This is a genomic window from Streptomyces sp. CA-278952 (genome assembly GCF_028747205.1).
Classification (GTDB): domain Bacteria; phylum Actinomycetota; class Actinomycetes; order Streptomycetales; family Streptomycetaceae; genus Streptomyces.
This window is the reverse complement of record NZ_CP112880.1, coordinates 288,358-512,858: the sequence shown is the minus strand read 5'-3', so window position 1 is coordinate 512,858 and position 224,501 is coordinate 288,358. Positions and strand designations below refer to the sequence as shown.

The window sequence follows — 224,501 nt, the reverse complement described above, 5'->3', positions numbered from 1 at the left end:
ACGACACCCTCACCAAGATGTTCGGCGGCCTGGAGAACCACGTCCGCAGCCACAAGGTGAACGAGTGGGTCCACCCCGAGGACTCGCCGCAGGTGTGGAAGTACTACGACGAGCTGGTACGCGGCGAACGCGACCACTACCGGGTCGAGAAGGCGTACTACCGCAACGACGGCACCGTGCTGTGGACCAACCTCACCGTCTCGCTGCTACGGGATTCCGAAGGCCGTCCCGAGTACCAGCTCGCACTGATGGAGGACACCACCGAGCGGCGGCTGCTCAATCTGCGCCTGCGCTACGAGGCCACCCACGACGCGCTCACCGGGCTGCCCAACCGGACCCTGTTCTTCGAGCGCCTGGAGAAGGCCCTCGCCGCCCAGGAGGGAATCCGCTTCGGCCTCTGCTATCTGGATCTCGACGGCTTCAAGGCCATCAACGACAGCCTCGGCCACGCAGCCGGCGACCGTCTCCTCGTCGAGGTCGCCGACCGGCTCCAGAGCTGCGCCACCGCGCGCGGCGAGATGGTCGCCCGGCTCGGCGGTGACGAGTTCGTCGCGCTGACCACCGGCCCGGACACCGCCGAGGAGGTGGACGAGCTGGCCGGCCGCATCCTGGGCGCGCTCGCCTCCCCCATCCGCCTCGACGGCCGCGAGCTGACCGTCCGCGGCTCCATCGGCGTCGTCGAGGGGCCCTCCGGGGAGCGCAGCGCCGCCGAGGTGCTGCGCAGCGCCGACATCACGATGTACCGGGCCAAGGCGGCGGGCGGCAACCGCTACCAGCTCGCCGACGCCGAGGCCGACGCGCGCGCCATCACCCGGCACGGGCTGACGACCGCGCTCCCGGCCGCCCTGGACCGGGGCGAGTTCTTCATCGAGTACCAGCCGCTCGTGCACCTGGGCGACGGCACGGTGCACGGCGCCGAAGCGCTCGTACGGTGGTGCCATCCGCAGCACGGGGTGCTCGGCCCCGACCGGTTCATCCCGCTCGCCGAGCACACCGGGCTCATCGTGCCGCTCGGGCGCTGGGTGCTGGAGGAGTCCGTACGGCAGGCGAACTTCTGGCAGGAGCGGCACAGCGACGGAGGGCCGCTGCGGATCAACGTGAACCTCTCGCCGACCCAGCTGCACCACCCCCACCTCGTCGCCGAGACGGTCGACGTGCTGGAGCGTTCAGGTCTCGAACCGGGAGCGCTCTGCCTGGAGGTGACCGAGTCCGCCCTGATCGGCGCCGACGACGATCTCCTCAAGCCGCTGCGGCAGCTCGCGGAGATGGGCGTCGACATCGCGCTCGACGACTTCGGCACGGGCTACTCGAACCTGGCGAACCTGCGCAGGCTGCCGGTGAGCGTGCTCAAGCTGGACCGTTCCTTCACCCGGGGCATGCAGCAGCACCCGGCGGACCCGGTCGATCTGAAGATCGTCGAGGGCATCGTGTCGCTGGCCCACAGCCTGGAGCTGGCCGTCACGGTGGAGGGCGTGGAGACGGGCGCCCAGGCCGAGCAGCTGCGGCTGCTGGGCTGCGACACCGCACAGGGCTGGTACTACGCCCGCCCCGGGGCTCCGGACCGCATCCACTCCCTGCTGCTGGCGGACGCGGTCTGAGCCCGGCCGGGGCGCGGAGGGACCTTCGCGCCCCGGCCGGTCAGCCGGAGGAGGGCCGGTGCTCCAGCAGCATCCGCTGGAGCTCGCGCGCGGCCCGGGGCGGAGCCACGTCGCTGCGGTGCGCCAGCGCGATCGTGCGCCGCAGCCCGGCGCCGGCCAGCGGAGTCCTCCGCAGGTCACTGCCCGCCCGGGCGGCGGCCATGCTCGGCACCACGGCGATGCCGAGCCCCGCCCGTACGAAACCGAGCACCGCGTCCATCTCGCCGCCCTCGACGGTGAACGTGGGCTCGAAGCCCTCCGCGCGGCACGCGGCCACGGTCAGCTCCCGCAGGTTGTACCCGTGCCGGAACATCACCAGCGGCGCCCCCTCCAGATCCGCGATCCGGATCCGGCCGCCCCGCCCCGGGGGCGGCTCCGCCGCCGAGGACACCACCACCAGGTCCTCGTGCAGCAGTTCCACCGTGGTCAGCGCGGGGGAGGCGGCCGGCATGGGCAGCACCACCAGCGCCAGGTCGAGCGCTCCCCGCGCCAGCTGACGCACCAGGTCGTGCGAGCCACCCTCCTCCAGCAGCAGCCGTACCCCCGGATGCCGGTCGTGGAAGGCGCGCAGCATGTCCGGGAGCAGCCCGGTGCACAGGCTCGGCGTCGCCCCCAGCCGCACCCGGCCGCTGCGCAGCGAGACCAGCTCCTGGACCTCCTGCCGGGCCGTCTCCGCGTCGGCGAGGATCCGCCGGGCGAGCGGCAACAGTGCCTCGCCCGCGTCGGTGAGAGCGATATTGCCCCGGGCCCGGCTGAACAGGTCAGCGCCCAACTCCGTCTCCAGCGCCCGGATCTGCTGGGAGAGCGAGGGCTGCGACACATGCACCGCCTCGGCGGCCCGGGTGAAGTGCCGGGCCTCGGCGACGGCCACGAAGTAGGTGAGCTGTTGGAAGTGCACCCCTCGACCCTAACGGCTATCGATAGTGAATGCCTATGGAGATGAGCCAGGCCATGTCTTGGACTGATCGGGTCGTCCGCCCCTAACGTCGTGTCCATGGCATTGGCAACGCGGACGGACCGACGGCCGTCGATGACGCGTACGCTCTGGGACTCGACCGTCGGCAAGAAGACGATCATGGCCGTGACCGGTCTGGTCATGCTCGGATACCTCGTCGCCCACATGGCGGGCAACCTGAAGATCTTCTTCGGACCCGGCGAGTTCGACGGGTACGCCCACTGGCTGCGCACCATGGGCGAACCGGTACTGCACTACGAGTGGGCGCTGTGGCTCGTCCGGGTGGGGCTGGTCGCGGCCGTCGTGCTGCACGGCGTCTCCGCGTACCAGCTGAGCCGGCGCGACATCAGGGCGCGCCCGGCCAAGTACGTCCACAAGAGGCCCCGGGCGAGCTACGCCACCCGGACCATGCGCTGGGGCGGGATCATCCTGGCGCTCTTCATCGTCTGGCACATCCTCGACCTGACGACCGGCACCGTGCACACCAGTTTCGAGGCCGGGCACCCCTACCAGAACGTCATCGACACCTTCTCGACCTGGTACGGCAACGTCATCTACATCGTCGCCGTGCTCGCCATGGGCCTGCACGTCCAGCACGGCTTCTGGAGCGCCGCGCAGACCCTGGGCGTCGGCAACGCGACCCGCGACCGCATCCTGAAGACCCTCGCCAACCTCCTCGCAGCGGTGCTGACGGTGGGCTTCATCTCCGTACCCGTCGCCGTCATGACCGGAGTGGTGAGCTGATATGCCCGACTACACGCAGTACGCCACGGGCGAGCCCGTGGTCGACACGAAGGCCCCCGAGGGGCCCGTCGCCGAACGCTGGGACACCCGCCGCTTCCAAGCGAAACTTGTGAACCCCGCCAACCGGCGCAAACACACCGTCATCGTCGTCGGCACCGGTCTCGCCGGCGGAGCGGCCGGCGCCACACTCGCCGAACAGGGCTACCACGTCGTCCAGTTCTGCTTCCAGGACTCACCCCGGCGCGCCCACTCGGTGGCCGCCCAGGGCGGCATCAACGCCGCGAAGAACTACCGCAACGACGGCGACTCCATCCACCGGCTGTTCTACGACACCGTCAAGGGCGGCGACTTCCGCGCCCGGGAGTCCAACGTCCACCGGCTGGCGCAGATCTCGGTGGAGATCATCGACCAGTGCGTCGCCCAGGGCGTCCCCTTCGCCCGGGAGTACGGCGGCCTCCTCGACAACCGCTCCTTCGGCGGCGTCCAGGTCTCCCGTACGTTCTACGCCCGCGGCCAGACCGGACAGCAGCTCCTCCTCGGCGCGTACCAGGCGCTGTCCCGGCAGATCGCGGCGGGCGGCGTCGAACTCCACGCCCGCACCGAGATGCTGGACCTGATCGTGGTCGACGGAAAGGCGCGCGGCATCGTCGCCCGCGACCTGGTCACCGGGGAGATCGAGAGCTACTTCGCCGACGCGGTCGTCCTGGCCACCGGCGGCTACGGCAACGTCTTCTACCTGTCGACCAACGCCATGAACTCCAACGCCACCGCCGTCTGGCGGGCCCACCGGCGCGGTGCGTACTTCGCCAACCCCTGCTTCACCCAGATCCACCCCACCTGCATCCCGCGCACCGGCGACCACCAGTCCAAGCTCACGCTGATGAGCGAGTCGCTGCGCAACGACGGCCGCATCTGGGTCCCCAAGGCCAAGGGCGACGACCGCCCGGCCAACCAGATCCCCGAGGACGAGCGCGACTACTACCTGGAGCGGATCTACCCCGCCTTCGGGAACCTGGTGCCCCGCGACATCGCCTCCCGCGCCGCCAAGAACGTCTGCGACGAGGGGCGCGGCGTCGGCCCCGGCGGACAAGGGGTCTACCTGGACTTCGCCGAGGCCATCGGCCGGATGGGCCGCAAGGCCGTCGAGGCCAAGTACGGCAACCTCTTCGACATGTACCAGCGGATCACCGACGAGGACCCCTACACGGTCCCCATGCGGATCTACCCCGCCGTGCACTACACGATGGGCGGCCTCTGGGTCGACTACGACCTCCAGACCACCATCCCCGGCCTCTTCGCCATCGGCGAGGCGAACTTCTCCGACCACGGGGCCAACCGCCTCGGCGCCTCCGCCCTGATGCAGGGCCTCGCCGACGGCTACTTCGTCCTGCCCTCCACGATCAACGACTACCTCGCCCGCAATCCGCACACCGACACCGTGGACGGGGCGCACCCCGCCGTGGCGGAGGCCGTGGCGGAGACCGAGGACCGGATCAACCTGCTGCTCTCCGTCGACGGCGACCGCACCCCCGACTCCTTCCACCGCGAGATCGGTGAACTCATGTGGGAGTACTGCGGGATGGCCCGCACCGAGGACGGTCTGTGCAAGGCGCTCGCGAGGATCCCGGAAATCCGCGAGGAGTTCTGGCGCCGCATCAAGGTCCCCGGCACCGGCGAACAGTTCAACCAGTCGCTGGAGAAGGCGAACCGCATCGTCGACTACCTGGAGCTCGCCGAGCTCATGTGCCTCGACGCCCTGCACCGCGCCGAGTCCTGCGGCGGCCACTTCCGCGCGGAGTCCCAGACCCCGGACGGCGAGGCCGAGCGGCGCGACGAGGAGTTCTCCTACGCCGCCGCCTGGGAGTTCACCGCCACCGGCGGTGCCCCTGTCCTGCACAAGGAAGACCTCGTCTTCGAGTACGTCCACCCCACCCAGCGGAGCTACGCATGAAGCTCACCCTGCGCGTCTGGCGTCAGCGGAACGCCGAAGAGCCCGGCGCCATGGCCACCTACGAAGTCGACGGCATCTCCGCCGACATGTCGTTCCTGGAGATGCTCGACACCCTCAACGAGGAACTCACCCTCGCCGGGGACGAGCCCGTCGCCTTTGACCACGACTGCCGTGAGGGCATCTGCGGCGCGTGCAGCCTCGTCATCAACGGCGACGCCCACGGCCCGGAGCGCACCACCACCTGCCAGCTCCACATGCGGTCCTTCGCCGACGGCGACACGATCGACATCGAGCCCTGGCGGGCCTCCGCCTTCCCGGTCATCAAGGACCTGGTCGTGGACCGCTCCTCGTTCGACCGGATCATCCAGTCCGGCGGCTACATCTCCGCCCCCACCGGCACCGCCCCGGACGCCCACGCGACCCCGGTGCCCAAGCCGGACGCCGAGCTGGCCTTCGAGAACGCCGAGTGCATCGGCTGCGGCGCCTGCGTCGCGGCCTGCCCCAACGGCTCGGCCATGCTCTTCACGGCCGCCAAGGTCAATCATCTCAACGTCCTGCCGCAGGGCGCACCCGAGCGCGAGACCCGCGTCCTGGACATGGTGGCCCAGATGGACGACGAGGGCTTCGGCGGCTGCACCCTGACCGGCGAATGCGCCACGGCCTGCCCCAAGGGCATCCCGCTGCCCTCGATCGCCGCGATGAACAAGGAGTGGCTGCGGGCGACCCGCAAGGTCCGCCGCTGAACCGGGCGTTGACCCCGGGGGTCGATCCCGTACGGTTCCACAACCGTACGGGATCGACGCGCTGCCCCCGTCGGCTCAGCGCCGCAGCGCCTTCGCCAGATACGGCGCCGTACGGCTCCCCGCGACGCCCGCCACCTCCGCCGGGGTGCCGGACGCGACGATCCGGCCGCCCCGGTCACCCCCCTCGGGGCCCAGGTCGATGACATGGTCCGCGCCCGCCACCACGGCCATGTCGTGCTCCACGACCACCACCGTGCTCCCGGCGTCGACCAGGGAGTGCAACTGCCGCATCAGCACCTCCACATCGGCCGGATGCAGCCCCGTCGTCGGCTCGTCCAGCAGATACAGCGTGTGCCCGCGCCGGGCGCGCTGGAGCTCCGCCGCCAGCTTGATGCGCTGCGCCTCGCCGCCGGACAGCTCCGTGGCGGGCTGCCCGAGCCGCAGATAGCCGAGGCCCACGTCCAGCAGGGTGGTCAGCGCGCGCTCGGCGGCCGGCGTCCCGGCGAAGAAGGACGCAGCCGACTCCACGGTCAGCTCCAGGACCTGAGCGATCGTCAGGCCGTTCAGGGTGACGTTCAGGGTCTCCGGGTTGTACCGCGCGCCGTGGCAGTCCGGACAGGGCGCGTAGGTGCTCGGCAGGAACAGCAGCTCCACCGAGACGAACCCCTCGCCCTGGCAGGTCTCGCACCGCCCGCCGCTCACGTTGAACGAGAACCGCCCCGCCGTGTACCCCCGCTCCCGCGCCGCGTCCGTCCCCGCGAAGAGCTTCCGCACGGCGTCGAACAGGCCGGTGTACGTGGCCAGATTGGACCGGGGCGTACGGCCGATGGGCTTCTGGTCGACCTGGACGAGCCGGTCCACCGCCTCCAGGCCGGTGGCCGCCGCGCAGTACCGCGCACCCGGCCCGGGCTCCTCACCCGCCTGCCGGTCCGCCAGCACCCCGGCGAGCACCTGGCCGACCAGGGTCGACTTGCCCGAGCCGGACACCCCGGTCACCGCCGTGAACACCCCGAGCGGGAACGCCGCGTCGATGCCCCGCACATTGTGCCGCTCCACGCCGGTGAGCCGGATCCACCCGGCCGGCGCCCGCGGCTTCCGTACCGGCGCGGGCCCCTCCTCGAACAGGAACCGCCGCGTCGCCGACTCCGGCACCCGGGCCAGCCCCTCGGGCGGCCCGCTGTGCAGCACCCGCCCGCCGTGCTCGCCGGCCAGCGGACCCACGTCCACCAGCCAGTCCGCCCGCCGCACCACGTCCATCTGGTGCTCCACCACGAAGACCGAGTTCCCGGCCTCCTTCAGCCGGCCCAGCACCCCGAGCAGCGCCTCGGTGTCCGCCGGGTGCAGCCCGGCCGACGGCTCGTCCAGGACGTAGACGACGCCGAAGAGCCCCGACCGCAACTGCGTGGCCAGCCGCAGCCGTTGCAGCTCCCCCGAGGACAGCGTCGGGGCCGTCCGGTCCAGGCTCAGATAACCGAGCCCCAGCTCCGTCACCGTCCCGATCCGCGCCAGCAGATCACCGGTCAGCACCCGGGCCGTCTCCTCGCCGCCCGCCCCCGCACCGGACAGCACCTCGGCCAGTGCGGACAGCGGCAGCCCGGCCAGCTCAGCGACGGTCCGCCCCGCGAAGGTCACCGCCATCGCCTCCGGCCGCAGCCGGCTACCGCCGCACACCGGGCACGGGGAGCTCGTCAGAAAGCGCTCCGCCTTCGCCCGCAGGGCCCGGCTCTTGGTATCGGCGAAGGTGTGCAGCACATAGCGCCGCGCACTCATGTACGTGCCCTGGTACGGGCGTTGGATCCGGCCCGCGTCCCGTACCGGATGCACCGTCACCACCGGCTGCTCGTCGGTGAACAGGATCCACTCCCGGTCCTTCTCGGGCAGCTCGCGCCACGGCCGGTCGACGTCGTGGCCCAGCGCGTCCAGCACATCGCGGAGGTTCTTGCCCTGCCACGCCCCGGGCCACGCGGCGATCGCCCCCTCCCGGATCGACAGCGAGGGATCCGGGACGAGCAGCTCCTCGTCCGTCCGGTGGACGCGCCCCAGCCCGTGGCACTCCGGGCACGCCCCGACGGCGGTGTTGGGGGAGAAGGAGTCGGAGTCCAGCCGCTCGGCCCCCGGCGGATAGTCGCCCGCACGGGAGAAGAGCATGCGCAGCGAGTTGGAGAGCGTCGTCACCGTCCCGACGGAGGACCGGGCCCCCGGGGCGGAGCGCCGCTGCTCCAGCGAGACCGCGGGCGGCAGACCGGTGATCTCCCCGACGGCGGGCGCGCCCACCTGATGGATCAGCCGCCGGGCGTAGGGGGCCACGGACTCGAAGTAGCGGCGCTGGGCCTCCGCGTAGATGGTCCCGAAGGCGAGCGAGGACTTCCCGGACCCCGACACGCCCGTGAACACGGTCAGGGTGTCGCGTGGGATGTCGACCTCGACGTTCTTGAGGTTGTGCTCGCGGGCGCCGCGCACCCGGACGTACGGATCGTGGGGGGAGTGCATGGGGCTCGGCTCCGTACGGGTGGGTTCTGACGCCTGGCGGGACAAACAGTTCGATTCTAGGCGTCGGCGCCGACGGCGGCCCCTGGGATCCGGCCGCGCGCCTCACGGTGTGCAGGCGCGGGTGACGGCCTCGGTGTCCCAGTAGAACGGCCGCACCTCGGTGATCCGGCCGTCCCGGACGGTGAGGGTCTGCAGGATGGGGAACGTCAGCTCCCGCGCGGTCGCCCGGGACACGGCGCGGACGATCGTGCGCACCACCGAGGTCTCCCCGGTGGCCAGAAAGACCTGTTCCACCAGCTCGAACTCGGACCAGGTGTCGCTCATCGCCCGGAAGAACCGCTCCATGCCGAGATGCCCGCGCCAGACTCCGCCGTACGGGAGCCCCGCCGCCTGATGCAGGACCACATCGGGTGCGAAGCAGGGCGCCAGGAGGTCGAAGGAGGCCGTGCCCGGTCCGCCGGCCGCCAGATAGCGTGCTTCGGCCGTGTACATGGCGGTGAGGACCGCCCGGGAGTCCGTCGTCGGAGAGTGCGTCATGCCTCCCAGCGTTCCCGATCCTCGCGGGCGGGTCCGGCGGCTATCGGACGTCGAGGCTCCGCAGCGGAGCACGCCCGTCGGCCCGGTCCCGGGGCCGGACGATCCGGGAGAGCCGCCGCAGCGAGTCCACCAAACCCTCCCGGTCGTACGTACTGGTCGTGACGAGCACCTCGTCCGCCCCGGTTTCCTCGATCGCCCGCTCCAGCTGACCTGCCACCTGGTCCTCGGTGCCGTGGACATGGCCGTCCAGCCCCCGCTCGTACAGCCTCCGTTCCTTGGCCGTCATGGCGAGGGCCTCGACGCGCTCGGCCGGGGCCAGCGGCGGAAAGTCTCCACGCGTACGGGAGTACGCCATGGCCCACGCCTCCGGTACGAGCAGTCGGCGGGCCGCCTCCTCGGTGCCGGCGACGGCCACCGTGCCCGCGACGATCACCTCGGGCCGCTCGGCGCGGGCGGAGGGGCGGAAGTCGCGGCGGTAGACCTCGATGGCGCGCAGCACCTTCTCCCGGCCGCGCAGATCGCCGATGACGAGGGGGAGCCCGGCGGCCGCGGCGACCGACGCGCCCTCCCCGATCGCCAGGACGTAAGCGGGGATGCGCAGGCCCTCCGCCGGACGGGCGTGTACCCCGGGGTGCACCTGCTGGGTGCCGTCGATCCAGCCGAGCAGTTCGGTGAGCCGCCCGGGGAAGTCCTCGGCGTCCTCCTTGCCGTGGCCGAGCGCCCGGCGGACGCCGTCGGTGAACCCCACGGAGCGGCCGAGCCCCATGTCGATCCGACCGGGAAAGAGGGAGGCGAGCACCCCGAACTGCTCGGCGACGACCAGCGGCCGGTGGTTGGGCAGCATCACCCCGCCGGTGCCGACCCGGATGGTGGAGGTCGCGGCGGCGACAGCGGCGGCCAGCACCGTCGGCGCGGACCCCGCGACCCCGGGCACGCCGTGGTGCTCGGAGACCCAGAAACGGTGGAAGCCGAGCGCCTCCGCCTCCCGGGCCAGGTCGACGGTGTCGCGCAGCGCCCGTGAGGCGTCGTGCCCCTCACGGGTGCGGGAACGGTCCAGGACGGAGAAGCGGGTCGAGGCGATCACAGAGCTCACGCTCCCTTCAACACCGCCGCTCTCCCAGGATTCCCGCGAACGCCGCGGCTCTCCCAGGATCTCCGCGCGACGGCGGCCGACGCCGGGGGCCGACGGGCTTCCTAAGCTGGGGGCGTGGACAACGACGCACGGCCGCTGGCCGTATTCGACCTGGACGGCACGCTCGCGGACACCGCCCACCGGCAGCACTTCCTGGAAGGCCCGCAGCGCGACTGGGCCGGCTTCTTCGCCGCGGCCGTGGACGACCCGCCGCTCGCGGAGGGCGTGCGGATGGTGCTCGCGAGCGCCGAGGAGTGCGCCATCGTCTATCTGACCGGACGGCCCGAGCGGTGCCGTCGTGACACCGTGCGCTGGCTGAGCCGTCAGGGGCTGCCCGAGGGCACGCTGTTCATGCGGCGCAACGACGACCGGCGCCCCGCACGCCGGACGAAGCTGGACGTCCTCCGGCGGCTGGGGCGGAAGGGGCAGGTGCGCATGCTCGTGGACGACGACGAGCTGGTCTGCGACGCGGCCCAGGTGGCCGGATTTACTGTGGTGCGGGCCCGCTGGGCAGACCCGTCGGCGGTGCTGAAGGATGCCCAGGAACGCGAGGGGCGTACCTGATCAGGCACTTTCGTCGAGCCGGAAGCCCACCTTCAGGCCTACCTGGTAGTGCGCGATTCGGCCATCTTCGATATGGCCCCGCACTTGATTAATCTCGAACCAATCGAGATTGTGCAACGTTTCCGCCGCTCTTGCGACGCCGTTCCGGATCGCCTCGTCGATGCCCTCCTCGGAGGTTCCTACGATCTCGGTGACCCGATAGGTGTGATTCGCCATTGTTTGTCTCCTCTCCTGGGACCACGTTGCCCCAATCCGAGCTCTCCCGCGAGGGGGAGGATGGGGCGAATCGGGACGGGTGTCCGCCTTGACCTACTGAATGGTCCATACCAAAATTCAGCCAACCACCCGTGCGAGCACCGCCCGCAATCCCCCCACACCGGGTCCCGATTTCGTTGTGCCGTTTCGCAGAAGGTGACCACGTGAAAAACCGCATACTGGCCGGAGCCATCGCGCTTGTCTCGTCCGTCGCACTCGGTGGATGCGGCTTCATACCGGGTTCGGGCAGCGGTGACCGCACGGTGACGGTCTGGCTGATGAAGGACAGCGTCTCGCCCGGCTTCCTGGACAAGTTCACCCGCTCGTACGAGGAGGAGAACCCCTCGATCGAGCTGGACTTCAAGATCCAGGAGTGGAGCGGCATCGGACCCAAGGTTCTCTCCGCGCTGGAGGGCGACGCCCCGGACGTGATCGAGGTCGGCAACACGCAGGTCGCGCAGTACGCGGAGAGCGGCGGCCTGCGCGATCTGACCCTCGAGTCGATGCGCGATCTGGGCAGCGAGGACTGGCTGCCCGGCCTGGCCCAGCCCGGCAGCATCAACGGCGTGCAGTACGGCATCCCCTGGTACGCGGCCAACCGGGTGGTGATCTACAACAAGGAGATCTTCGAGGAGGCGGGCATCGACTCCGTCCCGAAGACGCGCGACGAGTGGATCGCCGCCACCGAGAAGCTCAACGGGGCGGGCAACCAGGGCATCTACCTGGCCGGTCAGAACTGGTACGTGCTCGCCGGCTTCATCTGGGACGAGGGCGGGGAACTCGCCGACGAGAACGGCGGCGACTGGCAGGGCGCCCTGGACACTCCGGAGGCCCTGGCGGGCATGGAGTTCTACCAGGAACTGCAGGCGCTCGGCGACGGACCCACGGACGCCGACGAGGAGAAGCCCCCGCAGACCGACGTCTTCGCCAAGGGTGACGTCGCGCAGATCATCTCGACTCCGGGCAGTGCCGCGCTCATCGAGCAGAAGAATCCCGAACTCAAGGGAAAGCTCGGCTACTTCCCCATTCCCGGCAAGTCCTCGAAAGCCCCCGGCTCGGTCTTCACCGGCGGCTCCGACCTCATCGTCCCGAAGAAGGCCGACGAACGCACCGCCGGCATCGCCGTCGTCAAGGCGCTGGCGAGCGAGAAGTGGCAGACGGAGCTCGCCCGGGGCATGAGCTACGTCCCCAACAAGCCGAGCCTCGCCCATGTCATCGAGGGCGACGAGGGCACCGCGGCGATGGCCGAAGGCGCCACCCGCGGCCGCGCCACCCCCAACTCGCCCCAGTGGGCCAGGGTCGAGGCGGAGAACCCGATCAAGCCCTACATGACGGCCGTACTCGAGGGCGGCGACCCGGCCCGCGAGGCCAAGGCCGCATCCGAGCGCATCACCGCCATGCTCGCCGGCAGCGGCTGATCCCACCCGGAGGGAGTCCACGGAAGACGGACTCCACGGAAGACGGACTCCACGGAAGACGAAGACAGACTCCACGCGGCACGGAGCCCACGCGGCACGGAGCCCACGCGGCACGGAGCCCACGCGACAGGAGTCCCCGGGGCATCGTGTCCCTGGGGATTCAGCCGTCGCACATCCCCGCTCCCCACAGCGGTCACGTCGAATCCAGCCGGTGACGGAAGAAGTAAGGGGCCGGGCCGTCGCACCCCGCGACAGCCCGGCAGCGCCCCTCACTCTTCCGTCCCCGGAGACCGCCATGACCGTGCTGCCCGTCGCCCCGCTCCCCGCCTCCGCCCCGCTCCCCGCCTCCGCCGGCGCCCCGGAACCGGCCTACCGGGTCTCCCTCGCCACCTGCCGGGAAGACGTACGAGCCGCCCAGCGCCTGCGCCACCTCGTGTTCGCCGGGGAACTCGGAGCCCGGCTGGAAGGGCCCGAACCCGGCCTGGACAGCGACGCCTTCGACGCGTACTGCGACCACCTGCTGGTCCGCGAGACCGGCACCGGGGACGTCGTCGCCACCTACCGGCTGCTGCCGCCGGACCGGGCCCGGATCGCCGGACGCCTCTACGCGGAGAGCGAGTTCGACCTCACCCGGCTCGCTCCGATCCGCGACGACCTCGTCGAGGTCGGCCGTTCCTGCGTCCACCCCGCACACCGCGACGGCGCGGTCATCGCCCTCGTCTGGGCCGGACTCGCCCGGTACATGGAGCGCACCGGCCACACCTGGATCGCGGGCTGCTGCTCCCTCCCGCTTGCCGACGGGGGCGCGAGCGCCGCCCGGAGCTGGAACACCGTTCGCGCGAGCCACCTCGCGCCGGAGAAGTACTGGGTCACCCCGCACCGGCTCTGGGACTCCGCCGCGCACGGCACGGAAGCCGGCTCCCGGGCTGAACTCCCGCCCCTGCTGCGCGGCTACCTCCGGCTCGGCGCCCAGATCTGCGGAGCCCCGGCGTACGACCCCGACTTCAACGTCGCCGACCTGTACGTCCTGCTCTCGCTGCGCCGCACCGACCCGCGCTACCTGCGCCACTTCCTCTCCCTGGCCCCGTTGCGATGAGCCTCTGGCTGCCCGTCGCCCCGTGTACCCCGGCCGGCTGCGCCCGGCACAGCGGGGCCGTACGCGCTTCCCTGCCCGCCGCCCTCATGCTGCTGGCCGGCTGCGGACTGGTCATGCTGGGGGTGGCCTGTGTCCCGCTGGTACGGCTGCTCGGGCCCGCCCCGCGGCGTCGCCTGACGCGGCGCTGGGCGCGCGCCGTCCCCCGGGCCTTCGGCGTACGCGTCACCGTGCGGCGGCATGCTCCGGAGACCGCCACGGGCGGCGAACTCGTCGTCGCCAACCACATCTCCTGGCTCGACATCCCGCTGATCGCCTCCGTACTGCCCGGCCGGATGGTCGCCAAGAGCGAGATCCGGCGCTGGCCCCTGCTCGGCCCCGTCGCCGCGCTCGGCGGCACCCTGTTCATCGAGCGCGACCGGCTGCGCGCCCTGCCCGCCGCCGTACGGGCCGTCGCCGCGGCCCTGCGTTCCGGCTCCCGGGTCGTGGTCTTCCCCGAGGGCAGCACCTGGTGCGGACGGGACGGTGGCGCTTTCCGGCCCGCCGTCTTCCAGGCGGCGATCGACGCCGGCGCGACGGTGAGGCCGGTCCGCATCGCCTACGGCACCGTGGAGCACCACACCGCGGAGCACCGCTCCCCACCGGCCGCGGGAGCCGTCGCGTTCGTCGGGACCGACCCGCTCGCCGTCTCCCTGTGGCGGGTGGTGCGGGCGGCCGGGCTCACCGCCCGGATCGACGTCCTCGCGCCGATCCCCGTGGACGGCGAGGACGGCCGCCGCGCTCTGGCCCGCAGAGCACGAGCGGCCGTCCTCGAACCCGGAGGCGTGCTCCGGTCCCGTCAGACCGCCGTGGCCAGCGACAGGGCGAACCGCCCCGCCGAGTCCGTCCACCACTGAGTCAGCCGCATGCCGGCAACGGCCAGCTCCGCACGGACGTCCTCCTGCCGGAACTTCGCCGACACCTCCGTACGCAGCTCCTCGCCGGCCTCGAACGGCACCACGAGGTCCAGCTCCCGGATCTTGACGCTCAGCGCCCGACGGGCCCGCAGCCGCATCTCGATCCAGCGTTCCCGCGGATTCCACACCGCGAGGTGATCGAACTCGTCGAGCGGGAAATCGGCCCCCAGCTCACGGTTGACGACATTCAGGACGTTCTTGTTGAAGGCCGCCGTCACCCCGGCCGCGTCGTCGTACGCGGCCACCAGCGTCTCCTCGTCCTTCACCAGGTCCGTGCCGAGGAGCAGCGCGTCACCGGGCGAGAGCAGCAAGCGCACCGACCGGAGGAACGCCGCCCGCTCCTCCGGCAGCAGATTGCCGATCGTGCCCCCCAGGAACACCACCAGCCGGGGCCCCGGTGTCCCCGGCAGGGCCAGGCCCCCGGTGAAGTCCGCGATCAGCGCGTGGACGGACAGCCCCGGGTGCTCGGCGAGCAGCGACTCGGCCGCCCCCGTCAGCGCGCTCTCGCTCACGTCCACGGGGACGTAACTGTGCAACCCGGGGAGCACGTCCAGCAGATGACGGGTCTTCTCGGACGACCCCGAGCCCAGCTCGATCACCGTCCGGGCGCCCGACGACGCGGCGATCTCCTCGGCACGCGCCTGAAGAATCTCCCGCTCCGCGCGGGTCGGGTAGTACTCCGGCAGCCGGGTGATCTCCTCGAACAGCTCGCTGCCGCGGGCGTCGTAGAACCACTTCGGCGGCAGGGTCTTGGGATGCCGGGTCAGGCCGCTGAGGACGTCGGCGCGCAGCGCCGCGTCCGTCGCGTCCACCGGCAGGGTGCGGGTCAGCAGGAAGGGACTCACGCGGTGGGCTCCTTGAGCGGGGTGAGCAGGACGTCTGTGGAGCTCGCGACCAGCAGCGTGCGGTCGGGGACCTCGCGCCAGAGCGGGTCGTCGTCGTACGGCTCCGAGGCGACCGCGGTGCGGTGGCCCGGTGTCGTGAGGTACCAGAGGGTGTCGCCCCAGGCGGTCGCCGTGATCGTCTCCCCGTCGGTGAGGAGCAGATTCAGCCGGGAGCCGGGCGCGGCGGCCGCGACCTCCCGCACGGTCTCCGCGACGGCGCGCGGCACATCGTCCCCCGCGTCGGTCCGGTGGCGGATCAGCGCCCAGATCAGCGCCGAGTCGTTACGGGCGGCCAGCGACAGGAGTCTCTCGGCGGGCAGGGCCGCGGCCGCGTCGGCGAGTGAGCCGGGCCAGCCCCGCACCATCCCGTTGTGGCTGAACAACTGCCGCCCGGCGGTGTACGGCGCGGCCGCGGCCTCCCCGTCCGCACCCGCCTCGGTGGCATCCCGTACGGCGGCCAGCAGCGCGGTGCTGCGTACCACCCGGGCCAGATCGGTGAAGGTCTCGTCGCCCCATATCGGTCCCTGGCGGCGGTAGCGTCCGGGCAGCGGGTCCCCCTCCGCGTACCAACCGACCCCGAAACCATCCGCGTTCACCGTGCCGAAGCGCTGGCGGCGCGGCGCCCAGGACTGCCGCACCAAGGCGTGCGGAGGCCGCAGCAGAATCTCTCCGAGCGCCACCGGCTCGCCCACATAGGCGATGTGACGGCACATCAGGCATCCCTCGCGGTGCGGAATCCGGAGAAGATCTGCCGCCGCACCGGAAGGTCCCAGTTGCGGAAGGTGCCCCGGCAGGCGACCTCGCCCACGGCGAACGAGCCGCCGCGCAGCACCTTGTGCCCCGGCCCGAAGAACACTTCCGAGTACTCGCGGTAGGGAAACGCCACGAACCCCGGATAGGGCTGGAAGTCGCTGGAGGTCCACTCCCACACGTCACCGATCAACTGCCCGGCCCCGGCGGGCGAACGGCCCGCCGGATACGCGCCGGACCGTGCCGGACGCAGGTGGCGCTGGCCCAGGTTGGCCCGCTCGGGCGTCGGGTCCTCGTCGCCCCACGGGTAGCGCCGGGAGCGGCCGGAGGCCGGATCGTGACGGGCGGCCTTCTCCCACTCGCTCTCCGTGGGCAGCCGCCGCCCCGCCCAGCGGGCGTACGCGTCCGCCTCGTACCAGCTGACGTGCAGCACCGGCTCGTCCTCCGGCACCAGCTCGGTCACCCCGAACCGGCGGCGCAGCCACGCTCCCGCCTCCCGCCGCCAGAACAGCGGTGCGGCCAGGTCGTGTTCACGGACCATGGCCCAGCCCTCGGGCGCCCACCAGCGCCTCTGCCGGTACCCGCCGTCCTCGATGAAGCGGAGGTAGGCACCACAGGTGACCGGCGAGGTGTCCAGACGGAACGCCGGCACGTCGCACCGGTGCGCGGGCCGTTCGTTGTCCAGGGCCCACGGCTCGGCGGAGGTCCCCATCGTGAACGGGCCACCGGGAATCAGGACGTCGTCCGGCAGCGCCTCGGCACCGACGGGCGGGGGCGGCGCGGGCGCGGTCAGCGCCGCGGGCCCCGCGCGCAGCTGATGGGTGATCAACATCGTCTCGTCGTGCTGCTGTTCATGCTGGGCGATCATGCCGAAGGCGAACCCGGCCCGCTCCAGCGGGCGCCCGCCCTCGTGCAGCGGTGCGCCCTCCAGCAGGTCCAGCGCCCGCCCCCGTACGTCGGAGGCGTACGTCCTGGCCTCGGCGGGGGCCAGCAGCGGCAGCGAGGGGCGCGAGGCGCGCGTGTGCTCGAAGGCGTTGTACAGCCCGTCGATCTCCGGGCGCAGCGCCTCCCGGCCGCCGACCGCGCGCAGCAGCCACTGCTCTTCCTGGTTGCCGATGTGCGCCAGGTCCCAGACCAGCGGTGACATCAACGGGGAGTGCTGAGCGGTCAGTTCGCCGTCGTCCACACTGTCGGTGAGCAGCGCGGTCCGCTCGCGCGCGGACAGTAGCGCGTCGAGGGCACGCCGCCGCAGCACCTCCGGATCGATGCCGGGCACGACAGGGAAGCCGGTCGACGCGGTGGAGCCGGCCGGATCGAAGGCGTCGGAGTGCTCGCGGTGCCGGGTGTCTTCACGGTGCTCGGTCATGCGGAGGCCGCCTTTCCGGGACGCGGCGGGGTGCGATCGTTGAGCGGGCTCGGGCCGGTCAGCGGGCTCGGACCGTTCAGCGGGCTCCGACCGGTCGACAGGCTCCGACCGGTCAGGTCGCCGGGCTCGGACAGGTCGTCGGCCGGGCATCGGCCCCGGGCGACATAGCGGTCGGTGAAGGCGGCCACGGTGTCGAGCACCGCCCCGCTCGCTCCCATCCGCTCCAGTGCCGGGAGCGCCGCCCCGAAACAGGCGGAGGCCGCGGCCCGCAGCTCCGGGTCGGCTAGCCCCTCACGGGCCGCCGCCGTCCAGAGCGGATTGCGGGGTGCGGCCTGTGCGCCCGCCGTCTCGGCCAGCGGCTTCACGGTGCGGTACACGGTCTCGGCGGCCTCCGGGTCGTCGAACAGGGCCGTGGCGACGGCGAGCGGCACCAGCCACCCGTCGGGCCCGCTCTGCGCGTCGATCATGCGCAGTTCGAGATGGCCGCGCGGCCGGACCGGAGGGAACAGCGTGGTGAGGTGGTAGTCGAGATCGGCCCGCACCGGCGGCCGGGGCGACCCGGTACGGATCCACTCACGGAAGGTCAGCCCTTCCGGCACGTCCCAGGGGCCCTCCTCGCACCGGATGCACAGCACGGTCGTGTCCAGCACGTGCGCGGCCCAGGCCTCGCGCGGGGCGCGCCCGGAACCGGGCGCCAGGGTCCTGCCCGGGTCCAGATCGGCCCACAGCGACTGCCGGGTGGAGCGCCAGCCGGTCCGGCGGCCCTGCTGGAACGGCGAATTGGCGAACGCGGCCACCAGCACCGCGCCCAGCAGGTGCGCGAGCTGCCAGCGCCGCCCGTAACCGAGCGGCCCCGGCTCCTCCTCGCCCGCGTCCAGGCAGACCTGGACCGACGCCGAGGTGCACATCATCGCCCGCCCCGCCGGCCCCGTACGGTCCAGCGCGGCCTCCATCGCCTCGTAGCGAGGCTCCCGCAGCCTGCGGCGCGGAGCCTGCCACGGGTCGACGCCGAGCCCGACCGGGGCGAGCCCCGCCGCGCCGAGCGTGGCGCGGACCGCCGCCAGATCGGCCGCGGTGGCGTCGACGCACTCCATGAGGGAGCCGGCGGGCTGCGAGCTGAGCTCCAGCTGCCCACCCGGCTCGAACGTCAGCGCCGCGCTCAGCGGCAGTGCGCGGACCGCCGCGACGGCGCTGTCCAGCCGTTCCTGGCCGACCGGAAGGTCAGGTCGTTCCCGGTCGTGGATGAGCCATTCGAGTTCCACTCCGACGGTTCGAGGCGGACCCGTCTTGAAACAGATGCCGCGCAGTAAATCCTCTGCCCCGCTCTCGTCGAGGGGGACGGCGTCCGGGCGCGAGCCGGTTGCGCCGGGAATGTCCAAGCCCATGGGGCCTCCTTCTCAGCCGTGTACCTACCAGCCAAACCCGTACCCGGAGATCGCACAAGGGTGCCCTCGAGACAGAAGAATCCGGTTGCGCCCAGGCCGGGTTCCCCGTCAGTATGCCCCGTATGCACCACACGGGGGAGCGCCGGTGAGCGCGCGGCTGCGCGGTATCGCGCGCGGGACACAAGCGGTCGTCGAGGCCGGGACATATCGCAACGCTGCAGGTCAGGACGTGTCCATTGCACGGGCCGTGGCCGCCGCGCTGTCCGGTACCAGGCTCTACGGGCCGGACCCGGTGCCCGTCGCGGCCCTGGACACCGACCGCACCCCGCACTTCGAGGTCACCGGCGAGAGCAGCCTCGCCGCGGCCCGCAGGATGACCGGCGAGGCACCCGGCCGCGTCGCCGTCCTCAGCTACGCCTCGGCCCGCAACCCAGGCGGCGGCTACCTCAACGGCGCGCAGGCCCAGGAGGAGGCCCTGTGCCGCGGCTCGGCCCTCCACGCGACCCTCCTGCGCGCCCCCGAGTACTACGCGCACCACCGCGCCGAACGCAGCGCCTTCTACACCGACCGGGTGATCCACTCGCCCGGGGTGCCGGTCTTCCGCGACGACCGCGGCGCCTTCCTGGACGCCCCGTACACCGTCGGCTTCCTCACCTCGCCCGCGCCCAACGCCGGGGTGATCCGGCGGCAGACCCCCGAGGAGGCCCACCGCGTCCCGGCGGCCCTGGCCTCCCGCGCCGAACGGGTGCTGGAGGTCGCGGCCGTACGGGGCTACCGCAGACTGGTCCTGGGGGCCTGGGGCTGCGGGGTCTTCCAGAACGATCCGGCACAGGTGGCGGAGGCGTTCCGGGCGCTGCTCGGCGAGCGCGGCCGGTTCGGCGGCCACTTCGAGCAGATCGTCTTCGGGATCCTGGACCGGGACCCCGAATCAGCCGTCCGGGCCGCCTTCGCCCGGACGTTCACCTGACCCGGGGACCGGCGTGTCCGGACCGAGCCCGGCGAGGCCTTACCGCCGCCCACTGCCCACTGCCCACCGCACCGCCGCCCACCGCGTCGCCCCCTCCCGCCGAGTCCACACCCCTCGCCACCGCGTCGCCGCTCAGCTCCAGCCGTACCGCTCGCGCAGCCGCCCGGCGACCCGGTCGAACCGCTCCCGGTCCAGAGCGCACGCCTCCCGGCGCATCCCGTCCTCGTGGACCCGCAGTACCCGCTCAAGGCCCGCCCAGGACGGCCGCCCCGAGCTGTCCCAGGGGCCCGCGCCCAGCGCCACCCACTCGTGCTCCCGGTCGTGCTGCTTGCTGGAGAGCTGGACGGCGAGCAGCGTGCCCGCCTCCTCGCGGGCCACGACGAGCACCGGTCGGTCCTTCCCCCGCCCGTCGTTCTCCTCGAAGGGCACCCAGGTCCAGACGATCTCACCTGGGTCGGGATCGCCGTCGCGATCGGGGGCGTAGGACGTACGCACGGAGCCCACGTCATCGGCGTCGGCCTGTGTCGTGGCGGTCGGCCCGCTGCTGCCGGGCACGTCAAAGGGGTTGTCGGATCGGTACGCGCTGTCGGGGAACGTCATCGCAACACCGTAGAACCTCCCCCGCCCGATCCCGGGAGCGGGGCGTCGGGCCGGGGCCGCGGGGCGGCGTTCCGGCCACCGTGACCGGAGCTGCGGGCCCCGGGCCGAAACCCACTCCCACGGGTCTGGAAGACTGCCCGACGCCATGAGCCAGTTACCCAAGCAGCCCGCCGAAACCTCCGTTCCGACCAGCGCCGATGTCGCGCGCCTCGCCGGAGTGTCCCGGGCCACCGTGTCATACGTACTGAACAACAACGCCACCGTCCGGATCAGCGAACCCACCCGACGCCGGGTCAGGGAGGCAGCCCTCCAGCTCGGTTACGTCCCGCACGCGGCTGCCCGCAGTCTGCGCGCCGGACACAGCCGCATGGTCCTGCTGCCCTCCGGTCACATACCGGCGGGACCACTGCACCAGTACTTCTTCGAGGAACTCCAGTCCGGGCTGCGCCGCCTGGACTACACCGTCGTCCAGTACGGCAGCGTCGGTCTCACCGCCGACGAGGCGGCCACGGCCTGGGCCGAACTGCGGCCCGTCGCCGTCGTCGTACCGCCGGGCATCGCCCTCACCCCCCACGGCACGGGCATACTGACCCGCTCCGGAGCCAAGGCGGTGATCACCCTGGGCCCCGGCCCGGTGGCCGGAGCGCACGGCCTGGTCATGGACCAACGCCAGGTCGGCGCCAGCGCGGTGGAACACCTGCTGGCCCGCGGCCGTCGCCACATCGGCGTGGTCATGCCCCAGGAACCGGGCCGGGTGCCCTTCTCCGAACCCCGCCTCATCGGGGCACGTCGCGTCGCCGAACCGGCGGGGGCCCGCGTGTGCCCCCTCCCGCTGTGGTACGAGGAGGAGTCCGCTCACCAGCTGGCCGCCCGCTGGCCGGAGCTGGGACTGGACGCGGTGTTCGCGTACAACGACGAGTACGCCATGCTGCTGATGCGGGCCCTCCAGGACGCTGGGGTGACCGTGCCCGCCGACACGGCGGTGATCGGCGCCGACGACGCTCTCATCGGCCGGCTGCTGCGTCCCCGGCTGAGCACGGTCCGGATGGAGCTCGCCATGTCGCAGCCGCTGGCCGAGACGATCGACCGCATGGTCCAGCACCCGGGCGGACCACCGGTCCATCAGGACCTGCTCCGCACCAGCGCCGTGCACCGGGAATCCAGCTGACCGCCTCCGGCGCGACGACATGCGCGACGTACGGCGGATGTCTAGCGTCGGAGGCATGAGCCACCCGCAGAGTTACGAGCTCCTCCTGATCCCCGACCACAGCAGGACGCGGACCGGAGCCCCCGGCCGGCCGATCCGGTCCGCGGTCGTCGCCGCCACCGGCGAGACGGGGGCCACGGGCTACCCCCGGTACGCGGGCGAGGGCATGGAAGCGGACGTCGACCCGGAGACCCGGATGGTGGAGGCCGTGCTCATCGACGGCGAGGAACTGGACTTCGGCATGTCGGTCCGCGTCGCCGGGGCCGAGGGAGAGCGCCCCCCGCCCTGAGAGCGAGAAGCGGGAAGCGAGAAGGCGCGAAAGCGCGAAAGCGCGAAAGCGAGAGAACGAGGAGGAGGGGCAGGGCTGGGATACCCGGGCTTCCTGCCCCGGGCACGAACGAGGGCCCCGACCGCGTACACCGTCTTTACGGTGTCGGTCGGGGCCCCAGGGCCGTGCCGGGCGCAGGGCAGGTCGGACTTACGGGGCCTCCGGCTGCCCCTGGCCCGCCTCGGCCGCCCGCTTCTGCTCCTCGACGGACGTGCGGACCTCGTCCATGTCCAGCTTCCGGGCCTGCCCGATGACGTCCTCCAGAGCCGCCTCGGGCAGCGCACCGGGCTGCGAGAAGACCGCGACGTTGTCGCGGACGATCATCAGCGTCGGAATGGAACGGATCTCGAAGGCAGCCGCCAGCTCCTGCTGCGCCTCGGTGTCCACCTTGGCGAAGACGAGGTCGGGGTGGCGCTCGGAGGCCGAGTCGTAGACCGGCGCGAACTGCCGGCAGGGGCCGCACCAGGAAGCCCAGAAGTCGATCAGGACGAAATCGTTGTCGCTGACGACCTGATCGAAGTTTTCCTTGGTGAGCTCGACGGTGCTCATACGGGGGATACCTCTTCCTCTGCCGGTGGGGTCCTCACGGGTCCTGTCCGGCACAACGGTGACTGCACGTGCGCTATTCCGCCTGCCCATGTGGCCGGGGCGCACACCCGCGAGGACACTGTTCCCATGACTGACGCAGGGAAGAACTCCGAGCACTCCGAGTACGACGTAGTGGTCATCGGCGCGGGTCCGGTGGGGGAGAACGTGGCGGACCGGGCCCGCGCCGCCGGGCTCTCCGCGGCGGTGGTGGAGTCCGAGCTGGTCGGCGGCGAGTGCTCCTACTGGGCGTGCATGCCGAGCAAGGCGCTCCTGCGCCCCGTCGTCGCCCGCGCCGACGCCCGCCGGGTGCCGGGACTGAGCGCCGCGGTGCGGGGCCCCCTGGACGTGGAGGCCGTACTCGCCCACCGGGACGCGGAGGCGAGCCATTGGCAGGACGACGGCCAGGTCGCCTGGCTGGAGAGCGTCGGAGCGGACGTGTACCGGGGTACGGGCCGGCTCACCGGCCCCCGTGCGGTCACCGTCACCGCCCCCGACGGCACGGAGCACCGGCTCACGGCCCGGCACGCCGTCGCCGTCTGCACCGGCTCCCGGGCCGTGGTCCCCTCCCTCCCCGGCATCGAGGAGGCCCGCCCCTGGACCAGCCGAGAAGCCACCAGCGCCAAGGAAGCCCCGGGCCGGCTCGTGATCGTCGGCGGGGGCGTCGTGGGCGTGGAGATGGCGACCGTCTGGCAGGCCCTGGGCTCCGAGGTGACGCTGCTGATCCGGGGCGGCGGTCTGCTCCCGAAGATGGAGCCCTTCGCGGGCGAGCTGATCGCCGACGCGCTGACGGAGGCCGGGGCCCGGATCCGTACGGGCGTCTCGGTCACCGCCGTCCACCGCCCCGTACCGGACGGCCCGGTCACCGTCGACCTGGACGACGGCGACCGCATCGAGGCCGACGAGATCCTCTTCGCCACCGGCAGGGCCCCGCGCACGGACGACCTGGGCGTGGAGACGATCGGCCTCGAACCCGGCTCCTGGCTCACCGTGGACGACAGCTGCCGCGTCGACGGAACGGACTGGCTGTACGCGGTCGGGGACGTCAACCACCGCGCACTCCTGACCCACCAGGGCAAATACCAGGCCCGCATCGCGGGCGCGGCGATCGCCGCCCGCGCCGGGAACGGCCCCCTGGAGACCGCCCCCTGGGGCGCCCACGCGGCCACCGCCGATCACGCGGCCGTCCCCCAGGTCGTCTTCACCGACCCGGAGGCCGCGTCCGTCGGCCTCACCCTCGCCGAGGCCGAACGCGCGGGCCACCGCGTACGCGCCGTCGACTACGACCTGGCCTCGGTCGCCGGCTCCGGCCTCTACGCCGACGGCTACCGCGGCCGCGCCCGGATGGTCGTGGACCTGGACCGCGAGATCCTGCTCGGCGTCACCTTCGTCGGCCCGGGCATCGGCGAACTCCTGCACTCGGCGACGATCGCGGTCGCGGGGGAGGTCCCCATCGCCCGCCTGTGGCACGCGGTCCCGGCGTATCCGACGATCAGCGAGGTGTGGCTGCGGCTGCTGGAGACGTTCAGAGGGTAGGAACCGCCGTCGAGGTGCTGAGCATGGCTCGTGACGGTGCCGGCGCATCGCCCGCCCGAGGGGCGATGGTGTTGCGGCGGACGCTATCAGCGTGCAGCTGACGCCGGGCCTTTCACCTGACTGGAGAACGTCCCTCCGGCTCAGGACGAGCAAGTCATGGTCGCCGGGACCGAGTCGAGATCGGCGATGGCGATTCCCTGGCGTGGCAGCTGCTGGTTGGTCCGGGGTCTGGCGCGCTCAGCGCGCACGCCGCCTCCAGGGGCAGACAGGACCCAGGGCGACGCGATCGTCGCCGGTCGGCCGACGCCCCGATCCGGTGAGGACGGCCGCGGAGCACGTCGTACCCGACGGGTTACAGGAGCAGGACCTGCCATCAACATCGTGAAATCGTGAAATCGTGAAACACCTCCAGCAGGTTCGAGCTGCCAATCTGCTGCACTGATCCCGTTGTCATTCGTCGTCCAATGGATGACAATTCTGATGTCGTCGGCCCGCTGACAGAACGAGGGAGGTGCCGTGAACGCAGCAGACCAGCCGATCGCCGCCAGTGCCGGTGCACAGGGCCCGGCGTCCTTCATCGCCGCCGCGGCGGCCCTTGCCGCCATGGAGGACGCTCTGCGCGACGCGCAGCGTGAGTCCCCCGACGCCGTCGGCCCCGGCCCCGAGCAGGCGCTGGCCTCGCTGATGCTGCTGCGGCAGGTGCGCGAGCATCTCGCCGGCTGGGAGACCGGCCTGATCGAGACCGCCCGCGGCGCGGGCGCCAGTTGGGCCGATCTCGCCCGACCCCTCGGTGTCGCCAGCCGCCAGGCCGCCGAACGCCGCTACCTGCGCGGCCGCCCCGGCGCCGCCGGAACCACCGGCGAGCAGCGCGTGGCGGCCACCCGTCAGGCACGAGCCGCCGACCGCGCCACCGCCGACCGGGCCCGCGCCAACGCCGCCGACCTGCGCCGCCTCTCCGGGCAGATCGCCGCGCTCGCCCACCTCGCGCCCGGGGCCCGCTCGGCCCAGGACGCCCTGCACGCCGCTCTCGGCGCAGCCGACGCCGCAGAGCTCATCGCCCCTCTGGCCGGCATCCGCCCCTACCTCGACGCCCGCCACACCGGCCTCGCCGAATCCCTGGACGCCCTGGGCGTCCAGGCGCACAGCCACGCCCCCGGTGATGACTGACTCCCACCACGCAGAGGCACACCATGCGGGTGTGGCCCGACCCATGCCGAACCACGCCGGTGACGGTGAAGCCCCCGTCCCGGCCCTGCTCCTATCCCCTTCATGACGTTCCCACAGAAAGAGATCCCCATGAGCGGCAGTGTCGAGACGCTGGAATTCCAGGCGGAGACCCGCCAGTTGCTCCGGCTGGTGATTCACTCGATCTACTCGAACAAGGACATCTTCCTGCGCGAGCTGATCTCCAACGCCTCCGACGCCCTGGACAAGCTGCGGCTGGAATCGCTGACCGACTCCAGCCTCGAGACCGAATCGGCTGATCTGCACATCGCACTGGAAGTCGACGCGGATGAGCGCACCTTGACGGTCCGTGACAACGGCATCGGCATGACCCGCGAGGATCTGGTGGAGCTGATCGGCACGATCGCCAAGTCCGGCACCGCCGGTCTGCTGGAGAAGATCAAGGAGTCCAAGGACGCCGCCACCGCCGAGAATCTGATCGGGCAGTTCGGCGTCGGCTTCTACTCGGCCTTCATGGTCGCCGACAAGGTCACCCTCTGCACCCGGCGCGCCGGCACCGACACCGGCACCCGGTGGGAGTCCGACGGCGAGGGCACCTACGCCATCCAGGCCGTCGACGGCCTGCCCGTGGGCACCTCGGTCACCCTGCACCTGAAGCCCGCCGACAGCGAGGACGGACGCGCCGACTACCTCTCCGAGCCCAAGATCCGTCAGATCGTCAAGCAGTACTCGGACTTCATCCGCTGGCCCATCCGCATGGCCACCGAGCGCACCGCCGCCGATGGCGCGACCACCCGCGAGACCGAGACGCTCAACTCGATGAAGGCGCTGTGGGCCCGCCCCCGCACCGAGGTGACCGAGGAGGAGTACAACGAGTTCTACCAGCAGATCAGCCACGACTGGCTGCCCCCGGCCGAGACGATCCACATGCGCGCCGAGGGCACCTTCGAGTACGAGGCGCTGCTGTTCATCCCGTCGCAGGCGCCCTTCGACCTGTTCTCCCGCGACACCAAGCCCGGCGTGCAGCTGTACGTCAAGCGGGTGTTCATCATGGACGACTGCGAAGCGCTCATGCCCAACTACCTGCGCTTCGTCAAGGGTGTCGTGGACGCCCACGACCTGTCGCTGAACGTCTCGCGCGAGATCCTCCAGCACGACCGCCAGATTCACGGCGTGCGCCGACGCCTGGTCAAGAAGGTCCTCGGCGCCCTCAAGGACATGCAGTCCAAGGACACCGAGCGCTACGCGAAGGTGTGGGAACAGTTCGGCCGGGCCCTGAAGGAAGGCCTGGTCGAGGACACGGACAACACCGATGCCCTGCTTCAGCTGGTGTCGACCGCCTCCACCCACGACCCCGACAGGACCACCACGCTGCGCGAGTACGTCGAGCGCATGAAGGACGGCCAGGACACCATCTACTACCTGACCGGCGAGAGCCGCGCGATGGTGGAGAACTCCCCGCACATGGAAGCCGTCGCCGCGAACGGCTACGAGGTCCTGATCCTCACCGACCCCGTCGACGAGGTGTGGGTCGACCGGGTCCCGGCCTTCGACGGCCACCCCCTGCAGTCCATCGCCAAGGGCCAGGTCGATCTCGGCGACTCCACCGACGACGAGAAGGAAGACGACGCCGCCAGGGCCCAGCGCGAGGAGGACTTCGCCGCCCTGCTGCCCTGGCTGACCACCGCCCTGTCCGAACAGGTCAAGCAGGTCCGCCTGTCCTCACGTCTGACCACCTCGGCAGCCTGCATCGTCGGCGACGCCCACGACGTGACGCCGACCCTGGAGAAGATGTACCGGGCGATGGGCCAGCAGATGCCCACCGTCAAGAGGATCTTGGAACTCAACCCCTCACACCCGCTGGTCACCGCCCTGCGCACAGCACACGACGCGGACGCCGACGACCCCGCGCTCACGGAGGTCGCCGAGCTGATCTACGGCAGCGCGCTGCTCGCCGAAGGAGGCGACCTGGCCGATCCGGCCCGCTTCACCCGGCTGCTCGCCGACCGCCTGGCCCGCAGCCTTTAGGCAGGGTGCGGCCCGGCACGGATGCAGCCGCCTGTGCCGGCGTCCCGTACGGGGTGCCGGCACAGGCGGCTGCGGGGGCCACCGGCCCATGGAGCGGATGCCACCGCGACGTAGCGCGCGGTGGTGCGGCCGGTGTCGCAGGCGGACAGGAAAGCGAACTCCGCGTTCCGCAGGCGCAGCCGGGAAAGGTCCAGCACGCGGAACGGCGCGTGATCATGGTCGTGCAGCGCGAGGTGGCTGTCCGAAGGGTTGTCCGGGTCGCTGTACCCGTGGCAGGCGAAGTGCGCCCAGCCGCTGGACGGCAAGGCGTCGAGAACGGCGTCACGCGTCGCGTCCGCGCCGACCAGCACCGTGGCGCCGGGCATGCCGCAGCGCTCTGTCCGGGTCGTCGTCCGCCGTCACGTCCGCGGATGCGCGGTGCGCGGAGACCGCCTCGTCGAGCACCTCCGCCTCGCCCGTCCTGGTGGACCAGTCGGACAGCATGGCGCCGAGGTTGGAGAGCCGCTGGGCCTGGCCGGCGACCAGGACCGCGCCGAGGCCGACGGAGTCCCGCGCTCGGTCGACCGCCTCCGACGACACCCGCAGCTCCCCGGTCACCCGGAACCGGTTGTGCAGCATGACGGCGAGGATCCCGAGCGCACGCGGGTGGTCGTCCTGCCCGGCCGTGGCCTCGGCGGCACGACGAGCGACGTCGATCGCCTCCATGACGTGGGCCAGGTCCCCGGTCGCGTGGAACAACGCGTTCAGGTTGACGGCGAGGTTGCCCATGAACTGGGCCCGCAGCGGATCGCCCGCCGACATGCACGCGACCGCCTCCCGCTCGATGGTGACGGCCTCCGCGAGCGCCGCGTGGTCCCCGAGCCCTTCTCCGCGGATGGCCGGCGCCGTGGCGAAGTGGTCCAGCCGCTCGGGCCGCGGTGTTGAGGAGGTTGGTGCCGGCTCGTCCGTTGTGGGCCGCCACCCCACGAAATATACCCCCGGGGGTAAGAGTGTTACGGTGAATCGTATACCCCGGGGGGTAATTTTTCGTCGGAAGGAGACTCTCGTGTTCTTCGTTGAAGCCATCGAGCTGGAGGGCTTGGGCAACCGCAGCTACCTGGCCGGTGGCCGGCAGGCGGCGGTTGCCGTGGATCCGCCACGTGACGTCGACCGGGTGCTGGCCGCCGCGGCCCGGCGTGGTGTGGCGATCACCCATGTGGTCGAGACGCACATCCACAACGACTATGTGACCGGCGGTCTCGAGCTGGCCCGTATCACCGGAGCCGCTTACCACGTCCCGGCCGGCGCGCACGTCTCCTTCGCCCGAACCGCCGTGTCCGACGGCGACACCGTCGTCATCGACGCGGAACTGATCCTGGGCGCGGTGGCGACGCCCGGGCATACGCCGCACCACATGTCGTACGTGCTGAGCGAGGCCGGCAGGCCCGTCGCCGCGTTCACGGGTGGCTCTCTCCTCATCGGTACGGTGGGGCGTCCCGATCTCGTGGAGCCGCGGCTCACCGAGCAGCTGGCCCGTGCCCAGCACGCCTCCGCCCGCCGCCTCGCGGACGCGCTGCCCGACGGGACCGAGGTGCTGCCGACGCATGGGTTCGGCAGCTTCTGCTCGTCCGCCCAGGCCGACGGGGAGGCGACCACGATCGGCAGGGAGAAGGCGGTCAACCCGGCTCTCACCGTGGATGTGGACACCTTCGTCGCCGAGCTGCTGGCGGGGCTCGAGGACGTGCCCGCGTACTACGCGCACATGAGCCCCGTCAATGCGGCCGGGCCCGCCCCCGTGGACCTGACCGCGCCGGCCGTGGCCGACCCCCACGAGGTCGCCGCGCGGCTCGCGGCGGGGGAGTGGGTGGTGGATCTGCGTAACCGCGTCGCTTTCGCCGAGGGGCATGTCGCGGGGTCGTTCAACTTCGAGGCGGACGGCAAGCTCGCCACGTACCTCGCCTGGCTGATCCCCTGGGGCAAGCCGGTGACCCTGCTCGCCGAGTCCGCCGAGCAGCTTGCCGCGGCCCAGCGGGAGCTGGTGCGCGTCGGCATCGACCGGCCGGCGGCCGCCGCGACCGGCGGTCCCGCGGACTGGCTTCGCGCCGGCGAGAGCGCAGCGTCCTTTCCTCGTGCCACGTTCGCCGAACTGGCCGGTCAGGACAGGGGCCGGATCGTCGTCCTGGACGTACGCCGCTCGTCCGAACGGGCGGAGGGGTGGATCGAGGGCTCGGTGCACATCCCGATCCACCAGATCCACCGCCGTATCGGCGACGTGCCCGACGGCACGGTCTGGGTGCACTGTGCGGGCGGTATGCGCGCGGGCATCGCCGCGTCGTTGCTGGACGCGGCGGGGCGGGACGTGGTCGCCGTGGACGACGGTTTCGACGCCGCGGCCGCGGCCGGGCTGACCGTCGTCACCGAAGAAGGGTGACGACGATGTTCCTCTTCCGATTCCGAGGACGGGGAGAACGCCTGTCCGTCGGCGAGGCGCGCACCCGTACCGGCGGGGTGCGGCCCGAAGCCGTTCTGCTGGACGTGCGGGAGAAGTCCGAGTGGCGAACCGGCCACGCTCCCGGCGCGGTGCACGCGCCGCTGACCGCCCTGGCCGCGGGCGCGCCGCTCCCGGCTGCGGCGGCGCGGGAGAGGCCGCTGGTGGTGATCTGCCGTAGCGGGCAGCGCTCGCAGCGGGCAGTGAGGCTTCTCGCCGGGCGGGGAGTGGACGCGGTGGACGTCAAGGGCGGCATGATCGCGTGGGCCGCCGCAGGGCTGCCGGTGATCGACGAGCGCGGTGACGGCGGCTCGATAGCGTGAGCACTTTGGTTCTCGCCCTCGTCGCCGGGACGGTGATCGGGCTGGCGCTCGGTGCGCTCGGCGGCGGTGGCGGTGTTCTGGCGGTTCCGGCACTGATCTACCTGCTCGACTTCTCGGCGGCCTCGGCCGCCACGGCCAGTCTGATCATCGTCACCGCCACCTCGGCCACCGCTCTCTACGCCCACGCCAGGGACGGCCATGTCGCCTGGAAACCAGGGGTGTTGATGGCGGCCGCTGGAGTCCTTCCGGCGTTCCTCGCCGGAGCCGTAGCCGATCACCTGCCCGAAGCGGCTCTCACGGCCGCGTTCGCGGTGATCGCCGCCCTGGCGGCGCTGCGCATGTTGCGGCCCTCCTCGGCCGAGCCGACAGAGGGGGCGCGGCCCGCGAAGGCGGCCGGAGCCGGCGCCGGTCTCGGCGCCGTGACGGGATTCCTCGGGGTGGGGGGAGGATTCCTCGCCGTGCCCGCCCTCGTCGGAGTCCTCGGCCTGCGGATGAAGCAGGCCGTGGGCACCAGCCTCCTGGTCATCACCGTCAATTCCCTCGTCGCCCTGGTGGCCCGGTCGGGAACCGGCGACGACCTTCGATGGGAGGTGATCGCCCCGTTCGCCGGAGCGGCGATCCTCGGAGCCTGGGACGGCAAACGGCTGGCGGCGAAGGTCTCCGGCGCCACTCTGCGGAGAGTCTTCGCGTACACCCTGTTCGCGGTGGCGGCCTTCATGATCACCGACGTGGTCGCCTGAGCACGAGGGCCGCCCCGGCGTCAGGCGAGGGAGAGGAAGAGCTTCTCCAGCCGGGCGCGCATCTCGTCCTGGGACTCGGCGGAACGCCGGCCCTCCTCCACCTCGGTCAGGCACTGCTGGAGTCCGGTGGCGATAATCGCGAACCCCGCCCGGTCCAGCGCCCGCGACGCCGCCGCCAGTTGGGTGACGACCTCCTCGCAGTCCCGCCCCTCCTCGATCATCCGGATCACCCCGGAGATCTGTCCCTGCGCCCGGCGCAGCCGGTTCAGGACCGCTTTGAGTTCCGCTCCCGCCAGATCAAGCTCCATCATCACTCCTCATGAATACCCCCAGGGGTAATGTACTCCCCCTCGGTGGGGACCCCGCAGACAGAAAAGGATGACACCCGCCATGACCGCGCCCACCTCCCTCGCCACCCACGAGACCCGTAGTCGCCTCCACGAGCTGACCGTCATCGACGTCCGCACACCCGGTGAGTACGCCGGCGGCCACCTGCCCGGTGCCCTCAACATTCCCCTGGACCGGATCCAGCGGGCCCTCGCCGATATCCGGCAGGCCGCGGGACGGGGTGAGGTTCTGATCGTCTGCGCGTCCGGGGCCCGCTCGGAGAACGCCTGCCGGATCCTCGCCGAGAACGGCATCACCACCGCCACGCTCAGCGGTGGCACCAGCGCCTGGGCGGCCGACGGCCACGACCTGCACCGCCCCCAGGGAACCTCCCGTGCGGTCTGGGGCATGGAGCGGCAGGTCCGCCTCACCGCCGGAACCGTCGTGCTCCTCGGCCTGCTTCTCGGCCTCCTCGTCCACCCCGCGTTCCAGATCCTCTCGGCAGGCATCGCGGCCGGGCTGGTCTTCTCCGCCCTGACCAACACCTGCGGCATGGCCGCGATGCTCGCCAAGCTGCCCCACAACCGCACCGACGCGGCCGATCTCGACGCCACGCTCGCGGCACTGCGCGGGCGCTGACCGGGCGCGACGCGAGAGAAGCGCTCAGGACGCGAGGACGCGAGGGCGGGCGGGCCTGCGCCCCGGGGGCGCCTCAGCCCTCGGGGCGCAGGAGGCCGCGCTCGTAGGCCTTCACCAGCCGTTGCGGCACCTGGTGGACGGAACCGTCGATCGTGACGGGCACCAGCTGTGGCGTGACGGCCTTCCACTGGGCGCGACGGTGACGGGTGTTGCTGCGGGACATCTTCCGCTTCGGGACTGCCATGGGTACCACCTTCGTCGTTGATGTCGAGACGTTACATGGAAATGATAGTCATCACCAAAAAGCCGGGAGGGGTTACCTCGGCGAGTGGCCGCCGACCGCCCCGGTCCCCCGCGATGCCCGCTGCCGTGACCGCTCCCGCCGCGACACCGAGGTGACACACGGCTCGGGTACGGTGCGCCCGTTGAGTTGTCCGTGGGGTGGTGAGGGGAAAAGCGCGTGAGCTCGGTGGATGTCGCAGGGGGCGCGGGCGGGTTGCGGCGTCGGCTGGGCGTGTTCGATGCGGTGGTGATCGGCCTGGGGTCGATGATCGGTGCCGGGATCTTCGTGGCGCTGGGTCCGGCCGCGGAGGCCGCGGGTTCGGGGCTGCTGCTCGCCCTGGCCGTCGCCGCGGTGGTGGCCTACTGCAACGCGACGTCCTCGGCGAGGTTGGCCGCCCGCTATCCCCGGTCCGGTGGGACCTACGTCTATGGCCGCGAACGACTGGGCGACTTCTGGGGCTACTTGGCCGGCTGGGCGTTCGTCGTGGGCAAGACCGCCTCCTGCGCGGCCATGGCCCTCACGGTCGGCGCCTACCTGTGGCCCGGTCAGGAGCGTGCGGTGGCGGTGGTCGCCGTGGCGGCGCTGACCGCGGTGAACTACGCCGGGGTGCAGAAGTCCGCGCGGCTCACCCGGGTCATCGTCGCGGTGGTCCTGACGGTGCTCGCCGCCGTGGTCCTCGCCGCCCTGACCTCGTCCGGTGCGGACGCCTCGCGGGTGCGTATCGGCTCGGACGCCGGTGTCGGCGGGGTGATCCAGTCCGCTGGTCTGCTGTTCTTCGCCTTCGCCGGGTACGCCCGCATCGCCACCCTCGGCGAGGAGGTGCGGGACCCCGCCCGTACGATTCCGCGTGCCATCCCGATCGCGCTCGGCATCACGCTCGCCGTCTACGCCATCGTCGCCGGCGCCGCGCTGGCGGTGCTGGGCCCGGGTGGACTGGCGGACACGGCCGCCCCATTGGTGGACGCCGTACGCGCCGCGGGGGCCGGCTGGCTCGTGCCCGTCGTCCGGGTGGGGGGCGCCGTCGCGGCCCTCGGCTCCCTGCTCGCGCTGATCCTCGGCGTCTCGCGCACCACCCTGGCCATGGCCCGGGACCGGCACCTGCCGCACGCCCTGGCCGCCGTCCACCCCCGCTTCGGCGTCCCGCACCGCGCCGAACTCGCCGTCGGCGCTGTCGTCGCCGTGCTCGCCGCGACCACCGACGTACGCGGAGCGATCGGGTTCTCCTCCTTCGGCGTGCTGGCCTACTACGCCATCGCCAACGCCTCTGCCTGGACGCTCGCCCCCGAAGAGGGGCGGCCGAACCGCCTCGTCCCCGCCGTCGGCCTGACCGGCTGCGCGGTCCTCGCCTTCGCGCTGCCCCCGGACGCCGTGATCTCCGGCGTCGCGGTTGTCGTCCTCGGCGCCGCCGTCTTCGGTATCCGAAAGGCGGCGAGCGGCCGTTCGCTCCGCTGACCCGCGGCGTGATACCCAGGCGGGGTATAACGTGTCGCGGGTGGGGCAGGGGGGTCACACCGGACGGCACGGGAGGCGACGACCATGGACCACGGCACGCACCACACCGACCACGACCACGACCACGACCAAGACGGTCGGCGGACACCCGCGGGTCATGCCGGACATCGGAAGGGCGGGGCGACGTGGGGGACGGCCGCGAAGGCGACACTGCACTGCCTCACCGGCTGTGTGATCGGTGAGATCCTCGGCATGGTCATCGGCACCGCCCTGATGTGGGGCAACGTCCAGACCATGGCCCTGGCGATCGCGCTGGCGTTCGTGTTCGGCTACTCGTTCACCCTGTTCGCGGTCCGCAGGGCAGGGCTGGACTTCAGGACCGCGCTGAAGGTGGCGCTGGCCGCCGACACCGTCTCGATCGCGGTGATGGAGATCGTCGACAACGGCATCATCGCCCTGACGCCCGGGGCCATGGACGCCCATCTCTCGGACGCGCTGTTCTGGACGGCCCTGCTGGGCGGCTTCGCCGTGGCCTTCGTGATCACGACGCCGGTCAACAAGTGGATGATCGGTCGCGGCAAGGGGCACGCCGTCGTCCACGCCTACCACTGACGTGGCCTGAGGGGGCGACAGGTCGGTCAGGAGGAGCAGCGGCCGCCCGCCGCCCCGCCCTCGGCCGGTGCTCCGACACCGAGCCGGACCACCGCGGCGTCGGCGGTGGCCCCTGCCTCCAGGGCCAGGGGTTCGATACCCCGGTCGATCAGGTGGACCGCGGCGGAAGAACCCCTGCCGCCCTGGTTTGACGTGTGTCAACATAGGCGTATGTCGAATGTGAAGGTGCTGCCGCTGATCGAGCCCCCCGGCGGCCGGGGCGTGGTGCCGTGCTGTCCGCCCCTGACCGAGCGCCCGATGACCGCCGACGAGGCGCAGACGGCCGCGCGGATGTTCAAGGCGCTCGGCGACCCGGTGCGGCTGCGGCTGTTCTCGGCCGTGGCCTCGCACGAGGGCGGCGAGGCATGCGTGTGCGACATCTCCGACGTCGGGGTCTCCCAGCCCACCGTCTCCCACCACTTGAAGAAGTTGAAGGAGGCCGGGCTGCTGACGTCCGAACGGCGCGGAACCTGGGTCTACTACCGGGTGGAGCCCTCGGTGCTGGCCGGGATGGGCAGGCTGCTGACGCAGCCGGCCGCCTGACCGTGAGGGTGACGGGGTGGAGCGCGCGGTGAGCGGGGCGCCGGGAGTCGTGATCGCGCCGCTGACCGCGGACCACGCCGAGCAGGTGCTGGCGATCTACCGGGCGGGCATCGACGAGGGCAACGCCACCTTCGAGACCGGCCCGCCCGACTGGCAGAGCTTCGACGCCGCGAAGCCGTCCGGCCACCGCTTCGTCGCCCTCGGTGGGCTCGGTGAGGTCCTGGGCTGGGTGGCGGCCGGCCGGGTTTCGGACCGGTGCGTGTACGCGGGAGTCGTCGAGCACTCCGTCTACGTCGACCCCGCCGCGCGAGGCCGGGGGATCGCTTCCGTTCTGCTGGAGGCCCTGGTCGACTCCACCGAGCAGGCCGGGATCTGGACCCTTCAGGCCGGGATCTTCCCGGAGAACACCGCCAGCCTCGCGGTTCACGAGCGGGCGGGTTTCCGGGTCATCGGCATCCGCGAGCGGATCGGGCGCCACCGCGGCGTCTGGCGCGACGTCGTTCTCGTCGAGCGCCGCAGCCCCGCCATCCCCGGCAACCGCTACCTCGACCGGTAGCTGGACGACCCGGCCGGTCGTGGTGTGGCCGCCGTCCGCCCGATCCTCGACGAGATCAGGACCCTCGTCGAGGGGCTGATCGCCAAGGTCGCGCCGGAGGCGGTGGCCTAGCTGTACTGATGACGAGCGTCGTTGACGCCGGCTGGACCTGATCATGGTGAAGCCCCGTCACCCGGCGCGGGTGCGGCGCACGGGCGGAGGACCATCAGCGAGTCCTCCGGCGCCGCGATCATGGCGAAGGGGAACCGGTCGAGTTCGAGGCAGAGCGCGACGTCGTCCGGGTGGGCTCCCTGCCGTATGCCCTCCCTCAGTTCGGCGGCGGCGCGCGACCCGGCGGCGCGGCGCAGAAACGGGGTCGCGTCCGTCTTGCCCTCGTTGGTCCTTCGCGCGATGTACTGAGCGCACGCCAGATCTTCCTCGGCGCGCCCCTCCTCACCGGTGACCACGAACGTCGCGGCGTCGCACCCGTGTTGACGCAGGAGCCGAGCCGTCGCTCCCGCCACCACGAAGCCGCCGCACAGCACGAGCGACGCCTCCTTGACCGCGAGGGCACCGACCGTCCCCGCCGTGGTCTTCTGGACGACGGTCCGTCCGCCGAGGTCGAGGGAGCGCAGCAGGCCGGGGGAGTTGACGGTGTCGAAGCCGGGTGCGGGCGGACCGTCCTTGAGGGCCACCCAATCGGGATGGCGTGCCTTGAGCGCCAGGACGTCGGCCGGCGACTCGGCGAGGACGATCTTCTCCGCGCCTCGGCCGAACGCCCAGGCGGCCACCGTGAACGCCCGCATGACGTCGACCACGAACGCCACGGACGGAGTTTCGGCCAGCTCGGCGATGCCGAGGAAACGAGCTTCCATCCGGCCATGATCGCGTACGTTCGCCCCGGGGCACCCTGTCAGTGAGGCGGTTCACAGCGGCCGTCCCGGTACGTGGGACCAGGGGCCGGACGGAGCGCGAGAGCAGCGGCAGCGGTACGCGAGACCAGCGGCCGTCCTGGTACGCGAGACCAGCGGCCGAGAAGGAACGGGCGACCAGTTGCCGCGGCGGCCCGGGCCGCCGGAGTGCCCCGCGGTCACGACGCCTCGATGCCCAGGAGCTCAAGGGAGGCCGCCGCCGCCGGGGTTCGGCTCTTCCGGCCCCGGATCACGTACTCCTCACGGCCTTCGACGCGGAGATGGACCGGCTGAACGTCGCCCTGGCGGTCGGCACGCGACTGCGCTGGAGCGGCGGCCCGTCGCAGTGCGGTAGCTGAGCCGCCGGGCCTTCCTCGAGGCCGTCGTCGTCATGGACGACGCACCGGGCCCCGGTCCAGTAGGCGCGCCTTCAGCGCCACCGGGTCGCGGTGCGCGAGGCCTGGTGGCGCTGCATCTCTGTCTCAGGTCACTGGCTGACCTGCTGCAATTCCCAGTAGTGGGGTTCGATGGGAACGCGCCTCACCTCGACACGGCCGGTTACCTCGGGAATGTCGACTACCTTCCCCCACGAGTCGGATCGATCGCTGGGGGTGTGTTCGATGTCGGCCCACACCACGCTGCCGGGTCCTGCGGAGCCGAAGGACACGGTCCACTCGGCGTACTTGTCGGCACAGGAGTCGATGACCCTCACTCTGTAGTCGTTGTTCACGCCCAGGCAGGTGCGCGGGTTCGAGCCCGGTGTCGATACTTCCATCGTCCCGTTGGGGCGCTTGCGTACCTGCCAGTTCGCGGAGGTCGACGAGTTGTCCGTGCAGGCGCCCAGCCCGACGGAGCCGATGCTCGCGTGCGATCTGGGCCAGACCAGGCATGTGCCGTCCTGGAGAGCGGCGAACCGGTAGACCCCGTCGACGACTGGGGCGGCCTGGGCAGGTTGTGCAAGAGCTGCAGTGGCTGCAGCCGCGGCGGCCAAGGTTGCGATGATGCGTGAACGCATGGGGAGGGGCTCCTCGGAACAGCCGTGGCCGCGCCGATCATTGGCGCGGACGCGGTCGATGCACGCTCCGCCGGGGACGGCGGCGGCACCGATCCTGGACTACCGGCCGGCCCGGCAGTAGTCCGCACTGGCTGCTTTCATCCGCCTGGCTGAGCCGCGACACCCGATGGCGTGGCGCCGTGCCGTGGTCGGCTCCGCTCGTTCCTCCGGATTTCTGCGCCTCTGGTCGTACGTCTCCTACCTGATCCACGAGATCATCGTTCGAGTCGCGATAGGCCGGACCGGTGACACGCCGGTGACGTGGTCACGGCCGCTGACGCCGGGGGTGGGTCAGGCGCCCGCGTGCAGGTACCCGGCCCCGAGCGACGGATACCCGGCCCAGAGCGACGGAGTGCCGGGGAACTCGTCACGCGGCGCCAGGACCGACGTCCGGAGTGCGGCCGATGATGCGGCACAGGTACGAAAGCTCGCTGGACTGGGCGGTGGAGATCGAGCGGATGGCTGAAGCCATGGACCTGCCCGCGATCGAGCTGTTCTTTGAGCTGCTCGATGAGTTCCGGGCCGGTCATCCGAGTTCTACGGGCCCGTAGTGGGCGACTGCCCCTCCTGTTTGCAAGGCCCAGTAGCGATCTCCGTATGACCAGTGCCACCACTCTGTCGGGTAGTTGACCAGGCCTGCAGCAGTGAGCGCAGTGCCCAGGATCTCCCGATGGGAGCGAGCCTCGTCATTGATGTTGTCGGCCTCCGTGTAACAAGCGCCCGCGCTCTCCTCCGGAGAGGCGTTCATACGAGTGCCCATGTCAAGCTCGCGCCCGCCGTCATCAGCGAGCGTCAGGTCAACAGCCGCCCCGGCGCTGTGCGGTGCGATCTCCGGCGGGGACACGTAACGGCTGGCTGCCGATCGGACCTGCTCAGCACCCCATTCCGGGTGTTCGGCACGCAGTTGAGCTGCGTATTCGTCGAAGTAGCGACGCTGAAGGGACGGCGGGCGGTATCCCTCGACGAACAGCAGCCGCATCCCTTGAGGCAGTTGCGTCTGTGCTTTGAGGAGTCGATCGAGCACTCTTTCCCGCAGGTGGGCGAAGGCGCCGGCGGAGTCCTGCCATTTCCGTTCGTCGACCAGCAGGGAGCCGTCTCGGCGCACATCTGTGAGCCGTTCACCGCACTCGTGGACAGGCACGGCTGCGACCTTCGGGTCGGACATCAAAACGATCTCAGTCATGAAGCGATCATCTCGTGGCCTTGCGTCTGCCTTCAGGCGGGATCTCCTGGGCGGCTGCGACGACGCGTTTGCCGAATCGGGTCAGTTTCATGACCGTGCGGCGTTCGGCCCGTTTGAAGAGGGGCTGTCCGAGATCCTCTTCAAGACGGTTGCTCTGGATCACCGGAACGGACGGGTGGATCCCGAGGTCTCGGGCTGCTTCGGTGAGCGTGGACCAGGGCCGGGCTGCGGTCGGGTCGGGGCCCGGATTCAGGGCAGCCTCGGCCAGGGCGTCGGCGGCGGGCCGTACGCCTCCAGCAAGGCGTTTCGGACCGCTTGCCGCCCCGCCTGCCGGAACGCGCGGGGGTGGGAGTCCACTTCGTGCACCCTGATGGACCGCAGGACGACCGCTACCGCCACCGTGGTCCCGGGGTCCAGCGTCGTGAGTTCCGCCAGCTCCTCGCGTACGCCGGAGCCGAAGGCCTCGTGCAGCTCGGACGCCTCGGTGGCCGACCAGCCCGGGACCGTGCTCGTGTCCGCCGTCTCGAACTCCACACCCCCTTCCCAGGGTTCGAAGTCCGCCACCGCGATGGCCACGGAGGACGGGCACCCGGCCTGGCGGATGTACGCGGCCTTGACCGCGCGCAGGGGGCGGGGAGGGAAGGTCCTCGGCTCGGTGGTCATGCGCGCCACGGTATCGACCCCCCGGCGGCCTCCCCACCAAGTTTCCGCGGGGAGGCCGTCCGCTCAGGCGTCCCGGCGCAGTTCCAGGGTGCAGCACTTCACGCTGCCGCCGGCCTTGAGGAGTTCCGACAGGTCCACGCCGACCGGGCGGAACCCGCGCTCGCGCAGCTGTCCGGCCAGATCCGTCGCGTTCTGCGGCAGGACCACGTTGTACCCGTCCGACGTCGCGTTCAGCCCGAACGCGGAGGCGTCGGCGGCGGAGGCGAGGAGGGCGTCCGGGAAGAGCCGCCGCAGTACGGCCAGGCTGCCGGGGGAGAAGGCCGCCGGATAGTAGGCGATCGTTTTCTCGTCGAGCACGGTGAGGGCGGTGTCCAGGTGGTAGTAGTCGGGGTCGACGAGAGTCAGCCCGATCACCGGGCGGCCGAAGTACTCCTGCGCCTCGTCGTGGGAGCGGGGGTCGCTGCGGAACCCGGTGCCCGCCAGCAGCCAGTCGCCGGCCAGGAGGTAGTCGCCCTCCCCCTCGTTGACGAACGCGGCCGTGCGCGGTTCCGGGTATCCGTTGTCGCGCAGCCAGCCGTGGTAGGCCGGGCCCTCGGCGATGCGCTCGGCGTCGCGGAACCGGGCCACGAGGGCCCGCCCGTCGATGACGGTCGCGCCGTTGGCCGCGAAGACCATGTCGGGAAGGCCGGGGACGGGGTCGATCGTGTCGACGGTGTGTCCGAGGTGCAGGTAGACCTCGCGCAGTCGCTCCCACTGGGCGATGGCCAGCGGAGTGTCGACAGGCTTCGTCGGGTCCATCCACGGGTTGATGGAGTAGACCACGTCGAAGTAGGTGGGCCGGCACATGAGGTAGTGCCGGGCACGTGCGGTACGCATGGGCAGGGTCCCGATCGTCAGGGGCGGCCGGTTGGACGGCCACCCATCGAGGTGAAGTGCTCGGTCCGGGCGGCTCGTGGCCGTCAGCGGTCCGTACGCGCGTGATCGCCGGGCCGTGGTCGCGGCCGGAGCGGGCGTCGGCCCCGGTGGCGATCACGACGTGGTCGCCCTCGTGGTGGAAGAAGCGGCCCGGGGTGCCGCCCCGGCGCCCTCGGGTGCGGCGGCGGATCCCCTGCTTCTCGGGAGAACGATCAACCGGCGCGTAAGTAAAGCAAGGCTTGCCTAATAACGCAACGATGTGTCTCGGCCATGCCAGTTGAGTCCGCTGATGTGACGGCTGTCCGTAAACCCTTGGGCGGAGGGGGCGTTGAAGGCCGAATGGGTCAGGCCGCGCCCAGGTCCGACCCGTGCCCGAAGCGAGGGGCCGATGGTGTCCGCCGGGCCCCGGCGCTAGATTCCGGCGGACGGCCGGGGGCTCTGGGCGGCGATGTCCCACAGCCGTACGGCTCCGAGAACCACGCGCCCGCACAGCACACCGGACTCCGACGGACGGACTGCCCATGCTCTGTACGCGACTGACCAACGCGCGCATCCTCACGATGGACCCCCGGCACCCCGTCGCCCACGACCTGGGTATCTGGCGGGGACGGTTCGCCGCTGCGGGCGATCCAGTTCATGGTCGAACGCGCCTCCGCCTCGGGCCGCCTCGTCGGCCCTGACGAGGCCGTCACCGTGGACGAGGCGCTGCGGGCCTACACGGTCGCCGGCGCCCGCGCCTGCCGCTGGGAGGCGTCGGCGGGCGCCCTCTCACCTGGGATGCGCGCCGACCTGGTGGTGCTGGGCGACGACCCGCACCGCGTGGACCCCTCGGGGATCGGGGACATCGAGGTCGTCGAGACCTTCGTGGACGGCCGGGACGCCCGCATCGCTGGGTGACGCCAAGCTCGGCGCCATGCGTGCGGAGAAGGCGGCAGAGGCGGAGGACCGGTCGAGCGCCGCGTGGGTGGCCGTCGTGTCGTGCGAGAACCTGCCGGGCTGTCCGCGGCCCCCGGCGGCCCTCCGCGCCTGACTGCGGGGCCGTGGCGTCGACTGGATGCCCTTCGCCGGGAATCTCGTCCGCTTCGATCTCCTCTGCGGCGTCGGCGCGGACGGGCACTGGCACGGTCAGTACGTCGTCCGGGTCCGTGCGGACGCGCTACGCGTCCTGGGTCTGCACCCCGATCAGCCCGCCGCCACGGTCATCGGTCCCTCTCCGCCCCGCTGGTGGCACGCGGCATCCGAGCGCAACGCCGGACGGGGTCTCGGGCACTGACGGCCCGACCGCCGGCCCTCTCCCCCAACTCTGTTCACAGCGAGTCTCTTTGAGGATTGCCGGGCGGTCGGCCCAGCTCCTCCCCGGCAGTCGGGTGACAGCCCCACAGGCACTCCTGGAGGCAGTCCTGGAGGCGGCCCTGGTGGAGCCCGGTGGCAGAACAATAGGTCGCTCTTTTCGTGTTATTTAGGGTGAATGCGGACATTGGCCCGTAGGTTGGGGAGAAACGCCACCCGAGTGGCGTCCCGTGTCCCCGACCCGCAACCGCCCGGGACTCCGGCGGCCGCCGTTCCACCGGCCGCCCGAGTCCCGCGCCGCAGGTCATGAACGAGGAAAGGCAGGGCAGGTGAACGTGCTGGGGATCATCGCCTCCGGTGTGGCCGCGCTGTTCATCACGGTCGCACTCGCCAAGGTCGCCCGCCGTGCGGCGCTCCGCGCCCACGCCCCGAACGAACCGGGCGGACGTGCGCCACGGGCCGACGCGCTGCGCAGAACGGGCGGAGCGACGGCCGTGCTCGGCGTCGGCACGGCAGCCGGCGGGGCCCTGTGGCTCGGCGCGGCGGACGACTCCGCCGGCTCCGTCGCGGGGCTGCTCGCCGGGGCCGGGATCGTCGCAGCCCTGGGGCTCGTCCATGACCTGAAGCCGTTCCGGGCCGCTCTCCGCCTCCCCGTGCAGACGGCCGCCGCGGTCCTCCTCGTCTGGCTCGCCGGACTGTCACCGGCGGCGGGCCTCCTGGCCGTGCTCTGGATCGTCCTCGTCACCAACGCGTTCGCGCTGCTCGACCACGCCGACGGACTGCTGACCACCGTCGGGCTGGTCACCGCCGCCGGGCTGGTCGCGTGCGCCGCTGTCGGAGGAAGCCCCGCCCTCGCCCTCCTTCCGGCGACGCTGGTGGCGGGCCTGGCAGGCTTCCTGCTCCACAACTGGCACCCTGCCCGCCTCCGGCTCGGCGCGTCGGGTGCGCAGTTCACCGGATTCGCACTGGCCGCCTCCGGCGCGCTGATCCAGACGGCAGCCCCGTCGGGCCGAGCCGCCTGGGCCGCGCTGCCGGTCCTGGCTACGGTGGCCCTCGCCGACACCGCCCTGGTCCTGATCTCCCGCCGCCGCGCCGCGCGTTCCCCGCTGCGCGACGCGGACGACCACATCGCGCACCGCCTGCGCCGGGTCCGCGTCACCGTGCCGGGCACGGCGGTCCTCCTGGGCCTGTGGGCGGCTGTGCCGGTCACCACCGCGACACTGGTGTACGCGGAACTGCTGCACCCCGCGTTCCTCCTCCCGCCGCTGGCCGGGACCGTGGCCGCCGTCTTCGCGCTGCTGCGGATTCCGGCGTACGCACCGCTCCGCCCGGCCCGGCACCGTACCGCCACCCGGCGCACCACGGCGCCCACCACCGGCGCCGCGATCCCCTCCGCCGCCTCCGCGCAGCGTGTCGCGGGCCCGGCTCCCGGGAAGAGGCCGCCTGGCGGCACCGCCAGGACCGCCGCGGGGCACCCCACCGTGCCGCCCCCGCCCACCGGCCGGTCCGCCGCCGCGGTGGCCGCTGAGCGAAGCTGACGCCGCCCGGCCCCTGATCACCCCCGCAGCCGGCCGAGCGCGGCGCGGGCCGCCGTCCGCGCGTACGGGGCGAGCATCAGATACGGCGCCCAGGGCCAGGTGTGCCGCAGGCAGTACACGCACCATGGGCGGGGCGGCAGCTCCTGTACGGAGGTCACGCGGCGCAGCGCCTCCCGGACGCCGATCCCCGGCTCCCGGGATCCCGGAGCGCCAGGGCCGCCCCCGCACTCACCGGCATGCCCCGGGGCGACGAGAGCGTTCACCCCGGCCCGCCGAGCCCGGCAGCCGTGGTCGTAATCGCCCATCCGGTGGCGGAAAGCCTTGTCGGGGTCCCCGACGAGGTCGTACACGGCACGGGGCACCAGGACCACGCGCCCGTCGTACGTGTCGCAGGGCACGGGCCGGTGCTCGCCGGGCTCGACGAGGGTCAGGGAACGGCCCCGCCGGCCGGAGTACACCGTGTCCCCGTACGCGTTCCGCACCGCGCCCACGACGACGGCCCCGGGCCCGGCCGCCCCGGCCGTCCGCAGCAGCTTCGCGAGGGCGTCCGGGAAGAGTGCGACCCCGCCGTCGAGCCAGAGCTGATGCGTCCACGCGTGGGTCGGTCCGCCGGGCGCGCCGCCGAGCGGACCGCCGCCCCCGCCGCCGCTGCGACTGTTGCGGCTCGCGATGCGCAGCGCCAGGTTGTAGGGCGTGTCCGCGCCCACCGACATGACCTCCACCGCCGGATGCCGCAGCCGGACCGCCTCCGGCGTACCGTCGGTGCTGCCGGTGTCCACGAGGTGCACGCCGAGCGTCGTTCCGGCGGGGAGCCCGCGTTGCTCCTCCAGGGCGCGCAGCGCGGAAAGCGTTCGCGTACGGCGGTCGTGACTCGTCATCAGCACGGCCAGGTGAACGGAGTGCACAGCGGGCTCCTCAGCTCCTCAATCTCATCATTCACGCATAAAAGCTGATATTCCGCATAGGCTGGGCGGGTGAGTGCCGAACCGACCGCGAACCCGCCCGGGCCGACAGGGGGATCCGCGCCCCCGCGTTGGCCCGGCCGTCTCGTGCCGGTGCTCGCCTTCCTGCTGGCCGTCCTGGGCGTGACGACGGTCGCCCTGACCGCGACCGTCCGGTCCACGGTCGCCTCGCCCGGCTTCTACCAGGCGGTCCTGGACGAGGAGTCGGCCTACGACCGGCTCTACGGTGAGGTGCTCGTCGACCCGGAGATCTCGCCCGTCACCCGCGATCTGCTCGCCCACCTGCCCGTGCCCGAGGCCCTGGTGACGTCGAACATCAAGGTCGTCCTGCCGCCTGCCACGGTCCGGGCCCTCACCGACCAGCAGATCGAGGCGGTGACCGGCTATCTGCGCGGCGACCGTGACGAGCTCCGGCTGACCGTCGACCTGGCCCCGGTGCTGAAGAACCTCGCCGACCTCGCACGCGTCTACTTCGGCGACCTGGTGGCCAGTATCCAGGGGAGCGACCGGCCGGACTTTGAACGGTTCACCGCCGACCTCGCCACGGCGCTCGACGCCCTCAAGGAGGGCCGCGCCCCCGACCTGCCCACGCTGCCGCTCACCGAGGACCAGGCCGACCGCGCCGCCGACGCCCTCCTCACGACGGTCCCGGAGCGGGAGCGGGCGGCGCTGCGCCCCGAGATCGAGGTGGCCCTGGGGGAGGGAGACGTATCGACCGCGCTGGCAGCCACCGCGGCCGCCGCGCTCTCCGACGGTTCACGGACCGCCGCCGCCGACCTCCGCACCACCCTCCAGGACGGTACGTGGGACCTCACCGGCGCCCTGACCACCGCCGGGACGGACCTCACGGCCCTGGAGCGGGCCCGTGACGCCATCAGGCTCCTGACCCTGCTCCAGGTCGTCGCCCTCACCGCCGCACTGGCCGCGCTCGCGACGCTCTGGTTCACCGGTCCCGCCGCCCCGGCCCGCCGGCTGATGCGACTGGGGAAGGCGCTCGCCTGCGCGGGAGTCCTGACCGCCGCAGCCGTGCTGCTGACCCGGTCGATCACCGGGGGACGCCTCCTCACCACACCCTCATCCTGGGCCCCGAGCGTCACCGCGCTCGTCGACGACCTCCAGCGCAACGCCGTGGACCAGGCGGTCGCCACCGGGCTGAGCGCCGCCCTCACGGCCCTCGTCGGCGGCGTGCTCCTCACGGGCGTGGGCTGGGCGCTCCTGGTGCGCCCGGGTCGGATGCCGACCCCGACAGCGGTGCGGACGACGGCGGCGGGCGTGGCCTGTGCGGCGCTGGCCGGCGTACTGCTCGTGCCGCCCGTGTTCGGCCCGTCCGCACCCCGCCAGTGCCTGGGCGGCAGCCGCCTGTGCGAACTGCGCTACGACGAAGCCGCCTACCTCACCTCGCACAACGCCATGTCCACCACCGCGGACCGGTTCATCGGCCCCCTCCAGGACCCCGACATCACCACCCAGCTCAACACGGGCGTCCGGGCCCTCCAGCTCGACACGTACCGCTGGGAGCGCCCGCAGGACATCGCCGGGCGTCTCGACTCCCCCGAATTCACCCCCGAGCAACGACGCCTGATCACCGGCGCCATCGACCGGGCGAACCCGCCGCGCGAGGGACTCTGGCTCTGCCACGGCGTCTGCCGCGCCGGGGCCATCGAACTGGTCCCGGCCCTGGAGGACATCGGCGACTGGCTGCGCGCCCACCCCACCGAGATCGTGACGCTCATCGTCCAGGACGACATCAGCCCCGAGGACACCGAGGAGGCATTCCACGCCGCCGGCCTCGAGGACCTCCTGCACACCCCCTCGGCGGATCCTGACGCCCCGTGGCCCACCCTGGCGGAGATGATCGACAGCGGCCGCCGACTGGTGGTGTTCGCCGAGAAGGCCGACGGCCCGGCGCCCTGGTACCGCAACTTCTACCGGTACGGGATGGAGACCCCGTTCGCCTTCCGGAGCCCCTCCGAGATGACGTGCGAACCCCACCGGGGCGGTACCGGCAAACAGCTCTTCCTGCTCAACCACTTCATCACGAACGCGGGCGGCAGCCGTCTGGACGCCGGCCGCGTCAACGCCCGCGACTGGGTCCTGGAGCGGACGCGTGCCTGCGAGGCGGAACGCGGCAGTCCGGTCACCTTCATCGCCGTCGACTACACGACGGTCGGCGACGCGCTCGGTGCGGTGAACGAACTGAACACCCGCCGAACAGAAAGTGAGTGACAGGGCATCGGCGAGGGCAAGGGCCCTGCCCCGCGCGCCCGTTACCCGAAACCCCGGGGGAACCGCGAGGGGAGCGTGAGAGGCTACGTTCCCAGCGGCTCCCCACCGTGCGGACGGAGCCGGACCACTGCCGACAGATCGGGAAATCAGCGCCCATGACGCCTCCGAGCGACCCCGCACCGCACGGTGCCCCCACTGCCGTTCCCGCCCCCGGCGACGGGGGCCGACAGGAGCGCGCGGGCCGTCTGCTGGCCGTGAGCGACCTGCACGCCGCGGTGACCGACAACCGGGCCATCGTGGAGTCCCTGCACCCGACGTCCGACGCGGACTGGCTGATCGTCGCCGGCGACGTGGCGGAGACGCCCGAAGCCATCCGGTGGACGCTCGGACTCCTCGCGGAGCGCTTCGCCCACGTGATCTGGACCCCCGGCAACCACGAGCTGTGGACCCTGGCCCAGGATCCGGTCCAACTGCGCGGCCAGGCCCGCTACGACCACCTCGTGGAGCTGTGCCGGGACCTCGGAGTGACGACTCCGGAAGACCCGTTCCCGCTCTGGCCGGGCCCGGACGGACCGGTGGCGATCGCGCCGCTCTTCCTCCTGTACGACTACACCTTCCGCGCCCCGGGAACGCACACGAAGGAGGAGTCGCTGGCCGTCGCGCACGAGTCCGGCATCGTCTGCAACGACGAATACCTCCTGCACCCGGACCCCTACCCGACGCGGGAGGACTGGTGCCGCGCCCGGGTCGCCGCGACCGGACGCCGGCTCGCGGAGCACGACCCCGAGATACCCCTCGTCCTCGCCGGGCACTGGCCGCTGGTCCGGGAACCCACGTCGGTCATGTGGTATCCGGAGTTCGCCCAGTGGTGCGGCACCGAACTGACCGCCGACTGGCACCGGCGCTTCAACGTCACCGCCGTCGTCTACGGCCACCTCCACATCCCCCGTACGACCTGGTACGACGGGGTGCGCTTCGAGGAGGTCTCCATCGGCTACCCCAGGGAGTGGCGCGAGAGGGGGCACCCGCGAGGCCTGCTGCGGCAGATCCTCCCCTACGAGGGGCAACCCGCCCCACCGGCCCGCACCGACGCCGAACCGTCCGCGCAGCGGCGCACCCCCGGAGGCTCCTCGTGATCGAGCGACTGCTGCCCGCCGACGTCTCCTGTGCTGCCACCCGCGCGGCGACCGTCCCCGACGGAACCCTCTTCCCGGAGGAGGAGGCGCTGGTCGCCAAGAGCGTGGCCAAACGCAGGAACGACTTCGCGACGGCCCGCGCCTGCGCCCGGCGCGCCATGGCCGGACTCGGTCTGCCACCCGTGGCCGTGCTCCACGGCCACCGGGGACGACCGCTGTGGCCCGAGGGAATCGTCGGCAGCCTCACTCACTGCGAGGGGTACCGGGCGGCCGCTCTGGCCCACGCGAAGGGCGTGCTGTCGCTCGGCATCGACGCGGAACCGCACGCCCCGCTCCCCACCGGCGTACGGGAGTTGGTGACCCTGCCCGCCGAACGTGCCCGGATCGGTCCGCCCGTGCCGGAGGGGAAGGGCGAAATCCACTGGGATCGTGTCCTGTTCAGTGCCAAGGAGAGCGTCTTCAAGACCTGGTATCCGGTCACGGGCATCGAACTCGATTTCGTCGAGGCGGACTTGACGTTCCAGCAAACGGGCGGTCGAGGCGGCAACGACGACACGCCTCAAGGGGGCGCTGCCGCCGAGGGCACGTTCGCCGCGCGTCTGCTCCTCACGGACCCGGCCCTGCCGACGACGCTGCGCGGGCAGTGGCGGATCGAGGACGGCATCGTCGCCACCGCCGTACTGGTCCGGCCCGACTGGCGGGAGGGCGAGGGGGCGTGACGCCCGGTCGGCCGGGCTGGGCGGGTGCTGCGCAGTGACGCTCGGCGGACGGGGGGCGCAGGGCAGTGGCGTTCAGCCGGTCGTGGGGGCGCGGTGAGCGAGTGGCCCAGCCCCACGTTTCCCCGCCCGACCGCCCGCTGAGTTCGGCCAGCGGCAGCGGGCGAGGTCCATCCGCCAGAACGCCGAGCCGGCCGGACCACCGCGCCGGATCCCGGCCGGCCGGCACCGGTTCGGTCCGCGCCGCCGGCCCGAGCGCCTCGGCGGTCCCGCGGCACCGCCGGGAGGGCCGTTGCGTAAGGCGGCAGGGAGCGGAGGTCGTCAGGGTGCGGGTGAAGAGGCGTCGTGATCGCGGAGGCCGGTCTCCGTGCGGCGTGCCGCGTTGCCGACGATCTGTTCGAGGTTTTCCCGCACGTCGTGTTCCGGGCTCCCGTGCGGTGCGTACGCGGACACCGTGAGCACGAGGTCGCCGTTCCACAGGAGGAGGGTGCGGCCGGGGCTTCCCCGGTCGTCGGCCGGTATCGCGTAGGCGGCGTCGTGGACCTTCTCGGGCCCGCGTCCGTGGGCACGGTCGAGGTCCTCCTTGACGCGGTACGCGTGACGGGCGGCCTCGGCGGCCTCGTACACCGAGGCCCTGGTGCTGAGCTTCCAGAACGTGCCGTCCGGGGCCTTCAGGTCCGCGAGGCAGCCGGTCTGCTGGTAGAGCGGCCGCGCGCCGTTCTCGCCGATGCCCTCCTGGGCGTCGGGGGAAGCGGAGTCGGTGGTGCTGCCGAGGGTGAAGCCCTCGGCGGGCGCCTCGCCCCTGAGGAGATCGCAGGGTCTGCTGGTCCAGCTGTGGGTTCCCGGCGGGCGAGCGGTCTGCTCCGCCGCCTCCCGGTTCTTCCCGTCATCGCCACCGGAACAGCCGGCCGAAACCGCCACCGCCAGCCCGATGAGCGCGGCCGACCGCGCCCGGCCTAATGCGGCACTCCTGGATCCGTGCATCTACCACCCCTTCGTCCTGGAGATCCCATTGTCCGGTGCTCGCATCGACGGGTAAAGGTGACCGGGCCCGCACCGAATGGTGCGGGCCCGGCCGGTGACGCGGAGCGGCTCAGGGGCGCTCGGCTCCGGGGCTGAAGTCTCCGGTGAGGGCGGCGGCCAACCGCAGGTGCGGCGCCGCGTCGGCGCTGCGCCCCTGGCGCTCCAGCGTCCGGCCCAGCATCAGGTGCGCGTAGCTCTCCACCGGGTCGAGCTCCAGAACGGCCCGGAGTTCCTGCTCCGCCTTGCCCAGCCGGGCGGAGTGGTAGTAGGAGCGGGCCAGCAGCAGCCGCGGCGCGACTTGCTCCGGCGCTTCCCCGACGAGTCCGCCCAGGATCCGCGCGGCCGTCAGGTACTCCTTGGCCTCGAAGAACATCTGCGCCCGGTCCCACCGGTCGGCGGCGGTGCCGAACTCGTAGTAGGTCTCGGTCTCGCTCACGCGTCCTCCTTCATGTGGTGCGGGCCGGCTCCGGACCGCGCCGCCGTACGTTCAGCCATGACAACGCCGCACAATGGTTGAACATTCCACTAAAATTCTGGCGTGGGGCCCGGTGCTCCACGCTCCTACGGGAATAGGTTGAGAGCCATGAGCAATCTCGATCGCCAGGCCACCCCCTCCGTCTGCGGAGGGCGCGGCTTCGTCGTCGCCGAGCCCGTCCGTGAGCTTCTCGCCCCCCGCCGCGTCCAGCTCGGCGAGGGCACCGAGGTCCGCCGGCTGCTGCCCAATCTGGGCCGGCGCATGGTGGGCGCCTGGGCCTTTGTGGACCACTACGGCCCCGACGACATTGCCGACGAGCCCGGAATGCAGGTGCCGCCGCATCCCCACATGGGCCTCCAGACCGTCAGCTGGCTCCACGACGGGGAAGTCCTTCACCGGGACAGTCTCGGCAGCCTGCAGACGGTACGCCCCCGCGAACTGGGCCTGATGACCTCGGGTCGCGCCATCAGCCACTCCGAGGAGAGTCCGAAGGAACATGCCCGGCTGCTGCACGGAGCCCAGCTCTGGGTGGCCCTCCCGGAAGCGCACCGCAACATCGAGCCGCACTTCCAGCACCACACGGACCTGCCCGTCGTCACCGCCCCCGGCGTGACCGCCACCGTCATCCTGGGCGAACTGGACGGTGCGGCCTCGCCCGGCACCGCGTACACCCCCATCGTCGGCGCCGACGTGACCCTGGCCGGTGGCGCCGAGACCCGCCTGCCCCTGGACCGCGACTTCGAGTACGCGGTCCTGTCCATGTCGGGCGAGGCCGAGGTCGACGGCGTCCCCGTGCTGCCCGGCTCGATGCTCTACCTCGGCTGCGGGCGCACCGAACTGCCTCTGCGCGCCGTCTCCGACGCCGGGCTGATGCTCCTGGGCGGCGAGCCGTTCGAGGAGGAACTGGTCATGTTCTGGAACTGGATCGGACGTTCGCAGGCGGAGATCGAACAGGCCCGCCGGGACTGGATGGAAGGGGCACGGTTCGGCAAGGTCAAGGGATATGACGGGGCTCCGCTGCCTGCCCCTGAGTTGCCGGCGGTGCCGCTGAAGGCACGTGGAAGAACGTGACCCACCGGCGGCACCGCCCGCAGCAGCTTGCCGGTGGGCCCTATTCGCAGGCGACCCCGTCTCCGTCGCGGTCCAGGTGCCGTCCGTACCCGGGGTCGCCGGCTCTGATGGGTGCGGCGTCGGCGGCGCGGACCGCGGTGCAGTTCTTGTAGTACGCCGACGTGCTTCCCGAGCCGTCACTGCCTGCGTCCTCTTCGCGGGGTGCTGGCTTCTTCTCGGGTTTCGGCTGCGGTGGTGCCGCTGTGACCGTCACCCGCACCTTCTTGATCTTCGTGACCGTCGGGGCCGGCTCCGGGCTCGCGGTGACCGTGACCTTTGCCGTCTCCGTCACGGTCACGGTCGGGCCCGGCTTCGTCTTCGCTGCGGCTGTCTGTATGTCTTGCGGCTGTTCACCGGTCGTGCCGATTCCCACGCCCAGGACGAACAGTGCGCCTGCGGCGGGGAGAACGACGCGCTTCCGCGCCCACCGTGGACCGCCGGACGGAGGGGATGTGTGCGGCGTGACCGTACCGCCCTGCCCCCAGCCGGACTGACGCGACGGGTGCTGCGGACTGTTCCAATCCATGGTCCCCCCAGGTTGCTTCGTGGAGGCATGAACATAGCGAGCTGGATACCACCGGAGGATCCACTTCTTCCGTTAGTGACGGAGTTGTGATCAAACAGCGGGGGAGTAGCGAAACTGAACGATCCCGTGGCCGTGGAGCGACACCAGTTCATGGGGCGGCACGAGGCCGGAGAGCGGATCGGTCAGGCACTGAATCACGGCGGTAGCGTGCGCCACGTACTCCGCCCCGGCCGAAACGTACAAGACCGTGTCGTGCGCGGCTGGCAGGGCGTGTTGCGAGAATGCTGGTGAGATCCCAGGGGGATTCTGCGACCCTGGGCGCATGCCTCGACGCATCATGTTCGTGCAGCTGAAAACGGGTTACGACACCGACCGCGGGCCCTCGTGGATCGGGTGGGTGGACTTCTCGAAGACGTGGGGGACCGCGAACTTCCACGGGCGAACGCTGCGCCGTGCCGGGGGGATGTTCGATGCGAACTTCTACGACATCGAGACCGGCGAGGAGTTCTGGGTCTCCGGTCCGAAGCGGGACCGTGCCGACACCCGCTACGCCCCCTCGGACCCTGCGGTCGAGCCGGACGCAGCCGATGCCTATGAAGCCTTCCTGGATGGCGCGCCTCTCCCGGGCCGGGAGAACGGCTAGATCCGGAAGCACATTGCCAGTCGGAGCCATTCGTTGAGAACTGCGACCAGGACGGTCGTCTCGTAGCGGACGGCGAGCTTGTCGCATGACGTGGCCGATGGCCTTTCCCGTCGCCGTGTCACAGGCGGTCTGCGCTGGTCGGCATCGGCGAAACCGGGAGGCTTTCAGCACGCCAGGTCGCTACGGCGCCGGCTGACACGATCAGTCCCATGCCGACGACCACCGGTGCGGAGAGAGCTTCGGCGAGGGCGAGGGCGCCGATGAGTGCGCCCATCACCGGGTCGAGGGAGAACAGCGTCGCGACCACTTTGGCGCCGGCCATCTTCACGGCCTGGAAATCGAGGGTGAAGGCGAGGGCCACCCCGACGGTGCCGGAGACAGCGACCAGGCCCCAGCCGGATCCGTCGACGCTCGGGGCGGCGGGAACGGAGAAGGGGAGGAGCAGCAGCGCCGAGATACCGACCGATACGGCCAGTCCCTCCAGCCCGGAGGATGTCCGGCCCACACGCTGGGCGAAGACGGTGTAGCACGCAAGGGCCAGCGCGGAGAGTAGCCCGAAGGCGATTCCCGCCCACTCGACTGCCCCGCCCGGCTCCGTGACCAGGACTACGCCCGCCAGACCGATTGCCGGGAAGAGCGCTTCGCGCCAGGCGCGTGCCGAGGCGACCGCCACGACGAACGGCCCGAGGAACAGCAGCGTCGCCGCCACGCCCAACGGGAGACGGCCCACCGCACAGTAGTAGGCCACGTTCATTACGGCCATCGCGGCGCCATAGGCGAGCATGCCCGCCCATTCCCGCCGTGTGTGGCCACGGGCCCTCGGACGCACCAGCGCCATCAGGACGAGGGCGGCGCAGAGCTGCCGCAGCCCGGCGACGGCGGGAGCGCCCAGCCGGTCGAAGAGTGTCGAGGCGAGTGCCGCTGAGGCCTGCACGCTCAGACAACTGACGAGGACCAGGCCCGCACCGAGGGACGCTCGGGTGCGGACAGGCCCGGGCGTGGTCGGTTCCTTCACGGGCGCACCTCCGGTTACAGGCGAGTGGCACGAGGCGTTCGCCCCTCTCCCACCTCACTGAAACGACCGTTTCACTGTAACGCTCGTTATGCTGAGGTGCATGGATCAGGAGACCGCCGTAGCCATGGCCAGACCGCCCGCCAGGGAGCGATTGCTGGACGCAGCCGACGAGCTCTTCTCCCGGGACGGCATCGCCCGCACCAGCGTCGATCAGGTGCTGCACCACGCCCACGTCGCTCCCGGCACGCTCTACGCGCACTTCGGGGGAAAGGACGGGCTGATCGCGGCCGCGCTGCAACGGCGCCTGGACCGCTGGGAACAGGTGTGGCAGGAAGCTGTGGACGCTGCGGCCACACCCGTCGAGAAGCTTCTGGCTCTGTTCGACGCGGTCTCCGCCTACCGGGACCGGTACACCCCGGGCCGCGGGTGCGCCTTCCTCGCGACCAGCACGGAACTGCCCGAACTCGACCACCCCGTCCGCGCCGTGATCGAGGCGGAGTCCACGCTCCTGCTCACGCGGCTGAACCAGTTGGCGGAAGCCGTCACCACTGAGTCCCCCGCCGCCCTGGCAGGCAACGTACTGCTCGTGTACGACGGAGCCATGGCCGGCCTCCAACGAGGACGGACGCCAGAGCCGCTCGGCCACGGAAAGACGCTGGCGAGATGCCTGATCCAGAACGCGATCGGTAACGGATAGCCGTTGGATGACCCCATCTCGGCGGCCGAGCGGCTCGCCGGAGTCGATGCCTTTGCGGGCGACCTCGAGCCGATGCGCTTGCCCGCCAGGGGTGTCAGGGCGATCGGCGCGCGGAGTCGCCCTGAGGGACCTCCGCGGCGAGCCGGCCGTCGGACGACGGGGTCCGGCGGCGGAAACTCCCCGCCGCCGGGCCGGGTTCGGACGCGTGGGATCAGCGGTCGCCGCCGTGGAAGACGCAGCCGACCGTGGCACCGCCGCCCATGCTGACGACCCCCACCGCCGGATCGGCGCTGGCCCGGACGAAGCCTCCCGCGTAGCCGTCGTCCTCGGCGCCGCGTGCGCTCAGGTAGAGGCCCCAGTTGAGGAAGAGTTCCCGCACGCCGCCGGCGCCGTCGGGAAACGGCTCGGCGGTGGGACGTACACGGCGCTGGAGTACGAACGGGCCGTCCATCGCCGAGGCGACCCTGCTTTCCCACTCGGCAGGGTCCACCGTCCAGCCGGCGATGATGCCGTTGCCGCCGTGCAGCAGCGTCGGCTTGAGGATCAGTTCGTGCTGGTGCCCCAGGGCGTGGGCGAGTAGGTCGACCCGGGTGCCGCCGGGGTCGGTGGCGCGGGGGCGCACATACCGCGTCCACGGCAGGATCCGGTCGAGGCACGCCAGTTCGGCGGCATCGTACCGGTCGCGGTGCTCCTCGTCGGAGAGCATCGCCAGGGTGCCCTTGTTGCCGTACAACTCGGCGTCCAGTCGGCTGAACAGGCCCAGCCTGCCCTGCTCGACCGCGGTCAGCAGCGGCTCCAGTTGGGCCACCGCGGTGGGGTCGGTGAGGTCTTCGGGCAGGAAATACCGGAAGACGACGTCGACGGTTCGGCCCGAGGCCGTCGGACGGCCGTTCGGGTACGTGATCGCGCCGAGGTCGCAGGCGATCCCCTCGACCCCGAAGTCGGCCAGCTTCTCGGCGAACACCCGCAGTCGAGGTCCCACGACGGCGAAGTTCTCCACTGTGTCCACCACGGCGACGACGGGCGCCCGGCCGGTGGGGATGTTCGCGGCGCACTCGGCGTACATGGTCCGCACCATGTGGCCCAGCGTGTCCTCGTAGCGCAGTCCGTGCCGCCGTACGAACTCTTCGAGCGGGGAATAGGCCAGCATCGCCCGGTTGATGTCCGCGTTCTCGAAACCGCCGAGCGCGCTGGTGATGTTGAATTCGAGAAGCTTGAACCCCGCACCGTCGTGATAGAGATCGGCTCGCCCCAGCGGGCGGAGCGACCCGGTCCGTGCGCTCCGCGTGATCAGCGCCGACTGCGAGGGGTCCAGGCCGACCGCTGCGGCCAGTGCCGTGACGCTTCCGCCGAACCGGCGCTCCGGCAGCGAGCGCAGCAGCCCGTAGACCGTGTGGAGGTCTCCCACGAGGGTGCGGAGCTCGCTCTCGCCGAGGAAGGCGGGGCCGGCCAGGAACCGATCCTGGTACGCCAGTCTCAGCGTGGCGGACTCCAGGGCCGCGGCCGCGGGATGGCCCGTCGACCCGTTCCGCGCGAGCTGCTCCCCGTACGCGTGGCCCAGTCGCGACCTGGGCGGGGTGCGCGGACTCGTGGTCGTCGTCATGAGTGTCCCTTTCCGGACTGGGCCGTACGTTCGTTACGGTGCCGCGTTCGGTGCGGTCCACGGCGCTGTGGTGTTCGGTGCCGGTGCGGTCCAGGGCGCTGCCGTGTTCGGTGCGGTGCCGGCGTCCCGCGGTGCGCCGGACGGCTGCCCGCTCAGTCTGTTTCCGTCGTTCGCGGAGGGTCGGCGCGGGTGATCCACCGGCGGCGGGCCCCCACGAGGAGCCCCGTCGCGACCACCGCCATGACGACCGCGCCGGCCCCGAACACGGCGCGGGTGCCGACCTCGGCGGCGACGAACCCGCCGGCCGCCGCGCCGACGGGCAGTCCGCCCCAGGCCACGAGCCGGTACACGCTGTTCGCCCGCCCGAGCAGGTGCTGCGGCACCAGGGTCTGCCGCAGCACGACCACGACGACGTTCCACGTCACCGTCCCGCAGGCGAAGATCGCGAGGGCCACGCCGGCCGCGTACACCGAGGGCACGGCGGCGAGCACCGTCTCGCTCGTGGTGATCAGGACGGCGGTGGCGACCAACGCCCCTTCCCGGCCGAGCCGTTCCGTCAGTGCGGGGGCGAAGCGTGAGGCCAGGACGGCTCCCACCGCTTGGCAGGCGAGCAGGACGCCGTACCCGAACGGCCCCAGGCCGAGCTCCTTCCCGCTGTGCACCACGAGGACCGCGAGCATCGCGCTCCCGGCGAGGTTGATCAGACAGGACACCAGAGCGAGGCTGCGCAGCAGATGATGCGAGAACAGCCACTTGGCGCCGGCCAGCATCTCCGACATCACGCCGGCCCGGTCCGGTGCGCGCTCGACGGGCCTGGTGCGGCGGATACGGCTGATCAGGACGGCGGAGCACAGGAAGGTGGCCGCGTCCACGCCGAAGGGCAGGGCCGTCGCCACACCGAACATCAGCGCGCCGAGGAGCGGACCGATGAAGCCGGTGCCGGCCTCCTGCGCGGCCATGATGCGGGCGTTGGCGGTGGAGAGACCGGCCTGCGGGGTGATGAAGGGGACGAGTACCTGGGCGGCGTTGCGGCAGAGGACCTCACCGACTCCGAGCAGGAACATGCAGACGTAGAGCAGCGGCAACCCGCCCCAGCCACCGAGGATCCCGAGGGTGAGCACCGCCAGCAGGACGGCCCGGCCGACGTCGACGCGCACCATCATCGCCCGGATGTCGATGCGGTCCACCAGCAGCCCCGCCGGGATGCCGAACAGCAGGAACGGCGCGGTGAAGGCGACCGAGGCCGCGCCGATCAGGCGGGGGTCGTCGGTCAGACGGGTGGCCAGCAGGGGCGCGGCGGCGATCGTGGCCCCGTCACCGAGCGACGACACCGCGGCGGACCACCACAGCCGGGAGAAGTCACGCCCCAGAGCGGGCCGTTGCGCGTCGGCCTTGTCGGTCGTCGGCGCGGTCATGAGAGCGCGTGGCAGCGCAACCGGCAGTACATTGCCTCCCCCTTCGACGTGGCTGCCCCGCCGTCGACGCCCCACCAGCCCGTCGTCGTGCGCCGAGACCCGCACAGCCAGATGCGCGGGGTTCCCGAGACTAGTCGGCGTCCGGGGTGGAGTCGAGGGAAAGATCAGGTCCTCCGGGGAAAGGTACGCCACCGCCGCTCACGTGCCCGGGGCGGAGCCGTCGAGCGCCTCCCGGGGAAGATCAACCGATGTACGGGTGAGGGGGGTTGTGTCCTGCGGTCTTCTGATATGTTCGCCGCCGCTGGGCGGGTGAATCGGCGGCCGGCGACGTGCGTGCAGGGGAGGACATGCCGTCAACGGGGCTTCCACACACCGAGTAAAGCCTCCGGTTCGTGCTCACGGCCGATTGTTTCGGCGCGACGACATGCGGCCGGTGATTCCTCGTCCTCCCAGCGCGACCGCGCATCGCCTCACCGACGCTTCGCCTCTCGGCTGCCGACCGGCACGGACCACTGATCGACGAGTGACCGACGGCCGCCCGAGGCACGCAGGAGAGGAATCGTGACCGACCGCGTCGGCGCACGGTCCGGAACGGACGGAGATCCCGGTGAGGCACCTGGCCGCCCGCGGCCGGACCGCCACGGAGCAGCCGCGCGCAGATGGAAGGGTGGGAACAACGTTCATGAGAACCTACGAACCCGACGCGGCGAGACGGACGACCGGCGCCCGCCGTCGCCACTCACGTCATCCGCTGGTCCGCCGTCTCCGGCGCCCCGGAGGCATACGGTGAGTCTCGCGGCGGGTCTGACGAACGCCCGTCCGGACATCGTCGAGACCGTGACGGTCGCCGTCATCGGCACCGGGGCGATCGGGCGGGACCTGGTCAGCAAGATCGACCGGTCGCCCGGGCTGGACTGCCGGCTGGTCGCCGGACGCAATCCGGAGTCGGCGGGCCTGCGGTACGCCGAGAGCCTCGGCTGCGCCACCACCGCCGCGGGCATCGAGGCCGTACTGGCGGCGCCGATTCCGTTCGACGTCGTCTTCGATGCCACCAGCGCCGCGTCCCACCGGGACCACTGGCCGCTGCTGGAGCCGCTCGGGACGCTGGTGATCGACCTGACCCCCAGCAAGGTCGGGCAGATGGTGGCGCCCACCGTGACCGGGGTCGCGGCCGAGGCCGCGCGCAACGTCAATCTGATCAGCTGCGGGGGCCAGGCGTCCGTTCCGGTCGTGCACGCGCTCGCGGCCCGATTCCCGGTGACGTACCTGGAGGTCGTGTCGACCGTGGCGAGTGACGTGGCCGGCCGTGCGACCAGGCTGAACCTCGACGAGTACGTGACGGCCACCGGTCACGCCGTGACGACGTTCTCCGGCGTGAGCGACGTCAAGGTGATCCTCAACATCAGCCCGGCGGTGCCACCGGCCACCTTCCGCACCGTCATCCGGGCCCGGGTGCCCGACGCCGATACCGCGGCGGTGCGAGCGGTGGTCGACCGGGCGGCCGAGCAGGTGCGGTCCTTCGCCCCCGGGTACGAGGTCGTCGCCTGCACCGCCGCCGACGACCTGGTGACGATCGTCCTGAAGGTCACGGCGCACAGTGACGTCCTGCCCCCGTACGCGGGGAACCTCGACATCATCAACGCCGCCGCCGTCATGGTCGCCGAGCAGTACGCGGCCCGGCCGGACCGGGTGTCCCGGACGGGGGTGTCGTCGTGAAGCAGGTGGTGATCCACGACCCGACGTTGCGCGACGGCCAGCACGCCGTCCGCCACCAGCTCGGCCTGACCGCACTGCGCCGCTACGCGGAAGCGGCGGACGCGGCGCGGATCCCGGTGGTGGAGGTCGGCCACGGCAACGGCCTGGGCGCCTCCTCGTTGCAGGTCGGGCTGGCAGCGGCGACCGACGACGAGATGCTGTCGACCGTTCGCGAGGCGCTGCGGCACAGTCGGCTGGGCACCTTCATGCTGCCCGGCTGGGGCACCTCCGACGACCTCCGGCGGGCGATCGCCCACGGGGTCGACGTCTTCCGCGTCGGCGTACACGCCACCGAGGCGTCCTTGGCCGAACACCACCTGGGCTTCCTGCGGGACGCGGGCGCCGAAGCCCACTGCGTCCTGATGATGAGCCATATGGCCTCCCCGGACGAGCTGGCCGAGCAGGCCGCGCGGGCCGTCGGTTACGGGGCGCAAGGTGTGGGGATCATGGACTCCGCGGGGCACTTCCTCCCTCCGGACGTCACCGCGCGGATCGGCCGAATCGTCGAGGCGGTCGACACCGTCCCGGTGATCTTCCACGGACACAACAATCTCGGTATGGCCGTCGCCAACTCGGTGGCCGCCGCCGACGCCGGCGCCCTGATCATCGACGGCTGCGCCCGCGGCTTCGGAGCCGGGGCGGGCAACACCCAGCTCGAAGTGCTGGTACCGGTGCTGGAGCGGAGCGGGTTCGCCACGGGCATCGACCTGTACGCGCTGCTGGACGCCGCCGACCTCGCCGAGCGCGAACTCATGCCCGCACCACCGGTGACCGCCTCCATGAGCATCGTCAGCGGTCTGGCCGGAGTCTTCTCCGGCTTCAAGCACCGGGTCGTCGAACTCTCCGGGGCCGCCGGCGTGGACCCGCGCGAAGTCTTCTTCGAACTCGGCCGACGGCAGGCCATCGCCGGCCAGGAGGACCTGATCGTGGACGTGGTGGCGGAGTTGAGCGGCCGCGGGACCGACGGCTGACGCGGCATGAGACCCGGCGAAGAGAGGAGGACCAGCGACATGGCAGTTCCGGAAGCTGTGCCAGGGTCGAACGGGGCAGCGGGTGTCGAGATCACCCGTATGTCGTTCGACGAGTTCCTGGCCGTGGGCCCCCGGGGTCTGTACAAGGCCGACCGCCCCGTGGTGATCAAGCTGCCGGCCGACGTGCAGGGACTCGGACGGCACGAAGTGGCCGCGCGCCTGGCCGAGATGACCGTCACCCTGTTCACCGAGCCGGGCGACAAGAACCACCCGGGGCGCTGGGAGACTCGGGACATCAAGCTCCGCGAGTTCTTCGCGGACGAGCAGCACCTGACCAGCACGGACACCTGGCACCGGGTGGTGTCGAACATCCGCAGCAGCCCGGCCGACGTGAACGCCGTCATCGGTTTCGACGCCGAGGAGTTCTTCGGCTACGGCGACAGCCTGTACGCGGCCAACCTGTGGATCAGCCACCGCGGTGTCTTCACCAAGAACCACTTCGACGAGTTCGAGAACTTCAACATCGCGCTCGAGGGCCGCAAGCGGTTCATCATCGCCCCACCCGGCGTTCGGGCCTACTACCCGAGGTCGGTCCTGCGCGGGTTCGGCGACAAGTCGAACGTGGTCGACCTCGACGACGTCGACCTGGCGCGCTACCCGAGGCTCGCGGCCAAGCTCGCCCAACGCCGCGACTTCGTCCTCGAACCGGGCCACATGCTCTACCTGCCGCTCGGCTGGTGGCACCAGGCCGAATCGCTGGACGAGCTGAACATCAACGTCAACTTCTGGCTCAAGTCCAAGAAGATCCTCCACCGGCCGCACGTACTCGGCGTCGCCCTGTACACGTACGCCTACCGGAGGCTCAAGGGCGTCTACAGCTACAAGCCCACCGAGGGGAAATCCCGATGAGCGAGCGCAGGACCATCACCCCCACCCACCGGTACCGCAACAACGACAAACTCATCGGGATCGGCAACGCCTTCTGGAACCAGTCCTACGAGAACGGGGTCGCCGGCATCGTCGGCGACCTGGAGGACGGCGTGTTCCACATGCCCGACGGGCATGAATTCGTCAACTTCACCGTCTGCTCCTACCTGGACCTGGACACCCACCCCAAGGTCATCGACGGTGCGGTCGCCTCGCTGCGCCGCTTCGGGGTGCTCGACCACTGCATCCCGCGCACCCGCGTCCAGACACCGGTGCTGCTGGAACTGGAGGAGTCGCTGGGCGAGCTGTTCGGCGCGATGGTGATCAGCGCGATCTCCACCGCGGCGGCCAGCACCGGTCTGCTGCCGATGATCGCGTCGGGACACCTCGGCAACGGCGTCAAGCCGCTGATGGTCTTCGACAAGAACGCCCATGTCTCCCTGGCCAACGCCAAGCCGAGCTGCGCCGACGAGAGCGAGGTCGTGACCTGCGGCCACCACGACCTCGACTTCATCGAGGACAGGTGCCGCACCTACGAACGCGTCTGCTACGTGGTGGACGGCTCGGACAGTCTCGGAGGCTACGCGCCCGTCAAGGAGCTGGCCGAACTCCAGGAGAAGTACAACCTCCTGGTCTTCTACGACGACTCGCACTCGCTGTCCGCGTACGGCGAGCGCGGCATCGGCTACGTACGCACCCACTCCCCGGTGCTCGACGAGCGGACCATCACCGTGGCGACCCTGACCAAGGGATTCGGAGCCGGAGGCACGGCGATCCTGCTCGACGGCTACCCCGAGGAGACGCGCCGGCTCATCGAACGGTTCGCGGGCCCGCTGGGCTACTCGCAGAAGATGAACGCCGCCGCGGTCGGCGCGGCACTCGCCTCGGCCGAGATCCACCGCACCGAGGAACTCACCCGGCTGCAGGAGCGCCTGCGGTCCAACATCGCGCTGTTCGACTCGCTCGTCCTGACCGAGCAGGCCGACAGCACCTACCCGATCCGGGTGGTGCCGATGAGCGACGACACGGTCGTCGCGGCCGCCAGGCAGGTCTTCGCGGCCGGGTTCTACACCTCACCGGTGTTCTTCCCGATCGTCGCACGCGGCACCGCCGGACTGCGGGTCATGCTGCGGGCCGGCCAGAGCGCCGACCAGATCAAGCGGCTCTGCACCGCGCTGATCGAGGCCGGGGCACGCCCGGCGGCCACACCCTCCGGGGCGGTGAACCGGTGACCGGGGCGGCGAGGGCGATCCCGCGCTCCATCCTCTACACGCCGGCCCTGTCACCGGAAAAGGTGGTGAAGGCCTGGTCGTACGACGCGGATGTCCACCTGATCGACCTGGAGGACTCCGTACCGCCCGCCGACAAGCAGGCCGCCCGCACGGTCTGCCGGGCCGCGCTGGAGAAAACGCCGAAACCGGGAAACGTCGCCGTGCGGATGAACGAACTCGGCAGCCTCGCGGGGGTCCAGGACGTGTCGATGCTGGCCGAGGGCCCGGTACGGCCCGGCATCGTCCTGATGACGATGGTGACCTCGGCGGACGAGGTCGACCTGCTGCGCCGGATGCTGGCCTCGGCCGGCGCGTCCCCCGAGATCTACGTGACGGTGGAGACGGCCGAGGCGGTCACCCGCATCGACTCCATCGCGCGCTCCGCCGACGGTCTGGTGCTCGGCTCGGCCGACCTGGCCGCCACACTCGGTGTCGACATCAGCTGGGAGGCCATGCTGGCCGCCCGGCAGGCGATGGCGCTGGCCTGCGCCCGGTACGGCACGGCGTGCGTCGACACCGCCAACTACCGGCTCGCCGAACCGGCGGTCCTCGCCGAGGAGACCACCCGGGCGCGGGCGCTCGGCTTCCACGGCAAGGCGACGGTGCACCCGGGCGAACTCGACGTGATCAACCGCCTCCTGCGGCCCCGGCCCGACGAGCTGGGACAGGCCCGCCGGGTGGTGGAGGCCGTCGCGGCGGCCGACGGCGGGATCGCCGTCCTGGAGGGCAACATGGTGGGCCCGCCGTTCGCCCGGCTGGCCCGCACCACCGTGGCGCGCGAGGACGCCTGGACGAGCCGGTTCGGCCGCGCGGGAGGGACCGCGTGAGCGCGCCGGTGATGGTCCAGGCCGCCGACATGGCCGGAACCCGGCGGATGCTCCGCGTGGTCGACGTACTCGGCGAGATGTTCGTCGACCTGGCCGCGGGCCGCACCCGCTCCCCGGCCCGCACGGTGCTCGAGCACGGCGACCGGCGCGTCCTCCTGGTCAGCCCCGCGGTCTGGGAGCGGCGCGCGGTGGGCAGCGTCAAGGTCACCACGCTCACCCCCGACAACCCGGTACGCGGGCTGCCGCTGATCCACGGGATCGTCGCGCTCACCGACCTGGAGACCGGGCAGATCACCGCGCTCCTGGACGGCGCCGAGCTCACCGCCGTCCGCACCGGTGCCGTCGCCGCTCTGGCGACCCGCTACTGCACTCCCGACGACGCCGACGACCTGGCGGTGATCGGCGCGGGGGTCCAGGCGCGCGCCCTCGTCCGGGCGGTGACGGCGGTCCGCCCGATCCGTCACCTCCGCGTCCACTCGCGCACGCGCGCCGGGGCCGAGGAGTTCGCCGACTGGATCCGCGACACCGCACCACGGCCCGTCCACGTGACGGTCTGCGCCACCGCGAGGGACGCCGTCACCGACGCGGCGATCATCTGCACGGCCACCTCGACCGACGACGGCACCCCCGTGGTGGAGGCGGACTGGGTGACCCCCGGGGCGCATGTGAACGTGATCGGCGGAACCCACCCGGACGCCGTCGAGCTCGCCCCCGCCCTGCTGGCCGATGCCGTGACCGTCGTCGAGGACCGGACCGCGGCGCTGGACGGCGCGGGCGAGATCCGGGCCGCACTGGCCGACGGCCTGATCAAGGCCGAGGACCTGTACGAACTGGGCGGCCTGGTGAGCGGCGCGGTCGACGCCACCGGCCGGACCACGGTCCTGCGCACGGTCGGCCTGGCCATCGAGGACACCGCCGCCGCGGTGGCGCTGTTCGAGGAGCGCGAGACGTCGGCCGAGCGGGGAACCGGCGGCCCGACCGCCGTTCCGCCAACGAAGGAGGGAGTGCCGGATGGACACGCATGAGGACCTCGGCCCGGGGCAGGGACACCCGTGGTTCGGCCGCCACCGGCTGAGGCCCGCCGCTTCGGCCGACGCGATCCGCCGGATGCTGCGACACGAGCTGCGGGACACCGGCTGGCCGTACCAGAAGGTCCTTCCCGCGGCGCCGCTGGCGATCCCGCGCGCGTCCTACGCCGAGATCTTCCGGGTGAGCGTCGCGCTGGTCGATCTGCTGCGCCGTGCCGCCCTGGAGAGCGGGCACACCACCACCGACCGGCTGACCGCCTACGCGATGCCCGCCACCGAGGACCGGCTGTGGGTGCGCGACCCGTTCGTCGAGGAGCGGTACGCCGACTCCGTGGTCCGCCCGGACCTCGTCATCGGGCCCGACGGGCCGCGGTTCCTGGAGTTCAACGTCAGCGGTGCGCTCGGGGGCGTGGTGGAGACCCAGAGCCGTCTGGCGGTGTGGCGCGCGCTGCACGCCGACGAGGAGGGCCGGGCCCCGTTCCGGTCGCCGAGCCCGTTCGCCGTACGCGCCGAGATGTTCCGGTCGCTCAGCGCGGAGTCGGCGGTGGCGCCGAGGGTGGCCGTCGTCGGCAGCGCCCGGGTGACCGGCGTGGAGCGACGGTACTTCGAGATGGAGGCCGACTACTACAACAGCCACGGCCTGACCGCACGCTTCTTCGAACCGGAGGAGCTGCCGGAGGCGTGGGACTGCGCCCCGCATCTGCGCTATCCGGTCGGGCTGCGGAACTTCACCATTCCGGACTGGCTCGACGCCGGCCTCGACACCACTCCGGTCCAGGACGCCCTGGACCACGGCTGCCTGCTGGTGGGCACCCAGACATCGACCTTCCTGCACAGCAAGCTCACCATGGGGCTCCTGTCGGAGGGACGGCCGTGGATGACCGAGGGCGAGCGCGGGCTCATCGCGCGGTACCTGCCGTGGACGCGGATCCTCTCCGAGCGCAGGACCGACCGCGAGGGACGGCAGGTCGACCTGGTGCCGTTCGTGCTGAAGAACCGTGAGCGGCTCGTGCTCAAGGCCGCGCTGGGGGAGAGCGGACAACAGGTGACCATCGGCCGCGAGGCCGATCAGGCCGCGTGGGAGTCGGCCGTCGGTGAGGTCGTCCAGGGCCGCACCAGCGTGGTGCAGGAGTTCGTCCAGCCGGAGACCTGCCGGGTCGCGCTGATCGCCGACGGGGTCGACGAGCCGTACGACGCCGAGGTCGCCCCGGTGCTGGGGCCCCTGATCTTCGGCGGCCGGCCGGCCGGGCTGTTCTGCCGGTTCTTCGGCGACGGCTCCGCCGGGATCGTCAGCGTCCGGGGCGGAACGAGCAGCTCCGACAACGTGATGGTGGCGATCTGACCGCAGCACCGCGCACGCCCCGCCCACGCCCCGCCCCGCGTACCGGCGCGCCCGTCCGCGCCGCCCCTGATCGAGTGACATCACCGGAGAGATGCCGCATGACCCTGCGTCACGTCAAGGACAACGAGTACGTCGAGGAACACGGCGGGGACTACGAGGACTTCGAGCCGGGCATGGTGATCCGGCACTGGCCGGGCCGTACCCTCTCGGAGGCCGACAACACCTGGCTGACCCTGCTGACGATGAATCAGCACCCGCTCCACTTCGACCAGCACTACGGCGCCGGCGCCGAGTACGGAAGGGTCCTGGTGAACAGCGGCATCACGCTGTGCCTGGTCGGCGGGATGACCGTGCAGGCGCTGTCGGCGCGGGCGGTGGCCAACCTGGGCTGGGACAGGGTCCGTCTGAAGAGCCCCGTCTTCGTCGGCGACACCCTCTACGCGACGAGCCGCATCCTCGACAAGCGGCTGTCCCGGTCCCGGCCGGGGCAGGGCATCATCACGGTAGAGACGACCGGCACGAAGTCGACGGGGGAGACCGTCATCGTCTTCGAGCGGTCCTTCATGGTCCGCTGCCGTGAGCTGCCCGACGCACCGACGGGCCAGGACCCCGAGGGCGCGACCGCCGCTGTCGAGGGAGGTCCGCCCGCGTAGCGCACGGAACCGCCGGCCCCGTTCCCGCCCCGGGCCCGTTCGGTTCCTGGGCGGCCCCCGCCCGGCCGCCCAGGAACTGCGACCCGTGTGCCCCGCGGCTACGCTCGAACGATGGAAGACAGCGGAGCCGGCTCCGGGCCGCCGCCGAACGGCGCCGACGCCCAGGCCCCTGCGGTACAGGCCCGGCTCGTCGCCCTGGTGGAGGAGTGGTCCGCCGCGATCGTCTCGAACGACGTACCGCGGATCAGGGCCTTCATGGCGGACGAATGGGTCATCGTCTCCGAGTCCGGCATCACGGACCGGGACGCGTTCCTCGGCTACGTCGCGTCCGGCGACCTGACCCACTCGGCGATGCGGGCCATCAGCCCGTCGAGGGTCCGCGTCCACCAGGACACCGCCACGGTCACCGCACGGATGACGAACACGGCCCACTACGGTGGCCGCCGCTTCGACGCCGACGAATGGGTCACGGACGTCTTCGTCCGGCGCGACGGCCGCTGGCTGTGCGCGCTCACCCACATCACCTCCGCCGCCCCGGCGGACCCTCCGTCCGACGCATGAGCCGGACACCCGGCTCCGCCCACCGCGGGAAACGCCTCGGCTACCCGGCCGCGGCGGCCGTCTTCGCCGTCGGCATGGCGGGCACCACGCTCCCCACACCGCTCTACGGCCTCTACCGGGAACAGCTCGGCTTCTCCGAGCTGATGGTGACCGTGGTGTTCGCCGTCTACGCCCTGGGCGTGATCGCCACCCTGCTGCTCGCCGGGAACGTCTCCGACGAAGCGGGGCGGCGGCCCGTCCTCCTGGCCGCCCTGGGCTTCTCGGCGGCCAGTGCCTTCTGTTTCCTCTTCGAGGGCGGGCTCCCCGCCCTCTTCGCCGGACGTCTCCTCTCCGGGTTCGCCGCCGGACTGCTGAGCGGCGCTGCGACGGTCACCGTGATGGAACTGGCCCCGCCGGGACGCGCGGCCCGGGCGGGGCTGGCCGCGACCGCCGCGAACATGGGCGGCCTGGGGTGCGGCCCGCTGCTGTCCGGACTGCTCGCCGAGTACGCCCCCTGGCCCCTGCGGCTGCCCTTCGCCGTACACCTGGCGCTGATCGTCGTGGCCGCCGTACTGACCTGGTTCCTCCCCGAGCCGGTCGCCTCCGCCCGGGGACGGGGAGTGCGGCTGCGGCCCCAGGGCCTGGCCGTCCCGCCCGCGATGCGCGGCGTGTTCGCCACCTCGGCGCTGGCCGCCTTCGCCGGGTTCTCCCTGCTGGGCCTCTTCACCGCGGTCGCCCCCGCGTTCGTGGCCGAGACGCTCGACGTGCACAACCTGGCCCTGACGGGACTCGTCGTCTTCTCCGTCTTCCTCGCCTCGACGGCCGGGCAGGCACTCATGGGGCGGGTCGGCGAACGGCGGGCCCTGCCGGGCGGCTGCTTCGTCCTGGTCGCGGGCCTTCTCCTGGTGGGCGCCTCGTTGCTGTTCACCTCGCTTCCCCTGCTCATCGCCGGTGCGCTGTGCGGCGGCCTCGGCCAGGGGCTCGCGTTCCGGGGCGCGGTGACGGCGATCAGCGCCGCCGCGCCTCCCGAGCACCGGGCCGCGACCGTGTCCGCCTTCTTCGTCATCGCCTACCTGGGCATCTCCCTGCCCGTGGTCGGCGTCGGCGCCCTCACCCTGGGCATCGGACTCAGGAACGCCGGACTGACCTTCGCCGGCTGTGTCCTGGCGCTCGCCCTGGGCGTCGGCATGTACCTGGCGCGCAGACCTCCCGCACCCCGCTGACGTACCCGGGGACAGCCCTCGTCGGCCTACCGGAAAACCCTTGCCGTAACCGCTGATCACGGTGCGAGACTGGCCCCGTGGACACAGCGACGCGCTTCCGGCAGACGGTCATCTCCTGGGCCGCGGGCGACGCGGACACGCCGGCGCCCGCCGAGGCCGGGACCGCCCGTGAGCTGGCGGCCAACCTGAGCCTGCGCACCGTGGTGCTGGTCGAGGGCGTCAGCGACCGGGCGGCGGTCGAGGCCCTCGCCGAACGCCAGGGGCGCACCCTGAGCGCCGAGGGCGTCGTGGTCGTGCCGCTCGGGGGCGCCACCAGCATCACCCGCTATCTGCGCCTGCTGGGGCCCGCCGGGCTCGACGCCCGGCCCGCCGGCCTCTGCGACGCGGCGGAGGAGCGCTTCTTCCGCCAGGGCCTGGAGCGGACCGGTTTCGGCACCGCCCGGACACCCGACGACCTGGCGGCGCTGGGCTTCTTCACCTGCCACGCCGACCTGGAGGACGAACTGATCCGGGCGCTCGGCACGGACGGCGTCCAGCAGGTCATCGACGACCAGGGAGACCTGCGCACCTTCCGGATCTTCCAACGCCAGCCCGCCCAGCGGGAGCGGACGGTCGAGGCGCAGTTGCGGCGTTTCATGGGGACCATCGGCGGCCGCAAGGAGCACTACGCGCGAGCGCTGACGGAAGCACTGGACCTCGCACGCCTGCCGAAACCGCTGGACGGACTCCTCTCCCACATCTGACCGGGGGCGCTGCTGACCACCCTTCCCGGGGAAACGCCGGAGCCGCGCGGTCGTCGACCGCGCGGCTCCGGAACCGGGACAGCTCCGCACTCACCCCTCGCGCCGCGACCGCCAGAGCAGCCAGATGAAGTACGGGGCGCCGATCACGGCCGTCAGCAGTCCGACCGGGATCTGCGCCGGAGCGATGATCGCCCGGCCGACCAGGTCCGACACGACCACCAGCAGCGCGCCGAGCAGCGCGCTCACCGGTATCACCCGCACATGACTGCGGCCCACCAGGGCACGCGCCGCGTGCGGGGCGACGAGGCCGACGAACCCGATCACGCCGACCGCCGCCACGGCACCCGCCGTCAGCAGGACGGCCAGGCTCAAGAGCGCGAGCCGGGTGGCGCCGATCCGCACACCGAGCAGGGCGGGCGTCTCGTCGTCCAGCCCGATCAGGTCCAGCTCGCGGCGCATCAACGCCAGGACGGGCAGCGCGACGACCAGACCCACCAGCACCGGGACCAGCTCGGGGAACGTCCGCCCGTACGTCGAGCCGCCGAGCCAGGCCAGCGCCTTCGTCTCGTTGTGCGGGTCGGTGAGCACGATCAGCAGACTCACGAACGCGCCCGCACCGGCCTGGACGCCGATACCGATGAGCACCAGGCGGTTCTGTTCCAGTCCGCGGCGCGCGGCGAGACCGAACACCAGCGCCGCGGCGGCCGTCGCACCGGCCAGCGCGGAGCCGCCGATCAGCCAGAAACTCGCCAGCGGTACGACGGTGAGGACGGCGACCGCCCCGACCCCCGCCCCGCTGACGACGCCGAGGACGCCCGGCTCCGCCAGCGGGTTGCGCGACACCGCCTGGACGACGGCTCCCGCGACGGCCAGCGCCGCACCGGCCAGCAGGGCGGCGGCGACCCGGGGGACGCGCGTGTCCAGGACGTAACCGACGAACTGCCCCGCCCGGCCGGTGAGCCAGTTGCCCACGTCGCCCAGGAGCAGCGTCGCGTCGCCGAAGAGCGTCGCCGCCACCACCGCGCCGAGAAGCCCCACGGCCGTCGCCACCAGCGTGAGGACGAATGCCCGCCGGCTGCGCAGCCGGGCGAACGCCGTCGAGCCGCTGTCCGTGCCCATGTCGCGCGACCGGTAGGCCAGGACGATCAGGACGAGCGCGCCGAAGCAGGTCGTGACGATGCCGGTGGGCACCTCGGCACCCGCCTGCGCGCCGAACACCGCGCGCAGAGCCACGTCCGCGCCGAGCACCACGAGCACACCCGCGAGCGCCGACGCCGGGATGAACGCGTGGTGCCGGACCAGGCCCGGGATCCATGTGCTGAGCAGCCGGACCACGGCGGGCGCGCACAGGCCGACGAAGCCGACCGGCCCCGCGACCGCCACGGACACCGCCGCCAGCAGCACCGCGAGAATGACGGCGGTGCTGCGCGTCAGCCGGGCGCTCACGCCCACGACCGCGGCGCCGTCGTCGCCGAGGGCGAGGATGTCCAGCCGCCTGCCGAGCAGCATCAGTCCGGCGAACGCCACGAGCGCGACCGGGGCGAGCCGGTCGATGGACTCCATGCCGATCTGGGCGAGCGAACCGTTGCCCCAGGCGAACAGCCCGGTCGTCTGCTGGGAGCGCAGGAGCAGCAGCATCCCGCTCAGCCCGGACAGGGCGAGGGTGAGCGCCGAGCCCGCGAGCACCAGCCGGATCGGTCCGGCCCCCGCCCGGGACAGGCCGAGGACGACGCCCGCCGCCAGCAGCCCGCCGAGGAACGCCGTGGCGCCGGCCGGCAGCGCGGGCAGCGTGATGCCGAACGCGGCGACGGCCACCACGGCGAGGTACGCGCCCGCGTTGACGGCGAGTGTGTCGGGGGAGGCCAGCATGTTGCGCGACACCGACTGGAGGGCCGCGCCCGCAGCACCGAGCGCGCAGCCGACGAGGAGCCCCGCAGCGAGCCGGGGCAGCCGGGAGTCCAGGACGACGGCGGCCGTCTGCTCGTCGGCACTCCGGTCGGAGGCGGCCCCGGTGGCCAACTGCCAGAGCGTGTGCAGATCGACGGCGGCGGTGCCCTGGCCCACGTGCACGATGGCGAGGGCGGCCAGCGCGACGATCCCCGCGATCGCGAGGAGGAACATCCGGCCGCGACGGGCCGGCGGGCCGGCCGCCACCGGGGAACCGGCCCCGGCCTGACCGGCCGCGCCCGCCCCGGTCTTCGCGGGGACGGGCGGGGCGGTTGTAATGCGTGTGCTCATCGTCAGGCGGTCAGTGCGCCGACGAGGGCGTCGATGTACTCGCGCATCGACGCGGTGGAGCCGAACATCCAGATGCCGTCGGGCAGCCGGTGGGCCTCGTCGTCCTTGACGAACGGGAGCGACTTCCACACCGCGTTGTCCTTGAGGCCGTCGGCGAACGGGTCGCCCCCGTCGGAGTCGTTGGCGATGTACGCGAACTGCGCGTCGCCGATCTTCGTGAGACCCTCGACATCGGTCGCCGCCAGGCCGTAGGCCTTGTCGCCCTTCAGCTTCCACGGGTCGACGAGGCCGAGTTCGGTGTTCACGTCGGAGAGCAGCGAGCCCTTGACGTACGGGCGCACCGAGACCTGGTTGCCCTCCTGCCAGCCGTCGGCGAAGGCGACCTTCTCGCCGTCCAGCCCGGCGTCCGCGAGCTTCTTCCTGCCGTCCGCGACCGCCTTGCGGAAGGAGTCGACCTCGGCCTCGGCCTTGTCCTCGGTGCCGGTGGCCTTGCCGATGAGCTCGACGGTGTCGACCATCTGGTCGATCTGCCGGCCCGCGTCGGCCGAGCGCACCACGGCGACCGGGGCGGCCTTGGACAGCTGCGCGATGGCGGAGTCGGACAGGTCGGTGGTGGCGATGATGAGGTCGGGCTCGAGACCGGCGACGGTGGCGACGCTGGGCTCGCCCCGGGTGCCTATGTCCTTGACGCCCTTGGTGAGCGGCGCGGCCGTGTTGTACGCGGTGTAGCCCTTGACGTCGGCCACCCCGACCGGCTGGACGCCGAGGGTCACGAGCGACTCGACGACGTTCCACTCGGTGCCGACGACGCGCGTCGCCGGCCCGTCGAGCGTGATCTTCTTGCCGCGGGAGTCGGTGATCGTCACCGCGCTGTCCTTGGCGGACTCCTTCTTCGGCGCCTCGGTGGTGCCGCAGGCCGTGAGGGCGAGCGCGGCCGCGCCGGCGAGGACGGGCCACGTCAGGTGCTGGTTCTTCATGAGGGTGTTCAGGGCCTTTCGGAACGAAGGTGGTGCCGGCCGACCGCGCGGGTGCGCGGGATGCCGGTGGAGGAGTCGGGTTCGACGTCGATGCGGATGCCGTACGCGTCGCTGAGCCGCTCGGGGGCGTACACCTCCGCGGGCGTGCCCGCGGCGACGATCCGCCCGGACGAGAGGAGGACGACCTGGTCGGCCACGGCGGCGGCCTGGTCCAGGTCGTGCAGGACGACGCCGACGGTGACGCCGTGGGTGTCGGCGAGGTCGCGGACCAGGTCGAGGATCTCGACCTGGTAGCGCAGGTCGAGATAGGTGGTCGGCTCGTCGAGGAGGAGGACGTCGGTGTCCTGGGCCAGGCAGCAGGCGAACCAGACGCGTTGCAACTGCCCGCCGGACAGACTCTCCACCCCGCGGTCGGCGAACTCGGCGAGGTTCGTGACGGCCAGCGCGTGCTCGACCATCCGGGCGCCGTCCGGATCGGTTCCCCGGAGCCGGCCCCGGTAGGGGTGTCGGCCGAATCCGACCACGTCGCGCACGCTGAGCCCGGCCGGCGCGTTCCGGCTCTGCGCGAGCAGGGTGACCCGGCGGGCGAAGTCGGAGCGCGACAGGGCGAGGGCGTCGACGGGCCCGGTGCCCTCGCCCTGTGCCGCCACGGTCACCCTGCCGGTGCGGGCCTTGTGCAGCCGGGCCACCGCCCGCAACAGGGTGGATTTCCCACTGCCGTTCGGCCCGATGAGCGCGGTGACGCGACCGCACGGAAGCCGGAGGTCGGCCCCGTGCACGACGTCGGTACGGTCGTACGCGATCGTCATGTCGCGGGCGTCGAGGCCGGCATCGGGTTCGGGGCCCGCGAAGGCCGTGGCCCTGGCCGGGCCGGGCTCGGCGCCGGGGCGGGGTGCGGCGGCGGCACCGGCAGCGGGCGCGGAGCGCCGACGCGGCGGTGGGTCTTCTCGGTCGAGGGCAGGATCGATCACGACCGTGAGGTTAGCCTAACCTAAATTGCCCTGGTCAAGCAGGATGCGGAATCGTATCCTCCGCGTGACCCTCGGGTGGTTCGCCGTCCGGTTGCCGGTCGTCGTCGAGGGGCGGTCGAGCGGGCGCGAGAGTCCCGGGTGGCGGTACTTTCCGGCCGAAGCGGCGATGTGGCGCATCGATGGGTTCCCGTATGTCCGCAGGTCGGACGGTAGTTTCGCGTTGAACCGCCGAAACCCGTCCATATGCTGGACGGCTCGCACGGGGCGTCTGAGCTGCCCGAATGACCGTTCGTTCGGCTCGAACGCCCGTCTGCGGCTGGAAGCCGGTCGTCGATGTGCGCTTACTTTCCGCATGCGTAAGACTCCTGACCGCAATCAGGTACTCGACCAAGGAGTCTTCACTCATGCGACGCAACCCTCACGCGATCTTCGCAACCGTCACGGCGGGCGCCCTTCTGCTCGGCGGATTCGCGACCGCCACCGCCCAGGCCGCGCCGGCGGGGGCGGAGAGCCTCTACGCGCCCTCGGCGCTCGTCCTCACCGTGGCCCGCGGCGACGACCCGCTGACCGCCACCGTCGAGCGTGCCGTGACGCTCACCTGCGCCCCCACCGCCGAGGGGACGCACCCCACTCCCGTTGCGGCCTGCAAGGAACTGGCCGCGGTCCAGGGGAAGTTCTCCGAGCTGACCGCCGGTCCGTCGAACCGGACCTGTACCCGCCAGTGGGACCCGATCGTCGTGACCGCCCACGGCGTCTGGCAGGGCAAGCGGGTCCAGTTCAGCACCGCCTACGGCAATGCCTGCGAGATGGCGGGCAGCACGAACGACAACGCCGTATTCGCCTTCTGATCCACCAGGGCGCGCCGACGCCGGGATGACGGAGCACGACTCCGTACCGCCCGACCGCGTCCGGCGACCGGCCCTGCCCGGCGTGCCCCGCACACGCCCCCCGTTCGCGACGACCGGGAGCCATGCGGCCGCCCCAGCCGTTTCCGCCGCGGCCGGCAGCGACCCGCCCCGGTCGGTTCGTCACCGGATCCTCCCGAGTCCAGGTGCGAACACCCACTGGTTCGCCTCGGCGAAGTCCGCCCGGATCGCCTGCGTCGAGCCCGTACCTTCCCGGTCACCGGATCCGAGCGTCGCGGCCGGGGCGTCGCGCGCTACTTGCCCGCCGCGGATCCGGTGTACGGCAGCAGGGCCATCTCGCGGGCGTTCTTGATGGCCGCGGCCATCTGCCGCTGTTGCCGGGCGCTGATCCGGGTGACCCGGCGGCTGCGGATCTTCCCTCGGTCGGAGATGAACCTCCGCAGCAGATCGGTGTCCTTGTAGTCGATGTACGTGATCCTGGCGGCGTCCAGGGGGTTCGGCCGGTTCTTGAGCGGCTTTCGGGGGTCCTGCTGACGTGCCATGGGGGCTTCCTTCGTGCTCGGTGTGCGGTCGGTGGCCGTTCGGGTCGCGGGGTGCGGGGGACGGGGCGTCAGTGCACCGGGTCGAGGAGCGTGTCGAACGCGGCGGGCAGGTTCTTCCATGTCTCCCGGCCGGAGCCGTACTCCTCGTCCGTGAGCAGGCAGGAGTCCAGCAGGCCGGTCAGGCCGTCGCGGTCGAGGCCGGGGGAGACGAAGACCAGGTGCTGGCAGCAGTCGCCGTGCTCCGGGTGCCAGTCCAGCGCGGCGGCCGCCCGTCGGTAGGGCGGCACCATGGACCAGGCGGCGTCCGGGAGCGAGGCGAGCCAGGGGCCGGTGTTCTCCACGCAGAGCGCCCCGCCCGCGGCATCCCAGGAGAGCAGGGTGTCGGGCCGGTCCGCGAGCCAGAACCGGCCCCGGCTGCGGGCCGCCGCGCAGCTCAGGTCCTCCAGCGCGTCGAGCAGGCGCTCGGGGTGGAAGGGGCGGTGCCGCCGCCAGACGAGCGTTCCCACCCCGGCCTCGTCGGCCTCCTGCGGAAGCAGCGCACAGGCCGGGTGCTGGCCCGCGTCCGCCGCCTCCACATCGAATCCCGCGAAGGCGAGCCGAGCCAACTCGGCCGATCCGGAGTCGGCCTGACGGGCCGTCGGGTTGAGCTGCCGGATCAGGGCATGGTCCTCGTCGTCGGCCGCCGGGCTGGGCGTCATGGCCAGCACGGGTGCGTACTCCACCTGCCGGGCCCAGGTGTCGCCGATGGTCCGCCGGTCGGCCGGCGCCGCCGCGAGACCGGCCTCGGCCAGATCGTCGCCGTTGGAGAGGCAGGGCAGGACCAGGGTGGGGTCGACCGCCGCGAACACGTTGGTGACCTCGGCGGCGGTGGTGTGCGCGGCGATCACCTCGGCCATGGACTTCGGCTCGACGGAGTCCCAGAGCTCCAGGACGGCGAGGCGGGTCCGTCCGTCCCCCGCGAGCCGTTCGAGTTCGGGTACGAGGTCCTCGCGCAGCGCGCAGCAGGCGCACGCGTTGACCAGCGGCGTCTCGCCGGAATCCAGCTCGCCGCCGGCGTCCCGCAGGGAGCGACGTACGGTTCCGCCGGTGGCCGTGGCCAGGTCGTGGTGGAGCGCGACGCTGTGCGGGACGTCCCGCAGCAGCCCTTCCACCACTTCGCGGCGGGCCTCGGAGTGCAGGCCGCAGACGATGACGACGGGCAGTTTCGTGCGGTGCTCGCTCACCGGGCCTCACCACGTCCGTAGCGGCGTTCGAAGCGCTCGACGCGTCCGGCGGTGTCCAGCACGCGGGCGGTGCCGGTGTAGAAGGGGTGGCTCGCGGAGGAGGTCTCCACGTCGACCACCGGGTAGGTGTTGCCGTCCTCCCAGGTGACGGTGCGGTCGCTGGTCATGGTCGAGCGGGTCAGGAACGCGAAGTCGGCGGCCTTGTCGCGGAAGACGACGGGGCCGTACGAGGGGTGGATTCCGGGCTTCATGAAGGTGTCCTAGGGGTCGGGTCCGGGTCGTGCGCGGGGGGAGCGGCGGGGCTTCCCGGCCTCAGCGCTCCTACCGGAAGTCGACATGACGTCGGGCGACCGGGTCGTACTTGCGCAGCACCATCCGGTCGGGGTCGTTCCGCCGGTTCTTGCGGGTGACGTAGGTGTAGCCGGTCCCCGCGATGGAGCGGAGCTTGATGACCGGGCGTACTTCGTTGCGAGCCATGGGCGCTACTATATGGCAATGGTTTCCATTTTCAATAATGGATGCGTCGAAGGAGAGGCAGGTAACTTTCCATGTCCGCCCACTGCCAACTGACCGGCTCCAAGCCGGGATTCGGCAACAACATCTCCCACTCGCACCGCCGGACGTCCCGACGGTTCGACCCGAATATCCAGCGCAAGCGGTACTGGCTGCCCGGCGAGGGCCGCTATGTGCGCCTCACGCTGAGTGCTCGGGCCATCAAGGCCGTCGACAGCATCGGCATCGAGGCCGCGGTCGCGCGCATCCGTGCGCGGGGAGGGAAGGTCTGATGGCGAAGAAGAGCAAGATCGCGCGGAACGACCGACGCCGGGAGACCGTCGACCGCTACGCCGCCCGCAGGGCCGAGCTGAAGGAGATCATCCGCCGACCCGGGACGCCGGAGCGCGAACGGATCGCGGCCGTCGAGGAGTTGCGGCGTCAGCCACGCGATGCCAGCGCCACGCGGGTACGCAACCGTGACAGCGTCGACGGCAGGCCCCGGGGGTATCTGCGCAGGTTCGGGCTCTCCCGGGTCCGGATGCGTGAGCAGGCCCACGCGGGGTTCCTGCCGGGAGTGACCAAGTCCTCCTGGTGAAGGTGGTTTGAGCGCCGGGGGGGTGGGTGGTGGTACGGCGCCCCCCGCGCCACCACCCGCGACGCGTCTCTCAGCGGCCGACCGGGTCGGCCTCCGCCCCGTCCCCGGGGGTGAGGAGGGCGAGGTGGCCGCCGTCGTCCAGGGGGGTCGGGACGGTCAGGGTCGTGAGCAGGTCCGCCCGGTCCGCGTCGAAGACGTGGACCTCGCCGTGGCCTCCCCGGCTGACCGCGACCAGGCCCCCGCCGGGTGAGGCGGCGATGGCCCGCCGCTGCACGCCGTCCCAGGGGGTCCCGCCGGACCGGGGCGCGCCGGACATGGCGGGCAGGGGCAGGCGCGCGGCGACCTCCGGGCGGGCTCCGGCGACCGGGGGCACGGTGAGCAGGACGAGTTCGTCGCCGTCCGGGTGGACACGGGTGTACGCGATGTGGCGGGCGGTCACCGCGAGCCGGAAGACCAGTCCGGGGCCCAGGTCCAGCCGGCCCGTGACACCGGTGTCGAGCTGGTGCCACCAGGCGTCGTTGGACCAGTCCGGCCACTGCCCGGGGTCGCCCGGTCCGCCGCGCACGCAGGACCAGAGCATCCGCCGCACGGGGTCGAGCCGCAGGTAGTAACCGCGCCCGCCGGAGCGCCCGCCGGCGGACCAGGACAGGGGGGCCTCGCCGACGAGGTCGTCCCCCTCCCGCCGTGCGCGATGCACCCCGGACCCGGCGGCGGCGAACACCCGGCCGGTGAGCGGGTCGTGGGCGTCGCCGTGCCCGTCGTCGTCCGGCAGCGCGATCCGCCGGACCGGGACCGCCGGAGGGCATGCGGGGGCCGAACGCATCAGATCGCGGTGCCGGTGGATCAGCAGCTCGCCCGGCTCCCGGTGGCGCAGCACCACCAGCGAGGACGGCCCGCCGAGGACCGTGACCCCCGGCTCGCCCGTCCGCCCGCGTACGCGTACGGCGACGGCGCCATCCGGTGCGTCGAGGTCGACGGCCGTCAGGAGCCCGGTCCAGGCCTCCTCGTTGCGGCCGAGGCCGGTGGTCACCGCGAGGTGTCGTCCGCCCGGGTCCGCCGCCAGGTGTTCGGCGGGTACCGCGACCGGTATGCGCCGCCGGACCAGCGGCCGGCCGGCGCCGGGGCCGTAGGGGTCGAGCACCAGCAGCTCGCCCGCCCGGTCGTCGACACAGGCGATGAGGCCGTCCGGCAGTGCGAGGAACCCCGCGTGCTCGGCGAGGTGCCGGTGGTTCAGCTCGGCGCGCTCCGTGCCGTCCGGGAGGTCCAACAGGCTGATCCGGCCGGCGACATGGTCGGAGACCAGCAGGCGCGGCGGTGCGTGGAGTGAGGGGTGCGGGGACTGCGGCATGGCGAACTCCTGCGGGCGGTGGGGTCGTGGGGGCGGCAGGGGCCGGTGGGTTCCGGCGGAGACCGGATGAGGGCCCTGGCCACTTTATTGGAAATGATAATCATGTGTAAGGTTCCGGTTTGTGGCGGGGATCGCTCCCGGGGCTCCGCCGCCTGCTCTGCCGCATCCCCGGGACCGCACAGGAACGTTGAGGGACCGTCGATGCCACGAACCGCGCTGAGAGTCCGCCGCTGGGCCGCGATCGCCGTACTGGGAGGCCTGCTGGCCGGCTGCGGAACCGGGGAGGCCGACACCGGTGGACCGGCGGTCGCTCCGGGGAACGGGGCCGACGGCCGTACGAGCACGCAGGTGCGGCCCATCGAGGCCGCCACCCGGATCACCGACGCCAAGGGCGTCACGGTCTCCCTGCCGAAGCCGCCGGAGAAGATCGTCTGCCTGGTCGCCCTCTGCGACGACATCCTCGTCGAGCTGGGCATGACCCCCACCGCCACCAACTCCCAGGTGCTGGCGCACCCGGAGTTCCTGGGCGAGAAGAAGGCCGCGGAGATACCGGTGGTGCCCGGCGGCTTCCTCAGCCCCGAGGTCGAGGCGATCCTGTCCCACCGGCCCGACCTGGTGATCGGCCTGGAGGACACGCACGGCAAGCTGGCCCCCGCGCTGAAGGGCGCCACGACGTTCTGGCCGGTCCAGCCCGGATCCTGGCAGGACAGCGTCGGCTACCTGCGGGACCTGGCGGCGCTCACCGGCCGCACCGAGCAGGGCGAGACGGCGGAGAAGACCTTCCGCGCCCGCCTGGCGCAGGCGGAGAAGGCGAAGAGCGACAAGACCGCGCTGATCGTCTACGGCAGCGACGAGAACTTCGGCGTGGCCACCCCGGAGTCCGACGTGGCGGCCGGGCTGTTCCCCAAGATCTCCCACTACCCCTGGAAGAGCAGGGGCGTCGACGGCACTTACAGCCTGGAGGAGATCCTCGCCCGGGACGTCGACGTCCTGTTCGTGGAAACGCTGTCGTTCGGCGCGCCGGACGGCAAGCTCTCCGACAAGCTGGCGAAGAACCCCCTCTGGTCACGCATCCCGGCCGTGCGGAACGGCAAGGTCATCGAGGTCGACTCCGAGGTGTGGGCCAAGGGGCGCGGCACCCGCTCCCTCGGCGTCGTCCTCGACGAGGCGACGGCCGCACTGCGATGAGGCGTCCGCCCGTGGCGCCGCTCTGCCTGGGGGCGGCGGCCCTGGCGGGCGCGGTCTGCGCGCTCAGCCTGGGCACGCCGTACGTCCCGCCCGCCAGGCTCCCGGCCACGCTGGGGGCCGACGAGCTCGCGGGGCTCGTCGTCACCGAACTACGGCTGCCCCGCATGGTGCTGGCGCTCATCGCCGGGGCCTGCCTGGGCGCCGCCGGCCTCGTTCTCCAGGAGGCCCTGCGCAACCCGCTGGCCGTGCCCGAGATGCTGGGAGTCTCCTCCGGGGCCGCCCTGGGCGTCGCCGCACCGCTGGTCCTGGCCCTGGCCGTCCCCCTCGGACTCCAACCGTTCCTCGCCCTGGCGGGGGCGGCGCTCGGCGGACTGCTCACCCTGGTCGCCGCCGGATTCGGGCGGAGCCCCTCGGCCGTCCTGCTGACCGGAGCCGCCGTCGCCGCCGCACTCCAGGCGGCACTGCTCGTGCTCATGGTGATGGCCGACCAGCTCGACCTCCAGCTCATCTACCGCTATCTGCTGGGCAGTCTGTCGGCCCGGACCTGGGACGACGTCACCGGTCTGCTGCCGTGGCTCGCCGTGGCCGTCCCGGCGCTGGTGCTGTGCGTGCCGGTGCTCGGTGTGCTGCGCCTCGGCGACGACGACGCCCGTGCGCTGGGCGTACGCGTCGAACGCGCACGGGTCGCCGCGCTGGGCATCGCCGTCGTCCTCATCGCCCCCGTCGTCGCGGTCTGCGGACCGGTCGCCTGGGTCGGCTTCCTCGCCCCCCACCTCGCCCGCCGGCTCCGCCCGGACGGCGGCGCGGCCGGGTGGCTCGTCCGGTCCGCCGCGTGCGGCGCGATCGTCGTGCTCTGTGCCGACCAGCCGGCCCGGCTGGCGCTCGCCCCGGTCGAGACGCCCGTCGGCGCCTGGACCGCCCTGGTCGGGGTGCCGGTCGGGGTCGTGCTGCTGAAGCGGGGGAGACGGCCCGCCCGGGACCGGGGGCCCGTGCTCCCGTCCCTGCCGGGGGCTCCGCCGGACCTGCCCACTCCCGTTCTGCGGAAGGCGGAACGATGACGCTCATCGACACCGTGCCCGGACCGTCCCGTCGGGTCCTGCGCGCACCGGGCGTCCGGATGGGCGGCCTGGCGCTGCTCGTCGCCGCGGTGGCCTGCGCCGACCTGTTCGCCGGCCGGGGCGTCACTCCCGAAGGCGTCCGGGCCGTGCTGCTCGGCGGCAGCGACGACCCCACCGCCGAGCACATCGTGCTCCAACTGCGGTTGCCCCGGCTGCTGGTGGCCCTGGTCGCCGGGGCCTGCCTCGGGGTGGCCGGGCTCGTGCTCCAGTCGGCCCTGCGCAACCCGCTGGCCGGGCCCGAGGTCACCGGCGTCACTCCCGGTGCGGTGCTCGGCGCGGTCGCCGCGACCGGCCTCGGCCTCGCGGGCTGGGAATCCCCCACGGCCGTGGTCGTGGCGGCCTGCCTCGGCGGCTTCGCCGGGGCGGGGCTGCTGTGGCTGCTCGCCGGGCGGGAGCGGGGCGATCCGGAACAGACAGCCGTGTACGGGGTCCTCGTGTCGGCGGTGCTGGCCGGGCTCACCGCGGTCGTTCTCCTGGTGGCCCCCGGCGAACTCGGCAGCGTGGTCCAGTGGTTGATCGGTTCCACCGAGGGCCGGGTGTGGCAGCACTGGAATCTGCTCTGGCCGTGGGCCGCCTTCTGGGGCGCGGCGGCCTGGCTGCTCGCCGGGCCGCTGACCCTGTTGCGCTGCGGCGACGAACAGGCCTCTGCCGCGGGGCTGGCCACCGGCCGGGGCCGGGGCGCGGCGCTCGTCTGCGCCGTTGCGCTGACGGCCGGTGCCGTGTCGGCCGTGGGCGCGCTCGGCTTCGTGGGGCTGCTGGTGCCCCATCTGGCGCTGGCCGTCTTCGGGGCCGATCTGCGCATCACCCTCCCGGGGGCCGCGCTGCTGGGCGCTGCGGTGGTGTGCGGGGCGGACGCCGCCGCCCAGTTGCTGTCCCGGCTGCTGGTCATCGCGCTCGACGCGGACCGGCTGACCCTTCCGGTCGGCGCCCTGACCACCTTCGTGGGGGCGGGGCTGCTGATGGTCGTGGCGCGACGACGGGCGGACGAGCGATGACGGAGAGCGGTACGCGGACGGGACGCGTCGATGGCGGCATCGGCGCGGGCATCGGCGTCGGCGTCGGCATCGATCGACGCCGACGCCGACGGAAGTGGAGGACAACGGATGAGGAGGGTGACATGCCCGAAGGCCTGACCGGACAAGTGGAGCCGAGCCCGGTGGAGGCGGCCGGGCCGGAAGCGGAAGCGGAACCGTGCGCGGTGCCCGGCCCCGAGGTCGTCCGGGCGGAGGGGCTGACCTTCGGCTACCCCGGACGCATGGTCCTGCGCGGGGTGGACCTGAGCGTCCGCGCCGGCGAACTGGTCGCGCTGATCGGGCTGAACGGCTGCGGCAAGAGCACCTTCCTCAAGCTCGCCGCCGGACTGCTCACCCCGAGCGGCGGGCGCGTCCTGCTCGAAGGCGACGACGTGGCGCGGCTGCCCCGCCGCACCGCCGCCCGGCGCGTCGCCCTGCTCCATCAGTCGGCGCCCGCCGTGCCGGGACTGACCGTGCGCCAACTCGTGCGTCAGGGGCGCTATGCCGCCCGGGGGCCACTCGGGATGCTGCGGGAGGGGGACGACGAGGTGACGTCGCGGGCGCTCGCCGACGTCGGCGTCACCGCCTGGGCCGACCGGCCGGTGGACGCGCTGTCCGGAGGCGAACGCCAGCGGGTCCGGCTGGCCATGGCGCTGGCCCAGGACGCCCGCGTGCTCTTCCTGGACGAGCCGACCACCTATCTCGATCTGCGGCACCAACTGGAGGTGCTCCAGACGGTCGTACGGCTGCGCGCGGAACGCCGGCTGACGGTGGTGATGGTGCTGCACGACCTCAACCACGCCGCGCGGTTCGCCGATCGGATCGTCGCGTTGCGCGAGGGCCGCGTCGCCGCCGACGGGCCTCCGGCCGAGGTGGTCACCCGGCGTCTGCTGGCCGAAGTCCTCGGCGTGGAGGGCCGGGTGGGGGTCGACAGCGAGGGCGGGTGGCCCGTCTGTTACCCAGATCACCCTCTCGATCCGCTCCAACTATTGCGGAATGAAAATCATATTCATTAGTGTCTGTGCTGCGGCACGCACCGGCGCCGCGATCGAAACGACCATCCGATCCTTCCGAATGGAGACTCAACTCATGGAGAACAACAAGGTGTTCAGCCCGATCGCCGACCAGGGCCAGCTCGCGCACCTCTCCGCCACCCACTCGAACGCCCTCGTCGAGAACCCCTTCGACGACGCCGTCGAGGCCGACACCGCGGCCGAGAAGTAGGCGACGCCTGCCGCTGACGGCAGGTTCCCCGCGTGGTGCGGGGGCGGGCCCGCCCGGTGACATCCCGGGCGGGCCCGCCCCGTTCACCCCCGTGCAGTCCCGTCCGGCCCTGTCCAGCACCGTCCAGTTCCGAACGTCCCGTCCACGCTTCCCGCTTCCCGCTTCGGAGGATTCCGTGACCCGCAGTCGACTCGCTCCCGGCATCGGGATCGTCACCGTCCCCGGTGAAGCCCCCGTGCTCCGGACCTCCGGAGGGGAGTTCCTGCGCATCGACACCGGTGGCGTCGCAGGCGAAGCCCTGGTGCGCCGACTGGCGGGGGAGGAGGGGGCGCCGGACGAGGACACGCCGGTCGGGGGTGGACGCCCCGCCGAACTCGCCCGGCTCGTCGAGGCGTTCGAGACGGGCGGGTACGCGGTGTCCGCCCCGCCCCGGGCCCGGCTCGCCGGTCGCACCGTCCATGTCCTCGGCGACCCCGTGCTCGCCGAGCCGCTGGCACGCTGCGCCGGAGCGGAGGGCGCCGAGGTCCACCGGATCACCCCGGACCGTGTTGCGGAGCTCGCTCGGGCGGCCCCGGACCACCGCACCGAAGGGCGCGTCGCCGTGGTGTGGTGCCTCGACTCGCCCGTGCCCGAAGGGCTTTGGGACACCGCGGACCTGCTGCCCGGGCGGCGCGTCGCCTGGCTGCGCTGCCACCGCGAGGGCGCCCACGGCTGGACCGAACCCCTTGCCGCGGCCCCGGGAGACGTCACCTCCCGTCACGTCAGGCTCCGCAGACTCGCGGCCACCCCCGCCCATCGCGAACTCGCCGCGTACTGGGCCGGACACCGGACCCCCGACACCGGGCCGCACCCCACCGAAGCCTCCGCCGCCCTGATCGCCGCGCTCCTCACCGCCGATCTGCTCGCCTGGGCCGAAGCCGAAGCCGAAGCCGAAGCCGAAGCCGAAGCCGAAGCCGAAGCCGAAGCCGAAGCCGTGGCGCGGGCCGGTACCGAAGCCGAGACCGTGGCGCGGGCCGATACCGGGACGAGCCGGGCGACCGTTCTCCCGGTGCGCCGCCGGCTGCGCCGGATCGACCTGCGCGATCTCACCTTCACCGAGCACCCCGTGCTCCCCGTCCCGGACGTCGCGCCCCTGCCCGCCCCGACGCCGGCGCGCGCCGGGGCCAGGGCCGGAGCCGGAGCCGGGACAGCCAAGGCGCGCCCGTGAACACCACCCGCACCGTGTACGTCCCCACGCCGGACGGCACCGCGCTCGCCACCGACGTATGTCTCCCGGACGGCACCCGCCCCGTTCCTTCCGTCCTGATCAGAACCCCCTACGGGCGCGACGCCCACCGCGCCGAGCTGCGCGGCTGGGCGGCGCACGGATTCGCCGCCCTCGCCCAGGACGTTCGCGGCCGCCACGGCTCACCGGGGGAGTGGCACCCCTACCGGGGCCACGAGACAGTGGACGGCGCGGCCACCGTCGCCTGGGCGCGCGCACAGGAGTGGAGCAACGGTGAGGTCGTCGCCGTCGGCGCCTCCTACGCCGCGTACTGCGCCCTCGTCACCGCACTCGCCGCCCGCGACACTGCCCGCGACACGGCCGGTGAGGCCGCCCGCGATCCCGGACCCGGCGCCGACGACCTCGATCGCGACGGAGTGCCCGACGCCGTCATCGCCGCTGTCCCCGCGCTCGGACTCGCCGAGACGGCGCGGGAGCCCGGCGGGCCCGAGCGGCTGTGGGCCCGGGCCGGCTGGTGGGCGGCCCATGGCGACCGTCGCGACTCCGACCCGGACGCGTTGGCCCGCGCTCTGGCGGACGACCCCCGGCTGCTCGAACACCTCCCGGTCGCCCGCCTCGCGGAGCGGCTGGCCGAGGGCCTGGGGCGCGAACTGCCGTCCTGGCCCGGCCTCTGGGCCGGCCGAGGGCGAGGCCGACTCGTCGCGCTGGCCCCCACCGCACGCCTTCCGCTGCTCGCCGTCGGCGGCACCCGTGACCCCTTCGCCGAGGACACCGTGGCCCTGTGGCGCGGCTGGGGCGGACCGTCCCGCCTGCTGCTCGGGCCCTGGGGCCACCGTCTCACCGCCGACCCGGCCGCGCCGCCCCGCGCACGCGTCAACCTCGGTGTGCTGTACGTACGGTGGGCCCGCGCGGCGCTCGCCGGGCGACTGGAGCCGACGCGGCACGGTGTCATCGCCCTCGGCGACAGCGGCCGCTGGCGCAGCGCCCCCGGATCGACGGTCACTCCCGACGCCACCCCACTGGACCGGCCGGAGACGGAGTGCCGGTGGCCCTTCGGCTCGCCCACCGGTCTGCGGCTGCTCCACGGAGCCGAGTTCAGCGCCGACCCGGACCGCCCCGTGCGCTCCGACGACCTCGCCGTCCCGGCCGACGGCGACCGTGCCGACCGCTGCCTGCTCCTCTCACCCCCGCTGCCCCGCCCGCTCGACCTGGCCGGAGCCGCCGTCGCCCGGATCAACGTCACGGCCGACACGCCCAGCGCCGACTGGGCCGTACGCCTGACCGCGCTCGACCCGTCCGGCCATGCCGATCCGCTCGCCTTCGGCATCGTCCGGCGCACCGGGCCGCCCGGCGAGGCCGCGGACATCACCGTGCCGCTCGGCACGCTGGGTCGCCGACTGCCCGCCGGGACCCGGTTGCGCGCGGAGATCGCCGGACACCACTTCCCCGCCCACGCCCGTAACCCGCACACCGGGGAGGACCCGGTCACCGCCACTCGGCTCGCCCCGTCCCGCCGCACCGTGGACTCCCGGGGCAGCGCCCTCCACCTGCCCGTCGTCGCCCGACGCCGCTACGTCGAGCCCGCACCGGAGATATGCCGTTGACCATGACCAGCGCCCTGCCCATCGAAGCCCTCGTCGATCCCGTCAGCGGGATCATCCGCGACGTCGCACCCGTCGAGCACCCCACCGGTGCGCCGCCCCGCTACACCGCGATGACCGCCGACGTCTCCGACGCCCGCCGCCTCGGCGCCTGGCCCGCCGACCGCGTCTCTCTCGGCACCACGTTCGGCGACCACCGGGGTGCCTGGATCGCCGCGGTGGCCGAGGCCGTCGAGCGCTACTGCGGCAACCGGCTCCCCCCGCCCGGCCACCCCCAGGAGCCCCGCCGGGCCACCGCCGCAGAGCTGACCGCCGAGGGCCACCGCGTCTACGGGCCCGGCGCCCTGCCGACGTACGCCCGCTGGCAGTACAGCCGCCCGGGATTCCCGTATGAGGAACTCACGTCCGACACACCGGCGTTGTGGACCCGGGCCATCGAGGACGGACGGCCGTGCTGGGCCCCCGTCGCGCTGACCCACCTCAACTGGCGGCAGGGCGACCTGCGTTCGCTGCCCCGCACCCACCACCTCAACTACGCGGGCATCGCCACCGGGCAGGGCCTCGACGACGCCGCCGAGCGCGGGCTCCTCGAAGTCGTCGAGCGCGACGCCCTGGAGCTGTGGTGGCACCTGGACGGGCCCACCCGGGGCATCGACCCGGCGAGCGTCCCCGGGCTCACCGAGGACCTGGCCGGCTGCGAGCTGGACGTGCACATCGTGGAGATGCCCTCCGAGTTCGCCCCCTGTGTGGCGGCCCTCGTGCACGATCCCGGGCGCGGTATATACGCGGCCGGGTTCGCCTGCCGGTACGACCCGGCGGAGGCGGCCCGCAAGGCCGTCCTCGAGGCCGTGCACACCTGGGTGTTCACCCAGGGCGCGGTGGACGCCGACGGCTGGGTGTACCGGGCGGTCGAAGCCGGGATGCTCGCCCGTGGCCTCTACCTCGACCACCGTGCCGACCGGCGGTATCTCGACGACTGCGGGCCCGAGTTCGCCGCTGTGCGGGACCTCGGGGCCCATGTCCAGGTCTGGCTGGACGACCGGATGTCCCCGCTCGCCCGCCGCTTCACCGAACCCGCCCTCGGCACGGTCCCGGTCACCGCGATCGCCCCCGGCGGCCGCACCGCGCTCGACGCGGCGCTCGCCGCCGGAGGGCACCGGGTGATCACCGCCGACCTCACGACGGAGGACGTCGCCGAGACGACCCTGCGCGTCGCCCGCGTCCTGGTCTCCGGGCTGATCCCCAACGCACCGGCCGCCTTCGGCTACTTCGGCTGTCCGCGCCTCGCGGACGCGGCGCTCACCCGGGGCTGGCGAACCCGACCGCCCACCGCGCCGGGGGACTTCACCCTCGCCCCGCCCCCGCACATGTGAAGGAGCGCGCCGCCATGCCCGACACCCCGGCCCGGACCGCCGCCGCCGACTCCGGGACGCGCCCCGCGTCCGGCCTGCTGCGCCGGGCCCTCGCGGATGTCCGCTCCTGGCGTGCGCCGGGCCTCGTCCCGTACGTCCCCGAGCGTCCGTTCCCCTGGCCCGGGACCGGGCTGCCGTTGGCCGGGGACGAGGTCCGGAACGGGGCGGTTTCCGGGGCCGGGGGCCGGGCCGAGCTCGACCTCGACCGTGTCCTGCGGCTCTCGCTGGCCGCGCCCGCCGGCACCCCCGGCCGACTGCGGCCCGTGCCCTCGGCGGGAGGCCTGCACCCGGTGCGCGCGCACCTGCTGGCCGGGCCCGGATGTTCGCTGCCGCCCGGGCGCTACGCCTACGACCCGCTCGCCCACCGTGCCCACCCGCGCGGCCCGGCCCCCGACGGCGTACCCCCGGGCGTCCTCGTCGTCCTCACCGTGGCCGCGTCCCGGACCGTCGCGCATTACGGCCACCGGGCCTGGCCGCTCCTGCTGCTGGACACCGGCCACGCCGCCGCGGCCCTGGCGCTGGCCGGACCCCCGGCAGCCGACGTACTGGTCTGCCTCGACGCGGACGCCGCCCTCCTCTCCGCCGCCGCCGGACTGCCCTCGGCTCCCCACTGGCCGGACGCCTGGCCCGGCTCCGAACCGGAACTGCCGCTCGCGGTAGTCGGGTTGGCGCCCGTGGGCGTGATCGCCTGCGCCCCCGGGGCGCTGATCGCCTGGGTCGGCCCGACGCGTACCGGAACCCCGACGCCGCGACCCGGCGCGGAGCCCACCCCGCCCCGTGAACTCGCGGCGACGCTCCGCCTGTTGCACCACATCTCGGCATCCCCCGAGCTGCCCGGCGGCATCTGGCACCCGGCCACCCGTCCGGGGCCGGTGACCGACATGGCCCTGGAAGCGCGCAGGAGCGCCCCGCCCGACGACCTGAACCACCCGCCCGGCGAGGAACAGCTCGCCCGGCTCCTGACCACAGCCGGGACAGCGCGGCCCGACGGACCCGCCTGGACCGCGGCGATCGGTGGTGGTGACCCGGCCCTGTACGCGAAGGCTCCCGGCAGCAGGGGACTCGACGTCCGCGCCTCCGGGGACGCGCGTCCCACCCTTGCCCACTGGGCCGCGGGGCAGCAGTGGATCGGTGGCGCGGGCGCGGTGCTCCTCGCCCACGGCTGCCCCGGGGACGCCCCGCCGGCCGCGGTGCGCACCGCCCACCTCGCCGCCGGGTACGCGGCAGGAGCCGTCCAGGTCCACGCCACCGCGCTCGGCCTGCCCTCCCGGCCCATCGGCTCCTGGCAGCGGGCGGACCTGGGCGCGGCGCTCGGCGAGGCCCCCGGACGCGACTGGATCGTGCACGGCCTCGCGGTGGGAGCGCCCCCACCGCCGGGCCCCGTCGACCCGGGCTTCGCCCGGCGCCCAACGACGGCCGAAACACCACCCGCCTCAACACCACCCGCCTCAACGCCACCCGACCCGGCGAGCCCAACGCCACCCGCCCCCACATCACTCGCCCCCGCGCCCCCCGACCCAGCGAGCCCGGCGCCCGCCGCCCCGACGGCACCCGACCCAGCGCCCCCGACAAGCGCCGCCCCGGCGGCTCCGCCCGGCGAGGAAGAACGCCCATGATGCTCCACCCCGAACTCCTGCGCGCCGCGAACACCGCGCGCCGCCCGCTCGGCCTCGCCACCGCACTGCTCGCGGCGGTCGCCGCCACCCACCTCGCCCAGGCGGTTCTGCTCGCCCTCGTGCTCGCCCGGATCGCCCGGGGGGAGACGGCCGCCCTCACCCCCCTGCTCACCGGCGTCATCGCCGTCGTCCTGGTCCGCGCCGGGCTCGGCCGCGCCCAGCGCCTGACCGCCGTCACGGCGGGAGCCGCCGTACGGGTCAGGCTGCGCGACACCCTGCTGGAGCGGCTCGGCGCACTCGGCCCCCCCGCGATCACCGGCGCGCGCGCCGGAGCCGTGCGCGCCACGCTGGTGGACGGCGTCGAGGGCGTCGACGCGTACGTCTCGCGCTACCTGCCCCAAGCGCTCATCACCTGCGCCGTTCCACCGCTGCTGCTCGTCGCCGTCGCCCTCGTCGAGCCGTACGCGGCGCTCGCCCTCGGCCCCGCCCTGCTGCTCGCCCTGTTCGGGCCGCGCTGGTGGGACCGGCTGCTCGCGCGGCGGGGCAAGGAGCACTGGGACTCCTACGAAGCCCTCGCCGCCGACTACCTGGAGGCGCTCCAGGGGATGCCGACCCTGCGCGCCACCGGTGCGGTGGGCCGCGTACGGGAACGGCTGGAGCGGCGGTCATCCGCCCTGCACCGGACCACCGTCGCCAAACTCCGGGTCTCGCTCGTCGACACCGGCCTCACCGACCTGGCCGTCCAGGGCGGCACCGCCGCCGCCGTCCTCGTGGCGTGCTCGTCGGCGGCCACCGGCCGTACCGCCGCCACCGGCACCTACCTCCTTCTCCTCCTCGCCTCCGAATGCTTCCGCCCCGTCCGCGACCTCTCCCGCGAGTGGCACGCGGGCTACCTCGGAGTGTCCGCCGCCGACGGAATCGCCGCCCTGCGCACCGCCGAGGCCGCCGTGCCGGACCGGGGCACCCTGGCCGCCGCCTGGGAGAGCCCACCCGAAATCCGTTTCGAGGACGTGCGCTTCACCCACCCGGGGAGCAAGCTGCCCGCCCTCGACGGCGTCACCTTCACCGCCGCCCCCGGGCGCACCACAGCCGTCGTCGGTCCGTCCGGCGCGGGAAAGTCGACCCTGCTGAGCCTGCTGCTGAGGCAACGGGACCCGGACAGCGGCAGCCTCACCGTCGCCGGGGCGGCCACCGCCGCGTACACCCTCGCCTCCCTGCGCCGGGGCATCGCCGTCGTCTCGCAGGACACCTACCTCTTCCACGCCACGATCGCGGAGAACCTGCGGATCGCCCGCCCGGCCGCCACCGACGAACAACTGCGCGCCGCCGCCCGCGCCGCCGGGATCGACCAGGAGATCGCCCGGATGCCGCACGGTTACGCCACCCTCGTCGGCGAACGCGGCGCCACGCTCTCCGGTGGGCAGCGCCAACGACTCGCCCTCGCACGGGCGTTGCTGGCCGACGCCCCTGTCCTGATCCTGGACGAGGCCACCAGCGCGGTCGACGAACGCGGCCAGGCCCGCATCGTGCGGGAACTGTCGGCGGCCGGCCGCGGCCGCACCTGCGTCGTCGTAGCCCACCGGCTCGACGCCGTACGCCACGCCGACCACATCGTCGTCCTCGACGCGGGCCGTGTCGCCGCGGCGGGCGACCACACCACCCTGCTCGCGGGCGGCGGCGTGTACGCCTCGCTCGTCGCGGCAGGACGCACCGCACAGGAGGAGCGCGCCGCATGACCCCGACCTCGGCCCCGGCCGGCCCTGCCCGTTCCCCCGGTCCCGCCCCCACCGACGACGCCGAGACCGGCGCCCTGCGTTCGCTCCTCCCGGTCCTCGGCGCGCACCGCGCCACCGTCCTGCGCACCTGCCTGGCCGCCCTCGTCGACCAGGCGGCCCTGGTCGCCCTCGTGACCCTCGCCGCGTACACGGTGGGCACGGCCGTGACGGAGCACCGCCCACCCTCCCCGGGGGCCGTCGCCGTCCTGATCGGGCTGGTCCTGCTCCGGGCGCTGGCCACCTGGCGGGAGATGGACCTCTCGCACGACCTCGCCTACCGGGTCCTCGCCGAACTGCGCGTCCGGGTCTTCGACGGGCTGGCCCGCAGTGCCCCCGCCCGGATCGCGGGCCGGCGCAGCGGCGACCTCGCGGCCACCGCGCTCGGGGACGTCGAAGCACTGGAGTTCTTCTACGCACACGCCATCGCCCAACTCCTCGCCTCCGGCGTGGTCTTCGCGGTGTCGGCCGCTGTGCTGGCGGCCCTCGGCCCCTGGCTGCTGCTCGCCGTCGTGCCCGCCGCACTCCTCCTGGTCTGGTCGCCCCTGTTCGAGGCGCGCGGCCGGGCCGAACGCGGGGCGAGGACCCGGAGTGCGCTCGCCGAGGTGTCGTCCGAGACCGTGGAGAGCGTCGACGGACTGCGCGAACTCCTGATGACGGGGGCGCTGAACCGCAGGAGGGCCCGGCTCCGGTCCGCCGGACGCCGGCTCGCCCGCGCCCAGCGCGCCGAACAGTCCTGGGAGACCGGTGCGGGAGCCACCCGCGACCTGCTGGTCGTCGCCGCCGTCATCGGGGTCGTCGCGGCCGCCGCCCACGCCGCGTCCGCCGGACGTCTGGAGGGGGCGTGGGCCCCGGCCGCCATGGCACTCGCCCTGGGAGCTTTGGCCCCGGTCGCCGAATCGGCGGCCGCACTCGGCCGGGCCGGGGGCCTGCGCGCCGCCGCCGCCCGGGTCCGGGCCGCCGTGCACGCCCCCGCCGGAGCCCCCGCTCCCACCGCCCCCCGCCCCGTGCCGCCGGGACCGCTCGGCCTGCGGCTGCGCGGAGTCCGGTTCGGCTACGGCGGAGAGGCCGTGCTGGACGGCCTCGACCTGACGGTCCGGCCGGGTGAGACCGTGGCCCTCGTCGGAGCGTCCGGGGCGGGCAAGTCGACCTGCGCACACCTCCTGGCGCGCTACTGGGACCCCGAGGCCGGCGCCGTGGAGCTGGTGCCCCCCGCCCCGGCCGGCCCCGTGGACCTGCGGGACCTCACCGAGGAGGACCTGCGCGCCGCCGTGTCCGTGGTGGGGCAGGAAGCCCCGCTCTTCCACGGCACCCTCGCCGAGAACCTCCGCCTGGGCAGTCCGGACGCCACGGCGGACGAACTGGGCGCGGCGATCCGGATCTGCGGCATCGCCCCCATCGTCGAGGCCCTGCCCGACGGTCCGGACACGGCCGTCGGCGAGCGCGGCGCGACCCTGTCCGGCGGCCAGCGCGCCCGGGTGGCCCTGGCCCGCGGGCTGCTGAGCGGTCCGCGCGTACTCGTCCTGGACGAGACGACGGCCCATCTGGACCACCGGGGCGACGCGGAACTGTCCCGGGCGCTCGCGGCCGACTCCGCCACCCGGACGACCCTGGTGATCGCCCACCGCCCGGCGACGGTCCGCAGGGCCGACCGGATCGCGGTCCTGGACGGCGGGCGCATCGTCGAGGAGGGCACCTGGGACCAGCTGATCCGGGCCGGCGGCCCGCTGGCCCGCCTCTTCGCCGGCGAGGAAAGTCCTTGAGGGCAGTCCCCGAGGAGAGCCCTTGAGGGAGACTCCGCAGGGGCGTCCCCGAAGCAGTCAGGGGGCGTCCCCCGGATCGGGTCGGATCAGGGAAGGGGCTGCTCCGCCCAGATGATCTTCCCCCGGGGCGTGTAGCGCGTGCCCCACCGATGGGCGAGCTGAGCGACGAGAAACAGCCCGCGCCCGCCCTCGTCCGTCGTCCTGGCGTGCCGCAGCCGCGGCGAGGTGTTGCTGGCGTCGGACACCTCGCAGGTCAGCGCCGACTGGAACAGCAGCCGCAGCCGCACAGGACCCGCGGCGTACCGGATCGCGTTGGTCACCAGTTCGCTGACGATCAGCTCCGTCGTCATCGACAGCTCCGCGAGCCCCCACGTCTCCAACTGGCGGGAGACCTTGGCCCGGGTCTCGCCGACCGCCGCGGGGTCCACGGGGACGTCCCACGAAACCAGGTGCTCGGGGCTCAGGCGGTGGGTCCGGGCGAGGAGCAGCGCGATGTCGTCCGGCTGCGGGACGGGCAGCAGCTCCTTGACCACCGCCGGACACAGGTCCTCCAGCGGCATTCCGTCCCGGGACACCGCCCGGGCAAGACGGTCCATTCCGCGCTCCAGGTCCCTGTCGGCCCCTTCGATGAGCCCGTCGGTGTAGAGGCCGAGGAGGCTTCCCTCGGGCAGCTCGATCTCCAGGGCCTCGAAGGGCAGCCCGCCGAGTCCCAGGGGCGGCCCGGCGGGCAGGTCCGGGAAGCTGACCGCGTTGCCCGGCGTGACGATCACCGGCGGCGGGTGGCCGGCCCGTGCCATCGTGCAGGAGCCGTTCGCCGGATCGTAGACGGCGTACAGGCAGGTGGCCCCCACCACCGTCGTCCCGCCCCGCTCCTCCGGTCCCCCCGCGCGCTCCTCCTCGCTGAGCCGCAGGACGAGATCGTCCAGGCGTGCCAGCAGCTCGTCCGGGGGAAGATCCATGTCGGCCAGGGTCTGTACGGCGGTGCGCAGCCGGCCCATGGTCGCGGCGGCCCCGATGCCGTGCCCGACGACATCGCCGATGACCAGGCCGACCCGGGCCCCGGACAGCGGGATCACGTCGAACCAGTCGCCGCCCACCCCGTCCTTGGCGTCCGCCGGAAGGTACGACGACGCCACGTCCAGGGCCGTCCCGCCGCGCAGCGTGTGCGGCAGCAGGCTCCGCTGGAGCACCAGTGCCGCGGTGTGCTCCCGGGTGTAGCGGCGGGCGTTGTCCACGCACACGGCGGCGCGCGCCACCAGCTCCCTGGCGGGCGCCACGTCGTCCTCGTCGAACGGCACCGGATTCCGCGACCGCATGAAGGTGGTCAGTCCCAGCACGGTGTCGCGCGCCCGCATCGGCACGGAGATCAACGAGTGCAGCCCGAACTCCCGGAGCCGGGCGGCCCGCGCGGGCTGCTCCACCGTCCACCCGTGGCTGTCCGGGTCGAGCGCCGGGAGCAGGACCGGGTCGCCGTCGAGGAGGAAGTGCGCGTCGTGCGGCGGCGGCACGAAGTCGACCGCTTCCCCGACGCGTACGACCGCCTCCGGGCAGCCCTCCCGCACCGAGCTCAGGCCCGCCCGGCGCATGGCCGGCCGCTCGCCCTCGGCCGGTGCCCGCGCCCCCGGCCGGTCGCCGCCGAACGGGTTCTCCAGCAGGTCGACGAAGACGAAGTCCGCGAACCGGGGCACCGCGAAGTCGGCGAGCTCCTGCGCCGTGCGCTGTACGTCCAGGGTGGAGCCGATGCTCGCTCCGGCCTCGTTCACCAGCGCGAGCAGCCGGCGCGCGTTCCACCGGTCGGTGACGTCGAGGACCATGTAACCGATGCCGATCCGCCGGCCTGCGGCGTCGGCCAGCGGGAAGAACGAGCTCGCGTACGCCCGTCGGCGGTGCGGATCGGCCCAGCTCCAGCCCAGGTACTCGTAGTCCGTGATCGCCTCGCCGGTCGACAGGACCTGCCGCATCAGCCGCTCGATGGGCGTCGCCAGCGCTCCGGGCAGCACCTCGCTCGGCCGGCGCCCCAGACGCTGCTCGCGGGGTACGCCACCGAACCGTTCCAGGGTGTCGTTCAGCCAGAGATAGCGCAGGTCGGGGTCGAGCACCGCCATTCCGACGGGTGACCGGGTCAGGAAGTCGTCCAGCACGGACCCGCGCATGGTCCAGTGCGGGGTGAGCTCCCGCCCGGACACCAGGAAGCCCTCCCGCCCGGCGATCAGGAAGGAGGCGGTGACCCGTACGTCGAGGTCCACCGACCGTCCGTCCCGGGCCCGCAGGGGAACCAGCCCGCTCCACCCCGACCCGGCCCGGCAGCGGGCGGCCACCGCGGCCGTGCGCCGGGCGTCCGGGACACCGGTGAGCAGCTGGGAGGCGGACCGGCCGACCACCTCGGCCGCCGGATACCCGAGCAGCGCCTCGGCGCCCCGGGTCCAGCCGATGACCGTGCCGTCCCCGGCGATCACCGCCGCCGCGCCGTCGGTCGTCCGCGCCGGTCCCCGCCCGTCCCCGGAGGGCAGCGGGCCGGGCTCCGCCGGGGAGCCCTCATCGGCGGATGCCATTGCACCTCACCACCCTCTGTAGGTTTCCATGGTCGCTCGTCGCCCCGGACCGCGCCCGGTGCGGAGTCCGGGCGCGGTCTGTCCCTCGTTCGGCGGCGTGACGGAGCGGGCCGTGTCCGCGTTGGTGGTGGTGACAAGCGGTTGCTTGTCCACCTGCCCCCGCGCTGGACCCGTGTGGGTGGACGGCTCCGGCCCCGACAGGAGGGCCGGAGCCGTTTCCATGTCCGGGATCAGTAGCGGAAGCAGATCTCGCGCTCCCGCAGCCACGGGCCCAGCCAGTCGCCGAACGGGACCGGCGCGCACCACTCGCGGGCGGGCGGCGTCCCGGTCCCCGGATCCGTGGGCGCGGGCGCCACCGGGGACGGCACCACGGACGGCGGGACCGTCGGGGAGGGCGCCGGATCCGTCGGAGCGGCAGGAGGAGTAGGAGCAGGGGTGGGCGTCGGTGTGGGGCTGGGCGCGGGCGCGGCCGGCGCGGCCATCTCGGTCAGCATCGTCCGGAACACCTTCGATGACCGCGGATTGCTCTCGCACTGCCAGACACCGTGCGGGCAGTAGTCCGTGACCGTCTGGTACAGCGGCTTGTGCTGGTCGATCCACTCCAGCATCCGCCGCATGTACGCGGGGTTGTCGCCGTTGCGGAAGAGCCCCCACTCGGGGAACGAGATGGGCTTGCCGTGCTCCGCGGCGAAGTCGACGTGCTTCTGGAGCCCGTACGGGTCGGTGATCTGGTCGTCGAAGGTCTCGCCGGGCGGCTGGTCGTAGGAGTCCATCCCGATGATGTCGACGACGTCGTCGCCCGGGTAGCACTCGGTCCACGGCACCGCGTCCCGTCCCCGGCTCGGTGTGAAGTCGAAGCGGAAGTCCTGACCGGGCACCGCACGCATCGCCGTGACGATCCGTTCCCAGTACGCCTTCCAGGAGGCGGGATCGGGACCGCACCGATGGGTGTACGTGGTGCCGTTCATCTCCCAGCCGAGCACGATCACGGTGTCCGGAACGCCCAGCTCCACCAGCCGCTCCGCGAGCCGGGTGAAGTGCTGGTCGTAGTCTCCGGCCGCGCCCGCCCGGAGCAGGGTGCGGACCTCGTCGTCCGGGACCCGTTCCTCGTTGCGCTCCAGCATCGGCACGTTCAGGACGAACATCCGCTCCGGGTCCGCCTGTCTCCAGTCCGCCCAGGCGTCGAGGAAATCGGGCGCCCCCTCGATGTTCACCCACAGATCGCCCGGCAGGTACGTGTGCCCCACCCGCAGCTCCGCCCCGCCGAGCCAGCGCGACAGCTCGGCCATCCTGCTGACCCCGGCGGGCCCGTAGTCCAGATACGCCCCGTGCGCCGTGGTGCTCGCCGCCCGCGTCGGGCCGGGTGCGGCGCCGTCGACGGAATCGGTGCCCGGCGGCGACTGGCCCGCGATGCCGCCACCCGCCAGGAGGCTGAGAGCAGCCGCCGCGATGCACGAAACGATGAGACGGCGCTTAGCCGGCATTTCTCCTCCTGGCTGCGGTGAATTCCGGCCGGTTCGGCCTGATAGGGAGAGAGTCGCATCATCGTGCACCGAGGGCATGCGCAGGAGTCCATTTATCGTATTCGGCGTTGCGGGCGTGCCGTTCAGGTGAAGATGCGGCCGAACGTGAAAGGCAGCGAGCCGACGCGGTTGTCGAAATTCGAGTCGACCAGTTCCGGATCCCCCAGATTTCGCACGACGGGGCGACGGGCGATCAGTTCCCGGAACAGGGCTGTCATTTCGAGGCGGGCCAGATGCGCTCCCAGGCAGTGGTGCGGGCCCCCGCCGCCGTATCCCAGATGAGGATTGGGCGACCGGGTGATGTCGAAGCGATCCGGATGGGTGAAAACCGCCTCGTCGCGATTGGCCGACGCGTAAATGAGAGCGACTTTCTCCCCCGGGAGAAACGTACGGCCGCCCAGTGCGTATTCCGCGGTGACCGTCCTGCGGAACTGGATGATCGGTGTCGAATGCCGCACGATCTCGTCGACGGCGCCGTCGATGTACCGGTCGAAGTCGGACCGCAGCAACTCCCGCTGCTCCGGATGCCGGTCGAGCAGGAACAGGCCGTGCGCGATGGCGTTGCGGGTCGTCTCCACCCCCGCCACCAGCAGCAGCGAGAAGAAGGCCCCCAGTTGCCGCCCGGACAGCGCCCCGCCGTCGATGTCCGCGCTGACGAGCGCCGAGACGAGGTCGTCCTCGGGGTGACGGCGCCGCTCCCGGGCGAGCCGCCCCATGACGAACTGCATCCGGGCCAGCGACGCCAGCCCACGGCCGGGAATCCGCAGCCGGCCCCGGCCCCGGCGCTCGACGCCGACGTGCTCCGAGGCGTGGTCGATCTGCTCCGCGATCCGCGCCCGGTACGCCTCCGGGACGCCCATCAGGTCGCAGATCACCTCCAGCGGCAGCCGCGAGGCCGCCGACGGCATGAAGTCCCCGGAGCGCTCGGCGATCAGCTCGTCCACCAGCCGCCCGGCGAGCCGGCCGACGTTCTCCTCGACGTCGGCCAGCAGCCGGGGGGTGAACCGCCGCGAGATGACGCGGCGCAGCGCCGCGTGCTCGGGCCCGTCCATGTTGACCATCGAGTTCCCGAACAGCGCCTTCGCCCAGCCGGCCGGCTCCGGGGTGGTGACCCCCGGAGCGCTCGCGAACACCTGGGGCGTGCGGCTCGCGGTCCGCACGTCCGCATGGCGCACCAGGGCGTGGAACGGCTTCCCGGCGGTGCGCGCGGCACCGGCCCGGGGAGTGAACAGGACCGGCGCGTCCAGCTCCCGCAGCAGGGCGAAGGCCCTGAGCCTCACGGGGCGCGGCAGCCGCCAGAAGGCCGGGTCGGCCAGATCGACGTCCTCCGCGGGCCGTACGCGGTCCCCGGACAACTGGTACGGAACGGTCATGCCCATCACCTCCACGGTTCGCCAGGCCATGGTCCGGCTCGTCGCGGCGAGCCGCCTCATCGACGCGGCCCGTCGCTCCCGATGAGCCCGCACCCTCACGCGTTTGACGGAACGAAACCGCCATCTGTGCGCCGTACGCCGCCCGCACGACAACTGTTTCTTCTCCGCCTCGTTGTCAACATCGCCATCAGAAGCACCTCGGACGAGCTAACGAGTCAATGAGGCGTGTCAGAGAGGCGAGTCAGTGAGGCGAGTCAACGAGAGGCAGGCACCCAACTCATGAGCCCCACCCCAGCGCATCCGCGCGGCCCCCGCGTTCCCTCCCGCCGGATCGTCCTGCGCGGAGCCTTCACCGCCGCAGTGGTCACGGGCACCGCGGGCGCCCTGCTCCCGCTGCTCGACCGTGAGAGGGCCGCCGCGGCCCGGCCCGCGCCCCAGGCGCCCGCATCCGGCCCCGGATCCCGCCCCGTACCCACGGCGGACGAGTTCGCCGAGATGTACCGGGGCCGGGAGATCCGGGCGACGGCGACCGCCGTCGTCCCCGCCGGCGCCACGGACGACGACCGGGTCGCGATCGCCGCCGAACCGGGCGCCGAGATCCGCATCGACGGCAGGCCCCTGCACGTCATGAGGCGCGCGGACGGCACATATCTGAGCGACGTCCGGCACTACGAGTCGTACCCGACGCTGCTGGAGACGGCCCGTGCCGCCGTCGACGAGTTGGGCGCCGCCCGACTCGCGCACCCCACCACGCACCGCATGTGAACCAGGAGGACCAGCACCGGTGTACACCCGCAAGAACCAGCGCGACCTCACGCGCACCGAAAAGCGCCGGCTCGTCGACGCGATCCTGAAACTGAAGCGCTCGGGCCGCTACGACGACTTCGTCGTCATGCACCGGGAGTACTACGTCATGGACACCGAGCGGCGGCCGCGCCCGGCGCACATGACGTCCTCGTTCTTCCCCTGGCACCGCCAGTACCTGCTGGAGTTCGAGAAGGCGCTCCGGGGCGTCGACGCGGGCGTCAGCGTCCCGTACTGGGACTGGACCAAGGACGACAAGCCGACCTCGTCGCTCTGGGCGGAGGACTTCCTCGGGGGCAACGGCAGACCGGGCGACCGGGCAGTCACCACCGGAGCCTTCGCCTACGGAGCGGGCAACTGGAGCGTCGGGAGAGGCGTCACCGACGAGCACTACCTCACCCGCAACTTCGGCAGACCCGGCCGCGACCCGGTCTCCCTCCCCACCCAGAACGACGTGGCGCGGGCGCTCAAGGACCCCGTGTACGACACCGAGCCGTGGAACAGCGTCTGCGGCCAGGGCTTCCGCAACCGCGTCGAGGGGTGGGGGATCCGGGGCGTGCGCGGGGTGGGTCTCCACAACCAGGTCCACCAGTGGGTCGGCGGCCCGATGGCGGGCGCGGCCTCCCCCGAGGACCCGGTGTTCTGGCTCCACCACTCCTTCATCGACCTGCTGTGGGACCGGTGGCGCAAGGCCCACCCGAACTCCGCCTACCTGCCGGGCCGCAAGCCCGCCTCGCCGGGCCCGGAACGCGACTACGTCTTCGGCCTCGACGACGCGATGCCCCCCTGGGGCGTGACCCCGAGGAAACTCCTCGACCACGGCAAGCTCTACCGCTACGCCTGAGCCCGGTACGGGCAACGGCCGGTCCCCTCCGCGCGGGAGGGGACCGGCCGTTGTGGAACTAGCGGGGGATCAGCGGCCGTGGCCGTAGCCGCCCTTGTCGTGGTGGCCACCGTCGGCGTTGACGCAGGTGTTGCCGAAGGCCGGGTTCAGCAGGCCGATCACGTTGATCGTGTTGCCGCAGAGGTTCACCGGCACGTGCACGGGGACCTGGACCACGTTGCCCGAACCGACGCCGGGGGAGGCGGCGGCGAGGCCCTGCGCGCCGGCGTCCGCGGACGCCAGGCCGGCGCCGCCGGCGATCAGGGCACCGGTGCCGGCCATGACAGCGGCGACCTTCGTCATACGAGACATACAGAACTCCTTGTAAAGAAGGGGGTGTGCTGCGGACACGAGGCCCGCACCCCCTGACAACGCGGGAGCGGCCGGACGGTAACGGATCAGCTCACAGGTGATGTCTGCGATGCCGCCGTCCGGCGTACGCCCAGCGCGTGTCAGCGCCCGATCACCGGCAGCCCCGTCAGCCTCTCGTGCCAGTCCCGCGCCGCCGGGAACCGGGCCTTCACGGTCTCCACAGCCCGCTCCCGCACGGCCACCTGCGACTCGCGCAGCCGCAGCAGCGGCTCCAGACCCGGCCGCGCCAGCAGCAGCCGCTGGTTGACCACCGGCACCGGCCCCCAGTGGTTCTTGTAGCTCTCCGCCCCGCGCAGCAGGCTCAGCACCGCGCGCCCGCCGTCCGAGGCCTGCTGGGCGACCTCGCGCAGCAGCATCGTCGACACATCGACCTTCCGCTTGCGCAGCGCCGGATCCGCACCGTACAGATAGCCGCCCGTCAGCTGCCCGGACTGCAACGACAGGTTGGACACCACCACCTCGCCGTTCAGCCGGAACTCGGTCATGGCCGCCGTACCGTCCCCCACCATCCGCCCCACCGACCGGATCAGATGGTCCGAGAACCGCGCCCGGAGATGCTCGGGGTTGACCGCCCGGCCCTCCCACTGCCGCTCGTGCAGCCGCAGCAGCGTCCCGATCGCGGCGGGCACCCCGTCCCGCGGGATCCGGTGCGCCTCGACACCCAGGGCGTCGACCTTGCGCAGCTTGGAGCGCAGTCGCTGGCCCCGCGAGCCCGTGAGCCGCGCCACGGCGTCGCCCAGCGGTTCGGCCGGCAGTTCCATGCACGTCGAGTCGGTGAGCCGGCTCCGGGCCCCGGCCCACCGCCCGAACAGCAACTGCGCCGACGCGTCGGGCCTGACCTCCCGCAGGTCCACCACGGAGTGCCGGGCCGCCCGGTCGAGACCGCGCCCCAGCGCCCCCACGGCGTAACCGGCCTCCTCCTCGTCCAGAAGAATGTCGAAGAAGTCGGAGATCGCCCCGCCCATCGGGACGAGCAGCGGCATCGGACGGTGCACCAGCATCAGCGGCGCCGCCCCGATCAGCCGCCCCGCCCGGCGGACCAGCAGCACCCGCAACCGGCCTTCCTGACCGTAGGAGATCCACCACGAGTGCAGCCAGGCGTGGCTCTGGAACGGGGTCGCGGTGGCGCAGCGGCGGTGCAGCGCGTCCCACTCCCCGGCGAGCGCGCCGAACTCCCCGAAGTCCCGGCACAGGGTCACGACGAGGCCGCCCGCCCGGTGCCCCGTCATCGGACGAGCTCCCGGTCGTCCTGGGCGACGTGGCCGCCCCCGGCCGTCGGCGCGGGAACCTGCGCCGGGACGGTCCGGCCCGTCCGGCGCGGCCGGACCAACAGCACGAGGCCGCCCAGCAGCCCGCCCGTCGCGGCCCCCACGGCGGCGCCCAGCGGCACGGACGGCGAGACCGGCTGGTCCGGCGTCATCGCATGGGTGAATTTGATCAGCCTCACCCCGGTGTCCTCGGAGACATGGCCGCTGCTCACGATGACGGCCTCGATGACCGCGTTGGCGATGTCGGCCGCCTTGTGCCGGTCCTCGGACGTGCCCGTCACCGCGATCATCGGCGAGTCGGGAGAGGTCTCCGAACGGACGTGGGACCGCAGTTCGCGCACCGGCTCGCCGGCCGCACCCTGGGCGTACGAGAGCGTCGCGTCGCTCGTCGTCAGCCGCCCGTACGACTGGGCGTACCCCAGGGCCGCCGAGGGGTCCGTCTCCCCCTCGGCGACCGCCATCGCATAGCTGGTGGCCTCGTACCGGTCAGCGGCGAGCCCACTGTACGAGAGCCCGGACGCGGTGCCGATCAGTACGGAGACGGGCAGCGGCCACCAGTGCGGCAGCCGGGCGAGGGCGGTGCGCAGCCGACGGACGACGACCTGTCGACGCTGCTCGGGTGAGTCGGTCATGAAAGGGCTCTCCGGTTCGGTGGGGCGGTGTCGAGGGCGTACGCGTACACGTCCATCAGGCGCTCGCTGCTGCGCCTGATGCCGTAATGGCCGACGGCCCGGGGCGGCGGCTGCCGGCCCGCTCCGGCCTGTATCCGCTGCCGCAGCCGGGCCGTCAGCTCCTCGGGGCTCCCGGCGATCCGGGTGGCCGCGGGGGCGTGGGCGGCGGGCAGGTCGTCGATGGCCGGGCAGGCGTCGTGGAGCACGGGCAGTCCGGCGGCGAGCGCCTCCACGGCGGCGAGTCCGAAGGACTCCTCGCGGGACGTGGAGACGAAGGCGTCCAGGGCGCTCAGCAGCGCCGGAACACCCGGGACCGGGCCGTCCCCGCGCTCGTCGCACTCCCCGAGGAACCGGATGCGGTCCACGGCCCCGAGGCGCAGGGCCAGGGCCCGCAGCGCCCCGGCCTCCGGACCGTCCCCGGCCAGCAGCAAACGGGCCTCCGGCAGGGCGGCGACCGCGTGGATCAGCACGTCGAACCGCTTGCCGGGCACCAGCCGTCCGACCCCGCCGACGACGAACGCCTCATCGGGGAGGCCCAGTTCCGCCCGTACGGATGCCCGACGCCCCGCGTCGAAGCGGAACCGGTCCGCGTCGATGCCGTTCGGCACCAGCCGGATGCGGTCGGCCGGCACGCCCCAGTCCCGCAGCCGGCCGGCCACGGTGGAGGAGACGGCGACGGTCGCCGCCCCGAGGCGTTCGGTCGCGAGGTAGAGGGCGCGGATGGAGCGGGTGAGCGGGCGGCCCTCGATCTCGGCACGCCCCAGGGAGTGCTCGGTCGCGACGGTGGCCCGGGTCCCGGCGAGCCGGGCCGCGATCCTGCCGTACACACAGGCCCGGTACAGATGCGTGTGGACCACGTCGTAGCGGCCGTCCCGGATCAGCCGGGCCAGCCCCCCGATGGCGATGAGGTCCCGGTTGCCGCGCATCCCGAGGTGGGTCACCCGGATGCCGTCGGACCGCAGCTCCTCGGCCACCGCCCCCGGGTTGGTGAGCGTCACGACATCGCACTCCACCGGCAGATGCCGCAGCAGCAGCCGCAACTGCCGCTCGGCGCCGCCGACCCCGAGCCCGGTGATGACGTGCAGCGCCCTCACCGCGGGCCGCCCGTCCGCACCGGCCCGGCGGCCCGGGCGCCCGCACCGGGCACCGCCACCTGCCGCAGCCCGTGCCGCAGGTCCTTCGCCCACAGGCGTACCCCCCGGTCCGCCTGGCTGATGTGGGTGCGGGGCAGCGCGAACCGGCCGAGCAGCGGGCCGGGAGCCAGCGCGCACGCGTAGCCGTAGCCCGCCGAGCGCGCGGCCTCGGTGACCCGGCGGTCGAGGATGCCGTACGGGTAGCAGAAGCCCTCCGGGAGCGACCCGGTGAGATCGCCGATCAGCTCCCGGCTGCGGGCGGTCTCCCGGCGCAGCTCCTCGTCCGGAAGGGCCGTCAGGTCCTGGTGGTACAGACCGTGCGAGCCGACCTCCATGCCCGCGGCGGCGACCCGCCGGACGTCGTCGTGGGTGAGCAGCGGCTTGCGCGGGCCGAGCGGATCCCACTCGTTGACGCCGCCCGGCCGGCCCGGCAGGACGAAGACCGTCGCCCGGAAACCGTGCCTGCGGAGCACCGGCAGCGCCTCGTCGAGGAAGTCCGCGTACCCGTCGTCGAAGGTCAGCCCGACCAGGCCGCGCCGCCCCGCGTCCCCCGCGCGCAGCAGCTCGGACACCCCCACCCCCGTCAGCCGCCGGCTGCGCAGCCAGGACAGCTGCTCGTCGAGGCGGTCGGGGGAGACGGTGATGCCGTACGGATCGTCGCTCGGATCCGTCACCGAGTGGTACGTGAGGATCCACGGCCGGCGGCGGGTGTGCGGGCGGAGCCGGGACGAGGGAGCGTCGGCGCAATGTGCCGAGGATTCAGCGGCCATCAAGGAACCTCCGTCGGGTGAGTGCCAGCAGGGAGACGACCTCGGGCGAGCGCAGGGCGAGCCCGGACAGGAAGAACACGGCGGGGACGAGAAGACACCCGGCGGCCAGACTCAGCACCGGAGCGGGGACGAGAGGGGCGCAGGCCCAGCCGGCCACGCCCGCCGCGAGCGACGCGCCGGCGAGCCGGCCCAGCGAGAGGGCCACGGTCCGCGTCCGGATCGGCACCACCCGGGTGCCGAGGCCCATGAGGAGCAGCAGCGCCGCCGTGCTGATCCCGATCGCGTTGGCGGTCGCGATGCCGTCCACGCCGAAGCGGTACGTCAGGGCGTACCCGGCTCCCATCGTGACCAGCAGCCCGGTGCCCATGGCGAAGGCCGGGAACCAGGTGGGCCGCCCGGACGAGAAGAACGGCCGGCTCAGCGCGCCGACCAGACAGTGGCCGAGCAGCCCCAGCGCGTACACCCGCATCACCTGGGCGGTGGACGCGGTGTCGGCGGCGTCGAACGCGCCGCGCTGGAAGAGCACCTCGATGATCTGGGGCGCGTAGCCGAGGACGACCGCCGTGCCGAGCAGCACCACCATCCCGGCGAGCGCCAGGTCCCGCTCGACGCGCAGCCGGGCCTTCTCCCGGTCCCCCGCGGCCATGGCCTGCGCGACCACCGGGAAAGTCACCGTGCAGATCATCAGCGACAGCACCATCGGCAGCTGCGCGACCTTCTGCGCGTAGTTCAGATGCGAGATCGCGCCCGCCGGCAGGGTGGAGGCCAGGAACCGCTCCACCAGCACCTGGGACTGACGGCTCACCACGAACAGGACCACCGGGGCCAGCACCGCGAAGCCCAGCAGCGGAGCGGTCCGCGCCGCACGCCGACCCCGCCGGAATTTCGGCAGCCGGGGCCGCGCGAGCGGTACCAGCCGCAGGAACACGGGCAGTTGGGTCAGGATCATCAGCACACTGCCGACCGCGACCCCCACCGCCGCCGCCCGTACGCCCCACGTCGCGTGCAGGGCCAGCGTCATACCGATGATGCCGAGGTTGTACGCGACATAGACGCCGGCGGGCGGCAGGAAGCTGCGGTGCGCGCGCAGCGCGGCGCTGAAGTAGCCGGTGATCCCGAAGGTGAGGACGGTGACCGCGGTCAGCCGCGTGCAGTCCACGGCGAGCCGTGGATCGGCGAGGCCCGGGGCCAGCACGCCCACGACCCACGGGGCGCCCGCGATCAGCAGCGCCGCGCCGCCGGAGAGGAGGAGGAACAGCCGGGGGAGCGTGGTCGCCACCAGATCCCGTACGGGGTCCGATCCGGAGGCTTCCCCGGCCGCCGCCCGCCGGGTCAGGGCGAGGCTGAACGCGGGGACCAGGAGGAGCGCCATCCCGTCCTCGATCAAGAGCGTCGCCGCCATCTCGGGCACGGTCCAGGCGATGAGGAAGGCGTCGCTCGCGTCGCTCGCCCCGAAGTACCGGGCGATGGCCTGGTCCCGCACCAGACCGAGGACGGCCCCCACCACGGTCAGCACCGCCGTGGCCGCCGCCGCACGGGCGAGGAAGGAGCCCAGCCGGGGCGCCTCGCCGCCGGCCGTCCCGGGCGCGACGCCGGGGGAGAGGGGCCCTTCGGGTCCTCCTCCCGGGGCCGGGAGCAGCGGCGGGGCCGGCGCGCCCGCCGGACGCGCCTCGGCCTCCGTCTCCGCCCCGGTGCCGGTCTCGCTCATGCGGCGCTCACCCGGTCCGGCCCCGCCAGCGCCCACCAGGCGGCCAGCCCCAGCACGACCCCGCTCAGCACCGTGGTGGGCCCGCCGATGTCCGCGTACAGGAAGTTGACGCACTGCCAGGTCATCAGGGCCACCGCCGCCAGCCCGCAGTCCAGGGCCGCGTGTCCGCGCGAGCGGGCGACGTACAGCCTGCGGACCGCGCCGGCCAGGATCGCCGCCCAACTGCCGACGAGCGCGGTCAGACCGATGAGGCCCTGCTCGCCGAGGACGAGGAGATACATGTTGTGCGGGGAGAGGAGCGCCTGCCGGCGGAACTCCTGGCCCGCCCCGGCCGTGTCGCTGCCGGAGGAGAGCCCGATGGAGGCGTGTCCGTCACGGTGTGCGGGGAAGCCCTTGAGGCCGACCCCGGCGGCCGGCCGCTCCCGCCACATCGCGCCCGCCGCGCTCCACATCGCGTAGCGGTCGCTGACCGACCGGTCCGGGGTGCTGGTCACCCGGGTCACGCTGGCGGCCCGGTCCGCGATCATCTCCGAGCCGACGCCGAACCCGCCGACCAGCACCACGCCGGCCGCACCCAGCACGGCCAGCGACGTCCAGGCCTGCCGCCACCCGGTCAGCGTCAGGGCGACGAGGGCCGCGACGCCCGTGGCGATCCACACGCCCCGGCTGAAAGACAGCGTCAGGGGCACGATCAGCGCGACGGCGAGGACGGCGGCGCAGGGCCGCAGCCAGGCCGGGGCGCTCCGCGGTGTACGCAGGGCGCAGGCCGCGGCGGCGAGCAGACCGTAGGCGACGACGGTCGCCATCCCCATGATGTCGCTGGGCCCGAACGTGCCGACCGCCCGGATGTCCTCGCCCATGTAGGAGGCGCCGGTCCCGGTGACGTACTGATGGACGCCCGTGACGCCCTGGACGACCGCCAGGAGGACGAGCGAGCCGGCGACGATCCGGAACCCGTGGGCGTCCCGGAGCAGCAGGTACACGGCGATCGGCACGAGGACGAAGACCTGGAGATGGCGGACCAGCCCCGGCAGGGCCGCCGCCGGGTCCGCCGCGGTGACCGTGGCCACCGCGAAGCCCACGGCGGGCAGGCTCAGGACCAGGGCGGCGGTGGCGCTCAACGGACGCTGGCGCAGAAACAGCAGCCGCCCCACGCACACCAGCACCGCGAGGCCGGACGCCACGTCGGCCGGGCCGCCCCCGCCGGAGGTCCCGGAGGGCAGGACGGGCAGCATGACGGTCGCGACCAGCGGCAGCAGCGGCCAACGGCTCCGCCAGCCACCCCACGGGGGGCGGGTGGCGGCGCGGGGCCCGGCGCTCGTCGACGGGGCGGGCGGGGTCAGTACGGCGGCCATGATCAGCTGCCTCCGAACCGGAACAGGGAACCCGCGGTCCGGGCGAGCACGCACGCGTCCTGCCACAGCGACCAGGTCTCGATGTAGCGATTGTCGAAGCGGGCCCGCTCCTCGATCGAGGTGTCGCCGCGCAACCCGTTCACCTGGGCCAGACCCGTGATGCCCACGGGCATCCGATGGCGGGCCTGGTAACCGGGATGGGCACGGCTGAACTGCGCCACGAAGAAAGGGCGTTCGGGGCGCGGGCCGACCATGCTCATATCGCCCCGCAGGACGTTCCACAGCTGCGGCAACTCGTCGAGGGAGGTCCGGCGCAGCACGCGGCCGACGCGGCTCATCCGCCCGTCGGACGCGACGTTCCAGCGGGTGGCGGACTCCTGGACGTCGGCGGGCCGCAGCGTACGGAACTTCAGCAGGACGAAGGGGCGTCCGTGCCGGCCGACGCGTTCCTGACGGAAGATCACGCCCGGCCCGTCGGAGAGCCGCACAGCCAGGGCACAGGCCGCCATCACCGGGGCGGCCAGCACCAGTCCGACCGCGGCCAGGGCGGCGTCCATCGCCCGCTTCGCCCCGTGGCCGAGAGGGCGGTTCGTCCCGTCGGTCAGCGGCTGGACGGTGAATCCCCACAGATGATCGGGGCGGCCTTCCGCCGGGGGCCCCGCGACGGCGCCGGGACCGGTGACCAGCCACACCCGGCAGCCGTGACCGGTGAGCAGAGTGAAGAGGGCGGCGCCGTCCGGGGTGGACTCGGGCGGGGCCGTGTACACCGCGTGCCGCACGCTGTTCTGGACGACGGCCCGCCCCACCTCCTGGGGCGAGGCCAGGACCGGCAGCGGCACGGAGTCGGAACCCGTCGGCTGCTTCCCGTCCCCGGACGCCGGGGACGCGACCAGACCGACCGGCCGCAGCCCGTAGGCGGGGTGGTCGTGCAGGGCGGCCGTCACCTGACGGGCCGGTGGCCCCTGGCCCACGACCAGCGTGGAGAGCGGGCGGCGGACGGCGGCCCGCCGCCGCGCCCGGTACACCGCCGCGCGCCCCGCGCAGGTCAGCGCGGTCTGCGTGGCCGCCCCGTACGCCAGCACCGTCCAGCCGATCGACTGCTGCGGGGCCCAGGCGGCCAGCACCTCCATCGTCACGTACCACTGGAGGAGGGTGAGGCCGAGGAGGGCGGGGAGTTCGGAGAGGACCGAGGGGGACAGGCGCATCCCGTACAGGCCACGTTGGGCGAAGAGCAGCACCTGGGCCGCCGCCTGGACGGTCACCAGCAGCCAGGGCCACGGGACCGGGACGACCAGGGCGAACGTCACGGCCGGGGCCAGGGCGTCCGTGCACAGGAGCGGCGCGAGACGGCCGTACCGGACGGTCCGGCGCTCGCCGGGCTGTGCCTGCGCACCGCCGCCGCCGCTTCTTCGCGGGGGATGGACCGTGTGAGCCTGCACGGCTGTTGCCTGACCAGCGCCGGGTACCGGTGCACTCTCCATCGTCATCGCTCGGTGCGCTTCCTCGTGGGGCCGGACATGCCGACCAGTTCCTGGTAGAGACCGGCTACCGCCCCCGCGGTCCGTCGGACGTCGAAGGACGCCCGGGTGTGGCGCAGGGCCCGGCGGGACAGCGCATCGCGCAGCCCCGGGTCGGCGAGCAGGGCGGTCAGCGCCGCGGCGAGTGCCGCCGGATCCTCCGGGGGCACCAGACAGTGGTCCTCGTGGCCGGGCGGCAGGCTCTCCCGCGCCCCGTTCACGTCGGTCATCACGACGGGGCGCCCGCAGGCCATGGCCTCCAGCGGGGCGAGCGCCATGCCCTCCCAGCGGGAGGGCAGCACGAGGACGTCCGCCGCGTGGATCCACGGCCGCACGTCCTCGCAGGCTCCGGTGAACAGCACGTCCGGCGGGGCCGACGCCTCCAGTCCGTCCCGGTCGGGCCCGTCCCCCACCAGCACCAGACGGGCCCCGCCCACCGGCATCCGGCGCCAGGCCCGCAGCAGTACGTCCTGCCCCTTCTGCCGGGTCAGCCGGCCGACGCAGACGACCAGCGGCGCGTCCGCGCCGGCGCCGTCCAGCAAGGGCAGCGAGGCGCGGGCCTCCGCCCGGTCGCTGCTTCCGCCGGGACGGAAACGGTCGAGGTCGATGCCGTTGTGGATGACCGACCAGCGGGCGGCGATGCCCGCCTCCTGCCCGGTGCGGCGTTCGGACTCGCTGACGCACAGGATGTGATCGGCCCAGCGCGCGCCGAACCGCTCCCAGCCGAGCGCGAGTTCCGCGGTGCGCCCGCCGACCGCCTCGAACGACCAGGCGTGCGGCTGGAACACGGTGGGGATCCGGCCGCGTACCGCGATCCGGCCGGCCAGTCCCGCCTTGGCGCTGTGGGCGTGCACCACGTGCGGGCGGCTCACCCGGACGATCCGGCGCACGGCGGCCACCTCACCGGCCAGCCGGGGCCCGGGGGCACGGGTGACGGACCAGCCGTGGACCTCGGCGCCCGCGGCCGCCGCCCCGATGGCGAGCGGGCTCCCGGGCGGGCAGGCCACCACCGGGCGCAGCCCGGACCCGGCCTGGGCCCTGACGAGATCGGTGACGACCCGGGCCACGCCGCCGTCCACGGGCTGAACCAGATGAAGGACCGTCAATTGGCTTTCTTCAGTACGACGCATGTGCAGCACGACGGCTCTCTTCGCTCAATCCGGTAAGTAAAGCCGAAGTGCACTTTGGCAGAGTTGTGGCGAAATCGTGCGCGTGACTCGCTCATACGATCACAGCGGGATGACGCGTGAAGGAGGGCCGTTCGGGTGGTTGCGCAGCAGATCGGCGCATGCCCGCAGCCCTTTCACGGACAGTCGGTGAAAGGGCTTGCCGAGAGTCCCCGTACGGAATGGCGGAGGTGTCCGAACGCATCGCGCCGCTTATATCTTCAGCCTTTTTCCGGCATGCCGTACTGGGCCGATCGCCCCACCGGATGGCGGCACCATCTATCGGCCGACTAGGCCGTTCTCGTGGTGGCGGACGGAGTGGCGAAAGAGACGGTCACGGCGCGCGCCACGATGTCCACTTCGTCACCCAGGGCCCATTCCGCGACCCGTGACGCCATCGCCGCCGGCACCACGTCACTGATGTCCGGGGCGGCCGGAATGTCGTACGTGGCGTGGGCGTCATGGGGCAGGACCACCCGGTAGCCCAGCTCCAGGGCCCGGCGCGCGGTGGCCAGTACGCACATCTCCGACATCACCCCGCACACGGCGAGCGCTCGGACACCCGCTGCCTCCAGCTCGGCCTCCAGCGACGTCTCCTCGAAACCGTCGTCCTCGCTCTTGCGGATCACCATCTCGGCCGGCCCCGTGCGCACGGGCAGGTGCAGCTCCCACCCCGGGGTCCCCGGCTCGTCGGGCTGCCCGACCGGGCCGTCGTTCTGCAGGTGGACGACGAGCGCCCCGGCCTCACGGGCCCGCCCGATCAGATCCGTCACCCGGTCCAGCAGCCGGGGCGCGTCGGGCACGGCCGCGTCCCCCGCGACGAACGCCGACTGGACGTCGACGACGAGCAACGCCGTGACGGGAGCGGGGAAGGCGGTCATGCCGGGGGAGTCCTCACGTCGTCGCGGCGGGTGCGTGGGCGAAGACACGCCCGGGCCCATCCTGCCGTACGGGGGGCCGTGGCCGCCCGGCGATTTCCGGCGGGCGGCCACGGGTCAGCCGGTGCGGTCCACGAGGTACGGGATCAGCGTGAGCAGGTCCCCGCGCGCGCCCTCGGCCAGCGGCACCCGGTCCAGGCAGGCGCGGGCCGCGGCCAGGTGCTCATGTGCCTCGGTGACCGCGGCCCGGCGCCCGCCGGCCTCGTCGATCAGTTCGGCCGCATGGCGCGCCGTCGGGTCGTCGAGCGGCCCGGCGGAGGTGAGCAGCGCGTCGAGACGCCGGGCCGCCGGGTGGTCGGCGGACAGGGCCGCGAGCACCGGGTACGTCTTCTTGAGCCGCCGCAAGTCGCTGTGCACCGGCTTGCCGGTCACCTGCGGATCGCCCCAGATCCCGAGCAGGTCGTCCACCGCCTGGAACGCCACCCCCACATGCCGACCCGCCAGGTCCAGCGCCTCGACGGTGCTCGCCGGGGCGCCGGCCAGCACCGCGCCCAGGGCGGCGGCGCAACCGAGCAGGGAGCCCGTCTTGTGGGTGGCCATCGACCGGTACTCGTGCGGCAGGACCGCCCCGGGCCCGGCCCACGGCCGGGACTCGAAGAGCAGGTCCTGCGCCTGACCGTGCACCAGATCGCCCAGCGCGCTCGCCAGTCGCCGGACCGCCGCCGCACCGCCGGGGCCCGGAGCCTCCGCCAGCGTGGAGACGGCCAGCGCGAACAGCGCGTCCCCCGCGAGGACCGCCGGGCCCGTGCCGTACGCCTTCCACAGCGTCGGCCGGCGACGACGGGTCTCGTCGCCGTCCATGATGTCGTCGTGGATCAGGGAGAAGGTGTGGATCAGCTCGACGGCCACCGCGCCGAGCACCGCGTCCGCCCCGCTGCCACCCGCGGCCTCCGCGCCGAGCACCGCGAGCGCCTGGCGGACCCCCTTGCCCTGCGAACCGGGCGCCGGCTCGCCGCCGGTCCCGCTCCAGCCCAGCGAGAAGGCCGCCGTCTCCGCGTGCCAGGGGTGTAGCCGTCCCACCGACTCCACCAGGGCCGGGCGCACGAGCTCGCGGCAGCGGTCCAGTATCTGCGTCGCGCTCGCCCGGCCGGTCGTGGAGAGCGTCATCGGCGGCCGTCCCTCTCGCCCGCGGAGGCCGGTTCCACGCCGAGTTCGGCGTATGCCTTCTCGACCATCTCCTGGGCGTTGAGCAGCCCGATCCGGCTCAGCCTGCCGCGCAGTTCGTCCAGCTCGGCGGCGGTGGCTTCGCGGTCCCGGCCGAGCCTGGCCCGCGCCTTGACCAGGCCGAGGGAGGCCAGTGCCTCGCCCCTTGGCTCGTCCATCGCACGGAACTCCCCGAGCGCCTGCTCGTAGACCTCGCGCGCCTCCTCGTACCGCCCGGCGCGGAACAGCACGTTGGCCCGCATCTTGTGGTTGTACGCCAGGGCGCTGGAGAGGTTCATCTCGCGGCAGGTCACCTCGGCCTCGGAGAGCAGGTCGAGTGCGTGCCCGGTCGCCCCGTCGCGGAGGGAGACGATGTCGGCGATGCCGCGCAGGGCCCAGGCCCGGCCGCGCCGGTCGTCCGCGTCGCCCGCCAGGACGGCCGCCTCCTCGAACATCTCCAACGCGGTGGCCAGCGAACCGGTGTTGCGGTGGATCTGCGCGATGCCCTCCAGCGCCCAGACGGTGTGCCGGGCCTCGCCCCGGACGCGGGCCTCGGCCAGCAGCTGTTCGTGCAGCGTCGCGACGGTCGCGTAGTCGCCCTGGATCCGTCCGGTCTCGGCGAGGCCGGCCAGCGAATAGCCCCGGGCGACCACGTCCCCGCCCTGCTTCCCCAGCTCCGCGGCGAGGCCGAGCAGTCTGAACGCGAGGCGCAGCGAACCGCGTTGGCGTGCCAGCGTGCCCCCGCTCCACAACGCCCACGCCATCGCCCCGGTGTTCCCGGCCGTGCGCGCGGCCCGGTAGCTGGCCTTCCAGGCCCGGTCGGCCTCGGCGACCTGCCCGAGCCTGCGGTGCGCCTCGGCCACGGCCAGGCCCGAACGTGCCACCTCCTCCTGCGATCCGGAGAGCTCGGCCTGCCTCAGGTGGCGAACTCCCTCGGCCAGTACGTCGGTGAGCGAGGCGTTCACCGACATCTTGGTGAGCGCTCCCTGGTACTCGGGCGCCAGTGCCTTGGTCTGCATGGGGGCCTTCCGCGCGGTGCCGGGCCCACATCGTGCTGACTATACGCTCCATGTATACGCGGAGGGTATAGTGCGGCGGTCGTGCAGGCCCGGATCTTGTGGGGGTCGTACGCCGCACGTCACACGCGGCGCACCGTCCTGTCATGGATCAAGACGGCGGCCGGGCGAGGAGGGTTGCTCGGGAAGCCCAGGCCATTCCGCGTTCCCGCCGAGAGCCGCCTCCTACGTGCTCCAGCGCGTCGAAGGCGCGCCCGGCCCCCGCGGGGTCGACGCCCTCTACAGCTCCAGGCCCACGAACGAGCGGCCAGGGCGCAACCAGGCAGGGTTGAGCAGTCGCTCAAACCCCTCGAACGGCGGCCCCCGACGCGCGACGTGACCGCTGCCGCGCTCGAATGGACGGGTGACGGTGCCCCCGGACGACTGCCTCGCCCGTAACGAGTGGATCTGCGGGGCCTACCTCTCCAGCCGCCGCGAGATCCTGATGGACGCGATGCTGCAACACCTCCAGCTGACGGCCGCCTCGGTGGCCATCGCGCTCCTGCTCGCCGTCCCCCTGGCGGTGGCCGCCCGCCGGTGGCGCCTGGCGGCCGGCCCGGTGCTCGGGCTGACGACGATCCTCTACACGATCCCGTCGCTCGCGATGTTCTCGCTGCTGCTGCCGCTGTACGGACTCTCCGCCGCGCTGGTGATCGCGGGGCTCGTCCTCTACTCCCTGACGCTGCTCGTCCGCAACATCCTGGCCGGGCTCCGGGCCGTCCCCGAGGAGACCCGGCAGGCCGCACGCGGCATGGGCTACGGGCCGCTGCGCCTGCTCATCGCCGTGGAGCTCCCGCTGGCCCTGCCCGCCGCGATGGCCGGGCTGCGCATCGCCACCGTCTCCGCGGTCTCCCTGGTCACCATCGGGGCGATCGTCGGCCACGGGGGACTCGGCAACCTCATCTACTCCGGCATGAACACCTACTTCAGGGCCCAGGTGCTCACCGCCTCCGTCCTGTGCGTCGTCATCGCCGTCGCCGCCGACCTGCTGCTCCTGGGGGCGGCACGGCTGCTGACCCCCTGGACCCGGAGGCGGGCGTGAACACACCGAGCAGGGGGGTGCGGAGGTGAACACCCTCTCCGACACGTGGTCCTGGCTCACCGCCGCCGCCCACTGGTCCGGCCCCGACGGCGTCTGGAACCGGCTCGGCGAACACCTCTACCTGACCGTCGTCTGTCTGCTCATCAGCTGCCTGATCGCGCTCCCCGTCGCCCTCGTCCTGGGCCACCTCGGCAAGGGCGGCGCGCTCGCCGTCAACCTCTCCAACGTCGGCCGGGCCGTGCCCACCTTCGCCGTACTGGTCCTGCTGCTGCTCACCCCCCTCGGGACGCACGGGCAGTGGTCGACGGTCATCGCGCTCGTGCTCTTCGCCGTGCCGCCGCTCCTCACCAACGCCTACGTCGGGATGCGCGAGGTCGACCAGGACGTCGTCCGGGCCGCCCGGGGCATGGGCATGACCGGCCGCCAGCTGCTGCTGGGTGTGGAGCTGCCGCTCGCCCTCCCGCTGATCCTCACCGGCGTGCGGATCGCCGCCGTCCAGCTGGTGGCCACCGCCACCATCGCGGCGCTGGCCGGCGGCGGGGGACTGGGCCGCATCATCACCGCGGGCTTCAACCTCGCCTCCACCCCGCAGGTGGTGGCCGGGGCGATCCTGGTGGCCGCCTTCGCCCTCCTCGTCGAGAGCCTCTTCGAGGCGGGGCAGCGTCTCGCCCCCCGGCGCGACCGGGAGGCCGCGTGAGCCGCGCCCGCCGCGCCCTGGCCGCGCTGGTCCTCCTCGCCTCCACCGCCTGCACCGCCGGCCCGGCGCTGGAGAGCCAGGGCGAGGTCACCGCACCGCCCGGCGACAGCAAGCACCTCACCGTCGGATCGGCCGGCTTCACCGAGAGCGACCTACTGGCCCAGCTGTACGCGCTGCTCCTGGAGCACGCCGGGTACTCCGCCGACATCATCTCCGTGACCAATCGCGAGATCTACGAACCGGCCCTGGAGAACGGCCAGATCGACGTGGTGGCGGAGTACGCGGCGACTTTCGCCGACTGGCTGAACGCCAAGGCCAACGGGGCCGACGCGCCCCCGGTCGGATCGCCCGACCTCGCCACCACCATGAAGGAGCTGCGCTCGCTCGCCGCCCCGCGCGGACTCACCGTGCTCGACCCCGGCCGGGCCGTCGACCAGAACGCCTTCGCCGTCACCGCCGCGTACGCGAAGGAACACGGACTGAAGACCCTCAGCGACGTGGGCGCCGCGAAGCTGCCCGTACGGCTGGCGGCGGGCGACGAATGCGTCCAGCGGCCCTACTGCGCCCCCGGCCTGCGCAGGACCTACGGCATCGACGTCGTCGCCGTCGACCCGAAGGGCGTCGGCACCACGCAGGCCAAGCAGGCGGTGCAGAGCGGCCAGGACCAGATGGTCCTGACCACCACGACCGACGCCACCCTGGACCAGTTCGGTCTCGTCCTGCTGGAGGACGACAAGAACCTCCAGAACGCCGACTACGTCGTCCCCGTTGTCAACCGCGCACGCGCCGGGAGCACCGGGGTGCGCGACGCCCTCGACCGGCTCAACACCGTGCTGACCACCGCCGACCTGGCCTCGATGAACGAGCAGGTCGACAGTTGGCGCAGGTTGCCCGAGGACGTCGCGCGCACCTACCTGGAGTCGAGGAAGCTCCTCCCGCAGGACTGAACCGCCCGGCAGCTCAGGAGGCGGGCGGTGCCGGGGGCCAGGGCACTCCGGCCAGCAGGGGCAGGATGTGCTCCTCCTCGTAGTCGAGGTGGGCGGTCAGCTCCTCGGTCATCCGGGCCAGTTCGGCGCGGAAGCGCTCCGGCTCCGCGACGGCGACGTCGGCCAGCAGGGCCGCGAGCGCCGACTGGACGGACCCGATGCTCCGGTGCTCCTCCCGCAGCCGGTCGAAGACGTGCCCCAGCTGGGGGTAGTAGCCCTCCATCGTCGGGAACATGTGGCCGTCCTCGGCCGTGTGGTGGAACTCCAGTGCCTGGCAGAACGCCAGACAGCGCTGCCGGATCTGGAGCCCGAGACCGGGCGCGGGCGCCTCGCCCCCGCCCGGGTGGGCGGCCCGCGCGGCGAAGTACGCCTCCGTCTCGTCGTGCACGTGGCGCAGCTGGCCGCGCAGCCAGGTGTGCACCTCCACCAGCTTGTCGGCGAGCGAGGTGATCGCGGGGGCCGTCGCGTCGGGCTCGGGCCGTTCCAGGACCACGACCGGCAGCAGCCGGTCCGTCGCGTCCTGGTAGTCCGCGTACCCGGGCGCCGCGGCGACGACCCGGGCGAAGAGTTCGTCGCGCCGCGCCCCTTCGGCCGGTACGGCGAGGGAGTCGAACTCCTCGTCCCCCAACTCGACCCGCACGGTGGGACGGGCGAGGAGATTGCGGTACCAGTCGGGGTGGAGCGGTGCGCCGAGGTTGGAGCCGACGACGAGCAGCCGTCGGCCGTCGCGTACGTATCCCAGTGGTGTGGTGTGCGGCTTCCCGGAGCGGGCTCCGGTGGTGGTGAGCAGCAGGAGGTCGGCACCCTCGAAGGGGCCGCCGACCTTCCCGGCGTTGGCGCGGAACTCGGTGATGACGGACTGCTGGAAGGCAGGGGACATGGAGGTTCTGGGTCTCCCGGAAGGAAAGCGGGCGGCGAAGGCCCGGCGTCGCGGAGTGCCCGCGGCGAAGCGTTCGGAGGCTGAGGTGCTCAGAGGCAGGGGGCGATGAGTGGACTCACGGCGTCATCCCTGGGAAGAAGGTGCTGGCTTGACCGCCGGCCGGCCCAGATCTTTTTGGCCGACGTCACGCTGCACGTACACATCACAACCCGGGCGGTGCGGGTCTGTCAACGCGAGGACGGGCAGCGCCGAAAAGGCGTTGCCCGTCTCCCGGACGGCTGCGACGCTTCCGGCCATGCCCGCTGAACAAGAGATCCTCACGCCACCGTCGCAGACCCCTCGCACCCACCGGGTCGACGCACTCTTCTCGCACGGCCGCCTGGTCGCTATCCCGCGCAGGGAGGCCCGCCGGGAGCAGCTGCTCGTGCACCTCGCCGACACGCTGTTCGAGCGGGAGCGCTCGTACACGGAGCGCGAGGTGAACGAGGCGCTCCTCACCGTCCACGAGGACTGCTCCGCCCTGCGTCGCTATCTCGTCGTGGCGGGGCTGCTGGTCCGGCCCCGGGACGGCAGCAGCTACCGTCGCGGACGCTGACCGGTCAACCGGGCCAGTTGAGGGTGTCGGGGGCCGGGCCGATAACCGGGTCAGTTGAGGGTGGTGCGGGCGGAACGCCACCGGCCGCGAGCGCCCCGTCACCGGCTGCTCACCCAGTCCCGGACCAGCCGAGAAGGCGCCCCGCGTCCGGGGCCCGAGGCATCTCGGGCCCCGGACGAGCACCAGTGGGCACGGGCCGGAGGGCAGGAGACGGACCCGCTCGTCCGCGCGAAGGCGGAGCGGCAGATAACGCGCTCATCTGCTCGCCGCCATCGTCGAGCTCGGCGGTGAGCTGAAGCTCCCAGCTGCCCGTAGCGGGCGCTGCAGGGGCGTGGTCGTCCCGGAAGGCGGCGCGGTCAGCGCCGGCGGCCGCCGCCGATGCGGCGGTCGTCGGCCAGTGCGGTCAGCGGGCCGAACTCGCAGGCAAGCTCGTTCCACGTCAGAACCTCGCCACAGCGGGCCGGGAACTCCTTCGGGTTGAACTCGGGCATGGTCCAGGTGCCAGTGCCCCGGTCCCGCAGCCACAGGTCCCCGTCACCGTCGACCACAGTCGGCGGGACCGGTACGGGCTCGGCCTGCTCGGTGGGCTCCCAGGTGACCCGGCCCGGGTGGGAAACGCGGCGCAGCTCGGTGGTGGCCAGCCGCGCGGCCAGGTCACGGGTGGACTCTTCGGCCTCCTTGACCGACGCGAGTCGAAACGCGTCGTCAAGTACGGGCAGGGCTGGATTCTTGCTGCGCTTTGAACTCATACGCTGACTACCTCCGGTAGAGGGCGTCACATCCGTTATGGCACCCCGTAAAGGAACACGGTATCCGAGGCGGGAGCCTGGTCGGCTACGATCACTGTCCAGGTGGAGGCGCCGGCGCACACCGGGCATGGGACAGCCCTTAGGCGGTGAGCTGGTCCTGGACGTGGCGCGACCCGTGATGGTAGCGCTCAGATGCCTGGATCGGACGGCCGACCACGGACAACAGGTCCACGAGGAGCGCCCGACGCTCGGTGTACGGGAGGACACGAACATCACCCTCCATCGGTGCTGCAGCACCTCCCACACCGCATACGACGCCGGAGACCCGTCGGGCCCCGGGGGCGCCTGCGGCGCCTGGCCCTGAAGCCGACAGGGGTAGCGGACGGTCGGGGGCGGCTGTCGGGTCCACTCGCTGGCTGACCCGTTCCCGCCTGCTGGTAGACGCACCCGCCCTACGATGAGGGTTATCGTCGAGCTGGGAGGCTGCTGTGGCCGCCGTTGAGCACACTCCGGACTACCCGCCGAAGACCCCGCCACCACCGAAGCGCCCGGTGTCCCCGCCGCGCCCGGAGACGAACCTGGCGGGGACGGCCCGGGCCAGGATGCAGGTACGGAACCGGCGGTCGGCGAACTGGTCGCTGGAGGCGGCCGTCTGGTCCCCGCGGAAGGCTTCGGGCTTCGTGCTGGGCCAGTTGCACGAGTGGGGGTACCGCGAAGCCGACCAAGCTGCGGTCGCGCTGACGGAACTGCTGGTGCGGACCGCGGTCGCGGACGGTGGCCGGCGCGTGTCCGTACACCTCGCGGATCAGAACCGGCAGGCGCTGATCGTCGCCCTGTCGCACCAGCCGGGGCTCGCGGTCGCCGACGACACGGTGCTGGCGGAGCTGACCGGGCTGGGCGCGGTGTCGTGCGGGACGGATACGGCGGAGGACGGGCGCCGGCTGTGGGCGGTCCTCGACCTGTAGGCGCGCATGACGACGGCCCCCATCCGTTGTTTGGTTCTCGCGGCAACGCCGTTCAGTCAGGTCGGGGTCCGGGGTGCGGGCCCGCAGGACGTGTCGGCCCAGGATCGTGGACTTCAGCTCCGCGTAGGCAGTCTCGATCTCCCAGCGTTCGTGGTGGAGCCGGACGAGTTCGGCGGCCGGGTGGGCGGCAGGGTCGGTGAGCGTGGTCAGCAGCCGGTATCGGCCGGTGCGGGTGCCCTGAGCGGTGCGGATACTGATCTCGGCCTCGATGACACGCACGGTCAGAGGGGGCGATCCAGGTCAGGGTCGAGCCGTCATGGCCCGTCATGGCCCGTCATGGCAGCGGGCCAGCGGCGGCAGCGCTGTCGCGCTACGGCCCGGCACTGCCGGGTGGCATGCCGAGGGTTGCTGGGCGATCTCTACCGGCTGTCTCCGAAAGGGCAATCGGCTCCCCTGTCCGGCACCCGCATGGATGGGGTGGAGGCGCGGCAGACTCTCATTTGCCGGGGTGCCGGGGCGCCCCACCCCTACGCGTCCGCCACGGAATCGAACTCCACCTCCTCACGGCCCACCCCCTGCGCGTCGGCGTCCACCGACCGGCGCAGCGCCTCGTGCAGCTTGGCGGGGGTCAGCACTCCGAGGAACCGTGCCCCGTCCAGCACCGCCACCCACCCCGCGTCGTGCTGGAGCATCTCGCTGAACGCCTGCTTCAGCGGGGCGCCCACCGGCACCCACGCGTCCATCCGGCGGGCCAGACCGCCCACCGTCTCCTCCTCCCCGGCCGACCGCAGCGCGTCCGCCGCCACCCAGCCGTGCAGCTCGCCCGCGCCGTTCAGGACCACCGCCCAGCGGGCCCCCGCGGCCGCCAGCCGGGCCGCCGCCGTCCCAGCGTGCTCCGCCAGCCGGGCCACCGGCGGCTCCTCCAGGTCCTTCGGCTCGATCGCCGTGACCGACAGCCGCTTCAGCCCCCGGTCGGAACCCACGAACCGGGCCACGTACGGGGTGGCCGGGGTGCCGAGCACGGCGGCCGGGGTGTCGAACTGCTCGATGCGCCCCTCCCCGTACACCGCGATCCGGTCGCCCATCCGCACCGCCTCCTCGATGTCGTGCGTCACCAGCAGCACCGTCTTGCGCACCCGCTGCTGGAGCGCCAGAAACTCGTGTCGCAGCCGCTCCCGCACCACCGGGTCCACCGCGCCGAACGGCTCGTCCATCAGCAGCACCGGCGGATCCGCCGCGAGCGCCCGCGCCACGCCCACCCGCTGGCGCTGCCCGCCGGAGAGCTGCGCCGGATAGCGCGAGCCGTACGTCCCCGGGTCCAGGCCCACCAGGTCCAGCAGCTCCGCCGCCCGCTCCCGGGCCCGTGCGCGCTTCCAGCCGATCAGCGCCGGAACGGTCGCGGTGTTGTCCAGGACGGTCCGGTGCGGGAAGAGGCCCACCTGCTGGATCACATAGCCGATCCGGCGGCGCAGCTTCACCGGGTCGATCCCGGCGATGTCCTCGCCGGCCACCAGGATCCGGCCCGAGGTCGGCTCGATCAGCCGGTTCACCATCATCATCGTGGTCGTCTTGCCGCAGCCGGACGGTCCCACCAGGGTCACCAGCTCGCCCTCCGCCACCTCGAAGGACAGCCCGTCGACCGCCGTCGTCCCGTCCGGATAGACCTTGCCGACCTGCTCGAACCGGATCATGCCTGAACGCTAGGAGCCCCCCGGCCGCCGCGCACACGGGCCGGGACCGTCCGGGGCATCCCCCCGAGGGCCCCTCCCCGGACCGGTGCGGCCCTGTGCTGAACTGGCCCTTTCGCCCGGATCAGTCCGCACCCCGGATTCAGGAGTTCCCGTGATCAGTTACCGGCAGCCCGGCGTCACCCTCACCGACCGGCGTTTCACCGTGCCCCTGGACCACGGCGACCCCGGCGGCGAGCAGATCGAGGTCTACGGCCGGGAAGCGGTCGCCACCTCCCGGGCCGGCGAGGAACTGCCCTGGCTGGTCTATCTGGAGGGCGGCCCCGGCTTCGGCGCGCGCCGGTTCGTCGGCACGGAGGCCTGGCTCGGCCGCGCCCTGCGCGAGTTCCGGGTGTTCCTCCTCGACCAGCGCGGCACCGGACTGTCCACCCCGGCCAACCGGCAGACCCTCCCGCTGCGCGGCGGCCCGCGCGAACAGGCCGACTACCTCGCCCACTTCCGCTCCGACTCCATCGTCCGCGACTGCGAGCTGATCCGGCCGCAGCTCACCGGCGGAGCACCCTGGACGGTCCTCGGCCAGTCCTTCGGCGGCTTCTGCGCCGTCCGCTACCTCTCCGCCGCCCCGGAGGGGCTGAAGGCGGTCCTGATCACCGGCGGACTGCCCTCGCTGGACGCGCACGCGGACGACGTCTACCGGGCCGCGTACCCCCGTATCGAACGCAAGGTCGCCGCCCACTACGCCCGCTATCCCCAGGACGTCGAGCGCGCCCGCGCGATCGCCGGGTACCTCGCCGAGCACCGGCCCGAGAGCGCCGGACACCGGCTCACCCCCGAAGGCTTCCAGTCGCTCGGCATCATGCTCGGCTCGGGCAGCGGCAGCCACCAGCTCCACTACCTGCTGGAGAACGCGTTCGTCCGCACCCCGGGCGGCACCGAACTCTCCGACGCCTTCCAGGAAGCCATGCGCACGGCCGCCTCCTTTGCCGGGCACCCGCTGTACGCCCTGCTCCACGAGGCCATCTACGGGCAGGGCGAGCGCCCCACCGCCTGGGCCGCCGAGCGGGTCCGGGCCGAGTTCCCGCAGTTCGACGCGGCGAGGGCGCTGGCGGGCGACGGCCCGGTCCTCTTCACCGGCGAGACCATCCACCCCTGGCACTTCGACGTCGACCCGGCCCTGCGCCCGCTGCGCGAGACCGCCGAACTCCTCGCGCAGCGCACCGACTGGCCCGTGCTGTACGACCCCGAGCGGCTCGCCGCCAACGAGATCCCGGTCGCGGCGGCCGTCTACCACGACGACATGTACGTCGACACCGGGGACGCGCTGCGCACGGCGGCGGCGATCCGGGGGCTGCGGACCTGGGTGACGGACGAGTACGAGCACGACGGCGTGCGCGCGGGCGGCCCCCGCGTCCTGGACCGACTGCTGGCGCTGGTCCGCGACGAGGCCTGACCGGCCCCGAGCCCCGCGCGCCCGCCCCGGGGCCGGTCGTGGACCGGCCGGCCCCGCCGGGTCAGCGCTGGAGCTCCTCCAGCGTGGCGTCCAGGTCGCCGGCGGCGCGCGGGGCCCGGTTGTGCGGGAGCTTCGAGAGGACCGTGGCCATCCCGCAGGTGTTGCTGAGCGCCGAGTACACCAGGCCCGTGCCCACGCCCGCGGACAGCCAGCGCGCCGCCGGGAAGCGGATGCCCGCCACCAGCCCCGCCACCACCAGCGAGCCCGCCGCGAGCCGCACCTGACGCTCCATGGGCCAGGTGGTGCGCGCGCCCTCGGGGCGGTCCAGGCCGCGCCCGTCGCCCTCCCAGGCCGACGTGCCGCCGCTCAGCGTCACGGCCTCGATGTCCGCTCCCGCGAGGATCTCGCAGGCCCGCGTGGAGCGGACCCCGGAAGCGCACACCACCAGCAGCGAACCGCGCGCGGAGGCGGACTTGAGCGCGGGCAGCGCGTCCGGGAGCTTGTCGAGCGGGATGTTCAGGGCGCCGGGGACGTGCCCGGCGGCGTACTCGCCCGGAGCCCGCACGTCGATGACGGTGAACTCCTCCAGACGGGCTGCGGCCTGGGCGGGGGAGAGGGATGCGGGGCTGGGCACGAGCGGGTTCCTTTCGTTCGCCGGAGCGGCGGGGTGCGGGGGTGCCCCCGCACCCCGCCCGGACGGGCCGGGCGGCGGTGTTCGCGGTGACCGTCACCGGACTCCAGCCTCGCACGCCCGGCCCCGCAGCCGGGAAGCCTGCCGTGCCGACGGTACGTGGGTAGCCTGCCCGTATGACGACGGTACGTGGATAGCCTGCCCGTATGACGTCGCAGCGACTCGAACCCATGCCCGTCGACTGGCAGCGCGCCCTGGCCGTGGTCGCCCACCCCGACGACCTGGAGTACGGAGCGGCCGCCGCCGTGGCGGAGTGGACCGACGGCGGCCGTGAGGTCGTCTACCTCCTCGCCAGCCGCGGCGAGGCCGGGATCGACACGCTGCCGCCCGAGGAGTGCGCGCCGGTGCGTGAGCGGGAGCAGCGGGCGAGCGCCGCCGTCGTCGGCGTGCGGACCGTGGAGTTCCTGGACCACCGCGACGGTGTGATCGAGTACGGCATCGAGCTGCGCCGCGACATCGCCGCGGCCATCCGCCGTCACCGCCCCGAACTGGTGGTCACCCTCAACCACCGGGACACCTGGGGCGGGGTCGCCTGGAACACCCCCGACCACCGCGCGGTCGGGCGCGCCGCACTGGACGCCGTCGCCGACGCGGGCAACCGCTGGATCTTCCCGGAACTCGGCGAGCGTGGACTCCAGCCGTGGGGCGGGGTGCGCTGGACGGCCGTGGCGGGTACCGACCGGCCCACCCACGCGGTCGACGCGACGGCCGGTCTCGAACGCTCGGTCCGGTCGCTGCTGGAGCACCGCACCTACATCGAGGCGCTGACCCAGGAGGACCCGGAGCGCTACTGCCGGACCTTCCTGGAGGGCATGGCCAAGGACGCGGCCGAGCGGTTCGGCGGCCGGCCCGCGGTCACCTTCGAGGTCTTCGCGCACTGACCGTATTGACAAACCGGCTTGCCGATCCTGCAATGGCCGGATGAAGGAACACGACCGGGACGACCCGGAACTGGAATCCGTCCTCTCCGGCGTCGGCCCCCGCCTGCGCCGGCTGCGCAAGGACCGCGGGGTCACCCTCGCCGCGCTCTCGGCCGCCACCGGCATATCCGTCTCCACGCTCTCCCGGCTGGAGTCCGGCGGCCGTCGCCCCAGCCTCGAACTGATGCTGCCGATCGCCCGCGCCCACGAGGTGCCGCTCGACGATCTGGTGGGCGCCGCACCGGTCGGCGATCCGCGCGTGCGGGCCAAGCCGATCGTTCAGCACGGCCGGACCATGCTGCCGCTGACCGCCCGGCCGGGCGGTCTCCAGGCGTACAAGCTGATCCAGGAGCCCGGCAGCGGCGGCCCGCCGGAACAGCGCACGCACGAGGGGTACGAGTGGCTGTTCGTGCTCTCCGGGAAGCTGCGGCTGCTGCTCGCCGAACACGATCTGGTGCTGGAGCCGGGCGAGGCCGCCGAGTTCGACACCCGGCTGCCGCACTGGTTCGGCCCGGCCGAGGACGCGACGGTGGAGTTCCTCAGCCTCTTCGGTCCGCAGGGCGAGCGCATGCACGTGCGGGCGAAGCCGAAGCGCGCCTGAAGCCCGGGGCGGGCCCGAAGCCGGGGGCTGGCCCGAGGTGTTCCCAGATCGGCAAGCGACCGCTTAGTATGCGGCGCAGCAGTGGTAATGCCGACCGCTCCGGCGGTTGATGCCGACAGTGTTGTGGAGGCCCCTCATGCAGGCATGGCGAGTGCACCGGAACGGCGAGCCGGGCGAGGTGATGCGGCTGGAGGAGACGGACCGGCCCACGCCCGGCGACGGGCAGGTGCTCGTCGAGGTCCGCGCGGCGAACGTCAACTTCCCCGACGCCCTGCTCTGCCGGGGCCAGTACCAGGTGCGGCCGCCGCTGCCGTTCACCCCGGGCGTCGAGGTGTGCGGTACCACCGAGGACGGGCGGCGGGTCCTCGCCACCCCCGCCCTGCCCCACGGCGGCTTCGCCGACTACGTGGTCGCGGACGAGGCGGCCCTGCTGCCCGCCCCCGACTCGCTGGACGACGCCGAGGCGGCCGCCCTGCACATCGGCTACCAGACCGGCTGGTTCGGCCTGCACCGCCGCGCCCGCCTCCAGCCCGGTGAGACCCTCCTCGTCCACGCGGCGGCCGGAGGTGTCGGCAGCGCCGCCGTCCAGCTCGGCAGGGCGGCCGGCGCGAAGGTCATCGGCGTCGTCGGCGGCCCGGAGAAGGCGGCCGTCGCCCGCGAGCTCGGCTGCGACCTGGTCATCGACCGGCGGAGCGAGGACATCGTCGCCGCCGTGAAGGAAGCCACCGGCGGGCGCGGCGCGGACGTCGTCTACGACCCGGTCGGCGGCGACGCGTACGCCAAGTCCGCCAAGTGCGTCGCCTTCGAGGGCCGCATCCTCGTCGTCGGCTTCGCCAGCGGCGTCATCCCCGCACCGGGCCTCAACCACGCCCTGGTGAAGAACTACTCCGTCGTCGGGCTGCACTGGGGCCTGTACAACACCAAGGACCCGGCCGCCGTCCGCGCCTGCCACGACGAGCTGACCACCCTCGCCGAGCAGGGCATCGTCAAACCCCTGGTCAGCGAGCGCGTCGCGATGGCCGGGGCGGCCGGCGCCGTACAGCGCGTCGCCGACGGCACCAGCACCGGCCGCATCGTCGTCCTGCCGGGAGGCGCCCGATGAGCCCCGCTGTCGACGCCGCCGAGGTCCGCCGCCGCACCCGCGAGCTGCTCGCCGCGCACCCGCCCGCCACCACCGACCGCACCGACTTCCTGAGGGCCCGCTTCGACGCAGGCCTGGCCTGGGTCCACTACCCGGCGGGCCTCGGCGGACTCGACGCGCCCCGCTCCCTCCAGCAGGCCGTCGACGCCGAACTCGCCGCCGCCGACGCGCCCGACAACGACCCGCGCCGCATCGGCATCGGCCTCGGCATGGCCGCGCCCACCATCCTCGGCTTCGGCACCGACGAGCAGAAGCGCCGCTTCCTGCGCCCGCTGTGGGTGGGGGAGGAGGTCTGGTGCCAGCTGTTCAGCGAACCCGGTGCCGGATCCGACCTCGCGGCCCTGGCCACCCGCGCAGTCCAGGACGGGGCCGGCGACTGGACCGTCGACGGCCAGAAGGTCTGGACGTCCAGCGCCCACCTGGCCCGCTGGGCGATCCTCATCGCCCGCACCGACCCGGACCTGCCCAAGCACCGGGGCATCAGCTACTTCATCTGCGACATGACCGACCCCGGCGTCGAGGTGCGGCCGCTGCGCCAGATCACCGGCGAGGCCGAGTTCAACGAGGTCTTCCTCACCGGCGTACGCATCCCCGACAGCCACCGCCTCGGCCCCGTCGGAGAGGGCTGGAAGGTCGCCCAGACGACCCTGATGAACGAGCGCGTCTCCATCGGCGGCTCCCGCATCCCCCGCGAGGGCGGCATGATCGGCCCGGTCGCCAGGACCTGGCGCGAGCGCCCCGAGCTGCGCACCCCCGACACCCACCAGCGCCTGCTGACCCTCTGGGTGGAGGCCGAGGTAGCCCGGCTCACCGGCGAGCGGCTGCGCCAGCAGCTCGTCGCCGGACAGCCGGGCCCCGAGGGCTCGGGAATGAAGCTCGCCTTCGCCCGGCTCAACCAGGAGATCAGCGGCCTGGAAGTCGAACTGCTCGGCGACGAAGGCCTGTTGTACGGCGACTGGACCATGAGCCGCCCGGAGTTCGTCGACTTCACCGGACGGGACGCCGGCTACCGCTATCTGCGCTCCAAGGGCAACTCCATCGAGGGCGGCACCAGCGAAGTCCTGCTGAACATCGTGGCCGAGCGCGTCCTCGGCCTGCCCTCCGAACCCCGCAACGACAAGGACGTCGCCTGGAAGGACCTGAGCCGATGACCACGCCCGCCCAGCCCCCCGCCACCCCCGACCTGCTCTACTCCAGGGACGAGGAGGACCTGCGCGCCGCCGTGCGCGCCCTCCTCGCCGACCGGGCCGACGCGCCGAAGGTGATCGCGGCGACCGAGTCCGACACGCCGTACGACCAGCGGCTGTGGTCCTCGCTCGCCACCGGCATCGGTGCGGCCGGACTCCTCGTGCCGGAGAAGCTCGGCGGCCAGGGCGCGTCCCACCGCGAGGCCGCCGTGGTCCTGGAGGAGCTCGGCCGGGCCGTGGCCCCCGCCCCGTATCTGACCAGCTCCGTCGTGGCCACCGAGACCCTGCTCGCGCTGGGCGCCGAGGGCGGTCCGGCCGCCGCGCTCCTGGGCGAGCTGGCCTCCGGCGCCCGTACGGCCGTGCTCGCCGTGCCCTTCGCGACCTCGCCCGCCGGGGCGGACCCGGCGCTCGCCTCCCTGGACGGGACGGTACGCGGCGTCGCCGACGCGGCGGCGGCCGATGTCCTGCTGGTGCCGACCGCCGAGGGCCTGTACGCCGTCGAGGCAGCCGGCCCCGGCGTCGCCGTGCAGCCGCTCGTCCCGCTCGACCTGACCCGGCCGCTGGCCGCCGTCACCCTGACCGGGGCCGCCGGGACCCTGCTGGCGAACGCGGACGCGAGCGCCACCGCCGTACGGCGCGGACTGCTCGCCGGGGCCGGACTGCTCGCCTCCGAACAGCTCGGCCTCGCGGAGTGGTGTCTGACCGAGACCGTCCGGTACACCCGGGAACGCCATCAGTTCAACCGGCCCGTGGGCTCGTTCCAGTCGCTCAAGCACCGGATGGCGCAGCTCTGGCTGGAGGTCGTCTCGGCCCGCGCCGCCGCCCGCAACGCCGCCGACGCCCTCGCCTCCAGCAGCCCCGACGCCCCGCTCGCCGTCGCGGTGGCCCAGGCGTACTGCTCCGGCGTCGCGGTCCACGCCGCCGAGGAGTGCGTACAACTGCACGGCGGGATCGGCATGACCTGGGAACACCCCGCGCACCTGTACCTGAAGCGCGCCAAGGCCGACTCGATCGGCTACGGCACGGCGGGCCGTCATCGGCAGACCGTCGCGGAGCTGACGCTACTCCCGGCTCCGTGAAGTAGGGACGTCCTCACTCCCGGCTCCGTGCGGTAGGGACGCTTTCGGACGCGTCGGCCCCGGTGCACCTGTCTCGTCTGTCGAGGCGGGCTGTACCGGGGTCTTTTACGTGCTGTTTAATTGCACACTGTTCGCAATTACAGCCGATCTTGAACAGGGGTGTGGGACTATGACGGCCCGATCGATACGGGTGGCGGTCGCCGCCACGATGGCGACCGCACTGTCCCTGACCGCAGCCGCCTGCTCGAACCCGGACACCGCCAAGGGCGGCTCCGGATCGGGGTCCACCTCGGCCGTCGTCGGCATCGCCTACGAGCCCGACAGCCTGAGCCCGCTGCTCGGCTACGGCAAGGACGGCAACTCCAAGATCTTCGACGGACTGCTCGCCCTGGACGCGGACATGAAGCTCCGCCCCGCCCTCGCCGCCGGACTCCCCGAGGTCAGCGCCGACGGGCTGACATACACGTACAAGCTGCGCCAGGGCGTGAAGTTCAGCGACGGGAAGCCGTTCGGGGCCAAGGACGTCGTCTTCACCTACCGCACCATCCTCGACGAGAAGACCAACAACGCCTCCCGCACCGAGCTGGACGCCGTCAAGGACGTCACGGCGAACGGCGAGGACACGGTCGTCTTCACGCTGAAGTACCCCTACGCGCCGTTCGCCCAGCGCACCGTCCTGCCCATCGCCCCCCAGCACGTCGCGGGCGAGCAGGACGTCAACACCGGGGCCTTCACCACCCGCCCCATCGGCACCGGGCCCTACGTCCTCACCAAGTGGTCCAAGGGCGAGAAGCTCAGCTTCACCGCCAACCCCCACTACTGGGGCGGCGAACCCGAGGTGAAGAAGTTCACCATGGCGATCATCAAGGACGACGACGTGCGCGCCACCCGGCTGCGCTCCGGCGACCTCGACGGCGCGATCCTGCCGCCCAACCTCGCCAAGGGCTTCGCGGACGACAAGAGCAAGAAGACGGTTACCGCCACCACCTACGACTACCGCACGGTGACCCTCCCGACCCACAACAAGGTCACCGGCGACACCGCCGTGCGCCGCGCCCTCGACATCGCCGTCGACCGCGAGACCATGGTCGACGCCATCCTCAACGGCGACGGCAAGCCCGCCTACGGGCCCGTTCCCACCGACAGCGAGTGGTTCACCCAGGGCACCGAGCGCCCCCACGACCTCGCCGCAGCGAAGAAGATCCTGGACGAGGCCGGATGGAAGCCCGGCAAGGACGGCGTCCGGGTCAAGGACGGCGTCCGCGCCGCCTTCCCGCTCTGGTACCTCACCGGCGACAAGCTCCGCCAGGAGCACGCCCTCGCCTACGCCTCCGACGCCAAGAAGGCCGGAATCGCCATCACCGCCGAGGCCGGCAGCTGGGAGGTCATCGAGCCCCGGATGAAGCACGACGCCGTGCTCGCGGGCGGCGGCTCGCCCGCCGACCCCGACTTCGACCAGTACACCCTGCTCAAGTCCTCCCTCGCGGGCGACGGCTTCAACAACATGGCCTGGTACGACAACAAGGCCGTCGACGCCGCTATCGAGGCCGGCCGCAGGAGTGGCGACAGGACTGAGCGCAAGAAGGCCTACGACACCGTCCAGCGCGAGCTGGTGAAGAACCCGGGCTACACCTTCCTCACCCACATCGACCACCTCTACGTCGTCGACGACCGCTTCGGCCCCCTCACCACCCAGGTCGAGCCGCACGACCACGGGCTGGCCTCCGGCCCCTGGTGGAACGTGGAGAAGTGGTCCACCGAGGGCGCCGGGGGCTCGAAGAAGTGAGCCGACGCCTCCCCTGGGTGCCGATGGCGCGGATGGCGGGGCGGCGGGCCCTGTTCGCCGTCCCCGTCCTCGGCGTCGTCACCTTCGGCGTCTTCGCCGTCGCCGCCGCCTCCCCCTTCGACCCGGTCAAGGCCTACGCGGGCACCGCCGGGCTCACCGCATCGCAGGAGAACCTCGACCAGCTGCGGGTCAACCTCGGCGTCGACCAGCCGCTCGTCGCCCGCTGGTGGGACTGGCTGACCTCCGCCCTGCGGGGCGATCTCGGCGACTCCAGCGTGATGCGCCAGCCGGTCGCCGACGTCATCGCGGAGCGCATGGGCTGGTCCGTCCTGCTCGCCGCCACCGCCTTCCTCGTCGCGATCCTGCTCGGCACCGGCCTCGGCGTCCTCGCCGCCCGCAGACCCGGCGGCTGGCTCGACCGGTGCGTCAGCTCCGCCGCGTACACCCTGGAGGCCGCCCCCGCCTTCTGGCTGGGGCTGCTCGCCATCTGGTTCTTCGCGCTCAAGCTGGACGTCCTCCCGGCCGGCGGTCTCACCGACGCCGCCAGCGAGGTCGTCACCTTCGGCCAGGTCGCCTCCCACCTGGTGCTGCCCGCCGCCGTCCTCGGCGTCTCCCAGCTGCCGTGGTTCTTCCTGTACGTACGCCAAGGGGTCGCCGACGCCCTCGCCGAGGACCCGGTGCGCGGCGCCCGCGCCCGGGGGCTGAGCGAGCGCACCGTGCTCCTCGGCCACGCCCTGCGCTCCGGGATGCTGCCGATGCTCACCCTGATCGGCTCCCGCGTCCCCGAGCTCATCACCGGCGCGCTGCTCGTGGAGACGGTGTTCAGCTGGCCCGGCATCGCCGCCGCCACGGTGGAGGCCGCCACCTCGGTGGACTTCTCCCTGCTCACCGCGCTCACGGTGCTCGCCACCGCCGCCGTCCTGCTCGGCAACCTCCTCTCCGACCTCCTCTACGGACTCGCCGACCCCCGGGTGGCCTTCGATGGCTGAGACCGCGCTCGCCCTTCCCGGCCGCACCACCCGCCGCGTCCGGATCGTCACCTCGGCCACGATCGTCGTCGCCGTCCTGCTCGCCGTCCTCGTCGTCCCGCCGCTGGCCCAGCTCGACCAGCAGGCCGTCGACCTGGCCAACAAGCTCGACCCGCCCTCCTGGGCCCACCCGTTCGGCACCGACGACGTCGGCCGCGACCTCCTGCTGCGCTGCGTCTACGGCCTGCGCGCATCGCTCCTGGTCGGCCTGGTCGCGGCCCTCACCGCCACCGTCATCGGCACCGCGATCGGCGCCCTCGCCGGGGCGTTCGGCGGCTGGACGGACCGGATCGTCATGCGGGTCGTCGACGCGCTGTCCTCCGTGCCGCACCTGCTCCTCGGCATCTTCATCGTCGCGATGTTCCGCCCCGGCGTCTGGCCGGTGATCGTCTCGGTCGCCCTGACGCACTGGCTGTCCACCGCCCGGATCGTCCGCTCGGAGGTGCTCTCGCTGCGCTCGCGCCCCTTCATCGACGCGGCGGTCTCCGGCGGCGCCTCCCGCACCCGGGTCATCGTGCGGCACCTGCTGCCCGGTGTGCTCCCGCAGGCCGGTCTGGCCGCGGTGCTGATGGTGCCGCACGCGATGTGGCACGAGTCGGCGCTGTCCTTCCTCGGGCTGGGGCTCCCGGCCCATCAGGCGAGCCTCGGCAACCTCGTCCAGTCCGCGCGCGGATCCCTGCTCGCGGGGGACTGGTGGCCCACCCTCTTCCCCGGCCTCTTCCTGATCATCCCGACCCTCGCGCTCGCCGGCCTCGCCGGAGCCTGGCGCGACCGGATCAACCCGCGCCGGAAATCGGAGCTGATGCTGTGACCCGCGCCCCTGAATCCGCCGAGCCCCCCGTCCTCGCGGTCGAGAACCTCTCCGTCCGCTTCCGGATGCGCGGCGGCCGGGACATAGCGGCCGTCACCGACGCCCGTTTCTCCGTGGCGCAGGGGGAGTGCCTGGCCCTGGTCGGCGAGAGCGGCTGCGGCAAGTCGGTCCTGGCCTCCGCCCTGCTCGGACTGCTGCCCGCCAACGCGGCGACCACCGGCAGCGCGGTGCTCGGCGGGGACACCGACCTGCTCACCGCCGACGAGCGCACCCTCGCCCGCACCGTACGGGGACGGCGCATCGGCCTCGTACCGCAGAGTCCCGCCGCCCACCTCACCCCCGTGCGCACGGTCCGGGCCCAGCTGGAGGAGAGCCTGCGCGAGCTGACCGGGGTGCGGGGGAGCGAGCTGCCGAAGGCCGCCGTGGCGGCAGCCGGCCGCGCCTCGTTCCCCGAGGACCACCTCGACCGCTACCCGCACGAGCTTTCCGGCGGCCTCGCCCAGCGCGCCGCGACCGCCCTCGCCCTGGTCGGCGACGCCCCGCTGCTGCTCGCCGACGAACCGACCACCGGGCTCGACCGGGACCTCGTCGAGCGGACCGTCGACGAACTGCGCCGCCACACCGACGAGGGCCGGGCGCTGCTGATCATCACCCACGACCTGGCCGCCGCCGAACGGATCGCGGACCGGGTCGCCGTGATGTACGCGGGCCGGATCGTCGAGATCGCCGAAGCGGGCCCCTTCTTCGGCGCACCCGGCCCCCGCCATCCGTATGCCCGGGGCCTGCTGGACGCCCTGCCCGAGCGGGAGTTCGCCCCGATCCCCGGGATGCCGCCGGAGCTGGGGGCGCTGCCCGACGGCTGCGCCTTCGCCGCCCGCTGCGCGTACGCGGACGCCCGCTGCACCGGCGAACGACCGACCTTCGAGGCGGACCTGGCCTGCCACCACGCACTTCCCGGCCGGACGCACCCCCTCAAGGAGGCCGCCGATGCTTGAGCTGACCCGGATCACCGCCGGATACGACCGCCGCGACCCCGTCGTCCGCGATGTATCCCTGCACGTCGCGGCGGGCGAGGCGGTCGGGCTGCTGGGCCCCAGCGGCTGCGGCAAGTCCACCCTGGCCAAGGTCGCGGCCCTCCTGCACCGCCCGGACACCGGAACCATGACCCTCGACGGCACGGTCGTACGCGGCTGGCGGCACCGGGCCCCGCGCGAGCAGCGCACGGCCGTCGGCGTCGTCTTCCAGCAGCCCCGGCTCTCCGCCGACCCCCGGCTCAGCCTGCGCGAACTGATCGCCCAGCCGCTGCGGTCCACCGGGCGCCGCCGGGACGTCCCCGGGCGGGTGGCGGAACTGGCCCCGCTGGTCGGTCTCTCCGAGGAGCTGCTGGAGCGCCGCCCGCACGCGGTGAGCGACGGCCAGCTCCAGCGGGCCTGCCTGGCACGGGCCCTGGTGCTGGAGCCCCGGCTGCTGATCTGTGACGAGATGACCGCGATGCTCGACGCCTCCACGACGGCCGCCCTGGTCGCCGTGGTCGAGCGCTACCGCTCCGCGTCCGGGGCGGCCCTGCTCGCGGTCGGCCACGACCGGGTGCTGCTGGAGCGCTGGTGCGACCGTACGGTCCGCTGGGGCGAGCGGACCGCCGGAAGCGAGCGCGTGGCGGTCGGCTGACCGGCGGCTGTCGCCCGAGCGCCCCACGCGAACGGCGCACAGCGAGCAGCGAGCAGTGAACGGGGCACGAGGAACGGCGCACGCCACGGCCCACCCACGGACCGTGGCGCCCGGCGAACAAGCGATGCGGCCCGGTCGACCGGCGGGCGACGGTCCAGCCAACTCTTGGCAGGTACCTGCCCAGCGGTGGGGGTGCGGCTCCATACTCGACGCGACCGTCCACCCCGCCCGTACGCCGCTCAGGGAGTCCCCATGGCCCACCCCACCCGCCGCCGCGCGCTCACGGTCGCCCTCGCCACCGCCACCGCCGCCGTGGCCGTCGCCGTCCCCACCGCGACGGCGGTCGCCGCACCCGCCCGTCCGCGCGGTCCGCGCCCGTTACGCCAGGCCCACGCGCACAACGACTACCTGCACCCCCGGCCGCTGCACGACGCGCTCGCCCACGGGTTCACCAGCGTCGAGGCGGACGTCTTCCTCGTCGGCGGCGACCTGCTCGTGGCCCATGAGCCCGCCACGCTCGACCCCACCCGCACCCTCGCCTCGCTCTACCTGGACCCGCTCGCTGCGCTGGTCCGCGCGGGGCACGGCAGCGTCCACCCGCACCACCGCGCCCCGTTGCAGCTCCTCATCGACATCAAGGCCGACGGCGTCGCCGCCTACCGCGAACTGGACCGGCAACTGCGCCGCCACCACCGGATCCTCACCCGCTACAGCCACGGCCGCGTCCACCTCGGCGCGGTCACCCCGGTCATCTCCGGCGACCGCGCGGCCCGCGTCCCCATGGAGGCGCAGCGCACCCGGTACGCGTTCTACGACGGCCGCCTCGACGACCTCGGCACCGGGGCCCCCGCCTCGTTCGCCCCGCTCGTCAGCGCCAACTGGACCCAGAGCTTCGGCTGGCTCGGCGCCGGCCCCTTCCCCCGGGCCGAGCGCGACCGGCTCCGCACCCTCGTCGCCACCGCCCACCGGGAAGGCCGCCGCATCCGCTTCTGGGCCACTCCCGACCTGCCCGGACCCGCACGCGAGGCCGTCTGGTCCGAACTGCTCGCCGCCGGGGTCGACCACCTCAACACCGACGACCTGGCCGGACTCGAACGATTCCTCCGCGCTCGCGGGAACGGGGCCCCGACCCCGTAACGCCTCCCGGCGCGGGAGTACCCGTTCGGCCGACACGCCAGTGCGCCGAACAGCCCCTCCGCTGCGCGACACTGGCGGCCGAATGCCGCAAATCCGGCGCGGCGGAGGAGGTTGGCCATGGCCGTTTCGATCTCGGTGGTCCTGCTCATGCTGATCCTGGCAGTGATCTTCCTGCGCAACGGCGGACTGAAGATCTCCCACGCACTGGTCTGTGTCCTGCTGGGATTCTTCCTGGCCGGTACGAGCATGGCGCCGACCATCCACGACGGCGTCGGGGCCACCGCCGACCTGGTCAGCGGCCTCCACCCCTGACCCCGGCCGCACTCCCGCCTCCGGCCCCGGGCTCGGCGCGGAACCCGCCGCCGGCCCGGCCGGGACCGGCGGCCCGTCCGCGCCGCGCCCGGACATCCCGCACAATGGGCAGATGTCTTTTCCGCCCTCCGGCCGGCACTCGGGCGCCGCCCACCACGAGTACTGCAACACCGGCCTGTGCTGCCGGTGCCAGATGCGGATCTGGACGACGAAGGCGGGCAACGAGCGGCTCTGCGGGCCGTGCGCGGCCTGCTGCCAGTCCTGCGGCCGGGCCCCCGCGCCCCACCTGGACGGGCTCGACGGAGGGCTGTGCGCCGAGTGCCGCGGCCTGTGCGGCCGCTGCCACGCCCCGAAACGGCCCGACGGAACCTGTTTCTGCGACCGCTGGCGGGAGAACGCCAAGAGCAACCCACGCGGCTATGTCCTCCAGGCGTTGCCGCAGCAGCTCCTCCAGGCGCTCGGCGGCCGGGTCCCGAGCACCGTCCACGACCTGATCCACCAGGAGCTGGCGAACCGCAGCGCTGGTCTCCTCCGGGAACGCATCGAACGCCGCTGGAACCTGCGCTGGGCCCACGCCCTCAACGAGAAGGACGAGGACGGCCGCCGCCGCTGGAGCGCCCAGGACATCGCCGAACAGTTGCTGATGCCCGGCTCGTGCTCCGACCCGCAGTGCGAGGACGGTCACCGCGTCACCACCGACACCCCGTGCCCCCGCTGCCGGCAGCCGCTGCACCGCTTCGTCACCTCGGTCGCCGACCACACCGCGACGCCGGAGCACGCCCAGGCCGCGGCGGCCCGCATCCGCCGGGCGATGCTGGAGAACCGCTCGCACCGGAAGCCTCCGCCGCGCGGATAGGGCGGGGCCCGGTGTGTCACGAATGGTTGCCGCACGAGGCGTGGTGCCCGCGGTTTCTCATCCGTTCCCGTCCACCAGACGGGAACGGATGAGAAACCGCACCCCCTCCGGAGCCTCCAGCGAGAACCCGCTGCCGCGGCCCTCCACCACGTCGACGATCAGCCGGGTGTGGGACCACACCTCGTACTGGCTCCGCGACATCCAGAAGGGCACGCTCCCGGGCATTCCCTCGACGGCGAGGTTTGCCAGCAGCACATCGGCGTCCCCGGTGCGGAACTCTCCGGCCGGATAGCACATCGGCGCGCTGCCGTCGCAGCAGCCGCCCGACTGATGGAACATCAACGGACCGTGGTCCGCCCGCAGTCGTCGCAGCAGACCGGCCGCGGCCGCTGTCAGCTCGACGGCGGGAGATTTCGGGTCACACTCCATGGACCTGCCCCTTCTCGGCTACGGCGACGCCGCCACAACGGACGCGAGTCAACTCGACCGGACGTTGCGACCGGGTTGCACGCCCTATGCTCGCGCCCATGGAGCAACGGGAAGTCGTGAAGCGCGTGATCGGCATCCTCACAGAGGCGCGCGAAATGCAGCGTCTGCTGGAGGCGGACCTCGAACGGGAAGATCTGGACACGGGAGCGGGCGCCGTCACCGCCCTGCTGAACGAGACGATGCCCCACATCGCCATCCCCGACGACTTCTCCGTGGAGGAGGTGGTCACCGTCGTCGGGCGCGAGGTCGGCGGTGCGGTCGAACAGCTCGTGAGCGCCTTCACCCTCGCGTTCACGATGCTGGCCCAGGTCCACGACTCCGGGCAGACCGACGTGTCGTCGGCGGACGTCCTCCAGGACCTCGCGCTGCGGGTCGAGGGCGGCGGACCGGACGACGACGAGAATCCACTGCTGTAGCGGCCTGCGTTCCGCCGCGCGGGTATGCATAGTGGAGGGAGAAGCGCGTATCTCCCTCGCGGCATGGAGGCAGCTGTGGGAAAGAGCACCGACATAGCCCGCGCCAAGGCGCGGAGGCTCAAAGGCATGATCAAGGAATCGGACGGCATCGCCCTCGAGAACGAGCGGCTGAAGGCCGAGGGCAGGAAGGAACAGGCCGAGGCCCGCCGCGAGGAGGCCCTGGCACGCGCAGCGCGGGCGGCCTCCGACCGCTGAGAGAAGTGAGGATGCCCGTGCCGTCACGCACGGCACGGGCATCTTCACGAGTCCGCTCCTGTCTCCTCGCGGGTCTGTTCCCGTCGCCGGAGGTGGCCGCCTCGCCTCCCGCAGCCGGAGGTGGCCCCCTCGCCTCTCGTCGCCAGAGGTGGCCCGTTGCCCGGGAACGCCGCCGTGCGGAGGCGGCACAGGGGGCCTACCTCCGGGCCCGTGCGTTCTCCCGGACGGTCTCGACGACCTGCCGGTCGAGGGCGGCCCTGACCAGCGCCGCGGCGAGCCCGGCCCGGCTCCGGCCGTGCGCCAGCTCCGCCAGTGTGCCGGGGGAGGTGGGCAGACCGAGCCTCTCGGCTCCCTGGAGCCCCTTCGCACCGGCCCGGAACCCGGTCTCCGGCCAGAGATCCTGCACCTCGCGTACGAAGATGTCGGCCCCGGCAGGTCCGATCCCCGGGACGCGCTGGAGCCCCGCACGCACCACCTCCCCGTCGCCGTCCGCCTCCGCGCGGAGGCGGCGAAGGTCGCCCTTCCAGACGTCGAGGACGAGGTGTGCGCCCTCCCCGAGCTGGGTGGAGGTCCGCTCGTCGTAGCGGCGGTAGCCGCCCCGGCCCAACGCGTCCACGCGCTGCTGCCAGGTCGCGTCGGCCATCCGGCGCGGGGTGCGCATGCCGTCCGCGAACAACGCCCGCGCGGCGGCCACGGCGACCGACGCCCGGATCCGGGCGCTCAGCAGATGACTCAGCACCAGGAGCTGGTAGAGCGGCTGTGGCGTGTCACGCAGCCGGATCCCCGCCTCCGCCGCATACGTCCGCCCGTACCCCTCCAGCAGCGCGTCGGTGATCCGGCGCGCCGATGCGGACACCTCGCGGCTCGTCATCCGTAACCGAAGACCCGGGCGAGGAAGAATCCGGCGACCACCAGCGCGCCGATCACGATCAGGGCGGTCCAGACGCCGGGGTGCTCCCACAGCCCTCCGTCCGGGCGTTCCTCGTGGGCCTCCCCGATGGAACCCTCGGCCGGCGGTGTCTCTCCTGGGGGATTCAGTGGAACAGCCATGAATCCAGGGTCCCTCCGTTCGAGCCCCCGCGCACGCCGTCCGCTCCGTGCCCGGCTGCGGGGCCGTACGGCGGAGCCTGACGGGGGAAGCGCTGCGGCGGGGGAATTCGGGGCACCGTCAAGGAATGCCCCGAGTCTCCGCCCCCGTCGTCAAACTCGTGCAGCGCACCACCGAACCCGCCGGGGTGCAGACGCTGCGCTCGACGGCGGCCGCCGTCATCGCCTACTCCGTGGCGGTGTGGGCGCTGCCCGAACCAGCGCCGCTGACCGCACCCCTCACCGCGCTCCTGGTCGTCCAGGTGACCCTCTACGCGACCCTCACCACCGGCGTCCGCAGGGTGAACTCGGTGGTCGTCGGTGTCCTCATCGCCATCGCCTTCAGCTCTCTGGTGGGGCTGAGCTGGTGGAGCCTCGGCCTCACGATCTTCACCTCGCTGCTGATCGGGCGGCTGGTCCGGGTCAACGAGTTCGTGCCCGAGGTGGCGATCAGCGCCATGCTGGTCCTCGGCGTCTCCCAGGTCGCGGACACCGCGTGGGACCGGGTGTGGGAGACCCTGATCGGCGCTGTCGTGGGACTCCTGTTCAACCTGCTCCTCGCCCCGCCCGTCTGGGTCGGCTCGGCCGGCTCCTCCATCGAGTCGCTCGCCGCCCGGATGGGCACGATGCTGCGCAGCATGGGCGAGGAGGTCGTGGGGCACAACCCCGTGTCCCGGGCCGCGGCCCGGCTCCACGAAGCCCGCAGGCTCGACCACGACATCGTCGAGGTCGACGCCTCCCTGCGGCAGGCGGAGGAAAGTCTCACCCTCAACCCCAGGGTGAGACAGGGGTTGCTCCACCGGGTCGTCCTGCGCACCGGGCTCGACACGCTGGAAATCTGTGCCGTCGTGTTGCGCGTCCTGTCCCGCACCCTCACCGACCTGGCGAAGGCCCGCACCGAGGAGTCGTTGTTCCCGGCCGATGTGACGGAACTGCTCCAGGAACTCTTCGGCCACCTCGCCGACGCGATCGAGAGCTTCGCCGTACTGGTCACGACCCAGCTCGCCGCCGACGCGGAGGCGGCGGAGGACCGGCTCGCCGACGCGCTCGCCCGCAGCCGCGCCACCCGCGACCTGGTGGCCGACCTGCTGCTGGAGGACGTCCAGGAGCACCCGCGGCAGTGGCAGCTGCACGGGGCCCTGCTCGCCGAGATCGACCGGGTGCTGGCCGAACTCGACATCGAGGAGCGCACCCAACGCCTCGGCGAGGAGCTGGACCGCCGCTCGGCGGAGGCGCACGCGCGTCACCCCGGGCTGCGCGCACTCCTGCGGCGGCTGGGCCGGCAGCCCTCCTGACCGCCGCGCGGGAGCCGCACCCGATTCCGGTACGAGAGCTCCGGCCGCTTGGGATGCGGAGGCGGCCGGTCGCTGGTTCGCTGGGGGCGGGGTATGCCCGGCCCTGACGCGCCGGACACGCCTCGGAGGTCCCCAGCGTCCAAGGAGTGATGATGAGCGGTTCGGACGGACCCGCCGACCTGGCTCGGCAGATGCGTGAGAAGGCCCAGCAGCTCGCGGAGGCCGCGGAGCGCGCGAGCGACCCGCACGAACGCGAGCGGCTGGAGAAGAAGTCCCGGACGATCCGGGACCGGAGCGAGCAGCAGAGCGCCATGGAGGCCGGGGACGTCTACCCCGAGAAGTAGCCCGGCCGACGCGCGCCCGCCCGCCCGCTTCCGGAGGAACCTGACGGTCCTCCGGGGCGGGCGGCCGTGCGGGTGGACCCGGGCGACCGTGTGCACCCGCCGACAGCCGCGTCCCATCCGTCCGCCCGACAGCCGCGTTCATCCGCCCGCCCGGCGACCCCGTGCCCCTGCGCGGCCGACGCCCGCGCGGCGACCCCGTGCCCCTGCGCGGCCGACGCCCGCGCGGCGACCCCGTGCCCCTGCGCGGCCGACGCCCGCGCGGCGACCCCGTGCCCCTGCACGGCCGACGCGCGCCCGGCGACCCCGTGCCCCCGCACGGCAGCCGCGTGCTCCGGATGCGGTCAGCGGGCCCACTCCAGGAGCCGGTCCGCGCTCCAGGTCGTCACCACCCGGTCGGCCTGCACCCCGCACTCCTCGGCGCGGGCGCACCCCGACCGCTGCCACGCGAGCTGCCCCGGGGCGTGCGCGTCGGTGTCGATCGCGAACAGCGCCCCCGCCGCGACGGCCGCGCGCAGCAGCCGCAGGGGCGGATCCCGCCGCTCCGGACGGCAGTTGATCTCCACCGCGGTCCCCGCCTCGGCGCAGGCCGCGAAGACCCGGTCCTCGTCGAACCGGGACTCCGGCCGGCCGCGCCCGGCCAGCAGGCGTCCCGTGCAGTGGCCGAGCACATGGGCCCGCGGGTGGCGGACCGCCGCCTCCAGGCGACGGGTCATCGGCTCCGGGTCCATCCGCAGCTTGGAGTGGACCGAGACCACCACCACGTCGAGCCGCTCCAGCAGCGCGGGCTCCTGGTCGAGCGAGCCATCCGGGAGGATGTCGCACTCGATGCCCGTGAGCAGCCGGAACGGGGCCCACTCCTCGTTGAGCCGCGCCACCACCGCGAGCTGCTCCCGCAGCCGCTCCGGCGGCAGGCCGCGGGCCACCGTCAGCCGGGGCGAATGGTCGGTGAGGACGGCCCAGGCGTGCCCCAGCTCCGCGGCGGTCCGGCCCATCTCCTCGATCGGGCTGCCTCCGTCCGACCAGTCCGAGTGCAGATGGCAGTCGCCCGTCAGCCGGGCGAAGAGATCCTCGCCCCCCTCGACGGGCGGATCGGCGGCGGCTTCCGCCTCCAGCCGGTCCAGATACCCGGGTGTCTGCCCGGCCAGAGCCTCGCGGATCACCTCGGCGGTACGGGGTCCGATGCCGGCGACCCGCTCCAGGGAGTTCGCGGCCACCCGCTCGGCCGCCTCCCCGGCGGCCATCGCATCCACGGCGGCCGCCGCTGTGCGGAAGGCCTTCACCCGGTAGGTGGCGGCCTGGGAGCGTTCCAGCAGGAAGGCGATCCGCCGCAGGGCGTTGACCGGGTCCATCGGCACCTCCACCAGGAGCGTCTGCGGCCGGCTCCGGGCCGCCGGGCGATCCGCCCGCCCCCACCAGGATGGGCGTTGCCGGCCCCGGGCGCCTCCGCGCTGCTGCCGTCACCTCAGGACGTGGCCTCCCCGGCCTCCGGCACGGACACCCAGCGGCCGGTGACCGTGTCGTAGTCGAGCACGGGCCGCCCCCGTACCCCGCTCGTACGGAACGGCCGCCCGCCGTCGTCGACGCGCACCGTGCCGGACCGGCCGCCGGCGCTCCAGGTCAGCTCCGCGAACCAGTCGCAGTCGCAGCCGACCGTGCGACCCGTGATCAGGAGGACCTCGGGATCGGTGACGGAGACGCTGTACGGGAAGGCGACCGCCTCGATGGGCTCGCCCGAGTCGTTGCCCGCGACCGAGCGGGCGACGGGGCGGGGCGCGTCGAGATCCACGTCGAACATCCTCGGGGTGAGGGCACCGCCGCAGCCGGAGCTCATCCGGTAGACCCGGCCCTCCGCCGGCGAACGACGCTCGACCACCCGGATCCGCAGGGCTTCCAGCACCACGGCCCGCTCGTCCTTGCCCTGCAACGTGATCCGGACACCGGCCTCGCCCGCGTGCACCGCGTCGAGCGCTCCGGCCCAGGACTCGGCGTCCGCCTCCACCGGGGGCGGCGGGACGGCGGCAGGCGCCCGGTCGACGAGGTAGGAGTGGTCGCAGCCGTTCTTCCAGACGTGGCCGTCCGCGGTCCAGGTGAACGGCACACGTCCGGCCTTCGGGCCCGGCGAGTCCTTGGATGTCCGGGGGAGCGCCTCCCCGCGCTGTTCGACGCCGGGCGGCACGGTTGCCGGCCGGGTGGAGCCGGACGGCGTTCCGCGTGGGGTCCCGCTCGGCGAGCCCTGCGGTTTCCCGGGCGTGCGGGAGGCGGAAGGCGAGGGCTCCGGGCTGTCGGCCGGGGGCCCGCCCGGCCGCTGGGCCACCGACGGGCGCCGGTCCGGGCCCGGGAGCGACGTCCCTCCGAAGGCCGCGACCAGGGTGAGAGCGAGCACCGCGGCGGCGAGGACACCGAGCCCCTGCCCGTACCGGCGTGCTCGACGCGACCGGGACACCGGCCCGCGGGGAGTCCCGCTCCCGATCGTGGCCGCCTCCCCGGCGACGGGAGCCGGCCCCGGGCGAGGACCGGTGCGGCCGGACGGCTCGTGGGCCGCGGACGGCGGCGGCCCGGACACGGCCGCGCCGGACGGCCCGGCCGCGGCGGCGTGGGGCAGCGCCGCCCACCGCCGGGGCGCCACCGTCTCCCCGGCCGATCCGTCCACCGGCACGACTTCCGTCGGAGCCGCCTCAGCCCCGGTCTCAGCGTCAGCCTTCTCCTCCGGCTTCCCCTGCGCCGCCCCCTGCCGATCGAGGCGTTCGCGGTCCGCCAGAATCCACAGACGGTGCAGTGCCTCCCGCTCCCCGGCCGGTGCGCCGCACAGGCGGGCCAGCCGCTCCACGGGGGCGAACTCGGCGGGTACCGTGCGCCCCGTGCAGTACCGGTGCAGCGTCGACCCGCTGACCCCGATCCGGCGGGCCAGCGACGCGTACGTCCGGCCCGACCGCTCCCGCAGCGCGCTCAGCCGCTCCGCCAGCACCGCCCGCGCGGCCCCCTCGGCGTCACCCGACACGCTCGACCTCCCCGCAGCCCGTTCCAGGGCGTTCCAGCCCTCCGAGAACACCCACGTCACCAGGGGTGGGACGGTTCCAGCCCGGCGGGAAGCCGGGTCGCACTTGTCCGTGTCCGGGGCGGCGGCCCAGGCTGGTGCTCGTTCCGGTACCGCCGCCGCAGGGTCCCTCAGCGGGCTCCGCACACCTCGGCGCGACGCCGTACGACCACCTGACCGCACCATCCGAAACGGGGAAACCTCACCATGCGCACCCTTCGCACCGCACTGCTGACCGCCGCGACCGCGGGCCTGGCCGTCACCGCACTGGCCCAGGTGCCCGCCGCCGCGGCGCCGGCCCCCGCTCCCGTCCAGCCGAAGTTCCTGAGCGCGGGCCAGCTGCCCGCGTCCACCACACCCTGGACGGCCGGTCCCGTACGCCAGGGAGTGCCGGCCGAGGGATCGGTGTGCACCGCCGGCATCGCCCCGGCGGCCGGCACCCGCCACCGGGACTTCCGCACCGAACTGGACACCGGCGCCCGCCAGACCACCACGGTCGCCACCACCACCGCTCGGGCCAAGACGCTCGCCGCCGAGCTGCGCAGCGCCCTGGAGACCTGCCTCGACCGGCTGAAGGAGCAGGACCCCGGCCTGGAGGGGGAGGCGTTCCACCACGGCCGCGTCGACATCGAGGAGGGCGCGCACGTCTACAGCATCGACACGTCCTACCCGGAGGTCGGCTCCACCGACATCGGGCTCTACTCCGTGGGCCGCGACGGCAGGGCCGTGACCGTCGTCGAGTGGGGACAGCTCGGCGAACTCGACGGCGCACCGCTGGAGGGCTTCAAGAAGACGACGCGCACCGCCGTCGCCAAGCTGTACTGAGGCCACGTCCGTGACCGGCCGTCGGGGGGCGGCCGGTCACCGGAGGTGCGGGGTACCCCGCACCGGGAGCATGCTGGCTGTGTGACCCGGCACGGAACGCCCCGGCATCCCCCGCCCGCCGGAAACGGGGCCGCGGCCGGGGAACACGAGGGTGGCCGAGTGCCCGACGAACTGTCCCTCGTACTCGCGCAGGCCCTCGTCAGCGCCGTCGAGTCGAGCGACGGCTACGCGGGCGGTGTCTACCTCCGCAGCCGGACGCCCGGGCTGCTGCGGCTCGCGGTGCTCGCCGGACTGCCGGGACCGCTGTTCCGGCCCTGGTGGCGGATGCAGGTGAACCGGCCCTTCCCGGTGTCCGAGGCCTACCGCTCGGGCCGGCCCGTGCTGCTCTCCGACGCGGAGGAAGCGATGCGCCGGTTCCCGCAGCTGATGGCCGGACTGCCGTTCCCTTTCGGTTCGCTGTGGGTGCCGATCACCGGACCCCGGGGGAGCCTGGGCGTGCTGGCGATCCTGCGGGCCTCCACGCCGGGGCGGCCGGTCGCCCCCGCCGACGGCGCCCGGCTGCACCGCTTGGGCCACCGGCTCGGTGACGCGCTCACCGATCTGGACCAGCGGGGCGTCGACTGCGTATGGGAGACCGAGCCGGTTCCCGTGCAGCTGCCCGCCGCCACCACGCCCCCGGTCCGGGTCGGCCGCTTCGACTGGGACCTGCACTCCGGGCAGGTCGCCGCCGACGACGAACTCTGCGCGATCCTCGGCTTCGAGCCCGCCGCCTTCCCGGGCACCGTGGACGCGCTCGCCGAACGGCTGGTCCCGGAGGACGTGTACGGGCTGTGGGCGCTGGCCCGCCAGACGGTGGAATCGGCCGAACCGGTCGTCCGGCGGATGCGGCTGCGCGGGCCCGACGGCCGGTCCCATCTGCTGGAGCTGTCCGGCCGCTGGACGCACCCGGTCGGCGATGTGTCCGCCAGCCGTCTGAGCGGCTTCCTGGTCGACCTCGGCGCGGGGCCCGTCGTGGCGGAGGCAGCCGACCGGCTGCCGCGCGGCATCCTCTCCCTCGACCGGCTGGGCCGGATCACCTACGCGAACGGCCTCGCCGAGGAGCTGCTCGGCCACTCCCGGGAGGAGCTCGTGGGCCACGTCGTGTGGCAGGCCCTGCCGTGGTTCGGGCACGAGGCCTACGAGGACCACTACCGGGCCGCCCTCATGGCCGACGAGCCCGTCCACTTCCTCGCCCGCCGCCCGCCCTCGCGCTGGCTGTCGGTGTCCCTGTACCCGGGCCACGACGGGGTGAGCGTCGTCCTCCAGGAGACCGACCGGCCGGACTACGCCCCGGGCTCGGTCACCGCGCCGGGCCTGGGCATCGGCTCGACCGCCGACCGCTCCTCGGCGCTGTACCGGCCGGTGGCCCTCGCCATCGCGCTGACCGAGGCGGTCACGGCACGTCAGGTCTCCGAGGTGGTCACGGAGGAGCTGCTGCCCGCGTTCGGCGGCCGCCGGCTCGCTATCTATCTGCTGGACGAGGGCCATCTCCATCTGGCCTTCGAGACGGGGTTCCCGAAGGGTTTCCTCGACCGTTTCGAAGGGGTCGAGCTCGACGTCAGCATTCCCGGGGTGGAGACCCTGACCACGGGCCGCCCGATGTTCTTCGAGTCCATGCAGCGCTTGACCGAGGCCTATCCGGGCATCCCGATCGACGCGGACGTCGGGGCCCGCGCGTTCCTGCCGCTGATCGCCTCGGGGCGGCCCGTCGGCTCCTGCATCCTCGGGTTCGACCGCCCCCGCGGCTTCAGCCCGGAGGAACGTACGGTCCTGACGGCACTGGCCGGACTCATCGCCCAGGCCCTGAAGCGCGCCCAGCGCTACGACAGCGAGTCGGCCCTCGCCCGCGGACTCCAGAACGCCCTGCTGCCGCACCGGCTGCCCGAGGTGGACGGGGTGGACACCCTGGGACGCTACCTCTCCGGCACCCAGGGGATGGACGTGGGCGGCGACTGGTACGACGTCATCGAGACCGGCCACGAACTCGCCCTGATCATCGGCGACGTACAGGGCCACGGTGTCTCCGCCGCCGCGACCATGGGGCAACTGCGCAGTGCGGTAAGGGCGTTTGCGCTGAGCAACCACGATCCCCGGGAGGTGATGAGCGGGACGAACCGGCTGCTCATCGACCTCGACCCGGGCCAGTTCGCGAGCTGCTGCTACATCGCGCTGGACCCGGTGACCGGAGTGGCCCGCGCCGTACGGGCGGGCCACCCGCAGCCGGTGCTGCGGCGGCCGGACGGCCGGACGGAAGTGCTGGACCTGCCCGGCGGCATCGTGCTCGGGATCGACGGGCAGGCGGCCTACCCGGTCACGGAGATGCGCCTCGAACCGGGCGCGATGCTCGCCCTGTTCACGGACGGGCTGATCGAGCGCCCCGGGACGGACATCGACGAGGGGATCGAGCGGCTGCGCGCCACCGTCGAACGCATCGGTGCGGTCCCCCTGGCCGAGACGGCCGACCAGGTCATCGGAGAGGCCAGGGCGGCCACCGACCGCCCCGACGACATCGCGATCCTGCTCGCCGCCCGGTGGGCCGGGACCCCGGAGGTCCGGCGGCCCCGTCAGGACCGGGCGCCCGGGCCGGACCTCTGGCGCACGTTCAGGAGGCCGGATCCGGGGCGCACGGCGGGCGCTCCGGATCCGGCCTCCTGAGAGACGTCCTGCCGGTCAGGCGCCTGCGGGTCAAGCGCCTGCGGCTCAAGCGCGCTCAGGCGTCGATCAAGCGTTGGTCAGGCGTCGGCCGGCGGCTCTGCCGGCGCGAAGGCGCCAGAGGCCTCCAGCATGCCCTCGCGCTCCACGACCTTGATCCGCTCACGGCCCTGGACCGCGCCCAGCGCCTGCTCGTGGGCGTCCAGCTTGTGCCACCCCTCCCAGGTCGTGTAGCGGACGCCGCGGTCCTCCAGGAAGGCCTCGACGGCCTCCGGAGCGGGCGTGGCCGGCTCCGGCAGCCGACCGGCTGCCCGGTCCTCCAGGACGCAGGCGACCGTCTCGTTCGCGTCGCCCTTGGTGTGTCCGATCAGACCGATCGGACCGCGCTTGATCCAGCCCGTGACGTAGACCGAGGCCATGGGCTCGTCGCCGGCGATGACGCGTCCCGCCTCGTGCGGCACGGTGCCGGAGGCCACGTCGAAGGGGAGCTTGGGCAGCTCCTCCGAGTAGTAGCCGACGGCACGGTAGACGCTCTGCATGTCCCAGTCCGTGAACCGACCGGTGCCCCGGACGTTGCCGGTGCCGTCCAGTTCGGTGCGCTCGGTGCGCAGCGCCACGACCTTGCCGTCCTCGCCGAGGATCTCGACCGGGGACTCGAAGAAGTGCAGGAAGAGCTTGTGCGGGCGGTCGCCGACATCGCGGATCGCCCAGTTCTCCAGGGTCTGCGCGACCATGTTGACCTGCTTGTTCTCCCGGCGGGTCGCGATGGAGCCCTCGTCGTACTCGATGTCCTCGGGGTTGACGATGACCTCGATGTTGGGGGAGTGGTCCAGCTCCCGCAGCTCCATCGGGCTGAACTTGGCCTGTGCGGGGCCACGCCGCCCGAACACGTGCACCTCCAGCGCCTTGTTCTCCTTGAGGCCCTGGTACACGTTGTCCGGGATCTCGGTGGGCAGCAGCTCGTCCGCCGTCTTGGCCAGGACGCGGGCCACGTCCAGGGCCACGTTCCCGACGCCGAGCACGGCGACCTTCTCCGCGGTGAGCGGCCAGGTGCGGGGGACCTCGGGGTGCCCGTCGTACCAGGAGACGAACTCGGCCGCGCCGTAGGAGCCGTCCAGCTGGATGCCGGGGACGTCGAGCGCCCGGTCGGCCTCGGCGCCGGTGGAGAAGATCACCGCGTCGTAGAACGACCGCAGGTCGTCCAGGCCGATGTCGTGCGGGTAGCTGACGTTGCCGAAGAGCCGGATCTGGGGCTTGTCCAGCACCTGGTGCAGGGCCTTGACGATTCCCTTGATCCGCGGGTGGTCGGGGGCCACGCCGTAACGGATGAGGCCGAAGGGCGCGGGCATGCGCTCGAAGAGGTCGATGGAGACCCCCGGGTCCTGGCAGACCTCGGATTTGAGCAGCGCGTCCGCAGCGTAGATACCGGCGGGGCCGGCTCCGACAATGGCGACGCGGACGGGGCGTGTCATGGCGTGGTGATCCTTCGGGGCGGGCGAACGCGGGCAGGTACAGCGTACGTCGGAGGTAAGGGTTGGCTTACTAGTCTCCACCGCACACCGTAAGCGATCGCCCCGCGGGCCCTTCGGCCGGCCCTGCCTAGAGTGTCCGATTGGCCCGTTTTATTGTGCCGGTATGGGTGTTTTGTTTCTTTTGGGAATTCTGCTCGATAAGGGGCCTATTGGGGCTGCTGGGGCATTTGCTTGAGCTTGTTTTCGCCACCGCCGCGAGGGAGTGGTGAGCGTCACGTCCGAAGGGGCCGACGTGGAAGCGGAAGCATCGGTTCCCTTCCGTGCGACGAAAGTTGACGGCGTGACGGAATGATCCGATCCGGCGATTCCGCCTTTCGATCTTCCGCGAAAAAGGGAATCCGGAATGTGGGGCTTGTTCTGTTCGACGTTTCTCGCCTACGGTCACCGTCAATCCGGATGGAACGCCGAATCCTGCCGCCGTCCGGGAATCCGAAACCCACTCACGTACGGCAGGAGCGGGGGACCCAGGTAAGTCGCCGATCCGTAACCGGAACGGCTTGGGGTGAAGCCGCACGAGCGTGCGGCCAGACATCTCCCGTCTGAACCCGACAGCTCACCTCGTAGGCGCCGGAGAGGAAATCCCCCATGCCCGCACAGGGTAAGCACCGTCGTCCCCAGTCCATCTCGCTGCGCCGCGGCCTCGCCGCCGTGACCGCCGGTGGAGCCGTCCTCGCCCTCCCGGTGATCGGTGCCACCAGTGCCTTCGCGGCCCCCGCGCCCGCCACGGCTCCGCAGCAGGCCGTGGCGCCCGCCTCGGTGGCCCAGGCGCATTCCGCCGTACAGGCCGCGCCCGCCCAGCATTCCGTGGCGGCCGGTGAAACGCTTTCCAAGATCGCCCGCGAATATTCCGTCAGCGGCGGCTGGGAGAAGCTGTACGAAGGCAACCGGAAGATCATCGGAGAGAATCCCGATCTCATTCACCCCGGAATCAAGCTGACCCTCGGATCCAAGACCGAGGCCCCTTCGGGCGGTAAGTCGGACAAGGCCGCCCAGGCTTCCCCGTCCACCGCGCGCGGTGCCGAGGCGGACCGTGCCGACCGTTCGGAGCGCGTCAACGCCGCTCCCGTGGCAAAGGCCGCGCCGGCCGCCGAGAAGGCCGTCACGTACACGAACGACCTCGACGGCTGGATCAAGGAGTCGCTGGCGGTCATGGCCGAGCAGGGCATCCCCGGCACCTACGAGGGCATCCACCGCAACATCATGCGCGAGTCCTCGGGCAACCCGGCCGCGATCAACAACTGGGACTCCAACGCGGTCAAGGGCACCCCGTCCAAGGGGCTGCTCCAGGTCATCGACCCGACCTTCCAGGCCTACCACGTGCCCGGCACCTCGACCGACAGCTACGACCCGGTCGCCAACATCACGGCCGCGTGCAACTACGCGGCGGACCGGTACGGCTCGATCGACAACGTCTTCGGCGCCTACTGATCCTCCGTGCCCACGCCCGAGGGGCCCCGGACCTCATGGTCCGGGGCCCCTCGGGCGTACCGGGAAGTTACCTCCAAGTTTCTAGTGACTTACCACGCGATCGACAGTAGAACCTGTTGCACTCTATCGAGAGTGAGGTGTGTCACATGGGCGACGCAGCCATGCGGGACGGCGAGGCCAAGGGTGTCTCGCGTCGAAGATTCATCACTGGAACAGGTTCTCTTCTGGGGGGAGCGGCGATAGCCGGACACACCGCACCGGCGTGGGCCGGCGCCCGGGCGGCATCAGCGCCGATCGGCTCCGGAGCCCGGGTGCCGGTGCTGGTCGTCGGTACCGGATACGGCGGCTCCGTGGCCGCCCTCCGCCTCGCCCGGGCCGGCGTCGACGTCCATATGGTCGAGATGGGCATGGCCTGGGACACGCCGGGCGCGGACGGAAAGATCTTCGCCAACACCACCAGGCCGGACGACCGCTCCTTCTGGCTGCGGACCCGGACCAAGCAGCCGCTGAGCAACTTCCTCGGCTTCCCCATCGACAGACAGGTCAACCGCTACACGGGCATCCTGGACGCCGAGGAGTTCGCCGGCATCACCGTCTACCAGGGCCGTGGCGTAGGCGGCGGGTCGCTGGTCAACGGTGGTATGGCCGTCACCCCACGCCGGGAGAACTTCGGCGCGATCCTCCCCACGGTGAACGCCGAGGAGATGTACAGCACCTACTACCCGCGCGCCAACAGCTCACTGGGCGTCACCACCATCGATCCCGCCTGGTTCGACAGCGTCGACTGCTACCAGTACGCCCGGGTCGGCCGGAAACACGCCCAGCGCTCGGGCTTCCCGTTCCTCTTCGTTCCCGCCGTCTACGACTGGGACTACATGAAGCAGGAGGCGGCCGGGGCCGTCCCCAGGTCGGCTCTGGACGCCGAGATCCTCTACGGCAACAACTACGGCAAGAAATCGCTCCAGAAGACCTACATCGACCGGATCAGGGCCACCGGCCGGGTCACCATCTCCCCGCTCCACCGGGTCACGACGGTCACCCCGGCCCCGGGCGGCGGCTACACGGTGCTCATCGACCAGCTGGACACCGCCGGCCGGACGACCGCCACCAAGACCGTCACGGCGGACAAGGTGTTCTTCGCCGCGGGCAGCGTGGGCACCAGCAAGCTGCTCGTCGGCCTCAAGGCCACCGGCGCGCTGCCCCTCCTCAACGACGAGGTCGGCAAGGGCTGGGGCGACAACGGCAACGTCATGTGCGGCCGGGCCAACCACCTCTGGGACCCGACGGGGAAGGTGCAGTCGTCCATCCCCACCGGCGGCATCGACAACTGGGACGCCGGCGGGGCGTTCGCCGAAGTCGCGCCGCTGCCCACCGGGATCGAGACGTGGGCCTCGTTCTACCTCTCCATCACCAAGAACCCGCACCGGGCCCGGTTCACCTGGAACGCGGCGGCGGGGAAAGCCGAGCTGGACTGGCAGACGGCGTGGAAGCAGCCGTCCATCGACGCCGCGAAGACCATCTTCGACAGGATCAACCAGAAGGAGGGGACGATCTACCGCACGGACCTCTTCGGCGTCCACAAGATCTGGGGCGACCACCTCACCTACCACCCGCTGGGCGGCGCGGTCCTGGACAAGGCCACCGACAACTACGGCCGGCTGCACGGCTACCCGGGCCTGTACGTCATCGACGGCGCACTGATCCCCGGCAACACCAGCGTGAACCCGTTCGTCACCATCACCGCGCTCGCCGAGCGCAACATCGAACGGATCATCGCGACCGACCTGTAGGCGCCCACAGGATGCGGGGGCCGACGAAGAGCCCGGGGCCGGGAGTGCCAACCCGGCGGCCCCGGACTCCGTCAGGAGGCGCCCGCGCTCACCCGTGACCGGGCAGAACGCACACCGCGTCGATCCCCAGCACATGGTTGAGCCGCCCGAACGCCAGCCACGAGCCGATGCTCATCGTCAGTTCCACGATCTCCGCCTGGCTGTAGTGCGCGGTCATCCGCTTCCAGAAGGCGTCGTCCAGGCCGTGGTGGTCGAGCGTGTACCGCTCGGCGTACTCCGCCGCCAGCCGGGTGCGCTCGTCGAAGGCGCCGGTCGTACGCCACTCGGTCACCGCCCCGGCGAACTCCTCCTCGACCTTCGCCCCGTCCCGCTCGGTCCGCCAGTCCAGGCAGAACAGGCACCCGTTGATCTGCGCGACCCGCAGCCTGGCCGCCTCGAACTCCCGCAGCCCCAGGGTCGTGTGCTCGTACACGGACATCGAGAAGGCGGCGGCGGCCATGCCGATGCCGGGGACCATCTCTCCCCACACATAACCGATGGGCTCCTGGCCCTCGGGGACATCGATGATCATGCCGGTCTCCTTCCCAGCCTGCCGACCGCAGGCCGCAGCGGAACGTCCAGTGCGTCGTACAGGCCCGGCTCCGCGTCCACCAGCCAGTCGATGGCGCAGACGAGCCGCCCGACCGCGGTGGCGTTCCCGCCCGCCGACCGGTTCTCGTCCTCGTCCGAGGCCTCGACCGTCACCTCGATACGGGGGCGGCCCTCGATCACCACCCGGTGCGCGCCCACCCCGTCGGGCGGGGACGGCCAGTCCGGGGCGCACGAGGGATGGATCCGGGTGATGTGCTCGATGACGATGCGCGGCACGCCGTCCACGATGCCCTGCACCTCGAAGCGCACCGCGCCCTGTGTGCCCGCCGCGAACTCGCCCATCGTGCGGGTGCGTACCGTCGACTCCAGCGCCCGACGGTCCATGGTCTCGCGGATCTCGTCCAGTTCGACCTCGAGCGCCCGCGCCATGAGCCGTATCTGACCGCCCCACACCATCGTCGGAACGGCCTCCGCCAGCATCAGCGGCTGGTAGTCCATCGGGTGTCCCATGCCGATCAGATGGCGCACCGACTCCTCCTGGTCGTACGTGGAGTAGTCGAAGATCTCCTGGCAGCGGATGACGTCCACCTCGGTTCCGAGGCCGCTGACCAGCAGGGGCAGGACGTCATTGCCCCAGCCGGGGTCGACTCCGGAGACGAAGAGGGAGCCGCCCCCCTCGGCGATGGCGGCCAGGACCGGGTCCCGCAGCTCCGGCGGGGCGTTGCGCTGATCGTAGAGCGGATAGAGGGAGGGCGTGACGACCACCGCGCCGGCCCGGATCGCCCGGCCGATGTCGGCGAGGGCGTCGTCGGGGCGGATGTCGCCGGACGCCGCGTAGACCACTGCCCGGGGGCGGGCGGTCAGGACGGCGGCGATGTCGTCGGTGGCCGTGACCCCGAGCGTGCGCCCGACCCCGCCGAGCTCGCCCGCGTCGCGGCCGGCCTTGGCGGGATCGTGCACGAGGACGGCGGCGAGTGCCAGTGCCGGATGGGCCTCGACGGCGCGGATCGCCGCGCGGCCGACATTGCCGGTACCCCAGACAACCGTGGGAATCATGCGCGGAGGGTAGCCCCGGGACCCTGCACTTCCCAGACCCGTGCAGGGCCCGACTCATCGGGTGGAAAGAAGAGTGCCCGGGCCGGAGACGATCCTCCGGCCCGGGAACGCGGCAGCGGTTACCGTTTGGCCCGTGCGCCGTTCGGGGCGCCGGATACCGTGAACTGCGAACCGGGCTCGATGAGTACGTGGCCGTCGCGCGAGTCGGTGATCGTCACGTTCGTGAGCGACGCGTTGCCGCGCGCGCCGCCCATCGCCAGGATGCCGGATCCGTTGTTGGACTTGTCGATCCGGACGTTCTCTATTCTGACGTCCTGCATCAGGCCGCCGCCCGTCTTGAACTGGATGCCGTCATAGGTGGAGTCGATGATGTCCGTGTCGCGGATCGTGACTCCGGGGATCGGCAGGTTCTGCGGGAAGAGGGTGATCGCGCCGAACTCCTGGTCCTCGTTCCAGAAGGCTCCGCCGGTGCGGTACAGGCCGTTGTTGGCGATCAGGGTCTGCCCGGAGAAGGGCAGCGGGTCGTGGTCGGTCGCCAGCATGATGGCCGGGTAGTTCATCGTGTCGGAGATCAGGTTGTTCTCGATCTTGTTGTCGTAACCCCCGTAGATCGCGATGCCGTTGGCACGCCACGGGAGCTGGATGGTGTTGTTGCGGAAGCTGTTGTCGTGGCCGATGTCGAGGGACTGGTCCTTGACGTACTTGCTGGACCAGACCGCCAGCGCGTCGTCGCCGGTGTTGCGGAACGACGAGTTGTAGACCGTGGAGTTGCGGGTGCCGTTGGCGAAGTTGATGCCGTCGGCGTACGTGTTGCGGATCCGCATCCCGGTGAACTCGACGCCGTCGCCCGGGTTCCACAGCTCCTGGATGTTGGTGTAGTCGCGACCGGCCCAGACGCCCACGTTGGCGTGCTCGATCCAGACGTTGCTGATCTTCGTGTCCTTGCCGAACCGGCCGTTCAGCGCGACCCCGCCCTCATGGTTGCCGTCGCCGCCGCGAATGGTGCCGGAGCCGAAGATGGCGATGTCGGAGATTTGCGTGTTCTCGTCGATGTCGAAACCGAAGTTGCCCTCGTGCGGGTGGTTGATGCCACCCGCCTCGTGCGGCGGGGTGAGGGTGTAGAGCTGTGAGTGCCACATGCCCGCGCCCCGGATCGTCACATCGCGGATGCCGACCTGGTTGAACTGACCCCGGTCGAGCGGGTCGTCGGTGAGGATCTTCTGCTCCTGGCGCCACTGGCCGGCCGGGATCCACACGCAGTCGATCCGACCGGTCTGGTTCGCCGTCACCGCGCGCTGGATCGCCGCCGTGTCGTCGATCCCGTCGTTCGCCACCGCGCCGTACGTCGTGATGGACACACAGCCCGAGGGCTGGGACGAGGGCGCCGCCACCTGCTCCAGGTCGATCAGGTCGATGATGTAGAAGGAGGCGTTGTCGCTAGCGTCGCGCTGGAGCCGGAACTTCGTGCCCGCCGGGTAGGTCTGCGCGAGCAGGGCGTGCGACTCGTCGAACAGCCGCCGCGCGTCGCCGCCGGGGGTGTTGGTGAGTCCTTCGGGGCTGTCGGTGTTCCCGTACAGCCAGCTGTGCTTCGAGGAGAGATCGATCTTGCGGACGAACTGACCGTCGGCGTACAGGCTGATGGTCGCCTCGCGGCCGCCACCGCCCGGCGCGTCCGGGATGGAGTTGCGCACGACGACCGAGTTCGACGGGGCGGTCGAGGTGAACTCCACGAACTGACCGGAGGAGTTGAGCCGTACCGACTCGCGTCCTGAGGACTCGGTGGCGAAGTTGGTGTGCCCGAAGGTGCGCTCGGCGTCCGACTTCAGCAGCGTGCCCTGGTAGGTGGCGTTCTCCGCCTCCAGCTCGGTGTACGGAACGGCCGCGCCGCGACCGACGACGATGGAGCGGGCGAAGGTGTTGTTGGTCTCGCTGGTCTCCGTGACCCGGTTGGTGGCGTCCGCGATGGCGGTCAGCGTCGCGCCGCCGCTCGTCGCGGTCCAGCTGCCGCCGACCGTGACGTTCGCGGTCGCGCCCGCCGCGACGGCCGGTGTGGTGCCGTTGAGCGTCGTGGAACCGACGGTCAGGCGGGTGACCGTGCCCGCACTCACCGCGCTGGTGCCGCGGTTGTGCACCGCCACGGTGAAGGTGACCGTCGCGCCGACGGCCGGGTTGGCCGGGCTGGACGAGATGGAGCGGACCTCCAGGTCGGGGCCGGGGCTCTGCCCGACCACGAGCGGGGAGGCGGTGGTACGGCTGTTGTTGGCGTTGTCCGACTCGACGACCGTGTCGGTCGGGTCCACCAGCGCCGAGACGGTGTACGAGCCCTGCGGCCGCTTGCCGGCCTCGACCGAGACCGGGGCCGAGGCTCCCGCGGCGAGCGGGCCGACCGGCGCGCTGCCCACGACCACGCCGCCCAGGCTCACATTGACGGTCGTCGCGGGGGAGGCGGCCGAACCGGCGTTGCGGACGGTCCCCTCGACGGTGATGTCGTCCGTCTCGGACGGGGACGAAGGGCTCCAGGACAGAGCGCTCACGGTGAGGTCCGGGTTGGGCGCGGCCGTCCCCAGGACCTGGACCTCGGCGATCTGCCCGCCGGGCGCCCCGGTGTTGGCGAAGAACTTGAGCTGGAGGTCGGCGACCCGGCCGTCCACCGGGATCGTCACCGTGTTCTGGTTGCCCGACGGGTTGAACGCGTAGCCGGCGCGGGCCCGGAGCGAGGTGAACGCGGTGCCGTCCTGGGTCCGGCCGAGCACCTGGATGTCCTGGGTCCGGCTGCCCCAGATCGGGTCGGGGTTGAGCTTGACCACCACGGACTCCAGGTCCGCGTCGGCGCCGAGCTTCACCGTGAGGTCGGCCGGCAGTCCGTTCGACTCCCAGTAGCTGTCGACCTTGCCGTCGTTGGCGTTGGCGGCCGGGAACCCGCCGTGCGATCCGCTGGCGACGACGGGCTTGCCCCGGGCCAGATCGGTGGCTTCAGCCGCGCTCGCTGCGACGGGCAGGAGCCCGACCGAGACCAGTCCGGCTATCAGCAGCCCGGTGATCGACTGTCCGGTGAGTCGTTTCCATCTCATGATGACCTCTGCTTCCACAATATTTGAGCCTGCAAGTCAATCTTTTGCGGCGAGAGGTTCATAGATTTCTGCCCTGTTTCTGATTTGTCAACGGTCTTCGCATGGTCATGTCATTCGGGCGTCACGACTGATGAGGCGTCGGATCAGTGATTAGGGGGGCTCGTTCAGGCCCCGGAGGCGCCCCGGGCCAGCAGCAGCGCCAGATCCACCGCAGCCACGGCCACCGCTCCGGCCAGGGCGGCCTTGCGCCACCGGCGGCCGAGAGCCGGGCCCGCGAGCGACGCCGCACCGGCCAGGACGAGTGCCGCAGCACCCGCGGCGTCCACCGGTCCCGGCGGGCCGAACGCCAGCACCGCCGTGGCACCGAGGAGCGGCACCGGCAGCAGCAGCCGGGTGCCCCGGTCGCCCAGCCGGTGCGGGAGGCCCCGGATCCCGGCCGCCCGGTCCGCCGCGATGTCCGGGAGGGTGTCGGCCAGATGCGCCGCGAACCCGAGCAGCGCGCCGGCCGCCACCGTCCACCACCGGGGCCACGGGCCGCCGGGCAGGGAGAGGGCGACGAAGGCGGGCAGGGCGCCGAAGCCGGCCACGTACGGCAGCCAGGACAGGGCGGTCGCCTTGAGCCACAGGTTGTAGAGCCAGGCGGCGGTGACGGCGGCGAGGTGCACCGTGCCGGCGAGCGCCCCGCAGGCCAGCGAGAGCGGTACGCACAGGGCGAGCGCGACCGTCGCCGCCGCCCACACCGCACGCGCCCCGACCGTGCCGTCGGCGGCGGGCTTCCCCGGGCGGCCGGCGTCGGCGTCACGCCGCGCGTCGTACGCGTCGTTGCACCAGCCCACCGAGAGCTGGCCGGTCAGCACCGCCGCCGTGACCAGCGCGGAGCGGGGGCCGCCGAGACCGGAGCCGAGGGCGAGGGCGCAGGCGAGCGCGGTCACCGCGAGCGCCGGTCCCGGGTGGCACGCGAGCGCCAGCCCCACGACCCGGCCGCGTCGCCCCGCGCCGGTGGGCCCCGCTCCGGCCGACTCGGCGTCGGCCGGATCCGTTCCGGCCCGGTTCCCCCTGTCCGTGGCGTCCATCGGGCGATCGTAGGGGCCTGGCGCCCCGTCAATGCGGCGACCGGGCGGGTCCTTTACGCCGTTCTCTCGCACGTTGTGGGCAGGATGGGGCCATGACGCCACCGAACCAGGAGGCAGGATGACCCGCATCGCCGCGGTTCACGGGGCTCTGCCGCCCCACCGCCACACCCAGCGCGAGGTCACCGACATGGTGGCCCGCACCTGCCTGCCGCCCGGAGCCGACCGCCGTGTCCTGGACCGGCTCCATGAGAACGCCCGGGTCCGCACCCGGCACACCGTGCTGCCCCTGGACGGCTACCGCGAGCTCGACGGCTTCGGCGCGTCCAACGACGTCTTCATCCGGTCCGCCGTGGACCTCGGCGCCCAGGCCGTACGTGGTGCGCTGCGGGCGGCGGGGCTGCGGCCCACCGATGTGGACCTGCTGATGTTCACCTCGGTCACCGGCATCGCCGCCCCCTCCGTCGACGCCCGGCTCGTGACCCGCCTGGGGATGCGATCGGACGTCAAGCGGCTGCCCGTCTTCGGCCTGGGCTGCGTCGCCGGAGCAGCCGGGACGGCACGGCTGCACGACTACCTCCTCGGCCGCCCCGACGACGTGGCCGTGCTCCTGTCGGTCGAGCTCTGCTCCCTCACCTTCCAGCGCCACGACCCGTCGCCCGCCAACCTGGTGGCGACCGCGCTGTTCGGCGACGGCGCGGCCGCCATGGTCGCCCTCGGCGGCCGCCGGGCCGTCTCCGGCCCCGAGATCGTGGCCACCCGCAGCCGCATGTACCCGGACACCGAGCACGTCATGGGCTGGGACATCGGCGGCACCGGCTTCACCGTGGTCCTCGACCCGGCCGTGCCCGACGTCGTCCGCCGCTATCTCGCCGACGACGTACGGGAGTTCCTCGACGAGCACGGCCTCAAACCGAAGGACGTCGCCCACTGGGTGTGCCACCCGGGCGGCCCCAAGGTGCTGGAGACCGTCACCGAGGTCCTCGATCTGCCCGACGGTGCGCTCGACGTCACCTGGCGCTCGCTGGCCGACGTCGGCAACCTGTCCTCGTCCTCGGTCCTGCACGTCCTGCGGGACACCATCGAACAGCGCCGCCCCGAGCCGGGCACCCCCGGGCTGCTGCTGGCCATGGGCCCGGGATTCTGCTGCGAACTGGTGCTGCTGCGCTGGTAGGAAGGAGAGACCCCCATGACCTCGACCACCTGGTACACCCTCCTGGTGCTGGCCGTCGCGGCCGAGCGCCTCGCCGAACTCGTCGTGGCCCGCCGCAACACCCGCTGGAGCCTCGCCCGGGGCGGCGTCGAATCGGGCCGTGGGCACTATCCGGCGATGGTCGCGCTGCACACCGCGCTCCTGGCCGGCTGCCTGGCGGAGGTCCGGTTCGCCGAACGCCCCTTCCCGGCCGTACTCGGCTGGACGATGGCCGCCGTCGTCGTGGCCTCGCAGGTGCTGCGCTGGTGGTGCATCCGCACCCTCGGCCCCCGCTGGAACACCCGGGTCATCGTGGTCCCCGGCCTGCCCCGGGTGACCGGCGGCCCCTACCGATGGCTGAGCCACCCCAACTACGTCGCCGTCGCGGCCGAAGGCCTCGCGCTGCCCCTGGTCCACGGGGCCTGGGTGACCGCCCTCGTCTTCACCGCCCTCAACGCCGTGCTCATGGTGGTGCGGATCCGGTGCGAGGACGGGGCGCTCGCCCGCCTCCCGGCCGCGGACGCACCCGCGTGATCGACGTCCTGGTCGTCGGCGGCGGCCCGGCCGGACTGGCCGCCGCGATCCGGGCCGCTTCGGCCGGCCTGGAGGCGGTGGTGGTCGAGCCGCGCACCACCCCCGTCGACAAGGCGTGCGGCGAGGGCATCATGCCCGGCGGCGTCGCGGCCCTGCGCGACCTCGGCGTACGGGTGACCGGCCACGAACTGCGCGGCATCCGCTACACCGACGGCCGGCGCAGCGCGGAGGCGGCCTTCCGGGGCGGCCCCGGCGCGGGCGTCCGCCGCACCGAACTCCACACCGCCCTGCACGAGCGGGCCGCCGCCCTCGGCGTACGCGTCGTCGCCGCGAAGGCAGGGGAGATCCGGCAGGACGAGGACTCCGTCACCGCCGCCGGACTCACCGCGCGCTGGCTCGTCGCCGCCGACGGGCTCCACTCGCCGCTGCGCCGCACCCTGGGCCTCGACCGGCCCGTCACCGGGCCCGGACGCTACGGCCTGCGCCGCCACTATGCGATCGCGCCGTGGACGGACCTCGTCGAGGTGCACTGGTCCCGGCACGGCGAGGCGTATGTGACCCCAGTCGGCGAGGGCCTGGTGGGGGTGGCCGTCCTGAGCCGCGACCGCCGCCCCTACGACCAGCACCTGGCCGCCTTCCCCGCGCTCGCGGCCCGGCTCGCGGGCAGCGCGGGGACCACCCCCGTACGCGGGGCCGGGCCGCTGCGCCAGCGGGCACAGGGCCCCCGGGCCGGGCGGGTCCTGCTGGTCGGCGACGCCGCGGGCTATGTGGACGCCCTGACCGGGGAGGGGATCGCCCTCGCGGTGGCCACCGCGACGGCCGCGGTCGACTGCCTGACCGCAGGGCGGCCCGAGGACTACCCCCGGCGGTGGGCGCGGGTCACACGACGCTACCGCCTGCTCACCGCGGCCCTGCTGGGCGCCGCCGGCATGCCGTCCTCGGGGCGGCTGATCGTCGCCGCCGCCCACCGGGCACCCGTCCTCTTCCGCACCGTGGTCCACGCACTCCAGTGAAGCCGGACGCCCGAATGGCGGGGCTCGGGGTTCCGGCATAACGTCGGTCGGGTGAACGCCCGCGTTCATCCGACCGACGCAGAGACCGGCCGCCCGCACCGGGCGAACCGCCCTCGGTACGAGAGACGAACCCCACCATGACGGGCTCCCACGCGACACCCGCTGATACGGCCACCTCCGATCGGCACCGCGGCGGACTGGCACTGCTGGTCATCGCCTCGTGCCAGCTGATGGTGGTGCTCGACGTCACCATCGTCAACATCGCTCTGCCGCACATGCAGAAGGACCTGGGATTCTCCACCGAGAACCTCTCCTGGGTCGTCAACGCGTACACGCTGACGTTCGGCGGCCTGCTGCTGCTCGGCGGACGCCTCGGCGACATCCTCGGCCGCCGCCGGGTCTTCGTCTTCGGCGTGCTCCTCTTCGTCTTCGCCTCGCTGCTCGGCGGACTGTCCCAGGACGGCTGGCAGTTGCTGGCCGCCCGCTCGCTCCAGGGCGTCGGCGGCGCGATCGCCTCCCCCACCGCCCTGTCGCTGATCACCACCACCTTTCGTGAGGGCCCCGAACGCAACCGCGCGTTCGGGGTGTTCGCGGCCGTCTCGGCGGGCGGCAGCGCGATCGGGCTGCTCGCCGGCGGGCTGCTTGTGGAGTGGCTGGACTGGCGCTGGGTCCTGTTCGTCAACGTTCCGATCGGCCTGCTGATCGCCTTCGCGACCCCTCGCTACATCCCCGAGTCCGCACGCCGCCCGGGCCACTTCGACATCGCCGGCGCGCTCACCTCGACGGTCGGCATGGTGCTGCTCGTCTACGGCTTCATCCGCGCCTCCGAGGACGGCTGGACCGACGCGCTGACCCTCGGCTCGTTCGCGGTGGCCGTGGTGCTCCTCGCGGTGTTCATCACGGTCGAACGTGGCTCGAAACAGCCCATCACGCCGCTGTGGATGTTCCGCGACCGCAACCGCGCCGGCTCCTACGCGATGATGCTCAGCCTCGCCGCCGCGATGTTCGGGATGTTCTTCTTCCTGACCCTCTTCGTGCAGAACGTCCTCGACTTCAGCCCGTTGCGGGCCGGCCTCGCTTTCCTGCCGGTGAGCGCCGTCATCGCGGTCAGCGCAGGCCTGGCCTCCCAACTGCTGCCCAGGTGGGGACCGAAACCCTTCATGGTGGTGGGCGCGCTCCTGGCCGCCGCCGGTCTCGGCTGGCTGACGCTGACCGACGTCCACAGCTCCTACCTCGGCTCGATCCTCGGCCCGATGCTCGTGTTCGGCTTCGGCATGGGCATGCAGTTCGTGTCGCTGACCCTGATGGCGGTCTCGGGCGTCGCCCCGAAGGAGGCGGGCGCCGCCTCCGGCATCCTCAACGCCACCCAGCAGGTCGGCGGGTCCCTGGGGCTGTCGATCCTGGTCACGACGTTCGGCACGGCCAGCCGCGACGAGGCCACCGACCAGGTGCCGAGATTCCTCCAGGAGGGTACGCCCGCCCAGCTGCTGGAGTTCCGCAGGACCGGCGAACTGCCACCGCCCTGGGGCGACCAGGTGCTCACCTCGGGCGTCTCCAGCGCCTTCGTCGTCGCGGTCTGCTTCGCCGTGGTCGCCGCCCTGGTCGCCCTGTTCGTCATCCAGGTCAGGCCCGCCGACCTGGCCCGCCTCCAGGGCGGCGCGGCACCGCTCGCCGGTGAGGGGACGGGCGACGCGGCGACGGACGGGCCACGGCCCGGCGGCACCGACGAACCACGGCCCGGCACCGACGAACCACGGCCCGGCCCGGAGGCCGAGCGACCCGCGAAAGAGAGTTGACCCATGGACTGGACCCTCGAAGTGATCGTGCTGCCCGTGACCGACGTCGACCGGGCCCGGGACTTCTACCGGGACAGACTCGGCTTCCACGTCGACATCGACGACGAGGTGATGCCCGGCGCCCGCGTCGTCCAGCTGACGCCACCCGGTTCCGGCTGTTCGATCGCCCTCACCGACGGACTGCCCAACCCGACCGGAACCCCGCGGCCGGGCACGTACCACGGCCTCCAGCTCTGCGTCACCGATATCGACGCCGCGCACGCCGAGCTCGTCGGCCGGGGCGTCGAGGCCTCCGAGCCGCAGCGGTACGCCCCCGACGACGGGGCGACCTTCCTGTACTTCACCGACCCCGACGGCAACGGCTGGGCGGTGCAGGAGTACCGCCGGCGGAAGACCGAACCCCTGCACAAGGTCCTCGCCGACCTGGCCGCGAACCACGCGGGGGACACGGCGGGGTGAACCGGATGCGGAGGTGGATCGCGCCGCGTCCGGTCCACCAGAATGCTCCCCGTATCGAGTGCAGAGATCCATCAGCGCAAGGGAGCGGCATCCAATGGGCGCCAACGCAGACATGGTGGCCTTCGTCCGGTCGCGGCTCGCCGACGAGGAACACGTCGCACTGGCCGCCGGCGGGGACCGATGGCGGTGCCCGGCCGATGTGCCGGGCGAGGTCCACGACCGCACCGGCGGGGTGGCGTTCACGGTGCGGGGCCGGGGCTTCGACGAGCACATCGCGCTCCAGGATCCCGCACGGACCCTGGAGCGCATCGAGACGCACCGGGTCATGCTCGGCGAGTACGTGGAGGTGGCTGACCTGGACACCGACCGCCCGGCCGATGACTTCCGCTCCGGCCGCGCGGTGGGCCTCGGATTCGCCGTACGGCAACTGGCCGCCGAGTACGCGGGCCACCCCGACTACCAGGCCCGCTGGCTGCCCCGGTTCATCCAGTAGCTCCAGAGGCCCCGGGTCGCCCGCGAATCCCGCAAGTGCCGGTGTGTCGCGCCCTGTTGATCGATAGCATCTCCCCATCGGCCTGGACGACGCGCGGATCGGCGCGTTGCGCACCCATTGCGGGCAGGAGCTCCGGCCGTTCATCACGCAGCGGAACGGGGGCTGACATGGCCGCGATCGACGGCGGAGCGGCGTTCCTGCGGACGCTGGCGGCCGCGGAACGGCGGCTGGCCGGCGTCCAGGCCCTGAGCGCGCGGCGGCGACGGGTCCGTCGGCCGCGGATCGCGTCGGCCTCCCTCGCGGTGCTGATCCCGGGGTTCCTGGCCGTCGCCGCCACCATGGGCGACGGTCCCGGGAGCCTGCTCGTCGCCGTCGGCCTGGCCGTGTCCGCGCTCTCGCTCGCGGCGTGCGTCACCCTCCTGCTGAGGATCGAACGTCCGCTGAACCGCCGGTTCATGGAGGAGCGACGCGCCGTGATCGAGGAGGTCAACCGGATGCGGGAGCTGTTCCCCCACGTCGCGGAGCGGGACCGGTGGGAGGAACGGCTGAAGCGATCGGTCCGCGAACGTCTCTCCCGCTTTCCCGTGGAAGGCGGGTCGTACCGGTGATCCGACGGCCCCTGAACGGACCGCGGCCGGCGGGGTACGAGCCGGTGACCGTGAAGGTGATCCACAGCAAAATGGCGTTGCTCTCTGGTGAGGAGTGATCCCGGCGTGTAGCGTCGCCGGAAGATGTCGTGGTTCGCAGTACCTGCCCGCGCCTGGCGCGGGCGTTTTGCTGTGCAGTGCCTGAGAACCAGGGCGATCACCTCCGGGTCCGCGCGGTGCGGATCCGTTCACTGCTGAGAGGTACGGGCATGGCCAGCGGAACCGTCAAGTGGTTCAACTCGGAAAAGGGCTTCGGCTTCATCGCGCAGGACGGCGGCGGTCCCGACGTCTTCGCGCACTACTCCAACATCAACTCCACCGGCTTCCGTGAGCTCCAGGAAGGCCAGGCGGTGACCTTCGACATCACCCAGGGCCAGAAGGGCCCCCAGGCGGAGAACATCACCACCGCCTGATCCGGGTTGACCGACCCCGGAGCCCCGGAGCGCAGCGCGCTCCGGGGCTCCGGGGCGTTCCGGGTGGACTCCTGCCGGGCGGCTCCCGGGTTGGGACGGCGCGTGCCGGGTACGCGGTGGATCTCGCACCGATCGTTCCGGAACTTCCGGAAGGTCTGTGGGGGAATGGAGGGCGACCCATGCTCAAGGCCATCGCAGATGTACTCCGCTCCATCGGAGGAGCCATCGCCACCGTGGTCACGCTGCCCTTCCGGGCCCTGGCCAGGCTGTTCGGCGGCGCGTCGAGCAGCGCGCGCGGCCACCACTGAGCGGACATGCCCGTGCCCCGGCCCGGAAAGGGGCCGGGGCACGGGCATGCCGTGCGCGGTGAGCCGTCCGGATTCATCCGGGGCGTGGGAGCCGGCGGAGCGCGGCCCGACCGGCCGGAAGCCCCTGACCGTGCACGTGCTCGTCAGCCCGTCGTCTCGTCCGGGGTCGGATGCTTTTCGGGGTGTGCGCCCGCGTTGCGTGGCGTCTTCCGGCCGGCACCGGCCTCGTCCAGGTCGGGTTGTTCGCCATGGCGGGCGACCCGGTCCGGCACCGGTATGTCGAGAGCGTCCTCGCCCTCCTGTGTCTGCTGGTCCTGCATGTCCGCCGGAACGGGGGGCGGGCTGCCGGAAGCCCCGGTGTAGGCGGTGCCTTCCGGCCTGCGGTCGGTCATGAGAGCTTCCTTCCGTACTGCCCCGGTACGACCGGGGACGAGTGATGCGTCCTGGTGGGTACCCGCTGCCGGGCGAAGCAGTCCTGGGGGCCGGTGAGGGCCGGGACACATGACCTCGGCCAGGGAGAGGAAGGGGGCGGAGAAGATGCGGAGGCCCTGCCGCCCGGCCATATTGGAGCTCCGGCCACCGGCCGGGGGCGCGTCGCGCGGCACCGGAGCGGCGGACGCGGTGCCCTGTGTGTGGCTCGCCCGTGGGCGGGTACCCGGGGCAGTGCCCACCCGGGGCGAGCAGGACACCACTCGACGATTACGGCGGAAGGATTCCCCGCATGCTGATGGCCCACCCCACGGTACTGCGCAACCTGATCGAGCAGTACGAGGCACTGCGTGTGCTGCACGCGGAGAGCGGCGGCGAGGAGGCCCGGCAGCGCATGGACGACGTGGCGTACACGCTGTGCGTGTCGACCGGCACGGGTGACGTCGACAGCGCCCTGGTCGCCGCCCGCCACCAGCTGCCCGGCGCCCGGCCCGAGGACGACTCCGTCCTCTCCGCCTGAGCGCTGTCGACCGTGGAAGGGGAGGGTGCCGTGGCTCGCACGGTGGGTGTCGAGGAAGAGCTGCTGCTGGTCGACGCGGCGAGCGGAGAGGCGCGGGCGCTGTCCTCGGCGGTGCTGGCGATCGCTGAGAGGGACGCGGTCGGCGAGTCGGCCTTTGAGTCGGAACTGCACCGCCAGCAGCTGGAGTTCTCCACGCACCCCTGCGCGGACATGGGCGAACTCGCCGCCTCGGTCCATCGGTGGCGTACCGAGGCGGTACGGCACGCGACCGACGCAGGGGCGTCGGTCGCGGCCCTGGCGACCTCGCCGCTCCCGGTCAGCCCGAAGATCGGCACGGGGGAGCGGTACCGGTGGCTGGCCGAGCGCTTCGGACTGACCGCTCAGGAACAGCTGACCTGCGGCTGCCACGTCCATGTCTCGGTGGCCTCGGACGAGGAGGGCGTCGCCGTGCTCGACCGGATGCGTCGCTGGCTGCCCGTCCTGCTCGCCCTGAGCGCCAATTCCCCGTTCTGGCAGGGACAGGACAGTCGGTACAGCAGCTACCGGAGCCAGGTGTGGGGGCGCTGGCCGTCGGCCGGCCCGGTGGAGGTCCACGGCTCCGCCGAGGAGTACCACGCCCGAGTGCGCTCGTTGATCGACACCGGGGTTCTCCTGGACGAGGGGATGGTCTACTTCGACGCGCGCCTCTCGCACCGCTACCCCACCGTGGAGGTCAGGATCGCGGACGTCTGCCTGGACCCGGCCGACACCGTGCTGCTGGCCACACTGGTACGAGGGCTGGTGGAAACGGCCGCACGCCAGTGGCGGGCCGGCGAGCCGCCCCCGGACGTCAGCACCTCCCTGCTGCGTGTGGCCTCCTGGCAGGCGGGCCGTTCGGGTCTGGAGGACCGGCTGATCCACCCCCGTACCCTGCGCCCGGAGCCGGCCCCCGACGTCCTGCGCGCCCTGCTGGACCATGTGCGGGACGCCCTGGAGGACAGCGGGGACCTGAAGGCCGCGGAGCGGGCCCTGGCGGACGTGGTCCGGCGCGGGAACGGGGCACGGATCCAGCGCGAGATCCTGACGCGGACCGGGAGCCTGCGCGACACCGTCACCGAATGCGTCCGGATCACGGCCGGATGAGCCGCCCCCGTCGGCCCCGCGCCGGCCGATACGACGAACGGGACCCGCCGCGACGACACGACCGTACGAACGGCGACGGACGAACGACACCACAGGAACGGAGCAGCCCATGTCCACCACCGCTCTCGACGACCGCCGGATCCTGGCCATCGTCACCAACTACGGAGTCGAGCAGGACGAACTCGTCGTCCCCGTGAAACACCTGCGCGGACACGGTGCGCAGGTCAGCGTGGCGGCGGTCTCCGCCGACGGGATCCGCACCCTCGTCGGCGACCGCGATCCCGGCGAGACCGTGCGGCCCGACCTCACGCTCGACGACGTCGACCCCGCCGCGTACGACCTGCTGCTGGTCCCGGGCGGCACGCTGAACGCCGACTCGCTGCGGCTGGAGGACGCCACCACCCGGATCGTCAGCTCGTTCGCCGCCTCCGGCCGGCCGGTGGCCGCCATCTGCCACGGGCCGTGGGCGCTGGTCGAGGGCGGCTACGTCCGGGGCAAGACGCTGACCTCGTACGCCTCGCTGCGGACCGACATCACCAACGCGGGCGGCACCTGGGTCGACAAGCCGGTGGTCCGCGACGACGCCTCCGGCTGGCCGCTGATCACCTCCAGGAACCCCGGCGACCTGGACGACTTCCTCGGCGAGATCGACGCCGTGCTCGACGAGTCCTGAGCCGCTCTCCTCGCCGGGCCCCGCTACCCGTGGTCCGCCAGGGCGGCGACGGCGGCGGACGCCGCCTTCGCGATCAGCGTGTTGTCGTAGTCGGCGTCCGCGTCCGCCCGGTTGGAGAGCACCGCCAGCACCAGCGGCGCCGCGTCGGGCGGCCACACCACGGCGATGTCGTTGCGCGTCCCGTACGTACTGCCCGCCCCGGTCTTGTCGCCGACGGTCCACCCCTTCGGGACCCCCGCCCGGATCAGTTCGCCGCCGGTGGTGTTGGTGGTGAGCCACTGGGTGAGCCGGGCCCGCTCGGGCCTGCCGAGGGCGTCGCCCAGGACGAACGCCCGCAGGTCCTCGGCCAGGGCCCGGGGCGTGCTGGTGTCGCGGGTGGCGCCGGGAGTCCACTCGTTCAGCTCGGTCTCCCGCCGCTCCATCCGGGTCACACCGTCCCCCAGCTCGGCGAGCACCGCCTGCAGCTTCCGGGGCCCGCCGACGGCGTCGAACAGCAGATTGCCCGCGGTGTTGTCGCTGAAGCGCACGGCGGCGTCGCACAGATCGCCCAGGCTCATTCCGGTGGCCACGTGCTTCTCGGTGACGGGGGAGTGATCGACCAGATCCTCACGGCGGTACGTCACGACCCGCTCCAGCCCGCCCAGCCCGTGCTCGCGGAGCACGGCCCCCGCCGCGAGCGCCTTGAACGTGGAGGCGTAGGCGAACCGTTCCCCCTCACGGTGGGCGACCGTGCGCCCGGTCCCGGTGTCGACGGCATACACGCCGAGCCGCGCCGCGTACTCCTTCTCCAGCGCCGCAAAGGCGCGCCCGGCGCCCCGCGCCGCGGCCGAGGGCGTACCGGCCGCCGTTCCGGTGGGCGAGGGCGCGGGCGCGTCGGATTCCGTGCCACAGGCCGCGAGCGGCACGGACACGAGGGCACCGCCCAGCAGGCGGAGTACGGAACGCCGGGCGTGGGGGTTCGGCAGTCGGCTCATCCCGTCATGCTAGGGGGGTACGCCGTCCGGCGGGTCAGTCCAGTGTCTGCGTCAGCTCACTGCGCGTCGCCGTGTGGACGACCCGGCCCCGCGCCCCGTTGACCAGCGGGAGGTACGGCTGCACATGGCCGCACTCGACGTCGGCGACGATCGGCACGCCCAGCGGTCCGAGCGCGTCCAGCACCGCCTGACGCTGGGTGAACGAGCCGCTGTTCGGGGCCGAAGTCCGGGCGACGAGAACGGCGTTGGCCGCGTCGAAGAAGCCGGCCAGCCGCATTCCGTGCAGATTGCGGCAGATGGTGAACGCGTCGTGGCCGCCGGCCTCCACATACACGAGGAGGCCCTCCGGGGCGTGGGCCCGGGCGAAGGAGGAGGTGTCGAGGTACGGCGTCCCGGTGAGGTTGCTCAGCATCTCGATACAGCCCCCGATCAGCCGCCCCTCGACGTCCACGTCGCCGTCGCCGTCCAGCCTCTTCCACCGGCCCGGGGTGTCGAGCGTGAACGTGCGGACGTCCGGGTGCTCCGCGTAGTCGTCGTAGCCCGCGGCCCGGTGCCGCTCCGGCGGAATCTGGGTGAACCGGTGCCCCGGCGGCGCTGCGACGACGTCGAGCCAGGACGCCAGCCCCTCCGGCACCCGGTAGGGGGTGTCCATGAGGTTGTTCCCGTGCACGGTCGCCGCCCCCGTGAGGAGGGTCAGCGGCGTCATGACGGTCGACATGTCCGAGTAGCCCACCACCCAGGTGGGCTCGGCCGTGCGCAGCCGGTCCCAGTCGAACAGGGGCAGCAGGTCGATGGCGGTCTCCCCGCCCCACGGGGGCACGACGGCCCTGATGCCGGGGTCCGTCAGCATCGCCGTCAACTCGGCCGCGCGGTCGGCCGCGGGCGCGCTGACGTGCCCGCCGCCGTCCATGCACCGGCCGGTCACGACCTCGTACCCCCGTGCCTCCACATCGCGCACCGCGACGGCGAGCCGGTCGCGCAGTTCCTCGGGCACTCCGCTGGACGGGGAGGTGATCCCGACCCGGTCGCCGGGCCGCAGGGGACGTGGATATCGAACGGGCATGCGTCGGATTCTGTCACGGCCCCCGGACGTGTGGTCGATGCCGTAGCGAATCGGTGCCGACGGAAGGTTAGGCTGACCTAAGTCAATTCGGTTCTCTCGTCCCGGCGGGCGAGGCGCTCAGGCCGACCACGCGTACGAAGGGGCAGAGTCCATGACGATCCACCGAGCCGTCGTCGCCCGGGTGCAGCAGCTCACCGGGACCATGGCCCGCGTCACGCTCCACGGCGACGGACTGGCGGGCTTCAGGACCACCGGAGCCGGTGACGAGTACGTGCGGATCTTCCTTCCGCACGGCCCGGACCGCACCGACGTCTCCCTGCCCCGGACGACCGAGCAGGGCGGGTGGGAGACCCCCGAGGGGCAGCCTGTCGCGCCGATGCGCACGTACACGATCCGTGCTGTGCGCCCCGAGGCGGGCGAGGTCGACATCGACTTCGTGCTGCACGAGGGTGGCGTGGCGTCCGGCTGGGCCGCCGAGGCGCGGCCCGGGGACGTCGTGGGCGTCAACGACCCCACCGGCCTCTACAGCCCCCCGGCCGACCTCTCCTGGCAGGTGCTGGTCGCCGACCAGACCGGTCTGCCCGCCGCCGCCCGTCTGCTGGAGAGCACGCCGGACCATGTCAGGACCCGGGTGGTGCTGGAGGCGCCCGCGCCCTCGGCCGTGCTGCCCCTGCGGGAGCCCTCCGACTCCAAGGTGACCTGGACGTACGGCGGGAACGGGCACGGCCCGAGCCGCCTGGCCGACCTGGTGGCCGCCGCCGTCCCGCCCGGCACGGACCTCGCGGGCGGGTACGTCTGGGTCGCGGGGGAGACCAACGCCCTGCGCTCGGTGCGCCGTTACCTCCGCCGTGACCTCGGGCTGCCGGCGGACCGTTTCAAGGTCGTCGGCTACTGGATACCGAACTCCGACACCTGGTCCGAGCGGTACGAGGCGCTGCCGGACGCCGTACGCTCCGAGTTGGAGGCCCTCTGGGACAACCCGGTCGGCGACTCCGAGGACCTCACCATCCGCTACGAGGCCCGCCTGAGCGACCTCGGGCTCTGACCGGGTCCCGGGCCCGGTGGGGCGGCCGCCCCACCGCCGGAAGCACCCTGGAAGCCGTGATCGGCACCTCGCGGGTGGACCGCGCCCTCATCGTCGTAGCCCACCGGGAAGCCACCATCAGGCGGCTTCCCCGCATCATCCGCCATCATCCGCCTCGACGAGATCGCCCTGCTCGCCCACGGCTGAGCCTGCCTCCGTCGGCCGCGCACGCCCGTGTGCGGGGCCGCCCGGGTCTCCCCCGACGAGCTACCGAAACCCCCTAGGCTGCGACCCTGTACCGGCACCGACCCAGGAGCGCGCCCGCATGCACGACCCCGTCTCCGCACTTCCCTTCCCCGACGCACTCCGCCCCGGAGCCTCTCCCGCGCCGCATCCGCTGCTCGCCCCGGTGACCGGCTACCTCGGCACCTGGCGTGGCACGGGCAGCGGCGAATACCCAACCCTGGACGCGGACTTCACCTACGCGCAGGAGGTCACGTTCAGCCACGACGGGCGGCCCTTCCTCGCGTACGAGGCCCGGGCCTGGCTGCTCGACGCGGACGGGCAGCCCCTGCGCCCGTCCGCCCGTGAGACCGGGTGGTGGCGCCTCCAGCCGGACGGGCGGGTGGAGGCCCTGATCACCCAGCCCACCGGCATCGCGGAGATCGCGGTCGGCCACGCCCGCGACGGGGCCGTCGACCTCGCCACCGAGCGGGTGTCCCTCGCCCCGACGGCCAAGCAGGTCGATGCCACCCGCCGCCGCTACACCCTGACGGATCCGGACACGCTCGCCTTCGCCCACGATCTCGCCGCCGTCGGCCGGCCGCTCCAGCACCACCTGTCGGCGCGGCTCCGCCGAGAAGCCCCTGGCCAGGGTATTTAGTTGCCGGAGTGTGACCAGAACGGCGCATGGAGGACGGCCCACAGGGCAGGTGGACGGGAAGCCAGGAGAACAGGAGCACCTCCCCGATGTCCCTTCCCCCGTACCCGGACTCCCCGTACCCGGGGCAGCCCGCCGCCGACCACGGCCCCTACGGCGGCCAGGCGCCCGCCAGGACGAACGGTTTCGCGGTCGCCGCACTCGTGCTCGGCCTGATCGCCTGCCTGTTCTTCTGGACCGTGGTGGGCGGGCTGCTGCTCGGCCTGCTCGCCGTCGTCTTCGGGATCATCGCCGCGCTCCGCACCCGCCAGGGCCGCGCGCCGCGCCGGGTGATGGCGATAGTCGGCGCCGCGTTCGGGGCGCTCGGGCTCATCGGTTCCGTGATCGTCCTCGTGGTGGCCGTCTCCGTGTTCGACTCCCAGGAGTTCAAGAACCTTGAGGACTGCATGAACCGGGCCAACGGCCAGGCGGCCGAGGACCGGTGTGCGGAGGACTTCATCGACGAGCTGACCGGCTGACGGATCCGCACACCTGTCCGTACCCGCCCGGCGGCGTGCCGCCGGTTGCAGCCGCACCAGGTGTTTGCCACGGTGTCCCTGGGCAGGCGGCCCGGTGACCACCGGGCCCTCACCGCCCGGTGGACCGCCCGCAACGGAGTACAGAGCAGAGAGAAGGAGGGTTCGATGTCATCGAAGCGACGTCGTAAGAAGAAGGCCCGCCGCAAGAACGCCGCGAACCACGGCAGGCGTCCGCAGAGCTGAGGCGACGCAGCGGCCCCACCGGGCGGAGGAGCCCGGTGGGGCCGCTGCTGTTTCCGTGGGCCGGGGGAGGGCCGTGCGGAACTCGGGTCCCGAGGGTGATGCCCGATGCGTGTCGGGTTCACACCCCGGGCGGGGCCGTGGGCTCCGTTCCCGCCCTGGCGCAGACCGACGCGGCCGTGCCGGCCGCGTACTCCAGCATCGCCTTCGTCTGCCCGGCGGACAGCGCCGGGTCCCAGCCCGCCTCCGCCCCCAGCCAGGTCAGCATCCCCGCCATGAACGCGTCACCCGCGCCGATGGTGTTCACCACCCGTACCGGCAGGGCCGGGACCGAGACCGCGGGGGCGTCATGGACGTACGCGGTGGCGCCCTTGGGCCCCCGGGTCATCACCACCAGCCGCCCGTCCCCGGCGAGCGCCCGGCAACTGGCCTCCGGGGCCGCGTCCGGCCACAGGCGCGCCAGGTCCTCGTCGCTCGCCTTCACGACCCGAGCCAGGGAGCACAGCTCGCGCAGCCTGCCGAGGCTCCGCACGGGGTCCAGGGTGCGGTCCTCGCGCACATTGGGGTCCACGACGAGGAGCCCCGCACCGGCGGCCGCCCGCGCGGTGGCGGCCACGACACCGGCCGCCGGCGCCACGACCGCGGCGAGCCCGCCCACGTAGACCGCGCCGAAGCGCGCTGCCTCCGCCGTCCGGTCGGGCAGCTCGAAGGTCGCCGTGTCACGGAGGTGGAAGCGGTAGGTGTTCCCGTGTTCACCCGGGTCGGCCACCGCGAGCGCCGTCGGCAGCGAGCACCGGGCGCTCAGCGAGAGGTCGACGCCCGCACCCGTCAGCCAGGCCTCGACGCTCTCCGCGAAGGCGTCGTCGCCGAGCCCGCCGACGAAGGACGGCCGCCCGCCGAGGCGGGCCAGACCCACCGCGACGTTCGCGGGCGCGCCGCCCGGCTGGGCCGCCCGGACCCCGGCGTCACCCTCGGTCGGCACCAGATCCACCAGCGCCTCACCGAGCACGAGGACGGAACCGGGATCCGCGGCAGGCGAAGGCACGGAATCCGTCACGGCTCCACCACGATCTTGCGGCCGATCCCCGCCCGGAAGCGCTCGATCGCCTGCGGATACTGCTCCAGCGGCAGCCGGTCACTGATGAACACCGACGCGTCCAGCACCCCGCTCGCGAAGAGCGCCGCGGCCCGCTCGTAACTGTGCAGGACCGCCATCGAACCGGTGATGGTGATCTCCTGGTTGTAGATCCGGTACGGCTCGATCACCGCGGTGGTGGCGTAGTCGGAGACCCCGAACTGGAGGAACGTGCCGCCCTTGGCGACCCTCCCCAGACCGTCCTGGATGGCCCCGGCGTTGCCGGTGGCGTCGATGACCACGTCCCAGCCGCCCGGACGGTCCAGCTCATCCGCACGGGCCGCCGCGCCCGTACAGCCCAGCGTCGTCGCGGTGGCCAGCCGCTGGGCGTTGACGTCCAGCATGTCCACCGACGCGGCGCCGGTGCGCTTGGCCAGCTCCAGCATCATCAGCCCCATCGTCCCGGAGCCGTAGATCAGCACCTGCGCCCCGAGATTGCCGTTGAGGACGTCGTAGCCCCGCACGGCGCAGGACAGCGGCTCGATCAGCGCCGCGTCCCGGACGTCGATGTGCTCCGGCAGGGTGACGCAGTTGGCGACGGGCGCCACCGCGAACTCGGCCGCGCCCCCGGGCACGGTGACGCCGATCGCCGCCCAGTTGTCGCAGAGGTTGCCCCGGCCCGAACGGCAGTAGCGGCACTCGTGGCAGTGCAGCGAGGGGTCCACGGCCACCTTGTCGCCGACGGACAGCTCCGTGACGTCCGCACCGAGGCCGACGACCTCCCCGGCGAACTCGTGCCCGGGCACGATCGGCAGCGTCGGAGCGAACTCGCCCTGGAGAATGTGGAGATCGGTGCCGCACAGCCCGCACGACGCCACCTTGACCACCACGTCGCGGGGGCCGGGTGCGGGGTCCGGGACGGTGGTCACGGAGACCTTGCCGGGGGCTTCGACGATGGCTGCCCTCATTTGACTGCTCCCAGGGAGAGGCCCTGGACGAGTTTGTCCTGGGCGGCGTAGCCGGCGACGAGCACCGGCAGGGACACGACCACGGACGCCGCGCACAGCTGGGCGAGGAAGAGGCCCTGGCTGGTGACGAAGGTGGTCAGATGGACGGGTGCGGTCCCGGCGACGACGCCGGTCAGCACCCGTGCGAACAACAGCTCGTTCCAGCTGAAGATGAAACAGATCAGGGCGGTCGCGGCGATCCCGGGACCGGCGACCGGGGCGACGACACGGCGCAGCACCGTCGGCAGCCGGGCCCCGTCGACCTGCGCCGCCTCGATGATGGAGACGGGGACGTCCGCGAGGAAGGACTGCATCATCCACACCGCGATCGGCAGGTTCATCGAGGTGTAGAGGAGGACCAGCAGCCAGATGTTGTCCAGCAGCCCCGTGTTCTTCGCGAACAGATACACCGGCAGCAGCCCGGCGACCACCGGCAGCATCTTGGTGGACAGGAAGAAGAACATCACGTCCGTCCACTTGCGGACCCGTCGGATGGACAGGGCGTACGCGGCCGGAAGCGCGAGCAGCAGCACCAGCACGGTCGAGAAGAACGAGGCCGCGAGCGAGTTGACCAGCGGGGGCCACGGTGTCGGGCCGCCTCCGCCGCCGAAGAAGGTGCGGTAGCCGTCCAGCGTCAGCGTGGCGGCGATCGACGGCGGGTTGGTCGCGGCGTCGGCCTCCGCGTGGAAGGACGTCAGCACCATCCACAGGGCGGGCAGACAGAAGCCGATGCCCACGACCCAGGCGGCCACGCCCAGGGCGGCGGAGCGCCGACGGGCCTTGCGCGTAGCGGCGTTGACGGATGCGGACGCGGACGCAGGTACGGATGCGGATGTCGCGGTCGAGGCGCTCATGAGCGGCTCGCCTCCTCACGGAAGAGGGAGGAGACCGTCCGGAGCGCGAAGGTGGCGATGACGATCGTGCCGATCACCACGACCACGCCCGCCGCCGACGCCAGCCCGTACTCATGGGCCCGGTAGAAGGTCTCGTAGACGGTGTACGGGAGGTTGGCGGTGCCCAGGCCGCCGGAGGTGATCGTGAACACCGCGTCGAAGTTCTGCACGATGTACACCGACCCGAGCAGGATGCCGAGTTCGAGGTAGCGGCGCAGATGCGGCAGGGTCAGATAGCGGAACATCTGCCAGGGGCCGGCCCCGTCCAGCCGCGCGGCCTCCATGATCTCGGCCGGCCGGCTCTGCAGCCCGGCCAGCAGGATCAGCATCATGAACGGCGTCCACTGCCACACGAGCGATGCCTCGATGGCGATCAGCGGCATCTGGGACGTCCACTCGGGCTGTGCGATCGACTCGATGCCGAACAGCTCGCCGAACCAGGTGAGCGCCCCGTTGAACAGCCCGTACTCGGGGTTGTAGAGCGCGTGCTTCCACAGCAGCGCGGCGGAGACCGGCACCAGCAGGAACGGGGTGATCAGCAGGGTGCGCACGAACCCCCGGCCGAAGAAGGCGCGGTCCAGCAGCAGGGCGAAGAGGAGCCCCAGCACGACGCTGACGATCACGACGGACGCGGTGAGGACGACGGTCGTCACGACCGATTCGCGCAACGCCTCGTCGGTGAAGACGGAGGCGTAGTTGGAGAACCCGGTGAAGTGGCGCTTCTCCGGCTTGAGGGAGTTCCAGTCGAAGAGCGAGATCACCAGGGTCGCCACGAAGGGCAGCTGGGTGACGGCGATCAGGAAGACCAGCGCCGGCAGCAGGGGGGCGCGGGTCGCCCAGGCACGCCGCCGGCCACCACCGTCCGGCCTCTTCGCCGGGGTGGGCGGGGACGTGGTCTCTCTGGTTGCGGTGACGGTCATCGGTACTCCTCCGCGACCTTCTCGGCCAGCTTCTGGGAGGCGGCGAGTGCGGCGTCCACGGACTGGCGGCCCGCGATGGCGGCGCTGATCTCCTGCGCCACCCGGGTGCCCAGGTCGGTGAACTCCGGTACGCCGACGAACTGGATGCCCGCCGTCGGGCGGGGCTGGGTGCCCGGATTCTTTGGATCGGCCTCGGAGATGGCCCGCTCGGTGACGTCCGCGAACGCGCCCGCCTCCGCGCGGTAGTCGGGGTTGGCGTAGGTGGAGGCCCGTTTGCCGGCGGGCACGTTGGACCAGCCGCTGGTGGCCCCGACGAGCTCCTCGTACTCCTTGCTGGACGCCCAGGACACGAACTTCCAGGCGTCGTCCGCCTTCCTGGACGCCTTCTGCAGACCCCACGCCCAGGTGTAGAGCCAGCCCGAGCTCTTGGTCTGCTCCACCGGGGCGGGGACATACCCGATCTTTCCCTTCACCGGGGAGCCCTTCGCCTCCAGGGACCCGGCGCCCGCCGTGGCGTCGTACCACATGGCGGTCTTGCCCTGGGTCATGTTGTTCAGGCACTCGGCGTATCCGGACTGCGGTGCGCCGAGCTCCCCGTGCTTCCGCACCAGATCGACGTAGAACGTGGTCGCCTTCTTGAACTCCGGTGCGGTCAGGCGCGGTTCCCAGTCCTCGGTGAACCAGGTGCCGCCCATCGTGTTGACGACCGTGGTGAGCGGGGCGATGACCTCGCCCCAGCCCGGTAGCCCACGCAGACAGATGCCCTTCATTCCGCGCTCCGCCCCGTCCGTCAGTTCGGCGAGCTTCGCCACCTGCTCCCAGGTCGGCTTCCCGGGCATGGTGAGGCCCTGCTCCTCGAAGACGTCCTTGCGGTACATCAGGAAGGACGACTCGCCGTAGAAGGGCTGGGCGTAGAGCTTGCCGTCCTCGGCGGTCAGCGATTCCCGCAGAGGCTGGAGGATGTCCTCCTGATCGAAGGCGGTGTCGGCCCTCGCGTAGTCGTCGAGGGGGTGCAGCCAGCCGTTCTTCGCGAAGAACGGCAGCTCGAAGTTGCTGATGGTGGCGATGTCGTACTGCCCGGCCTGGTTGGAGAAGTCCTGGCTGATCTTGTCGCGTACATCGTTCTCGGGCAGCACCGTGAAGTGGACCTTGATGCCGGTCTCCTCCGTGAAGTGCCGCGCGGTCAGCTTCTGCAGTTCGACCATCTGCGGGTTGTTCACCATCAGTACGTTCAGCGCGTCGCCGCCCCCGAAGGAGGTTCCGCCCGCTCCGGCGCAGCCGGTGGCGAGCAGGGCCAGTGCGGCGGTCACGGCGCAGGCCCGACCGCGTACACGGGGTCGGCTGCGGCGTCCTGGATGGGGCATGGGGGCTCCTGATCAGTCGTAGCGGCTCGGTGATCGGGTCGTTGCGGGCATGGCGGACCAGGCCCCGGCGGTGCGTGGGAGCGGTGATCGGGGTGTGGGTGCGGGAGCCGTGCGGTCGGCGGTACGGCGGGCGGGTGGGCCGGTGGGGGGCGGCCGGTCGGGCAGGGGTGGCCGGCCGGGCTGAGGGGGCCGGTCAGACGCGGATGACCTGGGGTCCCAGGAGGGAGTAGCGCTGAGCCTCGGCCGAGGAGAGCCCCCCGTCGGTGACGATCGCTTCAAAGTCCCCGACCCCGGCGAACCGGCAGAAGCTCACCGCCCCGAACTTGCTGTGGATCCCGGCGAAGATCCTGCGCCGCGAGCCGCGCAGCGCCTGCGCCTTCACCTCGGCGACTGCGGGATCCGGGGTGGTGAGGCCGTACTCGCGGGAGATGCCGTTGGCTCCGAGATACGCGAGGTCGATGACGAAGTCCGCGAGCATCCGGGAGGCCCAGTGGTCGACGGTCGCCATCGTCGAGCCGCGTACCCGGCCGCCCAGCAGCAGCACCGAGGTCTTCTCGGCCCCGGCGAGGGAGGTGGCGACGGCCAGGGAAGCGGTGACCACGGTCAGCGGCCGGTTCTGGGGGAGTGCCTCGGCGATGAGCTGCGGGGTGAAGCCCTCGTCGACGAAGACCGTCTCGGCGTCGCCGAGCAGATCGGCGGCGGCGGTCGCGATCCGCGACTTCTGCGGAACGTTGCGCGTGGTGCGGACGGCGAGCGTGGTCTCGAAGCCGGCCGACTCCACCGGGTAGGCGCCGCCGTGGGTCCGGCGGACGAGTCCGTGCTCCTCCAGTACATGCAGATCCCGGCGGACGGTCTCCTTGGCCACCTTGAACAGATCGGCGAGGGCGTTCACCCCGACCGACCCCTCTCGCCGGGCCGTGTCCAGAATTCCCCGACGGCGTTCCTCGGTGTCCACGGCGCACTTCCCTGGTCGCGGCTGGGCCCGTTACGGGCGGAGCCCGTCTGTCCGTTCGGGCTCCTGTGTCGTTTGTACAAGCAGCCCCGGGGCGACTACCAGCCGCTTCACCAGATCCACTGAGCCCGATCGTGCCCGTTTCCCGCGTGTGACAGCGCTGGTCAGGCCCAGGACGGCCACCCGTCCGGTCACCAGGGCTGCCCGCTTCACCGTGATCCCCGCCCGAATGACGCCCGAAGTGCGGAGCCCCGGCGTCCGCGGTGCCCGGGAAGGGGCACGCGCAGGCCGGGGCAAGGTGCGTGGGGACGTCGGCGAAAGGTCGTGGGAACGCCGGGGCGAGGGGCGCGAAAACGCCGGGGCGAGGCGCGCGCGGGCGGAGCCGGACGAGCTCAGGCCGGCGCTCAGGTCACGTCAGGAGAGAACGGCGCTGTCCTCGTCCTCGCTGCGGTGGGGGCGGGTCAACGCGGCCCTGCCCGGCGCCTCGGGATAGAACCGCTTGGCCCAGCGTCGGAACGGGCCGATCGGTCCGTCACCGGAAGCCAGCCGGGGCGGCTGCTGATACTGCTTGTGGTGCCAGATCGGGAAATCGGCGGCGGTGAACTCGCAACTGGCCCGGAAGACGGGGCGGTCCAGGAGCCGCGCCGCGGTACGGCTGACGGTCCGGGCGAGCCCGGGCGGCAGCCGGCCCGGCTCGTCGAAGGCGATGCGGTTCAGCTGGCGGAACTGCATCCGGTTGGGCCCGATGGCCGTCGGCATCACCATCGTGCACATCCGCAGCCCGAAGCGCGGCGTGTGGACGTCGGCGTGCAGGCAGCCGAGTCCATATCCGTCCACCTCCACATCCACGGTGAAGTCGCCCATGAGCGGCGCCGACTCGTGGGCCCGCATGGCGACATGGAACGTCGCGTCGTCATACGCCACGGGGCCGTCGATCTCGGCCTTCGCCCAGCCGTGCAGGGTGGCGAAGTGCCCGAGGTCGACCGAGTTCTCGATGACCTCCTGGACGTTGCCGGCCAGCTCCCAGGCGGCGGTACGCGCGGGCCTGTGCCCGATCTCGTGCCACTGCGGGACGGACCAGTCCGGATCCCGGCCGTCGTGGTGCCGCCAGACGAAGACGCCCCCGTTCACCTCCTGGACGGGCAGCTGCGCCAGCGGGGACCGCGGCGGCGGCGTGCCGTACCCCGTGCGCACACAGGTGCCGTCGGGGCCGAACGAGAAGAAGTGAAAGGGGCACGTGAGATCCTCCCCCTCGACCTTCGCCAGACCGAGATGGGCCCCCAGGTGCGGGCAGTACGGACGGACGGCGCGGAGCGCCCCCGTGCCGGTGCGGTACAGGACGACGTCGCGCCCCGCGAGCGGCCGGGTGAGCACGGTGCCCGGCCGCAGCTCGTGCGAGAAGGCCAGGGCTGACCAGCCGCTCGGATAGGGCAGCGCGGGCGCTCCCGCCGCATCGGCCGGTGTCGGCCCCTCACTGATGGTGCGCCCGTACTCACGTGCCACGCCCACGACTCCCCCTCCAGGATCGGTTCGCACGGAGGCTGCCCAGAGCCGCACCGGAATCCTCCCGACACGCCGCACCCCACTCGAACGGGGAGATGGGTGCGACGTGTTGACGGGCCGGGTCCGCTCCCGTCAGAGCTCGTCGCCGAAGGCCTCGGCCAGCTCACGCCATGCGGCACGCGGCAGGCCGGCGCCGCCCTCCTCGGCGGTGAGCACCTGCAACGCGACATGGTCGGCGCCGGCGTCGAGGTACTCCCGGGTCCGGCGCCTCACCTGCCCGGCGTCGCCCAGCGCGAAGAGGGCGTCGAGCAGACGGACGCTGCCGCCGCCGTCGAAGTCGCCTTCCGTGAAGCCCAGACGCAGCAGGTTGTCGGTGTAGTTGGGCAACCGCAGATACATCTCCAGCATCGTCCGCGCGGTGGTCCGCGCCCGGTCGAGGTCGGTGTCCAGTACCACCGTCAGCTCCGGGGCGAGCAGCGCGTCGGGGCCGAGCGCCTCACGGGCCTCCGCGGTGTGCTCGGTGGTGACGAGATAGGGGTGCGCACCCAGCGACCGGCCGGCCGCGAGCTTCAGCATCTTCGGACCGAGGGCCGCCAGGACCCGATGACCGGAGCCCACGGACGGTTCGGCGGCGTCGAGCGCGTCGAGGTAGGAAACCATCGCGCTGTACGGCTTCGCGTACTGCGGCACCATCGGACCGTGGCTGACGCCCAGACCGAGGACGAAGCGACCGCGCGCCGCCGGATCGATCGCCGCGATCGCGGCCGCAGTCTCCTCGGCCGTGTGGTTCCAGATGGACAGGATGCCGGTGGCCACCGTGATGGACCGGGTGGCGGCCACGACGGCCGCCGCGTCCTCGGGCGTCGGGCTGCCCCCGATCCAGACGGTGCCGTACCCCAGTGCTTCGAGCTCGGCGAGCGCCTCCGCGATCGCCTTCCTGCCCGCGTCGTCCACCCGTGAAGCGTGCAGGGCGCCGCTCCAGATCCCCACGCGTCGAAATGCCCTGCCCGTTCCGGAAATCTCAGAAGTCATGGTGTGATCAACCGTGGCCGGGCCCGAATATTCCTGAGCTGACGGCGATTCACTCGTCCGGACGCGCGGAGGAGGGGACGAGGGCGGATCCGGCGCGTGTCACGGGCGTCCTCACTCCTCCGTAATGTCCTGGGGAATGTCCTGAGGAATGTCCTTCATGAACACGACTCCGTCGGTACGGGCCAGGTGCGCCGGGTCGAGCGGGGCGTACCCGAAGTACGGGGATGAGCGCCGGGCGGGGCCCGTGGCGCCGAGGACGGCGGCCAGTTCGCAGGCGTCCACCAGGCAGGACTCCTCTGGGAGCGCGTACAGGGTTCCTTCGAGGGTGTCCGGCGGCGGAACGTCGACCCCCCGGTGCCTCATCGTGCCGAAGGCGGTGGCCAGGAAGCCGTACTTCCCGCCCAGGCGGGCGTCGACGACGGCGCCTGCGCTCCACCACTCCAGCCGCCGGCCGCCCATCCGCATCGAGCTCATGTCCCGCTGGAGATGGCTGTTGTGGGCGTGCACCAGGACCGGCCCGCGCTCGGCGAGCGCGAGGAGATTGCCGGCCATCATCTGGTCCCGCAGGCCCGTCAGCCGTGCCAGCCGGCTCGGTGACGTGTCCGCCATCCAGAAGTGGTACCGCAGCAGCCCCGAGGCGGCCCGTGCGTACAGCAGCGCCCGGTCGAACGCGTCCCGCGAGGCCACCGCGATCAGGTGCGGCGTCCACGCGTCGAGCAGTGCGCCCAGGTCATCGGCGAGCAGGCGCAATCGCCCGGCCTCGGCCGACCGCCCGAAGGACGCGGACGGATCCAGCATCGCCGCCGGGTCGGTCCACCGGCCGTCCGGGCCGAGGAGGCGGTCGAGCGTTGCGGCGGTGCAGGGGAGCAGGTCCGGGTCCACGTGGGCGGCGAGAACGCGGTGGAGCGAGGTGAGGGCCTCGCGCGGGCTCGCCGCGTACGCCATCTCCAGCGGCCCGTCGAAGCCGGCGAAACGAACCCGGTCGGACGCGGGCCGGCCGTCGTTGAAAGCGCGCATCCAGCCCACCAGTTCACGATGGGCCGCGGACTCGCCGAGTCCGTGGCCGAACCCCCGCTCCATCGCCTCGTCGAGCGTGCCCGCGCCCGTCGTCACGTAGTCGTCCACCAGCAGTCCCGCCACACAGTCGCTCTCGATGGCGATGGTGCGGTAGCCCTCCCGTTCGACGAGCTGCCGGAAGAGCGCGTTGCGCAGAAGGAGAGGGGCCTCCACCCCGTGGGTGGGCTCGCCCAGAGCCAGGACGCGGGGCGGGGAGGCGAACAGCCTCATGACGGAAGCCGCGTCGACGGCGTGGGCGATGTCCTTGATGTCGTTGGCCATGGCTTCAACCGTATCGCTGAACCCTCGGTTGAAACTTTTACGCGATACCTTGGGGCGTATGAGGCAGAACCCTCAAACAGCAGGGCGGCTCCGGCCCGTCGATCTGGCCCGTCGGCACGGATTGTCGACGCAGGCCGTCAGGAACTACGAGGCCGCGGGGATCCTCCCGGCCGCCGGGCGCACCTCCCACGGCTACCGCACCTACGCGCCGCAGCACGCGTACGCCCTCGCGGCGTTCCTCGCGCTGGTTTCCGGGCACGGGCACGGGACCGCGGCGTCGATCATGCGGGCGGTGAACCGTGCCGATCAGGAGGAGGCGTTCCGCATCGTCGACGAGAGCCACACCCAGCTTTTGGAGGACCGGCGCACTCTGCGAGCGGTCGAGCGGGCCCTCGGCGATCTGGGGCCCGCCGTCGCGGCCGCACCCGACGACGCGGCGAGCCCCGGCAGGATGTTGGTGGGACCGCTGGCCAGGAAGCTGGGAATCCGGCCCGCCACACTGCGGAAGTGGGAGCGCGCCGGACTCGTGACCCCGAGCCGCGACCCGCGGACCGGCTACCGGGTGTACGCCGAGGCCGACGTACGGGACGCCGGACTGGCCCACCAGCTCAGGCGGGGCGGCTACCGTTTCGAGCAGATCGCACCCTTGATCGCCGAGGTCCGGGCGGCCGGCGGTCTGGAGCCGCTGGCGGCCGCCCTGCGCGACTGGCACGCCCGGCTGGCCGCGCGGGGGAGGGCGATGCTGGCCGGGGCCGCCGAGCTGGACGCCTACCTCCGCCACGCACACGACGCCCCCTGACGGAACGCCAGCGGGCCGCCGGCATGGCCCGTACGCCGGGCGGAGGCGGGGTGCCCGCCGCCCCGCCCGGTCCCGTCAGGCGGGCAGCCGCCCCAGCAGTGCCGCGAAGTCCGTGCCTGCGGGAAGCGTGCCGAAGGCGAGCCCCTGGTCCCCGGCGAGGCGGGACGCGCAGAACGCGTCGGCCACCGCCGCCGGTGCGTGGCGCACCAGCAGCGAGCCCTGGAGCACGAGAGCGGCCCGTTCGACGACCCGGCGGGCCCGGAGCTGAGCGTCCTGAGTGCGCGCCAGCTCGTCCCGCAGCTCGCGCCAGGCCCCGTCGAGGCGCGCGTCCGCCCCGGCCGCCGCATCGATCTCGGCGTGAAAGGCCTCCAGCGACGCGGGCTCCCGCGTCAACGCCCGCAGCATGTCGAGGGCGTTGACATTGCCGGAGCCCTCCCAGATGCCGTTGAGCGGGGCCTCGCGGTACAGCCGCGGCATGCCGGACGCCTCGTCGTACCCGTTGCCGCCGAGGCACTCCAACGCCTCGGCCACCGCCACGGGCTGCCGCTTGCACACCCAGTACTTGCCGATGGCCGTGGCCAGGCGCAGGAAGGCGCGTTCCCCGTCGTCGCCCCGGTGGGCGCGGTCGGCGGCCCCCGCCAGCCGCAGGGCCAGGGTCGTGGCGGCCTCGGACTCCAGGGACAGGTCCGCCAGGACATTGCGCATCAGGGGCTGGTCGATCAGCCGGGCGCCGAACACCGAGCGGTGGCGCGCGTGGTGGGCCGCCTGCGCGAGCGCGGCACGGATGCCGGCGGCGGAACCGAGCACGCAGTCGAGCCGGGTCATCGTCACCATGTCGATGATGGTGCGCACCCCCTTGCCCTCGTCACCGACGAGCCACGCCACGGTGTCGTCGAACTCTGGTTCGCTGGAAGCGTTGGAGCGGTTGCCGAGCTTGTCCTTGAGCCGCTGGATGCGGAACGTGTTCCGGCTCCCGTCCGGCAGCACGCGCGGCACCAGGAAGCACGACAGACCGCCGGGCGACTGGGCGAGCACCAGGAAGAGATCGTTCATCGGCGCGCTGGTGAACCACTTGTGCCCGCGCAGCCGCCAGGTGCCGTCGGCCTGCTCGGCGGCGGCCGTGGTGTTGGCGCGCACATCGGTGCCGCCCTGCTTCTCCGTCATCCCCATGCCGGCGAGCAGGCCGCGCTTGGCGGCGGGGACGCTCAGCCCGGGCTCGTACACACGGCTGGTCAGGAGCGGTTCGTACGTCTCGGCGAGGTCGGGGGAGCGGCGCAGCGCAGGGACGACGGCGTACGTCATCGACACCGGGCACAGGTGGCCCTGCTCCACCATCGTGGCCAGCATGAAGCCGCCGGCGCGGGCGACATGCGCCCCGGGGCGTTCGTCGGCCCAGGCAGCGCCCGCCAGCCCCGCCCGCACCGAGGCGTCCATCAGCGCGTGGTAGGCGGGGTGGAACTCGACCTCGTCGATCCGGTGGCCGAAGCGGTCGTGGGTACGCAGCTCCGGCTCGTGGCGGTTGGCCTGGTCGGCCCAGTGCTGCGCCTCCTCGCTGCCGACGTAGCGGCCGAGGCGGTGCAGCTCGTCCAGGTGCCATGCGGCGCCCTCGCGGCGTATCCCTTCGAGCAGCACCGCGTCGTCGGCGGCGTCGTGACCGGTGAGCGGAGGCGGCTGGTTCGTCACCTCGTGCGTCACGGCGGTCGGGTTGCTGCGCGGTGCGGTGGGCGTGGGCATCGGATCTCCTCCGGGAGACGGGGCGGCGGGTCGCGGCACCCGGAGTACGGGCACGAGGGGGCGCGGACCGTGTCAGGGAGCCGTGGAACAGTCAGGGGGCCGCGCCCGCACAGCGCAGGGCCACGGCGGTGAGGCGAGTGACGAGCCGGTCCGTGTCGTACGCCGCCGAGGGGCTCAGCGGGTACACGAGGACCTCGCCGACGGCGCCGGTCAGCGCTGCGGCGGTGATCTCCGCGTCCTGGTCCGGCAGCAGGCCCGCGGCGACCCCCTCGCCGATCACCGAGGCGAACAGCGCCCGGTAGCGGCGCCTGAAGTCGAGACGCTCCGCGCCGACCGCGGGTTCGGCCGGCGCCGCGAGCAGCGCGTACGCCAGACCGTGGTTCTCCAGGGCGCGGTGGGCGAACACCTCCACCCCCCGGCGCAACCGCTCGGCGGGGTCGCCGTCGCGCTCCAGCACCTCACCCAGCACGTCCACCTCGCGCTGTGCGGCGCGCCGGAAGACCTCCACGGCCAGCGCGGACTTGGACGAGAAGTGCTGGTAGACCGAGCCGGCGGCGATCCCGGCCGCGTCGGCGACAGCGGTCACGGACGCCTGCGCCCAGCCGGCCTCCGCCACGACCTCGGTGGCGGAGGCGACGAGTCGCTCCCGGGCGGCGTCGAGCCGACGGAGCTCGGCCGGTGTCTTGCGGTAGGCCATGAATGAAGTGAACCATCATTCAGAGTTTCCCGCCACGCTCGGTCGGTGAGGCAGTGCGCGACCGTGCCCGCACCGGTGCGGGTCTGCGCGGGTCAGTGCGGGGTGGGCCGGTAGGTGAGCTCCTGGATACGGCCGTCGAGCGTCCGGCTCCCGATCAGTTCGAGGTCGAAGTCGGCCGCACCCCGCAGGACCGGTTCCGTACCGGTCCGGCCGGTGATGACGGGGAAGAGCGTCACCTGGACGCGGTCGACCAGGCCGGCGGCCATCAGCGCCCGGTTCATCGACAGGCTGCCGTGCGAGCGCAACGGCACAGCGGACTCTTCCTTGAGACGGGCGACGACATCGACGGCGTCGCCGTTCGCGACGGTCGCGTCCGGCCAGTCGAGGGGCTCCTCGATCGTGGTCGACACCACTGTCGTCGGCAGGCTCCTCATCCGCGTGACCCATGCGTCGCCCACGCCGGACTCCTTCGTGCTCGGGCCCAGCAGCCGCACGAATTCCCGATAGGTGTGGGCCCCGAAGACCATCCGCTGCTCCTCGCCGTACAGCGACAGCCGGTGTTCGAGCAGCTCGGGTCCCTGCTTGCCCCAGTACCCGCCCCAGTCCCCGTCACCGTTGTAGGAGCCGAAACCGTCGAGGCTGGAGAATACGTCGAAGGTGTAGGTAGCGGTCATGATGCTCTCCTGGGCGAGTTCGGCCGATGGACATAGGTACAGACTGCGTCCGGTGGGAGAACTCATCGGGTGGAAGGCCACCGGGCCACCGCCCCTCTTCCCCCGTTCTCTTCCTCCCGCCGTTCTCTTCCCCCTGTGCAAGGAGTAGGTACGTTGTCGTCGCTGTCCGGCCCGGTCGCCGCCATGGAACGCCACCAGGTCGCCGTCTATGTGGGCGCCCTGGCCTTCGGGGCTCTGGTGGGCCGGGCCGCGCCCGGCGCGGGGCCGGGCCTGGAGCACGCGATCAACCCGGTGCTGGCCGCCCTGCTGTACGTGACATTCCTGCAAGTGCCCGCCGCCGAGCTGGTCCGCTCGGTCCGGGCGGGCCGCTTCCTGGCCGCGACGCTGGTGGTGAACTTCGTCGTGGTGCCGCTGGTGGTCGCCGCGATGTTCACCTTCCTTCCGGACGACCGGGCGGTCCGCCTCGGCGTGCTGCTGGTCCTCCTGGCCCCGTGCATCGACTATGTGATCGTCTTCAGCGGGCTCGCCGGCGGCAGCAGCGAGCGTCTGCTCGCCGCCACCCCGTTGCTGCTGCTCGCCCAGATGGCGCTGCTGCCGGTCTGTCTGTTCCTGTTCATGGGCCCGGACCTGGCCGACGTGGTGGAGGCCGGACCGTTCATCGAGGCGTTCGCCGTGCTGATCGTCATTCCGCTCACGCTGGCCTGGCTCACCCAGGCTTGGGCCGCACGCCGCCCGGCCGGGCGGCGGACCGCCGACGCGATGGGCGCGACCATGGTGCCGCTGATGGCAGCCGTCCTGCTCACCGTGGTCGCCTCCCAGGTACCGAAGCTCGGCGACGCCGGCAGCCTCGGGGACGTGGGCCGTGTCGTGCCGTTCTACGTGCTCTTCCTCGTCGTGATGGCGTTCGCCGGGCTCGGTGTCGCCCGCCTGTTCCGCCTGGAACCCCCGGACGGGCGGGCCATCGTGTTCACGGGCGCGACCCGCAACTCCCTGGTCGTCCTGCCCCTCGCCCTGGCGCTGCCGGACGCGCTCGCCGTCGCCGCCGTGGTCGTGGTCACCCAGACCCTGGTCGAGGTGATCGGCATGGTCGTCTACGTCAGAGCCGTGCCCCGGCTGCTGCCGCTGCGGAGCTGATCCGCACCGGCGCGCGACGCCCGCGCTCCGGGGCCGCCACCGATCAGCCGCCCGGCACGACCATGGCAGGTGACGAGGCGTCGCTCAGGGGGAGGCTCGGCCCGGTGGCCGAGGCGCCGGCGGGGACGGCCTGGCGTACGCCCTTCCGGCCCGCGCCAAGGGCGCCTCGGACATCTGGACCGGCGTGGAGCGAACACCCGGCGTGCGCGCCCATTGATGCCTACGGGGTCTTCTGTACGTGAGTGGTGTCGCTGCCCAGGGGGGCGCCGTCGGCGCCGGTCGGCGTGAGGTCCGGCACGGGGGTGCCGTGCCGGTCGACCAGAACGGAGTGGGGCTCATCCGGCGCGAAGGCGTGCTGCTCGCCCCATTGGCGCAGCGTGAGGATGACCGGGAACAGGGCATGGCCGGCGTCGGTGAGGGCGTACTCCTGGCGGCGGCCCGACGGTGCGGTGCGCTGGACGAGGACTCCGTGGGCGAGGAGCTTGCGGAGGCGGTCGGTGAGGATGTTGCGCGCGATGCCGGTCCGCCGCTGGAACTCGGTGAACGAGGCCGCGCCGTCCATCGCGTCACGGATGACGAGCAGACTCCATCGGTCGCCGACGAGGTCGAGGGTGCGGGCGACGGGGCAGTCGGGATCCGACCAGTGCGCGTCCGGAGTGCGCAGGGGTGCGCCTGACATGACACCTCCCAATGAGTTGCAGATTGAAACCATCATGCCGTACGGTCAAAACGGTTGCAAATTGCTACTGATTGGATGGGGGTGCGATGAACGCAGGGCATCGAGTGCTGCTGGCGGTGGTGTGCGGCGTCGCTGTGGCGAGCGTCTACGCCGCGCAGCCGGTTCTGGAGCCGATGGGACGCGACCTCGGCGTGCCGACGGAGCTCACCGGCTGGTTCGTGGCCACCGGTCAGTTCGGCTACCTGGCGGGTCTGTTGTTGCTCGTTCCGCTCGGCGATGTGGCCGACAGACGCCGCCTCATCGCCGTGCAACTGGCGGTCACCTCGGTGGGCATGATGCTCACGGCCTTGTCGTCGGCCGCGTGGCAGGCGCTCGCGGGGCTCGCGACGGCCGGGGTGTTCGCGGTCGTGGTGCAGATCGCGGTGGCCTACGCGGCGTCAGCCTCTCCTCCCGCCGAACGTGGACGGAACATCGGGGTGGTGACCTCGGGCGTCGTGGTCGGCATTCTGGGTGCGCGGGTCGCTACCGGCGCGCTCGCCGACATGTGGGGCTGGCGCAGCGTCTACGTCGTGCTCGCGGTGCTCTCCCTCGGGCTCGCAGCCCTGGTACCGGCCGTACTGTCCCCGGACCCGCGTGTGACGTCCCTCGCGAAGTACCGCGAGGCCGCCGGCTCGCTCGGGCGGCTGCGGGGCCGGCGCACCTTCCTGACGCGCGGCCTCATCGCGTTCTTCCTGTTCGCCTCGTTCGGAACCCTGTGGAGCGGGCTGTCCACGCCGCTGGCGGGCGGACCCTGGCAGCTGAGCGAGACGCACATCGGGCTGCTGGGCCTCGCGGGCCTGGCCGGCGCACTCGGCGCGGCGCGCGCCGGACGGTGGGCGGACGCCGGGCGTGCGACCCCGGTCAGCGGCCTCGCGCTCGCCCTCCTGATCCTCTCGTGGGTGGCGATTGCCCAGCTCCCGTGGTCCCTGTGGCTGCTGATCATCGGAATCGTCGCCCTCGACTTCGCGGTCCAGGCCGTGCATGTGAGCAACCAGCACGCGCTCACGCTCAGGTATCCGGATCGCTTGAGCAGTGTCATCGGCGGCTACATGGTCTTCTATTCACTCGGCTCCGCCCTCGGCGCGGCGGCGACCACGGCGACCTTCACGGCCTACGGCTGGACAGGCTCCAGCCTCCTGGGGTCCGGATTCGCGGCCTGCGCGCTGGTGGTCTGGCTGGTCGTCAAGGCGGGCTCCCGGAGCGACACCGCGGGCGCGGTCCCGGTTCCCGATGGGCGGGCACCGCACTCAGTTGTCGGAACACCGGCGGAGTGACGCCTCGTTGCGTCGGTGTTCCACAACTCGGTCTTCTCCGTCTTCTCGGTCTTCGCGCAGCGCGCAGGAGGCAACCGGTGGCCTTCCGCTGCACCGGCGGCTCCGCCCACCGTCCGCCCGTCCGCCCGCAGAAGCCGGCGGACCGTGTTCACGCCTGGTGCTCCTTGCCGATCGGCCAGACGGTGATCCTCGGTCAGCGGCGGCCGGCGGTAAGGACGACGAGGAACTGGCCGCCGCCCGACTCGATGCCGGCGGTCACCGGCAGCCCCGGTACCAGTCGGGGAAATCGGTCCACCAGCCAATCCGCCGCTTCTTGGGCGTCCTGCCTGGTCGGACAGCGGCCCACCATCTCGCGGCCCCCCTTGCGCTCCAGACGGGCGGCCACAGCGATCAGCGGCGCGGGTTCGACCACGTAGAGACGGTCCGGCCAGGCGATGGACACCTTGACCGCGCCCTTGCGGGAGTTGCACCCGCGGTGGGCGAGTCGCTCGGCGACCTTGGCCTTCCGATCAGCGGTCCTGCTGTCGACACTGGGGCCCTGCTGGTCGTTCACCGACTTGTCGGGGTCGACCGGCTCGTCGCACACCCAGCACAGCCAGCCATCGCGCTCGGCAACATCATGGAGAAGGCTCATCCGAGCAAACTAGCCCCTCTGGCCGCCACCCCGTGCACCAGGGCCACGGCGGAGTCCCGGGCGGCGGCCACGGCCGGAGCCCATCGCCCCCGTTGCGACCCGGGCCCGATCCGACGTCGCACGTGTGGGCGAGACGTCTCGACTCGGTGAAAGGCCGCCGCCCGGCCGGGCTCAGCCGATCTTCTTGATCACCCGGGCGGGCACTCCCGCGACCACGGCCCCGGCGGGAACATCACGCGTGACCACCGCACCCGCGGCGACCACCGCACCGGCACCGATGGTCACCCCTTGCGTGATCACGGCAGCTGTCCCGATCCAGACGTCGTCCTCGATGACGATCGGGGCGAAGGAGAGGTACTCGCGGCGTTCGGCCAGGGGCAGTGGATGGCCTCCGGTGATGAGGCTGACCTGCGGGGCGATCATGACACCGTTCCCGACACGGATGCCGCCCTTGTCCATGAAAGTGCATCCCTGGTTGACGAAGACGTTCTCCCCGAACGTCGTGTTCAGCCCGCACTCGGTAAAGAACGGCGGGTAGATCACCACCGACTCCGGCAGCGGGCCGCCGAACACAACCGAAAGTAGTTCCGTCCGACCTGCGCTGTCGCTGAACGGAAGCACGTTCAGTCGGGACGTCGCATCAGTGACTTCCACGATCCGCTCCGCGTGACGCGCGAACTCAGGCGTCCGGACATACATGACCTGCTCTGTGCGTGTGGACATGTGCTGATCCCACCACCGCGCACAACACACAAGCAAACAACCCCGCACCCCGCGAGATACAACCAATGATTGTGGAAGCAGAGCGGACGCGGGAGGTCAGCGATGCGGAGGCCTGTGGCCGCCGGAACGGGTGGACGGCTGACCGGGCGACCGCATCGCCAGCCCCTGGATGCCTGACCCAGCGATAGTCGGCGAGGCCGTCCGCCAGCTCCTCCTCGTCACCGTCGCGCTGTGCGTAGAGGGCCTGTTGGAGGGCGAAGGTGCCGCGGATCGCGGTGATCCGCCCCGCGGTCGAAGCGTCGTTCCAGCCGCCCAGGGCCAGCACCCGGTCCAGCAGCTCCTCCCCATAGCTGGCTCCGACGGCTGCCAGGTCCTCGGCGGGGTCGCCCAAGGTGACCTCGTCCCAGTCGATGACACCGCTGAGGCGCGGCACACCGTCCGAGAGCTCCCACAGGACGTTCTCACCGCCGAGGTCGCCGTGGACCACTGCGGACGTACGAGGGAGGAGGCCGTCGAGTGCGGCGAGTTCGCGCGCGGCACGCTCCCGGCCGCCGTCGGACATCAGCGGGAACAGTTCGGCGCGCACTCCCGCCGCGAACTCCTGCCACTGACGCTCGGGGGCCGCCGAAAGCACGGCGCGCGCCCTCTCGTCGCTGCCCGCGGCGATGAGCCCGGAGAGGAGTCCGGCGTACTGCCCGGCCACCGCCTCGGCGACTTCGGGGCCTGCGAGCGAGGCATCGTCCAAGGGCGCCCCGGGGATCCGGCTCAGCACGAGGTAGGAAGGTTCGTCCGTGCCCGGGCCGCCGCCCTGAGCGAGCGGGCGCGGGGTGCGGAAGCCGAGGTCGAGCCCGGCGAGGGCGCGCAGGGCGGCTGCCCGCGCGGGCAGCCGCCCCGCGGCGGCTTCGGTGCGGGCGAAGCACACCACGTGCTCCGAGCCGACGACGACGTGGTGGAACTGTCCGTGATGCGTGGTGAGTTCTCCCTGCTGGTCATCGGGCAGCAGGCGGATCACGAGGTCGCGGTGCGTCTCCATGATTTCCATGGTGAAGGAACTCTCCACTTCTCAGGTGGCGCGGGGCGCGGAGTGCTGGACCTGCCCGCACGAGCGCGAGCGGCGCGGGGGTGAGGCGGTGCCCCGGGTGAGGGATCACTCCAACGGCGACGACTCCAGACCGTGGCCGTTCCGGGGCCGGACGACCCGTTTCCGTTGTCGGAGGTTAGGGCCTCAGGCCAGGCGACCGCCCTCGGCTCGGCCGATCGGCTGCCGGATGTCAGCTTGTCGAGGTGGCGGATTCACAGCAGAACTGGTAGAGAACTCAGCCCGCGAATGAGCCGGGTCTGCCGCCAACCCAACTGGTCTGCCGGTACGGCGAGCCGGATGTCGGGGAAGCGGGTCAGGATCGTGTGGAGGGCGATGTGCGCTTCGGCTCTCGCGAGTGGTGCGCCGACGCAGCGGTGGATGCCGTGGCCGAAGCTGAGATGACCGGTCGCCTCCCGGTCCAGGTCGAGCTGGTCCGGTGCGGTGAAGCGCTCCGGATCGCGGTTGGCCGCGCCGAGGGCGACGAGTACGGGGGCGCCTGCGGGGATCTCGGTCCCGCCGAGGGAGATGGCTTCCGTGGTGAACCGGAAGGTGGAGGTGGTGACCGGCGTGTCGAAGCGGAGCAACTCGTCCAGTGCCTGCGGGATGGTTTCCGGGTTCCTGCGCAGACGTTCCAGCTCGGCCGGGTGCCGTAGCAGCGCCAGGACCGCGTTGCCGAGGAAGTTCGTGGTCGTCTCATGGCCGGCGACGAGGAGGAGCACGGCCAGGGAGACCAGCTCCTCCTCGTTCAGACGGTCCCCGCCGTCGCGAGCGGCGATGAGACGATCGAGGAGCGAGTCGCCCGGGTGGAGACGCTTCGACGCGATGAGGCCGGTCATATATGCGGCGACGGCGTACGAGGCGGCGTCGGTGCGGCCGGGCTCCCCGGCAGCGAACAGGTCGGCGGACCAGCGCTGAACCTGCGGCCGGTCGGTCTCCGGCACGCCGAGCAGTTCGCAGATCACCATGACCGGAAGGGGGACGGCCAGTGCGGCCACGAGGTCGACCGCCCCGCGGGCCGGCAGGCGGTCCAGCAGTTCGTCGGTCAGCCGGATGATGGAGGGGCGGAGGCCGGCGACCGAGCCGCTCGTGAAAGCGCCGGTGATCAGCTTGCGGAGCCTCGTGTGCTGGGGCGGGTCGCTGGCGAGCATGTTGTGCGCGACGGCGGGATGCAGGCGGCGCTTGGTGCCTTTGCCGGCGAAGAAGGCGGCGGTGTCCTTGGAAAGCCGCACGTCGCTGAGAGCGTGCCGGGCCTCCGCGTATCCGGTGACCAGGTAGCTGTCACGTCCGTGGGATCCGGATGCCACAGCCTGCACGGGGCATGCGGACCGCATGGCCGCGTACCCGGGATAGGGATCGGAGGCAGACCGTCGGTCCGCCGAGGCGTCGTTCATGGTGTCAGGATCCAACCGGGTAATGCCCCGTGCCCTCGGAGAGCACGACACCGCGCCGGTCAGATGTCCCGGGACTTGTCATCGACTGATCGGTCATTCTCACATGATCGGCTGACGCGACGCACCCGCATAGCCGTTTACCCTCTACTGGGCGTCGTCGGCCTCGGCTCGTCGTGCCGGGGCAGCCACCGGCGCGGGGCTGTGCTTCGGAGTCCGCGGGACCACGGCAGAGTGTGGGCATGGACGTAATCGACCTGGCCCGTGCCCTTGTTCTGGAGCGCCACCCCCACGCCCGCGCCGCGTTCCTCGGCGGCAGTGTCCTCACGAGTCGGCGCACCGCCCGGTCCGACCTGGACGTCGTCGTGCTGCTCGATGGCCCGCCCGCCCCGTACCGCGAGAGCCTGCGGTACGGGGACTGGCCGGTGGAGCTGTTCGTGCACACCGAGGACTCCTGGCACAGCTTCGTGACCCCGGAGATCGTGCGACGGAACTCGCCCCTGTTGTCTATGTGCGCCGAGGGGGCACTGCTGCTCGACGCCGACGGGACAGGAGAACGGATCGCGGATACGGCGAAACGCCTCGCGGACGCAGGCCCGCCCCCGGTCACCGATACGGCCCTCGAGGACGCCCGGTACGCCCTGACGGACCTGCTCGACGACTTCGCCGCCTGTACGGACGCGGGGGAGCGGCTGTTCGTCGTGGCCGAACTCGTCCGGCGGAGCGGCGAACTGGCACTGCTGACCCACGGCACGTGGGCCGGCGGCGGCAAGTGGCTGGCCCGACGCCTCGAACCCGTCGCGCCGGACTTGGCCGCGCGCCTTGACGAGACGGCGCAAGCCGCGCTGCGCGGCGCACCGGCGGGCCTCATCTCGCTGGTCACGGAGGTCCTCGACGCGGCGGGCGGCCCGGTCTGGGAGGGATACCGCCGCAGCGGACCGCGTAGGACGCCCTGAACGCGTCGCGCCCAAGGAGCTCGTGCACGGTTGGCCGGGCCCGCGGCCGGAGCGGCAAGCGCAAAAGACCGCGGGGCCGACAGGGCGCCGAGACGCCGTTCCGCGCACCGCTTTCCGGCAGCCCCCGGGCCCGGGGGCCGGTTTCCCCGCAGCTCTCCCGCACCCGTCCGGGGGCACAGGGACAATGCATGCATGGGTACACAGGGAGAGTTGGGCGACTTCTTACGCTCGCGGCGGGCTCGGATACGTCCCGAGGACGTCGGTTTCGCCTCGGGTTCTGGCAGACGCCGCGTCCCGGGCCTGCGGCGGGAGGAGCTGGCGCATCTGGCAGGCGTGAGCGTCGACTACTACGTTCGGCTCGAACAGGGCCGCAACCACGGGGCCTCCGACGCCGTCCTCGGAGCCGTCGCCGTCGCGCTCAGGCTGGACCGGGACGAGCACGACCACCTCGTACGGCTGGCGCGCCGGCAGCGGAACGCAGTCGCTCGTGCCGGGTCAGCAGCGGACCGTACGGCTTCGCCCTCCCCGGCCCTCGCGTCGGACGGTGGTGAGACCGCACGAGCCGGGGTGCAACACCTGCTGGACTGGATCGCCGCCCCCGCCCTCGCCATGGGGCACCGGATGGACGTCGTCGCCTGGAACCGTCCCGCCTGCGCCCTCATCACCGACTTCGCCCGGCTCCCGCCGCGGTCCCGGAACATGTGCCGCCTCCACCTCGTCGACGAAAGCATCGGATGCCGCTACCCGGAGCGCGACACGATCGCCCGGGAAGCCGTCGGCACGCTACGGATCGCCGCGAGCCGCTTCCCCGAGGATCCCCTCCTCGCGGAACTGATCGACGAACTGAACGCGGCGAGCCCGGAGTTCCGACGCCATTGGGCGGCGCACGCGGTCCGGACGAAGGCGTACGGCGTCAAACGCATCGATCACCCGGAGCTCGGCCCGCTCGCGCTCGGGTACGAGATCACCACCTTCCCCCAGGACCCGGAGCTCAGTCTGCTGGTCTACACCGCGCCGCCGGACACTCCGGAGGCGAAGGCACTGCACGCGCTCGCCGAGCGGTGACCCCGACGGATCCGGCAGATGCTTCGGCGTGCCGGGCGACGGTAGGTGCGGCGTACCCAGGTATGGCGTACCCGGGTACGGCGCGGCCGGGGAACAGCGCGACCGGGGGACAGCGCGATCTGAGGGACGGCACAGCAGCGGGAGGACCGGGCGCCCCGGCTGACGATGGCTCTGCAGCACGGGAACAGCGGAGCACCGACGGCCGTCGGTGCTCCGACGCCATCGAGAGGGGCTCCACACCTCATGCGCCTGCTCGTATCCGCCGCCGTCGCGGCGCTCGCAGCCACCTCGCTCGCCCTCGCCCCCGGCGAGGCCGCTCCGCCCGACCGGTACGTGGTGCCGGGCGACCGGGCCTTCCCCACCGGTCTCGCCGTGGACTCGGCGTCCGGCCACTTCTACGTCGGCAGCGCCGAGGGCGGCACGCTCTACCGCGGCCACCTGTCGGAGCCGGCGGTCGAGGTCTGGTCGCCCGCGGGTCAGGACGGACGCACCTTCACCTCGGGAATGAACATCGACTCCACGGGCCGTCTCTTCGCCGGGGGCGGCGAGACCGCCACCCTGCGGATCTACGACACGAAGAGCAAGGTCCTGCTCGCCCGGCTGAAGGGCAGGGCGGGCGGTTTCGTCAACGACATCGCCCTCGACGCCGACGGCACGGCCTACGTCACCGACTCGTTCAAGCCTCAGATCTACCGCGTGACGCAAGCACCGGGCGGGCGCTGGACGATGCGCCCCTGGCTCGACGTCGAGGCGGCGGGCGTCGACTGGATCCATGGGCAGCACAACCTCAACGGCATCGTCTCCGCGGGTAGCCGGCTGCTCGCCGTCCAGAGCAACACCGGGCAGCTCTGGCGGATCGATCCGGCGACCCGGGAGATCGCCGAGGTGGATCTCGGCGGCGGGAGCCTCCCGGGCGGCGACGGCCTCGCATGGCGCGACGGCCACCTGTACGTGTCGCAGGGCGGCCTCTTCGAGGGGCCCGGGGCACAGTCCCGCGTCGCTGTCGTCGAGATGAGCCAGGACCTGGCACGGGGGCGCGTGGTGGACGGGCTCGCGCCGCCGGAAGGGCTGCTGCACCCGAGCGCGGTGGCCCTCACCGGCAGGGCGGCCGACGGAACGGCCGCAGCCGGTCGGGTGCTGGTGGTGAACAGCCAGTTCAACCGCTGGTCCGCCGGGCTGCCGCCGACGTCGCTCCCCTTCACCGTCTCCTCGATGCTCCTTCCCGCCCGGTCCCCGGACGGGGCCGCCCGCTCCTCCCGCTGAGCCGTTCTCCGCACGCGTGCACGACCTGGGCGGTGCGGGGCGGCTCGGGAGCCGCCCCAAGGCCCTGAGCGTTGCGGGGCGCATCCGGATTCCGATGCGCCCCGCAACGCCACCTCATGGCCGCTGTTGTGCGCGGGCACGGCCGTGGTGGACGTCTCGGGCGCGTGTGTCGAAGCGGACCGTTGATGCCGCTGATCGATCTCGCATGCAGCTGCCGGCAGGAGCTGGTTCCCTGATCGCTGCCATGAGCTCGTGGCCTCCGGGTGCCGAAGAGCAACGTTCTCAGAGCGTCGGCCAGACCTGGGTCAGCGATGACGCGGTGAGGACGTGGTCCGGACGCCCCTGCCCGACGAGGCGGCCGTCCCGGAGGAGGAGGCAGGCGTCCGCCGCGCGCGCCACCTCGAGATCGTGCGTGGCCTGGACGATCGTCACCCCGTCGGCCACCAGTGCCGTCAGCAGCGCGCCGATCCGCTCCCTTGCCTCCGGATCCAGGCCGGTGGTCGGCTCGTCGAGGAGTAGCAGGTCCGACTCCTGCGCCAGGCCCTGCGCGATGAGCGTGCGTTGACGCTGTCCGCCGGACAGCTCGCCCAGCTGGCGTGAGGCGAGGTCGCCGATGCCGAGCCGGTCGAGCACCGCGTCCACGGTCGCGTGGTCACGTGCGGTCAGCCGCCGCCACGGACCGCGCTCGCCCCAGCGCCCCATTTCCACGGTCTGGCGAACGGTGAGGGGAAGAGTGTCGCCGACCGCTCCGCGCTGCGGCACGAAGGCCGGCGGCCGGTCGCCGGTGCGGAGGAGGTCGCCGGATGTCGGCTTGATCACACCGGCGAGTACGGCGAGCAGGGTCGACTTGCCGCTGCCGTTCGGGCCGACGAGCACCGTGGTGGTCAACTCGTTTATCTCACCGCTGACTTGATGGAGTACTGGCCGTCCCGGATAGCCGGCGCACAACCCCGAAAAGCGGAGGGGGGTGGTCCGGTCGAGGGTCGGGGCGGATGAGGGGCGCTGTGTATTGAACATGATTTTCATTGTAGTGTCCGGGCCATGGAATGGTTGACGGTCCCGTTCGAGGTGGCCTTTGTGCAGCGAGCCCTGTGGGGCGGGATGCTGGTATCCGCTATCTGCGCCCTGGCGGGCACCTGGGTAGTACTGAGGGGGATGGCCTTCCTCGGTGACGCCATGTCCCACGGGCTGCTGCCGGGGGTCGCGGTCGCCGCGCTCCTCGGGGGCAATCTGATGGTGGGCGCGGTGGTCAGCGCCGTCGTCATGACGGCAGGCGTCACCGCCCTGGGCCGTACACCGAGACTGTCGCAGGACACCGGCATCGGGCTGCTGTTCGTGGGCATGCTCTCGCTCGGCGTGATCATCGTGTCCCGCTCGCAGTCCTTCGCGGTCGACCTGACCGGATTCCTCTTCGGGGACGTCCTCGCGGTCAGGCAGCAGGATCTCCTCGTGCTCGCCGCGGCCTTGCTCGCGGCGCTGGCCGTGTCGGTCCTCGGCCACCGTGCCTTCCTGGCCCTGGCGTTCGACGCGCGCAAGGCCCACACCCTGGGGCTGCGGCCGCGCCTGGCCCACGCCGTGCTCCTCGGCCTGCTCGGTCTGGCGATCGTCGCCTCGTTCCACATCGTGGGAACGCTGCTCGTCCTCGGACTGCTCATCGCACCGCCGGCGGCCGCTCTGCCCTGGGCTCGCTCCGTGCGCGGGGTCATGGTGCTCGCCGCCCTGGTCGGCACCTCGGCCACGTTCGGCGGCCTGCTGCTGTCCTGGCATCTGAGTACCGCGGCCGGCGCGACTGTCGCGGCCCTGGCGGTGAGCCTGTTCTTCCTCTCCCACGTGCTGTCCGGGGTGCGCGACCGCCGTACGAGCCAGGTCCGCTCCCCGGCGGCACCCCTCATCGAAGCCAACTGAAAGAAGTCAGAGGCGATCCCCATGACCGTCCGCAGAAACGTCACTCCGTGGGCATCTGCCGCACTGGTGCTCACCGCGCTGCTCACCACGAGCTGCGCGGGGGAGGAGCCCGACACCGGGCGGCCCGCGGCGAATCCCCCGTCCGCCACTCCGCACGGGTACGTCGAGGGAGCGAAGGAGGCCGCCGAGCAGCAGTCCCGGCTTCTCCTGAACGACCCCGGCAGCGGGAAGACCAGGGTCCTCGACCTCGTCACCGGCAAGGTCCACAGGACGGCCGAGGTGAAGGACGCCGTCCGGCTGGGCATGGACGGCAGGTTCGGCTACCTCCAAGCGGCCGACGGCACCCATGTGCTCGACAGCGGCGCCTGGATGGTGGATCACGGAGACCACGTCCACTACTACAGCGCGCCGACGCGGGACGTGGGCGGGCTTCCGGCCGGCAGCCAAGCGCACATCCGCAGTGACGTCGCCGTCACCGCGGTGACCGACGAGAACGGCCGCACCGTCCTCTACGACCGCAGCAAGCTGGAGAAGGGGCAGATCGCAACTCCTCGGACGCTGCGCGGCACCTTCAACGGCGCCGTCGTGCCGTACGAGGCACACCTGCTCGCCTTCGTGACCAAAGGCGGCACCACGCAACTCGTCGTCCTCGACCGCAAGGGCGAACGCGTGGCTTCCCCCGACGTGACGTGCGAAGCGCCCCAGGGGGACGCCGTCACCCGGCGCGGCGTGATTGTCGGCTGCGCGGACGGCGCTCTGCTCGTGCGTGCGCAGGGCGGCTCGTTCACTGCCGAGGAGATCCCGTACGGAGAGCACGTACCGGCGCAGGAACGAGCCACCGCCTTCCGCCACCGACCTGGCAGCGACACCCTCACCGCCCCGGCCGGATCCGGCGCCGTCTGGGTCCTCGACGTCACCGAGCGGACCTGGAAGCGGGTGGACACCGGGCCCGTCGTCGCGGTCAACACGGCCGGCGAGGGCTCCCCGCTGCTCGTTCTGGAGACCGACGGATCGGTGCACGGCTACGACATCGCGACCGGAAAACAGACCGCACGCACCAAGTCACTGCTGACAGCGGGGAAGCAGGACGACTCCGACGGCAACGCCCCCGTCATCGAGGTCGACCGCAGCCGCGCCTACGTCAACGACCCCGAGGGCAAGCAGGTGTTCGAGATCGACTACAACGACGGCCTGCGGATCGCGCGCTCCTTCGACCTGGACGTCAAGCCGGTCCTCATGGGGGAGACCGGACGATGATCCGCACCGAGGTAAACCACCGCGCGAGGGTGGGCACCGCTCGCCCGCGACATCTGATAGCGGGTCTGCTCGCCCTCGTGACGGCCATGACCGTCACCGCCTGCACCACCGACGAAGACCGGCCCAGCATTGTCGTCACGACCAACATCCTCGGCGACGTCACCCGCGAGATAGTCGGCGACGAGGCCGACGTCACCGTCCTGATGAAGCCCAACGCCGACCCGCACTCCTTCGGCCTGTCGGCGGTGCAGGCCGCCGAGCTGGAACAGGCCGATCTGGTCGTCTACAACGGCCTGGGCCTGGAGGAGAACGTCCTGCGGCACGTGGACGCCGCCCGCGAGTCGGGTGTCGCCACCTTCGCGGCCGGCGAGGCGGCCGACCCGCTCACCTTCCACACCGCCGCCGACGGCGGCCCCGAGGGCGAGGAAGGGCAGCCCGACCCGCACTTCTGGACGGACCCCGACCGGATGCACAAGGTCACCGGCCTGATAGCCGACCAGGTCGTCGAGCACGTCACCGGCGTGGACCCCGGCACGATCCGGAACAACGCCGACCGCTACGCGAAGCAACTCGCCGGCCTCACCACCTGGATGGAGGAGTCCCTCGGCCGCGTCCCCGCGGACCAACGGGCCCTGGTCACCAACCACCACGTCTTCGGCTACCTCGCCGACCGCTTCGGCTTCGAGGTGATCGGCGCCGTCATCCCCAGCGGCACCACCCTGGCCTCACCCAGCTCCTCGGACCTGCGCTCCCTCACCGAGGCGATGGAGGGAGCAGGCGTACGCACCGTCTTCGCCGACTCCTCCCAGCCCAAACGGCTCGCCGAGGTACTGCGAGCGGAAATGGGCGGCGGGGTCCGTGTCGTCGAACTCCACTCGGAGTCCCTGACCGCCAAGGGCGCGGGCGCGGACACCTACCTGCGGATGATGCGCGCCAACACCACCGCCATGGTCACCAGCCTGACCGGCGACTGACCCTCCCAGCCTTCCCGGAGCACCCGCCATCGGGTGCCCGTTCGTCGTACCCCCATGCCGCCACCGCGCGGTGCAGAAAGGAACAGCCCGATGAACAAGTCGATACGCGGCAGGGCCCTCACGGGCACGGCACTGGCCCTGACCGTCTCCATGGCCCTGACCGCCTGCGGAGGCGAAGGTTCCGCCACCGACACCAAGTCCGACGAAACCGCCAACGCCACGCCCGCGGCGGCGGTCGAGGAGCCGCTGGTCGCCACCTTCGACGGCGGCCTCTACATCCTCGACGGCGAGAGCCTCGAGCTCACCGAGACCATTGACCTGCCCGGCTTCAACCGGGTCAACCCCGCAGGCGACAAGGACCACGTCATGGTCTCCACCGACAGCGGATTCCGTGTCCTGGACGCCACCGGCCAGGCCCTCACCGACATCGAGTACAAGGGCGCCAAGCCGGGCCACGTAGTCCGCCACGCCGCGAAGACCGTGCTCTTCACCGACGGCACCGGAGAGGTCAACGTCTTTGACCCCACCGCACTGACCAGCGGCAAGAAGCCGGCAGGACGCACCTACACGTCCGCCGAGGCGCACCACGGTGTCGCCATCGAGCTGGCCGACGGCAGACTCCTGAGCACCCTTGGCACCGAGGAGAAGCGCACCGGCGCGCTGGTGCTGGACCGGAACAACAAGGAGATCGCGCGCAGCGAGGACTGCCCCGGTGTCCACGGTGAGGCCGCCGCCAAGGACGAAGCCGTCGGCGTCGGCTGCGAGGACGGCATCCTGATCTACAAGGACGGCACGTTCACCAAGATCGATTCCCCGGACGACTACGGCCGCATCGGCAACCAGGCCGGCAGCGACGCCTCGCCCGTTCTGCTGGGTGACTACAAGACCGACCCCGAGGCCGAGCTGGAACGCCCCACCCGCGTCTCCCTCATCGACACCGAGAAGAAGAAGCTGCGCCTGGTCGAACTCGGCACCAGCTACTCCTTCCGCTCACTGGCCCGCGGCCCGCACGGCGAGGCCCTCGTCCTCGGCACTGACGGCGCCCTTCACGTCATCGACCCGGACACCGGCAGGATCGAGAAGAAGATCCCCGTCGTGGGCGCATGGCAGGAGCCGCTGGACTGGCAGCAGGCCCGGCCCACCCTGTTCGTGCGCGGACACGTCGCCTACGTCTCCGAACCCGGCAAGAAGACGCTGCACGCCCTCGACGTGGAGACGGGGAAGAAGCTCACCTCCGTCACCCTGCCGAAGAGCACCAACGAGCTGTCGGGCGTCGTCGCCGGACACTGACCTCACCGGCCGCGCCCGTGCCCTCGCCGCCAAGGCTGACGCCGCGGTGGCGAGGGCGCACGCCTGCCCTGCCCGGGCAGCGGATCTCACCGAACTCGGCGGTGCCGCCGGTACGGCCGAGAGATCCGAACCCGCACCGGGAATCAGGCGGCGACGAGCTCCCGCTCGCGGTCCGGCGCCCGGACCTCGGTCTCCTTGTTCGGCAGTGCGAGCCGGAAGACCTTGTGCCACGCGGAGAAGACCTGCTTGGGCAGCGGGCCGGTGACGTACTCCAGCTCGTACTTCGCGAACAGCGCGCGCACCTTCACCGCGACCTCGGCGTACCGGTTGCTCGGCAGGTCCGGGAAGAGATGGTGCTCGATCTGGTGCGACAGGTTGCCGGTCATGAAGTGCATGGCCTTGCTGCCGCTGATGTTCGCCGAGCCCATCATCTGGCGCAGGTACCACTGGCCGCGCGTCTCGCCCACGATCGACCGGCGCTCGAAGACCTGGACGCCCTCGGGGAAGTGCCCGCACATGATCACCGAGTGGGTCCAGACGTTGCGGACCAGGTTCGCGGTGAACGTGGCGGCGAGTGTGGGGAGGAACGACGGGCCCGACAGCAGCGGGTGGATCACGTAGTCCTTGAGCACCTGCTTGCGGATCTTCCGTCCCACGGCCTTGGCCCGTGCGCGGAATTCGGGGTTCTTGCGGCGGCGCTTGGAGAGGTTCTTGCCGAGCTCCAGGTCGTACGCCGCGATGCCGTACTCGAAGAAGCAGGCGTTGAGGAAGTTCCACAGCGGCTGGCCGAGGTGGAAGGGGTGCCACTTCTGGTCCTCGTCGACGCGCATGATGCCGTAGCCGAGGTCGTTGTCCTTGCCGATCACGTTGGTGTACGTGTGGTGCAGCTCATTGTGCGAGTGCTTCCACTGCTCGGACGGCGAGACGTGGTCCCACTCCCAGGTGGTGGAGTGGATCTTCGGGTCCCGCATCCAGTCCCACTGGCCGTGCAGGATGTTGTGGCCGATCTCCATGTTGTCCATGATCTTCGCCACGGACAGCCCGGCGGTGCCGAGCAGCCACGCCGGCGGGAAGAGCGAGAACAGCAGCACGCCCCTGCTGACCAGCTCGAGCTTGCGCTGCGCCGCGATCACCTTGCGGATGTAGGCGGCGTCTCTCTCGCCGCGGCCGGCGATCACCTCGTCGCGGATCGCGTCCAGCTCGCGGCCCAGCTCCTCGATCTGCTCCGAGGTCAGGTGGGCGGTGGGGTCGATGGCGGTCAAGGTGCTCCTACCGTTCGATGTCGCACGGGCCCGCGGCGGCGGACACGCAGGTCTGGATGAGGACGCCCGGCTCGGCCTCGGTGATCCCGCCGGTGCGCAGGTCGCGGACGGCGCCCGCCTTGAGCGGCGTGACACAGCCGAAGCAGATGCCCATGCGGCACCCGGAGGGCATGAGCACACCGGCCTCCTCACCGATGTCCAGCAACGGCGTGGCGCCGTCCGCGGCGACGGTCTTGCCGGAGACGCTGAACGTGACCTCGCCGCCGTCACCGGCGACGACGATGCCGGGGCGGAAGCGTTCGGTGTGCAGGCGCTCCAGGACGCCGTGCCCGGTCCAGTGCTCTTCGGCCGCGTCGAGCAGGCCCGCGGGGCCGCAGGCCCAGGTCTCGCGCTCGGCCCAGTCGGGTACGAGTTCGTCGAGACGGGCGATGTCGAGCACGCCGTCCGTGTCGGTGTGCACCTCGATGAGACGAAGCTTCCCGTCCGCGACCAGATCGTGCAGTTCGTCGCGGAAGATCACATCCTGCGGCCGTGGCGCGCAGTGGACCATGACGACGTCGTCGAGCTCGGTGTCGCGCAGCATGCCCATCACGGGCGTGATGCCGCTGCCGGCCGTCAGGTAGAACACCTTGGCGGGTTTGGCCTGCGACAGCACGAAGTCGCCGGTCGGCTGGTCGAGCTGGATCAGCGTGCCAGGTTTCGCCCTGCGGACCAGGTGGTTGCTGACCTTGCCGTCCGGGATCGCCTTCACGGTGATCGTGAAACGGCCGTCCCGGCGATGTGTCGGCGAGGTCAGGGAGTACGCACGCCACAGGCGCACCCCGTCGACGTCGACCCCGATCCGCACGTACTGACCGGCGGTGTGGCCGCGCCAGCCCCGTCCCGGCCTGATCACGACCGTCGCGGCGTCACCCGTCTCGGGGTGCACGGCCTCGATGCGCCCACGCAGGTCGGCGCCCTCACGCAGCGGGCTGACCAGGTCGAGGTAGTCCGACGGCAGCAGCGGCGTCGTGACCATCTCCAGCAGTTTCCACGCCCTACTGCGGAGGGCTGCACTCGTCATGACCCCAGCTTGCTGCGCCCCATGGCGTAAAGTCCTGACCGCAGGACGTGAATCTGATCAGCTGAATTGTTCGCAGGGAACAAAAAGTGAGCCATGCAATCCGGAGGGCCAGCGAACTGGCCCTGGACGAAACGACGGTCACCGCCCTTCGGGCCGCTCTGAGGACCACCGCCGACGAGGTCGTCCAGGCGATCATCGACGAGGTCCCTTCCTACGCCAACGCCCTTTCGGGCCGCATGGGCGGCACCATCCGCCGAGCCGTCCGTACCGCCCTGGGGCACTACCTGGACCTCGCGAGCAGCAGCGCCACAGGTGGCGACGGCGGTGACGCGGCCTACGAGCTGGGCCGCGGCGAGGTGCGCGACGGCCGTTCGATGGACGCTCTGCTCAGCGCCTACCGCGTCGGCGCCCGCGTCGCCTGGCGCTGCCTCGCAGCGGGTGCCGTACCCGCGGGTCTGCCCGCCGCCGAGGTCGCCAAGTTCGCCGAGCTGACCTTCGCCTATATCGACGAGCTCTCCGCCGCGAGCGCCGCGGGACACGCCGACGAACTCGCCGCCCGGGGCAGGGCCCACGAGCGCCACCTGGAGCACCTGGCCCGCGACCTCCTCGCGGGCGCCAGCCCGGACGTACTGCTGGCCTCCGGCCAACGGGCCGGGTGGCAGACTCCGGTTTCGCTGACCGCGGTCCTGCTGCCCGCCGCCCAGGCCCGGCCTGCCTACCGCACACTCGACCCGAACACCCTGGTCCTCGACGATCTGGCGGATGCCACCGGGGTGCTGCTCGTCCCCGACGCCGACCGGCCGCATCTCCTGCGGCAGCTGACCGACCGCACAGCCGTGGTCGGCCCGGCCCGGCCGTGGACGCGTGCGTCCGCCTCGTACGCACGCGCCGCACGCGCCCGCTCCCTCTCCCCGGATATCCGTGACACCGAGGACCACCTGCCCGAGTTGGTGCTGAGCGCCGACGTGGACGCATTCGGGGACCTGCGTGCCCGAGCCCTCGCGCCCTTGGGGACCTTGCCCGTCGCGACCGCGCGGCGGCTGGAGGAGACGCTGCGGTCGTGGCTGCTGCACCAGGGCAGACGGGACGAGGTGGCGGCGGAACTGTTCGTCCATCCCCAGACGGTCCGGTACCGGATGTCGCAACTGCGGGAGCTGTTTCCGGATCTCGCATCGCCACACCGGGTCCTCGAACTGACGCTGGCGGTCGGTCTTCGGACGGTGCCGGCCGGTACACCGCGCGAGGGATGATGGGACGGAACGACGCCGACGTGAGGGCAGGAGCTTCCATGGCACATCGGGTTCACCGCCCCCGTGAGGACGCGGAGTTCGATTTCATCCTCGGGATGAGCGGAGTTCCGGTCCTCGCGTACTTCACCGGGACATGGCCCAAGGCGGTCGAGCCCTGCCGGGCGATGGACCTCGTCGTGGGTGGCATCGCCGACGACTGCGCGGGGCGCCTGACGGTCGTCCGCGCCGACATCACGCGTTGTCCGGCGGCAACCGAGAGATACGGGGTCACTGGAGCCCCGGCCTACGTCCTGCTGAAGGAGGGGGAGCCGGTGGCGCACGGCGCGGGGCCCATGACCATCGCCGAGGTACGGCGGTTTCTGGCCGGCCACCTCTGAGCTGCCGCTGCGGCACGTGGCCGCGAGGCCTGTCACGTCCCGTCCAGGGAAGCCGCGCCGCCCGGGAAACCCCCACGCCGACGCCGTCGGAGAGATCCGGGCCGGCCGATGCGTGGGGGAGGGGAGCGGAGCGCGGGCCGGGTTCCGGACCCCGCGGAGCTCGGCTGTTCCGCAGCGGCCGGCTCAGTCTCCGGCAGAAGGCGTCAGGCCGACGACCCACTGTCGATGACCAGGTCGGTGCCGACGACCGCGCCGGCGGCGGGCGACGCGAGGTAGAGCACCGCGGCCGCCACTTCATCGGCCTCCGCGACCCGGCCGAGCGGGTTCTCCGTCTTCACCCGCTCGGCACGGCCGGCCTCGGTCTCGCCGGGTCGCAGTGACATGGGAGCGGCGGAGGCGCCGGGGCTGACGGCGTTGATGCGGATGCCCTGGTGGATGTGGTCGAGCGCGGCGGCGCGGGTCAGCGCGGAGACCGCTGCCTTGGAGGTGATGTACGCGGCGGCGTTCGGGATCCGCAGGTGTGCGCCCAGATTGGAGGAGACGTTGACGATGGTGCCGCCGCCGTTCTCCTTCATGTGGGCGATCTCGTGCTTCATGGCCAGCCAGACGCCGGTGACATTGGTCCGCAGCACCGCGTCCCAGTCCTCCTCGCTCACCTCGCCGACGGGGACCGCACCCCGGAATATCCCGGCGTTGTTGACCGCGATGTCCAGTCCGCCGAAGTGGGCGACGCTCTCCCGCACGAGATCCTGGAGCCGCTCGGAGTCGGTGACATCGGCGGTGACGGCGGCGGCTGTTCCTCCGGCTGCCTCGATGAGGCCGACCGTCTCGTCCAGCGAGGCCGCGGTGCGTCCCGCGGCGACGACGGAAGCGCCCTCGGCGGCGAAGGCGAGCGCGATGGCGCGGCCGAGGCCGGAGCCCGCGCCGGTGACGAGGACGGTCTTGCCGGTGAAGCGGTTCATTTCGGTGACTCCTTCGTGAGTGATGGACTACTTGGTGCGGTGGTTCAGGAGGGCCGCGACGGCGAGGGCGGCCCCCGTCGCGGCCAGGGACCAGGGGTCGCTGTCGAGCGTGAGCACGACGGCGAAGAGGACGGTCGGGCCGCATTCCATCGCGGTGTTCAGCACGCCGCCCGCGAGCCCGGTCTGCTGCCGCGGTACCCGTTCGGTGGCGAGCACGGCGGCTCCGGCGAAGGAGGCCGCGGCGCCGGCCGGCAGCAGCACGAGGCCCGGCAGCAGCCCGTACGCGTACGAGGTGTGCGTATCGAACCCGGTGAGAGCGAGGAGGACGAGCCCGCCCGCGCCCGTGCCCAGCCCGGCGGCCGTGACGGTTCGGGCTCCGTACCGGCCGATGAGCGGTCCTGCCACCCGGCCCGAGGCGAGCAGCGCGACGGCGAACGGCACGAAGGCGGCCGAGGTCTGCAACGGTGACCAGTCGCGCTCCTGCTGGAGGTGGAGTGAGAGAACCACGAACGTCATCGCGGTCCCGCAGGAGCTCAGCGCGACGGCTGTGAGGGCCACGGCCCGCCGCCGGTCGAACAGGAAGCCGGGGGGCAGCAGGGGGTCGCGGGCCCGGCGCTCGGCGTACCAGAACGCGACCAGCAACGCGGTCCCGCCGAGCAGCGGCACGAGCACGCCGGCCGACGATCCGGGGCGGGCGTCGGTGACGACGAGCCCGTAACTGGCAAGGGTGATCCCGGCGGTGGCGAGCAGAGCACCGGGCAGGTCGAGACTTCTGCCCGAGTCCGGTGCCGTGTCCGGCAGCAGCCGGGGCGTGAGGGCGAGGGCTGCGATCGCCACCACGACGGGTACCGCGAAGGTCCAGCGCCAGGAAAGCAGCGCCGAGATGACCCCGGAGAGCAGATGGCCCGCCGTCGCGCCGAGCACCGAGAGCCCGCCCCAGGTGGCCATCGCCCTGCCGTACGCGGCGGGGGAGGGGAAGACGGCGCGCAGCACGGTCATGGCGGCCGGCGCGACGAGGGCCGCGCCCACGCCCTGGGTGAAGCGCGCCGCGAGCAGTGCCTCGACACCGGGGGCGAGCGGGGCGGCGGCCGAGGCGATGGCGAAGAGGACAAGACCGGCGATGAGGGCGCGCCGCCCGCCATAGCGGTCGGCGAGGCGTCCGCCGAAGAGCAACAGCCCGGCGAAGGTCAGGCCGTAGGCGGTGCTGAGCAGGATCACGTCGGCGCGCTCCAGGGCGAGTTCGCGAGCAACGCGGGGCAGCGGTATGGCGATCGCGGCGAGCGTGAAGATCAGCGTGGCCTGGATGCCGCCGAGGAGGACGAAGGCGCACCTGTGCTGTGTGGCGGTGACGCGCTCGGTGCCCGTTGCGGCCATACTTCCCCCTGATATTTGACCGATCGGTCCATTATGCGGACGCGCGAAAGCGGCCTGACGGCTCCGGCGGGTGTGATGTCGGGTGTGATGGCGGGTCTGATGCGGTGTGATTCAGTCCAGCAGGGACAGTGCCTGTTCGGTCGCGTCTCGCACCCGGGCGGGATCGCTGGACGCCTTGCCGACGATGCGTACGCCCTGCAGCAGGACGAGCAGCATGTGGGCCAGTGCTCGCGGATCACGGCCCTCGGGGAGCTCTGCCTGGGCCTGGGCGCGCACGAGCGAGGAGTGCAGCAGGGTCTCGATGTGATCCCAGCTGATCTCGACCCGGCGGGCTGCCGCGGGGTCGTGCGGGGCCAGCTCGGCTGCGGTGTTGGTGACGAAGCAGCCGTTCAGCCGTTCTTCCGGAGAGGCGGCCTCCGCGGCGAAGCGGCGCACCAGCCTCCGTACCGCGGGCAGTGCGGGGCCGGGCTGGGACAGCTCGGACATGAGAAGCGGGTCGCGCGTCTCGGCGTACCGGTCCATGGCCTTCAGATACAGCTCGTGCTTGCTGCCGAAGGTCGCGTAGATGCTGGCGCGGCCGATGCCGAGGTGCTCGACGAGATCGGTCACCGATGTCGCTTCGTAGCCGCGCCGCCAGAACAGCTCAAGAGCCGACTGCAGCGCGGCGTCCGGATCGAATTCCTTGGTCCTGGCCATGTCGAAGACCCTAGTCTTATCTGGACTGGTCGGTCAATAATCGAGTGCGTCAGGCCTGCGAGGCAGCGGAACGCACGAAGTCGAGCGTCACTGCGCACCACTTCACGTCTTCGGTGCGCTCCGCGGTGCCACCAGAGGGGGTAACGCTATGCCGCGACGTGGATGCCCACCAAGCCCGGAAACAGCCGACGGCGGACCGCCGCGTATGGCCGGGACCGTCAGGAGGGCCGTGGCGTCGTCCGCGTGGGAACGAAGTGACCGTTCAGCCAGAGAATGCCGAAGTTACCTCGTGCACAGGAACCAACGCGGCCTTCGGTCGTGCAGTGCGTGCCCCGGGCTGCCTGTCAGGCGACCGTCCCTCCAGCGTTGCGGATCAGCCGCTGGAGCACTTTCAGCGTGGTGACGTAGTCCGTGTCGTCGATGCCCTCGTGGAGGGCGGCGCGGATCGCGGGGGCGTTCCGCGCGAGGTCGACGCGGGCCTGTTCGCCCTCCTCCGTGATCCACAGCCGGTGGTCGGCGTCCCGGGTCAGCCGGCCGCGCTCCAGGAGGACCTCGGCCTCTGCCGCGAGATCGTCCTCGGGGCGGATGTAGGAGGTCATGGCCTCCCGCAGCTCGGGCAGGGTCATCCCCTCGCCCTCGGGGGAGATATCGTTCGCCGACAGGTTGCGCAGCAGCCAGAACTGGGGCTGGGTGTAGCCCCTTTCGGCTTGCTGGGCCCGGGTGTACGCGATGAGTGCCTCGTAGGCGACACCGGTCCAGTACGCGGCGGGCTGTCCGGCGAGTTCGGTGTCGGAGATCTGCTGGGTCGTCATGGGTCGTTCCTTCCGGGCGTTTCGGTGCGGAGCCTGCACGCTGTGCAGGTCATGCAGGGAACGTACGACCTCAAGTGCGGTTGAGGGCAAGCGGGTGATCTGCAAGCGGTGCTGTGCGGCGGCTGCGCGTTCCCCTCGCGTCCCACGGCTTTCAGCACCTCGGGTCTCCTCCTCGCCCCCCGCGGCGCTGCGGGGGGCGACGGGCCGTGGGCGGCACGCGGCGGCCATGTCCCGCTCGCCGTGCGGGAGTCGGTCAGGCGCGAGTCGTGGCTTGCGCTGCTTCGCAGTGGTGCAGCAGGTCCCTGGAGAAGCTGTCGGAGTTCCGCTCCGCGCGGCGCACCCGGTGGATGTGTGCGGCGCGGGTGGGCTGGAGGCGGCGGCGCATGTGGCCCCGGCCGCCGCCGGTGATGTTGAGGAGCACGGAATCGTCGGGCGTGATCGTGCGGTCCTGCACGGCGCGGCGCAGACCGGCCAGCGCCACCGCGGCGGCGGGCTCGATGTCGACACCCTCGACTTCGGCGAAGAGGGCGCCCGCGGCGAGCGCGTCCTCGCGTCCGGCCAGCAGCATGCGGCCGTTCGACCCGGTCAGGCAGTCGCGCACCCCGCCGGCGACGGCGTAGGGCGGGCGGGCGTTGGTGAGCTCGTCGGCCAGGCATCGCTCGGCGGCTTCCTCAGGACGTTCTCCAGCGTCCGGAATCGCGTCGTCGCGCTCGGCGCGCCACGCGTCGTACAGGGGTGCGTACTCGGCGTTCTGGCAGAGCATCAGCCGTGGCAGGCCTTCGCTCGCGCCCGCCCGCACCAGACGGTCGGCGGCCTCGTGCACGGCGATGGCGCCGGCCGCGCTGCCGACGGCCTGCACATAGACGTCCGCGGGCCGCGGCATCGCCTCGACCGCCGAGAGCCAGACCGTGCCGAGCCCCGCCCGGCGCGCGACGTTGCGCGTACCGCCCTCGACCTGGCCACCCATCCGCAGCGCCAGCGCGTCGGCGTAGGCGATTGTCTCGGCGTAGTCCGCGCCCTCCAGCGCCAGCAGCCGTACGCAGGGGGCGAGCGGTTCGGTGAACTCCAACCGCTCCACGCCCGTTTCGGGCACGACGACGACGCACGGCAGCGCATGACGCGAGCAGAGCCGCGCGAAGGCGGCAGCGGTGTTGCCCACCGAGGCGACGACGAGCGTGGGGGGGTTCTCCGGGAGCCGGCCGAGCACGCAGTACGCCTCCAGCTCCTTGAACGTGGCCGTCTCCAGCCGCGCGCCCCGCTCGGGCCAGTACCCGCTGAAGGAGACCCACAGGTCCGGCAGCCCCAGGGCGGCGCCGAGCCGCGTCGCCGGGTACACGACGGCGCTGCCGGCGTCCGGAACGGTACGGCGCACGGGCAGCCAGTCCCGGTAGCGGAACATCCCGTCGGTCTGCGGCCGGGGCGTGAACTCCCGCCGCTTGTAGGAGGTCTGGAGCAGGCCGGGCGCGTGCGACCTGGGGCAGCCGAGGGCCAGCCCGTCGTCGGCACCCTGCCATCCGCACACGGGGCAGGTCAGGGCGTAGTGCAGAGTCATCGTGCTCCCCTTGTACGGATGGTCGGCGCCCGGCGGGCGGTTCACAGGGCGGCCGGTGGGACCGGCCGCGAAAAGATGCGTGTTCTTGCGGGGCCGCCCAGTGCCGTTGCGGGTATCGGCACCGCGGCGGAGTACGGCTTGTCGCGGCCGGAAGCCGTGGCGAACTCATCACTCAAGTCACCGATTCGCAAGCGGGAGACGCGGAACCCGCAAGAACACCGTTTCGGTGCGCAAGGGGACTTGCTCGTGAGCGGCGACCACCCGATTCCGGGGGAGTAAAATTCGCGGCTCCCGGTCCACCCTGCGGTATCTACGGGGTGGTGCAGAAAACATACCCGTGAGCATACCGTCCACAGTATGGACAGGCCAGTGTGCGCAGTAGGTGAAGCGTATTACGCGGACACCGGCTTCACGGGATTTCCGTGATCTCCACGGAGTATTTCCGCACTGTTTCGCCGGTGGTGTGCGGGGATTTTCCCGGGATTGCTACGCTGTACGCTCACCCGCAGCCGCCGACCTGTCGGCTTTCGCCGGGTTGGCAGGAGGCTCTTCCGGTATGTCGTGGTTGCAGGACTTTTTGGACTCGGTGTCGTCCGTCCCGCTGCCGGCCACTCTGGCTTTCGCCGCCGCGTTCAGCGCGGCCGAGTCGGGCCTGGCGGTCGGTGCGGTGGTGCCGGGGGAGACGGTCGTCATCGTGCTCGCCGCCGCCATGCCGGGCCCGGTCGCGCTGGCCGCCCTCTTCGTGATCGTCGCCGTCGCGGGGAGCGCGGGTGACCACGTCGGCTACCTGCTGGGCAGACGGTACGGGGAGCGCGTGCGGGACCTGGGGGTGGTCCGCAGATGGGGGCAGGGCCGCTGGGACGAGGCGATGCGCTTCCTCCACCGCTACGGCGCCTGGGCGGTCTTCCTGACCAGGCTGGTGCCCCTGGTGCGCACCCTGACCCCGGCGGCCGCCGGGGTCGCGGGGGTGCGCTACCGCAGCTTCCTGCCCGCCTCGCTCGCGGGCGCGATGACCTGGGCTGCGCTTTACGTCGGCCTCGGCGCGCTGGCGAAGGCGTCCGTCGACCGGATCGAGGCGCTGTCGGGCCGCGTCGGCTGGGCCGTACTGGCCACCCTGGTGCTGCTCGTCGGGCTACGTCTTCTTGTTCGCGGGCGCGCGGCGCGCAAGCCGGAGCAGTGAGAATGAGGCCTTGGACTCGTTCGGCGGCCGCTTGAATCCTCGCAGCGCCAGCAGGCACATCACCGTGATCAGGCCCGCGCTGCTCAGCAGGGCCCCGAGCAGCGAGTTCCCCAGGTCCCAGCCCAGCGCGAGCTTCCGCGAGGCGTCCACGGCGTACGTCAGCGGGTTGACCGTGGCGACCACGCGCACCCAGCCGGGCAGTGCCTCGACGGGGATGAACGCGCTGGAAGCGAACATCAGCGGAGACATCACGAAGAAGCCGATGCTGCCCAGCACCTCCACGCTGCGCAGCCAGGCCGCGAGCGCCAGGAAGATCCAGATCATCGACCAGCAGACCAGCAGCGACAGCAGGAACGCCCCCACCAGCCCCACCAGACCGCCGGCCGGTGAGAAACCGAGCCCGAAGCGGGCGCACACCAGGAGCGCCGCGAGCTGAATAGCGACCCGGCAGAGGTCGCCCGAGGAACGCGCGAGGAGCACGTACAGTGGGCGGACCGGCAGGAAGCGGAAGCGCTGCACGATGCCCGACTCGGAGTCCCGCACCAGGCCGACGCCGGCTGCCTGGGCGGAGCCGATGCCGGTGGTGATGAGCAGCGCGGGCACCAGGTAGTCGGTGTACGTGACCCCGGGCGGGAAGAGGTCCGGGTTGGCTATCCGGCCGAAGATCTGGGTGAAGAGCAGCAGCATGACGATCGGCTGCACCGCGGCCAGCACGACGATGCGCGGGTCCCCGCAGATCGCCCCGATCTGCCGCGCCGCCAGCACCCACAGCTGGGCGAGCTCGCGGGGCTGTGAGGATTCGCCGCTGTGCGGCGGCGGGGTGTCGGGCACGGCCGCGACCGAAGGGCCAGGTCCGGGCGCTGCCACGGGGGTGACTGGGTTCATGCCGTGCTCCGGGTCGGGTGCGACGCGCCCCGGCCCGCCGAGGTGAGCGAGAGGTAGACGTCGTCCAGCGTCGGTTCGGACAGTGCCAGGTTCTCGATCGTGCAGTCGGCGGCCACCAGGATCTGCACGATTCTGGCCAGATCGGCGGAGGCGTCGACGGGGATCAGCAGGCGCCGCTCGTCGGCCTCCTGCGTGGGCTGGAAGCCGTGCAGCCGCAGCGCGGCGATCGCCTGGGCGGGTTCGGCGTGGTCGATGGCGACGTGCACCGACCTGCTGCCCGTCTCCTCCTTGAGGTCCGCCGTGGTCCCGGAGGCCACTACGGCGCCCGCGCTGAGCACGGCGATCCGGTCCGCCAGGCGGTCGGCCTCGTTGAGATCCTGGGTGGTGAGCAGCACCGTGGTGCCGTTGCCCGCCAGGCCCTCGACGATCTCCCAGAGGTTGACGCGGCTGACGGGGTCGAGGCCGGTGGTGGGCTCGTCGAGGAAGAGCACCACAGGGTCGGCGACGAGGCTCATGGCGAGATCCAGCCGCCGCCGCATACCGCCGGAGTAGGTGCGTGCCGGACGGTCGGCGGCGGCCCCGAGGCCGAAGGCGTCGACGAGCTCCCCGGCCTTGCGGCGCGCGTCGCGCGGCCGGGAGCCGAGGATGCGGGCGATGAGCACCAGGTTCGCGACGGCCGAGAGCCGGCCGTCGACGGAGGTGTGCTGCGCGGTGACCCCGATGCGCTTGCGGATCTCGCGGCTCTGCGTCCGCACGTCGAAACCGGCGACGGTCGCGCTGCCCGAGGTGGGCTGGAGCAGCGTCGACAGGATGTGGACCAGCGTGGACTTGCCCGCGCCGTTGTGCCCCAGCAGGCCGAGCACCGTGCCGGCGTGCGCCGTGATGTCGACACCGCGCAGGGCTTCGACTGCCCCGAAGCTCTTGCGCAGGCCCTGCGTGCTGATCGTCACCTCGCCCACGGTCGTGCCCCCTCCGGTTCGGGCGTGCTCGCGCGGGCCGCGTCTCGCGCCCGCACCGGGATGCGGACACGGTGCGGGCGTGCGCCGGCCCCTACTTCTGCAGGGAGTCGATCAGGCTCTTGGGCCTGATGTCGGTCCAGTTCTCCTCGATGTAGGCGATGCAGGCCTGCCGGGTGTCCTCCCGGTGCGCGACGGTCCACCCCTTGGGGACGGCGCTGAAGGAGGGCCAGAGCGAATGCTGGTTCTCGTCGTTGACGAGGACCAGAAAGCTGCCGTTCTCGTCGTCGAAAGGATTAGTACTCACAGAACCTCTCCCGTTCAGTCGGGCTGATCTTCATCGCGATACGCCCGTTTTCCTTTTAATCCGGCGCCTACGAGGCCGAGTGACGGTGCGCCGACGTCGGAACCACAGAGGAGCGGGGCGTCGCTCGGCACCATAGCAGAGCATCGCGAGCCGCCGAATCGGAATAGTAGATTCCGGGACTCGTTATCGGGGTGCGACGCGGTCATGTCGTAAACGTCCGATTCCATCCGTCATCGAGGCGCGCCGACGTTAGGGGTGGTGGGTAGGAAACGTTAGGGGTTGCGGGTGGGAGGTTTCCCGCGATGACAGTCGAACTGTTGACGGTCGGAATTTTGGGTGGTTACACTCCCCGTGTTTGCTCTCATGATGGCGAACATCGAGTACTTCAGTTCACAAAAAGCGCAATTACAGGGGGGTGGCGCGGTGTTTCCCACGTGTGGGTCGGGCAGCAGACACGGATGACACTCGCATTTTCTTCCCCCAGAATTCACCCTTGATTTTCGCGTGCGTGGGAATGCGTATCCCCGGGGACCACCTCTCGCTTCCTCCGCACCCCGCTCTTCTTCCCGCTCCGTGGTCTCGCGGCGGGTCCGTCCCTCGCCCCGCAGTGCGGTGCACGGCACCGCGACCACGGGAGTGCTGCCGGCGGACTCGGCCCGTACGGCCCGGCCGCTCGCCCCCCTGCGGCGGCCCCTTCACCCGCTCACGTCATCTGGAGGCCCGGATTCGTATGGCCGACATCCGCGAGGCGCGTAACGTGGCCGATCTGCTGGGCCGTCGCGCGAGTGAGCACCCCGCCCGCGAGGCGCTCCGCTACCTGCACGACGTCGAGACCGGCGACGGCACGTCGCTGACGTACGCGGAGGTGCACCGCGCCGCTTCGGGCGTCGCGCGGGACCTGTCCGGACGGTTCGCCGCGGGAGACCGGCTGCTCCTGCTGCACGGTTTCGGCCCGGCGTTCCTCGCCGCGTTCCTCGGCTGCCTGTACGCCGGGATGGTCGCGGTGCCCGCGCCGCTGCCCGGCCGGTACCGTCACGAACGCCGCCGCGTAATCAGTATCGCGCGCAGCAGCGGTGCAGTCGCGGCGCTCACCGACGACGCGAACACCGAGGACGTCGCCGAGTGGATGCGCGAGGAGGGCCTCACCGGACTGCCGCTGCTGTCCACCGACGGCGCCGCCGCCGAGGCGTCGGCCGATGCCGCGCTCCCCGCCGTGGAGCTGAACCGTGAAACGCTCGCGATGCTCCAGTACACCTCCGGCTCCACCGGCGAGCCCAAGGGCGTGATGGTCAGCCACGGCAACCTGCTGCGGAACATCGAGACCCTCAGTGCGTCGTTCGGCTTCAACTCCCGCACGGTCTTCGGCGGTTGGATCCCGCACTTCCACGACATGGGCCTCATCGGCCAGTTGCTGCCGCCGCTCTTCCTCGGCAGCACGGGCCTCCTGATGAGCCCGTCCGCCTTCATCCGGCGCCCGTACAGCTGGCTCCGGATGATCGACACGTACGACGTCGAGTGGTCGGCCGCGCCGAACTTCGCCTACGACCTGTGCTTGCGGCGGGTCACCGACGCCCAGTTGGAGACCCTGGACCTGTCGCGCTGGCGGTGGGCGGCGAACGGCTCCGAGCCGATCCACGCCGGCACCCTCACCCACTTCGCGAAGCGCTTCGCCCCCACGGGCTTCCGCACCGAGTCGCTGTCGCCCTGCTACGGCCTCGCGGAGTCGACCGTGTACGTCTCCGGAGGGCCGGCGCCCACGATCATGGAGGTCGATGCGGAGATGCTGGAAGCCCGCAAGCTCGCCGCGGCGTCCGAGGGCCGGCCCGGCCGCGCTCTGGTCGGCTGCGGTACCCCGCAGGACGTCGACCTCCGGATCGTCGACCCGGAGACCGGCAGCCGGCTGCCGCCCGGCGCGGTCGGCGAGATCTGGCTGCGCGGCCCGAGCGTCGCGACCGGGTACTGGAACCACCCCACGGCCACCGAGGCGACGTTCGGCGCCACCCTCGACGGCATCGACGGGCGGTACCTGCGCACCGGCGACCTCGGCGCACTGCACGAGGGCGACCTCTACGTCACCGGCCGGATCAAGGAGATGATCACCGCACACGGCCGGAACCTCTACCCACAGGACATCGAGTACGAGCTCCGCGCCGCCCACCCCGAACTCGCCTCCCACGTCGGCGCGGTCTTCACCGTCGCACGACCAGGCACGGACCCGGCACTCGTCCTCACCCACGAGGTCAAGGGCCGGCTCGACGAAGCCGGCCTGAGGGAGTTGGCGCGCGGAATGCGGCAGACCGTGGCCCGCGAGCACGGCATGACCGCGGCCTGCGTCGTCCTGCTGCGCCCGGGCAAGGTACGGCGCACGACCAGCGGCAAGATCCAGCGCGACGCGATGCGCAAGCTCTTCGAGGAAGGCGAGCTGGAAGCCGTGTGGATCCAGGGCGAGGCACCGGGGCGGGATGCCGGAGGCGCTCGCGCATGAGCACTGCACCGCTGGTCACAGGCCAGGCCCCCCATACGCTGCTGCGCGAACTGCTCGACGAACAGGCGCACCCCGGCGGCGCGTTCGACCCCGTCGCCCTGCGTGAACTGGACCGCGACGAGGCGTTCCCCGCCGAACCCTGCCGCGTGCTCGACGAGTTCGGGCTCCCCGCCCACTACGTCCCGGTCGCGCACGGCGGGCGCCTGGACGACCTCGCCGAGTTGATCCGGCTCGTACGCGGTGTCGCCCGGCACGACGTCACCGTCGCCGTCGCGCACGCCAAGACGCTGCTGGGGGCCGCCTCGGTCTGGGTCGCCGACGACGCCGACCAGGCCGACGCCCTCGGCCGCCGGATCGTCGACGGGCAGATCGTCTCCTGGGCGCTCACCGAACGCGGCCACGGCGCCGACCTGCTGGCGGGCGAGCTCACCGCGGAACGTACCGGCGCCGGCTGGCGGCTCGACGGCGAGAAGTGGCTCATCAACAATGCCACCCGCGCCGACCAGCTCTGCGTGCTGGCACGCACGGGCAAGCCCGGCGACGCCCGCGGCTTCGGCCTCTTCCTGGTGGACACCCATGCTCTGGCGCCCGGCAGCCACGAACGCCTCCCGAAGGTCCGTACGCACGGCATCCGCGGCGCGGACATCAGCGGCACCCGCCTGACAGGCGCAACCGTGCCCGTATCCGCGCAGGTCGGCCCCGACGGAGCCGGGCTGGAGATCGTGCTGAAGGCGCTGCAGCTCACCCGCACGGTGTGCACAGGGCTCTCTCTCGGGGCATGCGACCACGCGCTGAGCCTGGCCGTCCGCTTCGCGGCGCAGCGGCGGTTGTACGGGCGCCTGCTGAGCGAACTGCCCCGCGTGCGCCGCATCCTGGCCGACGCCGTCGCCGACCTCCTGCTGATGGAGGCCGTATCCGAGGTGGCGGGCCGCGCCGCGCACGCGCTGCCGCGCGAGATGGCGGTGGTCTCCGCCGTCGCCAAGGCGTACGTACCGGGTACGGCCGACGCGCTGATCGCGGAGCTGGGCGAACTCCTCGGCGTACGGGCCTTCTTCACCGAGGAGTACGCGGAAGGCAGGTTCGCCAAGCTGGAGCGGGACCACCGGATTGTGGCCATCTTCGACGGCAGCACCGACGTGAACCGGCACGCGCTGGTCAAGCAGTTCCCGCTGCTCGCCAGGGCCGCCGCCCGGCGCGCCCCCGACCGCGAGGGACTGGCCGCCGCGGCCGCCCTGCACACCTCGCTCGACCCGTTCGCTCCGCGTGCCCTGACCCTCGCCGGAAACTGGGGCTGCTCGGTGCTTCAGGCGGTGCCCGACGCCGTCGCCCGTACCCGCGAGGAGATCGCCGCGGGTACGGCGCCCGCCGCGCTCGGCCGGCTGCTGGACGCGTTCGCCGCTGCCTGTGCCGAGCTGGAGCGCGAACTGGCCGAGCACAGACCGACGTTGGAGGACGTACCCGCGGCCGACTTCGAGCTCGCCCGCCGCTACGAGCTCTGCTTCGCCGGAGCCGCCGCCCTGCACGTCTGGTCGCACCGGGACGCGCACGCGGGGCCGCCGTCGCCCCTGTGGGCGGAGGGCCGCTGGCTGAGGGTCTGCCTGGCCCGAGCCCTGGGCCGGCTCGACCGGCCCGCCGTCGCCCAGCAGGACGCCGCGGAGGCGCTGGTGGAAGAACTGGTGCGCACGGAAGGACGCGGCATGACGCTGCTGTCGGCACGATGATCCAGGACACCGCCACGACTCCGCACGCCCCCGGACGGGCACCGCGCGCCGACATCCTGGAGCGGCTGTTCGGCGACCCCCGCGACCCGGCGAACCCGGTCGGCCACACGCCGATCCTCGCGGCCGACGGCCGCGCGGAGATGTTCGCCGAGGGCGAGGCGCTGCTCGACGGCTTCGGGCTGAACGCCGAGTTCGTCCCCACCCGCTACGGCGGACGCCTCGACCGGCTCGACGACCTCGTCGAGGTCATGCGCGCGGTGTACCGGCGCGACCCGAGCCTTGGCCTCGGCTATGGCGCGAGCTCGCTGATCTCCTCGGTCAACGTCTGGACCTCCGCCGACGAGGAGCAGTCCCGCCGCGTCGCCGACATCCTCCTGGGCAACGGCAAGATCGCCGCCGCGTACCACGAACTCGCCCACGGCAACGACATGTCGGGCACCGAGATGAACGCCGCGTCCGTCGACGGCGGCTGGTGCCTGAACGGCCGCAAGGAGGTCGTCACCAACATCCGCCGCGCGAGCGCCCTGGTGCTGTTCACCCGAACCGGGCCGGGCGAGGGGAGCCGCAACCACTCCCAGCTTCTCGTCGACAAGGAGCGCGTCCTCGGCGGCAAGATCCGCTACCTGCCGCGGCACGGCACCGTCGGGCTGCGCGGCGTCCAGCTGGCCGGCGCCGTCTTCGAGGACTGCCGGCTGGGGCCCGAGGCGCTGATCGGCCGCCAGGGCCACGGGCTGGAGACCGCCATGCGGTCCTTCCAGGTCACCCGAGCCACGCTGCCGGCGATGATGACCGCGATCCTCGACTCCGCCCTGCGCGCGACACTGCTGCACGTGGGCAGCCGTTCCCTGTACGGTCGCCGCGTCGGAGACCTGCCGCAGGTGCGGGCGCAGCTCGCCGGGGCGTTCGCCGATCTGCTGGCCTGCGAGGCGTTCAGCATGGTGGCGGTCAGGTCCCTGCACCTGCTGCCGGAGGTGGCGGGGCTGTACGCCGCGTCCGTCAAGTACGCGGTCGCCGGGGCGCTGCTGCGGGCGGTGGACCGGCTGTCCGGCGTCCTGGGTGCGGAGTTCTTCCACCGTGACGGCGAGCAGGCGATCTTCCAGAAGCTCCTGCGCGACCTCAAACCCGTCGGCTTCGGCCACGCGGCACGTGCCGCCTGCCAGACGACGATCCTGCCCCAACTGGGCATCCTGGCGCGACGCCCGCTCAACCCGGCAGCCCCGCCCGAGGCCCTCTTCCGAATCGACGCGGACCTTCCCGAGATGTCCTTCGGCGCGCTCCGGATCAGCTCCGGGGGCCGAGACCCGCTGGCCGCGTCGCTGGAGGAGCTCGCCGAGCAGACCGCCGGGAACGGCGACCCCCGGCTGGCCGCCGACCTCGACGGCCTGCGGTCCGAACTGGCCGCCGTCCGCACCGCCGCCGCGGCGCTCGCGCCGCGTGAGCTCACCTTCACCGCCACCGCCGACGCCTACGGCTTGGTCGAGCGCTACGTGCACGTCCTGGTCGGCACCGCCTGTCTGCGCGTGTGGTGGCACAACCGCGACGGCTCCGACGCCTTCCTCGCGGAACCCCTGTGGCTGCGTGCGGCGCTCGCCCGGGTGCGCACGGCCTGGAGCGGACGCCCGGCACCGCTGCCGCCCGAGGAAGCGGACGCCCTGTACACGCAGTTGCAGCTCCGACTGACGGAGCAGCGCAGCTTCGGACTGCTCGGCCGCCGCCTGTCCGGAACCTGACCGGCGGCGCCTCCCGGACCGCGGGAGGACGCGCCGCGGTGCCGCGAGGAAATGACGAGACCCGTCAAGACGACCCGTAGAGGAGCACCACCATGGAAGCACCGGCCACCCCCGCCCCCTCCACCGCCGAGCTCGCCGACTGGCTGACCCGCACGGTCGCCGACTACGTCAGCTCCGAGCCCTCCCAGATCGAGCCGGACATACCGCTGTCCGAGTACGGCCTGGACTCCGTGTCGGCGACCACCGTGTGCGCCGACATCGAAGACCACCTCGGGCTGGTCGTCGAGATGACGTTGATCTGGGACCACCCCACCGTCGCGGAGCTGTCGCAGGCGTTGGCCGATGAACTGGAGTCCGCCCGCGGCTGACGCCGGAGGGGGCGGCGGGTGCTCCGGCACCCACCCCGTTCCCGGCAACGGTCCACGCTGGCGTTTCGATGGGGAGTGTGCGATGTCCGAGAGGTCTCCGGTCCACGAGGTGCTGCCCGCGCAGCGCGAGGTCTGGCTCGCGCAGTGCCTCCAGCCGCTCAGCCCGCGCTTCAACTGCGGGGTGTTCCTGGACGTCGCCACGGCGCTGGACCCCCTGGTGCTGCGCCGTGCGGTGACGCGCGCGCTGACGGAGGCCGAGGCGCTGCGGACGTGTTTCGTGGCGCGGGACGGCGGTGAGGTCGGGCAGGTCGTCGAACCGGCGCCCGCCGACCCGCTGACCGTGGTGGACCTCCGCGGGGCGGACGCGCCGATGGAAGCCGCCCGCGTGTGGATGGACGCCGACCTCGCCCGGCCCGTGGACCTCGCCGCGGGCGGCACGTACCGGCACGCGCTCCTGCGGGTGGGGGAGCAGCGTTCCCTGCTGTACCTCCGCTACCACCACATCACCCTCGACGGCTTCGGCCAGAGCCTCTACACCTCCCGCCTCGCCGAGATCTACACCGCGCTCGCCGCCGGACTCGACACGGGCGAGAGCCCGTTCGGCGGTCTCTCGGCCCTCCTTCAGGAGCAGCGCCGCTACGAGGCGTCCGAGAAGGCCGCCGCCGACCGGGCGTACTGGCTGGAGCGGGCCGCCGGCCTCGCCCAGGACGGGACGCACGGCGCGCCGCCCGCCTCGGACGACGTCGTACGGGAGACCAGGAAGCTCCCGGTCGAACTCGCGGACGCCGTGCGCGAGTACGCCAGGGCGCACCGCACCCGCTGGAGCATGGTGCTGCTCGGTGCCGTCGCGGCCTTCGTGCAGCGGCGGCGCGACAGCGACGGGGTGGTCCTCGACCTGCCGCTGTCCGGGCGACTGACCCGGGCCGCCGCCGCCACCCCCTGCATGACGTCCAACGTGCTGCCGCTGCGGCTCGGTCTCGCGGGGGAAGCGGACCTCGCGGCCGTACTGGACGAGCTGTCCGCGGCGCTGTCCCCGGCCTTCCGCCACCAGCGGTTCCGCGGCGAGGAGCTGGAGCGCGCCGTCGGTGCGAACGGCGCCTCCGGCCGGGTGTCGGTGAACGTCATGCCCTTCGACCACCGGACCGTCTTCGGCGACACCCCCGCGGACCTGCACCAGCTCTCCACCGGGCCGGTGCGCGACCTGGCGATCGATGTCCATGGCAGCCCGCACGAGGGCGACATCCAGATCACCGTCCAGGGCAACGGGCGGGCGTACACGCGTGCGGACGTCGTGCAGTGGCACGACGAACTGGTGCACGTACTCTCGCAGTTGGTCGCACACCCGGAGCGCCCGGTGGGCGAGGCCGACCTCCTGGACGGGGCGACCCGCCGCCGGGTGCTGGAGGAGTGGAACCGTACCGCCGCCAAGCTGCGGGACGGCACGGTCCCCGACTGGTTCGAGGAACAAGCCCTGCGGACCCCCGGGGCGCCCGCCGTGACCGACGGCACCACCGCGCTGACCTACCGGGAGCTGGACGCCGAGGCGAACCGCCTCGCCCGCGTGCTCGTCGCCGAGGGCGTGGGCGCGGAGGACTCCGTGGCGGTGCTGCTGCGCAGCGGCCCCGCGCTCCTGGTCGCCCTGCTCGCCGTCTGGAAGTCCGGCGGAGCGTACGTCCCGCTCGACCCCGAGAACCCGGCCGGCCGCATCGCCCACCTCCTCGACGACGCGGCGCCCGTGCTCACCCTCACCGACCCGGACTCGGCGTCCCGACTCCCCTCGTCCGCACGCCGGTTGACCCTCGGCTCGCCGGACCTGGAGGCGGCCTGCGGCGCCCACCGCGCGGACGCGCTCGAGCCCGGTGAACTGCTCCGCCCGCTGCGGTCCGAGCGCGCCGCGTACCTCATCTACACCTCGGGATCGACCGGCAGGCCCAAGCCTGTGGTGGTCGAGCAGCGCAACCTCGCGGCGTACGTCGACTTCGCGGCCGGCGCCTACCCCGGCCTCGCCGGACGGGCGCTGGTGCAGACGTCCATCGCCTTCGACCTGACCGTGACCGGCGCCCTCGTGCCGCTGACGCTGGGCGGCTGCGTACGGTTCGCCGCGTTCGGCGAGGGCAGTGCGGCCGAGGACGAGCCCGCGCCCGCGTTCGCCAAGGTCACGCCCTCCCACCTCGCCGTGCTCGCCGGTCTGCCGCCCGGCTGGTCGGCGACCGAGCAGGTCGTCGTCGGCGGCGAGCAGCTGACCGGCGGCGCCCTGGCCGAGCTGCGCAGACGCCGCCCCGGCGTGACGGTCGTGAACGAGTACGGCCCGACCGAGGCGACCGTGGGCTGCGCGGTGTACACGGTGCGGCCGAAGGACGAGGTCCCCGAGGGCGCTGTCGCCATCGGTCGCCCCGTCGCCAACGCGCGGCTGTACGTGCTGGACCGGCGGCTGCGCCCGGTGCCGCCGGGTGCGGTGGGCGAGCTGTACATCGGCGGCGCGGGCGTCGCACGCGGCTACGGCGAACGCCCCGGGCTCACCGCCCAGCGCTTCGTCGCCGACCCCTTCGGCTCCGGCGGCCGGTTGTACCGCACCGGTGACCTCGCCCGCTGGAACGCCGACGGCGACCTGGAGTACCTCGGACGCCGCGACGACCAGATCAAGCTGCGCGGCTTCCGCGTCGAGCTCGGCGAGATCGAGGCCGCCCTCAGCCGCCACCCGGCGGTGGCGCAGTCGGCGGCGACGGTCCGCGAGGACGTACCGGGCGACCGGCGGCTGGTGGCCTACCTGGTCCCGGCGTCCGATGAAGTCGTCCCCGGTGCGGACGAGTTGCGCGAGTTCCTGCGCACGTGGCTGCCCGGTCCGCTGGTGCCGGCGGCGTTCGTCGCACTCGACACGATGCCCCTGACGCCGAACGGCAAGGCCGACCGCGCGGCGCTGCCCGTCCCCGCCGCGGAGGTAGTCGCCGATGATCCCCGTGACGCGGACGACCCCCGGGTGGAGATCCTCTGCCACGCGTTCGCCGACACGCTGTCCCTGCCCGCGGTCGGTGTCGACGACGACTTCTTCCACCTCGGCGGGCACTCCCTGCTCGCCACCCGGGTGCTCGCGCGCGTCCGCACCGCGCTCGGCGCCGAACTCTCCCTGCGCGAACTCTTCGACCACTCCACCGTCCGGCGGCTGCTGGAGGTGCTCGACACCGCGCGCCCCGCCCGCCCCGAGGTGCGGGCAGAGCCGAGACCCGAGTGGGTGCCGGTGTCCTTCGCCCAGCAGCGGCTGTGGTTCCTCCACCGCCTGGAGGGGCCGAACGCGACGTACAACTACGCCGTCGTGCTGCGTCTGAACGGCACCCTGGACGTCACCGCCCTGCGCGCCGCGCTCGGCGACGTGGTCGCCCGCCACGAGAGCCTGCGTACCACGATCGTCGAACGCGACGGCGTCCCCTGCCAGCTCATCCGTGCCGAGGCCGCATTCGACCTGCCCGTGCGCGTCACCTCCGCGCAGGCGCTGCCCGCGGAGCTCTCCGCGATCGCGCACCGGGAGTTCTCCCTCTCCGACGAACTTCCCCTGCACTGTGTGCTCCACCGCGTGGGCGGCGAGAACGGTGAACACGGCGCGGACGGCGAGAACAGTGCGCACGGCGGCGAGGGCGCGTGGGCACTGGCCATGGTCGTCCACCACGTCGCGGGCGACGGCTGGTCGACCGGGCCGCTGCTGCGCGACCTGGCCGAGGCGTACACGGCCCGGACACGCGGCGTCGCCCCGGGGTGGGCGGCGCTGCCGCTCCAGTACGCCGACTATGTGCTGTGGCAGCGCAGGCTGCTCGGCTCGCACGAGGACCCGGACGGCGTCGCCCCCCGCCAGCTCGCCTACTGGCGCACACAACTGGAGGGTCTTCCAGAGGAGTTGGAACTCCCGACGTCCTGCTCCCGCCCGGCCACGGTGACCTCCGCTGCGGAACGGGTGCCGTTCGAGGTACCGTCCCGGGTGCGCACCGGGCTGCACGAGCTGGCACGGGAACGCGGCTGCAGCGTGTTTATGGTCGTCCACGCCGCGCTCACCGCCCTGCTGTCCCGCTTCGGCGCCGGTACGGACATCCCCGTCGGCACGCCCGTCGCGGGCCGTACCGACGACGCCCTGCGGGATCTCGTCGGCTTCTTCGTCAACACCCTGGTGCTGCGCGTGGACGCCTCCGGGCGCCCCACGTTCGCGGAGCTGCTCGACCGGGTTCGCGACACCGATCTGGCCGCCTACGCGCACCAGGACATCCCGTTCGACCACCTCGTTGAGGCCGTCAACCCGCCGCGGGCCGCCGGCCGCCACCCGCTGGTGCAGACGGTCCTCTCGTTCGACAACACCGACCGGAGCCTGTGGTCGTCCGCGCTGGACGGCGGCTTCCCGGGGCTCGACGCCACCGCCGCGCAGATCGAGACCGGCCGGGCCAAGTTCGACCTGGCGTTCGCGCTGACCTACGACGCCCCCGACGGCGCGCCGGGCGGGGAGTCCCCCTGGGGCGGCAGCCTGGAGTACAGCACCGACCTCTTCGACGCCCCGACCGCGCAGGCGCTCGCGCACGGACTCGTCCGGATCCTGGAGCAGGTCGTTCAGACCCCCGAACTGCCCGTCCACGCCCTGGAAGTGCTCGGCGCCCCCGGCCGGGAGCTGCTGCTCACCGAGTGGAACGACACCGCCGCGCCCGTCCCGCAGGAGAGCGTGCCCGCGCTGTTCGCCCGCAGCGCCGCGCGCAACCCGGACGCGACCGCGGTGCGCCGCGGCGCCGAGACCCTGACCTTCGCCGAGCTGGACGCCCGCGCCGACCGGCTCGCCCGCGTCCTCGCCGACCGCGGCGTCGGCACCGAGTCGCGGGTGGCCGTGGCGATGCGGCGCGGTGTGGACGTCCCCGTCGCGCTGCTCGCGGTCCTGCGGGCAGGCGGCGCCTACGTACCGGTGCGTCCGGACGACCCGGCGGAGTGGGTACGCGGACTGCTCGCCGACATCGACGCCGTACTGGTCCTGACGGACGCCGAGAACGCGGCCGCGGCCGCGGAGTGGGGCGTCCCGGTGCTCGACACCGCCGCCCCGCTTCCGGACGCGTCCGCCCTCCGCGCGCAGACGCCGGTGCCCGACCAGCTCGCGTACGTCATGTTCACCTCCGGCTCCACCGGCGTCCCCAAGGGCGTCGCCATCAGCCACCGCGACATCGTGGAGCTCGCCGCCGACCCCTGCTGGGCGGACGAGGCGCACCGACGGGTGCTGGCGCACTCCCCGCTGGCGTTCGACGCCTCCACCTACGAGCTGTGGGTGCCGCTGCTCGGCGGCGGCGAAGTCGTCCTGGCACCGCCCGGCCCGCTCGACGTGCCCACGCTGCGGCAGGTCGTCGAACACGGCGCCGTCACGGCCGTGTTCTGCACCACCGCGCTGTTCCGGGTGATCGCCGAGGAGGACCCGCGGAGCCTGGCCGGAGTACGGCAGTTGTGGACCGGCGGCGAGGCCGTACCGCCCGAGGCGGTCGCCCGGGTCCGCGCCGCCTGCCCCGGGCTGACCGTGCTGAATGTCTACGGCCCCACCGAGACCACGACGTTCGCGCTGCGCCGCCCCACCACCGATGCGGACGCACGGCGCACCAACCTGCCGATCGGGCGCCCCCTGGCGAACACCCGTGCCTACGTGCTGGGCGAGCACCTCCAGCCCGCGCCGCCCCGGGTGGCGGGCGAGCTGTACCTCGCCGGAGCCGGCCAGGCACGCGGCTACTGGAACCGCGCGGGTCTGACCGCCGAGCGCTTCGTCGCCGACCCGTTCGGCGCGCCGGGCACCCGCATGTACCGCACCGGCGACCTGGTGCGGTGGAACCCCGAGGGTGACATCGAGTTCCTCGGCCGGGTCGACAACCAGATCAAGCTGCGTGGCTTCCGCATCGAACTCGGCGCGGTCGAGGCCGTGCTCAGCCGCCACCCGGACGTGGCGCAGACGACCGTCGTCGTACGGGAGGACGCGGCCGGTGAGCGGCGCCTGGTCGCCTACGTCGTCCCGGCCGGCGAAGAGCCCGCGCCCGCCGAGGACCTGCTCGCCCATCTGCGCGGCAGCCTGCCCGAGTACGCCGTCCCCTCCGCGGTCCTGACCGTCGACGGTTTCGTGCTCAACGCCAACGGCAAGGTGGACCAGAAGGCCCTGCCCGCCCCCGACTCGGCGGCCCGGCCGCGTTCCCGCCCCGCGCGCACCCCGCGCGAGGAGATCATGTGCGGGACGTTCGCCGAGGTGCTGGGCGTGCCGGAAGTCGGCCTGGAGGACGGCTTCTTCGCACTCGGCGGCCACTCCCTGCTCGCCACGCGCCTGGTGTCGCGGCTGCGCACCGCGCTGGGCAGCGAGGTCGCCATCCGCGACGTCTTCGACCACCCCACGGTCGCCGGGCTCAGCGAGGCCCTCACCTCCCGCGTCGCCGTACGCCCGCCGCTCGTCGCGGCCGTGCCCCGCCCGCCGGTGCTGCCGATGTCGTACGCGCAGCAGCGGATGTGGTTCTCCCACCACCTGGAGGGGCCCAGCGCGACGTACAACATCCCGTACGTGCTGCGGCTGACCGGCCCGCTGGACCTCGGTGCGCTGCGGGCGGCGCTGCGGGACGTCGTCACCCGGCACGAGAGCCTGCGCACGGTGTACGCCGACAACCCCGGCGGGCCCTGCCAGCGGGTGCTCGACCCGGCGCTGCTGCCGGAGACCGAGCCCGAGCGGTGCGCGCCCGCGGAGCTCGACGACCGGCTGCGGGAACTCGCCCGGTACGCTTTCGATCTCGCCGAGGAACTTCCCGTCTGCGTGTCCCTGTTGGAGACGGAACGCGACACCGGCTGGGTCCTGGTGTTCGTCGTGCACCACATCGCCGCCGACGGCTGGTCGCTGGCCCCGCTGACCCGCGATCTCTCCTCCGCGTACGCAGCCCGGTGCGCGGGCGAGGAGCCCGAGTGGAAGCCGCTGCCGGTGGGCTACGCCGACTACGCGCTCTGGCAGCGCGAGGTGCTCGGCGCGGAGGACGACCCGGACAGCTTGCTCAGTCGCCAGTCCGTCTACTGGAAGGGGCAGCTCGCGGGGGTGCCGGAGGTCCTCGATCTGCCCACTGACCGGCCGCGTCCGGCCGTCGCCTCCCACCGCGGGGGTGTCACCACTTTCACCGTCGACGCCGAACTCCACGCCGCTGTCACGGAGCTGGCGCGCAGCAGCGGAACGACGGTGTTCATGGTCGTGCACGCCGTACTGGCCGCGCTGCTGACCCGGCTCGGTGCCGGCACCGACATCCCCCTCGGCACC

Annotated in this window: 213 protein-coding genes, 4 pseudogenes and 1 riboswitch (2 of these 218 only partly in view); of the genes and pseudogenes, 119 read left to right on the top strand and 98 right to left on the bottom strand. The window is 72.5% G+C overall.

Translation table 11 applies throughout. The annotated features are described in order from the left end of the window. On the top strand, positions 1-1,598 hold the 3' portion of the coding sequence (locus N7925_RS02155; protein ID WP_265597782.1) for a putative bifunctional diguanylate cyclase/phosphodiesterase. Its footprint begins 577 nt before the window's first position; 1,598 of the gene's 2,175 nt are visible here — the last part of the coding sequence; the start codon falls outside the window, past its left edge; it ends in the stop codon at positions 1,596-1,598. 40 nt (positions 1,599-1,638) lie between these two features. Here N7925_RS02155 and N7925_RS02150 read toward each other — a convergent pair whose 3' ends face one another. Continuing rightward, complete coding sequence (locus N7925_RS02150; RefSeq protein ID WP_274342840.1) at positions 1,639-2,535, bottom strand: LysR family transcriptional regulator; 897 nt, start codon at positions 2,533-2,535, stop codon at positions 1,639-1,641. 96 nt (positions 2,536-2,631) lie between these two features. Between N7925_RS02150 and N7925_RS02145 the strand changes: the two genes are divergently transcribed. Genes N7925_RS02145 through N7925_RS02135 form a run of 3 tightly spaced genes read left to right on the top strand, consistent with a single transcriptional unit; the run spans position 2,632 to position 6,030 of the window. Continuing rightward, positions 2,632-3,336: a succinate dehydrogenase gene (locus tag N7925_RS02145; protein ID WP_416222861.1), complete on the top strand. Its 705-nt coding sequence runs from the start codon at positions 2,632-2,634 to the stop codon at positions 3,334-3,336. Between the two features lies 1 nt (position 3,337). Further along, positions 3,338-5,287 carry a fumarate reductase/succinate dehydrogenase flavoprotein subunit gene (locus tag N7925_RS02140; RefSeq protein ID WP_274342839.1) on the top strand — a complete coding sequence of 650 codons (1,950 nt, stop codon included), beginning with the start codon at positions 3,338-3,340 and terminating at the stop codon, positions 5,285-5,287. Further along, entirely contained in the window at positions 5,284-6,030 is a 747-nt protein-coding gene (locus N7925_RS02135) for a succinate dehydrogenase/fumarate reductase iron-sulfur subunit (protein WP_265597779.1), read from the top strand. Before N7925_RS02140 ends, N7925_RS02135 begins: the two co-directional genes overlap by 4 nt. A 75-nt stretch (positions 6,031-6,105) precedes the next feature. Here the strand turns inward: N7925_RS02135 and uvrA are convergent, their stop codons facing one another. From uvrA to N7925_RS02120, 3 genes are all read right to left on the bottom strand, one after another. Then, the gene (gene uvrA, locus N7925_RS02130) at positions 6,106-8,520 is read right to left on the bottom strand and encodes an excinuclease ABC subunit UvrA (protein ID WP_274342838.1); all 2,415 of its coding nucleotides are present in this window, start codon (positions 8,518-8,520) and stop codon (positions 6,106-6,108) included. A 102-nt stretch (positions 8,521-8,622) separates the two neighbouring features. Further along, positions 8,623-9,057: a nuclear transport factor 2 family protein gene (locus N7925_RS02125; protein WP_274342837.1), complete on the bottom strand. Its 435-nt coding sequence runs from the start codon at positions 9,055-9,057 to the stop codon at positions 8,623-8,625. Between the two features lie 40 nt (positions 9,058-9,097). Next, the gene (locus tag N7925_RS02120; RefSeq protein ID WP_265597776.1) at positions 9,098-10,150 is read right to left on the bottom strand and encodes an MsnO8 family LLM class oxidoreductase; all 1,053 of its coding nucleotides are present in this window, start codon (positions 10,148-10,150) and stop codon (positions 9,098-9,100) included. Positions 10,151-10,264: 114 nt separating this feature from the next. On the opposite strand from N7925_RS02120, the gene N7925_RS02115 reads away from it, so the two are divergent. Next, the gene (locus tag N7925_RS02115) at positions 10,265-10,753 is read left to right on the top strand and encodes a phosphatase domain-containing protein (protein ID WP_265597775.1); all 489 of its coding nucleotides are present in this window, start codon (positions 10,265-10,267) and stop codon (positions 10,751-10,753) included. Here N7925_RS02115 and N7925_RS02110 read toward each other — a convergent pair whose 3' ends face one another. After that, positions 10,754-10,969: a dodecin gene (locus N7925_RS02110; protein ID WP_018955713.1), complete on the bottom strand. Its 216-nt coding sequence runs from the start codon at positions 10,967-10,969 to the stop codon at positions 10,754-10,756. It abuts the gene before it with no gap. Positions 10,970-11,172: 203 nt separating this feature from the next. Here N7925_RS02110 and N7925_RS02105 point away from each other — a divergent pair, with 203 nt between their 5' ends. The 3 genes from N7925_RS02105 to N7925_RS02095 all read left to right on the top strand — a co-directional run bounded on the left by N7925_RS02105 (position 11,173) and on the right by N7925_RS02095 (position 14,415). Further along, a complete protein-coding gene (locus N7925_RS02105) occupies positions 11,173-12,426 on the top strand; it encodes an extracellular solute-binding protein (protein WP_265597774.1) in 1,254 nt (417 codons plus the stop codon). A gap of 295 nt (positions 12,427-12,721) precedes the next feature. Next, entirely contained in the window at positions 12,722-13,522 is an 801-nt protein-coding gene (locus N7925_RS02100) for a GNAT family N-acetyltransferase (protein WP_274342836.1), read from the top strand. Beyond that, positions 13,519-14,415: a lysophospholipid acyltransferase family protein gene (locus N7925_RS02095; protein ID WP_274342835.1), complete on the top strand. Its 897-nt coding sequence runs from the start codon at positions 13,519-13,521 to the stop codon at positions 14,413-14,415. The genes N7925_RS02100 and N7925_RS02095 overlap by 4 nt, the downstream gene beginning before the upstream one ends. Here N7925_RS02095 and egtD read toward each other — a convergent pair. From egtD to egtA, 4 genes are read right to left on the bottom strand one after another with little or no spacing between them, the layout of a single operon-like run. Then, on the bottom strand, positions 14,358-15,320 hold the full coding sequence (gene egtD, locus N7925_RS02090) for an L-histidine N(alpha)-methyltransferase (protein WP_274342834.1): 963 nt from the start codon (positions 15,318-15,320) through the stop codon (positions 14,358-14,360). The genes N7925_RS02095 and egtD overlap by 58 nt on opposite strands. Then, positions 15,317-16,072, bottom strand: coding sequence for an ergothioneine biosynthesis protein EgtC (gene egtC, locus N7925_RS02085; protein ID WP_274342833.1), 756 nt, complete (start codon positions 16,070-16,072; stop codon positions 15,317-15,319). The genes egtD and egtC overlap by 4 nt, the downstream gene beginning before the upstream one ends. Further along, positions 16,072-17,475, bottom strand: coding sequence for an ergothioneine biosynthesis protein EgtB (gene egtB / locus N7925_RS02080; protein WP_274342832.1), 1,404 nt, complete (start codon positions 17,473-17,475; stop codon positions 16,072-16,074). The genes egtC and egtB overlap by 1 nt, the downstream gene beginning before the upstream one ends. Further along, the gene (gene egtA / locus N7925_RS02075; RefSeq protein WP_265597768.1) at positions 17,472-18,860 is read right to left on the bottom strand and encodes an ergothioneine biosynthesis glutamate--cysteine ligase EgtA; all 1,389 of its coding nucleotides are present in this window, start codon (positions 18,858-18,860) and stop codon (positions 17,472-17,474) included. Before egtA ends, egtB begins: the two co-directional genes overlap by 4 nt. A 145-nt stretch (positions 18,861-19,005) precedes the next feature. Here egtA and N7925_RS02070 point away from each other — a divergent pair, with 145 nt between their 5' ends. Further along, positions 19,006-19,827 carry a TIGR02452 family protein gene (locus tag N7925_RS02070; protein ID WP_274342831.1) on the top strand — a complete coding sequence of 274 codons (822 nt, stop codon included), beginning with the start codon at positions 19,006-19,008 and terminating at the stop codon, positions 19,825-19,827. Positions 19,828-19,959: 132 nt separating this feature from the next. On the opposite strand, the gene N7925_RS02065 is transcribed toward N7925_RS02070, so the two are convergent. Then, positions 19,960-20,427 carry a type II toxin-antitoxin system PemK/MazF family toxin gene (locus tag N7925_RS02065; RefSeq protein ID WP_265597766.1) on the bottom strand — a complete coding sequence of 156 codons (468 nt, stop codon included), beginning with the start codon at positions 20,425-20,427 and terminating at the stop codon, positions 19,960-19,962. Positions 20,428-20,572: 145 nt separating this feature from the next. Between N7925_RS02065 and N7925_RS02060 the strand changes: the two genes are divergently transcribed. After that, positions 20,573-21,595 (top strand): LacI family DNA-binding transcriptional regulator, encoded by a 1,023-nt coding sequence (locus N7925_RS02060; RefSeq protein WP_265597765.1) that lies wholly within the window; start codon positions 20,573-20,575, stop codon positions 21,593-21,595. Positions 21,596-21,650: 55 nt separating this feature from the next. Beyond that, complete coding sequence (locus N7925_RS02055; RefSeq protein ID WP_265597764.1) at positions 21,651-21,923, top strand: hypothetical protein; 273 nt, start codon at positions 21,651-21,653, stop codon at positions 21,921-21,923. A 189-nt stretch (positions 21,924-22,112) separates the two neighbouring features. Here the strand turns inward: N7925_RS02055 and trxA are convergent, their stop codons facing one another. Then, positions 22,113-22,511: a thioredoxin gene (gene trxA / locus N7925_RS02050; protein ID WP_265597763.1), complete on the bottom strand. Its 399-nt coding sequence runs from the start codon at positions 22,509-22,511 to the stop codon at positions 22,113-22,115. Positions 22,512-22,637: 126 nt separating this feature from the next. On the opposite strand from trxA, the gene N7925_RS02045 reads away from it, so the two are divergent. The 3 genes from N7925_RS02045 to htpG all read left to right on the top strand — a co-directional run bounded on the left by N7925_RS02045 (position 22,638) and on the right by htpG (position 27,296). Further along, positions 22,638-24,083: a dihydrolipoyl dehydrogenase family protein gene (locus N7925_RS02045; protein WP_265597762.1), complete on the top strand. Its 1,446-nt coding sequence runs from the start codon at positions 22,638-22,640 to the stop codon at positions 24,081-24,083. 516 nt (positions 24,084-24,599) lie between these two features. Continuing rightward, positions 24,600-25,250, top strand: a complete 651-nt coding sequence (locus N7925_RS02040) for a type III effector protein (RefSeq protein WP_274342830.1) — start codon at positions 24,600-24,602, stop codon at positions 25,248-25,250. A 129-nt stretch (positions 25,251-25,379) separates the two neighbouring features. Continuing rightward, a complete protein-coding gene (gene htpG / locus N7925_RS02035) occupies positions 25,380-27,296 on the top strand; it encodes a molecular chaperone HtpG (protein WP_274342829.1) in 1,917 nt (638 codons plus the stop codon). Here the strand turns inward: htpG and N7925_RS02030 are convergent. Both N7925_RS02030 and N7925_RS02025 read right to left on the bottom strand, forming a co-directional pair. After that, entirely contained in the window at positions 27,293-27,661 is a 369-nt protein-coding gene (locus N7925_RS02030) for a CHAT domain-containing protein (RefSeq protein ID WP_274342828.1), read from the bottom strand. The two genes, htpG and N7925_RS02030, sit on opposite strands and share 4 nt — an antisense overlap. Next, positions 27,618-28,262 carry a hypothetical protein gene (locus tag N7925_RS02025; protein WP_274342827.1) on the bottom strand — a complete coding sequence of 215 codons (645 nt, stop codon included), beginning with the start codon at positions 28,260-28,262 and terminating at the stop codon, positions 27,618-27,620. Before N7925_RS02025 ends, N7925_RS02030 begins: the two co-directional genes overlap by 44 nt. Positions 28,263-28,341: 79 nt before the next feature. Between N7925_RS02025 and N7925_RS02020 the strand changes: the two genes are divergently transcribed. Genes N7925_RS02020 through N7925_RS02010 form a run of 3 tightly spaced genes read left to right on the top strand, consistent with a single transcriptional unit; the run spans position 28,342 to position 30,826 of the window. Further along, the gene (locus N7925_RS02020; protein ID WP_274342826.1) at positions 28,342-29,706 is read left to right on the top strand and encodes an MBL fold metallo-hydrolase; all 1,365 of its coding nucleotides are present in this window, start codon (positions 28,342-28,344) and stop codon (positions 29,704-29,706) included. 5 nt (positions 29,707-29,711) lie between these two features. Next, a complete protein-coding gene (locus N7925_RS02015; RefSeq protein ID WP_274342825.1) occupies positions 29,712-30,086 on the top strand; it encodes a rhodanese-like domain-containing protein in 375 nt (124 codons plus the stop codon). Further along, entirely contained in the window at positions 30,083-30,826 is a 744-nt protein-coding gene (locus tag N7925_RS02010) for a sulfite exporter TauE/SafE family protein (protein ID WP_274342824.1), read from the top strand. Before N7925_RS02015 ends, N7925_RS02010 begins: the two co-directional genes overlap by 4 nt. A 20-nt stretch (positions 30,827-30,846) precedes the next feature. Here the strand turns inward: N7925_RS02010 and N7925_RS02005 are convergent, their stop codons facing one another. Continuing rightward, complete coding sequence (locus N7925_RS02005) at positions 30,847-31,134, bottom strand: metal-sensitive transcriptional regulator (RefSeq protein ID WP_265603720.1); 288 nt, start codon at positions 31,132-31,134, stop codon at positions 30,847-30,849. Between the two features lie 82 nt (positions 31,135-31,216). On the opposite strand from N7925_RS02005, the gene N7925_RS02000 reads away from it, so the two are divergent. Then, on the top strand, positions 31,217-31,792 hold the full coding sequence (locus N7925_RS02000; protein ID WP_265597754.1) for a rhodanese-like domain-containing protein: 576 nt from the start codon (positions 31,217-31,219) through the stop codon (positions 31,790-31,792). A gap of 73 nt (positions 31,793-31,865) precedes the next feature. Here the strand turns inward: N7925_RS02000 and rpmF are convergent, their stop codons facing one another. Continuing rightward, the gene (gene rpmF / locus N7925_RS01995; protein ID WP_228926424.1) at positions 31,866-32,036 is read right to left on the bottom strand and encodes a 50S ribosomal protein L32; all 171 of its coding nucleotides are present in this window, start codon (positions 32,034-32,036) and stop codon (positions 31,866-31,868) included. Positions 32,037-32,252: 216 nt separating this feature from the next. Here rpmF and N7925_RS01990 point away from each other — a divergent pair, with 216 nt between their 5' ends. From N7925_RS01990 to N7925_RS01975, 4 genes are all read left to right on the top strand, one after another. Then, complete coding sequence (locus N7925_RS01990) at positions 32,253-33,527, top strand: APC family permease (RefSeq protein ID WP_265597753.1); 1,275 nt, start codon at positions 32,253-32,255, stop codon at positions 33,525-33,527. 84 nt (positions 33,528-33,611) lie between these two features. Beyond that, a complete protein-coding gene (locus N7925_RS01985; RefSeq protein ID WP_265597752.1) occupies positions 33,612-34,139 on the top strand; it encodes a DUF4396 domain-containing protein in 528 nt (175 codons plus the stop codon). Positions 34,140-34,349: 210 nt separating this feature from the next. After that, a complete protein-coding gene (locus tag N7925_RS01980) occupies positions 34,350-34,721 on the top strand; it encodes an ArsR/SmtB family transcription factor (RefSeq protein ID WP_265597751.1) in 372 nt (123 codons plus the stop codon). Between the two features lie 28 nt (positions 34,722-34,749). Beyond that, positions 34,750-35,277 (top strand): GNAT family N-acetyltransferase, encoded by a 528-nt coding sequence (locus N7925_RS01975; protein WP_274342823.1) that lies wholly within the window; start codon positions 34,750-34,752, stop codon positions 35,275-35,277. A gap of 152 nt (positions 35,278-35,429) precedes the next feature. On the opposite strand, the gene N7925_RS01970 is transcribed toward N7925_RS01975, so the two are convergent. Both N7925_RS01970 and N7925_RS01965 read right to left on the bottom strand, forming a co-directional pair. Then, positions 35,430-36,131 (bottom strand): 2-phosphosulfolactate phosphatase, encoded by a 702-nt coding sequence (locus tag N7925_RS01970; protein WP_274342822.1) that lies wholly within the window; start codon positions 36,129-36,131, stop codon positions 35,430-35,432. Positions 36,132-36,654: 523 nt separating this feature from the next. Next, positions 36,655-37,182: a hypothetical protein gene (locus N7925_RS01965; protein ID WP_274342821.1), complete on the bottom strand. Its 528-nt coding sequence runs from the start codon at positions 37,180-37,182 to the stop codon at positions 36,655-36,657. A gap of 443 nt (positions 37,183-37,625) precedes the next feature. Here N7925_RS01965 and N7925_RS01960 point away from each other — a divergent pair, with 443 nt between their 5' ends. Further along, positions 37,626-37,772, top strand: a complete 147-nt coding sequence (locus N7925_RS01960; protein ID WP_265597747.1) for a hypothetical protein — start codon at positions 37,626-37,628, stop codon at positions 37,770-37,772. On the opposite strand, the gene N7925_RS01955 is transcribed toward N7925_RS01960, so the two are convergent. From N7925_RS01955 to N7925_RS01940, 5 genes and pseudogenes are all read right to left on the bottom strand, one after another. Then, a complete protein-coding gene (locus tag N7925_RS01955; protein ID WP_274342820.1) occupies positions 37,748-38,404 on the bottom strand; it encodes a M15 family metallopeptidase in 657 nt (218 codons plus the stop codon). The genes N7925_RS01960 and N7925_RS01955 overlap by 25 nt on opposite strands. 7 nt (positions 38,405-38,411) lie before the next feature. Beyond that, positions 38,412-38,567 carry a hypothetical protein gene (locus N7925_RS36150; RefSeq protein ID WP_443032104.1) on the bottom strand — a complete coding sequence of 52 codons (156 nt, stop codon included), beginning with the start codon at positions 38,565-38,567 and terminating at the stop codon, positions 38,412-38,414. Between the two features lie 86 nt (positions 38,568-38,653). Beyond that, positions 38,654-39,067: a hypothetical protein gene (locus N7925_RS01950; RefSeq protein ID WP_274342819.1), complete on the bottom strand. Its 414-nt coding sequence runs from the start codon at positions 39,065-39,067 to the stop codon at positions 38,654-38,656. 63 nt (positions 39,068-39,130) lie between these two features. Beyond that, positions 39,131-39,943, bottom strand: a complete 813-nt coding sequence (ddaH, locus tag N7925_RS01945; protein ID WP_274342818.1) for a dimethylargininase — start codon at positions 39,941-39,943, stop codon at positions 39,131-39,133. Between the two features lie 17 nt (positions 39,944-39,960). Further along, positions 39,961-40,160 (bottom strand): annotated as a pseudogene (locus tag N7925_RS01940) (methionyl-tRNA formyltransferase); the annotation flags it as partial. A 428-nt stretch (positions 40,161-40,588) separates the two neighbouring features. On the opposite strand from N7925_RS01940, the pseudogene N7925_RS01935 reads away from it, so the two are divergent. From N7925_RS01935 to N7925_RS01925, 3 genes and pseudogenes are all read left to right on the top strand, one after another. After that, positions 40,589-40,879 (top strand): annotated as a pseudogene (locus tag N7925_RS01935) (amidohydrolase family protein); the annotation flags it as partial. A gap of 157 nt (positions 40,880-41,036) precedes the next feature. Then, entirely contained in the window at positions 41,037-41,255 is a 219-nt protein-coding gene (locus tag N7925_RS01930; protein ID WP_265597743.1) for a hypothetical protein, read from the top strand. Between the two features lie 346 nt (positions 41,256-41,601). Continuing rightward, positions 41,602-42,810 (top strand): MraY family glycosyltransferase, encoded by a 1,209-nt coding sequence (locus N7925_RS01925; RefSeq protein ID WP_274342817.1) that lies wholly within the window; start codon positions 41,602-41,604, stop codon positions 42,808-42,810. Positions 42,811-42,827: 17 nt separating this feature from the next. Here N7925_RS01925 and N7925_RS01920 read toward each other — a convergent pair whose 3' ends face one another. Next, positions 42,828-43,715 (bottom strand): glycosyltransferase family 2 protein, encoded by an 888-nt coding sequence (locus N7925_RS01920; RefSeq protein WP_274342816.1) that lies wholly within the window; start codon positions 43,713-43,715, stop codon positions 42,828-42,830. 69 nt (positions 43,716-43,784) lie between these two features. On the opposite strand from N7925_RS01920, the gene N7925_RS01915 reads away from it, so the two are divergent. From N7925_RS01915 to N7925_RS01905, 3 genes are all read left to right on the top strand, one after another. Then, positions 43,785-45,998 (top strand): hypothetical protein, encoded by a 2,214-nt coding sequence (locus N7925_RS01915; RefSeq protein ID WP_274342815.1) that lies wholly within the window; start codon positions 43,785-43,787, stop codon positions 45,996-45,998. 155 nt (positions 45,999-46,153) lie between these two features. Beyond that, on the top strand, positions 46,154-47,134 hold the full coding sequence (locus tag N7925_RS01910; RefSeq protein WP_274342814.1) for a metallophosphoesterase family protein: 981 nt from the start codon (positions 46,154-46,156) through the stop codon (positions 47,132-47,134). After that, on the top strand, positions 47,131-47,853 hold the full coding sequence (locus N7925_RS01905; protein ID WP_265597738.1) for a 4'-phosphopantetheinyl transferase family protein: 723 nt from the start codon (positions 47,131-47,133) through the stop codon (positions 47,851-47,853). Before N7925_RS01910 ends, N7925_RS01905 begins: the two co-directional genes overlap by 4 nt. Positions 47,854-48,171: 318 nt before the next feature. Here N7925_RS01905 and N7925_RS01900 read toward each other — a convergent pair whose 3' ends face one another. Both N7925_RS01900 and N7925_RS01895 read right to left on the bottom strand, forming a co-directional pair. Then, positions 48,172-48,834 (bottom strand): hypothetical protein, encoded by a 663-nt coding sequence (locus N7925_RS01900; protein ID WP_274342813.1) that lies wholly within the window; start codon positions 48,832-48,834, stop codon positions 48,172-48,174. Between the two features lie 109 nt (positions 48,835-48,943). Beyond that, positions 48,944-49,309, bottom strand: coding sequence for a tetratricopeptide repeat protein (locus tag N7925_RS01895; RefSeq protein WP_265597736.1), 366 nt, complete (start codon positions 49,307-49,309; stop codon positions 48,944-48,946). A 147-nt stretch (positions 49,310-49,456) separates the two neighbouring features. Here N7925_RS01895 and N7925_RS01890 point away from each other — a divergent pair, with 147 nt between their 5' ends. Next, complete coding sequence (locus tag N7925_RS01890) at positions 49,457-50,419, top strand: pirin family protein (RefSeq protein ID WP_274342812.1); 963 nt, start codon at positions 49,457-49,459, stop codon at positions 50,417-50,419. Between the two features lie 40 nt (positions 50,420-50,459). On the opposite strand, the gene N7925_RS36055 is transcribed toward N7925_RS01890, so the two are convergent. After that, positions 50,460-50,750, bottom strand: coding sequence for an excalibur calcium-binding domain-containing protein (locus N7925_RS36055; RefSeq protein ID WP_322784772.1), 291 nt, complete (start codon positions 50,748-50,750; stop codon positions 50,460-50,462). A gap of 556 nt (positions 50,751-51,306) precedes the next feature. On the opposite strand from N7925_RS36055, the gene N7925_RS01880 reads away from it, so the two are divergent. Next, complete coding sequence (locus N7925_RS01880; RefSeq protein WP_265597733.1) at positions 51,307-51,627, top strand: hypothetical protein; 321 nt, start codon at positions 51,307-51,309, stop codon at positions 51,625-51,627. A gap of 118 nt (positions 51,628-51,745) precedes the next feature. Here N7925_RS01880 and N7925_RS01875 read toward each other — a convergent pair whose 3' ends face one another. Continuing rightward, on the bottom strand, positions 51,746-52,642 hold the full coding sequence (locus N7925_RS01875) for an EamA family transporter (protein WP_274342810.1): 897 nt from the start codon (positions 52,640-52,642) through the stop codon (positions 51,746-51,748). A 100-nt stretch (positions 52,643-52,742) separates the two neighbouring features. Here N7925_RS01875 and N7925_RS01870 point away from each other — a divergent pair, with 100 nt between their 5' ends. Further along, positions 52,743-53,339, top strand: a complete 597-nt coding sequence (locus N7925_RS01870) for a TetR/AcrR family transcriptional regulator (protein WP_274342809.1) — start codon at positions 52,743-52,745, stop codon at positions 53,337-53,339. Between the two features lie 211 nt (positions 53,340-53,550). On the opposite strand, the gene N7925_RS01865 is transcribed toward N7925_RS01870, so the two are convergent. Together N7925_RS01865 and N7925_RS01860 are read right to left on the bottom strand one after the other, a co-directional pair. Continuing rightward, a complete protein-coding gene (locus N7925_RS01865; protein ID WP_274342808.1) occupies positions 53,551-54,942 on the bottom strand; it encodes a hypothetical protein in 1,392 nt (463 codons plus the stop codon). A gap of 152 nt (positions 54,943-55,094) precedes the next feature. Next, on the bottom strand, positions 55,095-56,357 hold the full coding sequence (locus N7925_RS01860; RefSeq protein WP_274342807.1) for an MFS transporter: 1,263 nt from the start codon (positions 56,355-56,357) through the stop codon (positions 55,095-55,097). Positions 56,358-57,143: 786 nt separating this feature from the next. Between N7925_RS01860 and N7925_RS01855 the strand changes: the two genes are divergently transcribed. From N7925_RS01855 to N7925_RS01805, 11 genes are all read left to right on the top strand, one after another. Beyond that, positions 57,144-58,073, top strand: a complete 930-nt coding sequence (locus N7925_RS01855; protein ID WP_265597728.1) for an acetaldehyde dehydrogenase (acetylating) — start codon at positions 57,144-57,146, stop codon at positions 58,071-58,073. Then, the gene (gene dmpG, locus N7925_RS01850; RefSeq protein ID WP_265597727.1) at positions 58,070-59,083 is read left to right on the top strand and encodes a 4-hydroxy-2-oxovalerate aldolase; all 1,014 of its coding nucleotides are present in this window, start codon (positions 58,070-58,072) and stop codon (positions 59,081-59,083) included. Before N7925_RS01855 ends, dmpG begins: the two co-directional genes overlap by 4 nt. 39 nt (positions 59,084-59,122) lie before the next feature. Next, positions 59,123-59,992, top strand: coding sequence for a cupin-like domain-containing protein (locus N7925_RS01845; RefSeq protein WP_274342806.1), 870 nt, complete (start codon positions 59,123-59,125; stop codon positions 59,990-59,992). After that, a complete protein-coding gene (locus N7925_RS01840) occupies positions 59,989-61,242 on the top strand; it encodes an 8-amino-7-oxononanoate synthase family protein (RefSeq protein ID WP_274342805.1) in 1,254 nt (417 codons plus the stop codon). The genes N7925_RS01845 and N7925_RS01840 overlap by 4 nt, the downstream gene beginning before the upstream one ends. Further along, positions 61,239-62,108: an HpcH/HpaI aldolase/citrate lyase family protein gene (locus N7925_RS01835; protein WP_274342804.1), complete on the top strand. Its 870-nt coding sequence runs from the start codon at positions 61,239-61,241 to the stop codon at positions 62,106-62,108. The genes N7925_RS01840 and N7925_RS01835 overlap by 4 nt, the downstream gene beginning before the upstream one ends. After that, positions 62,105-63,133, top strand: coding sequence for an ornithine cyclodeaminase family protein (locus N7925_RS01830; protein WP_265597723.1), 1,029 nt, complete (start codon positions 62,105-62,107; stop codon positions 63,131-63,133). The genes N7925_RS01835 and N7925_RS01830 overlap by 4 nt, the downstream gene beginning before the upstream one ends. Beyond that, complete coding sequence (locus tag N7925_RS01825; RefSeq protein WP_274342803.1) at positions 63,120-64,478, top strand: hypothetical protein; 1,359 nt, start codon at positions 63,120-63,122, stop codon at positions 64,476-64,478. Before N7925_RS01830 ends, N7925_RS01825 begins: the two co-directional genes overlap by 14 nt. Positions 64,479-64,576: 98 nt before the next feature. Further along, positions 64,577-65,131 carry a MaoC family dehydratase gene (locus N7925_RS01820; RefSeq protein WP_265597721.1) on the top strand — a complete coding sequence of 185 codons (555 nt, stop codon included), beginning with the start codon at positions 64,577-64,579 and terminating at the stop codon, positions 65,129-65,131. A gap of 111 nt (positions 65,132-65,242) precedes the next feature. Continuing rightward, the gene (locus N7925_RS01815) at positions 65,243-65,692 is read left to right on the top strand and encodes a nuclear transport factor 2 family protein (protein WP_265597720.1); all 450 of its coding nucleotides are present in this window, start codon (positions 65,243-65,245) and stop codon (positions 65,690-65,692) included. Continuing rightward, positions 65,689-66,894 carry an MFS transporter gene (locus N7925_RS01810; protein ID WP_274342802.1) on the top strand — a complete coding sequence of 402 codons (1,206 nt, stop codon included), beginning with the start codon at positions 65,689-65,691 and terminating at the stop codon, positions 66,892-66,894. The genes N7925_RS01815 and N7925_RS01810 overlap by 4 nt, the downstream gene beginning before the upstream one ends. 77 nt (positions 66,895-66,971) lie before the next feature. After that, complete coding sequence (locus N7925_RS01805; RefSeq protein WP_265597718.1) at positions 66,972-67,637, top strand: ATP-dependent endonuclease; 666 nt, start codon at positions 66,972-66,974, stop codon at positions 67,635-67,637. A gap of 90 nt (positions 67,638-67,727) precedes the next feature. Here the strand turns inward: N7925_RS01805 and N7925_RS01800 are convergent, their stop codons facing one another. From N7925_RS01800 to N7925_RS01790, 3 genes are read right to left on the bottom strand one after another with little or no spacing between them, the layout of a single operon-like run. Beyond that, on the bottom strand, positions 67,728-69,875 hold the full coding sequence (locus tag N7925_RS01800) for an iron ABC transporter permease (RefSeq protein ID WP_274342801.1): 2,148 nt from the start codon (positions 69,873-69,875) through the stop codon (positions 67,728-67,730). A gap of 2 nt (positions 69,876-69,877) precedes the next feature. After that, on the bottom strand, positions 69,878-70,852 hold the full coding sequence (locus tag N7925_RS01795; RefSeq protein WP_274342800.1) for an ABC transporter substrate-binding protein: 975 nt from the start codon (positions 70,850-70,852) through the stop codon (positions 69,878-69,880). 8 nt (positions 70,853-70,860) lie between these two features. Further along, positions 70,861-71,661 carry an ABC transporter ATP-binding protein gene (locus N7925_RS01790; RefSeq protein ID WP_274346382.1) on the bottom strand — a complete coding sequence of 267 codons (801 nt, stop codon included), beginning with the start codon at positions 71,659-71,661 and terminating at the stop codon, positions 70,861-70,863. 566 nt (positions 71,662-72,227) lie between these two features. On the opposite strand from N7925_RS01790, the gene N7925_RS01785 reads away from it, so the two are divergent. Beyond that, a complete protein-coding gene (locus N7925_RS01785) occupies positions 72,228-72,671 on the top strand; it encodes a subtilase-type protease inhibitor (protein WP_265597715.1) in 444 nt (147 codons plus the stop codon). Positions 72,672-72,982: 311 nt separating this feature from the next. Here N7925_RS01785 and rpsR read toward each other — a convergent pair whose 3' ends face one another. The 4 genes from rpsR to rpmG all read right to left on the bottom strand — a co-directional run bounded on the left by rpsR (position 72,983) and on the right by rpmG (position 74,931). Continuing rightward, positions 72,983-73,231, bottom strand: a complete 249-nt coding sequence (gene rpsR, locus N7925_RS01780) for a 30S ribosomal protein S18 (RefSeq protein WP_018955787.1) — start codon at positions 73,229-73,231, stop codon at positions 72,983-72,985. Between the two features lie 68 nt (positions 73,232-73,299). Further along, complete coding sequence (locus tag N7925_RS01775) at positions 73,300-74,454, bottom strand: CobW family GTP-binding protein (protein ID WP_274342799.1); 1,155 nt, start codon at positions 74,452-74,454, stop codon at positions 73,300-73,302. Next, entirely contained in the window at positions 74,451-74,705 is a 255-nt protein-coding gene (locus N7925_RS01770) for a type B 50S ribosomal protein L31 (RefSeq protein ID WP_265597713.1), read from the bottom strand. The genes N7925_RS01775 and N7925_RS01770 overlap by 4 nt, the downstream gene beginning before the upstream one ends. Before the next feature lie 70 nt (positions 74,706-74,775). Next, a complete protein-coding gene (rpmG, locus tag N7925_RS01765) occupies positions 74,776-74,931 on the bottom strand; it encodes a 50S ribosomal protein L33 (protein ID WP_274342798.1) in 156 nt (51 codons plus the stop codon). 71 nt (positions 74,932-75,002) lie between these two features. Here rpmG and rpmB point away from each other — a divergent pair, with 71 nt between their 5' ends. Further along, positions 75,003-75,239, top strand: coding sequence for a 50S ribosomal protein L28 (rpmB, locus tag N7925_RS01760; RefSeq protein WP_265597712.1), 237 nt, complete (start codon positions 75,003-75,005; stop codon positions 75,237-75,239). Further along, positions 75,239-75,544: a 30S ribosomal protein S14 gene (gene rpsN / locus N7925_RS01755; RefSeq protein ID WP_274342797.1), complete on the top strand. Its 306-nt coding sequence runs from the start codon at positions 75,239-75,241 to the stop codon at positions 75,542-75,544. The genes rpmB and rpsN overlap by 1 nt, the downstream gene beginning before the upstream one ends. 70 nt (positions 75,545-75,614) lie before the next feature. Here the strand turns inward: rpsN and N7925_RS01750 are convergent, their stop codons facing one another. Beyond that, positions 75,615-76,892, bottom strand: a complete 1,278-nt coding sequence (locus N7925_RS01750; protein WP_265597710.1) for a hypothetical protein — start codon at positions 76,890-76,892, stop codon at positions 75,615-75,617. A 201-nt stretch (positions 76,893-77,093) separates the two neighbouring features. On the opposite strand from N7925_RS01750, the gene N7925_RS01745 reads away from it, so the two are divergent. From N7925_RS01745 to N7925_RS01695, 11 genes are all read left to right on the top strand, one after another. Then, positions 77,094-78,080 (top strand): ABC transporter substrate-binding protein, encoded by a 987-nt coding sequence (locus N7925_RS01745; RefSeq protein WP_265597709.1) that lies wholly within the window; start codon positions 77,094-77,096, stop codon positions 78,078-78,080. Next, entirely contained in the window at positions 78,077-79,138 is a 1,062-nt protein-coding gene (locus N7925_RS01740) for a FecCD family ABC transporter permease (protein ID WP_265597708.1), read from the top strand. The genes N7925_RS01745 and N7925_RS01740 overlap by 4 nt, the downstream gene beginning before the upstream one ends. Beyond that, positions 79,135-80,193, top strand: a complete 1,059-nt coding sequence (locus tag N7925_RS01735; protein WP_265597707.1) for a FecCD family ABC transporter permease — start codon at positions 79,135-79,137, stop codon at positions 80,191-80,193. The genes N7925_RS01740 and N7925_RS01735 overlap by 4 nt, the downstream gene beginning before the upstream one ends. 122 nt (positions 80,194-80,315) lie before the next feature. Beyond that, the gene (locus N7925_RS01730; protein WP_331615329.1) at positions 80,316-81,227 is read left to right on the top strand and encodes an ABC transporter ATP-binding protein; all 912 of its coding nucleotides are present in this window, start codon (positions 80,316-80,318) and stop codon (positions 81,225-81,227) included. Between the two features lie 73 nt (positions 81,228-81,300). After that, positions 81,301-81,435 carry a streptamidine family RiPP gene (amiA, locus tag N7925_RS01725; RefSeq protein ID WP_007452728.1) on the top strand — a complete coding sequence of 45 codons (135 nt, stop codon included), beginning with the start codon at positions 81,301-81,303 and terminating at the stop codon, positions 81,433-81,435. A 175-nt stretch (positions 81,436-81,610) separates the two neighbouring features. After that, complete coding sequence (locus tag N7925_RS01720) at positions 81,611-82,642, top strand: hypothetical protein (RefSeq protein ID WP_274342796.1); 1,032 nt, start codon at positions 81,611-81,613, stop codon at positions 82,640-82,642. Beyond that, entirely contained in the window at positions 82,639-84,264 is a 1,626-nt protein-coding gene (locus N7925_RS01715) for a CocE/NonD family hydrolase (protein ID WP_274342795.1), read from the top strand. Before N7925_RS01720 ends, N7925_RS01715 begins: the two co-directional genes overlap by 4 nt. Before the next feature lie 2 nt (positions 84,265-84,266). Beyond that, positions 84,267-85,634: a YcaO-like family protein gene (locus tag N7925_RS01710; protein WP_265597704.1), complete on the top strand. Its 1,368-nt coding sequence runs from the start codon at positions 84,267-84,269 to the stop codon at positions 85,632-85,634. Positions 85,635-85,648: 14 nt separating this feature from the next. After that, positions 85,649-87,289, top strand: coding sequence for a nitroreductase (locus N7925_RS01705; protein WP_274342794.1), 1,641 nt, complete (start codon positions 85,649-85,651; stop codon positions 87,287-87,289). Next, entirely contained in the window at positions 87,286-89,025 is a 1,740-nt protein-coding gene (locus tag N7925_RS01700) for an ABC transporter ATP-binding protein/permease (protein ID WP_274342793.1), read from the top strand. The genes N7925_RS01705 and N7925_RS01700 overlap by 4 nt, the downstream gene beginning before the upstream one ends. Continuing rightward, complete coding sequence (locus tag N7925_RS01695) at positions 89,022-90,824, top strand: ABC transporter ATP-binding protein (RefSeq protein WP_274342792.1); 1,803 nt, start codon at positions 89,022-89,024, stop codon at positions 90,822-90,824. Before N7925_RS01700 ends, N7925_RS01695 begins: the two co-directional genes overlap by 4 nt. An 86-nt stretch (positions 90,825-90,910) precedes the next feature. On the opposite strand, the gene N7925_RS01690 is transcribed toward N7925_RS01695, so the two are convergent. The 3 genes from N7925_RS01690 to N7925_RS01680 form a co-directional block, all read right to left on the bottom strand. Continuing rightward, entirely contained in the window at positions 90,911-93,376 is a 2,466-nt protein-coding gene (locus N7925_RS01690) for a SpoIIE family protein phosphatase (RefSeq protein ID WP_274342791.1), read from the bottom strand. A gap of 230 nt (positions 93,377-93,606) precedes the next feature. Further along, entirely contained in the window at positions 93,607-94,860 is a 1,254-nt protein-coding gene (locus N7925_RS01685; protein WP_274342790.1) for a glycoside hydrolase family 26 protein, read from the bottom strand. Between the two features lie 122 nt (positions 94,861-94,982). Next, positions 94,983-96,272, bottom strand: coding sequence for a cytochrome P450 (locus tag N7925_RS01680; RefSeq protein WP_274346381.1), 1,290 nt, complete (start codon positions 96,270-96,272; stop codon positions 94,983-94,985). 279 nt (positions 96,273-96,551) lie between these two features. On the opposite strand from N7925_RS01680, the gene N7925_RS01675 reads away from it, so the two are divergent. Both N7925_RS01675 and N7925_RS01670 read left to right on the top strand, forming a co-directional pair. Further along, a complete protein-coding gene (locus N7925_RS01675) occupies positions 96,552-97,037 on the top strand; it encodes a tyrosinase family oxidase copper chaperone (RefSeq protein ID WP_265597698.1) in 486 nt (161 codons plus the stop codon). A gap of 19 nt (positions 97,038-97,056) precedes the next feature. Further along, a complete protein-coding gene (locus N7925_RS01670) occupies positions 97,057-97,920 on the top strand; it encodes a tyrosinase family protein (protein ID WP_274342789.1) in 864 nt (287 codons plus the stop codon). 69 nt (positions 97,921-97,989) lie between these two features. Here N7925_RS01670 and N7925_RS01665 read toward each other — a convergent pair whose 3' ends face one another. The 12 genes from N7925_RS01665 to N7925_RS01610 form a co-directional block, all read right to left on the bottom strand. Next, entirely contained in the window at positions 97,990-98,271 is a 282-nt protein-coding gene (locus tag N7925_RS01665; RefSeq protein ID WP_265597697.1) for a chaplin, read from the bottom strand. A 140-nt stretch (positions 98,272-98,411) separates the two neighbouring features. Then, positions 98,412-99,560, bottom strand: a complete 1,149-nt coding sequence (locus N7925_RS01660) for a GNAT family N-acetyltransferase (protein ID WP_274342788.1) — start codon at positions 99,558-99,560, stop codon at positions 98,412-98,414. Next, positions 99,557-100,231 (bottom strand): lipopolysaccharide biosynthesis protein, encoded by a 675-nt coding sequence (locus tag N7925_RS01655; RefSeq protein WP_274342787.1) that lies wholly within the window; start codon positions 100,229-100,231, stop codon positions 99,557-99,559. Before N7925_RS01655 ends, N7925_RS01660 begins: the two co-directional genes overlap by 4 nt. Next, on the bottom strand, positions 100,228-101,364 hold the full coding sequence (locus tag N7925_RS01650; protein ID WP_274342786.1) for a glycosyltransferase: 1,137 nt from the start codon (positions 101,362-101,364) through the stop codon (positions 100,228-100,230). The genes N7925_RS01655 and N7925_RS01650 overlap by 4 nt, the downstream gene beginning before the upstream one ends. Further along, the gene (locus N7925_RS01645) at positions 101,361-102,173 is read right to left on the bottom strand and encodes a polysaccharide deacetylase family protein (RefSeq protein WP_274342785.1); all 813 of its coding nucleotides are present in this window, start codon (positions 102,171-102,173) and stop codon (positions 101,361-101,363) included. Before N7925_RS01645 ends, N7925_RS01650 begins: the two co-directional genes overlap by 4 nt. Then, positions 102,163-103,881: a murein biosynthesis integral membrane protein MurJ gene (gene murJ, locus N7925_RS01640; protein ID WP_274342784.1), complete on the bottom strand. Its 1,719-nt coding sequence runs from the start codon at positions 103,879-103,881 to the stop codon at positions 102,163-102,165. The genes N7925_RS01645 and murJ overlap by 11 nt, the downstream gene beginning before the upstream one ends. After that, positions 103,878-105,236 (bottom strand): O-antigen ligase family protein, encoded by a 1,359-nt coding sequence (locus N7925_RS01635; RefSeq protein ID WP_274342783.1) that lies wholly within the window; start codon positions 105,234-105,236, stop codon positions 103,878-103,880. The genes murJ and N7925_RS01635 overlap by 4 nt, the downstream gene beginning before the upstream one ends. Before the next feature lie 2 nt (positions 105,237-105,238). Continuing rightward, complete coding sequence (locus N7925_RS01630; protein WP_274342782.1) at positions 105,239-106,723, bottom strand: sugar transferase; 1,485 nt, start codon at positions 106,721-106,723, stop codon at positions 105,239-105,241. After that, positions 106,720-107,892: a glycosyltransferase gene (locus N7925_RS01625; RefSeq protein WP_443032103.1), complete on the bottom strand. Its 1,173-nt coding sequence runs from the start codon at positions 107,890-107,892 to the stop codon at positions 106,720-106,722. Before N7925_RS01625 ends, N7925_RS01630 begins: the two co-directional genes overlap by 4 nt. A gap of 317 nt (positions 107,893-108,209) precedes the next feature. Further along, complete coding sequence (locus N7925_RS01620) at positions 108,210-108,800, bottom strand: cysteine hydrolase family protein (RefSeq protein ID WP_274342780.1); 591 nt, start codon at positions 108,798-108,800, stop codon at positions 108,210-108,212. A 114-nt stretch (positions 108,801-108,914) separates the two neighbouring features. Next, entirely contained in the window at positions 108,915-109,964 is a 1,050-nt protein-coding gene (locus tag N7925_RS01615; protein WP_265597688.1) for a polyprenyl synthetase family protein, read from the bottom strand. Next, positions 109,961-111,019: a tetratricopeptide repeat protein gene (locus N7925_RS01610; RefSeq protein WP_265597687.1), complete on the bottom strand. Its 1,059-nt coding sequence runs from the start codon at positions 111,017-111,019 to the stop codon at positions 109,961-109,963. Before N7925_RS01610 ends, N7925_RS01615 begins: the two co-directional genes overlap by 4 nt. Before the next feature lie 400 nt (positions 111,020-111,419). Here N7925_RS01610 and N7925_RS01605 point away from each other — a divergent pair, with 400 nt between their 5' ends. Genes N7925_RS01605 through N7925_RS01595 form a run of 3 tightly spaced genes read left to right on the top strand, consistent with a single transcriptional unit; the run spans position 111,420 to position 113,741 of the window. Beyond that, a complete protein-coding gene (locus N7925_RS01605; RefSeq protein ID WP_274342779.1) occupies positions 111,420-112,097 on the top strand; it encodes an ABC transporter permease in 678 nt (225 codons plus the stop codon). Positions 112,098-112,122: 25 nt separating this feature from the next. Further along, positions 112,123-112,794, top strand: coding sequence for an ABC transporter permease (locus tag N7925_RS01600; protein ID WP_274342778.1), 672 nt, complete (start codon positions 112,123-112,125; stop codon positions 112,792-112,794). After that, entirely contained in the window at positions 112,791-113,741 is a 951-nt protein-coding gene (locus N7925_RS01595) for an ABC transporter substrate-binding protein (protein WP_274342777.1), read from the top strand. Before N7925_RS01600 ends, N7925_RS01595 begins: the two co-directional genes overlap by 4 nt. A 13-nt stretch (positions 113,742-113,754) precedes the next feature. On the opposite strand, the gene N7925_RS01590 is transcribed toward N7925_RS01595, so the two are convergent. Then, positions 113,755-114,660 (bottom strand): nitroreductase/quinone reductase family protein, encoded by a 906-nt coding sequence (locus N7925_RS01590; RefSeq protein ID WP_274342776.1) that lies wholly within the window; start codon positions 114,658-114,660, stop codon positions 113,755-113,757. 295 nt (positions 114,661-114,955) lie between these two features. Between N7925_RS01590 and N7925_RS01585 the strand changes: the two genes are divergently transcribed. After that, entirely contained in the window at positions 114,956-115,255 is a 300-nt protein-coding gene (locus N7925_RS01585; RefSeq protein WP_274342775.1) for a DUF2087 domain-containing protein, read from the top strand. 356 nt (positions 115,256-115,611) lie between these two features. Here the strand turns inward: N7925_RS01585 and N7925_RS01580 are convergent, their stop codons facing one another. Next, positions 115,612-116,004 carry a hypothetical protein gene (locus N7925_RS01580; protein ID WP_265597681.1) on the bottom strand — a complete coding sequence of 131 codons (393 nt, stop codon included), beginning with the start codon at positions 116,002-116,004 and terminating at the stop codon, positions 115,612-115,614. A 488-nt stretch (positions 116,005-116,492) separates the two neighbouring features. Here N7925_RS01580 and N7925_RS01575 point away from each other — a divergent pair, with 488 nt between their 5' ends. Next, positions 116,493-116,969 (top strand): hypothetical protein, encoded by a 477-nt coding sequence (locus tag N7925_RS01575; protein ID WP_265597680.1) that lies wholly within the window; start codon positions 116,493-116,495, stop codon positions 116,967-116,969. A gap of 126 nt (positions 116,970-117,095) precedes the next feature. Here N7925_RS01575 and N7925_RS01570 read toward each other — a convergent pair. Both N7925_RS01570 and N7925_RS01565 read right to left on the bottom strand, forming a co-directional pair. Continuing rightward, positions 117,096-117,248 (bottom strand): annotated as a pseudogene (locus N7925_RS01570) (IS4 family transposase); the annotation flags it as partial. Between the two features lie 248 nt (positions 117,249-117,496). Then, entirely contained in the window at positions 117,497-118,660 is a 1,164-nt protein-coding gene (locus N7925_RS01565) for an ABC transporter ATP-binding protein (protein ID WP_265597679.1), read from the bottom strand. 151 nt (positions 118,661-118,811) lie between these two features. Between N7925_RS01565 and N7925_RS01560 the strand changes: the two genes are divergently transcribed. After that, on the top strand, positions 118,812-120,107 hold the full coding sequence (locus tag N7925_RS01560; protein ID WP_265597678.1) for an alpha/beta fold hydrolase: 1,296 nt from the start codon (positions 118,812-118,814) through the stop codon (positions 120,105-120,107). A 61-nt stretch (positions 120,108-120,168) separates the two neighbouring features. On the opposite strand, the gene N7925_RS01555 is transcribed toward N7925_RS01560, so the two are convergent. After that, positions 120,169-120,741 (bottom strand): rhodanese-like domain-containing protein, encoded by a 573-nt coding sequence (locus N7925_RS01555; RefSeq protein ID WP_274342774.1) that lies wholly within the window; start codon positions 120,739-120,741, stop codon positions 120,169-120,171. Positions 120,742-120,944: 203 nt separating this feature from the next. On the opposite strand from N7925_RS01555, the gene N7925_RS01550 reads away from it, so the two are divergent. The 13 genes from N7925_RS01550 (at position 120,945) to N7925_RS01490 (ending at position 133,324) form a co-directional block, all read left to right on the top strand. Then, positions 120,945-121,679, top strand: coding sequence for a PIG-L deacetylase family protein (locus N7925_RS01550; RefSeq protein ID WP_274342773.1), 735 nt, complete (start codon positions 120,945-120,947; stop codon positions 121,677-121,679). 40 nt (positions 121,680-121,719) lie between these two features. After that, positions 121,720-122,319, top strand: a complete 600-nt coding sequence (locus N7925_RS01545; protein ID WP_018955829.1) for a helix-turn-helix domain-containing protein — start codon at positions 121,720-121,722, stop codon at positions 122,317-122,319. A gap of 136 nt (positions 122,320-122,455) precedes the next feature. Next, on the top strand, positions 122,456-123,421 hold the full coding sequence (locus N7925_RS01540; RefSeq protein ID WP_274342772.1) for an NADPH:quinone oxidoreductase family protein: 966 nt from the start codon (positions 122,456-122,458) through the stop codon (positions 123,419-123,421). Continuing rightward, positions 123,418-124,611 carry an acyl-CoA dehydrogenase family protein gene (locus N7925_RS01535; RefSeq protein ID WP_274342771.1) on the top strand — a complete coding sequence of 398 codons (1,194 nt, stop codon included), beginning with the start codon at positions 123,418-123,420 and terminating at the stop codon, positions 124,609-124,611. The genes N7925_RS01540 and N7925_RS01535 overlap by 4 nt, the downstream gene beginning before the upstream one ends. Then, complete coding sequence (locus N7925_RS01530) at positions 124,608-125,726, top strand: acyl-CoA dehydrogenase family protein (protein WP_274342770.1); 1,119 nt, start codon at positions 124,608-124,610, stop codon at positions 125,724-125,726. Before N7925_RS01535 ends, N7925_RS01530 begins: the two co-directional genes overlap by 4 nt. Positions 125,727-125,895: 169 nt before the next feature. Beyond that, positions 125,896-127,512, top strand: coding sequence for an ABC transporter substrate-binding protein (locus tag N7925_RS01525; protein WP_274342769.1), 1,617 nt, complete (start codon positions 125,896-125,898; stop codon positions 127,510-127,512). Between the two features lie 23 nt (positions 127,513-127,535). Beyond that, positions 127,536-128,501 (top strand): ABC transporter permease, encoded by a 966-nt coding sequence (locus tag N7925_RS01520; protein WP_274346380.1) that lies wholly within the window; start codon positions 127,536-127,538, stop codon positions 128,499-128,501. Then, a complete protein-coding gene (locus tag N7925_RS01515) occupies positions 128,494-129,351 on the top strand; it encodes an ABC transporter permease (RefSeq protein WP_274342768.1) in 858 nt (285 codons plus the stop codon). Before N7925_RS01520 ends, N7925_RS01515 begins: the two co-directional genes overlap by 8 nt. Before the next feature lie 65 nt (positions 129,352-129,416). Next, complete coding sequence (locus N7925_RS01510) at positions 129,417-130,346, top strand: ABC transporter ATP-binding protein (protein ID WP_274346379.1); 930 nt, start codon at positions 129,417-129,419, stop codon at positions 130,344-130,346. Next, entirely contained in the window at positions 130,339-131,019 is a 681-nt protein-coding gene (locus N7925_RS01505; RefSeq protein ID WP_274342767.1) for an ABC transporter ATP-binding protein, read from the top strand. Before N7925_RS01510 ends, N7925_RS01505 begins: the two co-directional genes overlap by 8 nt. Before the next feature lie 252 nt (positions 131,020-131,271). Further along, positions 131,272-132,156 carry a phosphatidylinositol-specific phospholipase C/glycerophosphodiester phosphodiesterase family protein gene (locus N7925_RS01500; protein WP_274342766.1) on the top strand — a complete coding sequence of 295 codons (885 nt, stop codon included), beginning with the start codon at positions 131,272-131,274 and terminating at the stop codon, positions 132,154-132,156. A 117-nt stretch (positions 132,157-132,273) separates the two neighbouring features. Next, complete coding sequence (locus N7925_RS01495; protein WP_274342765.1) at positions 132,274-132,468, top strand: hypothetical protein; 195 nt, start codon at positions 132,274-132,276, stop codon at positions 132,466-132,468. A 112-nt stretch (positions 132,469-132,580) separates the two neighbouring features. Beyond that, a complete protein-coding gene (locus tag N7925_RS01490; RefSeq protein WP_265597669.1) occupies positions 132,581-133,324 on the top strand; it encodes a hypothetical protein in 744 nt (247 codons plus the stop codon). 57 nt (positions 133,325-133,381) lie between these two features. Here the strand turns inward: N7925_RS01490 and N7925_RS01485 are convergent, their stop codons facing one another. Then, entirely contained in the window at positions 133,382-133,753 is a 372-nt protein-coding gene (locus N7925_RS01485; RefSeq protein WP_265597668.1) for a DUF779 domain-containing protein, read from the bottom strand. 86 nt (positions 133,754-133,839) lie between these two features. Here N7925_RS01485 and N7925_RS01480 point away from each other — a divergent pair, with 86 nt between their 5' ends. Together N7925_RS01480 and N7925_RS01475 are read left to right on the top strand one after the other, a co-directional pair. Then, on the top strand, positions 133,840-134,229 hold the full coding sequence (locus N7925_RS01480; protein ID WP_274342764.1) for a hypothetical protein: 390 nt from the start codon (positions 133,840-133,842) through the stop codon (positions 134,227-134,229). Between the two features lie 75 nt (positions 134,230-134,304). Further along, a complete protein-coding gene (locus N7925_RS01475) occupies positions 134,305-134,484 on the top strand; it encodes a hypothetical protein (RefSeq protein ID WP_018955843.1) in 180 nt (59 codons plus the stop codon). Positions 134,485-134,680: 196 nt separating this feature from the next. Here the strand turns inward: N7925_RS01475 and N7925_RS01470 are convergent, their stop codons facing one another. Next, the gene (locus N7925_RS01470; RefSeq protein WP_274342763.1) at positions 134,681-135,355 is read right to left on the bottom strand and encodes an endonuclease; all 675 of its coding nucleotides are present in this window, start codon (positions 135,353-135,355) and stop codon (positions 134,681-134,683) included. Next, a complete protein-coding gene (locus N7925_RS01465) occupies positions 135,352-135,534 on the bottom strand; it encodes a DUF6480 family protein (RefSeq protein ID WP_265597664.1) in 183 nt (60 codons plus the stop codon). The genes N7925_RS01470 and N7925_RS01465 overlap by 4 nt, the downstream gene beginning before the upstream one ends. Positions 135,535-135,659: 125 nt before the next feature. Between N7925_RS01465 and N7925_RS01460 the strand changes: the two genes are divergently transcribed. Continuing rightward, a complete protein-coding gene (locus tag N7925_RS01460; protein WP_274342762.1) occupies positions 135,660-136,865 on the top strand; it encodes an FUSC family protein in 1,206 nt (401 codons plus the stop codon). Positions 136,866-137,017: 152 nt separating this feature from the next. Then, complete coding sequence (locus tag N7925_RS01455) at positions 137,018-137,209, top strand: DUF6381 family protein (protein ID WP_265597662.1); 192 nt, start codon at positions 137,018-137,020, stop codon at positions 137,207-137,209. Between the two features lie 341 nt (positions 137,210-137,550). On the opposite strand, the gene N7925_RS01450 is transcribed toward N7925_RS01455, so the two are convergent. Then, positions 137,551-138,558 carry a PHP domain-containing protein gene (locus N7925_RS01450; protein ID WP_274342761.1) on the bottom strand — a complete coding sequence of 336 codons (1,008 nt, stop codon included), beginning with the start codon at positions 138,556-138,558 and terminating at the stop codon, positions 137,551-137,553. A gap of 113 nt (positions 138,559-138,671) precedes the next feature. Next, positions 138,672-140,207, bottom strand: coding sequence for a transcriptional regulator (locus tag N7925_RS01445; protein WP_274342760.1), 1,536 nt, complete (start codon positions 140,205-140,207; stop codon positions 138,672-138,674). A gap of 243 nt (positions 140,208-140,450) precedes the next feature. On the opposite strand from N7925_RS01445, the gene N7925_RS01440 reads away from it, so the two are divergent. Beyond that, positions 140,451-141,068: a hypothetical protein gene (locus N7925_RS01440; RefSeq protein ID WP_274342759.1), complete on the top strand. Its 618-nt coding sequence runs from the start codon at positions 140,451-140,453 to the stop codon at positions 141,066-141,068. 159 nt (positions 141,069-141,227) lie between these two features. Beyond that, positions 141,228-143,762: a SpoIIE family protein phosphatase gene (locus N7925_RS01435; protein WP_274342758.1), complete on the top strand. Its 2,535-nt coding sequence runs from the start codon at positions 141,228-141,230 to the stop codon at positions 143,760-143,762. 77 nt (positions 143,763-143,839) lie between these two features. Here the strand turns inward: N7925_RS01435 and N7925_RS01430 are convergent, their stop codons facing one another. Then, complete coding sequence (locus tag N7925_RS01430; RefSeq protein ID WP_274342757.1) at positions 143,840-145,231, bottom strand: FAD-dependent oxidoreductase; 1,392 nt, start codon at positions 145,229-145,231, stop codon at positions 143,840-143,842. Positions 145,232-145,714: 483 nt separating this feature from the next. Continuing rightward, positions 145,715-145,873: riboswitch (cyclic di-AMP (ydaO/yuaA leader) on the top strand. Between the two features lie 3 nt (positions 145,874-145,876). Here N7925_RS01430 and N7925_RS01425 point away from each other — a divergent pair. Both N7925_RS01425 and N7925_RS01420 read left to right on the top strand, forming a co-directional pair. Continuing rightward, the gene (locus N7925_RS01425) at positions 145,877-146,719 is read left to right on the top strand and encodes a transglycosylase SLT domain-containing protein (protein WP_265597656.1); all 843 of its coding nucleotides are present in this window, start codon (positions 145,877-145,879) and stop codon (positions 146,717-146,719) included. 146 nt (positions 146,720-146,865) lie between these two features. After that, positions 146,866-148,509: a GMC oxidoreductase gene (locus N7925_RS01420; protein WP_274342756.1), complete on the top strand. Its 1,644-nt coding sequence runs from the start codon at positions 146,866-146,868 to the stop codon at positions 148,507-148,509. Between the two features lie 88 nt (positions 148,510-148,597). Here N7925_RS01420 and N7925_RS01415 read toward each other — a convergent pair whose 3' ends face one another. From N7925_RS01415 to N7925_RS01400, 4 genes are all read right to left on the bottom strand, one after another. Continuing rightward, positions 148,598-149,080, bottom strand: coding sequence for a carboxymuconolactone decarboxylase family protein (locus N7925_RS01415; RefSeq protein WP_274342755.1), 483 nt, complete (start codon positions 149,078-149,080; stop codon positions 148,598-148,600). Then, the gene (locus N7925_RS01410; RefSeq protein ID WP_274342754.1) at positions 149,077-150,156 is read right to left on the bottom strand and encodes an NAD(P)H-dependent amine dehydrogenase family protein; all 1,080 of its coding nucleotides are present in this window, start codon (positions 150,154-150,156) and stop codon (positions 149,077-149,079) included. Before N7925_RS01410 ends, N7925_RS01415 begins: the two co-directional genes overlap by 4 nt. 119 nt (positions 150,157-150,275) lie before the next feature. Further along, positions 150,276-153,227 (bottom strand): CARDB domain-containing protein, encoded by a 2,952-nt coding sequence (locus tag N7925_RS01405; RefSeq protein ID WP_274342753.1) that lies wholly within the window; start codon positions 153,225-153,227, stop codon positions 150,276-150,278. Between the two features lie 164 nt (positions 153,228-153,391). Then, on the bottom strand, positions 153,392-154,300 hold the full coding sequence (locus N7925_RS01400) for a UbiA family prenyltransferase (protein WP_274342752.1): 909 nt from the start codon (positions 154,298-154,300) through the stop codon (positions 153,392-153,394). Positions 154,301-154,418: 118 nt separating this feature from the next. Between N7925_RS01400 and N7925_RS01395 the strand changes: the two genes are divergently transcribed. From N7925_RS01395 to N7925_RS01355, 9 genes are all read left to right on the top strand, one after another. After that, positions 154,419-155,471, top strand: a complete 1,053-nt coding sequence (locus N7925_RS01395) for a type III polyketide synthase (protein WP_265597650.1) — start codon at positions 154,419-154,421, stop codon at positions 155,469-155,471. Positions 155,472-155,486: 15 nt separating this feature from the next. Further along, positions 155,487-156,023 carry an isoprenylcysteine carboxyl methyltransferase family protein gene (locus N7925_RS01390; RefSeq protein WP_265597649.1) on the top strand — a complete coding sequence of 179 codons (537 nt, stop codon included), beginning with the start codon at positions 155,487-155,489 and terminating at the stop codon, positions 156,021-156,023. Beyond that, positions 156,020-157,036 carry an NAD(P)/FAD-dependent oxidoreductase gene (locus N7925_RS01385; RefSeq protein ID WP_274342751.1) on the top strand — a complete coding sequence of 339 codons (1,017 nt, stop codon included), beginning with the start codon at positions 156,020-156,022 and terminating at the stop codon, positions 157,034-157,036. The genes N7925_RS01390 and N7925_RS01385 overlap by 4 nt, the downstream gene beginning before the upstream one ends. A gap of 137 nt (positions 157,037-157,173) precedes the next feature. After that, positions 157,174-158,832 carry an MFS transporter gene (locus tag N7925_RS01380; protein ID WP_274342750.1) on the top strand — a complete coding sequence of 553 codons (1,659 nt, stop codon included), beginning with the start codon at positions 157,174-157,176 and terminating at the stop codon, positions 158,830-158,832. Between the two features lie 3 nt (positions 158,833-158,835). Beyond that, positions 158,836-159,291: a VOC family protein gene (locus tag N7925_RS01375; RefSeq protein ID WP_274342749.1), complete on the top strand. Its 456-nt coding sequence runs from the start codon at positions 158,836-158,838 to the stop codon at positions 159,289-159,291. Positions 159,292-159,385: 94 nt separating this feature from the next. Next, a complete protein-coding gene (locus N7925_RS01370; RefSeq protein ID WP_274342748.1) occupies positions 159,386-159,784 on the top strand; it encodes a DUF6221 family protein in 399 nt (132 codons plus the stop codon). Positions 159,785-159,951: 167 nt separating this feature from the next. After that, positions 159,952-160,392, top strand: coding sequence for a hypothetical protein (locus N7925_RS01365; RefSeq protein WP_274342747.1), 441 nt, complete (start codon positions 159,952-159,954; stop codon positions 160,390-160,392). 248 nt (positions 160,393-160,640) lie between these two features. Next, positions 160,641-160,844, top strand: coding sequence for a cold-shock protein (locus tag N7925_RS01360; RefSeq protein WP_003964323.1), 204 nt, complete (start codon positions 160,641-160,643; stop codon positions 160,842-160,844). A gap of 179 nt (positions 160,845-161,023) precedes the next feature. Next, on the top strand, positions 161,024-161,152 hold the full coding sequence (locus tag N7925_RS01355; RefSeq protein WP_003964321.1) for an LPFR motif small protein: 129 nt from the start codon (positions 161,024-161,026) through the stop codon (positions 161,150-161,152). A gap of 143 nt (positions 161,153-161,295) precedes the next feature. Here the strand turns inward: N7925_RS01355 and N7925_RS01350 are convergent, their stop codons facing one another. Then, the gene (locus tag N7925_RS01350; RefSeq protein WP_265597643.1) at positions 161,296-161,544 is read right to left on the bottom strand and encodes a hypothetical protein; all 249 of its coding nucleotides are present in this window, start codon (positions 161,542-161,544) and stop codon (positions 161,296-161,298) included. Between the two features lie 329 nt (positions 161,545-161,873). Between N7925_RS01350 and N7925_RS01345 the strand changes: the two genes are divergently transcribed. The 3 genes from N7925_RS01345 (at position 161,874) to N7925_RS01335 (ending at position 163,896) form a co-directional block, all read left to right on the top strand. After that, positions 161,874-162,101: a DUF5133 domain-containing protein gene (locus tag N7925_RS01345; protein ID WP_018955866.1), complete on the top strand. Its 228-nt coding sequence runs from the start codon at positions 161,874-161,876 to the stop codon at positions 162,099-162,101. Between the two features lie 30 nt (positions 162,102-162,131). Next, a complete protein-coding gene (locus N7925_RS01340; RefSeq protein ID WP_265597642.1) occupies positions 162,132-163,223 on the top strand; it encodes a glutamate--cysteine ligase 2 in 1,092 nt (363 codons plus the stop codon). Positions 163,224-163,332: 109 nt separating this feature from the next. Next, the gene (locus tag N7925_RS01335) at positions 163,333-163,896 is read left to right on the top strand and encodes a type 1 glutamine amidotransferase domain-containing protein (RefSeq protein ID WP_265597641.1); all 564 of its coding nucleotides are present in this window, start codon (positions 163,333-163,335) and stop codon (positions 163,894-163,896) included. Between the two features lie 23 nt (positions 163,897-163,919). Here N7925_RS01335 and bla read toward each other — a convergent pair whose 3' ends face one another. Next, positions 163,920-164,870 (bottom strand): class A beta-lactamase, encoded by a 951-nt coding sequence (gene bla, locus N7925_RS01330; protein WP_265597640.1) that lies wholly within the window; start codon positions 164,868-164,870, stop codon positions 163,920-163,922. Between the two features lie 34 nt (positions 164,871-164,904). Next, positions 164,905-165,933, bottom strand: a complete 1,029-nt coding sequence (locus N7925_RS01325; RefSeq protein WP_274342746.1) for a S66 family peptidase — start codon at positions 165,931-165,933, stop codon at positions 164,905-164,907. 151 nt (positions 165,934-166,084) lie between these two features. On the opposite strand from N7925_RS01325, the gene N7925_RS01320 reads away from it, so the two are divergent. The 3 genes from N7925_RS01320 to N7925_RS01310 all read left to right on the top strand — a co-directional run bounded on the left by N7925_RS01320 (position 166,085) and on the right by N7925_RS01310 (position 168,355). Further along, complete coding sequence (locus N7925_RS01320; RefSeq protein ID WP_274342745.1) at positions 166,085-166,978, top strand: siderophore-interacting protein; 894 nt, start codon at positions 166,085-166,087, stop codon at positions 166,976-166,978. 304 nt (positions 166,979-167,282) lie between these two features. Further along, on the top strand, positions 167,283-167,840 hold the full coding sequence (locus N7925_RS01315) for an FABP family protein (RefSeq protein ID WP_274342744.1): 558 nt from the start codon (positions 167,283-167,285) through the stop codon (positions 167,838-167,840). A gap of 86 nt (positions 167,841-167,926) precedes the next feature. Next, on the top strand, positions 167,927-168,355 hold the full coding sequence (locus N7925_RS01310) for a DUF4190 domain-containing protein (RefSeq protein ID WP_274342743.1): 429 nt from the start codon (positions 167,927-167,929) through the stop codon (positions 168,353-168,355). Positions 168,356-168,716: 361 nt separating this feature from the next. On the opposite strand, the gene N7925_RS01305 is transcribed toward N7925_RS01310, so the two are convergent. The 9 genes from N7925_RS01305 to N7925_RS01265 all read right to left on the bottom strand — a co-directional run bounded on the left by N7925_RS01305 (position 168,717) and on the right by N7925_RS01265 (position 178,679). Further along, positions 168,717-169,652: a PfkB family carbohydrate kinase gene (locus tag N7925_RS01305; protein WP_331615256.1), complete on the bottom strand. Its 936-nt coding sequence runs from the start codon at positions 169,650-169,652 to the stop codon at positions 168,717-168,719. After that, a complete protein-coding gene (locus N7925_RS01300; RefSeq protein ID WP_265597634.1) occupies positions 169,649-170,638 on the bottom strand; it encodes a zinc-dependent alcohol dehydrogenase family protein in 990 nt (329 codons plus the stop codon). The genes N7925_RS01305 and N7925_RS01300 overlap by 4 nt, the downstream gene beginning before the upstream one ends. Beyond that, the gene (locus tag N7925_RS01295; protein WP_274342741.1) at positions 170,635-171,531 is read right to left on the bottom strand and encodes a carbohydrate ABC transporter permease; all 897 of its coding nucleotides are present in this window, start codon (positions 171,529-171,531) and stop codon (positions 170,635-170,637) included. The genes N7925_RS01300 and N7925_RS01295 overlap by 4 nt, the downstream gene beginning before the upstream one ends. Beyond that, complete coding sequence (locus N7925_RS01290; RefSeq protein ID WP_274342740.1) at positions 171,528-172,490, bottom strand: carbohydrate ABC transporter permease; 963 nt, start codon at positions 172,488-172,490, stop codon at positions 171,528-171,530. The genes N7925_RS01295 and N7925_RS01290 overlap by 4 nt, the downstream gene beginning before the upstream one ends. Then, positions 172,487-173,854: an ABC transporter substrate-binding protein gene (locus N7925_RS01285; RefSeq protein WP_265597631.1), complete on the bottom strand. Its 1,368-nt coding sequence runs from the start codon at positions 173,852-173,854 to the stop codon at positions 172,487-172,489. The genes N7925_RS01290 and N7925_RS01285 overlap by 4 nt, the downstream gene beginning before the upstream one ends. A gap of 193 nt (positions 173,855-174,047) precedes the next feature. Continuing rightward, entirely contained in the window at positions 174,048-174,809 is a 762-nt protein-coding gene (locus N7925_RS01280) for a DeoR/GlpR family DNA-binding transcription regulator (protein ID WP_265597630.1), read from the bottom strand. A 411-nt stretch (positions 174,810-175,220) separates the two neighbouring features. After that, the gene (locus tag N7925_RS01275; RefSeq protein ID WP_274342739.1) at positions 175,221-176,315 is read right to left on the bottom strand and encodes a Rieske 2Fe-2S domain-containing protein; all 1,095 of its coding nucleotides are present in this window, start codon (positions 176,313-176,315) and stop codon (positions 175,221-175,223) included. Positions 176,316-176,441: 126 nt separating this feature from the next. Next, complete coding sequence (locus N7925_RS01270) at positions 176,442-177,341, bottom strand: TIGR03620 family F420-dependent LLM class oxidoreductase (protein ID WP_274342738.1); 900 nt, start codon at positions 177,339-177,341, stop codon at positions 176,442-176,444. A gap of 111 nt (positions 177,342-177,452) precedes the next feature. Next, positions 177,453-178,679, bottom strand: a complete 1,227-nt coding sequence (locus N7925_RS01265; protein WP_274342737.1) for an erythromycin esterase family protein — start codon at positions 178,677-178,679, stop codon at positions 177,453-177,455. A gap of 58 nt (positions 178,680-178,737) precedes the next feature. Between N7925_RS01265 and N7925_RS01260 the strand changes: the two genes are divergently transcribed. After that, positions 178,738-179,478: a TioE family transcriptional regulator gene (locus N7925_RS01260; RefSeq protein WP_265597626.1), complete on the top strand. Its 741-nt coding sequence runs from the start codon at positions 178,738-178,740 to the stop codon at positions 179,476-179,478. A 75-nt stretch (positions 179,479-179,553) separates the two neighbouring features. Here the strand turns inward: N7925_RS01260 and N7925_RS01255 are convergent, their stop codons facing one another. The 3 genes from N7925_RS01255 to N7925_RS01245 form a co-directional block, all read right to left on the bottom strand. Next, positions 179,554-181,212, bottom strand: coding sequence for an acyl-CoA dehydrogenase family protein (locus tag N7925_RS01255; protein ID WP_274342736.1), 1,659 nt, complete (start codon positions 181,210-181,212; stop codon positions 179,554-179,556). 91 nt (positions 181,213-181,303) lie between these two features. Continuing rightward, positions 181,304-181,909 (bottom strand): TetR/AcrR family transcriptional regulator, encoded by a 606-nt coding sequence (locus N7925_RS01250; protein ID WP_274342735.1) that lies wholly within the window; start codon positions 181,907-181,909, stop codon positions 181,304-181,306. Positions 181,910-182,001: 92 nt separating this feature from the next. Continuing rightward, positions 182,002-182,583: a dihydrofolate reductase family protein gene (locus tag N7925_RS01245; protein WP_265597623.1), complete on the bottom strand. Its 582-nt coding sequence runs from the start codon at positions 182,581-182,583 to the stop codon at positions 182,002-182,004. Positions 182,584-182,766: 183 nt separating this feature from the next. On the opposite strand from N7925_RS01245, the gene N7925_RS01240 reads away from it, so the two are divergent. After that, positions 182,767-183,717 carry an arsenic resistance protein gene (locus N7925_RS01240; protein WP_265603713.1) on the top strand — a complete coding sequence of 317 codons (951 nt, stop codon included), beginning with the start codon at positions 182,767-182,769 and terminating at the stop codon, positions 183,715-183,717. A 220-nt stretch (positions 183,718-183,937) separates the two neighbouring features. Here N7925_RS01240 and N7925_RS01235 read toward each other — a convergent pair whose 3' ends face one another. Next, positions 183,938-184,396, bottom strand: a complete 459-nt coding sequence (locus N7925_RS01235) for a winged helix-turn-helix transcriptional regulator (protein WP_265597622.1) — start codon at positions 184,394-184,396, stop codon at positions 183,938-183,940. 86 nt (positions 184,397-184,482) lie between these two features. Here N7925_RS01235 and N7925_RS01230 point away from each other — a divergent pair, with 86 nt between their 5' ends. Further along, positions 184,483-185,709 (top strand): MFS transporter, encoded by a 1,227-nt coding sequence (locus tag N7925_RS01230; RefSeq protein WP_274342734.1) that lies wholly within the window; start codon positions 184,483-184,485, stop codon positions 185,707-185,709. 193 nt (positions 185,710-185,902) lie between these two features. On the opposite strand, the gene N7925_RS01225 is transcribed toward N7925_RS01230, so the two are convergent. From N7925_RS01225 to N7925_RS01210, 4 genes and pseudogenes are all read right to left on the bottom strand, one after another. Continuing rightward, positions 185,903-186,343, bottom strand: a complete 441-nt coding sequence (locus N7925_RS01225) for a hypothetical protein (RefSeq protein WP_274342733.1) — start codon at positions 186,341-186,343, stop codon at positions 185,903-185,905. A 171-nt stretch (positions 186,344-186,514) separates the two neighbouring features. After that, positions 186,515-187,042, bottom strand: a complete 528-nt coding sequence (locus tag N7925_RS01220; RefSeq protein ID WP_274346378.1) for a DapH/DapD/GlmU-related protein — start codon at positions 187,040-187,042, stop codon at positions 186,515-186,517. Between the two features lie 205 nt (positions 187,043-187,247). Continuing rightward, a pseudogene (vph, locus tag N7925_RS01215) lies at positions 187,248-188,126 on the bottom strand (viomycin phosphotransferase); the annotation flags it as partial. A gap of 233 nt (positions 188,127-188,359) precedes the next feature. Next, positions 188,360-189,538 carry a cytochrome P450 family protein gene (locus N7925_RS01210; protein WP_274342732.1) on the bottom strand — a complete coding sequence of 393 codons (1,179 nt, stop codon included), beginning with the start codon at positions 189,536-189,538 and terminating at the stop codon, positions 188,360-188,362. Between the two features lie 239 nt (positions 189,539-189,777). Between N7925_RS01210 and N7925_RS01205 the strand changes: the two genes are divergently transcribed. The 3 genes from N7925_RS01205 to N7925_RS01195 all read left to right on the top strand — a co-directional run bounded on the left by N7925_RS01205 (position 189,778) and on the right by N7925_RS01195 (position 192,819). Next, on the top strand, positions 189,778-190,491 hold the full coding sequence (locus tag N7925_RS01205; protein ID WP_265597617.1) for a nucleotidyltransferase domain-containing protein: 714 nt from the start codon (positions 189,778-189,780) through the stop codon (positions 190,489-190,491). Positions 190,492-190,683: 192 nt separating this feature from the next. Further along, positions 190,684-191,556, top strand: coding sequence for a helix-turn-helix transcriptional regulator (locus N7925_RS01200; RefSeq protein ID WP_265597616.1), 873 nt, complete (start codon positions 190,684-190,686; stop codon positions 191,554-191,556). Between the two features lie 243 nt (positions 191,557-191,799). Next, positions 191,800-192,819, top strand: coding sequence for a hypothetical protein (locus N7925_RS01195; RefSeq protein ID WP_274342731.1), 1,020 nt, complete (start codon positions 191,800-191,802; stop codon positions 192,817-192,819). A gap of 282 nt (positions 192,820-193,101) precedes the next feature. Here the strand turns inward: N7925_RS01195 and aztA are convergent, their stop codons facing one another. Further along, complete coding sequence (aztA, locus tag N7925_RS01190; protein ID WP_265597614.1) at positions 193,102-193,845, bottom strand: zinc ABC transporter ATP-binding protein AztA; 744 nt, start codon at positions 193,843-193,845, stop codon at positions 193,102-193,104. Between the two features lie 15 nt (positions 193,846-193,860). On the opposite strand from aztA, the gene aztB reads away from it, so the two are divergent. The 4 genes from aztB to aztD all read left to right on the top strand — a co-directional run bounded on the left by aztB (position 193,861) and on the right by aztD (position 198,245). Further along, positions 193,861-194,724 (top strand): zinc ABC transporter permease AztB, encoded by an 864-nt coding sequence (aztB, locus tag N7925_RS01185; RefSeq protein WP_265597613.1) that lies wholly within the window; start codon positions 193,861-193,863, stop codon positions 194,722-194,724. Between the two features lie 21 nt (positions 194,725-194,745). Continuing rightward, a complete protein-coding gene (locus tag N7925_RS01180) occupies positions 194,746-195,981 on the top strand; it encodes a hypothetical protein (protein ID WP_274342730.1) in 1,236 nt (411 codons plus the stop codon). Further along, on the top strand, positions 195,978-196,955 hold the full coding sequence (gene aztC, locus N7925_RS01175; protein ID WP_265597611.1) for a zinc ABC transporter substrate-binding protein AztC: 978 nt from the start codon (positions 195,978-195,980) through the stop codon (positions 196,953-196,955). Before N7925_RS01180 ends, aztC begins: the two co-directional genes overlap by 4 nt. A gap of 90 nt (positions 196,956-197,045) precedes the next feature. Further along, positions 197,046-198,245 (top strand): zinc metallochaperone AztD, encoded by a 1,200-nt coding sequence (aztD, locus tag N7925_RS01170; protein WP_274342729.1) that lies wholly within the window; start codon positions 197,046-197,048, stop codon positions 198,243-198,245. Between the two features lie 143 nt (positions 198,246-198,388). Here the strand turns inward: aztD and N7925_RS01165 are convergent, their stop codons facing one another. Next, the gene (locus N7925_RS01165; RefSeq protein WP_274342728.1) at positions 198,389-199,507 is read right to left on the bottom strand and encodes a fatty acid desaturase family protein; all 1,119 of its coding nucleotides are present in this window, start codon (positions 199,505-199,507) and stop codon (positions 198,389-198,391) included. A gap of 7 nt (positions 199,508-199,514) precedes the next feature. Beyond that, positions 199,515-200,570 carry a ferredoxin reductase gene (locus N7925_RS01160; RefSeq protein WP_416222859.1) on the bottom strand — a complete coding sequence of 352 codons (1,056 nt, stop codon included), beginning with the start codon at positions 200,568-200,570 and terminating at the stop codon, positions 199,515-199,517. Between the two features lie 86 nt (positions 200,571-200,656). Between N7925_RS01160 and N7925_RS01155 the strand changes: the two genes are divergently transcribed. Both N7925_RS01155 and N7925_RS01150 read left to right on the top strand, forming a co-directional pair. Next, positions 200,657-201,820, top strand: a complete 1,164-nt coding sequence (locus N7925_RS01155; protein WP_274342727.1) for a helix-turn-helix domain-containing protein — start codon at positions 200,657-200,659, stop codon at positions 201,818-201,820. A gap of 38 nt (positions 201,821-201,858) precedes the next feature. Then, positions 201,859-202,197, top strand: a complete 339-nt coding sequence (locus N7925_RS01150) for a thioredoxin family protein (protein WP_274342726.1) — start codon at positions 201,859-201,861, stop codon at positions 202,195-202,197. 203 nt (positions 202,198-202,400) lie between these two features. Here the strand turns inward: N7925_RS01150 and N7925_RS01145 are convergent, their stop codons facing one another. The 5 genes from N7925_RS01145 to N7925_RS01125 form a co-directional block, all read right to left on the bottom strand. After that, positions 202,401-203,159, bottom strand: a complete 759-nt coding sequence (locus tag N7925_RS01145; protein WP_274342725.1) for an SDR family NAD(P)-dependent oxidoreductase — start codon at positions 203,157-203,159, stop codon at positions 202,401-202,403. 27 nt (positions 203,160-203,186) lie between these two features. After that, positions 203,187-204,533: an MFS transporter gene (locus N7925_RS01140; RefSeq protein ID WP_274342724.1), complete on the bottom strand. Its 1,347-nt coding sequence runs from the start codon at positions 204,531-204,533 to the stop codon at positions 203,187-203,189. Positions 204,534-204,644: 111 nt separating this feature from the next. After that, positions 204,645-205,229: a TetR/AcrR family transcriptional regulator gene (locus N7925_RS01135; RefSeq protein WP_265597604.1), complete on the bottom strand. Its 585-nt coding sequence runs from the start codon at positions 205,227-205,229 to the stop codon at positions 204,645-204,647. A gap of 344 nt (positions 205,230-205,573) precedes the next feature. After that, complete coding sequence (locus tag N7925_RS01130; RefSeq protein ID WP_265597603.1) at positions 205,574-206,041, bottom strand: MarR family transcriptional regulator; 468 nt, start codon at positions 206,039-206,041, stop codon at positions 205,574-205,576. Between the two features lie 253 nt (positions 206,042-206,294). Then, positions 206,295-207,593, bottom strand: coding sequence for a cysteate synthase (locus tag N7925_RS01125; protein ID WP_274342723.1), 1,299 nt, complete (start codon positions 207,591-207,593; stop codon positions 206,295-206,297). A 556-nt stretch (positions 207,594-208,149) separates the two neighbouring features. Here N7925_RS01125 and N7925_RS01120 point away from each other — a divergent pair. Beyond that, positions 208,150-208,773, top strand: a complete 624-nt coding sequence (locus tag N7925_RS01120) for a DedA family protein (RefSeq protein ID WP_265597601.1) — start codon at positions 208,150-208,152, stop codon at positions 208,771-208,773. On the opposite strand, the gene N7925_RS01115 is transcribed toward N7925_RS01120, so the two are convergent. From N7925_RS01115 to N7925_RS01105, 3 genes are all read right to left on the bottom strand, one after another. After that, a complete protein-coding gene (locus N7925_RS01115) occupies positions 208,726-209,658 on the bottom strand; it encodes an ABC transporter permease (RefSeq protein ID WP_265597600.1) in 933 nt (310 codons plus the stop codon). The two genes, N7925_RS01120 and N7925_RS01115, sit on opposite strands and share 48 nt — an antisense overlap. Continuing rightward, positions 209,655-210,608, bottom strand: a complete 954-nt coding sequence (locus tag N7925_RS01110) for an ATP-binding cassette domain-containing protein (RefSeq protein WP_443032102.1) — start codon at positions 210,606-210,608, stop codon at positions 209,655-209,657. The genes N7925_RS01115 and N7925_RS01110 overlap by 4 nt, the downstream gene beginning before the upstream one ends. 100 nt (positions 210,609-210,708) lie before the next feature. Then, positions 210,709-210,921, bottom strand: a complete 213-nt coding sequence (locus N7925_RS01105) for an MbtH family protein (RefSeq protein ID WP_265597598.1) — start codon at positions 210,919-210,921, stop codon at positions 210,709-210,711. 730 nt (positions 210,922-211,651) lie between these two features. Here N7925_RS01105 and N7925_RS01100 point away from each other — a divergent pair. The 5 genes from N7925_RS01100 to N7925_RS01080 all read left to right on the top strand — a co-directional run. Then, positions 211,652-213,406 (top strand): fatty acyl-AMP ligase, encoded by a 1,755-nt coding sequence (locus N7925_RS01100; protein ID WP_274342721.1) that lies wholly within the window; start codon positions 211,652-211,654, stop codon positions 213,404-213,406. Next, a complete protein-coding gene (locus N7925_RS01095; RefSeq protein WP_274342720.1) occupies positions 213,403-215,127 on the top strand; it encodes an acyl-CoA dehydrogenase family protein in 1,725 nt (574 codons plus the stop codon). The genes N7925_RS01100 and N7925_RS01095 overlap by 4 nt, the downstream gene beginning before the upstream one ends. Then, positions 215,124-216,857, top strand: coding sequence for an acyl-CoA dehydrogenase (locus N7925_RS01090; protein ID WP_274342719.1), 1,734 nt, complete (start codon positions 215,124-215,126; stop codon positions 216,855-216,857). Before N7925_RS01095 ends, N7925_RS01090 begins: the two co-directional genes overlap by 4 nt. Positions 216,858-216,949: 92 nt before the next feature. Further along, positions 216,950-217,225, top strand: coding sequence for an acyl carrier protein (locus N7925_RS01085; RefSeq protein ID WP_265597594.1), 276 nt, complete (start codon positions 216,950-216,952; stop codon positions 217,223-217,225). 82 nt (positions 217,226-217,307) lie between these two features. Further along, positions 217,308-224,501 carry the 5' portion of a non-ribosomal peptide synthetase gene (locus N7925_RS01080; protein WP_274342718.1) on the top strand. 8,412 nt of this gene lie beyond the right edge of the window, so only the first 7,194 of its 15,606 coding nucleotides appear in the window; its start codon is at positions 217,308-217,310; its stop codon lies off the right edge, out of view.

Excerpts from the sequence above, each read along its gene's own strand:
- N7925_RS02145 (WP_416222861.1), top strand. The coding sequence starts at position 2,632 with ATGGCATTGGCAACGCGGACGGACCGACGGCCGTCGATGACGCGTACG.
- N7925_RS02140 (WP_274342839.1), top strand. The coding sequence starts at position 3,338 with ATGCCCGACTACACGCAGTACGCCACGGGCGAGCCCGTGGTCGACACG.
- N7925_RS02135 (WP_265597779.1), top strand. The coding sequence starts at position 5,284 with ATGAAGCTCACCCTGCGCGTCTGGCGTCAGCGGAACGCCGAAGAGCCC.
- uvrA (WP_274342838.1), bottom strand. The coding sequence starts at position 8,520 with ATGCACTCCCCCCACGATCCGTACGTCCGGGTGCGCGGCGCCCGCGAG.
- N7925_RS02125 (WP_274342837.1), bottom strand. The coding sequence starts at position 9,057 with ATGACGCACTCTCCGACGACGGACTCCCGGGCGGTCCTCACCGCCATG.
- N7925_RS02110 (WP_018955713.1), bottom strand. The coding sequence starts at position 10,969 with ATGGCGAATCACACCTATCGGGTCACCGAGATCGTAGGAACCTCCGAG.
- N7925_RS02100 (WP_274342836.1), top strand. The coding sequence starts at position 12,722 with ATGACCGTGCTGCCCGTCGCCCCGCTCCCCGCCTCCGCCCCGCTCCCC.
- N7925_RS02095 (WP_274342835.1), top strand. The coding sequence starts at position 13,519 with ATGAGCCTCTGGCTGCCCGTCGCCCCGTGTACCCCGGCCGGCTGCGCC.
- egtC (WP_274342833.1), bottom strand. The coding sequence starts at position 16,072 with ATGTGCCGTCACATCGCCTATGTGGGCGAGCCGGTGGCGCTCGGAGAG.
- egtB (WP_274342832.1), bottom strand. The coding sequence starts at position 17,475 with ATGACCGAGCACCGTGAAGACACCCGGCACCGCGAGCACTCCGACGCC.
- egtA (WP_265597768.1), bottom strand. The coding sequence starts at position 18,860 with ATGGGCTTGGACATTCCCGGCGCAACCGGCTCGCGCCCGGACGCCGTC.
- N7925_RS02065 (WP_265597766.1), bottom strand. The coding sequence starts at position 20,427 with ATGACGTTCCCCGACAGCGCGTACCGATCCGACAACCCCTTTGACGTG.
- N7925_RS02060 (WP_265597765.1), top strand. The coding sequence starts at position 20,573 with ATGAGCCAGTTACCCAAGCAGCCCGCCGAAACCTCCGTTCCGACCAGC.
- N7925_RS02055 (WP_265597764.1), top strand. The coding sequence starts at position 21,651 with ATGAGCCACCCGCAGAGTTACGAGCTCCTCCTGATCCCCGACCACAGC.
- trxA (WP_265597763.1), bottom strand. The coding sequence starts at position 22,511 with ATGAGCACCGTCGAGCTCACCAAGGAAAACTTCGATCAGGTCGTCAGC.
- N7925_RS02045 (WP_265597762.1), top strand. The coding sequence starts at position 22,638 with ATGACTGACGCAGGGAAGAACTCCGAGCACTCCGAGTACGACGTAGTG.
- htpG (WP_274342829.1), top strand. The coding sequence starts at position 25,380 with ATGAGCGGCAGTGTCGAGACGCTGGAATTCCAGGCGGAGACCCGCCAG.
- N7925_RS02030 (WP_274342828.1), bottom strand. The coding sequence starts at position 27,661 with ATGCCCGGCGCCACGGTGCTGGTCGGCGCGGACGCGACGCGTGACGCC.
- N7925_RS02015 (WP_274342825.1), top strand. The coding sequence starts at position 29,712 with ATGTTCCTCTTCCGATTCCGAGGACGGGGAGAACGCCTGTCCGTCGGC.
- N7925_RS02005 (WP_265603720.1), bottom strand. The coding sequence starts at position 31,134 with ATGGAGCTTGATCTGGCGGGAGCGGAACTCAAAGCGGTCCTGAACCGG.
- N7925_RS02000 (WP_265597754.1), top strand. The coding sequence starts at position 31,217 with ATGACCGCGCCCACCTCCCTCGCCACCCACGAGACCCGTAGTCGCCTC.
- rpmF (WP_228926424.1), bottom strand. The coding sequence starts at position 32,036 with ATGGCAGTCCCGAAGCGGAAGATGTCCCGCAGCAACACCCGTCACCGT.
- N7925_RS01985 (WP_265597752.1), top strand. The coding sequence starts at position 33,612 with ATGGACCACGGCACGCACCACACCGACCACGACCACGACCACGACCAA.
- N7925_RS01980 (WP_265597751.1), top strand. The coding sequence starts at position 34,350 with ATGTCGAATGTGAAGGTGCTGCCGCTGATCGAGCCCCCCGGCGGCCGG.
- N7925_RS01970 (WP_274342822.1), bottom strand. The coding sequence starts at position 36,131 with ATGGAAGCTCGTTTCCTCGGCATCGCCGAGCTGGCCGAAACTCCGTCC.
- N7925_RS01965 (WP_274342821.1), bottom strand. The coding sequence starts at position 37,182 with ATGCGTTCACGCATCATCGCAACCTTGGCCGCCGCGGCTGCAGCCACT.
- N7925_RS01960 (WP_265597747.1), top strand. The coding sequence starts at position 37,626 with ATGATGCGGCACAGGTACGAAAGCTCGCTGGACTGGGCGGTGGAGATC.
- N7925_RS01955 (WP_274342820.1), bottom strand. The coding sequence starts at position 38,404 with ATGACTGAGATCGTTTTGATGTCCGACCCGAAGGTCGCAGCCGTGCCT.
- N7925_RS01950 (WP_274342819.1), bottom strand. The coding sequence starts at position 39,067 with ATGACCACCGAGCCGAGGACCTTCCCTCCCCGCCCCCTGCGCGCGGTC.
- ddaH (WP_274342818.1), bottom strand. The coding sequence starts at position 39,943 with ATGCGTACCGCACGTGCCCGGCACTACCTCATGTGCCGGCCCACCTAC.
- N7925_RS01930 (WP_265597743.1), top strand. The coding sequence starts at position 41,037 with ATGCCCTTCGCCGGGAATCTCGTCCGCTTCGATCTCCTCTGCGGCGTC.
- N7925_RS01910 (WP_274342814.1), top strand. The coding sequence starts at position 46,154 with ATGACGCCTCCGAGCGACCCCGCACCGCACGGTGCCCCCACTGCCGTT.
- N7925_RS01900 (WP_274342813.1), bottom strand. The coding sequence starts at position 48,834 with ATGCACGGATCCAGGAGTGCCGCATTAGGCCGGGCGCGGTCGGCCGCG.
- N7925_RS01890 (WP_274342812.1), top strand. The coding sequence starts at position 49,457 with ATGAGCAATCTCGATCGCCAGGCCACCCCCTCCGTCTGCGGAGGGCGC.
- N7925_RS01880 (WP_265597733.1), top strand. The coding sequence starts at position 51,307 with ATGCCTCGACGCATCATGTTCGTGCAGCTGAAAACGGGTTACGACACC.
- N7925_RS01870 (WP_274342809.1), top strand. The coding sequence starts at position 52,743 with ATGGATCAGGAGACCGCCGTAGCCATGGCCAGACCGCCCGCCAGGGAG.
- N7925_RS01865 (WP_274342808.1), bottom strand. The coding sequence starts at position 54,942 with ATGACGACGACCACGAGTCCGCGCACCCCGCCCAGGTCGCGACTGGGC.
- N7925_RS01860 (WP_274342807.1), bottom strand. The coding sequence starts at position 56,357 with ATGACCGCGCCGACGACCGACAAGGCCGACGCGCAACGGCCCGCTCTG.
- N7925_RS01845 (WP_274342806.1), top strand. The coding sequence starts at position 59,123 with ATGGCAGTTCCGGAAGCTGTGCCAGGGTCGAACGGGGCAGCGGGTGTC.
- N7925_RS01840 (WP_274342805.1), top strand. The coding sequence starts at position 59,989 with ATGAGCGAGCGCAGGACCATCACCCCCACCCACCGGTACCGCAACAAC.
- N7925_RS01825 (WP_274342803.1), top strand. The coding sequence starts at position 63,120 with ATGGACACGCATGAGGACCTCGGCCCGGGGCAGGGACACCCGTGGTTC.
- N7925_RS01820 (WP_265597721.1), top strand. The coding sequence starts at position 64,577 with ATGACCCTGCGTCACGTCAAGGACAACGAGTACGTCGAGGAACACGGC.
- N7925_RS01815 (WP_265597720.1), top strand. The coding sequence starts at position 65,243 with ATGGAAGACAGCGGAGCCGGCTCCGGGCCGCCGCCGAACGGCGCCGAC.
- N7925_RS01810 (WP_274342802.1), top strand. The coding sequence starts at position 65,689 with ATGAGCCGGACACCCGGCTCCGCCCACCGCGGGAAACGCCTCGGCTAC.
- N7925_RS01800 (WP_274342801.1), bottom strand. The coding sequence starts at position 69,875 with ATGAGCACACGCATTACAACCGCCCCGCCCGTCCCCGCGAAGACCGGG.
- N7925_RS01795 (WP_274342800.1), bottom strand. The coding sequence starts at position 70,852 with ATGAAGAACCAGCACCTGACGTGGCCCGTCCTCGCCGGCGCGGCCGCG.
- N7925_RS01790 (WP_274346382.1), bottom strand. The coding sequence starts at position 71,661 with ATGACGATCGCGTACGACCGTACCGACGTCGTGCACGGGGCCGACCTC.
- N7925_RS01785 (WP_265597715.1), top strand. The coding sequence starts at position 72,228 with ATGCGACGCAACCCTCACGCGATCTTCGCAACCGTCACGGCGGGCGCC.
- rpsR (WP_018955787.1), bottom strand. The coding sequence starts at position 73,231 with ATGGCACGTCAGCAGGACCCCCGAAAGCCGCTCAAGAACCGGCCGAAC.
- N7925_RS01770 (WP_265597713.1), bottom strand. The coding sequence starts at position 74,705 with ATGAAGCCCGGAATCCACCCCTCGTACGGCCCCGTCGTCTTCCGCGAC.
- rpmG (WP_274342798.1), bottom strand. The coding sequence starts at position 74,931 with ATGGCTCGCAACGAAGTACGCCCGGTCATCAAGCTCCGCTCCATCGCG.
- rpmB (WP_265597712.1), top strand. The coding sequence starts at position 75,003 with ATGTCCGCCCACTGCCAACTGACCGGCTCCAAGCCGGGATTCGGCAAC.
- rpsN (WP_274342797.1), top strand. The coding sequence starts at position 75,239 with ATGGCGAAGAAGAGCAAGATCGCGCGGAACGACCGACGCCGGGAGACC.
- N7925_RS01750 (WP_265597710.1), bottom strand. The coding sequence starts at position 76,892 with ATGCCGCAGTCCCCGCACCCCTCACTCCACGCACCGCCGCGCCTGCTG.
- N7925_RS01745 (WP_265597709.1), top strand. The coding sequence starts at position 77,094 with ATGCCACGAACCGCGCTGAGAGTCCGCCGCTGGGCCGCGATCGCCGTA.
- N7925_RS01740 (WP_265597708.1), top strand. The coding sequence starts at position 78,077 with ATGAGGCGTCCGCCCGTGGCGCCGCTCTGCCTGGGGGCGGCGGCCCTG.
- N7925_RS01735 (WP_265597707.1), top strand. The coding sequence starts at position 79,135 with ATGACGCTCATCGACACCGTGCCCGGACCGTCCCGTCGGGTCCTGCGC.
- N7925_RS01730 (WP_331615329.1), top strand. The coding sequence starts at position 80,316 with ATGCCCGAAGGCCTGACCGGACAAGTGGAGCCGAGCCCGGTGGAGGCG.
- amiA (WP_007452728.1), top strand. The coding sequence starts at position 81,301 with ATGGAGAACAACAAGGTGTTCAGCCCGATCGCCGACCAGGGCCAGCTC.
- N7925_RS01710 (WP_265597704.1), top strand. The coding sequence starts at position 84,267 with ATGACCAGCGCCCTGCCCATCGAAGCCCTCGTCGATCCCGTCAGCGGG.
- N7925_RS01705 (WP_274342794.1), top strand. The coding sequence starts at position 85,649 with ATGCCCGACACCCCGGCCCGGACCGCCGCCGCCGACTCCGGGACGCGC.
- N7925_RS01700 (WP_274342793.1), top strand. The coding sequence starts at position 87,286 with ATGATGCTCCACCCCGAACTCCTGCGCGCCGCGAACACCGCGCGCCGC.
- N7925_RS01695 (WP_274342792.1), top strand. The coding sequence starts at position 89,022 with ATGACCCCGACCTCGGCCCCGGCCGGCCCTGCCCGTTCCCCCGGTCCC.
- N7925_RS01690 (WP_274342791.1), bottom strand. The coding sequence starts at position 93,376 with ATGGCATCCGCCGATGAGGGCTCCCCGGCGGAGCCCGGCCCGCTGCCC.
- N7925_RS01685 (WP_274342790.1), bottom strand. The coding sequence starts at position 94,860 with ATGCCGGCTAAGCGCCGTCTCATCGTTTCGTGCATCGCGGCGGCTGCT.
- N7925_RS01680 (WP_274346381.1), bottom strand. The coding sequence starts at position 96,272 with ATGACCGTTCCGTACCAGTTGTCCGGGGACCGCGTACGGCCCGCGGAG.
- N7925_RS01675 (WP_265597698.1), top strand. The coding sequence starts at position 96,552 with ATGAGCCCCACCCCAGCGCATCCGCGCGGCCCCCGCGTTCCCTCCCGC.
- N7925_RS01665 (WP_265597697.1), bottom strand. The coding sequence starts at position 98,271 with ATGTCTCGTATGACGAAGGTCGCCGCTGTCATGGCCGGCACCGGTGCC.
- N7925_RS01660 (WP_274342788.1), bottom strand. The coding sequence starts at position 99,560 with ATGACGGGGCACCGGGCGGGCGGCCTCGTCGTGACCCTGTGCCGGGAC.
- N7925_RS01655 (WP_274342787.1), bottom strand. The coding sequence starts at position 100,231 with ATGACCGACTCACCCGAGCAGCGTCGACAGGTCGTCGTCCGTCGGCTG.
- N7925_RS01645 (WP_274342785.1), bottom strand. The coding sequence starts at position 102,173 with ATGGCCGCTGAATCCTCGGCACATTGCGCCGACGCTCCCTCGTCCCGG.
- murJ (WP_274342784.1), bottom strand. The coding sequence starts at position 103,881 with ATGAGCGAGACCGGCACCGGGGCGGAGACGGAGGCCGAGGCGCGTCCG.
- N7925_RS01635 (WP_274342783.1), bottom strand. The coding sequence starts at position 105,236 with ATGGCCGCCGTACTGACCCCGCCCGCCCCGTCGACGAGCGCCGGGCCC.
- N7925_RS01630 (WP_274342782.1), bottom strand. The coding sequence starts at position 106,723 with ATGACGATGGAGAGTGCACCGGTACCCGGCGCTGGTCAGGCAACAGCC.
- N7925_RS01620 (WP_274342780.1), bottom strand. The coding sequence starts at position 108,800 with ATGACCGCCTTCCCCGCTCCCGTCACGGCGTTGCTCGTCGTCGACGTC.
- N7925_RS01615 (WP_265597688.1), bottom strand. The coding sequence starts at position 109,964 with ATGACGCTCTCCACGACCGGCCGGGCGAGCGCGACGCAGATACTGGAC.
- N7925_RS01610 (WP_265597687.1), bottom strand. The coding sequence starts at position 111,019 with ATGCAGACCAAGGCACTGGCGCCCGAGTACCAGGGAGCGCTCACCAAG.
- N7925_RS01590 (WP_274342776.1), bottom strand. The coding sequence starts at position 114,660 with ATGTCCCCTGCCTTCCAGCAGTCCGTCATCACCGAGTTCCGCGCCAAC.
- N7925_RS01585 (WP_274342775.1), top strand. The coding sequence starts at position 114,956 with ATGCCCGCTGAACAAGAGATCCTCACGCCACCGTCGCAGACCCCTCGC.
- N7925_RS01580 (WP_265597681.1), bottom strand. The coding sequence starts at position 116,004 with ATGAGTTCAAAGCGCAGCAAGAATCCAGCCCTGCCCGTACTTGACGAC.
- N7925_RS01565 (WP_265597679.1), bottom strand. The coding sequence starts at position 118,660 with ATGATCCGGTTCGAGCAGGTCGGCAAGGTCTATCCGGACGGGACGACG.
- N7925_RS01550 (WP_274342773.1), top strand. The coding sequence starts at position 120,945 with ATGACGTCGCAGCGACTCGAACCCATGCCCGTCGACTGGCAGCGCGCC.
- N7925_RS01545 (WP_018955829.1), top strand. The coding sequence starts at position 121,720 with ATGAAGGAACACGACCGGGACGACCCGGAACTGGAATCCGTCCTCTCC.
- N7925_RS01540 (WP_274342772.1), top strand. The coding sequence starts at position 122,456 with ATGCAGGCATGGCGAGTGCACCGGAACGGCGAGCCGGGCGAGGTGATG.
- N7925_RS01535 (WP_274342771.1), top strand. The coding sequence starts at position 123,418 with ATGAGCCCCGCTGTCGACGCCGCCGAGGTCCGCCGCCGCACCCGCGAG.
- N7925_RS01530 (WP_274342770.1), top strand. The coding sequence starts at position 124,608 with ATGACCACGCCCGCCCAGCCCCCCGCCACCCCCGACCTGCTCTACTCC.
- N7925_RS01525 (WP_274342769.1), top strand. The coding sequence starts at position 125,896 with ATGACGGCCCGATCGATACGGGTGGCGGTCGCCGCCACGATGGCGACC.
- N7925_RS01520 (WP_274346380.1), top strand. The coding sequence starts at position 127,536 with ATGGCGCGGATGGCGGGGCGGCGGGCCCTGTTCGCCGTCCCCGTCCTC.
- N7925_RS01515 (WP_274342768.1), top strand. The coding sequence starts at position 128,494 with ATGGCTGAGACCGCGCTCGCCCTTCCCGGCCGCACCACCCGCCGCGTC.
- N7925_RS01510 (WP_274346379.1), top strand. The coding sequence starts at position 129,417 with ATGCGCGGCGGCCGGGACATAGCGGCCGTCACCGACGCCCGTTTCTCC.
- N7925_RS01505 (WP_274342767.1), top strand. The coding sequence starts at position 130,339 with ATGCTTGAGCTGACCCGGATCACCGCCGGATACGACCGCCGCGACCCC.
- N7925_RS01500 (WP_274342766.1), top strand. The coding sequence starts at position 131,272 with ATGGCCCACCCCACCCGCCGCCGCGCGCTCACGGTCGCCCTCGCCACC.
- N7925_RS01495 (WP_274342765.1), top strand. The coding sequence starts at position 132,274 with ATGGCCGTTTCGATCTCGGTGGTCCTGCTCATGCTGATCCTGGCAGTG.
- N7925_RS01490 (WP_265597669.1), top strand. The coding sequence starts at position 132,581 with ATGTCTTTTCCGCCCTCCGGCCGGCACTCGGGCGCCGCCCACCACGAG.
- N7925_RS01485 (WP_265597668.1), bottom strand. The coding sequence starts at position 133,753 with ATGGAGTGTGACCCGAAATCTCCCGCCGTCGAGCTGACAGCGGCCGCG.
- N7925_RS01480 (WP_274342764.1), top strand. The coding sequence starts at position 133,840 with ATGCTCGCGCCCATGGAGCAACGGGAAGTCGTGAAGCGCGTGATCGGC.
- N7925_RS01470 (WP_274342763.1), bottom strand. The coding sequence starts at position 135,355 with ATGACGAGCCGCGAGGTGTCCGCATCGGCGCGCCGGATCACCGACGCG.
- N7925_RS01465 (WP_265597664.1), bottom strand. The coding sequence starts at position 135,534 with ATGGCTGTTCCACTGAATCCCCCAGGAGAGACACCGCCGGCCGAGGGT.
- N7925_RS01460 (WP_274342762.1), top strand. The coding sequence starts at position 135,660 with ATGCCCCGAGTCTCCGCCCCCGTCGTCAAACTCGTGCAGCGCACCACC.
- N7925_RS01455 (WP_265597662.1), top strand. The coding sequence starts at position 137,018 with ATGAGCGGTTCGGACGGACCCGCCGACCTGGCTCGGCAGATGCGTGAG.
- N7925_RS01450 (WP_274342761.1), bottom strand. The coding sequence starts at position 138,558 with ATGGACCCGGTCAACGCCCTGCGGCGGATCGCCTTCCTGCTGGAACGC.
- N7925_RS01440 (WP_274342759.1), top strand. The coding sequence starts at position 140,451 with ATGCGCACCCTTCGCACCGCACTGCTGACCGCCGCGACCGCGGGCCTG.
- N7925_RS01430 (WP_274342757.1), bottom strand. The coding sequence starts at position 145,231 with ATGACACGCCCCGTCCGCGTCGCCATTGTCGGAGCCGGCCCCGCCGGT.
- N7925_RS01425 (WP_265597656.1), top strand. The coding sequence starts at position 145,877 with ATGCCCGCACAGGGTAAGCACCGTCGTCCCCAGTCCATCTCGCTGCGC.
- N7925_RS01420 (WP_274342756.1), top strand. The coding sequence starts at position 146,866 with ATGGGCGACGCAGCCATGCGGGACGGCGAGGCCAAGGGTGTCTCGCGT.
- N7925_RS01415 (WP_274342755.1), bottom strand. The coding sequence starts at position 149,080 with ATGATCATCGATGTCCCCGAGGGCCAGGAGCCCATCGGTTATGTGTGG.
- N7925_RS01410 (WP_274342754.1), bottom strand. The coding sequence starts at position 150,156 with ATGATTCCCACGGTTGTCTGGGGTACCGGCAATGTCGGCCGCGCGGCG.
- N7925_RS01405 (WP_274342753.1), bottom strand. The coding sequence starts at position 153,227 with ATGAGATGGAAACGACTCACCGGACAGTCGATCACCGGGCTGCTGATA.
- N7925_RS01400 (WP_274342752.1), bottom strand. The coding sequence starts at position 154,300 with ATGGACGCCACGGACAGGGGGAACCGGGCCGGAACGGATCCGGCCGAC.
- N7925_RS01395 (WP_265597650.1), top strand. The coding sequence starts at position 154,419 with ATGACCCGCATCGCCGCGGTTCACGGGGCTCTGCCGCCCCACCGCCAC.
- N7925_RS01390 (WP_265597649.1), top strand. The coding sequence starts at position 155,487 with ATGACCTCGACCACCTGGTACACCCTCCTGGTGCTGGCCGTCGCGGCC.
- N7925_RS01380 (WP_274342750.1), top strand. The coding sequence starts at position 157,174 with ATGACGGGCTCCCACGCGACACCCGCTGATACGGCCACCTCCGATCGG.
- N7925_RS01375 (WP_274342749.1), top strand. The coding sequence starts at position 158,836 with ATGGACTGGACCCTCGAAGTGATCGTGCTGCCCGTGACCGACGTCGAC.
- N7925_RS01370 (WP_274342748.1), top strand. The coding sequence starts at position 159,386 with ATGGGCGCCAACGCAGACATGGTGGCCTTCGTCCGGTCGCGGCTCGCC.
- N7925_RS01365 (WP_274342747.1), top strand. The coding sequence starts at position 159,952 with ATGGCCGCGATCGACGGCGGAGCGGCGTTCCTGCGGACGCTGGCGGCC.
- N7925_RS01360 (WP_003964323.1), top strand. The coding sequence starts at position 160,641 with ATGGCCAGCGGAACCGTCAAGTGGTTCAACTCGGAAAAGGGCTTCGGC.
- N7925_RS01355 (WP_003964321.1), top strand. The coding sequence starts at position 161,024 with ATGCTCAAGGCCATCGCAGATGTACTCCGCTCCATCGGAGGAGCCATC.
- N7925_RS01350 (WP_265597643.1), bottom strand. The coding sequence starts at position 161,544 with ATGACCGACCGCAGGCCGGAAGGCACCGCCTACACCGGGGCTTCCGGC.
- N7925_RS01345 (WP_018955866.1), top strand. The coding sequence starts at position 161,874 with ATGCTGATGGCCCACCCCACGGTACTGCGCAACCTGATCGAGCAGTAC.
- N7925_RS01335 (WP_265597641.1), top strand. The coding sequence starts at position 163,333 with ATGTCCACCACCGCTCTCGACGACCGCCGGATCCTGGCCATCGTCACC.
- bla (WP_265597640.1), bottom strand. The coding sequence starts at position 164,870 with ATGAGCCGACTGCCGAACCCCCACGCCCGGCGTTCCGTACTCCGCCTG.
- N7925_RS01325 (WP_274342746.1), bottom strand. The coding sequence starts at position 165,933 with ATGCCCGTTCGATATCCACGTCCCCTGCGGCCCGGCGACCGGGTCGGG.
- N7925_RS01320 (WP_274342745.1), top strand. The coding sequence starts at position 166,085 with ATGACGATCCACCGAGCCGTCGTCGCCCGGGTGCAGCAGCTCACCGGG.
- N7925_RS01315 (WP_274342744.1), top strand. The coding sequence starts at position 167,283 with ATGCACGACCCCGTCTCCGCACTTCCCTTCCCCGACGCACTCCGCCCC.
- N7925_RS01310 (WP_274342743.1), top strand. The coding sequence starts at position 167,927 with ATGTCCCTTCCCCCGTACCCGGACTCCCCGTACCCGGGGCAGCCCGCC.
- N7925_RS01300 (WP_265597634.1), bottom strand. The coding sequence starts at position 170,638 with ATGAGGGCAGCCATCGTCGAAGCCCCCGGCAAGGTCTCCGTGACCACC.
- N7925_RS01295 (WP_274342741.1), bottom strand. The coding sequence starts at position 171,531 with ATGAGCGCCTCGACCGCGACATCCGCATCCGTACCTGCGTCCGCGTCC.
- N7925_RS01290 (WP_274342740.1), bottom strand. The coding sequence starts at position 172,490 with ATGACCGTCACCGCAACCAGAGAGACCACGTCCCCGCCCACCCCGGCG.
- N7925_RS01285 (WP_265597631.1), bottom strand. The coding sequence starts at position 173,854 with ATGCCCCATCCAGGACGCCGCAGCCGACCCCGTGTACGCGGTCGGGCC.
- N7925_RS01270 (WP_274342738.1), bottom strand. The coding sequence starts at position 177,341 with ATGACTTCTGAGATTTCCGGAACGGGCAGGGCATTTCGACGCGTGGGG.
- N7925_RS01265 (WP_274342737.1), bottom strand. The coding sequence starts at position 178,679 with ATGGCCAACGACATCAAGGACATCGCCCACGCCGTCGACGCGGCTTCC.
- N7925_RS01260 (WP_265597626.1), top strand. The coding sequence starts at position 178,738 with ATGAGGCAGAACCCTCAAACAGCAGGGCGGCTCCGGCCCGTCGATCTG.
- N7925_RS01255 (WP_274342736.1), bottom strand. The coding sequence starts at position 181,212 with ATGCCCACGCCCACCGCACCGCGCAGCAACCCGACCGCCGTGACGCAC.
- N7925_RS01250 (WP_274342735.1), bottom strand. The coding sequence starts at position 181,909 with ATGGCCTACCGCAAGACACCGGCCGAGCTCCGTCGGCTCGACGCCGCC.
- N7925_RS01245 (WP_265597623.1), bottom strand. The coding sequence starts at position 182,583 with ATGACCGCTACCTACACCTTCGACGTATTCTCCAGCCTCGACGGTTTC.
- N7925_RS01240 (WP_265603713.1), top strand. The coding sequence starts at position 182,767 with ATGGAACGCCACCAGGTCGCCGTCTATGTGGGCGCCCTGGCCTTCGGG.
- N7925_RS01235 (WP_265597622.1), bottom strand. The coding sequence starts at position 184,396 with ATGTCAGGCGCACCCCTGCGCACTCCGGACGCGCACTGGTCGGATCCC.
- N7925_RS01230 (WP_274342734.1), top strand. The coding sequence starts at position 184,483 with ATGAACGCAGGGCATCGAGTGCTGCTGGCGGTGGTGTGCGGCGTCGCT.
- N7925_RS01225 (WP_274342733.1), bottom strand. The coding sequence starts at position 186,343 with ATGAGCCTTCTCCATGATGTTGCCGAGCGCGATGGCTGGCTGTGCTGG.
- N7925_RS01220 (WP_274346378.1), bottom strand. The coding sequence starts at position 187,042 with ATGTATGTCCGGACGCCTGAGTTCGCGCGTCACGCGGAGCGGATCGTG.
- N7925_RS01210 (WP_274342732.1), bottom strand. The coding sequence starts at position 189,538 with ATGAACGACGCCTCGGCGGACCGACGGTCTGCCTCCGATCCCTATCCC.
- N7925_RS01205 (WP_265597617.1), top strand. The coding sequence starts at position 189,778 with ATGGACGTAATCGACCTGGCCCGTGCCCTTGTTCTGGAGCGCCACCCC.
- N7925_RS01200 (WP_265597616.1), top strand. The coding sequence starts at position 190,684 with ATGGGTACACAGGGAGAGTTGGGCGACTTCTTACGCTCGCGGCGGGCT.
- N7925_RS01195 (WP_274342731.1), top strand. The coding sequence starts at position 191,800 with ATGCGCCTGCTCGTATCCGCCGCCGTCGCGGCGCTCGCAGCCACCTCG.
- aztA (WP_265597614.1), bottom strand. The coding sequence starts at position 193,845 with ATGAAAATCATGTTCAATACACAGCGCCCCTCATCCGCCCCGACCCTC.
- aztB (WP_265597613.1), top strand. The coding sequence starts at position 193,861 with ATGGAATGGTTGACGGTCCCGTTCGAGGTGGCCTTTGTGCAGCGAGCC.
- N7925_RS01180 (WP_274342730.1), top strand. The coding sequence starts at position 194,746 with ATGACCGTCCGCAGAAACGTCACTCCGTGGGCATCTGCCGCACTGGTG.
- aztC (WP_265597611.1), top strand. The coding sequence starts at position 195,978 with ATGATCCGCACCGAGGTAAACCACCGCGCGAGGGTGGGCACCGCTCGC.
- aztD (WP_274342729.1), top strand. The coding sequence starts at position 197,046 with ATGAACAAGTCGATACGCGGCAGGGCCCTCACGGGCACGGCACTGGCC.
- N7925_RS01160 (WP_416222859.1), bottom strand. The coding sequence starts at position 200,570 with ATGACGAGTGCAGCCCTCCGCAGTAGGGCGTGGAAACTGCTGGAGATG.
- N7925_RS01150 (WP_274342726.1), top strand. The coding sequence starts at position 201,859 with ATGGCACATCGGGTTCACCGCCCCCGTGAGGACGCGGAGTTCGATTTC.
- N7925_RS01145 (WP_274342725.1), bottom strand. The coding sequence starts at position 203,159 with ATGAACCGCTTCACCGGCAAGACCGTCCTCGTCACCGGCGCGGGCTCC.
- N7925_RS01140 (WP_274342724.1), bottom strand. The coding sequence starts at position 204,533 with ATGGCCGCAACGGGCACCGAGCGCGTCACCGCCACACAGCACAGGTGC.
- N7925_RS01135 (WP_265597604.1), bottom strand. The coding sequence starts at position 205,229 with ATGGCCAGGACCAAGGAATTCGATCCGGACGCCGCGCTGCAGTCGGCT.
- N7925_RS01130 (WP_265597603.1), bottom strand. The coding sequence starts at position 206,041 with ATGACGACCCAGCAGATCTCCGACACCGAACTCGCCGGACAGCCCGCC.
- N7925_RS01125 (WP_274342723.1), bottom strand. The coding sequence starts at position 207,593 with ATGACTCTGCACTACGCCCTGACCTGCCCCGTGTGCGGATGGCAGGGT.
- N7925_RS01120 (WP_265597601.1), top strand. The coding sequence starts at position 208,150 with ATGTCGTGGTTGCAGGACTTTTTGGACTCGGTGTCGTCCGTCCCGCTG.
- N7925_RS01115 (WP_265597600.1), bottom strand. The coding sequence starts at position 209,658 with ATGAACCCAGTCACCCCCGTGGCAGCGCCCGGACCTGGCCCTTCGGTC.
- N7925_RS01100 (WP_274342721.1), top strand. The coding sequence starts at position 211,652 with ATGGCCGACATCCGCGAGGCGCGTAACGTGGCCGATCTGCTGGGCCGT.
- N7925_RS01095 (WP_274342720.1), top strand. The coding sequence starts at position 213,403 with ATGAGCACTGCACCGCTGGTCACAGGCCAGGCCCCCCATACGCTGCTG.
- N7925_RS01090 (WP_274342719.1), top strand. The coding sequence starts at position 215,124 with ATGATCCAGGACACCGCCACGACTCCGCACGCCCCCGGACGGGCACCG.
- N7925_RS01085 (WP_265597594.1), top strand. The coding sequence starts at position 216,950 with ATGGAAGCACCGGCCACCCCCGCCCCCTCCACCGCCGAGCTCGCCGAC.